We start from the raw sequence: 230,686 nt of genomic DNA, 5'->3' as shown, positions 1-230,686 counted from the left end.
GCGAGATCGGGTAGTGTCATACTGCCTCCGGGTCCCAGAAATCACGGGCGGGATCGACCACCGGCTGCACAATGCCCGCGCGAATCACGAAGTCACCAAACCCTTCATCCGCCGTGCGCTCGCTGGCCCAGCGCGCCACCAGCTCATCGATGCTGGCGAGGATTTCGTTTTCCGTGATGTTTTCGCGGTACATGCGCGGGATGCGCGTGCCGATGCGATTACCACCAATATGCAGGTTGTAACGGCCCGGCGCTTTGCCCACCAGGCCCAGTTCGGCCAGCATGGCACGCCCGCAACCGTTCGGACAACCGGTAACGCGTAACACTATGTGCTCTTCGCCGACGCCGTGGCGGTGCATGATCTCCTCCACTTTGCTGACGAAAGACGGCAGGAAGCGTTCTGCTTCAGCCATCGCCAGCGGACAGGTCGGGAAGGCCACGCAGGCCATTGAGTTTTCACGCTGCGGCGTGACCGCTTCCATCAGGCCGTGCTCACGCGCAATAGCTTCGATCTGCGCTTTCTGCGCCTCCGGTACGCCGGCCACAATCAGGTTCTGATTGGCGGTCAGGCGGAAATCGCCCTGATGCACTTTGGCAATCTCCGCGATACCGCGCTTCAGCGGACGGCCCGGATAATCCAGCAGGCGACCGTTTTCGATAAACAGCGTCAGGTGCCATTTCTTGTCGATGCCCTTCACCCAGCCGATGCGATCGCCACGGGTGGTAAATTCGTATGGGCGAATCGGCTCGAAGGTCAGGCCGGCACGCTTCTCGACTTCGGCTTTAAAGGTCTCGACGCCGACGCGCTCCAGCGTGTATTTGGTTTTGGCATTTTTACGATCGGTACGGTTACCCCAGTCGCGCTGCGTGGTGACTACCGCCGCAGCCACATCAAGGATCTTCTCCACCGGCAGGTAGCCAAACTCGCTGGCGGTGCGCGCATAGGTGGCTTTGTTGCCGTGCTCAATCGACAAGCCGCCGCCGACCAGCAGGTTAAAGCCAATCAGCTTGCCGTTCTCCGCAATGGCGATGAAGTTCAGATCGTTCGCATGCAGATCGACATCGTTATGCGGCGGCACCACCACGGTGGTTTTAAACTTACGTGGCAGATAGGTCTCACCGAGGATCGGCTCCTGATCGGTGGTGGCGACCTTCTCCTGATCCCACCAGATCTCGGCGTAGGCGCGCGTCTGCGGCAGCAGGTGCTCGGAAAGCTTTTTCGCCCACTCGTACGCTTCCTGATGCAGCTCTGACTCCACCGGGTTCGAGGTACACAGCACGTTACGGTTAACGTCGTTAGCGGTGGCCAGCGCGTCCAGTCCGACTTCATGCAGCATCTGGTGAGTCGGCTTGACGTTCTTCTTCAGAATGCCGTGAAACTGGAACGTCTGACGGTTAGTCAGGCGAATGCTGCCATATAGCGTTTTGTCGGTGGCAAATTTATCAATCGCCAGCCACTGCGTTGGCGTGATGATGCCGCCCGGCAGACGGCAGCGCAGCATCATCGCATGACGCGGTTCCAGCTTCTGCGCGGCGCGCTCGGCGCGGATGTCGCGGTCATCCTGCTGGTACATGCCGTGAAAACGGATCAGCAGGAAGTTATCGCCGGTAAAGCCGCCGGTCAGGCCATTGTCGAGATCTTCTAAAATGGTGCCGCGCAGGTAGTTGCTCTGCTTTTTCAGACGCTCGGCGTCGGAAAGTTTGCCTTCAACCACCAGCGGTCCAGGATGTTTTTCGCTCATTAGTAAACGTCTCGCTGATAACGGCGCTCAATGCGCAGCTCACTTAAAAATTCGTCAGCGGTTTCACGATCCATGCCGCCGTGTTCGACCACCACATCCAGTAATGCCTGTTCAACGTCTTTCGCCATGCGATTGGCGTCGCCGCAGACGTACAGGTGCGCGCCCTCTTCAATCCAGCGCCACACTTCCGCCCCTCTGGCGCGGATTTTATCCTGTACGTAAATCTTTTCGGCCTGATCGCGTGACCACGCCAGATCGATATGGGTCAGCAGACCGTCTTTAACGTATTTCTGCCACTCTACCTGATAGAGGAAATCTTCGGTGAAGTGCGGATTACCAAAGAACAGCCAGTTTTTACCACTGGCACCGTCGTTTTCACGCTGCTGCATGAAGGCGCGGAACGGGGCAATGCCGGTGCCCGGGCCGATCATGATCACCGGTGCATCCGGATTGGCCGGCAGGCGGAAATTATCGTTATGCTCGATGAACACGCGGATTTCACCATCTTCTTCCAGCCGATCGGCCAGCCAGGTAGAAGCGCCGCCGCCGCGCTGACGGCCGTCAATTTCATAACGCACCGCGCCGACGGTGATATGCACTTCGGTTTCGCTCTCCGCCTGCGACGAGGCGATGGAGTAAAGCCGCGGCGTCAGCTGACGCAGCAGGCCAGTCAGCTGGCCGGCGTTCAGTTCGGTGGGTGCCTGGCGCACCATGTCGACAATCGGGAAACTCTGCGCGAAGCTTTGCAGCTTCGGCTTGTCGCCCGCCAGCGCCAGCAGCGCCTCGTTGCGCGACAGAGCCGCATACTGCTCGACGATCTGCGGCGTGTTGACCGTCAGCTCAAAATGTTTCTGCAGCGCCTCGGCCAGCGGCAGGGTTTCTCCGCGCACCTCGACCTGCTCATCGCCTTTCAGCCATACCAGCTGCAGCAGCTCCTGCACCAGTTCCGCATCGTTTTCATACCATACGCCGAGCGCATCGCCTGGCTGGTAACGCAGACCGGAACCTCCCAGATCGATTTCAATATGGCGCACGTCTTTATCTGAGTTGCGACCGGTAATTTTCTGGTTCAGAGCAAAGCTGGCGGTGAGCGGCGCTTCTTTGGTGTAAGGACTGCTGTCCACCAGGTTGACGCTGCCAGCCGCGCTGGCTGCCAGCTGCGCTGCCGGTTCCGCCGGCACGCGCGCTTTGAGAATATCGGTGAGCTGCAGACGCCAGGCGCTGGCCAGCTCGCTGTATTCAACATCGGCATCCACGCGATCCAGCAGGCGTTCGCCGCCCAGTTCGGCCAGACGCTGGTCGAAGTCTTTACCGGCCTGACTGAAAAATTCATAGGAGGTATCGCCAAGACCGAACACGGCAAAGGCGGTATCACTCAGCTTCGGTGCTTTCTTCGACAGCAGGAATTTATGCAGCGCCACCGCCTCTTCCGGCGGTTCGCCCTCGCCCTGCGTTGAGGTCACGATGACCAGCAGTTTTTCCTGACCGATCTGTTTGAATTTGTAGTCGCCGGCATTCACCAGGTTGACGCTCAGTTTCGCCGCCAGCAAATCGTCACGCAGCTGCTCGGCCAGCCGGCGCGCATTGCCGGTTTGGGAGGCGGAGATCAGCGTAATGCCCGGCACCTCAGCGGCGACTGGCGCAGGCGCAGCAACGGTGCCCGGTGCCTGATTAACCATGCCCCAGAAGTAGCCAGAGAGCCATGCCAGCTGCGTTGGATTGAAATCGGTGGTCGCGGCCTGTAAGCGCGCAATTTGCTCCGGGGATAGCGGAAGCATCGCTGGGGGTGCCTGAGTCGTCATCGCGTTAAAAATTCCAGTGTCAGAAATCCGTACCGGGAAGCGGCGGAAGAGTGGGTAGGTTACCGGCCTGTATATTAACGATTAAATAAGGCTTCGACATAATAAATAACCAAAATGACTAAGTGGTTTTTTGGGTCAGACTAACCAGTAAAAGTGGTAAATAAAGTTGCCGTAATTCAATCAGTTAATTTATGGCATAAGCGGCAGATCAGCAGAAATGCCCTTTTCAGCGCTGGCGGGTGCGAAAAATCTGCTTTTCAGGTAGACTTCAGCGGTTTTTACGTCTGAGAGCCATTATGTCTACCACGCTGTTTAAAGAGTTCCAGTTTGAAGCGGCCCACCGCTTACCTCACGTGCCGGAAGGGCATAAATGCGGTCGTCTGCACGGCCATTCATTTCTGGTGCGACTGGAAATTACCGGTGAAGTGGATGCGCATACCGGTTGGGTAATGGATTTTGCCGAACTCAAGGCGGCGTTCAGGCCGATCTACGATCGCCTCGATCACCATTATCTCAACGATATTCCCGGTCTGGAGAACCCGACCAGCGAAGTGCTGGCGAAATGGATCTGGGATGAGATGAAGCCGATTCTGCCTGAGCTGAGTGCGGTGATGATCAAAGAGACCTGCACCGCTGGTTGCGTCTATCGCAGCTGACAGCCGCGGTAAAGGTCAGAAGGTCGCCATCAATGGCGACCCTGCGGTGCAGTGCGGTTTTACAGGATGCGCATTGATGCGCATCGGGTACCATTGGCCAGGTCGCCATCAATGGCGACCCTACGGTGTAATGAGTTTTACAGGGTGCGCATTGATGCGCACCAGCCACAATTGCGTTGATTTTGCCGGGTGCGCATCGGGTGAATCAGGCGATGTTTAGGTATTTGTGCGTCTGCATCGAAAGCCGCCAGTTGCGGGCAATGCAGGTTTCGATACACAGTCTGGTCGCCGCCTCGCCACGGCTGATGGGCTGCAGCGCCACAATGCGTTTTTTCTCATCCTGCAGGCCAGCCAGCAGCGCATCCAGCGCTTCCACATCCCGCTCGCGCGCCACCGGATGTTTGATCTCATCGGCACGCTGCAGCGCCTGCGGCAGCACATCGTAGCCACCCCGCATGTTCACCTTCGGCGACACCGTTACCCAGGTGGCAGCGGAACAGTGCACTTCATGCGTGCCGCTGGTTTCAATCTGACACTGAAAACCGGCAGCTTCCAGCGCTTCGGTCAGTGGACGTAAGTCAAAAATTGCCGGCTCACCGCCGGTGATTACCACATGGCGGGCGGTCCAGCCCTGACGCTGAATGCTCTCAATCAGCGTGGCCGCATCGGCGCTGCCCCAGGCATCGCTCTCCACGGTTTTGACCAGAATGTCCCCCAGCGACGTCTCCCGATCCGCCCGCGTTTCCCAGGTATGTTTGGTATCACACCAGCTACAGCCCACCGGACATCCTTGTAAGCGGATAAAGATGGCCGGCACGCCGGTGTAAAAACCTTCGCCCTGCAGCGTCTGGAACATTTCGTTAATCGGGTAGAACATTTTTTACTCACGTCAGAAATTCGAGGCGCAGATTATGGCAGATTTTGTGCGTCGCTTCACAGCTGCTTCGTGCCATAAAAAGCAAAAGCCCCGCACGAGGCGGGGCTTGATGTCAGGCGATGTGGCCGTTTAGCCACATCCGCAGGCGATTACGCCTGGCCTTTAACTTCTTTCAGACCGTTGAACGGCGCTTTGTCACCCAGCGCTTCTTCGATACGAATCAGCTGGTTGTACTTAGCAACGCGGTCAGAACGGCTCATAGAACCGGTTTTGATCTGGCCAGCGGCAGTACCGACCGCCAGGTCAGCGATGGTCGCATCTTCAGTTTCGCCAGAGCGGTGAGAGATGACCGCGGTATAGCCAGCGTCTTTCGCCATCTTGATCGCAGCCAGGGTTTCGGTCAGAGAACCGATCTGGTTGAATTTGATCAGGATAGAGTTAGCGATGCCTTTCTCGATGCCTTCTTTCAGGATTTTGGTGTTGGTCACGAACAGGTCGTCGCCCACCAGCTGAATTTTGTCGCCCAGTACTTTGGTCTGGTAAGCGAAGCCATTCCAGTCAGACTCATCCAGACCGTCTTCGATAGAAACGATTGGGTACTGTTTGGTCAGGTCTTCCAGGAAGTGGGTGAACTCTTCAGAAGTGAAGGCTTTGTTGCCTTCGCCAGCCAGCACATATTTGCCGTCTTTGTAGAATTCAGATGCTGCGCAGTCCATCGCCAGGGTGATGTCTTTGCCCAGCTCGTAGCCTGCTGCTTTAACAGCTTCGGCGATAACGGCCAGCGCTTCGGCGTTTGAACCCAGGTTTGGCGCGTAGCCACCTTCGTCACCCACCGCGGTGTTCATGCCTTTGGCTTTCAGGACTTTAGCCAGGTGATGGAACACTTCAGAACCCATACGGATGGCTTCTTTCACGGTTTTCGCGCCAACCGGCTGAATCATGAACTCCTGGATATCAACGTTGTTATCCGCGTGCTCACCACCGTTGATGATGTTCATCATTGGCAGTGGCATAGAGTATTTGCCCGGGGTGCCGTTCAGTTCTGCAATGTGTGCGTACAGTGGCAGACCTTTAGAGGCTGCTGCTGCTTTCGCTGCTGCCAGAGAAACCGCCAGAATGGCGTTTGCACCGAAGTTGGATTTGTTGTCAGTACCGTCCAGCTCGATCATGATCTTATCGATGTTCGCCTGGTCTTTGGCATCTTTGCCTTTTACCGCGTCAGCGATTGGGCCGTTAACCGCAGCAACCGCTTTGGTTACGCCTTTGCCCAGGAAACGAGACTTATCACCGTCACGCAGCTCCAGTGCTTCGCGTGAACCGGTTGATGCACCTGATGGCGCAGCAGCCAGACCAACGAAACCGCCTTCCAGATGCACTTCTGCTTCTACAGTCGGGTTGCCACGGGAGTCGATGATTTCGCGACCGATGACTTTAACGATTTTGGACATTCGATTTTCCTCAGTACAAGTTAGTCAATCCTAAGACAAACAACGCGCGAAAAGTTCGCGCGCTGTTCGTTAAACTCTTACTTCGCTAAACGCTTCTGGTGCTCCTGCGCGGCTTTCACAAAGCCAGCGAACAGCGGATGACCATCACGCGGGGTCGACGTGAATTCCGGGTGGAACTGGCAGGCTACAAACCATGGATGATTCGGGATCTCGATGATCTCCACCAGTTGATCGTCACCGGAACGGCCTGCAATGTGCAGACCCGCCGCTTCAATCTGCTTCAGCAGCAGATTGTTTACTTCGTAACGGTGGCGATGACGCTCAGTAATGACGTCAGAGCCGTACAGCTGGCGCACTTTGCTTTCCGGCGTCAGCTGGCACTGCTGGCTTCCCAGACGCATGGTGCCGCCCAGATCGCTCTGCTCGGTACGCTGTTCAACGTTACCGTTTTCATCGCGCCATTCGGTGATTAACGCAACCACCGGGTACTTACAGTCTGGCACAAATTCAGTGGAGTTGGCGCCTTCCATCCCGGCCACGTTGCGCGCAAATTCCATCAGCGCAATCTGCATGCCAAGGCAAATGCCGAGGTACGGAATGTTGTTTTCACGCGCGTATTGCGCGGTCAGCAATTTCCCTTCCACACCGCGGTAACCGAAGCCACCAGGAATCAGGATAGCATCAAGATCTTTCAGAATTTCGACGCCGCGCGTTTCCACATCCTGCGAATCGATCAGCTTGATGTTAACGGTGACGCGATTTTTCAGGCCGCCATGCTTCAGCGCTTCAATCACGGATTTGTAGGCATCCGGCAGTTCGACATATTTGCCGACCATACCGATGGTGACTTCGCCGCCCGGATTGGCTTCTTCGTAAATCACCTGCTCCCACTCGGCCAGATTGGCTTCCGGCGCGCTCAGGTTGAAACGCTTGCAGATGTAATCATCCAGACCCTGCGATTTCAGCAGGCCCGGGATCTTGTAGATCGAATCAACGTCTTTCAGCGAGATAACCGCTTTTTCCGGCACGTTACAGAACAGGGCGATCTTCGCACGCTCGTTAGCGGGCACCGCGCGGTCTGAACGGCAAATCAGCACGTCAGGCTGAATACCAATCGACAGCAGCTCTTTAACCGAGTGCTGAGTTGGCTTGGTTTTCACTTCACCCGCCGCCGCCATGTAAGGCACCAGCGTCAGGTGCATATACATGGTGTGTTCACGGCCAACATCGACCGCCATCTGGCGAATCGCTTCCAGGAACGGCAGGGATTCGATATCGCCCACGGTTCCGCCGATTTCCACCAGCACGACGTCATGACCTTCGCCACCTTCAATGATGCGCTCTTTGATGGCGTTGGTGATGTGTGGGATAACCTGAATGGTCGCGCCCAGATAGTCGCCGCGACGCTCTTTGCGCAGCACTTCTGAGTAGATACGGCCGGTAGTAAAGTTGTTGCGGCGCGACATTTTGGTACGGATGAAGCGCTCGTAGTGACCTAAATCCAGATCGGTCTCGGCCCCGTCATCGGTGACGAACACTTCACCATGCTGCGTAGGGCTCATGGTACCCGGATCGACGTTGATATACGGATCGAGTTTCATGATGGTCACATTCAGACCACGTGCTTCAAGGATGGCTGCGAGGGAGGCTGCGGCAATGCCTTTGCCCAGAGAGGAAACGACCCCGCCGGTCACAAAAATATAATTCGTTGTCATGCTGAACCTGAGAGTTTAGGTTTAAAGACGGTGGAATAACCAGGACGGGAAAACAGTATACCCGAAGTCGTCCGCAGCCACAATTGATGAATCACACCATCCTCCTCGCATTACAGCCTGTAACATAGCGGAGAGTGCCGGGTGAAATGTTGACGTACGTCACAAAGTTGCCGACTGGCTGAATCGAGTAAGCTCGGCCGGTGATTTTATGCGCAGCGCTGGAATAATCACCTGCGCTGCGCAGAGATGTTGAATAAGGTTATTCGCCGGCTTTGACCTGCTGCCAGGCGGCTTCCATCTGCGCCAGCGTAGCCTGTTCCATGCTCAGCCCCTGGGCCTGAATAATATTCTCGACCTGACGGAAGCGGCGCTCGAACTTGTCGTTGGCCTTCTGCAGCGCGGTTTCCGCTTTGCTGCCGAGATGGCGTGACAGATTGACGGTAGCGAACAGCAGATCGCCAATCTCCTCTTCCAGCTTGTCGCTGTCCACCACGGCCTGCTGGGCTTCATGCATCACTTCGTCGATCTCTTCATGCACTTTATCCAGCACCGGCCCGAGGCTGTCCCAGTCGAAGCCTACGCTGTGACAGCGCTTCTGGATTTTATAGGCGCGCATCAGCGCCGGCAGCGCTTTAGGGATATCGTCCAGCACCGAGTGCTGCGACTTCTCCGCACGCTCACGCTGCTTGATCGCCTCCCAGTTTTTCAGCACTTCTGCGGTGGAATCGACCTGGACTTCGCCGAAGATGTGCGGATGGCGACGCTCCAGTTTGTCACTGATGGCGTTGCAGATGTCATCGAAGTTGAAACGCTGCTGCTCCTCGGCCATGCGGGCGTAGAACACCACCTGAAACAGCAGATCGCCCAGTTCGCCGCGCAGATCGTCAAAGTCTTCGCGCTGGATGGCGTCGATAACTTCATAGGTCTCTTCCAGCGTATACGGCGCGATAGAGGCAAAGGTCTGCTGGCGATCCCACGAGCAGCCGCGCACCGGATCGCGCAGGGTTTGCATGATGGTGAGCAGGCGGTTTAAAGCAGTCATGAAAGTCCCCGGAACAACAAGATAAAAAGCCGCCATTAATGGCGACCCTGCAGGGTAATTACGCGGTTTTGCCTGGGTGCGCATTGCTGCGCACCGGTCTCAGCAGGGCTTAATGTAAGCGGCGCGCATCGATAATATCCGGCACCTGATTAAGGCGCGCCAGCACGCGACCCAGCACCTGCTGGTTATAAATCTCGATATCCATATCGATGGTGGCGAGCTGCTTTTTGGTGTCGCTGCGGCTGGACACGCCCAGCACGTTGACCTTTTCATTGGCCAGAATGGTGGTGATGTCGCGCAGCAGCCCGCTGCGATCGTTGGCCGTCACGCGTACCACCAGCGAATAACCGCTGGAGTAACTTTCGCCCCACACCGCATCGACAATCCGTTCCGGCGCATGCGAAATCAGTTCGCTGAGCTGATCGCAGTCGGCGCGGTGAATCGAAATGCCGCGCCCCTGGGTAATAAACCCGACAATATCATCGCCCGGAATCGGCTGGCAGCAGCGCGCAATGTGGTGCAGCAGATTGCCGACGCCCTCCACCACCACGCGGCCACTCTCTTTGCGCGCCGACGACGGCTGATGCGATTTTTGCGTCAGCTGACGCAGCGCCTCGCGATCTTCCTCTTCAGCGCTCGGCTTGTTGAGCTTCGCCTGCAGGAAGTTAACCATCTGGTTAAGACGGATATCCCCGCCGCCAATCATCGCCAGCAGCTCATCCTGCGAGCTGACGTTATAACGCGGCAGCAGCAGCTTCTCGGCTTCGCGCATGCTGATATCCAGCTGGCCCAGCTCGCTATCGAGAATCTGCCGGCCGGCCGCGATATTTTTGTCGCGATCCTGTTTACGGAACCAGGCATGAATTTTCGAGCGTCCGCGGCTGGTGGTGATATAGCCGAGGTTGGGGTTCAGCCAGTCGCGGCTCGGGTTCGGCTGCTTCTGGGTGATCACCTCAATCTGATCGCCCATCTGCAGCTGATAGGTAAAGGGCACGATACGGCCGCCGATTTTGGCACCGATGCAGCGATGACCAATATCACTGTGAATGTGGTAGGCAAAGTCGAGCGGCGTGGAACCGGCCGGCAAATCGACCACGTCGCCCTTCGGCGTAAACACGTAAACGCGGTCATCAAATACCTGGCTGCGCACCTCTTCCAGCATCTCGCCGGAATCCGCCATCTCTTCCTGCCAGGTAATCAGTTTACGCAGCCAGGCGATGCGCTCTTCGTGCCCTGCGGCACCGCGCGCGTTGCTGGCCGTCGGTCCTTCTTTGTACTTCCAGTGTGCCGCGACGCCCAGTTCAGCGTCCTCGTGCATCTGGCGGGTACGGATCTGAATCTCGACCGTTTTGCCCTGCGGTCCCAGCACCACGGTATGAATCGACTGATAGCCGTTTGGCTTGGGATTGGCGACGTAATCGTCGAACTCGCTAGGCAGATGACGATACAGCGTGTGGACGGTGCCGAGCGCGCCGTAGCAGTCCTGCAGGCGTTCAGCGACGATGCGCACTGCGCGCACGTCGAACAGCTCATCAAACGCCAGCGACTTCTTCTGCATTTTGCGCCAGATGCTGTAGATATGCTTGGGACGGCCGTAAACTTCTGCGCGCACGCCCTCTTTTTGCATCTCTTTACGCAGGTTATCGACGAAGTTATCAATGTACTGTTCACGATCGATGCGGCGTTCGTGCAGCAGTTTGGCGATGCGTTTGTATTCGTCAGGATGGAGATAGCGGAAGCAATAATCTTCCAGCTCCCATTTGAGCTGGCCGATCCCGAGACGGTTGGCCAGCGGCGCATAAATGTTGGTGCTCTCTTTCGCCGCCAGCACGCGCTCATCTTCCGGCGCATCTTTCATCTCGCGCAGATGGGCGATACGTTCTGCCAGCTTGATGACCACGCAGCGGAAATCTTCCACCATCGCCAGCAGCATGCGGCGCACGTTATCCACCTGCTCTGAGGCCATTGAGTCGTTGTGAATGGCTTTCAGCTGACGGATGGCATCCATATCGCGCACGCCGTGCACCAGCGAGACGATGCTTTTGCCAAAGGCCTTCTCCAGATCCTCTTCGCTCACCACGCCCGCATTGGCCAGCGGGAACAGCAGCGCGGCGCGCAGACTGTCGATGTCCATACTGAGCATGGTGAGAATTTCCACCATTTCAATACCGCGCCACAGCAGCAGAGCCTGATCTGGATGGTCGTGCGTTTCGGCTTCACAGTAGCGCCATGTTTCCGCCAGTCGTTCGCAGGATTGCGGATTACTGATACTCAAGCTGGCGATCCACTGGTCAAGGGCAAATTCCCCGGCCGTATTTAAATGCGCACTTCTAACCGCAACCATATCCTCTCCTGCCACAGCGACTTAAACATCGCTTATGTTTTGCTAAACAGCACCATGGATTCGAGATGGCTGGTATGAGGGAACATATCCAGCATCGCGACCCTTTCCAGATGGTAGCCCGCTGACAGTAATGTCTGACTGTCGCGGGCAAGTGTTGTCGGGTTACAGGAAACATAGACCACGCGTTGCGGCGCAAGTTTAACGATATGCGACATCACGCCCGCGGCCCCGGCACGCGCCGGATCCAGTAACACCTTATTAAATCCCTGCGCCGCCCAGGGCTGGCGCGAGACATCTTCCTCTAAATTGTGCTGGAAGAAGCAGACATTTCTGAGATTGTTAAGCTGAGCATTATACTCTGCCTGGCGCACTAATGCTGCAACGCCCTCCACACCCACCGCATTTTGTACGAACTTTCCTAGCGGCAATGTGAAGTTGCCCATGCCGCAGAACAGATCGAGCACCCGATCGTCCGGCTGCAGATCCAGCCAGGCAATCGCCTGTGCCACCATCTGCTGATTCACGCCATCGTTGACCTGAATGAAATCCTGCGGGCTAAAGGTTAGCTGCAAATCAAACGAGCGGTAGTAAGGCTGCTCCGCGCCGAGCGCCTGCAGCGCGTCACTGCCGTCCGCCAGCCAGATCATCAGCCGGTGCTCATGCGAAAAACGTTCCAGTTTTGTCCGGTCCGCAGCGGAGAGCGCATCAAGATGGCGCAGCACCATTAGCGGACCGTTATCCGCCAGCACCAGTTCCACATGCCCCAGCCGTTTCACTGCGTGCAGGCTGCTGAGACAGTGGTGCAGCGGCTGCAGCAGCGCCTCAAGCTCGGGCACCAAAACGGGGCATTGCGTCACATCAATCAGATCGTTACTGCCCGCCTGACGGAAGCCCATCTGCAGGCGCTGCTGCTTCGGCAGCCACTGCAAACCGAGACGCGCGCGCCGGCGATAGCCCCAGGGCGCAGCGCTGATGATCTCATCCACCTGCACCGGCAGCGCCGCTTCCTGACTCAGCATGCGGCCCAGCGCCCGCGCTTTGCTCTCCTGCTGCAGCGCCACGGACACGTGCTGCTGCTGGCAGCCGCCGCACACGCCGAAATGGATGCAGCGCGGTTGCTGGCGCTGCGGGCTCGGTTGTGTAATCTTTTTGGCTTTGCCGCGCGCAAACTGACGCTTATCTTCGGTCAGGATCACCTCGGCCTGTTCGCCGGGCAGCGCGCCGCTGACAAACAGCGTTTTACCGTTATGGCGCGCCACGCCCTGACCAAAGGGATCAAGCTCGTCAATGGTGACGCTGAGACGTTGCTTCGTCGTCACGCGCTGTTTTGCGGAGTAAAATTGCGCCATAGTATTGTGAATTCTCAGTTTTCATTAGGTGTGCAGCCGTACGCGGTTTTTGCACAGGGATAAAATGCCAGGAGTCGCCAGGCCACAATTATGACCAAATACAGCCTGCGGGCGCGAATGATGATTCTGATACTGGCGCCGACGCTGATGATTGGCCTGCTGCTCAGTACCTTCTTCGTGGTGCACCGCTACAACGAACTGCAGCACCAGGTGCGCGATGCCGGCGCTAACATTATCGAACCGCTGGCGGTGTCGAGCGAGTACGGCATGACGTGGCATAATCGTGATGCGATTCGCGAGCTGGTCAGCCTGCTGCATCGCCGTCATTCCGATATTGTCCGTGCCATTACGGTTTTCGACAACAACAATCACATCTACGTCAGCTCCAATAACAACCAGAACCTCGCGCTGCTGCAAAAAGCCGATATTTCCACGCTGGCGGATGGCGTGTCGGTGGAGCGACACGGCAACCTGATGGTGCTGCGCACGCCAATCATCTCTGAACGCTATTCGGTGGACGAACTGCCGGGTGAAGACGCCAAGCCGGCAGGGAATCCGCTGGGTTATGTGGCGATTGAGCTGGATCTGCAGTCGGTGCGGCTGGAGCAGTACAAAGAGGTGTTTGTCGCCACTCTGCTGCTGCTGTTTTGCCTGTGTATCGCCATGTTGTTTGCCTATCGACTGATGCGCGACGTCACCGGCCCGATTCGCAACATGGTTACCACCGTGGACCGCATCCGGCGCGGCCAGCTCGACAGCCGCGTGGATGGCTATATGCTGGGCGAGCTGAGCATCCTGAAAAACGGCATCAACGCCATGGCGATGTCGCTCACTGCCTACCATGAAGAGATGCAGCAGAACATCGACCAGGCAACCTACGATCTGCGCGAAACGCTGGAGCAGCTGGAGATTCAGAACGTCGAGCTGGACCTGGCGAAAAAGCGCGCCCAGGAAGCGGCACGCATCAAGTCGGAGTTTCTCGCCAATATGTCGCACGAGCTGCGCACGCCGCTCAATGGCGTGATTGGCTTTACCCGCCAGATGCTGAAAACCGGGCTGAGCACCAACCAGCGTGATTACATGAGCACCATTGAGCGCTCGGCCAATAACCTGCTGAGCATCATTAACGACGTGCTCGATTTCTCCAAACTGGAAGCCGGTAAGCTGGTGCTGGAGTCGATCCCGTTCCCGCTGCGCGCCACGCTGGATGAAACGCTGGTGCTGCTGGCACCGTCCGCGCATGAGAAAGGCCTCGAGATCACTGTGTGCCTGGAGAAACAGGTGCCGGATAATGTGATTGGCGATCCGCTGCGTCTGCAGCAAATTCTGATCAACCTGATTGGCAACGCCATCAAATTCACCGAGCGCGGCCACATTGATCTGCGCGTCGAGCTACGTCATCTCAGCATCACACGGGCGGAACTGGAGATTCAGGTGCACGATACCGGCATCGGTATCTCTGAGCAGCAGCAGTCGCAGCTGTTCCAGGCATTTCGTCAGGCGGACGCCAGTATTTCGCGCCGTCACGGCGGTACCGGTCTTGGCCTGGTGATTACGCAGAAACTGGTACACGAAATGGGCGGTGAGATCGCCTTCCACAGCCGGCAGAATCAGGGCTCCACCTTCTGGGTACAGGTACATCTGGATCTCAATCCTAACGCACCGGCGATTCCACGCATGCTGGACGATCTGCACGCCACGCCGCTGGCTTATATCGAACCCCATCCGGCGGTGGCGAAAGCGGTTCAGGAGATGCTGAGCATTACGCCTCTGCAGGTGCAGCACTTTGCCAGCCTTGACGATCTGCCCGACGCCCATTTCCCGCTGCTGCTGATGGGGCTGCCGGTCAGCGATCCGCATCCGGCTACGCTGTCCGATGCGCTGATTGCCCGCCTGCGCGCAAACGCCGACTCCGTGCTGCTGGCGCTGCCAAGTGAAATGATGCTGTTCGCTGACGATTTGCGCGCGCGCGGTATCGCCGGCTGCATTGCCAAACCGGTGTCGCTGACGCGATTGCTGCCGATGCTGCTCGATCTCAACATGCGTCACAGCGACGCCGCCCCGCGCGGCGTAAGACAGCCGCTGACGGTGATGGCGGTGGATGATAATCCAGCCAACCTGAAGCTGATCGGCGCATTGCTGGAGGAGCAGGTCCAGAACATCATTCTGTGCGACAACGCCAGTCAGGCGATTCACCAGGCGCGGCAGCAGCGGCTGGATGTGATTCTGATGGATATTCAGATGCCAGACATCGACGGCATCCGCGCCAGCGAGATCATCCGCAGCCTGCCACAGCACGCCAGCACGCCGATTGTCGCGGTCACGGCGCATGCGCTGGATGGCGAACGCGAGCAGCTGATCGCCGCTGGCATGAATGATTATCTCGCCAAACCGATTGATGAGGACAAGCTGAAGCAGCTGCTGCAGCGCTATGCGCCGGGCAGCGTGGCGAGCGCGGTGCGACAACCGGCGATCGCGCCCTCACTCGACTGGGCGCTGGCACTGCGCCAGGCGGCGAATAAAGCCGAGCTGGCGCGCGATCTACTGCAGATGCTGCTGGATTTTCTGCCGGAAGTGGAGCAGCGCGTGGCGCAGTGTATGGCGCAGAATGACGTCGATGGGCTGCGCGAGATTATTCACAAGCTGCATGGCAGTGCCAGCTATAGCGGCGTGCCGCGGCTGAAACAGCTGTGTCAGCAGCTGGAGAAGAGTCTGCATCAGGAGAGCGATATCGCAGCGCTGGAACCAGAACTGCTGGAGCTGAGCGACGAGATGGCGAATGTGGCGCGCGAAGCGCGTCAGGTGCTGGGCGTGGTGTAGTGAGGGTTGTGCGCTGGGCCCTCACCCTAACCCTCTCCCGGCGGGAGAGGGAACCGTCCGGTGCGATCCAGAGGAACAGCGCGAAATCCAAATCCGTGCACTATCAGCCCCCTCTCCCGCCTGCGGGAGAGGGCTGGGGTGAGGGAAAAACCGCACCGCCTCCCCCTTACAACCCCTGCCCCACCTTAATCGTGGCAGCAACATTCCTTGCCGTCAGGCGGACATTCTGCGCGGCATTGGCCAGCGCCTCTTCCAGCGAACAGATACCCGACAGCACGCTGTACACCGCGTCGATCCCGTGCTGATGCACCACACCGACATCCGCCGTCAGGCTGCCGGCAATACCGATCACCGGCTTATTGAACTGCTTCGCCACCTGCGCCACGCCAACCGGCACTTTGCCGTTAACTGACTGACTGTCGATGCGCCCTTCACCGGTAATCACCAGATCGGCATCCTGCACCTGCTGCGCCAGTCCCAGCGCTTCGGTGACAATCTCAATGCCGCGCCGCAGTTCCGCGTGGCAAAACGCATGCAGCGCTGCGCCCATGCCGCCGGCTGCACCACCGCCGGCGATGTGCAGCACATCAATATCCAGATCGCGCTGAATAATCGCGGCGTAATGGCCGAGCGCGGCATCCAGCTGCTGCACCAGCTGCGGCGTGGCCCCCTTCTGCGGGCCAAAAATCGCCGACGCCCCTTCTTCGCCAATCAGCGGATTGGTCACGTCGCATGCCACTTCAATGCGGCACTGCAGCAGGCGCGGATCCAGATCGGCGATCTCAATCTTCGCCAACTGCGGCAGGGCCCCGCCGCCGTAGCCAATCCCGCTGCCGTCGCTGTCCAGCAGACGGGCACCGAGCGCCTGCACCATGCCGGCACCGCCGTCGTTAGTGGCGCTGCCGCCGATGCCGATGATGATGTGATCGACGCCGCGATCCAGCGCGTTTTTGATCAGTTCACCGGTACCGTAGGAGGTGGTGATCAGCGGATCGCGCTGTGCCGCAGGCACCAGCTCCAGCCCGCTGGCCGCCGCCATCTCAATAAAGGCGGTACGCGCATCACCGGATAATCCGTAAAACGCGTCGACCGGCTCGCCGAGCGGCCCGGTCACCGTCAGTCTGACGATGTTGCCCTGGGTTGCCGCCACCATTGCTTCAACCGTGCCTTCTCCGCCGTCGGCGACCGGTATTTTGACATAGTCAGCGGCGGGGAAAATTTCGCGAAATCCCGCTTCTATCGCGGTAGCCACTTCCAGGGCGGACAAACTCTCTTTGTATGAATCCGGTGCGATGACAATTTTCATAGGCAATCCGAGCGCGGTAGGTGACGGAAATCCGTCTGGCTTAGGCAGTACAGCGTCCGGCATCCGCAGACACCGGACGCGGGCACTACCGGGTGATCTCAACTTTGGCTAATTTTTCATAATAGCAAGCCAGCGCGCTATGATCGGACGTACCCTGCCCGTCGACTTTTAGCGCCTGCATCATCTCCATCACCGCTGCGGTCAGCGGCAGATGTGCGCCAATGCCGTGTGAGGTATCAAGCGCATTGGCTAAGTCCTTGATATGCAAATCGATACGGAAGCCAGGCTTAAAGTTGCGATCCAGCACCATGGGCGCTTTGGCATCCAGCACGGTGCTGCCCGCCAGACCGCCGCGAATCGCCTGGTAAACCAGTTCCGGATTGACGCCGGCTTTGGTGGCCAGCGACAGCGCTTCTGACATCGCGGCAATGTTGAGCGCCACAATCACCTGGTTGGCCAGTTTAGTGACGTTGCCCGCGCCGATATCGCCGGTGTGCACCACCGAACCGGCCATCGCCTTAAGAACATCGTAGCACTGATCAAACAGCGCTTTATCGCCGCCGACCATCACCGACAGCGTGCCTTCAATCGCTTTTGGCTCACCGCCGCTCACCGGCGCATCCAGCATTCTGATGCCTTTTTCTGCCAGCGCATCATGCACTTCGCGGCTGGCCAGCGGCGCGATGGAGCTCATGTCGATCACCACCAGCCCCGGCTTCGCCCCTTCGATGATGCCGTTCTCGCCCAGACACACCTCTTTCACCTGCGGTGAGTTCGGCACCATGGTGATCACCACGTCAACCTGCGCGGCCAGCTCTTTCGGCGTTTTCGCCACGGTGGCACCCAGCTCCACCAGTTCGGCTTCGTTGCTGGCGTTGTGGTCGCGCACCACCAGGGTGTAACCGGCTTTCACCAGGTTTTTACTCATCGGTTTGCCCATGATGCCGAGGCCGATAAATCCAATTTTCATTGCCTTTCCCCTTCGTCAGTTACTGCTTAAATTTGTCGCACAGCGCCTGCGTGGCGTGGCGGAAAACACCGAGATCGCTGCCGACGGCAACAAAGCTGGCGCCCCATTCGAGATAACGGCGTGCGTCAGCCTCCACCGGCGCCAGAATCCCGCTCGGCTTACCGGCAGCTTTGGCGCGCTCAAGGATGTAACGGATCACTTTCAGCACTTCCGGATGCGCCGGCTGGCCGAGATAGCCCAGCGCCGCTGACAGATCGCCCGGGCCGACAAAGATGCCGTCTACGCCGTCCACCGCCGCGATGGCGTCAATGTTGTCCACCGCCTGCTGAGTTTCGATTTGCACCAGCACGGTGATGTTGTCATTGATGGTGGCGTTGTAGTCCGCCAGCGTGCCGTACATGTTGCTGCGATGCGAAACCGACACGCCGCGAATACCGGCTGGCGGATAGCGGGTCGATGCCACCGCGCGCGCCGCCTCTTCTGCGGTTTCCACGAAAGGAATCAGGAAGTTATAGAAGCCAATATCCAGCAGACGCTTGATGATGATCGGCTCATTGCACGGCGGTCGCACCACCGGCGCGCTCGGGCTGCCTTTCAGCGCCATCAGCTGCGGAATAAAGGTGGTGATGTCGTTCGGCGCGTGTTCGCCGTCCAGCACCAGCCAGTCAAAGCCCGCCAGCCCCAGCACTTCCGTGGTGAGAGGATTGGCAAGGGCGCACCAGCTGCCAATCAGGGTTTCCCCTGCCAGCAAACGACGACGAAAAGGGTTGGGCCAGGCATTGCTCATGATCTCTACTCCTGTTATTTAGCACCACCGCCCGCGGGCGCGCGGAATAAAATCAGCGCACCAGGCACGGACGCTTGTTATCAAATGTCCAGTTCGGCACGAGGAACTGCATCGCCTGCGCATCGTCGCGCGCGCCCAGTCCATGCTGCTGATACAGCGCATGGGCCTGCATCACCTGATCCATGTCCAGTTCGACGCCAAGGCCCGGCTTCTGCGGCACCTGCACCATGCCGCCCTTGATCTGCAACGGCTCTTTGGTCAGGCGCTGATTGCCCTCCTGCCAGATCCAGTGGGTGTCGATGGCGGTAATGGCGCCCGGTGCGGCGGCGGCCACATGGGTGAACATCGCCAGCGAAACATCGAAATGGTTGTTGGAGTGCGAACCCCAGGTCAGGCCGAAGTCGTGACACATCTGCGCCACGCGCACCGAGCCCTGCATGGTCCAGAAGTGCGGATCGGCCAGCGGAATATCGACCGACTGTAGCGACAGCGTGTGGCCCATCTGGCGCCAGTCGGTAGCGATCATATTGGTGGCGGTGGGCAGACCGGTGGCGCGCCGGAACTCGGCCATCACTTCACGTCCGGAGTAACCCTGTTCAGCGCCGCATGGATCTTCTGCATAAGCCAGCACGCCTTTCAGCTGTTTACCGAGCAGGATGGCCTCATTCAGCGACCAGGCTCCGTTGGGATCGAGCGTCACGCGCGCCTGCGGGAAACGCTTCGCCAGTGCGGTTACCGCTTCGGCCTCTTCACCGCCGCGCAGTACGCCACCTTTCAGTTTGAAATCGTTAAAGCCATATTTTTCGTAGGCGGCTTCTGCCAGGCGCACCACCGCGTCCGGCGTCAGCGCTTCCTCATGCCGCAGGCGATACCAGTCGCACGGATCATCGGTCTGGCTCTGATACGGCAGTGACGTTTTGCGGCGATCGCCGACGTAAAACAGGTAGCCGAGCATCTCGACGCGGTCACGCTGCTGTCCTTCGCCCAGCAGCGACGCCACGTTGACGCCCAGATGCTGGCCGAGCAGATCCAGCAGCGCCGCTTCGATGCCGGTCACCACGTGAATGGTGGTGCGCAGGTCAAAGGTCTGATTGCCGCGCCCGCTGGCATCGCGATCGGCAAAGGTAGTGCGCACCAGGGTGAGGATATTTTTGTACTCGCCGACGGTTTTTCCGGTTACCAGCGCCGCCGCATCTTCCAGCGTCTGACGAATTTTCTCACCGCCGGGGATCTCGCCCACGCCCGTGTGGCCGGCGTTATCTTTCACAATCACGATATTGCGGGTAAAAAACGGCGCGTGGGCACCGCTCAGATTCAGCAGCATGCTGTCGTAACCGGCCACCGGAATGACCTGCATCGCTGTAATTTTCGGGGTGTGACTCATTTCCTGCTCCTTATGCATGGCGGCGTCCAAAAGCCGGACGCTTGCGGTCGAACGACCATCCGGGAACCAGATATTGCATTGCCGTGGCGTCATTACGTGCGCCTGCCGGCAGCGATTGATACAGGGCGTTAGCCTGGCGCAGGCGATCCCAGTCCAGTTCAACACCGAGGCCGGGTTTGTCCGGCACGGCAATTTTGCCGTTGCGGATCTGCAGCGGCTCTTTGGTCAGGCGCTGGTCGCCCTCCTGCCAAATCCAGTGGGTATCGATGGCGGTCGGTTTACCCGGTGCCGCTGCGCCGACGTGGGTAAACATCGCCAGCGAAATGTCGAAGTGATTATTGGAGTGGCAGCCCCAGGTCAGCCCCCACTCATCACACAGCTGCGCCACGCGTACCGCGCCGCTCAGCGTCCAGAAGTGCGGGTCGGCCAGCGGAATATCGACCGCGTTGAGCATCACCGCGTGGTTCATCTCCCGCCAGTTGGTGGCGATCATATTGGTGGCGACCGGCAGACCGGTGGCGCGGCGAAACTCGGCCATGACTTCGCGCCCGGAATATCCCTGCTCGGCACCGCACGGATCTTCGGCATAGGTCAGCACCTCGTGCAGGCCTTTGCACAGCGCGATGGCTTCATCCAGATGCCAGGCGCCGTTGGGATCGACGGTGATGCGCGCGTCCGGGAAACGCTGCTTCAGTGCCACTGCCGAGGCAATCTCCTGCTCGCCCGGCAGCACGCCGCCTTTGAGTTTGAAATCTTTGAAGCCGTACCTGTCCTGCGCCGCTTCGGCTAAGCGCACCACCGCGTCCGGCGTCAGCGCCTCCTGGTGGCGCAGGTGATACCAGTCGTGACCGGCCGCGTCTCCGCTCTGATACGGCAAATCAGTCTTACGCCGATCGCCAATGTAAAACAGGTAGCCCAGCACCGTGACCTCATCGCGCTGCTGACCTGGCCCCAGCAGCTCGGCTACTGGCACGCCGAGGCACTGGCCGAGCAGATCGAGCAGCGCCGCTTCCAGCGCCGCCACCGCATTGACCCGCAGCTCAAACGTCCAGGCGCCGTTGCCGAAAGTATCGAAATCCGCCGACTGGTTACCTTTGTGCACCTGCTGCACCAGCCGGTTCATGCGCGCCACCTGCTGCCCTTTCACCTGCGGTATTGCCGCGACCAGCGTCTGATAAATGGTTTCACCGCCCGGCGCTTCGCCGACGCCGGTGTGGCCGGCGCTGTCGGTCAGCACCACGATATTGCGGGTGAAGCAGGCGCTGTGCGCACCGCCGATGTTGAGCAGCATGCTGTCGTAACCCGCCACCGGGACCACCTGCATGTCGGTAATCACCGGGGAACTTTGCGTATTCATATTCGGTTCCTTATGACCGGGGTTTGAGTTCGACACGTTTGATATCGCCGGTTATCACCAGGAAGCTGAACGCAGCCACAAACGCATGGATGCCGACATAAATCAGCGCCCCTTCAAACGAACCGCTGGTGGCGATGATGTAACCAATGGCAATCGGCGTGACAATGCCAGAGAAGTTACCGAACATATTGAACAGGCCGCCGCTCAGGCCGCTGATCTCTTTGGGTGCGGTATCGGCCATCACCGCCCAGCCCAGCGCACCAATGCCTTTACCAAAGAATGCCAGCGCCATAAACAGCACCACTACCCATTCGGTTTCGGTGTAGTTACACATCACCATGCTGATGGAGAGCAGCATACCGATGACAATCGGGGTTTTACGCGCGATGTTTAGCGAGCCGGTTTTACGCATCAGATAATCTGAAATCACGCCGCCCAGCACGCCGCCGAGGAAGCCGCAGATGGCGGGAATCGAGGCGATCATGCCGGCTTTAAGAATCGACATGCCGCGCGCCTGCACCAGATACACCGGGAACCAGGTAATAAAGAAGTAGGTCAGGGCGTTAACGCAGTACTGACCGAGATAGATCCCCCACATCATGCGGGTGGAGAGCAGTTGCTTGATTTGAAACCACTTCTCATCCCAGCTCACTTTACGCTCGGCTTTCTTCGCATCCATGTTAATCAGCGCACCGCCCTGCTCCATGTACTCCAGCTCGGCTTTGTTCACGCCAGGGTGATCGTTCGGGTCATGAATTACTTTCAGCCAGATAAAGCTGAGAATGATGCCCAGCCCGCCCATGAACCAGAACACGTGCGCCCAGCCCACCTCGGCCACCAGCCAGCCCATGATCGGTGCGAAAATCACCGTGGCGAAGTACTGGGCGGAGTTAAAGATGGCGACGGCGGTACCGCGCTCCTGCGCCGGGAACCAGGCAGCAACAATACGGCTGTTACCCGGGAAAGACGGCGCTTCCGCCAGCCCCACCATGAAGCGCAGCAGGAACAGTGACACCACAATGCCGAAGCCGCTGAAGATGTCGACGAAGCCCTGCAACAGGGTAAACAGCGACCACAGGAAGATGCTCCAGAAATAGACGCGTTTGGAGCCGAAGCGGTCCAGCAGCCAGCCGCCAGGAATCTGACCGATAACGTACGCCCACGAGAAGGCGGAGAAGATGTAGCCGAGGCCGACGGAATCGAGACCGATCTCCTTCGACATCGCCGAACCGGCAATCGAAATGGTGGCCCGGTCACCGTAGTTGAACGAGGTGACGATAAATAACATCACCACAATCCAGTAACGGGCGTTGGTGCGCTTCTGCACCGCTGCCGCTGTCTGGCTGTAACTATTCATGATGCACTCCTGAAATATAGCGAACGCTACATTCACTCTGACTGCATACACATCGCGTTGGGTATCAGAATGATGTTGGGTTAAACACGGCGATTGTTGTTATGGCAAAACGATGATGCGTCGTGACGAATAACCAAACGTCGAAGAACGGCAATCAGTATAGGAACAGCATCGCCGCGAAACACTGGAGGAACGCCCGAGGATAATCATCAATCCGGCACGATTTTCTGGCATTTGCCCATAACGCTGCGGCGTGGCTCACGGAACCCGCCATCCAGCCGCCAGATTGCTGCAAAAGTGAACAGCAAGCGTACGCTTTGTGAGGCTCTTCACTTGCGTTTGGTAAAACGAACCAAACTGCGCGCCGATCGCGGCACAAAGCCAGTCAGTTGCACAATGCGCGGGTGAATACCCCTGCTTATACTGAGGCTGGCAAATAACGATGATGTGACGGACGTGATTTCAACCGCACCGCTATAACCGGTGCGACGAACCGGAAGGTGAGCAATGAACCGACCTCTGACAGACAAACCGCGCTACATTAAAGTGCACGACGCCGATAACGTGGCGATAGTGGTCAACGATCAGGGATTGCCCGCAGGCAGCCGCTTTGATGACGGTCTGCAGCTGACTGAGCATGTGCCGCAGGGGCACAAAGTGGCGCTGAGCGATATCGCCCTCCACGGTGCCATCGTGCGTTACGGTGAAGTGATTGGCACAGCGCTGCGCCCGATTGCGCGCGGCAGCTGGATTGAGGAGTCGCTGGTGGCGCTGCCCGCCGCCCCACCGCTGGCCAGCCTGCCGCTGGCAACTAACGTGCCGCCGCCCCTGCCACCGCTGGAAGGATACACCTTTGAAGGCTATCGCAATGCCGACGGCAGCGTCGGCACGCGCAATCTGCTCGGCATCACCACCAGCGTGCACTGCGTGGCGGGCGTGGTGGATTACGTGGTGCAGCTGATTGAGCGCGATCTGCTGCCGCGCTACAGCAACGTCGATGGCGTGGTGGCGCTCAACCATTTATATGGCTGCGGCGTGGCGATCAACGCACCGGCGGCGGTGGTGCCCATTCGCACCATTCACAATCTTGCGCTGAATCCTAATTTTGGCGGCGAAGTGATGGTGGTGAGCCTCGGCTGCGAGAAATTACAGCCGGAGCGCCTGCTGACCGGTACACCGGACGTACAGGCCATTTCGCTGGATGAGCGCGACATCGTGCGCCTGCAGGATGAGCGTCACGTGGGCTTTGGCGCGATGGTCGATGAAATTCTGCAGGTGGCCGAGCGCCATCTGAAAAAACTCAACCAGCGTCAGCGCGAAACCTGTCCGGCGTCGGCGCTGGTAGTGGGTACCCAGTGCGGCGGCAGCGACGCGTTTTCCGGCGTGACGGCCAATCCGGCGGTTGGCTTTGCCTCGGATCTGCTGGTGCGTTGTGGTGCGACGGTGATGTTCTCGGAAGTGACCGAGGTGCGCGATGCGATCCATCTGCTGACGCCGCGTGTGGTAAACGAAGCGGTGGGCAAACGGCTGCTGGAGGAGATGGCGTGGTACGACGATTATCTGAGCCAGGGGCAAACCGACCGCAGCGCGAATCCATCGCCGGGCAATAAAAAAGGCGGTCTGGCCAATGTGGTAGAAAAAGCGCTGGGCTCAATTGCCAAATCCGGCCGCAGCCCGATTGTCGAAGTGCTGTCACCCGGACAGCGCCCGACGCAGCGCGGACTGATTTACGCCGCCACGCCGGCCAGCGATTTTGTCTGCGGCACCCAGCAGATGGCCTCCGGCATTACGCTGCAGGTGTTCACCACCGGGCGCGGCACGCCTTACGGCCTGGCGGCGATTCCGGTAATCAAAATGGCGACGCGCAGCGCGCTGGCAAACCGCTGGCACGATTTAATGGATATCAATGCCGGCACCATCGCGACGGGCGAAGAGAGTATTGAACAGGTCGGCTGGCGGCTGTTTGAGCTGATTCTGGATATCGCCAGCGGACGTAAACAGACGTGGTCAGATCGCTGGGGAATCCGTAATCAGCTGGCGGTATTCAATCCGGCACCGGTGACGTGATGTGCACACCTGGCGGAAGAGGAAGCGGTTCGGGTGAACCGTTAAGGTTAATCCCTGCAGCCCCCGCGCGCACAGGCTGTTCCCTCTCCCGCCTGCGGGAGAGGGTTAGGGTGAGGGCCTGATTTACAACAACTTACCCCAGCTCTCCACCCACGGCGTGGTCACTGACTCGGGCTCCGGATTTTCCGTCGCATCCACCAGCAGCACCTCGCCAATACGCTGCGCCTGCTGCTCCTGCAGCGTGGCATCAAAAGTCTTTCCTGCTCCACAGAAATGGTCGTAACTGCTGTCGCCTAAAGCGATCACGCCATAGCGCAGCTCAGGCTGATAGCCCAGTTCATCGCGCACCTGCACATACAGCCGCGCGATATTGTCCGGAAAATCGCCCTGCCCGGTGGTCGAGGTAACAATTAACGCGACCTCTTTGCTGTAAGCCTGCCAGTCGGCCAGTGACGGATCTTCAAACACCTTCACCTCATGCCCCTGCGCTTCCAGCACCGGCTGCGCCTCTTCGGCAACCAGCAGCGCGTTGCCGTACACCGTACCTGTAAAAATGCCAATCTTTGCCATTTTGCCGCTCCTTTATTCTGTCGGCTTATCCTGGACTGCCTCAGCGGCAAACTCAACCCTCGGCACCTCGGGCAGTTGCTGCTGCCAGCCAAACGATTGCAGCATCTGCTGCCAGACGCGATCCAGCCCGGCGCGAATCACCAGCGGTTCGCCAGTCACCGGATGCGTTAGCGTCAGCGCACTGGCGTGCAGCATCAGGCGATCCATGCCAAAGTGGGCTGCGGCACCGCGGTTCTGCCGCAGATCGCCGTGCGAGCTGTCACCAATAATCGGATGACGCAGGTGTGCCATATGGCGCCGCAGCTGATGCTTGCGCCCGGTGTGCGGCGACAGCTCAACCAGCGTATAACGTGCGCTGAGGTACTTGCCGATGGCCACCGGCAGTTCTGCCTGCGCCAGCGCGCGATAATCGGTGACCGCCGGCTGTGGCGCGCGCGGTTCCGTGACAAACTTGTCCGCAATTTTATCCAGCTCTTCTACCAGCGGATAATCCAGCGTTGCGCTACCGTCCAGCCAGCCGCGCACCACTGCGTGATAGGTTTTCTGAATCTGATGCTGCTCAAACTGCTGCGCCAGCAGCCGCCCGATTTCGCTGGAGAGCCCCATTAGCAGCACGCCAGACGTGGGACGATCGAGGCGATGCGCGGTAAATACGTGCTGACCAATCTGATCGCGCACCGTCTGCATCACCACCACTTTCTCTTTGCGATCGAGCCAGCTGCGGTGCACCAGCCAGCCCGCCGGTTTATTTACCGCAACCAGCCATGCATCATGATAAATGATCTCCAGCATCAGACGTCCGGCGGCGCAAACAGCGCATCAAGCTGGCTGAGCGTCAGCAGCAGCGCTGCATGGCCCGGCGTGGTGGGCGGCAGGGCCATCTCATAATAAGGTGTAACGGCGAAGTTTTGCGGCAGCGCGGCGCCGGCGTCAAGCAGCGCCTGCATGCGCGGCAGCAGGACCCACTGCAGCCATTCGAGCGGCTGCAGGGTATCGAGACAGAAAGGTTGCGTGCTATTAAAGGCTTCCGCCGCCGGGGCGTGCGTCTGCCAGTGGCCGTGTTCGCGCATCACCGCTTCGACCTGCTGCAGCCGCTGAATAATCAGGTGCGTCGACATACGCTACCTCCGCGTCAAAAAGGGGCGGCAAGCATATCATTAGTGGGTGCGCGCGCAAAAACGGCATAAAAAAAGGGAGCACTGTGATTACAGTGCTCCCGGTTCGTTTGCAGCATTCCCGCCACCGCTGTGCTCCCTGCTCATCCTTGACAACTGTTCCTGCGCTTTCCGTCGCCTGTCATCGTGACATTGGTCCTTAGCATCCTGGCCCGCCACATCCCGCGTGGCTCTCATTCTCCATCCTGGAGGTGTCCTTTACTCACTCCGGAGTGTCCTGCTTCATCCTGAAGCCTTCCCTGTGACGTAAACTCCGTTACGTTCCTGCCGCCTGGCTGACATTCTCCTGAACGTCTCTCAATCCGTGGCTTCCTGCCAGTGGTGACTATTCTGGCAGAAACCATCGCAATAACAAGTCAGTAAGCGCCGTTAAACGATTAAGCCATGTCTGTATTTTCGGATTGATGCCATAACTGCATGATTCACAATATTTTTACATTGCGGACTTCCGGAAGTCTGCGTAATGTTCTGGCGATCTCGCACAACAGTTGTGAGAGATCTCTTACAAAGGCTGCGAGAAAAGTCTGCAACTCACGAACTAACCGGTTGTAAAGCATTAAGAAATGTCTGAATATCCACCGCCAGTTTCTGCCGTTTTTTCGTTCCCGGCTGCTCCACAATCACCTCACCGGTCAGATTACACACCGCGATAACATCCTGCTCCGAATCTGTCGTGGCGATAAACAACGTCGGGCTCTGTTTCAGACGGCGCTTCATCACCAGATGACCAATCAGGTTCTCCTGCAGGCGGGTAAAATCGTCCTCGCTCCACACCTGCAGCAGCGTCAGCGGCTGCTGTGCAAACTGCGCGTGCATGTCGCCGGCAAATTGCGTGGTATAGAACGTGGTGAGGTCCGGCTGCAGCTGAATATCCAGTGCGCGCTCAACGGCTGCCAGCGAAGCTGGCAGGGTAAAGTCCTGCGGCTGCCACAGGACGCGCTCATCCAGTTCACTGATGATGCAGGGCGACGGCACGCCGTACAGCTCTGCGCTGGCGGGTAAATGGCCGTGCTGCTGCTGCCAGTGCGCTACATAACGGGCGGTAAAATCGCGCAGGGCCTCTGCGGTTTGCTGCATCATTCATCTTCTCGCTGGTGATCGGTTACACTGACTCCCTTTGATGGATTTTAGTGGTAACCGTTATGTCTTCTGAAAACCGGGATACGGCGCTGAACGGCCTGACTTTGGGTAAGCCCACCGCGTATGTTGATCGCTACGATAACACGCTGCTGCAGGCGGTGCCGCGCAGCCTGAATCGCGAGCCGCTCGGGCTTTATCCCGATAACCTGCCGTTCCACGGCGCAGATATCTGGACGCTGTATGAACTCTCCTGGCTAAACAGCAAAGGCGTGCCGCAGGTCGCGGTCGGCGAAGTGGTGCTAAGCGCCGACAGCGTGAATCTGATCGAGTCCAAAAGCTTCAAACTCTATCTTAACAGCTTTAACCAGACGATTTTCGCCGACTGGGGCGCCGTGCGGCAAACGCTGGAGCGCGATCTCAGCGCCTGCGCTAACGGCAAGGTCAGCGTGGCGCTGTTTCGCCTGAGCGAAGTGGAAGGTCAGCCGATCGGGCACTTCGCTGGCGATGTCATCGACGAGCAGGATATCACCATCAGCGATTACGGCTTTAACGCTGATTACCTCGCCAGCGCAACGGGCAGCGAAGTGGTTGAAGAGACGCTGGTCAGCCATCTGCTGAAATCGAACTGTCTGATCACCAATCAGCCGGACTGGGGCTCGGTGATGATTCGCTATCAGGGCCCGCGTATCGATCGCGAAGCGCTGCTGCGCTATCTGATTTCGTTCCGCCAGCACAATGAGTTTCACGAGCAGTGCGTCGAGCGCATTTTTAACGATATACAACGCTTTTGTCAGCCAGCAGCATTAACCGTCTATGCGCGCTACACGCGGCGCGGCGGGCTGGATATCAATCCGTGGCGCAGCAATGTTCCTTTCACGCCGGGCTACTCCCGCCTGGTGCGCCAGTAACAGATTGCGAGATGTCTCGCAGGCCGCCGCACGGATGCGCGGTTCCACTTGAGCATTCGCGGCCGACAACGGTACTCTGGTACAGGCGCGAGGGCGACAGCGTGCTTACCGAAGGATTTTCGTCACTGCGCTCAACGGGTTAAGCGCAGCGTCATCAGTCACGCATTTGCGTGTAAAGGAGTTCTCTTGATTACACATATCAGCCCGCTTGGCTCAATGGATCTGCTCTCCCAGCTGGAAGTCGACATGCTGAAGCGTACTGCCAGCAGCGATCTCTACCAGCTGTTTCGCAACTGTTCGCTGGCGGTACTCAACTCCGGCAGCCAGACCGACAGTAGCCACGAACTGCTTTCCCGCTTCGAAAACTTTGACATCAACGTGCTGCGCCGCGAGCGCGGCGTGAAACTGGAGCTGATCAACCCGCCGGAAGAGGCGTTTGTTGACGGCCGGATTATCCGTTCGCTGCAGGCGAACCTGTTTGCCGTACTGCGCGATATTCTGTTTGTTAACGGTCAGCTCTCGGCAGCGGATCGTCTGCAGAATCAGGATGTCACCGACTCCGCGCACATCACCAATCAGGTGTTCTCCATTCTGCGCAATGCGCGCGCGCTGCACGTGGGCGAATATCCCAACACCGTGGTGTGCTGGGGCGGTCACTCCATCAACGCGGTCGAATATCAATATTGCCGCAATGTCGGAACCCAGATGGGCCTGCGCGAACTGAACATCTGTACCGGCTGTGGTCCGGGCGTGATGGAAGCGCCGATGAAAGGGGCAGCGGTAGGCCATGCGCAGCAGCGCTATCACGACAGCCGGTTTATCGGCCTGACTGAACCGTCGATCATCGCTGCGGAGCCACCTAACCCGCTGGTGAATGAACTGATCATCATGCCGGATATTGAAAAGCGTCTGGAAGCCTTTGTGCGCATCGCGCACGGCATCGTGATCTTCCCGGGCGGCGTGGGTACGGCAGAAGAGCTGTTGTATCTGCTGGGCATTCTGATGAATCCGCAGAACAGCGATCAGGTCCTGCCGCTGATCCTCACCGGGCCAAAAGAGAGCGCCGATTACTTCCGCGTGCTGGATGATTTCATCGTTAATACGCTGGGTGAAGCCGCGCGCCGGCATTACAAAATCATCATTGATGATGCTGCGGAAGTGGCGCGTCTGATGAAGAAAGCCATGCCGCAGGTGAAAGAGTACCGCCGCGAAACCGGCGATGCCTACAGCTTCAACTGGTCGATTCGCATTGCACCGGATCTGCAGGTACCGTTCCTGCCGACCCACGAAAATATGGCCAACCTCAAGCTGTTCCCGAATCAGCCAGCGGAAAAACTGGCGGCGGATCTGCGGCGTGCCTTCTCGGGCATCGTGGCCGGTAACGTCAAAGAGATGGGGATCCGCGAAATCCGGGAAAAAGGTCCGTATCAGCTGCAAGGCGATGCCGATCTGATGCACCGCATGGACGAACTGCTGCAGGGCTTCGTCGCGCAGCAGCGCATGAAGCTGCCCGGCAGCGCTTACATCCCCTGCTACGAAATCATCAAATAACCCATCAGGAAGGCAGCCTGCGGGCTGCCGGTATCACTATGTCGCTTCATCTGCTTATTATCGACGCGCTCAATCTGATCCGCCGCCTGCATGCGGTGCAGGGTTCGCCCTGTCGTGAGGCCTGCGTGGCGGCGCTGCATCAGCTGCTGGGCCACACGCGACCAACGCACGTGGTGGCGGTGTTTGACAGCCATGACCGACAGCCTGGCTGGCGTCATCAGTTATTGCCGGACTACAAAGCGGGTCGCCCGCCGATGCCGGATGATTTACAGCAGGAGATGGCCTCGCTGCAGGCGGCTTTTGAGGCCAGCGGTGTCAGTTGCTGGGTTGCCGAACAGGATGAAGCGGACGATCTGGCCGCGACGCTGGCAGTGAAGATGGCCGACGCCGGTCATCAGGCCACCATCGTTTCCACCGATAAAGGTTACTGCCAGCTGCTGGCGCCGAGCATCCGCATCCGCGATTATTTTCAAAAGCGCTGGCTGGACGTGCCATTTATCGAACAGGAGTTCGGCGTCGCGCCGGCCCAGCTGGCGGATTACTGGGGCTTATGCGGTATCAGCAGCAGCAAAATTCCAGGCGTGCCCGGCATCGGGCCGAAAAGCGCACGGGAACTGCTGCTGCAGTTTGGTTCGCTCGAGGCGCTGTATCAGCAGCTGGATCAGGTACCTGAGAAGTGGCAGAAGAAGTTACGCGATCACCGCGCGATCGCGGAGGTGTGCCGACAGGTGTCAACGCTGAAGCGGGATTTGGTGTTGCAGGGGAATTTAAATACGCTGCGGTATCAGGGTCCGGCGCGTCATTGAGGCCGCCATGAATGGCGCCCCTACAGCAGCACGTCAAGCCTGAGCTGTTCAGGCTGGTTTCAGTCCCATTCCACAACAATCGCGGGTTTAGTTGCGGCGCAATTTATTGCGCGATGAATCGCGCCGCTACAAATGTTATGCGGCCTGCAGTTACCTGCATTAATACGAAGCAGCCAATCTGCGAAATAATTTGTGCTAGCGCAAGGCGGCAAGCCTGGGAGTCCCCGGGAGCATACATCAGTATGTGACCGGGGCGAGCAGGCGCAGCCAACGCCGCGATAGTGCAAAGAATGAAGCAGAAGTTCTGCGAAATAATTTGTGCCACCGCAGGACGACAAGCCCGAGCTGGTCAGGCAGGTTTCAGCCCCATTCCACACCGGTTGCGGTTTTGGTAGCGGCGCAATTTATTGCGCGATGAATCGCGCCGCTACAAATGTTATGCAGCCTGCAGTTACCTGCATTAATACGAAGCAGCCAATCTGCGAAATAATTTGTGCAAGCGCAAGGCGGCAAGCCTGGGAGTCCCGGGAGCATACATTAGTATGTGACCGGGGCGAGCAGGCGCAGCCAACGCCGCGATAGCGCAAAGTATGAAGCAGAACTAGCGTTCGTCGCGCCGTCCGCCGACTGCCGCCCAAATCCGGCGCACATGCACGGTCACTTCTTCGCGGTCGTGATACAGCTGGCGCGCCTGAATCTGCGCGTTTACGCCCTTCTCCTTCAGCGCCGCGTCCATCATTGCCAGGTTCTGCGTGACTTCTTCATAGCGCTTTTTCATTGGCAGCTTGAGGTTGAAGATCGCCTCACGGCACCAGCCGTTGACCAGCCATTCGGTCATCAGGCTGGCGACGCGCACCGGTTTTTCCACCATGTCACACACCAGCCAGCTGATGTTGCTGCGCGGCGGGCGGAATTTGAAACCGTCTTCGCGGCAGTGCGTAACCTGTCCGGTATCCATCAGGCTTGGCGCCATCGGGCCGTTATCCACCGCGTAGACCCACATGCTGCGCTTCACCAGCTGATAGGTCCAGCCGCCGGGGCAGGCACCAAGATCGACCGCATACATGCCGCTGCCCAGCCGTTCATCCCACTCATCGGCCGGCACGAACACATGGAATGCTTCTTCCAGCTTCAGCGTAGAGCGGCTTGGCGCATCGGCCGGGAACTTCAGGCGCGGAATGCCCATGTAAAACGGCGAGTTGTTGTGCGGCAGCGAATAACCAACGTAGCAGGTGCCCGGCGCGATAAAGAACACATGCACCACCGGACGTTTATTGCTCTCATAATTCAGCAGGATTTTGCTGTCGCGCAGGCTGGCGCGCAGCGGTACCGTCAGCTTTCGGCAAAATTTGGTCAGCTCTTTGGCTTCATTGGTGTCGGGCACTTCAACGCGCAGCTCGCCGCCCTTCTCCACTATGCCGCTCAGCATGCCGACGATCGGGGTAATACGATCTTCCGGCGGGAGATCGCGCAGCAGCTCGCCCACTACCAGCATTTGCCGGGCAAAAATCAGCTCCACGAACGGCAGCGTGGCGATCAGTTTTTCCGCCTCTTCCGGCTGATAGCACTCAAACAGCACGTAACCGGCGTCATCTTTAACACGCGGAAAACCGTAGATTTCGCGTTCCGCTGCTTTGGCACTGATTTCTGCCGCACACTCTTTCTCAAATCCCGGACGGCAATAGAGTAAAACTTTATTCATGGCGATCTGCCTTTCGTTTCAGACGCAGCGCGCCAATCAACATCAAAAACCAGCCAATCAGGAAGCACAGGCCTCCAACCGGCGTAACAAACACCCAAAACTTCAGGTGCGACAGCGCCAGACAATACAGGCTACCGCTGAACAGGACGATACCCAGCGCCATCGCGGCGCTACTCCAGTAAAACCAGATATTGGCGCGACGCAGCATCGCTGCGCCAATACCGATAATCGCCAGCGTATGATACGCCTGATATTCAAGGCCGGTATGGATCCACGCCATCTCGGCCGCGCCGAGCGCTTTGCTCAGCACGTGCGCCCCAAAAGCACCAAACGCCACCAGCAGAAAGCCGCTGATGGCGGCAAATATAAACATGGCACGACTGGACATTCATTTATCCTCAAGGTGAAACCGCACATCACTGTGCGGCAGGCAACGCGTTAGTGATCGTAGCGGAAGCGGAATTTTTCTTGTTCAGTTGCGGCTTTTTCCAGAATCCACTGCCGAAAGGCGGCTATTTTACCCAGTTCTGCCTGGCTGTCATGACAAACCAGATAAAAAGCATTTTTACTCACTAAGACATCGTTGAAAGGACAGACCAGACGTCCGGCCTCAATTTCACTCTGCGCCATCACATTATTAGCCAGCGCCACACCCTGGCCGTGGATCGCCGCCTGCAGCACCATGGCGCTGTGGCTGAAGATCGGCCCCTGCTGAACGTTAATGTGCTGCAAGCCCAGCTGACGAATATAGGATTGCCAGTCACGGCGCGAGGCGTCATGCAGCAGCGTGAAATGCGCCAGATCGGCCGGTGATTTGAGCGGGTTGTCGCCGGTCAGCAGCAGCGGCGAGCACACCGGCAGCAGATATTCGGCATACAATTTTTCTACCCGCAAACCGGGCCAGTTGCCGCGGCCGTAAAAAATCGCCACGTCGACATCGTCGGCCAGCTTCTCCTCATCACGGTCTACCGCCTGGATACGCACATCAATGCCCGGATAAGCCAGATTAAAGCTGGAAAGGCGCGGAACCAGCCACTGAATGGCGAAACTCGGCAACAGGCTGACGGTGAGAGCCCCTTTGGCACTGCGCGCCTGCAGTTTGCGCGTGGCATCGTTCAGTGCCGAAAAAATCTCTTTGATATCGAGATAGTAGCTTTGACCCTCTTCGGTCAGTAACAGCGAACGATTGCGCCGGCGAAACAGCTTGAGACCGAGAAAATCTTCCAGCGATTTAATCTGATGGCTGACAGCCGCCTGGGTGACAAACAGCTCCTCAGCGGCTTTGGTGAAGCTCAAATGACGGGCCGCAGCGTCGAAGACGCGAAGAGCATTAAGCGGCGGAAGGCGTTTTGACATGGTTTTCCGTACCCGGATTGACAGCGTAACACTGCAACTTATACAAAGTCGTTACGTATTAGATTTTTTAATCCGAGACATTATAATTTGTCCGTTGAGGAAGCTCCAGCAAATACCTATAGTTGCCGCACTTCCTGAGCCGGAACGAAAAGATTTCTGGAAACGTGCGAGAGATCGCAGACTTTTAGAGAGCTTTTGGCTTGTGGTCGTGATGTTGTGTTTGCATTTTGATCTGACGATTGCAGATCAAACTTTTAATTCCTGTAGATTTACCCTGTCTGTCCATAGTGATTTTAAATAGCACCGCAAATTGCGGTGCTTTTTTTTACCTGCTAACCGGGCTTACTGGCCCATTTCCACCATCTCTTTCACATCTGAGCGGTTAATCTGCTGCTCGTTGCCATTGGCATCTTTATAGCTGATCATACCGGTTTCATCGTCAACTTTTGGTTTGCCATCCGCAACAATGGTGCGACCATCATTGGTATGCATGACGTAGTTGCTGGAACAGGCGGCCAGGGTAAAGGCCATGGTGCACACGGCCAGCACTGCGGCGAGTTTATTCATCTTCTATCTCCTTGCAGATTGATTGCATTAAACCACCCGCGTGCGCTGACCAGTGGCAGCAAACAGAGCGATCGACTGGAACAGACCGATTCGTTATGCGGGTTTCGGTTCAAACCTTGCAATAATTAGCATAACGCGCTTTTCCAGCTTTGCCAGGCCACGGCGTGGCTTTCAGCCTGGTCCTAACATCCAAGTAAGTGAGCTGAGTATGACCCATTTCTCTCCTGGCGAGTTTCGTCAGCAGTTTCCCGCGCTGAGCGATGCGGGTGTCTATCTCGACAGCGCTGCCACCGCGCTGAAGCCGCAGGCGGTGATTGACGCGACCGCGCAGTTTTATTCGCTGAGCGGCGGCACCGTCCACCGCAGCCAGTTCGCCGCTGCCCGCGCGCTGACAGCACAATATGAACAGGCGCGGGCGCGCGTGGCGCACTGGCTGCAGGCGGCGGACGATCGGCAAATCGTCTGGACGCGTGGCACCACGGAGGCCATCAACCTGGTGGCGCACAGCTGGCTGGCACCGCGTCTGCAACCGGGCGACGAGATTGTGGTAAGCGAAGCCGAGCACCACGCCAATCTGGTGCCGTGGCTGATGGTGGCGCAGGCCAGCGGTGCGAAAGTGATAAAGTGGCCGATTGGCGCTGACCGGCGACCGGATATCGCCCTGCTGCCGCAGCTGCTCAACGCGCGCACCCGGCTGCTGGCGATAGGTCAGATGTCTAACGTGACCGGCGGCTGTCCGGATCTGGCGCAGGCGATTACGCTGGCGCACGGCGTCGGGGCGAAAGTGATGGTGGATGGCGCGCAGGGCGTGGTGCACTGCCCGCCGGATGTGCAGGCGCTGGATATCGACTTCTACGCCTTTTCCGCGCACAAGCTGTACGGCCCGATGGGCACTGGCGTGCTGTACGGTAAAGCGGAGCTGCTGGACGCGATGCTGCCGTGGCAGGGCGGCGGCAAGATGCTGACGCAGGTCGATTTCAGCGGCTTCACGCCGCAGCCGGTGCCGTGGCGCTTTGAAGCAGGCACGCCGAACGTGGCGGGCGTGGTCGGGCTGAGTGCGGCGCTGGACTGGCTGGGGCAGTACGATGCGGAAAAAGCCGAACGCTGGAGCCAGCAGCTGGCCAGCCTTGCCGAAGAGCAACTCAGCGCTATTCCCGGCTTCCGCAGTTTCCGCTGCGGCAGCGCCAGCCTGCTGGCGTTTGATATCGCCGGCATTCACCACAGCGATATCGTGACGCTGCTGGCGGAACAGGGCATCGCGCTGCGCGCCGGCCAGCACTGTGCCCAGCCGCTGATGGCGGCGCTTGGCGTCAGCGGCACGCTGCGCGTCTCATTTGCCCCCTATAATAATCTGCAGGACGTGGACGCGCTGGTGCGCGCCATGCACCATGCCGTGGATTTACTGAGTGAGTAACGTAATGACATCAACCCTGCTTGCCCCCCATCCGTTTGGTGACCTGATTACCGAAGCCAGCCTGACGGAGAAGTTTGCCCATTTTCATCAGTGGGAAGATCGCTACCGCCAGCTGATTCAGCTCAGCCGCCAGCTGCCGGCACTGCCGGAAGCGCTGAAAACGGCGGAAATTGAGTTGTCCGGCTGCGAAAACCGCGTCTGGCTCAGCAGCCAGCAGCGGGCCGACGGTACGCTGCATTTTTACGGTGACAGCGAGGGACGCATTGTGCGCGGATTGCTGGCGGTGCTGCTGACAGCGGTGGAAGGAAAAACGCCCGCGGCGCTGTTAGCCACAGACCCGCTGGCGCTGTTTGATACCTTAGGGCTGCGCGCGCAGCTGAGCGCCTCGCGCAGCAGTGGTTTACAGGCGCTGGCTGAGGCGGTACAGCGTGCTGCCCGCGCGCATCAGGCAGACTGACGCGCCGCGCGCGCGAGAAATTTTTTCAGCGCGTGCGACACCGCAACAAAACCAAAGGTGGCGGTCACCATGGTGGCCGCACCAAAGCCGGCGGCACAGTCCATGCGCTTTGGCCCTTCCGCCGTGCTGCGCGAAGCGCATACGCTGCCGTCCGGCTGCGGATACACCAGCGCCTCGGTAGAGAACACGCAGTCGATCCCCAGTTTACCCTTGCTGTTTTTCACTACGCCAAAATCACTTTTCAGCCGCTCGCGCAGTTTGGCAGCCAGCGGATCCTGAATGGTTTTGGCTAAGTCACTGACCTGAATCTGCGTCGGATCGATCTGTCCGCCGGCGCCACCGGTAGTGATCAGCGGGATCTTATTACGCCGGCACCAGGCAATCAGCGCAGCCTTAGGGCGCACGCTATCAATCGCGTCAATCACATAGTCGAACCCCGCCGCCATCAGCTCCGCGGTATTGTCCGGCGTGATAAAGTCATCGATGCAGATCACCTCACACTCCGGATTGATGGCGTGAATACGCTGCGCCATCACCTCAGTTTTCGCCTGACCGACATGCCCCTGCAAGGCATGAATCTGACGGTTGGTATTGGTAATACACACATCGTCCATGTCGATCAGGGTAATTTTACCGATGCCGGTGCGCGCCAGCGCTTCGGCCGCCCAGGAACCGACGCCGCCGATGCCGATGACGCAGAAATGCGCGTCGGCAAAACGCTGCAGTGCTTCCTGCCCGTAGAGACGCGCCGTGCCGCCAAATCGCTGGCGCCAGGCGTCGCTGACAACTTTCATAGCTAACCTTTTAGTACGATGCGCGGACGCGCACCCGACAAACCCAGGGTGCGCAGCCTATCAATTTGCGCCGATAATCAATGAACCATTATTGCCGTTTTGCGGATTGCTGAACAGCGGCTGGCCGGTTCCCGGCGCGGCTTTCAGCACCCAGACGCGGCCATAATGGTTGTAGAAGCCCGCCAGATGCGCCGCATCCGGGCCGACGCCCTGGTAGATATCGAAGTGCTGGCCTTTGATCGCGCCGCCCACGTCCAGCGCGACCATCAGGCGCATCTCATATTTGCCGTTGAATTTGCCCTTCTCATTCAGCTGCGGCACTTCAGCCAGCAGCGCCGTGCCGGCGGGAATCAGCGAACGATCGGACGCCACCGAGGCTTTGGCAATCAGCGGTACCGCGCTGGCGCCGCGCACCGGCACATACTCTTCCGGCTTAAAGAACACGAACGACTGGTTGGTTTCCAGTACGTTGCGCACTTCCTGCGGCGAGTGCTCCTGCGCCCACTGCCGAATCGCCTGCATCGACATGTCTTCGCGCTTCACTTCACCGCGATCGATCAGCTCTTTACCAATACTGTGGTAAGCCCAGCCGTTCTTGCCGCCGTAGCCGAAGAAGCGCAGCGGACGGCCATCGCCGAAATCGACATAGCCGCTGCCCTGCACGTCCATCATAAAGTTGTCGATCAGCGAGTTACTCCAGGCAATCACATAACGCTCATCCAGTGCGCCACTATAGATAGAAGCGCGGCTTGGCAGCTTCTGTCCGCGCGGACGCGGCGGCATGCGATAAATCGGATACTGGAATTCGCCCTGACGGGTATAACGCGCTTCCACCACCGGCGTGTAGTAACCGGTAAACTGTACGTTGCCGTAGCTGTCGGTGCCTTCCATCTGATAGGCGTTCAGGCCGAACTGGCGCAGCTGACGCGTATCAGCGCCGGAGAGCAGCCAGTTCTGAATCGCACTGTAAGTGCCGAGGTTGCGGCCATACAGACCGGACGACGCCGACTGGATCTGCTGCACCTGCAGGCCGAAATCACGGCCATTGACCGGACGCCCTTTGGCGTTCGGCTCATTCACCAGCCCGAGCGGTTGCTCCAGCTTGCCATCAATATATTGCTGACCGCGATCGGTCGGCTTAGAGCTACAACCGGCTAACAGCGCCAGAAATGCGCCAGTAAGTGCATACTTCGCCCAATGTCCTTTCATTACCTTCTCTTTTTAAGCTGGTTGTTTGCACGGCGACGATAGCAAAGGGGCAGACAGAATGAAATCTGCCGCAGGCTAGCGCGCTCACATCTGTATAATAAATCGCCCAATGGCCAAATAATTCAGCAACTGTTTGTCTATTTAGCGCTTTAACGCAAAAAAGGGGTTGCATCATCATACGCCCGGTGTATAGTGCGCATCCACGGACGCGGGGTGGAGCAGCCTGGTAGCTCGTCGGGCTCATAACCCGAAGGTCGTCGGTTCAAATCCGGCCCCCGCAACCAATTCTTCGTGATGAAGAGACAATGTGGCAAGTCGCTTAGCGCGACAGACGGACGCGGGGTGGAGCAGCCTGGTAGCTCGTCGGGCTCATAACCCGAAGGTCGTCGGTTCGAATCCGGCCCCCGCAACCAATTGTCTTAACGAAGAATACAATGTGCAAAGTCGCTCAGTGCGACAGACGGACGCGGGGTGGAGCAGCCTGGTAGCTCGTCGGGCTCATAACCCGAAGGTCGTCGGTTCGAATCCGGCCCCCGCAACCACTTCTTCTGCGGAAGAACATCACAACACCCTGACGGGTGTTTTTTTGTTTCTGCGCCCTGTAAAAAGCGGCATCGCTGCCGCCCTGCCCTAACGTCGTGCCAGCACGCCGCCTTTGTCAAAATACGCCTTAATACCGTGCAGAATGGCTTCCGCCACCTGATGCTGATAGCGCGGGGTACGCAGCTTCCGCTCCTCTTCAACGTTACTGATAAACGCCGTTTCCACCAGAATCGACGGGATATCCGGCGCTTTCAGCACCGCAAAGCCGGCCTGATCCACCGTGCGTTTATGCAGGTGGTTAATGTGGCCCATGCGCGTCAGCACTTCTTTGCCAAACTTCAGGCTGTCGCTGATGGTCTGCCGCTGCACCATATCGAACATGGTGTGGTCGAGATAGCGATCGCCACTCATGCTGACCCCGCCGATCAAATCCGCTTCGTTCTGCGTCTGGGCGAGAAAGCGCGCGGCGGCCGAGGTTGCGCCGCTGGTGGAGAGCGCGAAGACCGAAGAGCCGCGCGCCGCCCGGCTGGTAAAAGCGTCAGCGTGAATCGAGACAAACAGATCGGCGCGCTGCTTACGCGCTTTCGCGACCCGCACGCGCAGCGGTATAAACACATCTTCGTTGCGTGTCATGTAAGCCTTCATATTACGTTCTTTATCGATCAGCGCTTTCAGATAGCGTCCAATCTTCAGCACGATATCTTTCTCGCGCGTTTTGTACTTGCCATGCGCGCCGGGATCTTCCCCGCCGTGACCGGGATCAATCATGATAATAATCGGTCGATCGCGCCCGGCTTTGCCCGGTAGCGGCGCCTGCGCCGGTTGATCGCGCTCCAGTTCGCCCTGGTTGTAATCCTTCAGTAACGCCAGCAGCGGATCCTCTTCCTGTGACGACTGGCTGGGATAGAGATCGACCACCAGCCGGTGGCGAATACCCGCGACCGGATCGAGGGTGAAGGTTTTCGGTGCCACGCTGCGCTTCAGCTCCAGCACCACGCGCACCGTGGTGGGATCAAACTGACCGACGCGCGCGGTTTTAATGTAGGGATCGTCCACCCGCACCAGCTTATCAATGCCTTTCAGCGCACTGTTGATGTGCAGGTTCTGGATATCGATCACCAGCCGTTCGGGATTGCTCAGCGTGAATTGCTTATAGTGCAGCGCGACGTTGGATTCCAGCGTCACGCGCGAGTAAGTCGAGGATGGCCAGATGCGCACGGCCACAATGTGCTGACTGGCCGCAAAACCGCTGCGCGTCACGCTCAGCAACCACAGCGCACCTGCGCCCTGTAAAAGTCGTCTTCGGGTAAAAGCTTCGGACATGCCGCTCCAGCTACTGTGTTATGTCTAAAAAATCGTCAGTTGACGAGCAGAAGGCGAAAACTTTATTCAATGAGGAATGTCTTGTCTTGCCGGAAAAACCAGATAATGCAGTCTGTTAGCGTGGCTTGCATCATGAAAATCGTAAAGTAACGTCAGGTCCGATGCTTGCAAAAAGCGGCGAAAGAGCATAAAAATACATAAATTTCGAATAACCATTCACAGAGGGTTTACCGTGAAGGAACGCAGTACCGAACTGGTTCAGGGTTTTCGCCATACCGTTCCCTATATTAATGCCCACCGTGACAAGACGTTTGTCATCATGCTGGGTGGCGAGGCCATCGAGCATGAGAACTTCTCCAGCATCGTTAACGATATCGGCCTGTTGCATAGTCTCGGCATTCGCCTGGTGGTGGTTTATGGCGCGCGGCCGCAGATCGATGCCAGCCTCGCGCAGCAGCAGCTGGAGCCGATTTATCACAAACACACGCGCGTGACCGATGCCCAATCGCTGGAGCTGGTGAAGCAGGCGGCCGGGCGTTTACAGCTCGATATTACGGCGCGTCTGTCGATGAGCCTGAATAATACGCCGCTGCAGGGCGCGCATATTAATGTGGTGAGCGGTAACTTCATCATCGCTCAGCCGCTGGGCGTGGATGACGGCGTCGATTACTGCCACAGCGGCCGCATCCGCCGGATTGACGAAGAGGCGATCCATCGTCAGCTGGATAACAATGCCATTGTGCTGCTGGGGCCGGTAGCGGTCTCGGTGACCGGCGAGAGCTTTAACCTGACCTCGGAAGAGGTGGCGACGCAGCTGGCGATTAAGCTGAAAGCCGAGAAGATGATCGGTTTCTGCTCCGAACAGGGCGTAACCGATCGCGAAGGCACCATCATTTCCGAGCTGTTCCCGAACGAGGCGCAGACGCGTATTGATGAAATGGAGAGCGACGGTGATTTTCTCTCCGGTACCGTGCGCTTCCTGCGTGGCGCGGTCAAAGCCTGCCGCAGCGGCGTGCGCCGCAGCCATCTGATTAGCTATCAGGAAGATGGCGCACTGCTGCAGGAACTGTTCTCGCGTGACGGTATCGGTACGCAAATTGTCATGGAGTCGGCCGAGCAGATTCGCCGCGCCAACATCAACGACATCGGCGGGATTCTCGAACTGATTCGTCCGCTGGAGCAGCAGGGCATTCTGGTGCGCCGTTCGCGCGAGCAGCTGGAGATGGAGATCGACAAATTCACCATTATTCAGCGCGACAATATGACCATCGCCTGCGCGGCGCTCTATCCGTTCCCGGACGAGCAAATCGGCGAGATGGCCTGCGTGGCGGTGCACCCCGACTATCGCAGCTCTTCGCGCGGCGAGCTGCTGCTGGAGCGCGTGGCGCTGCAGGCGCGGCAGATGGGGCTGAAGAAGCTGTTCGTGCTGACCACGCGCAGTATCCACTGGTTCCAGGAGCGCGGCTTCACGCCGGTGGATATTGAGTCGCTGCCTGAAAGCAAAAAGCAGATGTACAACTATCAGCGTCGTTCCAAAGTGCTGATGGCAGACTTACGCTAAGCGCCACTGCTCATCAAAGCGCCGCTGAGGGCTATTCCCCGCGGCGGCGCAATCATCTGCCCTCTTCTCCCCCTAAGCGATCCAGCAACCCGCTGCGCCGCTGCGTGCGCAACTGCACCGCACGCCGGAACACCGCTTCATCACTGAACAGCGTCAGCTGGCTGCGCGCCCGGGTAATAGCCGTGTATATCAGCTCGCGCGTCAGTACCGGCAGGAACTGAGCCGGCATCACCAGCGCGGTGTGGTCAAACTCTGAACCCTGTGATTTGTGCACCGTCATCGCCCATGCCGTGTCATGGGCCGGCAGGCGACTTGGCTGTACCGCTTTGATGCTGCCATCAGGCAGCGGGAAGAACACCTTGAGCAGCCCTTCCTCATCGAACAGCGTAATGCCGATGTCACCATTGAACAGGCCGAGCGCGCTGTCGTTACGCGTCACCATCACCGGACGCCCCTGATACCAGCGGCTGCCCCCTGCCGGACGACGAATCAGCTGCAGCTGCATCAGCTTATGCTCAATACGCTGATTGAGCCCCTGCACGCCAAATGGCCCTTCGCGCAGCGCGCACAGCAGCTGATAACGGCCAAACGCAGCAATCACCTCGGCCGGTGCGGCACGCTGGTTAATCAGCTGGAGAAATGGCCGATAGCCTTCGGCAATCTGCGTCAGCATCGCCTGATACGCTTCGGCATCGTTGAGCGGCTGGCGCACGATATCGCTAAAGCCCGCCTGAAAGGCCGCCTCGACCGCCTGCGCTTCGCCGGCGTTGACCGCCGCAGCCAGCTGACCGATGCCGGAGTGCGCCGCGAAACGGTAGCTTTTGCGCAGCAGGCAGATGGCATCACGCACCGCCGGGGCCACCGCATCATCGGTGCCGGCAACCTCGCAGCCGGTCAGCGTGGTGAGCTGCAGCGCACGCACCGGACTATAGCCCGCCTCGGCACAGCGGCAGATATCCCCGAGTACCGCACCGGCTTCAACCGAGGCCAGCTGGTCGCGATCGCCGAGAAAAATCACCCGCGCGTGAGCGGGCAGCGCGGCGATCAGGTTTGCCATCATGCCGAGATCGACCATCGAGGCTTCATCGACCACCAGCACGTCGAGATGCAGCGGATTACCGGCGTGGTAGCGCAGGCGCTGCGTCTCCGGCTGGGCACCGAGTAAACGGTGCAGCGTGGTGGCTTCTGCCGGAAAACGCTGGCGCTCCGCATCGCTGACGTCGAGACTGCGCAGCGCCTTACCCAGCGACTCGGTGAGCCGCGCCGCCGCCTTGCCGGTAGGGGCGGCCAGCTGAATGCGCAGGGTTCCCTCACTGAGGCGAATCAGCGCTGCCAGCAGCTTCGCCACCGTGGTGGTTTTGCCGGTGCCGGGCCCGCCGGAGATCACCGCGGTTTTTTGCGTCAGCGCCACCGCCGCCGCAATTTTCTGCCAGTCCTCAGGCTGGCTGCCGAAAAAGGTATCCAGCACGCTGCGCACCTGTTCGGGCGCAAACAGCTGCGGAGCCGCCTGTGGCTGGAAGAAGCGCGCCACTTCCCCTTCGTGATGCCAGAGCCGGTGCAGATAGAGCCGGTTATCACGCAGCACCACCGGTGCCGGGCGATCGCTGGCGCTGAGCGCCTGCCAGTCCGCCAGCAGTGTCGGCCAGTCCTGCGGCTCGCCGGCGGCCTGCCAGATGGCGTGCGCCAGCTCCGGATGACGACCGCTGAACAGCCCTTCGCGGGTAAGCTGCGACAGCGGCAGGCAGACGTGACCGTCACCGGCTTCCGCGCTGAGACAGGCAGCCGCCAGCAGATGTGCGGGCCGATCGTCGTCGGCCAGCAGCCGGGCAAACTGAATATCCAGCGCCCGCAGCAGGCGCAGTTCTGCCGCCTGTGCCAATAGCGTACTCATGCTACTCATGCTGCTGCTCCCGGCCCGCGAAACAGGCTATCCAGTTGTGAAACGAAATCTGACGTCGGTCGGGTATGGAACACCCCGTTATCCGGCGAGCTGCCATCCATGCCGCGTAAAAACAGATAGAATACGCCGCCAAAATGCTGTTCATAATCGTAATCCGTCAGGCGGTGCTGCAAATAGCGATGCAGCGCCAGCGTATACAGCTGATACTGCAAATCGTAACGGTGGTCGATCATCGCCTGCGCCATCGCCTGCGGTGTGTATGCCTGATGGCTCTCGCCCAGCCAGTTAGATTTGTAATCCAGCAGATAGTATTTGCCCTGCCAGCGAAATACCAGGTCGATGAAGCCTTTCAGCATGCCCTGCACCTGACGGAAGTCGAGCGGCGGCGCCTGACGCGACAGCGGATCCTGCCGCATCAACGCGTCCAGCGCCGGTGCCGTCAGCAGTCCATCAATCGGCAGATAGAACTCCATCTCGATCAGGCGATTGCCCGGTGTGATGTCGCTCAGCCGGATCCCTTGAGTGTTGAGCGGCGTGTTCACCACGCGGGTAATCCACTCGCTCAGCATCGGCTGCCAGTGCAGCGGATAGCCGCTCTGCTGCAACTGCTGTTCCAGCTGCGGCGCTGAAGGCGGCTGGGTGAAGTCGAGCGATTCAAACAGCGTATGCAGGAAAGTGCCGGGCGCAGCGCCACGCGGGAAATGGTGCGGCGTCAGCGCGGCTTCCAGCACTTCCGCCTCGCGATCTTCCCCGACCGCTTCCGCATCGAAGCCCGGCATCACATCCAGCAGACGGTGGCTGCCGTGCTGCTGCAGCCCGGAGTAGCTGGTGACACGCCACGGATCGGCCAGCGCGCGCGTGACGCTGCGCGCATCCAGCTCATCGTCAACCTCGTCCAGCGCCTGCCAGCGTTCATGGCCCTGCGGCTGCGCCAGCACCACTTCGGTTCCGGTCACGCTGATGTCGTGCAGTAAACTCGCCAGCTGTTCTGCGGTGGCCGGCTCGCCGCGCTGCAGCAGGAAACCCAGCGCGCTTTTATGTAAATCGCTCTCGCCCTCTTTCTTGCGCGTGCCGCGAAACAGCGGTGCCACGCCGACGCTGCAGTGATACACCGAACGCGTCAGCGCCACGTACAGCAGGCGTAAATCCTCTGCCAGCCGCTCCTGCTCTGCCAGCGCCAGACTTTGCTCATCATTCTGCAAATCCAGCACCGCGTTGTAATGATCGCGGTCGTGATAAAGAGCGATATCCGCCTCGCGGAAACCGGCGGCAAACGGCAGCCACACCAGCGGATACTGTAACCCCTTGGATTTATGGATGGTGACAATCTGCACCAGGTGGCGGTCGCTCTCCAGCCGCAGCTGCTGGCTGGCCGACTGGCTGTCCGGTCGTGCGATCTGCTGCGCCAGATAACGCACCAGCGCGTGCGGACTGTCGAGCTGGGCCGCCGCCTCCTGCAGCAGTTCGCCGAGGTGCAGCAGATCGGTCAGGCGACGCTCGCCATTCTCTGAGGCCAGCAGGTTTTCTGCCAGCTGGCGCTCCAGCATCAGCTGACGCAGCATCGGCAGTACGCCACGCTGGTGCCACAATTGCTGCCAGCGGGCAAAGGTATCCACCAGCGCATCCCAGCCGCGTGCATCCTGATCCAGCGCGTCCAGCTGCGCGGCATCAAAGGCAAACAGCGACGTGGCCAGCGCGGTGCGCAGCATCCGCTCCTGCTCGGGCGCGAGGATCGCCTGCAGCAGCCACAGCAGTTCTCGCGCCTCGGGCGTGGTATACACGCTGTCGCGGTTGGATAGATACACCGAAGGGATGCCGAGCTGATTGAGCGCGGCGCGAATAAGGTTGGCTTCGTTCCGGCTGCGCACCAATACGGTGATGTCCGAGGCCTGCACCGGCCGCTGATCGGGGGTTTTGCCCAGCAGCGCGCACTGTTGCTGACCCGCCTGCAGCCAGCGGCTGATATCGGCGGCGCACTGCTGCGCCATCAGCTGCTGGTATTCGCTGACGCTGCAGCCTGCGCCCGGCTGTAGCCAGAAGCGCAGCGCGGCCTGCTCCTCGCCGTCGATACTCAGCGACAAACGCTGATTGGGCGGCGCGGCATTGACCGGCAGAAACGGGATGTCCGCAAACAGAAACGGTGCGGGCTGGCGCATAAACAGCTGATTGACGCTCTCCACCATCGCCGGTGACGAGCGCCAGTTGGTATCCAGCGTGTAGTGCGCGTGAACTTCACTGCGCGCGCGAATATAGGTAAAGATGTCCGCACCGCGGAAGGCATAGATAGCCTGTTTCGGGTCGCCAATCAGCAGCAGCGCATGCTGCGGCTGCTGTAAATAGAGCGTGCGGAAAATACGGTACTGCAGCGGGTCGGTATCCTGGAATTCGTCAATCAGCGCCACCGGAAAGCGCTGGCGAATCGCCTGCGCCAGCTGCTCGCCGCCGGGCTGTTGCAGCGCCTCGTCCAGCCGGCTCAGCAGATCGTCAAATCCCAGCAGCGCCTGCAGGCGTTTCTCTTTACGCACCGCGTGACGCACCTCCACCAGCGCGCGTGCAATCACCAAATCGCGCAGCGACAGCGGCTGCGCCAGGAACGTATCAATGGCGGCAAACAACGGGTGCTGCGGTGGCGCGCCCTTTTTAGTTTTTTCATTGAGCACCTGCTGACCGAAACGCGCCAGCTCGGCGGGGATCTGGTAATCCGCGGTCTCGCTCTGCGCCCAGGCGCTGACTTTGCTGACCCACAGCGGCAGGTTTTTGCTGCTGTAGCTGCGCTTATCGACATCAGACTGCCCGACCAGCGTCAGCACCTCTTCGCCCAGCGCACGCCACTGCGCTTTCATTTCGGCAATACGCGCCAGGTTGCTGCTGTGGCGCGATGTCAGGGTTTCACTGTCGTGCGGTGCCAGGCGCAGGCTGGGCGACTCGCCCTGCAGCCACGGGCGCAGCGTCGACAATAACTGTTCCGGCCCGCTCCATTCCGCAACGATGACGCGCGCAATATCCAGCGTCAGCGGATAGCAATGGCGCCGCCAGAAATCCGCCGTCGCCTGACGCAACAGCAGCTGTTCATCTTCAATCAGCTGCTGCTCAAACAGCATGCCGGACTCAAACGCATTGAGATTCAGCATGCGCTGGCAGAAGCCGTGAATGGTGAAGATCGCCGCCTCATCCATCTGCCGTTCCGCCGCCAGCAGCAGCGAGGCCGCCTCAGCGGGCTGGGCAATGTCGTCCAGCAGTTGCATCAGCATCGGATTTGCGCTGACGCCGCGCAGACACGCCAGCCGCAGCTCATGAATATTTTCCCGGATACGGCCGCGCAGTTCGGCGGTGGCGGCTTCGGTAAAGGTCACCACCAGAATCTCTTCCACCGACAGCGGGCGCGCATAGGCATTCGGTCCGCCAAGTCCCAGCAGCAAACGCAGGTAGAGCAGACCAATGGTAAAGGTCTTACCGGTGCCGGCGGAGGCCTCAATCAGACGCTCACCCTGCAGCGGCAGCGTCAGGGGATTGAGCGATTCAGGGCGCTGACTCATGGCGCATCACTCTTCACGGAGAGCGACTGCTGCAGCCGGGCGACTTCATCCCAGGTGGTAAAGCCCGGCAGCGGCGCGTAATCCGCATCGTGGGTGCCATCGTGACTGCCGCCAATCTGCGAGATCATCGCCATGCCCTGCTGCGCCAGCACGGCCTGATGGAAAAAGTCAGCCAGGCTGGCCGGTGTCAGCTGCTGAATTTGCGCAATCGCCTTTTCGCGCGTATTAAACGCGAAGTTCTGGCGATTGAAATCACGACTGTAACGGTTGGCCTCTTCATCCAGCGTTTGCGGACGCTGTTTCAGATCGTTGATCAGTGCCTGCTGATACTGGGCGAAATCTTCCGCTTTCATGCTGCGCAGACGCTGTTCCGCCTGCGGATAGAACGCCTGGAAACGCTGCAGCAGATAAGCGGGCGCTTTACTGTTGCTTTGCAGCAGGAAGCCAATGCCCCACTGGCGACCAATCGGCATCTGATAGGCAAACACTGCATAGCCCAGCTGCTCCTCGGTGCGCAGCTGATTGTAGAACCACGGCTGCACAATCTGGCTCAGCATGGTGCTGTTAGCCATACTTTGATACTCGCTGTAGCCGAGCGGCACATACAGCGTCGCCAGCGCCGAGTCGGTGCTGCTGCCGGTTTTCTGCAGATTGGCTTTGATCGGCTTATCCACCACCACATAATCGCTGTGCCAGTAACCATGCCCCGCGCTGTGCAGCTGCTGTTTAAGCTCTTCGCCCAGCTGCCTGACGCGATCGGCCGACAGATTGCCGACCACCATCATTTCCGGCGTGGCGTGCTGGATCAGCGCATCGCGGTAATCCATCACCTCCTGCAGCGTGATCTGTTTCACCAGCTGGCGTCGCGCCTCACGCTGGGTGTAGGGCAGCTGGGACAGCATTTGCATCGGCTGAATCGCCTGTTCAAACGCTTTGCCCTTTTCCGCTGCTTCCAGCCGATCCAGATACCAGGATTTCGCCTGCTCGAGCTGCTGCGCATCCGGCTGGAAGCTGGCGTAGCCTTCAACCAGCTTTTTCAGCAGCTCCGGCAGGCGCTGGGTGAAGCCGCTGGCATTGAACACCAGCCCGTCGTCCTCACCGGTAGAGAAGCTGATGCCGCCCACCGAAGCCTGCGAATTCAGCTCATCCAGCGCCAGGCTGGAGAGGTAGTCGTTGAGTCCAAACAACACCTGCTGGCGCGCATCGCTGATCGCGGATTTGTTTCGCAGTGCGAGCGTAATAGCGGCCTTCGGCTCGCTGGCGTAGAACTGGCTCGGCATCCAGTAGATGCGCATGCTGTCGCCATTGGTCAGCGCCACCGGATGATCGTAATGCTTACCGTCAGAGGGGATGAGGGCGAAATCCGACGGAATGTAGGGATTCAGGGTCGGCAGCGACAGCGGAATCTGCTGCGCCTGCTGCTGCCAGGCGCTAAACTGCGCGGCGCTGATTTTATCCACCTGATAAGGCGCATTCACAAAGTAAGCCTGTTTGTTGTGCGGCTCAGCGGGACTGATGTACCAGATGCGGGCGTTCTGCGGCGTCATCTCAGCCAGACGGGCGTTGATCGCGGCCGCATCATAGCGGTCGGCCAGATAAGGTGCATCCAGCGTGTGCGTCACCGGCACGCGCAGCATGGTATCCACCAGCCACTCAATGTAATCCATATCGCGGGTAATTGATGGATAGCGGAAATCCAGCGCCAGCACGTGCGCAACTTCATCGAAATAGCGCTTGTCGATGCCTTGTTTGCGCAGCATATCAAGGTAGCTGAATACTGCAGCCACCACGCGATCGCGCTGCGCCAGACCTTTGTCGGTCAGCGAAACCGAGATGGCAAACACGCCGCTGTTGCGCTCGGTCATCGGATCCGCGCCGGCATTGACGCCATCCGCCAGTCCCTGCTGCTGCAACCAGTCGTTCAGGGTATTTTTGCTGCGGTTGCCCAGCAGATAGCTGATTAAGGTGTCGGTTTTGCTGCGGAACTGGTCGCTGTCGTTGGCGATGCGAAACTCAATTTTTAGCTGCTTGCGCGGCTGCGCTGGCACGTAATGAATGATGATGCCTTTCTGCGCATCGGTGACCACCGGCACGGTAATGTCCGGCACGCTGGCCTGATGATTGGCCACGCGACCAAAGGTCTCGGCAGCGATCGTCGCCATCTCCGGCAGCGGTTTGTTACTGTAAATCACCGCTTTCATCAGATTCGCCGAGTAGTGGCGGTGATAGAAATCGAGCAGCGCCTGATGCAGGTTGCTGTCGGGTTTGTCACTCAGAGTATCAAGGTTACCGCCCGAATAGCGCGAGCCGGGGTGCGCCGGGTTGAGGGTTTCCGCGCCAACCTGCGCCATACGCAGCCCATCGCGCGAGCGTGCCATCGTCAGCTCAGCGTTAACCGCATGCCGCTCGCGGTCCGCGTTGGTCGGGTCGAGCAGGGGTTGCGCAATCGCATCCGCCAGACGATCCACCGCCGGTTGCAGCGCATCGTTTTCGACTTCCAGGTAAAACGCGGTGCGGTACGAGGCTGTGCTGGCATTGTGGCTACCACCGTGCTTCTTGAGAAACTCCGCCAGATTATCCGGCTGCGGATAATTTTTTGACCCCATCAGCACCATGTGTTCCAGATAGTGTGCCAGGCCCAGCTGACTGTCGGGATCGTCCAGAGAACCGATCGGTAACGTCAGCGCTGCCAGCGATTTCGGCGCGGCAGCATCTGACACCAGCAGCACCGTCATGCCGTTGCTCAGGGTAATGGCCTGATAACTGCGCGGATCGTGATCGCTCTTGCGGATGGTTTCATCAATCGGCTGCCAGCCGCGCCCGTCGTCGGCAAAGGCATTCAGCGCCAGCATGCTCAGCAGCAGCGCTCCTATCCAGCGTGCGTAAATCCGCATTTCAACCCCTTAACGTTACCCTTATCCGCCGGCGTTGCGCCGGTCGGGATACTCAAACACTTTCTTATAAGACGGTGGCTGCCAAGGTACAGGCCGCACTTCCGTTGCTATTCATCATCCTGATGCGCGAGGCGCACCGGCAAATACCACTGACGCGCCGCAGCGATGATCTGCTGCTGCGTCGGCTCGTCCAGCGTGCGGCACAGGCGCTGCAGATAGGGATCGCTGCCCTCGCCTTCAACCTGGTAGCCGCCCTGCCACGCCTGCAACAGCTTGTTGAGCGCCTTTTTCTGCGTGGCGTCATCTTCCTGAAGCTGGCCGGATTTGCTGTCAAAGCTGGCGTCCAGCCAGGCGCCGCCGGATTTATTCAGCAGCAGCAGCGGCTGCGCCAGACCCGCCTCACAGGCGGCCACATATTCAGCCAGCTGCGCCTGCGCCTGGGCAGGTGCCACGGCCGCGAAGCGCCAGCGGCTCTGTTTGCGACCATACATGCGGCTGGTGCCGTTGCCGCCCAGCGCACAATACACCAGATGTTCCAGCCACAGCAGCAGGCCATCGTTGATGTTGAGCACGCCCGGACGCCAGCGTAACAGCCCATCAGCTTGCACCTGAGTCAGCCAGCCGGTCAACTGCGTTGCGCCCAGCGTCAGGTTGACTTCCCAGCTCTCCGCCGGCAGCCGCTGCGCGCTCACTTCCGCCGCCACTTCCTGCATCTCTTCGGTCTGGCTTTGCCAGAAAAGTTCCCCGAAGGCGCCGTAAGGCAGATTACCGGCGGCGCGGTGGTGCGCATACAGCTGGGCCGGATCGTCACCGTTGACCAGCGTATTGAGCAGTTCAGCATTGATCTGATAGCGCTCCAGGCTGTCCGGTGCGAACGGTTCGCTGTCCGGCAGCTCGCTCTCCTCCATCCAGAAAGCCACGCCGAGGCGCTGCTGGAACCACGCCCGCACCGGATGACGCCAGAAGCGCAGCAGCTGCTCCAGCGACAGCGTGGTCAGCGGCTGAACCGGCAGCGGCTGAACAAACCCGGGCTGCGCCACGCCGCTGCCGGTGGCCGCCGGCAACCACTCTGCGGCGAAGCTCTGCACGTGGCTTCCCGGCTGAAAATTTTCCGCTGCAAACGGCATGCGGCTGTGCAGGCGTTGCAAATGTGCCCGCACCCGCTGCTCACTGACGTCCGGCTCACAGGCTTCGTCCCCCGGTAAACAGAAACTCTGCGCCAGATAATCCACCAGTTCAGTCACCAGCACCGAGGGATAGCGATCGGTGTTGTCCTGAATCGCCCGGCCAATGTAGCTGATGTACAGCTGCTGCTGCGCCGAGATCAGCGCTTCAAGGAACAGATAGCGGTCATCATCACGCCGGCTGCGATCGCCTTTCCGCGTCTGCTGCTGCATCAGGTCAAAACCGAGCGGCGCCAGGGTGCGCGGATATACACCGTCGTTCATGCCCAGCAGGCACACCACTTTGAACGGGATGGAGCGCATCGGCATCAGCGTACAGAAGTTGATCGGCCCGGCCAGGAAGCGCTGGCTGATGCGCTGCTGATCGAGGCGCGCACGCAGCTCATCGCGCAGCAGCGTGACCGGAATCGGCTGCTGATAAGCGGCCTGCATCCCCTGCTCAATGATCTCCTGCCACTGCGTTTCGACCAGCAGCAGCGCCGCCTCGCTGTCGGCATCGCCGCTGAAGAAGCTGTCGATCAGCTCACGGCACAGCGGCAGCCACTCGGCCAGGGTGCGCGTCTGCGCAAGGCGCGTGCGCCAGCTGTCGAGCCGCGCCAGCAGCTCGGCCAGATGGCCCGCCAGCTCGGCGATCAGGCCGCTGGATTCGTCATACGGCAGAATGCCCTGCCAGTCGCCGTTGCGGCTTTCCAGCGCGTAGCCCAGCAGCATACGCTGCAAGCCGAAGCGCCAGGTGTGCTGGCCGGTGACCGGCAGCGCCAGCGCTTCCACGCTGGCGTCATCCAGTCCCCAGCGGATGCCGGATTCCATCACCCAGCGGCGCAGCAGGCGCAGGCCGCTCTCCTCTACGGAGAAACGCTGTGCCAGCGCCGGCACCTCGAGCAGCGCCAGCACCTCTTCTGAGGCAAAGCGACTGTCCGGCAGTGCCAGCAGGCTGAGCAGCGCGAGGATGGCCGGATGCGCCTGACTGGCGCGCCGGTCAGAAATGGCGAACGGCAGATAGCGCTCAGGCGGCGCACTGGCAAAAGCCGCCTGAATAAAAGGCGCGTAGCTGTCGATGTCTGCCACCATGACGATAATATCGCGCGGCTTCAGCTCCGGGTCGGCTTCCATCAGAGCCAGCAGGTGATCCTGCAGCACTTCCACTTCACGCTGGGCGCTGTGACACACCTGGAGCGTGATGGAGCGATCGTGCGGATCGAGCCGGCGCTTGTCCATGCTGTCGGCCAGCTCGCCAGCGCTGAGCCCAATCACCGCGCGATCGTCAAGATTGAGCAGATCGGCCTGCAGGCAGTGCAGCAGATTATCCGGTGACATCTCCACAAACGCATCGATGTCGTTGGCGGCTGACTCCATCTGGCTCAGCAGAAACAGGTTGTCACGGCCCAGCTTGCCCCACGAGGCCAGCAGTGGATTGGTCAGCTGCTGCTCGCCCAGTTCGTTAAACAGCGCTGGCGCGGCATCCGGATCGCGGAACAGCGGCTGCGTCTCCTGCGAATGCAGGCGCAGCCGCTGGCGGCTCTGCAGCTTCGCGAGGAAGGCGTAATCCTGAATGTCGCCCCAGTAGTGACGACAGGGATTGGTAAACAGCAGGTGAATATCAATGTGGCGGCCCAGCGCTTCCAGCGCCTGCAGATAAACCGGCGGCAGCGCAGAGATACCGCAGATGAAGACGCGCTGCGGTAGCCCCGGCGGCGGCGTTGACGCCTGCTCCAGCGCCTGGATAAACCGTGCATAGAGGTTGGCACGGTGCCACATCGGCTGACCGAGGCTGCGCGTGAATTCGACCAGATCGCGCCACAGCGCCGCCTGCCACTGCTGAGCATCGCTCAGCCCGTCCACCTGTTCGCCGCGCTCCCAGCGGTTCAGCCAGTCGGAGCGGTAGACCAGATACTGGTCGAACAGATCCGCCACGCGCGCGCTGAGCTGGTAGAGTTTGCGCTGATCGTCGTCGTCATGCAGATAGCTGCGCAGCGGCTGAAACGCCTCCTGCTCCAGCAGCACCGGCAGCCGGTGCATCAGCTTCCAGCTCATGCTGGCTTTGGTGAAAGCACTCTCTTCCGGGATATCCGGCAGCACTTTAACGAACATGCTCCAGATAAAGCTGGCGGGCAGCGGAAAATCAATGTTGGCGGCAATGTTGAAGCGGTTAGCCAGCTCCATCTGCAGCCACTGCGCCATGCCCGGGCTCTGTACCAGCACCTGCTCAGCCGCGAGCGGATCGGCCAGCGGCTGGAGTTTTATCAGCTCTACCGCTAAGTCTTTCAATAAATCTAACCGATTGGAGTGGTAAACCCGGAACATAAAACTCCTTAAAGAAGGGAAAGCGCAGCCCGGTCACTCTACCCTTAATCGCCTGGCCTGCCTACCCGCCGGCATCACCTTCGCGGCAATTGAGCCGCGCCAGTGACGCCGTGCGCTGATGGGGTCCGGTGACGGTAACGCGATCCAGCACGCAGCTGCCAGGTAAACTCTGCGGCTGATGCACAATGTGCCAGCCGGTGGTATCACGCCCGAGCAGCGCCTGCCCGGCTACCTGCCACGCCTGGCGCTGCTGCCACTGCTGGCTAAATCCCAGCGCCAGTGCGCGATGATACTGCAGCAGCGTGCTGATGGTCATCGCCAGCAGCAGCATCGCGACCAGTGTTTCCGCCAGGCTAAAACCCTGCTGTCGCCTCTGGCAGCTGACACTGCTCCGCCTTCGCCAGCGGGCAGTAGTCGATCCAGCCATGCGGCTGTGGCTGCAGCTGGCCGTTGCGCAGCGACACCCACTGATAGAGCACGAGCGCACGTCCGGTGCCGCGCGCCGATAATAAGCCATGATTCTCCTCCTGCCGCAGCAGACAGCTTTGCCACGCGTCGGCCAGAGCGGTCTGACATTGCCAGCCCGCGGCCTGCGGCCAGTTTTGCTGTCGGCCCCACGTTAAAGCGGCCTGCGCCTGCCAGAAATCCTGCTGATGCTGCTGCTCGTCGGCGACCAGCGCCATGCCCTGCGCCAGCTGCGTGCGCGCGGCGTGCAGCGTGAGCCCGCCCATCAGCAGTAACATCACCACCATGCCCAGCGTGCTGTTGCCGCGCTGCTTCACAGATTCAGCCCCTCCGCTATCATCGTCAGCTCTGCCTGCTGGCGGCCCGCCGTGGCGGCCATCTGCAACAGCAGCCGCGTGCCCTGGCGCTCAACCCGGAAGGTGCTGAGGGTGAGGAATGCCGGATCGGTGATGCGCTCCCAGCCGTTGCTGTTGCACTCGTCCACGCCGCGCTGCATCTCCAGCTGTCCGTTGCGCAGACGATAGCCGTAATAATCGCTTTCACTGTGACCGACACCTTCCCAGCGTCCGTTACTGTTTTCGTCCCAGCGCAGCAGTACACAGCTGCCGCTGCTCATCAGCGTGAGCGCCGCACCGGCGCACTGACCGTGACAGTAACCGGCACGGCGCAGCGCTTTGGCCAGCGAGCCGGCAATCTGCTGCAGCTCCTGTTGCAGCTGGACCCGCTGCTGCAGGCGCAGGTTCTGCTCCAGCAGCAGCGGCAGAAAGCGGCCGACGCTGACCATCAGCACTGCGCCAATCGCCATGGCGATCAGCATCTCCAGCAGACTGAAGCCCCCCTGCGCTATTCGCATCCCTTCTCTCCTGGCTGGCAGACCCGGATGCGCGCCCGGGCGGAGAGGATGACGCGCCAGCGGCCAGCTGCGCTCTCCAGTTCGATACTGCCGGGCCGGGCCACATCGCGTCGGCCGTAAAAGCCCGGCTCGCCGACCAGCGCGGTGATGCGCACTTCGCGATAAGGCGGCCGAAACAGCCAGCGCGACGGCAACTGACACCCTTCTGCGGGCTGCGGCCCGGTGCCGAGGCAGCCGTTTTCGCCCGGCTGCAGCCACAGGCTGAGGTCGCGGTTGTGCCAGCTGGCGTGCGCACGCAGCCGCAGCAAAAAGCTCTGCAACTGCAGTACGCTCTCACGCAGTTGCTGATACTGCTGCCAGCGCTGCCAGCCCTGTAAGGCTGCGATGCTGAGGATGCCGGCAATCACCATAACCAGCAGCAGTTCCGGCAGCGTAAAGCCGGCGTTTTGGGTTCTGTTCATAACCGGCACTCTGCGCCTGCCGGATGAAAAGCAACAGCGGCAAACAGAGAAGATGGAAAGCGTGCCGCAGGAAAGTTATGCCCGGTGCAGACAACACCCTTTTTTTGCGCGTCGGATTCAGAAAATCCCCGCAGAAGCGGGCGGAGGTCAGGCAAAAAAAAAGCCCTGCGCGATGGCAGGGCCTGATGCTGAAGAGCGGCAGATTACACGGCGACCGGCGCTTTGATCGCCGGATGCGGATCGTAGCCTTCGATCTCAAAATCATCGAACTGGTAATCAAAAATCGACGCGGGCTTACGCTTAATCACCAGTTTCGGCAGCGGTCGCGGTTCACGCGTCAGCTGCAGTCGCGCCTGTTCGAGATGGTTGCTGTACAGGTGCGTATCGCCGCCGGTCCAGACGAAATCGCCCACCTCAAGATCGCACTGCTGTGCCACCATATGCACCAGCAGCGCATAGCTGGCGATATTGAACGGCAGGCCGAGGAAGATATCGCACGAACGCTGGTACAGCTGGCACGACAGCTTGCCATTCGCCACGTAGAACTGGAAAAACGCGTGGCACGGCGCCAGCGCCATCTGATCCAGCTCACCGACGTTCCATGCCGAAACGATAATGCGGCGCGAATCCGGATCGCGTTTCAGCTGCTCAATCACCTTGCTGATTTGATCGATCTCTTCGCCGGAAGCTTTGCCCCAGCTGCGCCACTGCTTGCCGTAGACCGGTCCCAGATCGCCGTTTTCATCCGCCCATTCGTCCCAGATGGTGACCTTGTTCTCTTTCAGGTAGCCGATGTTGGTGTCGCCTTTGAGGAACCACAGCAGCTCATGAATGATTGAGCGCAGATGCACCTTCTTGGTGGTGACCAGCGGAAAACCGTCCTGCAAATTGAAACGCATCTGGTGGCCAAAGATGGAGAGCGTGCCGGTACCGGTACGGTCGGCCTTTTCTGCGCCTTCATTCAGCACATGTTGCATCAAATCCAGATACTGTTTCATTTTACCTCACGCGTTTGTTGCTGCGGGCGACGACGATACGCCCAGACCATCATAATCACTCCGGCCAGAATCATCGGGATCGACAGAATCTGGCCCATACTGATACCGCCTTCGAACAGGCCAAGCTGGGCATCCGGCTGACGGAAAAACTCCACGATAATGCGGAATGCGCCGTAGCCAATCAGGAACAGGCCGGAGACGCTGCCCATCGGTCGCGGCTTGCGAATAAACAGGTTGAGAATGATAAACAGCACGATGCCTTCCAGGCACAGTTCGTACAGCTGTGACGGATGGCGCGGCAGCACGCCGTACGTGTTCAGCAGTTCCTGATATTGCGGGTTGTTGGCCGCCAGCGCGAGGTCTTCGCTGCGCGAACCCGGGAACAGCATGGCGAATTTGAAGTCAGGCGCCACGCGGCCCCACAGTTCGCCGTTGATGAAGTTGCCGAGACGGCCAGCACCGAGGCCAAACGGGATCAGCGGCGCAATGAAATCAGAGACCTGGAAGAAGGTGCGTTTGGTACGGCGGGCGAAGATCAGCATCACCACGATCACCCCAATCAGACCACCGTGGAATGACATGCCCCCGTCCCACACTTTGAACAGATAGAGAGGGTTGTCGAGGAACAGCGGCAGGTTATAGAACAGCACGTAGCCGATGCGGCCGCCGAGGAACACGCCGAGGAAGCCCGCGTACAGCAGGTTTTCAACTTCTTCTTTCTTCCAGCCGCTGCCGGGTTTGTTGGCGCGGCGCACCGCCAGCCACATAGCAAACACAAAGCCTACCAGATACATCAGGCCGTACCAGTGCAGCGAAACCGGTCCGATGGAGAAGATCACCGGATCGAATTGGGGAAATGAAATGTAGCCGTTAGTCATCTTTCACCATGTTTTTTCTGCCCGCAAAAGGGCGTGGCTAAAGGGCCATACAATAAAAGGCTGCGCATCATAGCACAGCCGCTTTTCACAATTTCCGCAGAAATGTAAACAGTTAACGTCCGCCGCGAATCAGTCCGCCCAGGCCGCGCCGCTCCATGAAGGCCGACACCAGATGGCGCACTTCCGTTGCGGTGTGTGCCATCACGCCCTGCTGGCTCAGTTTCTGCGCCTCTTCATAATCGAGGTGGCGCAGCAGGTATTTGACGCGCGGAATGTTCTTGCCGTTCATGCTGAGATGGTGATAACCCAGACCCACCAGCAGCGCGACGCACATCGGATCGCCCGCCATTTCACCACACAGGCACAGCTCCAGTTTGGCCTGGCGGGCTTCACTGGCGATGGTTTGCAACGCCCGCAGCATCGCCGGATGCAGCGAATCGTAAAGGTTGGCGACGCGGGTATTGTTGCGATCGACCGCCAGCAGATACTGGGTAAGATCGTTGGTGCCGACGGAGATAAAGTCCACGCGTTGCGCCAGATGCGGGATCAGAAACAGCATCGACGGCACTTCAATCATCACACCAATGCGCGGTTTCGGAATGGCATAACCGAGCATCTCTTCCACTTCGCGACCGGCGCGATCGATCAGGCGCCGCGCCTCTTCGATCTCGTCAATATGACTGATCATCGGCAGCAGAATGCTCAGGTTGCCCGAGGCGACGTTGGCGCGCAGCATGGCGCGCACCTGCACCAGGAAGATCTCCGGCTGGTCGAGCGTCAGACGAATGCCACGCCAGCCGAGACAGGGGTTCTCTTCACTGATCGGCATGTAAGGTAGCTGTTTGTCAGCGCCGACATCCAGCGTGCGCAGCGTCACCGGTTTGTCGTAAAACAGTTGCAGCATGCCCTGATATTGCGCCACCTGCTCCTCTTCCGACGGGAAGCCGCTTTGCAGCATGAACGGAATTTCGGTGCGATACAGGCCAATGCCGTCAACCCAGTTGTCGAGCGCCTGTTCGTGTTCCGGGCTGAGACCGGCGTTGAGCATCACCTGCACGCGCTCGCCGCTTTTCAGCTCGCCGGGCTGCTCCACCACATCTTCGGCCATTTTGCTCAGCGCGTTCTCTTCGCTGATCAGCCGCTGATACTCCTGCACCAGCACCGGCTCCGGATCGATCAGCACTTCGCCGCGATAGCCGTCCACGATCAGCAGCCGCTTGTTGAGCTGCGACGGCAGGATATCCGCGCCCATCACGGTCGGTATACCCATGGCGCGCGTGAGGATCGCCGCGTGCGAGTTGGCTGCGCCATCGCGCACCACCACACCCGCCAGCCGCTCCTGCGGCAGCTCCGCCAGCGTGGTGGCGGTGAGTTCATCGGCAACCAGCACAAAGCGTTCCGGCCAGGCGTTGGTGCCCACCAGCGTGTCGTCAAGGTGGAACAGCAGCCGCTGGCCGAGCACGCGCAAATCCCCGGCGCGCTCGCGTAAATAGTGATCCTGCAGGCTGGCAAACTGTGCGGCAAACTTCTCGATCACCGTTTTGACCGCCCACTCGGCTACCGATCCGCGCTCGATCTCGGCAAATAGATCTTTTTTCAGTCGCGCATCGGTGAGCAGGTGCGAGTAAAGATCGAAGATCGCCGCGCTCTCTTTCTGCACGCTGGCCGCGAAACGCTTGCTGAAGCGGCGAAACTCGTTGCCGGCCTCGCCCATGGCGACAATCAGACGCTCGCGTTCACGCTGCGGATCGAGTGTGGAGGCGGCAGACACCTGGTCGAGCAGCGGCTGCGTTTCATCAACCCAGCCAGGTGCAACGGCGACGCCCGGCGCGGCGGCAATCGCTTTGACGCGCGTCTGGCGGAACTGACCGAACAGCTGGCCAAGCTGCGACTGCGACAGCAGCGCGGCCATCTGCGTGGCCAGCGTAACCAGAAATGACTCTTCGCTTTCGTCGAACTGACGATGCTCTCGCTGTTGCACCACCAGCACGCCGAGCAGTTGACGCCGGCTGATGATTGGCACACCCAGAAACGAGCGGTAGCGCTCTTCTTTGACGGAGGGAATGTATTTGAAGCTGGGATGACTTTGCGCATCGGCGAGGTTGATCGGTTCGGCCAGGCGGCCCACCAGCCCGACGATACCTTCGTCAAACGCCAGCGTAACCGTGCGGCCGCGCGGCTTTTTCAGGCCGCGCGTCGCCATCAGGTAGTAGCAACGCCGATCGTGATCGGCGAGGTAAACCGAGCAGACCTCGGTCTCCATCGCCAGGCATATTTCGTTGACCAGAATGTCGAGTGCTTCATTCAGACGCGGTGCACTCGCCACTTTTTCTACAATTTCGCGCAACTGAGTGAGCATAAAGGGCGTGGCCTATCCTCTTTTACGTCGATGGGCGGCGTTGTTATTGCGCTGCCCCGCACTCTCCTGCATAGACATCACCACGCCAGCGAATTCCTTCATGACGCGGCGATACACATCGCGCTTGAAAGAGACAACCTGACGTACCGGATACCAGAAGCTGACCCAGCGCCAGCCATCGAACTCCGGCGTGCTGCTGTGTTGCACATTGATATCCGCGTCACTACACATCAACTGCAGAAGAAACCACTTTTGTTTCTGGCCGATACACACCGGCTTTGTGTCCCAACGCACCAAACGTTTTGGCAACTTGTAACGTAACCAGTTACGGGTTGAAGCAAGTATTCGAACATCTTTGCGGTGTAAACCCACTTCTTCGAACAGTTCGCGATACATCGCCTGTTCAGCGGTTTCACCCGGATTGATGCCTCCCTGAGGAAACTGCCAGGAGTGCTGTCCAAAGCGCCTGGCCCATAACACTTGTCCTTGCCTGTTACAGATTACGATACCAACATTCGGGCGGTAGCCATCATCATCGATCACTGGACTACCTCAAAGCTAAATTTGAATAGCCTGATTGTTTCATACTCCTTACAGGCGGTAAACCACTGGATATCCGCGCCGCTGACCGGATAACAATGGGATAACTCACAGATAATAGCCATGTTATAAACAGACAGGGGTATTTAACGGCGATCTTATTCACCTTTTCTGTGGATAGCTTTGTGCAGAACACGGGAATGAGTTGAATAACCGCTTCGGAAAATTCTCATGCACGCCGGGGAGAATAGCACTAAAACCACCATTTATCATAGGGATAGCCTGTTAACCCGTTCAGATACACAGCGTGAAAGCCGGTTATTCTTCCCCACGCGCTTACCGCTGCTCAAAGATCCATCACCGTTGATTTTATCCACAGAGAATGTCCTAAACCTGGGCAGAGAATGGAAAAAAAGCGCGCAGTTCGGCAAAGTCAAGGCTGTAAATGGAAACAGGGGTGGGCAAAACGTGGGGTTATCCCACTTTTCTGTGGATAACTGGGTTTAAGATCCTGTTCATTGTCGATAACAAACCGGGATAACCGCCTCTTTCCCTGGTGAGCGCCAGGTCAATCGCGCTAAAAAAGCATGCTGAATCATGCTATTATCACGTTTACATTGTCCGCCACGATGTGGACAACACGCGCCGACCTTTACTGACCAAATTTTGACCAATGCGAGTTTTATCATGAATTGCCCTGCCGCCTTGCCTGCTGCGCCCCGTAACGAAGCCGAACTGCTTCAGCGTGCCCAACAGCTGGCTGGTCAGAGCTTTGCCGCGCTGGCCGCGCAGCTTGGCCTGCCGATGCCTGCCGATTTACGCCGTGATAAAGGCTGGGTTGGCATGCTGCTGGAGCTGCTGCTTGGCGCCAGCGCCGGCAGTAAAGCCGAGCAGGATTTTGCGCATCTGGGCATTGAACTCAAAACCATTCCGGTCGACGCGCTGGGTAAGCCGCTGGAAACCACCTTTGTCTGCGTGGCACCGCTCACCGGCAACAGCGGCGTTACCTGGCAAACCAGCCACGTGCGCCACAAGCTGGCGCGGGTGCTGTGGATCCCGGTGGAGGGCGATCGCGCCATTCCGCTGGCCGAGCGCCGCGTGGGTTCGCCGCTGCTGTGGCAGCCGAATGCGCAGGAAGAGCAGCAGTTACGTGAGGACTGGGAAGAGCTGATGGACATGATCGTGCTCGGCCAGGTGGAGCGCATCACCGCCCGCCACGGTGCGTGGCTGCAAATCCGGCCGAAAGCGGCCAACAGCAAAGCGCTGACCGAAGCCATCGGCGAACATGGCGAGCCGATCATGACGCTGCCGCGCGGTTTTTATCTTAAGAAGAGCTTTACCGGACCGCTGCTGGCACGGCATTTTCTGCTGTAATTCCCGGTACAACCTCGCCCTTGCAGGATCGCTTTAGGCAGCGCCGCCTGCGCCGTGTATAATTCCCGTTTACTTTTCGTTTAGGAATGAAGGATTCATGTTTGACTGGATTGCTGATCCCAACGCCTGGCTGGCGCTGGGAACATTAACCATTCTGGAAGTGGTGCTGGGTATCGATAACATTATTTTCCTGTCTCTGGTGGTCGCGAAACTGCCGCAGCACCAGCAAAACCGGGCGCGCCGGCTGGGTCTGATGGGGGCGATGTTGATGCGCCTCGGGCTGCTGGCCTCCATCGCCTGGGTGGTGAGACTGACGCAGCCGTTGTTTTCCATCATGGACCACGCCTTCTCCGCGCGCGATCTGATTCTGCTGTTCGGCGGCCTGTTCCTGCTGTGGAAGTCGAGCATGGAGATCCATGAAACCATCGAAGGCGGCGAAGAGGAGCACAAAACCAATGTGCACTCTTTCTTCGGCGCCATCGTGCAGATCATGCTGCTCGACATCATCTTCAGCCTGGATTCGGTGATCACCGCCGTCGGTCTGTCCGATCACCTGTTCATTATGATGGCGGCGGTGGTCATCGCGGTGCTGATGATGATGGTAGCCGCGCGCGCGATTGGCGAGTTTGTTGAGCGGCATCCGTCGGTCAAAATGCTGGCGCTGGCGTTTCTGATTCTGGTCGGCTTTACCCTGATCCTCGAGAGTTTTGGTATGCATGTACCAAAAGGTTACATTTATTTTGCGATGTTCTTCTCCATGGCGGTAGAGTGTCTGAACCTGATGCGCAGCAGGAAAAACAAAGCGTAACCTGTCAAGGGCGAGCGCATCTCGCCCTGTTATTTTAGGAATGATGCGATTACTCCAGCTGGCAAAAGCATTTATTACTACACTTTTGCTGTTGAAGTGGCTTGAGGGAGCTGAGAATGAAAGGGTTGGTAAGTGCAGTGGGCCTGCTGCTGGCGGCGCTGGCATTAAGCGGTTGCAGCAGTGATTACGTTATGGCCACCAAAGATGGCCGCATGATTATGACCGAAGGTAAGCCGTCGATTGATAAAGAAACCGGTCTGGTGCAGTACACCGACGAACAGGGCCATGTTATGCAAATTAATGGTGACGAGGTTTCCACCATCATTGAGCGTTAAGTGCCAAATTGCCTCGCCTGTACGCGTTTTCCCCCTGTGCAGGCGATTTCCCGAACTTTCCCCCCTTCCTTCTGCGCCACTTCACAGGCTATAGTCCCAGAGAACACAACATTCCGTTTCATAATGAAAAAAGGAAGCCGGCAATGCATTATCACCGTATCCCCCATAGCACGCTGGAAGTCAGTCAGCTGGGGTTAGGCACGATGACGTTTGGTGAGCAGAATAGCGAAGCCGACGCCCACCAGCAGCTTGATTACGCCGTTAGCCAGGGTATTAACCTGATTGATACCGCCGAGATGTATCCGGTGCCACCGCGTCCGGAAACCCAGGGCCTGACCGAAAAATACATTGGCAGCTGGCTGCAAAAGCGCGGCAGCCGCGACAAAATCATTCTGGCGAGTAAAGTCGCCGGCCCGGTGCGCGGCAGCGATGCGCTGATTCGCCCCAACCAGGCGCTGGATCGCAAGAACATCCGCGAAGCGCTGGACGCCAGCCTGAAACGCCTCAATACCGATTACCTCGACCTCTACCAGCTGCACTGGCCGCAGCGCCAGACCAACTACTTTGGCAAGCTCGGTTATCAGTACAGTGATAACACCGCCACCGTTACGCTGCTGGAGACGCTGGAAGCGCTGACCGAACAGGTGCGCGCGGGCAAGATCCGTTACATTGGCGTCTCGAACGAAACGGCCTGGGGCGTAATGCGCTACCTGCAGCTGGCGGAGAAGCACGAGCTGCCGCGTATCGTCACCATTCAGAATCCATACAGCCTGCTGAACCGCAGTTTTGAAGTGGGTCTGGCAGAGATTAGCCAGCATGAGGGCGTGGAACTGCTGGCTTATTCCAGCCTGGCCTTTGGTACGCTGAGCGGTAAATACCTCAACGGGGCGAAACCGGCCGGCGCGCGCAATACGCTGTTCAGCCGCTTTACCCGCTACAGCGGCGAGCAGTCACAGCAGGCGATTGCTGCCTACGTGGCGCTGGCGAAACAGCACAACCTGGATCCGTCACAGATGGCGCTGGCCTATGTGCGGCAGCAGCCGTTTGTGGCCAGCACCCTGCTCGGTGCCACCACCATGGAACAGCTGAAGGTTAACGTGGAGAGTTTCAACCTGACGCTGAGCGGCGAGGTGTTAGAGGCGCTGGAAGCGATTCACCGTCAGTACACGTATCCGGCACCGTAATCTCCCTGGTGCGCGTTAACGCGCACCCTACAGGGTTTGTGTTACCCTCGTGTACCTGCTGTGGTTTTGGCGTACGCGCCGGGCCAGGGTAGGGTCGCCATTCATGGCGACCTGGTCCCTTTCTGCACCGCTCAGCGACGCGTTCTCCACCACAGCACGGCAATCGCCATGGCGAACAGCGCGCCGAAGCCCACGCCCGTCGCGACCGCCGGCGCACCCAGCTTAATCGCCACGGTATACAGCCCCAGCATCAGCAGCATCGCGCTGTTCTCACCCAGGTTTTGCACCGCAATCGCGTTGCCAGAACCCACGGTATCTTTGCCGCGCTCCTGCAACAGCGCGTTGAGCGGCACCACAAAGAAGCCGCCGAGCGCACCAATCAGCATCAGCAGCAGATACGCATTCAGCAGGCTATGCTGCAGCGAGAACAGCACCACCATCACGCCAATCAGCACGCCGGCTGGCATGCAGCGCCGCACCGTTTGCAGCGTGACCAGTTTTGCCGCCGCGGCCGCGCCGATCACGATACCGATCGCCACCATGGCATTCAGCGTGGTCGGCGTCTTGTTGTCCGTGATGCCGAGCGCCACCGGCACCCACAGCACCAGCAGGAAGCGCAGCGTGACGCCGGCACCCCAGAACAGGCTGGTGCCGAGCAGCGAGAAACGCGTTTCACCGTTACGCCACAGCAGCTGTGCCGAGGCGATAAAGCTGCGCAGCATCACGCCAGCGTGCCAGCTCTGGCCGGGGCGCGCTGGCTGCAGACGCGGAATGAACAGGTTCGCCACCACCGCCAGTGCGTAAGTGAGCGCACACACCACCAGCGCCGCCAGCAGATGCCAGTCGGCGAGCACGCCGCCTGCCACCGAGCCGAGCAGAATCGCCGCGATAGTCGACGACTCCATCAGCCCGTTGGCTTTCACCAGCCGCGCGCCGCTGGTGATCTCCGTCAGGATGCCGTATTTCGCCGGCGAATACGCCGCCGCGCCGACCCCTACCAGCGTGTAGCCGAGAAACGGATTAAAGCCGAAGCAGATCACCAGCGCACCGAGCAGCTTAAGGCTGTTGGCAAACATCATCACCCGCCCTTTGGCAAAGCTGTCGGCCATCTGTCCGACAAACGGCGCGAGCAGAATGTAAGTGGCCACAAACAGCATCTGCAGGATCGGCTGGCTCCAGTCCGGATAGAACTGACTTTTCAGCAGCGCCAGCGTGGCGAACAGCAGCGCGTTGTCGCCAAAGGCAGAGAAAAACTGTGCCACGATCACCGCCAGCATACTGCGCGACAGCAACGGGGCGTCCGGATTCACCGACTGACTCATGCCCGCTCCTCTTCTGCCAGCTGTTTCAGGCTGACGTAGTCAGGTTTACCGCTGCCCAGCATCGGCAGCTGTTTCATGTAGCGAATGTCGCGCGGCACGGCCAGCTCTGGCGCCCCCAACTCACGCGCGGCCTGCTGCAGCCGGTCGCGGCTGAGTTCACTGTCGGTGGTAAACAGCACCAGCGCTTCGCCACGCTGGCCATCGGGCCGCAGCGACGCCGCGTGCTGTTTCTCCGCCGAGGCTTTCAGGGCAATCTGCTCCACGCTCTCCAGCGACACCATCTCTCCGGCGATTTTGGCGAAGCGTTTAGCGCGCCCCTGAATCTGACAGAAACCGCCCTCGTCAAAGCTGACAATATCCCCGGTATCGTACCAGCCAGCTTCCTGTTCGCCTTCGCCGTTATCCGCCACCGGTGGCTCCAGCACGCCGGGGTTTTCCACCCGCAGGTAGCCGTTCATCACATTCGGACCGCGCAGCTGCAGCCGTCCGCCCTGCTCAATACCGGGTACCGCAATCAGACGTGAATCCATGCCCGGCAGAATACGGCCTACGGTATGCGATTTGGCGGCCATTGGTACGTTGATTGCCACCACCGGTGCACATTCGGTCACGCCGTAACCTTCGAGGATGCGAATGCCGTACTTCTCCATGTAGATCTGGCGCGTGCCTTCCTGCAGCTTCTCGGCACCGGCGACGACGTAGCGCAGCCGGGCGAAATCGTACGGGCTGGCAAAGCGCGCATAGTTGCCGAGGAAGGTGGAGGTGCCGAACAGCACGGTGCAGTTACGGTCATACACCAGCTCCGGCACGATGCGATAGTGCAGCGGGCTGGGATAGAGGAACACCTGCGCGCCGGTCAGCAGCGGCGTGAACAGCCCGACGGTGAGGCCGAAGGCGTGGAACAGCGGCAGCGCCGACATAAAGCGGTCGCGCGGGGTGAAATCCGCCACGGTGCGAATCTGCTCCACATTCGCCAGCAGGCTTTTATGCGAGTGCACCACACCTTTGGGATTGCCTTCCGAGCCGGAGGTAAACAGCACCATTGCCGCGTCTTCTGGCTGCTGGGCAACCTGTGCCCAGCGTGGCAGCAGCAGGTGCGCGAGGATCCACAGTTTGTCCTGCAGCGTGACGGTATCTTTCAGATCCTCCAGATAGATCCACTGCACCTCCGTCAGCCCCTGCGGCAGGTGCCACAGGTTGCCCTTCTCGAGGAACTGGCGCGAGGTAAACACGGTTTTCACCTGCGAGGCGGTCAGCGCCGCGCGCATGCCGTTGATGCCGGCGGTGTAGTTGAGCATGGCCGGCACGCGCCCGCGCAGTGAAGCCCCCAGAATCGCCGCCGCGGTCACCGTGGCGTTCGGCAGCAGCAGGCCAACGAATTCGCCCTGCTGGCTGTAGCGCTCCAGAATGCGTCCGACGCCGAGCGCTTTTTTCAGCAGTCCGGTGTAGCTGTCCGGCTTAAAGTTGATGTCTTCGATGCAGGGTTTGCTCAGCCCGTAACGGGTGCGCGCATTGAGAAAAGCGTCGAACAGCGTTTCGCGCGGGCGCACCGCCATGCGCGCTTCCATCATCACATGATGTAAATGCTCACCGGCCAGCACGCGGCGGTCGCGCGCGCGTTTCGCTTCCGGCATAGGAATTACCGTGGCCGGCAGCACCGTCAGGGTAATGCGCGGGAACAGGCGACGTTTAAATACCCCGGCCAGGCGGCCAAACGGCGTGTACTCTGCGCCTTCAATACGCATCGGCACCACGGTGGCGGCGGATTTCGCAGCGACGAAGCCAGCGCCGCTGTAGATTTTCATCAATGAGCCGGTGACGGTAATGCGCCCTTCCGGAAAGATCACCACCGGACGCCCTTCGTTGATCATGCGCACCAGATGTTTGATCGACATCGGTTTGGTGGGGTCGAGCGGCACGAAGTCGATGACCGGCCTGAGCAGGCGCATATACCACTGTTCGCTGATCGAAGAATAGACGGCGAACACCGGTTTGATGGGCAGAAACAGCGCCAGCAGCACGCCATCGAGAAACGACATATGGTTTGGCGTGATCAGCACTTTTTCTTTGTGCAGGGCAGTCAGATCGCCACGCAGCTCAACGCGCCATAACAGGCGACAGAGGAAACGCAGAACGGTAAATAGCATGCCAGCTCCTTAGCAGCGGTAAAAAATGGTTCTTACCTTGCAGGATCCGGGGATGTTCGACAAGTAGCGCAGTGATTTATCGTGATGAATTCAGGGTGATTCGCCCTGCCAGCCGCCGCCCAGCGCGGCGATCAGCGCCACGCTGCTCACCCACTGGCTGCTCTGCAGCGACAGCAGGCTCTGCTGCTCGCTCAGGCTGCTGTTTTCCGTGGTAGCGACATCAAGGTAATCAATCATGCCGGCGTCATACTGGTTGCGCGTTACGCGTGCTGACTCCTGTGCCGCCACGGCGGCGCGCTGCTGCGCGGCGATTTCCCCCTGCAAGGTATTCAGTTCCACCAGGTTATCTTCCACTTCTCCCAGCGCGCTCAGCACCGTCTGGCGATAGGTGGCCACGCTGGCATCATAGGCGGCACGCGCCTGCGCCACTTTCGCCGAGGTCGCGCCAAAGTCGAGCAGCGTACCGCTGAGCTCCGGCCCCAGCGACCAGGCGCGATTCGGCAGCGACAATAAGCTGTGGATCGCTGAGGCGGTCACGCCACCGCTGGCGCTGAGCGTCAGGTCGGGATAATAACCGGCAATCGCCACCCCGACCGCCGCGTTGGCGGCCGCCACGTTACGTTCGGCATAGGCGATGTCCGGACGGCGCTGCAGCAACGCCGAAGGCAGGCTCTGCGGAATGGACGGCAGCGTGGCATCCAGCTTCGCCACCGGCAACGTAAAGTCGGCTGGCGCACGCCCCAGCAGCAGCGCCACCGCGTGCTCCAGTTGCGCGCGCTGCCACTGATAATCCTGCGCCGAAGCGCGGGCGCTCTCCAGCTGCATCTGTGCCTGCGCCAGGGTTGCGCGGGATTCGCTACCGGCGCGGTACTTGTTGTTAATCACGCTGAGATAGCGCTGATAAGCTTCAATGCTGCGCTGATAGAGCGCGATCTTTTCGTCGATGATGCGCAGCTGAAAATAGTCCTGCGCCAGTTCTGACTGGGCGCTCAGCGTGACATTGGCCAGTTCAGCCTGGCTGGCCTGCGCGCTGGCCTTATCTTCTTCCTGGGTGCGGCGCAGTTTGCCCCACAGATCCAGCTCCCAGCTGGCATTCAGCGTAGCGCTGTGGCTGTTGCTGACGCTGCGCTGACCGCTGGTGCTGGCACGGCTGCCGCTGCGCGTGCTGCTGACATCGTAGTCGAGTGAGGGAAACAGCGCCGCGCGCGACTGCGCGCTCAGCGCCTGGGCTTCGCGATACTGCGCCGCATAACTGGCGACGTTCTGGTTAGAAATGCTCACCTGGCGCAGCAGGCTGGACAAGGTGGCATCGTGATACACCGTCCACCACTCCCCTTTGCGACTGGCGTCCTGCGGCGTGGCCTGCGTCCAGCCTTTGGCCTCTTTATAGTGCGTCGGCAGCGCCATCGCCGGACGCTGATAATCGGGGCCAACGCTACAGCCAGCAACCAGTAGCGCCGCCGTCAGCGCGCCAATGTTCATCATTTTCATCAATCAGGATTCCACATGACGCACGCGCCGCCACTGACGCTGGGTGGCGCGGCTGAGACGATCCAGCCAGAGATAGACCACTGGCGTGGTAAACAGGGTCAGCAGCTGGCTCAGGGCCAGACCGCCGGCAATCGCAATCCCCAGCGGACTGCGTAAATCAGCGTCGCCACCGCTGCCCAGCGCCAGCGGCAGAGCGCCGAAGAAGGCGGCCAGCGTGGTCATCATGATCGGCCGAAAGCGCATCAGGCACGCCTGCGTAATCGCCTGCTGCGGCGACAGCCCCTGGCTGCGCTCGGCGTGCAGGGCAAAATCGATCATCATGATGGCGTTTTTCTTGACGATACCGATCAGCAAAATGATGCCGATCAGCGCAATCACCGTCAGCTGCGTATTGGTCAGCAGCAACAGCAGCAGCGCCCCGACGCCTGCCGACGGCAGCGTGGAGAGAATGGTCAGCGGGTGAATGTAACTCTCATACAGTACGCCCAGGACGATATACACCGCCGCCAGCGCCGCAATAATCAGCCACGGCATGGTGGCGGTGAGCTGAGAGAACGCTGCGGCGGTGCCGGCAAAGCCCGCCTGAATGCTGGAGGGCAACCCCAGCTGTGCCATCGCTTGCTTAATCAGCGTCTGCGCCTGCTCCAGCGACACGCCGTCGTTGAGGTTGAAGGCGATGGTGCTGGTCGCTGACTGGCCCTGATGCGCAACCGACAGCGGCGCGTTGCCGCCGCTGAAGCGGGCAAAGGCCGCCAGCGGCACGCGATCGCCGCTGTCGTTAATCACATACAGTTGTTGCAGCATGGCCGGATCGCGCGTGTCGCTGTCCTGCAGGGCCATCACCACATGGTACTGATTGAGCGTGTGATAGAGCGTGGCAATCTGTCGCTGGCTAAAGGCATTGTTCAGCAGCGTGTCCAGCATCTGCACGTTAACGCCCAGCCGCGTGGCGCGGTCGCGATCGATGTTGATCACCACCTCCTGTCCGCCGGTTTGCGCATCGGAATCCACGCTGTTGAGTTGCGGTATCGCGGCCAGCGCCGCCTGGACTTTCGGCGTCCAGCGGCGCAGCAGATCGAGATCGTCAGCCTGCAGGCTGTACTGATAAGTGGCGTTGGCGCTGCGCCCGCCGATGTGCAGATCCTGCGCGGCCATCAGGAACAGCTGCGCCCCGGCAATATGGCGGGTTTTCAGGCTCAGCCGGTTAGCCACTTCGGTGGCGCTGGCAGTGCGCTGGTCAAAATCTTTCAGCCGGACAAAAAAGTTGGCGCTATTGCGCGAGCCAAACATGCCGCTGCCCATTGACGACATCACGCTGTCTACCGCCGGATCGGCCTCAATGATTTTGGTGAACGCCAGCATCTTTGGCTTCATCGCCTGGAAGGAGATGTTCTGGTCAGCGCGCAGGGCGCCCATCAGCAGGCCGGTGTCCTGATTGGGGAAAAAGCCCTTTTGCACCACGCTAAACAGAAACAGATTGAGCAGCACGGTGAGCAGCAAACTTAGCAGGGTGATCTTCTGGTGCGCCATCACCCACGCCAGGCCACGCGCGTAGGCGGCCAGCAGCGCGTTGAGCGCATTTTCGATCAGCTGATAGAGCGGATGCGGCCGCCGGGTGAGCTGCGGCTTCGGCCGCAGCAGCCGGGCGCACAGCATCGGGGTCAGGCTGAGCGAGACAAACATGGAGATCAGCAGCGAGACCGTCAGCGTCACCGCAAATTCGCGGAACAGGCGGCCAACAATGCTGCCCATCAGCAGAATCGGGATAAACACCGCCACCAGCGACACCGTCATCGACAGCACCGTAAAGCTCACCTCATGGGCACCGCGCAGGGCAGCACGCAGCGGACTCAGACCGGCTTCGATGTGCCGGGTGATATTTTCCAGCACCACGATGGCGTCATCAACAACAAAGCCCGTGGCGATGATCAGCGCCATCAGCGACAGGTTATCGAGACTGTAACCGAGCAGATACATCACCGCGCAGGTGCCGATTAACGACACCGGCAGCGCCAGCGCCGGAATCACCACCGCCTGCAAATTACGCAGGAAGACAAATACCACGGCAATCACCAGCAGCATCGCCACCAGCAGCGTCTCTTCGGTGTCATACAGGGAGGCGCGCACCGTTGGCGAACGGTCTACCACCACTTTGAGCTGGGTATCGGCAGGCAGATCTTTCTCCAGCTGTGGCAGCTGCGCTTTGATGGCGTCAATGGTGTCGAGCATGTTAGCGCCGGCCTGACGCTTGATGGCGATCATCACCGACGGCTGTGAATTGAGAAAGCCGGCCTGATACTGATCCTCCACCGAGTCATACACCGTGGCGACGTCATGCAGTCGCACCGCCTTACCCGCGTGGTAGCTGACTATCAGGTCGCGGTACTGTGCCGCTTTGTCCAGCTGGCCGTTACCGTCCACCATCCAGGACTGGCTGCTGCCCTGCAGCATGCCTTTCGGCAGATTGGTGGTGCTGCTGGATACGGCGCTGCGCACCGTATCCAGCGCAATGCCATAGTGCGTCAGCTGTTGCGGCTGCAGATCAATGCGGACCGCCGGCAGCGCGCTGCCCATCAGCGACACCTCGCCCACGCCCCTGACCTGCCCCATCGCCTGTTCAATTTTGCTTTCGGCGAGGTCATACAGTTCACCCGGCGTGCGCGTGGCGGAGGTAAGCGCCAGCATCACAATCGGCGCGTCCGAGGGATTCGCTTTACGATAGGTCGGCAGCGACTCCATAGCACTCGGTAACAGGCTGCGCGCCGCGTTTATCGCTGCCTGTACGTCGCGCGCCGCGCCATTGATATCGCGGTCAAGTTCAAACTGCAGTATCACGCTGGTCGAGCCCTGCGAGCTGGTCGACGTCATCTCCGTTACACCGGCAATCTGGCCGAGCGAACGCTCCAGCGGCGTCGCCACCGTGGCCGCCATGGTTTCCGGGCTGGCACCGGCCAGGCTGGCGCTGACCATGATGGTAGGAAAATCCACCTGCGGCAGCGGCGCGACGGGCAGCAGCCGGTAGCCCAGCGCCCCGAGCAGCAGGATCGCCAGCGTCAGCAGCAGCGTGGCAACCGGGCGAAAGATGAACAGCCGGGTGATGTTCATGGCTCGCCCCGCGCCTGCTGCTGCCGGCGCTGCACGTAGCGCTTACCGCGCTGCGCCAGCCCATCAAACCACAGATAGATCACCGGGGTGGAGAACAGCGTCAGCACCTGGCTCACCAGCAGGCCACCAACAATCACCAGCCCGAGCGGCTGACGCAGTTCAGCACCCGAACCGGAGGCCAGCATCAGCGGCAGCGCCCCAAGCAGCGCCGCCATGGTGGTCATCAGAATCGGCCGGAAACGCAGCAGGCAGGCCTGATGGATCGCTTCGCGCGGCGTCATATGCTGCTTATGCTGCGCCTCCAGCGCGAAGTCGATCATCATAATGGCGTTCTTTTTAACGATGCCAATCAGCAGAATGACACCAATTAGCGCGATCAGGCTGAATTCGCTGCCCGCCAGCATCAGCGTCAGCAGCGCCCCGACCGCCGCCGACGGCAGCGTGGAGAGAATGGTCACCGGATGAATAAAGCTTTCATACAGAATGCCCAGCACCACGTACATGGTGATCAGCGCCGCCAGAATCAGCCACAGCGTGTTGCCGGTGGCACTCTGAAACGCCGCGGTTTCACCCTGATAACGCAGCGTTATGCTGGCGGGCAGTTTAAGCTGCTGCGTGACCTGCGCAATCGCCCGCTGCCCCTCCTCCAGCGAATAACCGGGGTTAAGATTGAACGACACCATCACCGCCGGGAACTGATTCAGACGCATGTGCATCAGCGCTCCGGTCCGCGCATGCACGCTGGCGATGGCGGTGAGTTTCACCATGCCGGTGGTGGTGGTCTCACTGTCGCTGTCGCTGCTGGTTGATGCGCTGCTGCTCACCGGCAGATAAACGTCATCAAATGACGCCGGCGACTGCTGATACTGCGGCGCCACTTCCAGCACCACGCGATACTGATTCGCCTGGGTAAAAATGGTGGAAACCAGCCGCTGACCAAAGCTGTTGTACAGTGCGGTATCGACGTCGGCTGCCGTGATGCCGTAGCGCGCCGCTTTATCGCGATTCAGCTCCACATAGGCCACGCGCCCCTGATCCTGCAGGTTGCTGACCACGCCATTAAACTCAGGGCGCTGCTGCAGCGCAGCTATCAGCTGCGGCGTCCAGCGCACCAGGTTTTCGCTGTCGGCATCATCAAGGGTGAACTGGTACTGGCTCGGCGTCACCTGATCGTTGACCGTCAGGTCCTGTGCTGGCTGCAGATAAAGCTGAATGCCGGCGACCTGGCGCGCCGCCTGCTGTAGCTGCGCAATCACCTCATCGGCTTTGACGTCGCGCTGGTCAAACGCTTTCAGGTTGATCTGCAGGCGCCCGCTATTGAGGCTGGTGTTATTGCCGTCGATACCAATGGTTGAGGACACACTCTCGACCGCCGGATTTTGCAGGATCACCGTTGCCAGCGCCTGCTGACGCTGCGCCATCGCCGTGAAGGAGACATCCTGCGACGCCACGGTCACTCCCTGAATCAGCCCGGTATCCTGGGTGGGAAAGAACCCTTTCGGGATGGCCAGATACAGCAGCGCGGTGAGTGCAAAGGTTGCCAGCGCCACCAGCAGCGTCAGCTTCTGGTGGTTGAGCACCACGCTGAGCAGGCGGTCATAGCCGCGTACCAGTTTGTCAAACAGCTCGCCGCCTTTGCGCGCAAAGCGTGACTGCTGCGCCTCAGGAATATGCCTTAACAGCCAGGCACACAGCATCGGCGTCAGCGTCAGCGACACCACCATCGACACCAGAATCGAGACGGCCAGGGTGATGGCGAATTCGCGGAACAGCCGTCCGACCACATCGCCCATAAACAGCAGCGGAATCAGGACCGCAATCAGGGAAAACGTGAGGGAAATAATGGTGAAGCCAATCTGCTGCGAGCCTTTCAGCGCGGCCTGCATTGGCGTTTCGCCCTGCTCCAGCCGGCGCGAAATGTTCTCCACCACCACAATCGCGTCATCAATGACAAACCCGGTGGCGATGGTCAGCGCCATCAGCGACAGGTTGTTGAGGCTGAAATCGGCGAGATACATCACGCCAAAGGTGCCAATCAGCGACAGCGGTACTGCCACGCTGGGAATCAGCGTCGCCGCCACGTTGCGCAGAAACAGGAAGGTCACCATCACCACCAGTGCGATCGACAGCATCAGTTCAAACTGTACGTCGCTGATCGAGGCGCGGATGGTCTGCGTGCGATCGGCGAGCACACGCATTTTCACGCCATCCGGCAGCGCCGCCTGCAGTACGGGCAGCTGCTTTTTAATGCTATCCACCACCTGAATGACGTTGGCGCCGGGCTGGCGCTGCACGCTGATGACAATCGCCGGACGGTTATTGGCCCACGCCGACTGAAAGCGATTCTCCGGCCCCTGCTCGATATGGGCGATATCTTTCAGCCGCAGCGCCGCACCGTTCTGCCAGGTGAGAATCAGATTGCCGTATTCGGCCGCGGTGCGCAGCTGGTCGTTGGCGTCGATGGTCACCGAGTGATATTTGCCGTCGAAACCGCCTTTCGAACCGTTGACGTTGCTGTTGGCGATCAGCGTATTGACGTCTTCCAGCGACAGCTTGTGCGCCGCCAGCGCTTTTGGATCCATCTGCACGCGAATCGCCGGCTGATTGCCGCCCGCCAGGGTCACCATCCCCACACCGTTGATTTGCGACAGCTTCAGCGCCACGCGCGTGTTCACCAAATCCTGCACCTCAGTCAGCGGCAGCGTGTCGGAACTGGCGGCCAGCGTGATCACCGCACTGTCGGCCGGATTGACCTTTTTATACGTCGGCGGATTGGGCAGATCGTCCGGTAGCAGATTGTTCGCCGCGTTGATTGCCGCCTGGACTTCCTGTTCGGCGACGTCGAGCGACAGATCGAGGCTGAACTTCAGGGTGATAATCGATGATCCGCCCGAGCTGGCAGACGTCATCTGGCTAAGACCGGCCATCTGACCGAGCTGACGCTCCAGCGGCGAGGTTACGGATGAGGCCATCACGTCCGGGCTGGCGCCAGGATAAAGGGTGGTAACCTGAATGGTCGGATAATCCACCTGCGGCAGCGCCGAGGTGGAGAGAAAGCGATAAGCGAACAGACCGGCGATCAGCACGCCGATCATCAGCAGAATCGTCGCCACCGGGCGCAGGATAAACAGACGAGACGGATTCATGGCTGGGTACTTTTGCTGTCGTCAGCCAGCTGGACTTTGCTGCCGTTAGTCAGACGATCGATCCCCTCGGTCACCAGACGATCGCCTGGCGCCACGCCCTGCAGGATCGCCTGACGATCTTCCCCCAGTGCCGGTCCGGCGGTGACCGCTTTGCGCGTCACGCTATTGTCTTTGTTGATAATAAACACAAAGCTCCCGTCGCTGCTCAGCTGCAGCGCCTGCGCCGGGATCACCGTCGCGTTTTTCAGCGTGCCGGTTTGCAGACGCAGATTAACGAACTGGTTGGCAAACAGCGCTTCGTCCTCGTTAGGAAAGCTGGCTTTCAGTTCGATGGTGCCGGTGCTGGTATCGATCTGATTGCTGATGTACTTCACCTCACCCTGCGCCAGTATGGTGCTGTTGTCCTGATCGAAGGCCGTCGCGGGCAGGCTCTGGCCGTTGCGCAGTGCGCGCGTCAGCTGCGCGATGTAACTCTGCGGCACGCTGAACGTCACGGCGGCAGGCTGCATTTGCGTCACCACCACAATGCCGGTGGTGTCGCTGGTCTGCACCATATTGCCCGGATCGACCAGCCGCAGACCTACGCGGCCGCTGATCGGCGAGGTGATGCGGGCATACTCAATATCCAGTTTTGCGCTGGCGATTTGCGCCTGATCCGCCGCCACCGCGCCCTGATACTGGCCGACGGTAGCAATCTGGCTATCCAGATCCTGGCGCGACAGCGAGTCCTGCGCTGCCAGCTTTTTGTAGCGTGCCAGCGTCAGTTGCGCACTGTGCAGCAGCGCCTGGTTCTGGCTGAGATCGCCCTGATACTGCGCCAGCGTCGCCTGATAACTGCGCGGATCGATCTGCGCCAGCAGCTGACCGGCGCTGACTTTCTGCCCTTCAGTAAAGAACACCTGCTGCAGCTGCCCGGCCACGCGGCTGGTGACGGTGACGCTGGCGTTGGGGATCACCGTGCCGAGCGCATTCAGGTACACCGGCACGTCGGCCGTCGCGGCAATGCCGCTGTGCACCAGCGTTGCCGGGCCGCTCATCTGCGCCGCGCCGCGATGACCGCCTGGCGGCAGGTCGCCGGGTACTGCGCCCCGCTTGCCGCCTGCCACACGCCAGATCACGCCTGCCGCGATCAGCAGCACCAGCAACACAAGCAGCCATTTCAGCCAGCGGGAGAAACCAGAACGGGGAGCATGGATAGTCATCAGCGTCTTCAGATCAGCAAAAGTGTGGGTAAAAACCCCGGTAAGCAGGGGATTATTTCAGCGAAAATCATCACGACGCGCATTATCGGCGGATCGCCAGAACGTTTTCTATACGCAAACCGTAAGCGTTTCGTTAAGAGATGCAGGATTTAAACCGCGCCCGGCAGCGGCCGGTGATGGCGCGCGCAGGCGCTATAAACGGGAGAGGAGGACAACTTACAGGCAAAAAAAACCCACGCATCCGCGTGGGTCGGTGCAACCGAACAGGGTGAATACCACAAGGGTATCGCTGCCGCAGCAGCCGATCTTCACACCAATCAATACCTCTGGGACCTTTATCGTCGCGCAATGGCGGCACGGATAACAGCCGCAAATCGCAACGGAGTTCGGCGAAATGCAACGAGGTGTGAAAAGCTCGACTGCGTGTTTACATCCTGATTTCGTTAAGATTTATCTGATGCCGGTTTACTGTAAATCGCGTCGGGTGCCACGTTCATGTGTTTCAGCACCGGCCCCATGATGTTGCCAAATACCGGCGCGGCCACCGAGCCGCCAAAGTGATCGCCGGCGGTAGGATGGTTAATCATCACCACCAGCGCCACTTCCGGATGGCTGGCCGGCGCGATGCCGGCGGTGTAGTTGACATAGCCGCCGTCATATTTGCCGCTGCTGCCCATCTTCTCCGCGGTACCGGTTTTGGTCGCCAGCCGGTAGCCCGGAACCGCTGCTTTCACCCCGGTACCGCCCGGCAGCACGTCACTCTCCAGCATGTGCACCACGGTTTGCACGATCTGCGGATCCGCCACCTGCCTGCCCAGTACCGGTGGCGTCACTTTGGTGATCGACAGCGGGCGATAGACGCCATACGAACCGAGCGTGGCGTATTCACGCGCAATCTGCAGCGGCGTTACGCGCAGACCGTAGCCGAACGAGAAGGTGGCGCGCTCGATGTCCGCCCAGCGCTGGCGGTGCAGCGGGAAGTAGCCCACGCTCTCACCGGTCAGTCCCAGCCCGGTCGGCTTGCCAAGACCAAACGCCTGATAGGTGTTCACCAGCGCTTCCGCCGGCATTGCCAGCGCGATGTGCGACACGCCGATGTCGCTGGATTTCTGCAAAATGCCGGTCATGGTCAGGCGCGGCCAGTGGCCGACATCGCGGATTAGGTGGCCGTTGACGCTGTAGGGCGTGGTGTCGATCACCGAATCGGGGCGCACCAGATGGCGCTGCAGCCCCTCCATCACCACCAGCGGCTTCACCGTCGAACCGGGCTCGTAGCTGTCGTTGATGGCGGTATTGCGCATTTGCGCCGGCGTGGCGTTGTCATAATTGTTGGGGTTGAACGACGGATAAGATGCCATAGCGAGGATCTCGCCGGTGTCGATCTTCACCAGCACCGCCGCGCCCGAATCGGCCTTGTTGAGCAGCACGCCGTCGCGCAGCTTGCTGTACAGCGTAAACTGGTCAAACTTATCGATGCTGAGCTGCACCGTCGGCGGCTGCTTCGGCGGCTCGTAATCGATCATCGCAATAATGTTGCCGTCCCCGTCCTGGCGATACACCTCTTTACCCGGCTCGCCCTGCAGTACCCGGTCAAAGCCCTTCTCCAGCCCGTTAAGCCCGTTATTGTCCGCCCCGACGATGCCAATCAGCGGCGCCGCGGCTTCACTCATCGGATAAAAACGGCTGTCGTCATACACCGAACTGATGCCTTTCAGATGCAGCTCAGCAATATCTTTGGCAATGCCCAGCTCGATTTTGCGCCCGAGATAGAGGAAGCGCTTTTTCGGATTGGCGGTGATCTGCGCGCGCAGCTCGTCCGGTCGCAAATTCAGCGCCGCCGCCAGATAGCTCCATTTGGCGCTGGTGAAATCGGGATTGGCCTCGAGCACGCGCAGCGGATCGGCGATGATATCGCGCGATGGCACGCTGAGCGCCAGCGCCTGGCCGTCGCGGTCGAGCAGCGTGCCGCGGTTGGTCGGCAGCGTCACGGTCCGCAGCGAGCGCTGGTCGGCCTCGTGCTCCAGCATCGGATGATTGATCAGCTGCAAATCGCCGACGCGCGCCAGCAGCAGGCCCATGCAGCCTAATACGCCCAGACAAATCAGACGAAAACGAAACGGGTTAAACGGGGCTTTAATCTGGTCTTTTCCCAGAAATTTTTTAATCGGGGGCATGGCGATCCGCTGCGATAAAAGATGAATCCAAAGGGGTTAGCTGCAGTTATAAAGAAAGGTAAAGCGAGTTGACAGGAAAACAATGTATCAGTTCGTTTATGCCCGATTGAGGTCATCGTAACGGGACGCGTCACACCGGCAGATCGCAGGCAAAAAAAACCTGCGCATCTGCGCAGGTCGGTGTAATCAAGAAAACTGTTGATGTTCACCCATCAATACCTCTGGGACCCTGACTGTAGCAAGTTGCTCAGCGCAGAAACTATCACTCAAACGCAACAGTTACCGGCAAAATGTAACCAGCGGTGAGATTGTTAGCCGATTGTGCAACTGGCGTGTTTTTTGATTTCCACCAGGCAGCTCATGGCGTTCGGGCCCTGAGTTAACGACGAGGTCCCGATGTCGAGCGTCAGCACGTTAGGGTTGCCGGCGCGGTCCCACGGCTGCCACGCTTTGCCAAAACCGGGATCGAACCAGGCACCGGTGGCGATGATCACCACGCCGGGCGTCAGGCCGTCCGTCAGGCGAACGCCAGCCAGCATACGGCCACGCGCGTTGCTCACTTCAATCTCATCGCCGTCACTGATACCGCGCGCGGCGGCGTCGTCAACGTGCATATACAGCGTTTCGTGACCGGCAGTTTTGCCGGCCTGCACCGTGGCGGTGGCATCCAGCTGGCTGTGCAGGCGATCCGCAGGCTGCACCGAAATCATGTGCAGCGGGAACTGCGCGCTGAGCGCTGCGCCAAGCCACTCCTGCGGCGCGCGCCACTCCGGATGCCCGGCGAAATCCGCCAGCTGGTAATCGGCGATGGTCTGGCAAAACAGCTCAATTTTGCCGCTGGCGGTGTGAATCGGATGCGCCTGCGGGTCGGCGCGGAAATCATCCATAAACACGTACGGCTTGCCGCCCTGCGGAATCTCAACAAAACCGCGCTGCCAGAATGCCTCAAACTCCGGGAACGCGATGTCCAGCTGCGCATGCGCCTGCGCGCACTGCTGGTAAAGATGCTCAATCCACTGCATCTCGTTGCGTCCTTCGGTAAAGCGCTCGCGGTAGCCAAGGCGATCGGCCAGATCGGCAAAAATATCAAAGTCGTTACGCGCCTGATGCTGCGGTTTAATCGCCTGGTGCATCGCCAGCACGAAGCGGTCACGCGACGAGCCGCCAATGTCGTTGCGCTCCAGCGTGGTGGTGGCCGGCAGCACGATGTCCGCCATCTGCGCCGCGGGCGTCCAGACGATATCCTGCACGATGACCGTATCCGGGCGCTGCCAGCCCTCGACCAGCCGGTTGAGCTGCTGGTGATGGTGGAACGGATTGCCGCCTGCCCAGTGCACCAGGTGAATGTCGGGATAGTGCAGCGTCTCGCCCTGAAACGCATACGGCTGGCCGGGATTGAGCAGCATGTCGCTGATACGCGCCACCGGGATCGACAGGTTCGCCGGATTCGGGCCGGTGCTCATCAGCGGCGCCGGGCCTTCCTGGCGCGGATTGCCGACGCTGTTCATTGAGCCATGACCAAAAGAGAAGCCGCCGCCCGGCAGTCCCGGCTGGCCCAGCATCGACGAGAGCGCAATCATCATCCAGTACGGCTGCTCGCCGCGATGGGCGCGCTGCACCGCATAAGCACAGGTGATGAAGCTGCGTTTGCCCGCCAGCTGCTGCGCCAGCAGCGCGATACGCGCCGCCGGGATGCCGGTTATCGCACTAGCCCACGCGGGCGTTTTTGCCACGCCGTCGCTTTCGCCCAGCAGATAGGCACGCAGCTGCGGCCAGCCGGTGCAGTGGCTGGCGAGGAAAGCATCATCGATAGCGTTCCGGCGGGTAATTTCATAGCCGAGCGCCAGCATCAACGCCACGTCGGTGTTCGGGCGAATCGAAATCCACTCGGCGTTAACGAATGCCGGGCAGTCATCGCGCATCGGGCTGATGTTAATGATCGGCGTGCCTTTGGCGCTCAGCTGCTGCAGCGCCGGTTTCAGGCTGTGCTCGCCGGCGCCGCCGGAGGCCACCTGCGCATTTTTCAGCGCCAGGCCGCCAAAGGCGACGAAAATTTCTGCATGCTCCACCACCTGCGGCCAGTCGGTGACGCGGCCGGTGAGCGGCATATAAGTGCCAATCACGTACGGCAGAAAGAACTGTGCCGCACCCCAGCTGTAGTTACCCTGCTGATCAACGCCACCGCCGCCCTGGAAATAGAAGCGACGAATCAGGGTGCGCGCGTGGTTAACGCGACCGGCTGATGACCAGCCGTACGAACCGTTGAAAATGCCGGAAGCGCCGTAGCGATCGCGCACCCGGCGGTTCTCTTCCGCCACCAGATCGAGCGCGGTGTCCCAGTCCACGGCGACAAAATCCTCCCGGCCGCGCAGCGTGCGATCGCTGTTTTCACGCGACTTCAGCCACGAACGGCGCACCATCGGCTGACGGATGCGTTTATCCGAGTACACCAGTTCAGGGATAGAGTGGATCATCGGGGAAGGATCGGCATCGGCGAAGAAAGGTTCGCAGGCAATCAGGCGCTGATTTTCGGTGACGGCGGTAAACGCGCCCCAGTGCGCAAGGTGCGGCACACGAGTTTTCATGGTTATGGGTCCGGCAGGCAGGTGTGATTCAGGCTGGCAGCATAGCACGGTGCCGTTACCGGGCTAAAGCCTCACCGTGAGCGTCTGATTTTCCGCACTTTTGCGACAGCGCTGACATTCTGGCGGGTTGCGGCTGCCGGGCTTTTCCGTAACACTGAGAGCATGTGTAAACGTTTTCCCGGATGTCGACCATTGCATGGCTACTATTAAGGATGTTGCCCGCATGGCGGGGGTGTCGGTCGCGACCGTGTCCCGCGTCATCAATAATTCGCCCAAAGCCAGCGAGAGTTCGCGCCTCGCCGTTACCCAGGCCATGGAACAGCTGCAGTATCACCCGAACGCCAATGCCCGCGCGCTGGCGCAGCAATCCACCGAAACGCTCGGGCTGGTGGTAGGCGATGTGTCAGACCCGTTTTTTGGCGCGATGGTGAAAGCAGTCGATGAAGTCGCCGGGCAAACCGGCAACTTTCTGCTGATTGGTAACGGTTACCATAACGAGCAAAAAGAGCGTCAGGCGATTGAACAGCTGATGCGCCATCGCTGTGCCGCCCTGGTGGTGCACGCCAAGAAAATTCCCGATGACGATTTAGAGCTGCTGATGAAGCAGGTGCCGGGCATGGTGCTGCTGAACCGGTTGCTGCAGGGGTTTGAGTCACGCTGCATTGCGCTGGATGACCGCTACGGCGCCTGGCTGGCCACGCGCCACCTGATTCAGCAGGGTCATACGCAGATCGCCTTTATCTGCTCGACGCACACCATTTCTGACGCCGAAGATCGGCTGCAGGGCTACTACGATGCGCTGAAGGAGCACGGTCTGCCGTGCAACGACCGGCTGGTGGCGTGGGGAGAACCGGATGAGGTCGGTGGCGAGCAGGCAATGACGGAACTGCTCGGACGCGGCAAGCAGGTGAGCGCGGTGGCGTGCTACAACGATTCGATGGCCGCCGGTGCGCTGGCGGTGCTGAGCGATAACGGCATTCGCGTGCCGGAAGAGATGTCGCTGATTGGCTTTGATGATGTGCTGGTGTCGCGCTACGTGCGTCCGCGCCTGACCACGGTGCGCTATCCGATTGTGACCATGGCGCAGCAGGCCGCGCAGCTGGCGCTGGCGCTGGCCAACGGCACCGCGCTGCCGGAGGTGACCAATATGTTTAGCCCGACGCTGGTCAGGCGGCATTCGGTGGGTGGACCGGGTTAAACGGGGGCGGGCTTTCCCTCACCCTAACCCTCTCCCTGAGGGAGAGGGAACGTTCCAGAGCGCGCGGTCAGCCCTTGCGGCAAGGAGAGCGCGGTCAGCCCCCTCTCCCGCTTGTGTACAGTCCGGGGACATCGTGAACACTTGTTCGGGGACATGGTAGACACTTACAACTAAGGCATAAGAACCCGTTTATGGAGTCGCTTATGCCCTGGGATGCGAGAGATACCATGTCATTACGTACTGAGTTTGTTCTGTTCGCCTCGCAAGACGGGGCGAACATCCGCGAGCTGTGCCGCCGCTACGGCATATCTCCCGCCACCGGCTACAAGTGGCTTCGCCGCTGGGATGAGGAAGGACCGTCCGGCCTTCAGGACCGCTCCCGCGCGCCCCGTCACTCACCCAACCGCTCATCTGACGACATCACTGAGCTGCTGCGTATGGCGCATGAGCTTCATCAGCACTGGGGGGCCCGCAAGATTAAGCGCTGGCTCGAAGACCGCGGGCACGGCATGCCGGCCTTCAGCACCGTCCACAACCTGATGGCCCGCCACGGCCTGCTGCCGGGCGCAGCGCCGGGCGTCCCGGCCACCGGCCGGTTTGAGCACGCGGCCCCGAACCGGCTCTGGCAGATGGATTTTAAGGGCCACTTTCCCTTTGGCGGCGGCCGCTGCCACCCGCTTACCCTGCTGGACGACCACTCCCGGTTCTCGCTGTGCCTGGTGCACTGCGCTGACGAACGGCGTGAGACGGTACAGGAGCAGCTGGTCAGCGTCTTTGAGCGCTACGGCCTGCCGGACCGGATGACGATGGACAACGGCTCGCCGTGGGGCGACACCACCGGCACCTGGACGGCAGTGGAGCTGTGGCTGATGCGCCACGGCATCCGGGTGGGACACTCGCGGCCGTATCATCCGCAGACGCAGGGCAAGCTGGAGCGCTTTCACCGCAGCCTGAAGGCGGAAGTGCTGCAGGGGAAGTGGTTCGCAGACAGCGGTGAGCTGCAGCGCGCCTTCGACCACTGGCGGACGGTCTACAATCTCGAGCGCCCGCATGAGGCGCTGGAGATGGCGGTGCCGGCGTCGCGCTATCAGCCCTCATCGCGGCAGTACAGCGGGCGAGTAGCGCCACCGGAATACGACGAGGGCGTGATGGTCAGGAAGGTGGATATCAGCGGGAAGCTGAGCGTAAAAGGACTCAGCCTGAAGGCGGGCAAGGCGTTCAGGGGAGAGCGTGTGGGGCTGAAGGAGACGGGGGAAGACGGTTATTACGAGGTGTGGTGGTACAGCACAAAAGTGGGGGTGATCGACCTGAAGAAAAAGTCGATCACCATGGGTAAAGGATGTTAAAAAGTGTTCACTATGTCCCCGAACACCTGTCTGCCATGTCCCCGGACTGTACACTTGCGGGAGAGGGTTGGGGTGAGGGCCAGCGCGCACCCAACCCACTATAAATCCTGCGAATACACCTTCACCTGCACCTCAGGAAACTCCAGCGCATCACACTGATACTGCCAGCCGAATCGCTCGTAGTAGCCGCCAAACGTCGACCACAGCCACACCGTTGCATAGCCGCGCTGGCGGGCATAGTCCAGCACGTGCTGCTGCAGGGCGGCGCTCAGCCCCTGCCCGCGCGCCGCTTCATCCACATACAGCGCGGCAACCCACGGATAAAGATCCTGACGGCTAATCAAATCACAGCGCCAGAACCCTACCGTGCCGTGCGGCACGTCATCGTCGTCCAGCGCGACAAAGGTCACCGGAAACGCGGCACCGTTCAGGCTACTGCGAACAATGCTGTCGTAAAACGCGCGCGAGGTGCCATCACCAAACGCCTGCCACAGCCAGTCGGTGATCTGGCTGGCGTGATGCGGCACGCTGCTGAGCGGCACGATGCGCATCAGTTCAGCTCCAGCGCCAGCAGTTCCTGAATGGTCTGCGCACGGCGAATCTCACGCGGCACGCCCTGCTCAAACAGCACTTCCGGGATCAGCGGACGGCTGTTGTAGTTGGAGGACATTGATGCGCCGTAAGCGCCGGTATCATGGAACACCAGATAATCGCCGACCTGTGCCGCTGGCAGCGCGCGGGTTTCCACTTTGCCCCCTTCCAGCTGGGTAAACACATCTCCCGACTCACACAGCGGCCCGGCCACCACGCTCTCCACATGCGCCTCACCCGGCGCGCTGCCATCGGCAGGCAGCAGCGAAATATGGTGATAGCTGCCGTACATCGACGGACGCATCAGATCGCTGAAACCGGCATCCACCAGCACAAAGTGACGGCTGCCCATCTGCTTCACCGCCCGCACCTGCGACACCAGTACGCCCGACTCTGCCACCAGGAAACGGCCCGGCTCGATCTCCAGCTTCACCGCATGGCCGAGGTGCGCCGCGATACGCTCGCGCGCGCCGTTCCACAGGCCGTAATAGTGCTGCGTATCAATCGCCTCCTCACCAAAGCGGTAAGGAATCGACAGCCCGCCGCCCGCCGAAATGGCCTGCAGGTCCTGGCCAAAGGCCACTACCTGGTCGACCATCGCGTCGCACACCTGCTGCAGATGGCCATAATCGACGCCGGAGCCAATGTGCATATGTAAACCTACCAGCTGCAGGCCATGCTGCTGGATCGCCGCCAGCGCCAGCGGCAGATCGCTGTGCCAGATGCCGTGCTTACTGTTTTCGCCGCCGGTATTGGTTTTCTGGCTGTGACCGTGGCCAAAGCCCGGATTAATGCGCAGCCAGACGCTGTGACCCGGCGAAACCGCGCCGAGCTGATGCAGCATATCCACTGAGCCGGCATTCACCGGCACCTTCAGCTCGGCGATGCGCGCCAGCGTCGGTGAGTCCAGCACATCGGCGGTGAACACAATATCCTCGCCGCCCGGCTGAAAACCGGCAGCCAGCGCACGTTCGATCTCGCCGAGCGAGACCGAATCGACCTTGACGCCGGCAGCGCGCATCAGGCGCAGAATATGAATATTTGAGCAGGCCTTTTGCGCAAAGCGCACCACGTCAAACGCGCTGAGCTGCGCAATACGCTGCTGAATGATTTCGGCATCGTAAGCCCAGAACGGGCCGCTGTAGCGCTGCGCCAGCGGCAGCAGATTTGTGGCGTTAAGCGCCGTCTGGGAATCGTTAAGTGGACGTGGCATAAGCATTCTCCTGAGTCGTTGCTGTCATTTAGCCACAGCACAGTAATGCAGAAAAATATCTGTTTAAGCATCAGCTATGCAAATATGATATGGATGACACGGAGGCGACGATGGCAAAAATTAACTGGCGGCATATCGAAATCTTTCACGCGGTGATGACCAGCGGCAATCTGACCCAGGCCGCCACGCTGCTGCACACCTCGCAGCCAACGGTGAGCCGCGAACTGGCGCGGCTGGAGCAGCAGCTGGGCTTACAGCTGTTTGAGCGGGTGCGCGGCCGCCTGCAGCCCACCGTGCAAGGGCTGCGGCTGTACGAAGAGGTGCAGCGCTCGTGGTACGGTCTGGATCGCATCATGGATGCCGCCGAAGGGTTGCGCCAGTTCCGCCAGGGCGAGCTGTCCATCGCCTGCCTGCCGGTTTTTTCCCAGTCGCTGTTACCGCCGCTGCTGCAGCCGTTTTTACAGCGCTATCCGCAGGTGAGCCTGAATATTATTCCGCAGGAGTCGCCGCTGCTGGAGGAGTGGCTGTCGGCGCAGCGCTACGATCTCGGTCTGACCGAAACCCAGCATGCGCCCGCCGGGACTGAACGCCTGGCACTGCTGACCAGCGACGAAGTGTGCGTGCTGCCGCCGCAGCATCCGCTGTGTCAGCGGGCGGTGCTGACGCCGCAGGATTTTCACGGTGAAAACTATGTCAGCCTGTCGCGCAGCGATAGCTATCGTCAGTTGCTGGATGCGCTGTTCCATGAGCAGCAGGTGGAGCGGCGGCTGGTGCTGGAGACGCACAGCGCCGCGTCGGTGTGCGCGATGGTGCGCGCCGGGGTGGGCATTTCGATTGTTAATCCGCTGACGGCGCTGGATTACGCCGACAGCGGTGTGGTGATGCGCCGCTTCAGTATTGCCGTGCCGTTCACGGTGAGCCTGGTGCGGCCACAGCATCGACCGGCATCGGCGCTGGTCGATCACTTTTGCGACCACCTGCAGCAGCAGGTGGCCACCTTTCCGCAGCGCATCGCCCAGCGGCTGGCTTAAGCGCGCACCGTCTCGCGCTGACCGCCCGATTTGCGGAAGGTCAGCAGACAAACCACTAATCCCGCTGCCGCCAGCGCTGCCGCCGCGACCGGCACCGCCGTCAGGCCATAGCCTTTGTCGATCACAGCGCCGCCCACCCACGCACCGAGTGCGTTTCCGACGTTGAAGGCCGAGATATTGAGCGTCGACACCAGGTTCGGCGCGTCTTTACCGTGGCGCACCACGTTGATTTGCAGGCCCGGCACGGTGGCGAAGGTCGCCATCGCCCACAGGAACAGGGTTACCTCTGCCAGCCACAGCGCATGGCTGGTCCAGCTGAACAGCAGCGAGAACACGGCGATCAGCGAGAAGCTGAGGATCAGGCTGAACGACACTTTCCAGTCCGCCAGTTTCCCGCCAACAATGTTACCCACCGTCAGGCCAGCGCCAATCAGGAACAGCGTCCAGCTGACACCGCGATCGCTGATGCCGGTCACCTGCAGCAGCAGCGGCGCAATGTAGCTGAACAGCGCAAACATCGCGGCGGCAAAACACACCGTCATCAGCAGCGACAGCCACAGTTTGCCGTTGGCCAGCGCGCTGATTTCGCTCGCCAGGTGCACCGGTTTTTCATCTTTGTTGGTCGGCAGGCTGACAATCAGCGCGATGAACGCGAGGATGCCGATAATCGCCACGCCCCAGAAGGTGGCGCGCCAGCCAAACAGCTGACCAAACCAGGTGCCGAGCGGCACGCCCAGTACGTTGGCCAGTGTCAGACCGGTAAACATCAGCGCCACCGCCGACGCCTGACGGCTCGGTGCCACCAGGCTGGCCGCGACCACTGAACCGATGCCGAAGAACGCACCGTGACACAACGCGGTAATGACGCGCGCCAGCATCAGCAGGTTATAGGTATAAGCCAGCGCACAGAGTACGTTGCCGATGATGAAGATGATCATCAGCAGAATCAGGGTACGTTTACGCGGCAGTTTCGCGGTCAGCAGCGCCATGATTGGCGCGCCGATAGCCACGCCCAGCGCATAGCCGCTGATCAGCCAGCCCGCAGAAGGAATCGACACCTGCAGGTCACCCGCCACTTCCGGCAGTAACCCCATGATGACGAACTCCGTGGTGCCGATGGCGAACGCACTCAGCGCCAGCGCCAGTAATGCAACAGGCATAACACACTCTCCCAAAATAATTTTGCAGGCGGGCCGCACGACGAACGCCGTACGGTTAAGACAGACGCGTATCCCTCCGACAATGCGGGGATGTTTATTTTTGAACTGCGTCACAGTCTGCTATTAAAGCACAGCCTCCGGCTATCAACCACCCGGGCGGCAGCAAGGCTATTTTGCCTGCGCGGCAATAATGCCGGCGCTAAAAAGTGTCGCTTATGCATCACTGAGACAGGACGGCGATAACAGACTACGCTTGATAACAGGTTGTGATCGCTGTCACAGCGACGGCGCTTTCTGGCGTTAAATCAGGCAGTAAAGGATGGTCGCACATTGCCGATACCCCAATGGATTGCCCGGTAATGCGGCGTCAACACAACAGGGGGACAGAGTTATGCGATGGATCATCGCGCTGGCGATCGGCGGCTTAAGCGGCTGCTCGGTCGGGCACTATGAATACAGCTCAGAAGCGGCCAGGCGCGTCGATATGACCGTCACCGGCATCCCCACCGTGCTCGGCATGGGTGCGCTGGGCACCACTATCCCCCTGACGCGCGAATACAGCCTGACGGCGGCGCACGTGGCCAAATATTCGCTGTATCGGGTGAAGGCCTGGCATCCGGAGTGCGATATCGCCGTGGTTTATCATGCAAATAAAGAAGCCAACCTGCCCCCGCAGTTCCGCAACAGCCATATCGGCGACAACGTAAATCTGTATGGGTATAGCTTTATCTCCGCGCTGCCGGTGGCATCAAGCGGCAAAAACCTGATCAATACGACGCTGAGCAATGACTGGAATAAGGCCAGCTGCGTGGTGGTGGCGGCCAATGCTGGCGTGGTGAAAGGCATGTCCGGCGGCGCGGTGTATAACGCCAGCGACGACACGCTGGCCGGGGTGATTGTCGGTTATAGCAGTCGGATTGATGATAATAAGAGCGGCAAAACGCTGTTTAAAGATGTGGCGCTGTATGTGCCTTATGCGCGGTTCCAGGCGTGGCTGGATGGGGTGGTGAAGTCTTAGGTTGGGTGCGCGCTGATGCCCTCACCCCGGCCCTCTCCCACGGGGAGAGGGAGAAAACCAGAGCTGACCTCTCCCACCGGGGAGAGGGAGAAACCAGAGCGGACCTCTGCCACAGGGAGAGGGAGAAAACCACAGCGGTCCTCTGCCACAGGGAGAGGAAGAAAACCACAGCGGCCCTCTCCCACCGGGGTACAGGCAAGTCCCCTCTCCCCATGGGAGAGGGTTAGGGTGAGGGTGAAGGCAACCTGATTACTTGCCGGTCGGGCGCAGAGCCGGGAACAGGATCACGTCACGAATGGTGTGGCTGTTGGTGAACAGCATGACCAGACGGTCGATACCAATGCCCAGACCTGCAGTCGGTGGCAGACCGTGCTCCAGCGCGGTGACGTAGTCTTCGTCGTAGAACATCGCTTCGTCATCACCGGCGTCCTTCGCGTTAACCTGCTGCAGGAAACGCTCGGCCTGATCTTCCGCATCGTTCAGCTCGGAGAAGCCGTTACCGATTTCACGACCGCCGATGAAGAACTCAAAGCGGTCGGTGATTTCCGGGTTCTCGTCATTACGACGCGCCAGCGGTGACACCTCTGCCGGATACTCGGTGATGAAGGTTGGCTGAATCAGGTGCGCTTCGGCGGTCTCTTCGAAGATCTCGGTCACCACGCGGCCCAGACCCCAGCTCTTCTCCACTTTGATGTGCAGCGTGTTGGCAATCGCCACGGCTTTGTCAAAGTCATCCAGATCGGCGAGGTCCGTTTCCGGACGGTATTTCTTGATCGCTTCACGCATGGTGAGCTTCTCAAATGGCTTGCCGAAATCGAAGGTGTGCTCACCATAAGGCACTTCCGTCGTGCCCAGCACGTCCTGCGCCAGGGTGCGGAACAGACTCTCGGTCAGTTCGATCAGATCTTTGTAATCCGCATACGCCATATAGAGTTCCATCATGGTGAACTCTGGATTGTGGCGCGGCGAAATCCCTTCGTTACGGAAGTTACGGTTGATCTCAAACACGCGATCAAAACCGCCGACCACCAGACGCTTAAGGTACAGCTCCGGCGCGATACGCAGGTACATGTCGATGTCGAGCGCGTTGTGATGGGTGATGAACGGACGTGCGGACGCGCCGCCAGGAATCACCTGCATCATCGGCGTTTCCACTTCCATAAAGTCGCGGTTAACCATGAACTGACGAATGCCGGCCATGATTTGTGAGCGAATTTTGAAGGTCTTACGCGAATCGTCGTTGGAGATCAGGTCAAGGTAACGCTGACGGTAACGGGTTTCCTGATCGGCGAGGCCGTGGAATTTGTCCGGCAGCGGACGCAGCGCTTTGGTCAGCAGGCGCAGCTCAGAGATGTGGATCGACAGCTCGCCGGTTTTGGTTTTGAACAGCTTACCGCGCGCGCCGAGGATATCGCCGAGATCCCATTTTTTGAACTGCTCGTTGTAGACGCCTTCCGGCAGATCGTCACGGGAGACGTAGATCTGGATCTGACCGCCTACATCCTGCAGGGTGGCGAACGACGCTTTACCCATGATGCGGCGGGTCATCATACGACCGGCTACGCTCACCTCAACGCCGAGCGCTTCCAGCTCGTCGTTCTCTTTGCTGTCATAGTCGGCATGCAGACGATCGGAAGTGGTGTCACGGCGGAAATCGTTAGGAAACGCCACGCCCTTTTCACGCAGCGCGCTGAGTTTTTCGCGACGCGCTTTCAGTTCGTTGTTTAACTCAAGGGCGGCATCAGCGCTCTGCGGTTGTTGTTCAGACATGTCGGTTCCTTATAGCCCTGCTTTTAAACTTGCTTCAATAAAACGGTCAAGATCGCCATCCAGTACGGCCTGGGTATTACGCGTTTCTACGCTGGTACGCAGATCCTTGATGCGCGAATCGTCAAGAACGTATGAACGGATCTGGCTGCCCCAGCCGATGTCCGACTTGTTCTCTTCCGCCGCCTGCTTGTCGGCATTCTTCTTCTGCATTTCGTATTCATACAGCTTGGCACGCAGCTGTTTGAAGGCCTGATCTTTGTTCTTATGCTGCGAGCGGTCGTTCTGGCACTGCACCACAATATTGGTCGGCAGGTGGGTAATACGCACCGCTGACTCGGTTTTGTTAACGTGCTGACCACCGGCACCCGAGGCGCGATAGACGTCGATACGCAGGTCGGCCGGGTTGATTTCGATGTCGATGTTGTCATCCACTTCCGGGTAAATAAATACCGAACTGAAGGAGGTGTGACGACGACCGCCGGAGTCGAACGGGCTCTTACGCACCAGACGATGAACGCCGGTTTCGGTACGCAGCCAGCCGTAAGCGTAATCACCGATAATTTTGATGGTGGCTGATTTGGTACCGGCCACTTCGCCTTCGGACTCTTCGATGATCTCGGTTTTGAAGCCTTTGGCTTCCGCCCAGCGCAGATACATGCGCAGCAGCATGCTGGCCCAGTCCTGCGCTTCAGTGCCGCCAGAGCCGGCCTGAATATCCATGTAGCAGTCGGCGCTGTCGTATTCGCCGGAGAACATACGGCGGAACTCCAGTTCACCCAGCTTCACGTCCAGCGCGTCCAGCTCGACAACGGCTTCGTTGAAGGTCTCTTCGTCGTCGGCTTCAACCGCCAGCTCCAGCAGACCCTGCACATCTTCCAGCCCCTGCTGCATCTGGTCGAGCGTTTCAACTACCGCTTCCAGCGAGGCGCGCTCTTTGCCCAGCGCCTGCGCGCGTTCAGGTTCGTTCCAGACGTCCGGCTGTTCCAGCTCGGCGTTTACTTCTTCGAGGCGTTCTTTCTTGGCATCGTAGTCAAAGATACCCCCTAAGAACGCTGCTGCGCTCGCTGAGGTCCTGGATACGATTTTTGACCGGATTAATTTCAAACATGGCTTTTCAGTCTTTTTTGACGATTCGGTGAGAGGAGATAAAAGTAACGCGCTAGTTTACCCGAAAGCGCGCCTGGTTTGTAGCTTTGCACATCAATGGCTATACCGCGTATGAACCGGCAGAAAATAATTGCGTCAGTTCTGGAAACCGGCAGGTAGCGTGGTTGCCAGAAATCCCGCTGTCACTCGCCACCTACGCGGTGCGCCTTCAGAATTTTCCTACATAATCACGGCAATAAACGCCAGCTGGCGTCATTAAACACCATGATTTCTCAAACAAAATCGTTAAAACTCCACCATCAGAAATGTCTGGTTCGAAGCGTGATATAGCGCGATTAGCCTGCGCAATGCTGCGCTGTCCTGGCCATCAACCGGCCAGTGCGCACCTTATCCTTTCTGCACCCTGGCGGAATCCCAGGGGTTCGTGCTTCATCTATTGCGTTCTGTCTGTCAGCCACGTTGCTCAGGAGTATTCGTGACAGGGAAAGACTGCATTCAGGCCCGTTAACGTGAACGGGCGACAACATGCCCTGAGAGGCATGAGGAGTTGCCATGCATTATCCTGTTGTTACTTTTCGACCCTCACCGCGCCTGCTGGCGCTCCTCATCCCGTTTCTGCTCAGCGCCTGTGGTGGCGGTGGTGGCGGCGGCGGTAGTAGCGGCGGCGGCAGCACCCTGACCCCGGTCACGCCGGTCGTTGAACCTGCGGTGCCGGCCACGGCCGCCAGCAATAAAGTAGGCATCATTGACTCTGGTCTGGCCCCGGGCCGCAGCGAAATTAATTACGCCAACGTGAATTTCTCCAGTTATGTCGACAGCAACACCGCGCTGAATGACAACATGGGGATCAACGGGCACGGCACGCTGGTGGCGATGACGCTGCTGGGGCTGTCGCCTGACAGCGCGCTGTATGTGGCGCAGGCGTCACAAAATAATATTTTCAGCTACGACAATACTGCGCGCGCCGTGCAGGGCTTAGTGGCACAGGGCGTACGCATCTTCAATATGTCCTACGGTTCGCAGGAGCGCCTCACCAGCCAGCAGGCGTTAACCGATGCGCGCCAGCGCTATCAGTCACTGTATCAGGGGCTCAACGCGGTGGCTGCGGCAGATGGGCTGGCGGTGATGATCACCGGCAACAACAGCGGCGCCACGCCGGCACCGGACGTGCTGACACCGCTGATGTATAACGACCCGCAGCTGGCACGTAATCTGCTGGCGGTGACCGGTATCCTGAGTCATACCGGTTATGACCTGCCAGGCCGCGCAGCCGGCACCGGACCGTTTGACGCCTGCGGCGCGGCCGCCGCGTGGTGCCTGACCGCGCCGGGCTATACCGATTACCTGTATCAAAACTCCGACGGCAGCTGGGTGCAGGCGCGCAGCTACGGCACCTCGTTTGCCGCACCGCGCGTGACGGCTGCGGCCTCGCAGCTGCTGCAGCGTTTCCCGTGGATGAGCGGCCATAACCTGCAGCAAACCCTGCTGACCACCGCCACCTACCGCAGTGATGCGCACGATAACGTCGCCGACAGCGCCAACGGGCGGCCATACAATGAGACGTTCGGCTGGGGCGATCTTAACGCCGCCAAAGCCTTAAACGGGCCGGGACAATTCTGGGCAGAGGACTTCAGTGCGCGCCTCGACGGCGGCCAGTATGTGTTCAGCAATGACATCAGCGGCGATCGCGGGCTGGTGCTGGACGGCAGCGAACGCGGCGGTACGCTGCAGCTGACCGGCAACAACAGCTATCAGGGCCTGACGCAGGTCTCCGCCAATAGCCTGCTGATTGACGGTACGATTGCCGGCAATGCGCTGGTAAACGGCAGCGGCAAACTGGGTGGCAGCGGACGCATCGGCGGCAATCTGGTCAACCAGGGATCGGTTAACGGCGGCCTGCAGGTAGCGGGCAATTATCAGCAGAGCGCCGACGGTACGCTCAACGTCACGCTGAACAATCCGCTGCGCGTGACCGGCAACGCGGCGCTTGACGGCACGCTAAACCTGGCGCCGCCCTCCGCCAGCTACGTGGTGAAACAGCAGGAAACGCTGCTGACCAGCGGCGGCGGCGTGAGCGGTCAGTTTAGCCAGGTTAATACCGGCGTATTTCTCGACGGTTCCGTCAGCTATGACGCCCACAGCGTTACCGGCCAGCTCACGCGCAAGAACACCGCCGCAGCGGCACAGGCGATGGGAATGGACAGTGCCAGCGCGCAGCAAACCAGCCGCAACCTGGAGCAGGCGTTTGAGCTGGCGGACCGCTGGCAGGGTCAGGCGACGCTGAGCAGTGCGCAGCAGTCAGCGCTGGCGGCCGCAGGCGCCTTCCAGACGCTGGCGGACACCCGCAGCGCACAGGCGGCGATCAACTCCCTGTCCGGCCAGGCGCATGCCTCCGGCAATGCGGTGCTGTTTAACGCACTGGATTATCAGACGCGCCTGCTCAACAACCGCATTGATGATGCCAGCGAACAGGGGCGCTTTGGCTTCTGGCTGGAGAGCGGCCAGCTGCGCGGCTCGCTCGATCAGGACGGCTATCTCGGCAACCGCTATCGCAATACCCTGACCGCGCTGGGTGCCGACAGCGACTTTGGCCTGCCCGGCCTGCGCCTCGGCATCGCCTGGACGCACACTCAGCTTGATGCCACCTATGACAACACCGGCGGCAACAGCCAGAACAGCCTGCAGGGCGTAATGCTGTATGGGCGCTATGCGGTGACGCCAGCCTGGTACTGGCAGGGCAATCTCAGCTATCAGCATGGACGCGATAAGCTGCAGCGCCTGGTGCTGCTGGACGAGGCCGCGCCGGTTTCCTCTTCCGCCCGCACAGACAGCTGGCAGGCGGCGCTGCAGAGCGGCTATCGCTGGACGCTGCAGGAGGATTATCGCATTGAGCCCTATCTCGGCTGGCGTGAAACCGGCCTGCAGACCGGCAGCTTCAGCGACAGCGGCAGCGCGTTTGGCCTGCAGGGCGACGGCGACAGCTATCGCCGCAGCGTCGGTTACGGTGGCCTGAATCTCAGCGCGCGCCAGGACTGGTCGGCGGGCTGGTGGAGCATGCTGAGCCTGTATGGCGAATACCAGTACGCGTTCAGCAATCCGTCGATGGACGTCAGCGCGCGCTGGAGCGGCTTCGGCAGCGGTCAGCAGAGCTTTACCATCCCGGGTATGCAGCTCGATCGCCGCTCGCAGTGGTTTGGTGCGCGGGTTGATCTGGTGCAGTCGGCACGCGCGCGGCTGTTCCTGCGTGCCGACCGCCACGTGGCCGATCGCGGCGATGAGAAGGTGCTGCGCGGCGGTGTCGACGTCACGTTCTAAGCGTTACGACTGCGGCCAGATATGGTCGATGATCAGCTGTACCGAGCGATTGCCGCGGTATTCGTTGATATCCAGCTTGTAAGCCAGCTGCACCTGACGCACGCTGCTGTCTGGCCACAGGCTGGTGTCGACGTTAAAGGCGATACCATCCAGTAACGGGCCGCCGCCCAGCGGCTCGACCATCACCTTAAGGTGACGCTCGCCCACCAGACGCTGCTGCAACAGCTTAAACTGACCGTCGAACACCGGCTCCGGAAACGCCTGGCCCCAGGGGCCGGCTTCCCGCAGCATTTCCGCGGTGTGCAGGGTAAATTCCTGCGCATGCAGTTCGCCATCGGACCACATCACGCCCTGCAGCGCCTCGCCTTCCAGCCATTCGTCGATCAGCGCAGCAAAGCGCTGGCGGAACTCATCGTACTTCGCCTCTTCCAGCGACAGCCCCGCCGCCATGGCGTGCCCGCCAAATTTGATGATCAGGCCGGGATAGAGCGTGTCGATGCGTTCCAGCGCGTCGCGCAGGTGCAGGCCGGCAATCGAACGGCCAGAGCCCTTCAGCGTGCCGTCACCGGCGGGCGCGAAGGCGATGACCGGGCGGTGGAAGCGCTCTTTCAGGCGTGACGCGAGGATGCCAACTACGCCCTGATGCCACTCCGGGTGATAAAACGCCAGCCCGAGCGGCAGATCGCGATGCTGGCGCTCCAGCTCATCGCACAGCGCCAGCGCCTCGCTCTTCATGCCCTGCTCAATCTCTTTGCGCGTTTGATTAAGCGCATCAAGTTCGCTGGCCAGCATGCGCGCCTGGGCAATATCTTCCGTCAGCAGCAGCGCAACGCCAACCGACATATCGTCCAGCCGGCCGGCAGCATTGAGGCGTGGCCCGACGGCAAAACCGAGATCGCTGGCCGCCAGCTGACGCGCATCGCGGTTAGCAATCTCCAGCAGCGCGCGGATGCCGGCACGGCATTTGCCGGCGCGGATGCGGCTCAGCCCCTGCCACACCAGAATGCGGTTGTTGGCATCCAGCGGCACCACGTCGGCCACGGTACCGAGCGCCACCAGATCCAGCAGTTCGGCCAGATTGGGTTCACTGCGCCCGTCGCTGAACCAGCTCTGCTGACGCAGATGGGCACGCAGCGCCAGCATCAGATAAAACGCCACACCCACGCCTGCCAGCGAACGCGACGGGAATGCGCTGTCGCTCAGGTTAGGGTTAACGATGGCTTCTGCCGCCGGCAGCGTTTCGCCCGGCAGGTGATGATCGGTGATCAGTACCGGAATGCCGTGCTGGTGTGCGGTGTCGACGCCCGCGTGCGACGAAATGCCGTTATCCACGGTGAGGATCAGCTCGGCGCCACGCGCGCGCGCCTGCTCCACCACTTCCGGGCTCAGGCCATAGCCGTCTTCAAAGCGGTTCGGCACCAGATAATCAACGTTGCCGCCCATGCTGCGCAGCGCCAGTACGGTGAGCGCGGTGCTGGTGGCACCATCGGCATCGAAATCACCTACCACCACGATGCGGCGTTGCTGCTGCAGCATCTCATGCAGCAGCGTCACGGCGCGCTCAATGCCGCCAAGGCTTTGCCACGGCAGCAGGAATTTCGCGCCGCGTTCCAGTTCGGCGGCGTCTTTGACACCGCGCTGCAGGTAGAGACGACGCAGCAGCGGCGGTAAATCATCGGGTAACTGCGCGTCGGCCTGGGCTTCACGCCGACGTAATTCTACAGAGTGCATCACTGTGTCTTAACCACCACGCTTCTGGCCGTCCAGCACCTGCTTCAGCTCCTGCGGTCCCTGGTAGCCAGGGATCATCATGCCGCTGTCGGTGAGGATGGCGGGCGTGCCCTGAATACCAAACAGAATGCCCAGCTTGTAGTGCTGGTCGAGATTGATTTTGCAGCTCGCCGGCGCATCCATTTGCGGTGCGTCGCCTTTCATTGCGGCATCAAACGCCTTGTTGCGATCGGCGCTGCACCAGATGGCGGTCATGGCTTTCTCCACCTGGCCGTGCAGGCCTTCACGCGGGAACGCCAGATAGCGCACGGTGATGCCCAGCGCGTTGTAGTCAGCCATCTGTTCGTGCAGCTTGCGGCAGTAGCCGCAGGTGATGTCGGTGAACACGGTGATCACGTGCTGCTCTTTCGGCGCTTTGTAGACAATCATTTCCGGTGCCAGCGCGGCGACTTTTTTCTCCAGCAGCTGATTGGTGACATTCACCGGCTGCGCGCCGCTGACATCGTACAGCGGGCCCTGAATCATGTGCTTGCCGTCTTCGGTGACGTACAGCACGCCGCTTTCGGTCATCACCGTTTTGATACCCGGCAGCGGCGACGGCTGAATTTCCGCCTGCTGCATACCCAGTTTTTTCAGTGATTGCTGAATCGCGCTGTCATCGGCATAGGCCAGCGCAGCAAAGGCGCTGACCAGCAGAGCCAGCGTCGTAACGGTTTTTTTCATCTCAAATCCTTGTTGCCGCTGCTCAGGCGCGCGGATGATGCTGTTGATGTAACTGACGCAGGCGCTCGGTCGCCACGTGCGTGTAAATCTGGGTGGTCGACAGGTCGCTGTGCCCCAGCAACATCTGTACGACGCGTAAATCGGCACCATGGTTCAGTAAATGTGTGGCAAATGCGTGGCGCAGCACATGCGGTGACAGCTTTTCGCTGTCGATGCCGGCAAGGGTGGCATAGTGTTTGATGCGATGCCAGAAGGTCTGGCGTGTCATCTGCTGCGCGCGGTTGCTGGGGAACAGCACATCAATGGTCTGCCCGTTCAGCAGCCACGGCCGCCCGTGTTCCATATAGTGCTCCAGCCAGTAAATGGCTTCTTCACCTAATGGCACCAGCCGCTCTTTATTGCCTTTACCGATGACGCGCACCACGCCCTGACGCAGGCTGACATCACTCAACGTCAGACCGACCAGCTCAGAGACGCGCAGCCCGGTAGCGTACAGCAGCTCCAGCATCGCTTTGTCACGCAGTTCAAGCGGTATGTCCGTTGCCGGGGCCTGTAACAGGCGCTCGACCTGATTTTCTGACAGGTCTTTTGGCAGGCGCTGCGGCAATTTCGGCGCTGATAACAGCGCGCTGGGATCGTCACTGCGCAGCTTTTCGCGGTACAGATACTGAAACAGACGGCGCATTGCGCTCAGGGTACGCGCTGAGCTGGTGGCTTTGTAACCGCCCTCAATCCGCTCAGCCAGAAACTGCTGTAAATCAGCGGCTTCCAGCGTCAGCAGCGTGCGCTCATGGTGGTGCAGCCAGGCAGTGAGCGTCTGCAAATCCTGACGATAGGACGCCAGCGTGTTCTGCGCCAGGTTGCGCTCAATCCAGAGCGCGTCGAGAAACTGTTCTATCAGATCGCTGTCCTGCACTGTTGCCCCTCGCCGTGTGAAATCGTGCTCATTATGCCTGAAACTGGCCTGCTTCTGGTACAATTGCGCCAGAGTGAGTTTCAGTCAGAGCATTAATTGCATGAATATCGGTCTGTTTTACGGTTCCAGTACCTGTTACACCGAGATGACGGCGGAGAAAATTCGCGACTTTATCGGTGAAGAATTAGTCACACTGCATAACCTGAAAGATGACGATCCGTCGCTGATGGAGCAGTACGATTTACTGATTCTCGGTATTCCGACCTGGGATTTCGGCGAACTGCAGGAGGACTGGGAAGCGGTGTGGCAACAGCTGCCGGCGCTCAACCTGCAGGGCAAAATTGTGGCGCTGTACGGCATGGGCGACCAGATCGAGTACAGCGAATGGTTCCTTGATGCGCTGGGTATGCTGCACGAACTGCTGCTGCCGATGGGCGTGCAGTTTGTCGGTTACTGGCCGCTCGACGGCTACCAGTTCACCAGTAAAAAACCGCTGACCGCCGATGGTCAGCAGTTTGTCGGTCTGGCGCTCGACGATGTTAATCAGTTTGAGCTGAGCGAAGAGCGCGTCGAGCAGTGGTGTGAACAGATTCTGACCGAAACCGCCGCGCTGCTTTAATGCGGCGTCGCGCCATCCAGCAAAAAACAGCGGGCGCGTAGCGCGCGCCACGCGTCGGGCGGCATGCTGTCGTGCAGCAGCCACAGCCGCCAGCGCTGCCCGCGACGGTTACGCAGCACCAGCAACACGCCCCACGGTAGCCAGTCCGGCTGCCGTTGCGCCTGCCAGCGCTCACCGCGCCAGTACCAGTCACCCTTGTCATCCAGCATGAGCGCTCCGCAGCGCTGCTGCAGGCGACGCGCGTTACGCCAGCACTGCAGGGTCAGCAGAATCACTACCGCGACCTGAACCCAGGCCCAGCCCGCCGGCCAGTGGCAGCTCAGCAACAGCGCGCCACACAGCCCGAACAGCGTCACATTCAGCACCTGCGCGCTGCGTGACGCGCGCAGATTACATTGCCACCGGCCCGCGTTCACGGTTGCGCTGCTGAATCAGTTTCACCATGCGTTTGAACTCGGGATCGGCCGGTTCGCCGTGGTTCATCATCCAGTTAAACAGGTCCGGATCGTCGCTCTTCAGCAGCGCGACAAACACCTGCTTGTCGCTGTCGCTCAGCGAATCATACTCATATTTAAAGAACGGCATGATCGAGACATCCAGCTCCAGCATGCCGCGACGGCATGCCCACTGGACGCGCGCTTTGTCATGAATATCCATGTGTCTTCTTCCACAGCTGATAACAGTGGCGCTCAGTGTACCTGCTTTTTCGCCGCGCTGCAGGCGTGCAACCAGACGCTGCGCGCGGTGACGCACAGCAATGCCACCGGTTACAGGGTTATCACGCGATTTGTGCGCCAGATTCCGCAAACAGGTTGCAATGGCGCACTGCTCTTTTAACATTGGTAAGCATATTACTGGATAAACCTTATTGATCAGGACGGACTCATGCCGATTTTCACCCTTCCGCCTCGCCAGCCCGCTGCGGCGTCGCGCCTGCCTTTAACGCTGATGTCGCTCGACGAGTGGGCGCTGGTGTCGGTGCAGGGCAAAGACAGCACCTCTTATCTGCAGGGTCAGCTGACGCTGGACGTGGCGGCGCTGGACGCAGCGCAGCATCGCCCGGCGGCGCACTGCGATGCCAAAGGCAAAATGTGGAGCAATCTGCGTCTGTTCCATCGTGGAGAAGGTTATGCCTATGTTGTGCGGCGCAATCTGCGCGAGCAGCAGGTGACCGAACTGAAGAAGTATGCGGTGTTCGCCAAAGTGACCATTGCGGCCGATGATGACGCAGTCCTGCTCGGCGTTGCCGGTTTTCAGGCGCGCGCCGCGCTGGCTAACGTTTTCGCCACGCTGCCGGATGCCACAACCCCAGTGGTACAGCAGGATGACACCACCCTGCTGTGGTTCGCCGAGCCAGCCGAGCGTTTTCTGCTGGTCACCACGCCGGCGCAGGCCGAAGCGCTGCAACAGAAGCTGGCCGGGGAAGCGCAGCTGAATGACAGCACGCAGTGGCTGGCGCTGGATATTGCGGCGGGCGTGCCGGTGATCGACAGCGCCACCACGGCGCAGCTGATTCCGCAAGCCACCAACCTGCAGGCGCTGGATGCCATCAGCTTTAAAAAAGGCTGTTATACCGGCCAGGAGATGGTGGCGCGCGCCAAATTCCGCGGCGCCAATAAACGTGCGCTCTACTGGCTGGCAGGCAGCGCCAGCAAAGTACCGGACGCGGCCAGTTCGCTGGAGTTGCAGATGGGCGACAAATGGCGTCGCACCGGCACGGTGCTGAGCGGCGTACAGCTGGATGATGGCAGCGTGTGGGTGCAGGCGGTGCTGAACAACGATCTGGAGCCGGATAGCGTGCTGCGCGTTGAAGGCGATGAAAGCGGTAAGCTGACCATCCAGCCACTGCCCTATTCGCTGGAGGAGTAACGGTTACGGCTGGTACGCCGCAGGGTCGCCATCAGTGGCGACCCTGGCCTTGTTACATCACGTAAAAATAGATGGCGCAAAAGTGCAGCACGCTGCCGCCCAGCACGAAACCGTGCCAGATGGCATGATTGTACGGAATACGGCGCGACACATAGAAAATCACCCCGAGCGAATAGACAATCCCGCCCGCCGCCAGCAGCCAGACGCCGCCGGCCGACAGTTTGGTTGCCAGCTGATAAATCACCACCAGCGACAGCCAGCCCATGCTGAGATAGGTCACCAGCGACAGCACTTTAAAGCGATGCGCAATGGTCAGCTTAAAGATGATGCCCGCCAGCGCCAGACTCCAGATCACCACCATCAATCCCTGCGCCAGCGGTGATTGCAGCCCGACCAGCAGAAACGGCGTGTAAGTCCCGGCGATCAGCAAATAGATGGCGCAGTGGTCAAATTTCTTCAGCCAGTATTTGGCGCGCTGATGCGGAATGGCGTGATACAGCGTCGAGGCGAGGAACAGCAAAATCATGCTGCCGCCGTACAGGCTATAGCTGGTAATGGCGGTGATATTCGCCTGCATTTCAACGGCCTGGGTCAACAGCAACACCAGCCCCACGATGCCAAACACGCAGCCCAGGCCGTGGCTGATGCTGTTGGCGATCTCTTCGGCCAGTGAATAGCCCTGGGCAATAAGTCGGTTCTGTACCATGGCGTCGGATTCCTGAACATCGTAACGAAAGTTGTGCTTTTTCTGTGCACCAGAGTAGCGAAGAACAATTTCAGAGTACACATGTACGCTAAAATTATTCTGTGAAGAGGTGTGACAACCCAGCGGCAAACCAATCTGTTACACTGAGGCTTCTTTTTGCCGTGAGCGCCGCCCGAATGTTTTCACACAGCGACCTGTCCCGTTTGAATGACCTTGAGATGCAGGTTTATCACTTCATCATCAAACACCGGGAAAGTGTCAGTTATATGACCATCCGCGAACTGGCGGCGCAGGCGGGCGTCTCGACCACCACGGTGCTGCGCTTCTGCCGCAAAATGCACTGTGACGGCTGGTCAGAATTTCGCATCCGTTTTCGCCTGGCGCAGGAGCAAAGCGCGCCGGTGCTGCTTCCCTCCGGCGTCGGAGAAATGCTGAGCTTTTTTAAAAGCATCAACAACGCAGAATTTGATCAGCAGATTGCCACCGCAGCGCAAATGATCATTGAGGCTGAGCACATTTTCTTTATTGGTGCCGGTACTTCAGGCAGTCTCGGCAAATATGGTGCACGCTATTTTTCTAATATTGGTAAATTCAGCCATCATATTGACGACCCTTATTACCCGGTGAGTAAGAGCGCCTGGGAAAATGCGCTGGCGATTATTTTATCCGTCTCTGGCGAAACCGAAGAGATCCTGCGCTTTGCCAGTCAGTTCAGTCTGCATCACTGTAAAATCATCTCCATCACCAATCACGACAACTGCTCGCTGGCGAAAATGGCGGATTTCAATCTCTCCTATCATGTGCCGCAGGAGAAACTGCCTGACCGCTACGATATTACCACCCAGGTACCGGTGATTTATATTCTGGAGACGCTGGGCCGTTATATTTCCCGCCTCACGCAGGTATAAAACAGCCTGTTTTTCGGCGGTAACAAGTCACATTTCCGCGCCGGTGTTATAGCGTGACTTTGCTATTTCAGTTGTTACACTGCGGGCAGTATTATTTTCGCCAACAGCGTGACGAGGTATTGAAATGAGTGAAGGATTGCAGTTACCCAGCGGATTTCTCTGGGGCGGCGCGGTGGCAGCCCATCAGGTTGAGGGCGGCTGGGATCAGGGCGGCAAAGGCGTCAGCATCGCCGATGTTCTCACCGGCGGCGCACACGGCGTTGATCGCGTCATCACGCCCGGCGTCCAGCCCGGCCAGCACTATCCCAACCATCAGGCGGTGGAATTCTATTCACACTACAAACAGGACGTGGCGCTGTTTGCTGAGATGGGTTTCAAATGCTTCCGCACCTCAATTGCCTGGACGCGCATTTTCCCCAACGGCGATGAACTGCAGCCCAATGAAGCCGGCCTGCAATTTTACGATGACCTGTTTGATGAACTGCTGAAATATGGCATCGAACCGGTGATTACCCTGTCGCACTTTGAGATGCCATATCATCTGGTTAAAGAGTACGGCGGCTGGGCTAATCGCAAAGTGGTCGATTTCTTTGTGCGCTTCAGTGACGTGGTGATGACGCGCTATCGCCACAAGGTGAAGTACTGGATGACCTTCAATGAAATCAATAACCAGCGCAACTGGCAGTATCCGCTGTTCGGCTACTGCTGCTCCGGCGTCGTGTTCACTGAGCATGAAAAGCCGGAGCAGACAATGTATCAGGTGATGCATCACCAGTTCGTCGCCAGTGCCAAAGTGGTGAAGCGCGGCCACGAAATCAACCCGGATTTCCAGATTGGCTGCATGATCGCCATGGTGCCGGTCTATCCGTTCTCCTGCCATCCGGACGACGTGATGCGCGCGCAGGAGTCGATGCATCAGCGCTACGTGTTCAGCGACGTGCAGATGCGCGGCGCGTACCCGGCTTATACGCTGAAAGAGTGGGCGCGCAAGGGCTATCACATTGAGATGGAAGCCGATGACGCCGAAACGCTGCGTCAGGGCTGCTGCGACTACATCGGTTTTAGCTACTACATGAGCAACGCGGTGGACACCAAAGCCAGCGGCGTCGACGACCCGATCACCGGCTTCGACGGCGTAGTGCCCAACCCGCACGTCAAAGCGTCTGACTGGGGCTGGCAGATTGATCCGGTCGGCCTGCGCTACGTGCTTAACGCGCTGTATGAGCGCTACCAGAAGCCGCTGTTTATTGTTGAGAACGGCTTTGGTGCCATTGATAAAGCCAATGCTGAGGGCGTGATCGAAGATGACTACCGCATTGATTATCTGCGCGCGCACATTGAAGAGATGAAAAAAGCGGTGGCGCTGGATGGCGTTGATCTGCTGGGTTATACGCCGTGGGGCTGCATCGACTGCGTCTCCTTTACCACCGGCCAGTACAGCAAGCGCTACGGCTTTATCCACGTCGATAAAAACGATGACGGCAGCGGCAGCTTTGCCCGTTCGAAGAAGAAGAGTTTCGCCTGGTATCAGCAGGTGATTGCCAGCAATGGTGAAGTGCTGTAACCGCTTATAGCGCGCGACGTAAAAATGTACGCCGCGCGCAGACAGGCTGTGGCGTGCGGCTCAACGGCCGCCTGATGCATCAATAAAGCTGCCGGTGACGTAGGAAGCGGCGTCACTTGCCAGCCAGGCGATGGCGGCTGCGATCTCCTCCGCCTGACCGCCGCGCTGCATCGGCAGCGATGCCGCGAGACGATCAACGCGCCCCGGCTCGCCGCCGTCGGCATGCATATCGGTGTAGATCAGCCCTGGCCGCACGCTATTGACGCGAATCCCCTGCACTGCCACTTCCAGTGACAATCCTCTGGTCAGCGTATCCATCGCGCCTTTCGACGCCGCGTAATCGACATACTCATTGGGCGAGCCGGTACGCGCAGCCGCTGACGAGACGTTAACAATGGCGCCGCCCTGGCCGCCGTGTGCGGTGCTCATCCGTTTTACCGCTTCGCGGCAGCAGATAAACGTGCCGGTGACGTTGGTTGCCAGCACGCGTTGAATGCGCGCGGCATCCAGATCCTCAACCCGGCACTGGGAGAAAAGAATACCGGCGTTATTCACCAGCACGCGCAGCGCGCCCGGCTGCTGATCCAGCTGGCGGAACATGCGCACCACCTGCGCTTCATCGGCAATATCCGCCTGTAAGGCAAACGCGCTGCCGCCCTGCGCTTCGATATCTGCTACCACCTGCAACGCTTCTGCTTCGCGCTGCCGGAAATTGATTGCCACGCGATAACCTGCCTGCGCCAGCAGCAGCGATGTTGCCCGTCCAATTCCGCGGCTACCGCCGGTGACCAGTGCCAGATCCATATGCTTCTCCCATAAAAAAAAGGCCGACAAATCGGCCTTGAGTATTACTGAAGGGTTTGGATTACGCCTGCAGATTATTGGTATTCGCTCATCGGAACGCATGAACAGAACACATTGCGATCGCCAAACACATCGTCCAGACGCTTAACGGTCGGCCAGTATTTGTTGGCGCTGCCGGCCGGGAAGACCGCCAGCTCGCGGCTGTACGGATGAGTCCAGTCGCCGACGATTTCCATCTGGGTATGCGGTGCATTCACCAGCGGGTTGTCGTCAGCCGGCCATTCACCGTCGGCCACGCGATCAATTTCCATGCGGATCGCCAGCATCGCGTCAATAAAGCGGTCCAGCTCGATTTTGCTCTCGGATTCGGTCGGCTCGACCATCAGCGTGCCGGCGACCGGGAACGACATGGTCGGCGCATGGAAGCCATAGTCGATCAGGCGTTTCGCGATATCCAGCTCGCTGATGCCGGTCTGCTCTTTCAGCGGACGAATGTCGAGAATGCACTCATGCGCCACGCGGCCGTCGCGGCCGGCGTACAGAATCGGGTACGCCGACTGCAGCCGGCTGGCGATGTAGTTGGCGTTAAGAATCGCCACCGAGCTGGCCTGCTTCAGCCCTTCGGCACCCATCATGCGAATGTACATCCAGCTGATGGGCAGAATAGATGCGCTGCCGAACGGCGCCGCAGAAACCGCGCCCTGCTGGGTCAGCACGCCGTCAATCTGCACCACGCTATGGCCCGGTACGAATGGCGCCAGATGCGCCTTCACCCCGATGGGCCCCATGCCCGGACCGCCACCGCCGTGCGGAATGCAGAAGGTTTTGTGCAGGTTGAGATGCGACACGTCAGCGCCAATGTAGCCAGGCGTGGTGATCCCAACCTGCGCGTTCATGTTTGCGCCGTCGAGGTACACCTGGCCGCCGTACTGATGCACGATCTGGCACACTTCGCGAATGGTCTCTTCGTAGACGCCGTGCGTCGACGGATAGGTCACCATGATGCACGACAGCGCGTCACCGGCCTGCGCTGCTTTTTCACGCAGATCGCCGAGATCGATGTTGCCCTGCTTATCACAGGCCACCACCACCACCGCCATGCCCGCCATCTGCGCGGACGCCGGGTTGGTGCCATGCGCCGAGCTCGGGATCAGACAGATTGTGCGGCCCGCTTCATTACGGCTCTCATGATAGCGACGGATGGCCAGCAGACCGGCGTATTCGCCCTGCGCACCAGAGTTCGGCTGCATGCACAGCGCATCGTAACCGGTGAGCTGGACCAGCCACTGGGACAGCTGACCGATCATCTGCAGATAACCGCTCGCCTGCTCTGCCGGGCAGAACGGGTGCAGTTCAGCAAATTCCGGCCAGGTGATCGGAATCATTTCGGCGGCGGCATTCAGTTTCATGGTGCATGAGCCGAGCGGGATCATCGCCTGATTCAGCGCCAGATCCTTTTTCTCCAGGCTGTGCATGTAGCGCATCATCTCAGTTTCGCTGTGATGACGGTTGAACACCGGATGGGTAAGGAATTCGCTGGTACGCTGCTGGCCTGCCGGAATAGCGCTGTTTTCCGCCGCCACCGCGGCGTCCAGCGCCTCGATATCCTGACCGTGCGCGTCACCCAGCAGAATGGCAAACAGCGCCAGCACGTCTTCACGCGTGGTGGTTTCATCCAGCGTGATACCAACCGCATTGAGGATATCGCTGCGCAGATTGACGCCGAAGCTCAGCGCACGGTTCAGCACCGCCGCTTTGTCCGCGACTTCAACGGTCAGCGTATCGAACCAGCTGTGATGGCGCAGCTTCAGGCCGCCGTTTTGCAGGCCTGCTGCCAGAATCGAGGTCAGGCGGTGAATGCGCGAGGCGATGCGCTTCAGTCCAGCCGGGCCATGGTAAACCGCGTACAGGCCGGCGATATTCGCCAGCAGCACCTGGGAAGTACAGATGTTGGAGTTGGCTTTCTCACGGCGGATGTGCTGTTCGCGCGTCTGCATCGCCATGCGCAGCGCGGTGTTACCGGCGGCATCGCGTGACACGCCGATGATACGGCCCGGCATGGAGCGCTTGTGCTCATCACGGCTGGCAAAGAAGGCCGCGTGCGGACCGCCGTAGCCCATCGGTACGCCAAAGCGCTGGGCGGAACCGAAGACGATATCAGCACCTTGTTTGCCCGGCGCTTCCAGCTGCACCAGCGCCATGAAATCCGCCGCCACGCTCACCACCACTTTGCGGCTTTTCAGCTCAGCAATCAGTTCACGGTAGTCGTGCACTTCTCCGCTGGTACCGACCTGCTGCAGCAGCACGCCAAACAGATCGTCGTGCTCGCGGGCTTTTTCGGCGCGATCAATAATCAGCTCAAAGCCAAAGGTTTCGGCGCGGGTGCGCACCACATCCAGCGTTTGCGGATGGATGTCATCGGCGATAAAGAATTTGGTCGCGTTTTTCAGCTTGCTGACGCGTTTAGCCATCGCCATCGCTTCGGCGGCCGCGGTGGCTTCATCCAGCAGTGAAGCTGAAGCAATATCCAGCCCGGTGAGATCGAGCGTCAGGGTCTGGAAATTGAGCAGCGCTTCCAGACGGCCCTGCGACACTTCCGGCTGATATGGCGTGTACGCCGTGTACCAGCCCGGGTTTTCCAGCATGTTGCGCAGAATCACCGGCGGGGTGATCACGGCGCTGTAACCCATTCCAATCCAGGATTTGTAACGCTGATTCTGGCTGGCAATGGCTTTCAGCTCTGCCAGCGCCTGCTGTTCAGTCGCGGCATCGCCTACCGCCGGCGGGCCTGGCAGCTGGATATCAGCAGGCACAATTGAAGCGATCAGCGAAGCCAGCGAGCTGGCACCAATCGCTTCCAGCATGGTGGCCTGCTGCGCGGCATCAGGACCGATATGGCGCTCAATAAAAGCACCGTTATGTTCGAGCTGGCTGAGAGTCTGGGTCATTTACAGTACATCCTGAATCGGGCTGGGTGACAAAATGGCATTAAATCAGGCAGATAAAAAAGAAGGCGCCGCAGTGCAGCACCTTCAGAGACTACCGGTTACTCGTCGATGGACTTTTTATAGGCCTCGGCATCGAGCATCGCGTCGAGCTCGGACTCGTCGCTGGCTTTGATGCGGAACAGCCAGCCGGCGGCGTACGGTTCGCTGTTCACCAGCTCCGGGGCATCGCCCAGCTCTTCGTTGACCGCCACGATTTCACCGCTCAGCGGGGCATAGATATCCGATGCCGCTTTCACGGATTCGGCTACCGCACAGTCGTCACCGGCGGCAAAACTGGCGCCCACGTCAGGCAGGTCGACAAACACCATGTCGCCCAGCAGTTCCTGCGCGTGTTCGGTGATGCCCACGGTAAACGTACCGTCAGCTTCTTTCCGCACCCACTCGTGGCTATCACGGTACTTCAATTCATTTGGCACATTGCTCATCGCCATTTCTCCTGAAAAAAAATTACTGAGCGACCGGCTTGCCGGCGCGAACAAAAATAGGTTTAGTCACTTTCACCGGCATTTCACGATTGCGGATTTCAACGATCGCCTGCTCACCGATACTGGCCGGCACGCGCGCCAGCGCAATGCTATAGCCCAGCGTTGGCGAGAAGGAGCCGCTGGTAATGATGCCCTGCTGCGGCTGGCCCTGCGCATCGGTAAAGCGCACCGTCAGACCGTTACGCAGCACGCCTTTTTCGGTCATCACCAGCCCGACCAGTTTTTCCGTGCCGTTCTCGCGCTGCGCTTCCAGCGCTTCACGGCCAATGAAATCACGGTCGCCGGGCTCCCAGCTGATGGTCCAGCCCATGTTGGCGGCCAGCGGCGAAACGCCTTCATCCATCTCCTGACCATACAGATTCATGCCAGCTTCGAGACGCAGCGTATCGCGTGCGCCCAGTCCGGCTGGTTTCACGCCCGCGGCCAGCAGCTGCTGCCAGAAATCTGCGGCCTGAGCGGCAGGCAGGGCGATTTCATAACCGGCTTCACCGGTATAACCGGTCGTGGCGATAAACAGATCGCCGGCCTGTACGCCAAAGAACGGCTTCATGCCTGCAACCGCGTCACGCTGTGCCGCGCTAAACAGGCTCTGTGCTTTTTGCTGCGCGTTCGGTCCCTGTACGGCGATCAGCGCCAGATCGTCACGCTCGGTGAGCGCAACCCCAAACGGCTGCGCATGCTCAGCGATCCACGCCAGATCCTTCTCGCGCGTGGCGGAGTTGACCACCAGGCGGAAGAAATCTTCGCTCATAAAGTAAACAATTAAATCATCAATGACGCCAGCTGAAGCATTCAGCATGCCGGTATAGAGGGCTTTGCCGGGCTGAGTCAGTTTGGCGACGTCGTTGGCCAGCAGGTAACGCAGAAATTCACGGGTGCGCGCGCCGTGCAGATCGACAATGGTCATGTGGGAAACGTCAAACATTCCGGCATCGTTGCGCACCGCATGGTGTTCATCCATTTGCGAGCCGTAGTGCAGCGGCATCATCCAGCCGTGGAAGTCCACCATGCGGGCACCGCAGGTCTGATGCTGTTCGAATAGAGGCGTTTGCTGAGTCATAACCATCCTGTGAAGACAAGTGAGTGTGACGCGCCTGCGCCGTCAGTTTTGAGCGACGCAAACGTTCTCTTTACACTGAAGTTACCACCGAATCCGGCAATTAACCATAAGGAAAACGAGGGTGAAACCTTATCATCCTTTGGGCTGCCCCGGCAGCCACGCCAGCACATCTCACTGCATTTATGTGATTTACCGCGCATATAATTCACCTGTTACGCAGTAATTCAGCCGAATAATGGAAGCTGTACCGCAGACAAGGGAAATGGTTCGGGAGCAAAAAGCATTTTGGATTAGTTAAAGTAATGCGAATTGAGACCTGAAATTAGAATAAATCAAATGAAGGGCAATTTGGGTGCAGCGATGCACAATAATGGTGCCGGGGCGGGTTTTGCAGTGACGTTGCCGGGTGCGCACAGGGTCGCGATGGATGGCGACAACGCTGTGCAGTTCGGTGATTCATGAGCGGCAGCCGACTGCCACACCCACCCTTGAGGGCGATCGCGTAACGTCAGTGCAGGAAAAACGGCACCTGAAACGGTGCCGTAATAAGGAGGGTTAGCGGATCCAGCCGGGCAGGTCGTTGAGGCCCATGGCCTGCTTCAGCAGTAACGGCTTTACGCCAGGCAGCGTGTCGGCCAGCTTCAGCCCGACGTCGCGCAGCAGTTTTTTTGCCGGATGGTGGCCGGCAAACAGCTCACGGAAACCCTGCATGCCGGCCAGCATCAGCGCTGCGCTGTGCTTGCGGCTGCGTTCATAACGACGCAAATAGAGATGCTGGCCGATATCTTTGCCCTGCTGATGCAGACGGCGGATTTCGCCAATCAGCTCGGCGGCATCCATGAAGCCGAGGTTAACCCCCTGCCCGGCCAGCGGATGGATGGTATGCGCCGCATCGCCCACCAGCGCCAGCCGGTGCGCAGCAAAGTTGCGGGCGTAACGCGCCGTCAGCGGGAAGGTTTTACGTTCGCTTTCCACCTGGCACAGACCAAGGCGCATATCGAATGCTACCGACAGCTGCTGGTTAAACAGCGCTTCCGGCATGGATTGCAGTCGCGCCGCTTCCTGCGGTGACAGCGACCAGACGATGGAACACAGGTGCGGATCCTGCATCGGCAGGAAGGCCAGAATGCCGTCGCCGTGGAACACCTGACGCGCAATGGCATCGTGCGGCATATCGGTGCGTACGTTGGCGACCAGCGCGTGATGCTCGTAATCCCAGAAGGTAATCGGGATATCCGCTTTGTCACGCAGCCACGAGTTGGCCCCGTCCGCAGCAATCAGCAGGCGCGCGCTCATCATGCTGCCGTCCTGCAGGGTAATAAAGGCTTCGTTATCGCCAAACGCCACCTGCTGCAGCTGAGCCGGCGCAATCAGCGTCACGTCGCTACACTGGCTGGCGCGCTGCCACAGCGCACTGTGAATCACCTCGTTTTCAATGATATGTCCGAGGTGCGACAGCCCCTGTTGCTCGTCATCAAAGCTGATCGAGCCAAAGCTGTCCTGATCCCACACTTCCATGCCGTGATACGCGCTGGCGCGCAGCGCGAGAATGGTGGACCAGACATCGAGTTTTTGCAGCAGACGCTCGCTGGCGGCGTTGATGGCCGAGACGCGAACCGACGCTGGCGCCGCCGCATCAAATTGTGGCTCAGGCGCTTTTTCCAGCACCGCAACGCGCAGGCCGCTGCCCTGTAAGCCACAGGCCACCGCCAGACCGACCATGCCGCCACCGGCAATCGCCACATCAAATGTTTGCATTGCTGCCCCTTAATTCATGCTTAACGCTTAACCCAGCCGAGCGTGCGCACGGCAAGTGGGTTTCGCAGCCATGGCAGGTGGTCCATTGCCACCAGCCCAAGATTTCGTCCTGCCACCAGCGGGGCATAACGGTTGGCGAACAGCCGCACCAGACCGTCGGTGACGCCAATGGTCGCCGCACGATCCGGCTGGCGGCGCGCAGCAAAATGGTGCAACACCGCGTGGCTGCCCGGATCCTGCTGATGACGATGCGCCGCCGCAAGGGTTTCCGCCAGCGACATCACATCGCGCAGTCCGAGGTTAAAGCCCTGCCCGGCGATCGGATGCAGCGTCTGCGCCGCATTGCCGACCAGCGCCAGCCGGTGCGTCACCTGACGCTCTGCGGTCTGCAGCGCCAGCGGATAGATTTCGCGCTGGCCGGCGTGAGTAAAGCGCCCCAGCCGCCAGCCAAAGGCGCGCTGTAATTCATGCAGGAAGGTGGCATCGTCCCACTGCTTAACCGTGGCTTCGGCGGCCGCCGGATGACACCACACCAGCGACAGACGGTTGCCGGACATTGGCAGCAGCGCCAGCGGGCCATGCTGCGTGAAGCGCTCAAACGCGCGGCCCTGATGCGGCAACTGCGTCGCGACGTTGGCAATCACCGCCAGCTGCTGGTAGTCGTCGCGCTGCCAGCGAATGCCGCAGGATGCCGCCAGCGGCGAGCGTGCGCCGTCAGCGGCCACCAGCAGCGCGCCCTGTAACGTTGCGCCGCTGCTGAGCGTCGCCTGCACGCTATCAGCGCTGCGGGTTACTGAGGTCACGTGATCCGGACAGCACAGCGTCACGCCGGGTGCCTCACGCAGACGTTTAAACAGGCGCTGTCCCACGTCATACAGCTCGACCACGTTGCCCAACGCCGACAGCTGATAATCCTCAGCCTGCAGCTGAACAAACCCGCTGTGCCCGCGATCGGAAACGTGGATGTGGGTAATGGGCGTGGCGCAGTCCGCCAGCGAACGCCACAGGTCAATTTCCGCCAGCTGCTGACAGGTGCCCGCCGCCAGCGCGATGGCGCGCCCGTCAAAGCCCGGGTGCGCGCGGCTGTCCGGCTGATGACGTTCAATCAGCGTCACCGGCAACTGGCCCTGCGTCAGATGCGAAATCGCCAGTGCCAGCGTGGCGCCGGTCATGCCGCCGCCTGCAATCAGGATACTCATACGCCGCGCGCCGCCGCCATCAGTGCTTCGATCGCCTCAGCGTCTTTTACCACGCTGTCGGTCAGGTTTTCATTACCGTCGGCGGTGATGACGATGTCGTCTTCGATACGGATACCGATGCCGCGATACTGCGCCGGCACTTTGGCATCCGGCGCGATATACAGGCCCGGTTCAACGGTGAGCACCATGCCAGGCTCAAGCAGGCGGTCGCGGCTGGGCGTGCCGTAGTGGCCGACGTCATGCACGTCCAGCCCCAGCCAGTGACCAAGGCCGTGCATAAAGAACGGACGGTGCGCCTGCTCTTCAAACAGCGTATCGATATTGCCTTCCAGAATGCCCAGATCGACCAGACCGGTGATCATGATACGCACCACTTCGTCGTTGACTTCATGGATGCTGATGCCCGGGCGGAACATCGACAGCGCCTTATACAGCGAGGCGAGCACGATGTCGTAGATCTCGCGCTGCGGCTGGCTGAATTTACCGTTTACCGGGAAAGTGCGGGTGATATCGCCGGCGTAGCCATGGAATTCGCAACCGGCATCAATCAGCACCAGATCGCCGTCGCGCATTTCGCTTTCGTTTTCGGTGTAGTGCAAAATGCAGCCGTTCTCACCGGAGCCCACGATGGTGTTGTAAGACGGAAAGCGCGCGCCGTGGCGGGTGAATTCGTGATGGATTTCGCCTTCCAGTTGATATTCAAACATGCCGGGACGGCACGCCTGCATCGCACGGGTATGTGCCAGCGCGCTGATTTTTCCTGCGCGGCGCAGAATGGCGATCTCGTCTTCGCTTTTAAACAGGCGCATCTCATGCACCCAGGGACGCCAGTCGGTCAGCGTCGCCGGCGCGCTGAGGTTTTGCCGGAAACCGCGGCGCAGTTTCTCCAGCGCGCTGAACACCAGCGTATCCGCTTCCGCGTATTCACCCTGTGCGTGATAGACCACGTCGAGTCCGTTGAGCAGCTGGTGCAGCTGCTCGTCAATCGCATCCCACGGCAGCGCGCGGTCAACGCCCAGCTTCGCCGGTGCGGCTTCCTGACCAAGCCGACGCCCGAACCAGATCTCGGCCGTCAGGTCGCGTACGCGGTTAAACAGCACGCTGTGGTTATGATTGTCATCGCTCTTGATTAATACCAGCAGCGCCTGCGGCTCGTTGAACCCGGTGAAGTACCAGAAATCGCTGTTCTGGCGAAAGGGATATTCGGTGTCGTTGCTGCGCGTCACTTCAGGTGCAGCAAAAATCAAAGCCGCGCTGCCGGGCGCCATGCGGGCGATCAGCGCCTGACGACGTTGCCGGAAAGTTTCCAGTGTAATCATATTTGCACTCCCTGTAGAAAACGGGCAGCGACCTGCCCACGATGACGCGCTTAGTGTAGCGTAGGTTTTTGCACTTCCGGTGCGGTCGGCGTGCGTGGCCGGGTGAAGGTGTCATGGCACAGCAGCGCGGCAACGCGCACGTACTCAATCACCTCTTCCAGCGACTGTTCGAGCTCTTCCTGATCTTCATCTTCATCGTAGCCAAGTTGCGCAATGGTGCGCAGATCGTCAATCGCTTCGCCGGTCTCACCGGTCACTTTGTCCAGCTTCGGCTGCGTCACGCCCAGGCCCAGCAGGAAGTGATTGACCCAGCCGGCCAACGCGTCAGCACGATCGAACACCGTGATGTCCTCCTCATCCGGCAGCATCAGCTGGAACAGGAAACCCTCTTCATCCAGCGTGTTGGCCAGGTTTTCATGCAGCGCCTGCAGCGGCTGCGACAGGCTTTGCGAGAACGCCATGCCCTCGTTAGTCAGGTCGTGCACCAGGGTTTTCCAGCTGCTGTCCTGATTGCCGCCGCACAGAATGCCACACAGCAGTCCGTGCATCTCGGCGGGCGTCATGCCTACGCCCTGCTGGGAAAGTGCCGCGGCCAGCGCGTTGTAAGTGGGTGTTGCGTTCTGTAAAGACATAAGCTTTGGTCGTCGTTGGCAGAATAAGTTCGTGTTATGCTACCACCAGGTGCCTCAGGGTTTCCAGAAAAGGGGTTGTAACTTATCACGCGGGTCTATATAGTTGCGCACCTCCCAACCCATTGACAGGTAAGGGAGATGCGAACGAAGTAATCAGTCAGGATGGTGGCATGTCTGCACAACCGGTAGATATTCAGATTTTTGGTCGTTCATTGAGAGTGAATTGTCCGCCTGAACAGCAAGATGCGCTGAATCTGGCCGCAGAGGATCTCAATCAACGGTTGCAAGATTTAAAAGTTCGCACTAGAGTCACAAATACAGAGCAGCTGGTGTTCATCGCCGCGTTAAACATTTGCCACGAGCTGGCACAAGAGAAAGGTAAAACGCGCGATTACGCAGCCAATATGGAACAACGCATCCGTATGCTGCAGCAGACCATTGAGCAGGCATTAGTTGAGCAAGGTCGCATAACTGAACGTCAGGGCCCTAAATTCGAATAACACTTCATGGTACTCGTGTTAGAGTAACGGTGAAGTCAATTTTCTCTGAGATGTTTGCAAGCGGGCCAGTCCCCTGAGCCGATATTTCATACCAACAGAGTGTGACGCTCTGTAACCTGTGAGCATGCTCGGTCCGTCCGAGAAGCCTGATGGTTACGACGGCATACTCACCTTGAACCAAGGGTTCAAGGGTTACAGCCTGCGGCGGCATCTCGGAGATCTCCTCTTAGTTCCACCCTGTTATTCCCGGTGTGATAATGTGGCTATCAACAGCCTTATCAGCCGGGGACATCATGCCAGCACCTTCTCTTCTCGACCGTCAGGATATTCGTCAGCATGTGCGCCATCTGCGCCGCAATCTTACGCCTGAGCAACAGGTTGAGGCCGCCGATCTGCTGGCTGAACATGCCATCAATTTTGCCCCGCTGGCCAGCGCACAACGCATCGCGCTGTTTCTCTCCGTCGATGGCGAAATCAATACCCGACCGCTGATTGCCAAACTGTGGCAGCAAAAGAAGCAGGTCTTTCTGCCGGTGCTGCATCCGTTTGCGCCCGGTCACCTGCTTTTTTTGCGCTACACGCCAGAAACCCCGCTGCGACCTAACAAGCTGCGCATCCCTGAGCCGCCGCTGGATATTACGCAGCTGGCCACACTCGATCAGCTGGATGTGATGCTGGTACCGCTGGTGGCGTTTGACGCGCAGGGACAACGCTTAGGCATGGGCGGGGGTTTTTACGATCGCACGCTACAGCACTGGCAGCAGCATGGCTTTTTACCGCTGGGTATTGCGCACGACTGCCAGCGCGTGGATGCGTTGCCGGTGGCGGCCTGGGATGTGCCATTGCCGGCAATTCTGACGCCGTCAAAGCTGTGGCAGTGGGAAACGCTGGCGGGATAAAGACAGGGCGCCCAGCGGCGCCCTGCACTGTCAGTACAGCAGACGGGCGCGCATGGTGCCTGGAATCGCCTTCATCAGCTGCAGCGCTTTCTCCGCCACATCCTCTTCGGCATCAATATCGATAACCACATAGCCCATCACTGGCGAAGTTTGCAGATACTGAGCGGCAATGTTGATGCCCTGCTCGGCAAAGATCTGGTTGATGGCGGTCAGCACGCCCGGGCGGTTTTCATGGATGTGCAGCAGGCGGCTGGCGCTGGCAGCGTGCATCGGCAGCGAGACTTCCGGGAAGTTTACTGCGGAGAGCGTCGAGCCGTTGTCAGAGTACTTGGCCAGCTTGCCAGACACTTCCAGACCAATGTTCTCCTGCGCTTCCTGCGTTGATCCGCCGATGTGCGGCGTCAGGATCACGTTGTCGAATTCGCACAGCGGCGAGTTAAACGGATCGCTATTGGTTGCAGGTTCAACCGGGAAGACGTCGATGGCGGCACCAGCCAGGTGCTTGCTGGCCAGCGCATTACACAGCGCCGGGATGTCGATCACGGTGCCGCGCGCGGCGTTGATCAACAGCGCACCAGGCTTCATCAGCGCCAGCTCTTCGCTGCCAATCATGTTCTGCGTGGACGGCGTTTCCGGCACGTGCAGGCTGACCACATCACTCATGTTCAGCAGGTCAGAGAGATGGCGCACCTGGGTGGCATTGCCCAGCGGCAGCTTGTTTTCGATATCGTAGAAAAATACGTGCATACCGAGGCTTTCCGCCAGCACGCCGAGCTGCATCCCGATATGGCCGTAGCCAATGATCCCCAGCTTCTTACCACGCGCTTCGTACGAACCGGTGGCGATTTTATTCCAGATGCCGCGGTGTGCTTTGGCGTTGGCTTCCGGAATGCCGCGCAGCATCAGCAGCATTTCGCCGATTACCAGTTCCGCGACCGAACGGGTATTGGAGAACGGGGCGTTGAACACCGGCACGCCGCGTTTCGCTGCCGCGCTGAGATCAACCTGGTTAGTACCAATACAGAAGCAGCCCACCGCCACCAGCTTTTCAGCCGCCGCGAAGATCTCTTCAGTCAGTTGGGTACGGGAACGGATACCAATGAAGTGGGCATCGCGGATGGAGGACTTCAGCGTCTCAGCATCCAGTGCGCCTTTGTGAAACTCGATGTTGGTGTAACCTGCGGCGCGCAGATTATCCAGCGCACTCTGGTGAACGCCTTCCACCAGCAGGAACTTAATCTTGTCTTTTTCCAGTGATACCTTTGCCATTTCCCGACCCTATTCAGAATTCAACGAGGACTACCATAAGGTAGCCTTCTGTCAAAATATCAAAATTTTCCGGCGCGGCAATACAAACGATTGCCTGCACGCCAGCACGCGCCCACGTACAGACAACACAAATCCACACAAAATCGTGAGATGACGAGAGCGCAAAGTACGAACCTGCTGTTGATGAGTCATTTGTGACATAAGTCACCAAATTTCACTGCAGCAAGAAAAGATGTTTTGTGGATGGAAATAACCGGCGCTGGCAGCGCGCCGGTGAGATCAATTGGTGATGGTTTTCACGCCGTCCGGCGTACCAATCAGCGCGATATCCGCTCCGCGTGCGGCAAACAGCCCCACGGTGACGACGCCCGGCAGCGCATTGATGGTTTTTTCCAGCGCAATCGGGTCAAGGATGCGCAGATTATGTACGTCGAGAATAATGTTGCCGTTATCCGTAACCACGTGCTGACGATACTCCGGCAGGCCGCCCAGCTTCACCAGCTCCCGCGCCACATAAGCGCGCGCCATCGGAACCACCTCCACCGGAAGCGGGAAGTTGCCCAGCACATCGACCTGTTTGGACGCATCCGCGATGCAGATAAATTTCTGCGCCACCGCCGCGACAATTTTCTCGCGCGTCAGCGCTGCGCCACCGCCCTTGATCATCTGCATCTGTGGATTGATCTCATCAGCCCCGTCGACATACACCGACAGCGCATCCACGTTGTTGAGATCGAACACCGGAATGCCCAGCGATTTGAGCTTTTCGGTGGAGGCTTCCGAACTGGAAACCGCGCCCTCGATCTGATCCCTGATGGTACCAAGCGCGTCAATAAAATGCGCCGCCGTTGAACCGGTGCCTACGCCAACAATGGTGCCTGGCTGCACGTACTGCAGCGCTGCCCAACCTACCGCTTTTTTCAGTTCATCCTGGGTCATGGTATGTTTAAAACCTGTGCGACATCGAAGTGCGCGTAGTATAAAACAAGGCGCTGTCAAAAAGCGCGGCTGACCGACGTTGGATGTAAGCCTTTGGAAGCCAGCCCGCAAAAACGCGTCGGCCGCACAGCTTCGCCGTTTTATGGCATAGTAGTTTCCACCCTGAACGAGAGAGAACAACAATGAAACGCCCGGATTATCGAACGCTTCAGGCGCTGGATGCTGTGATTCGCGAACGCGGCTTTGAGCGTGCCGCCCAGAAGCTGTGCATCACGCAGTCTGCGGTGTCGCAGCGCATTAAACAGCTGGAAAATTTATTTGGTCAGCCGCTGCTGGTGCGAACCGTGCCGCCGCGCCCGACCGAGCAGGGACAAAAATTGCTGGCGCTGCTGCATCAGGTGGAGCTGCTGGAAGAGGAGTGGCTGGGCGATGATAACGGTGGCACCACGCCGCTGCTGCTGTCGCTGGCGGTGAACGCCGACAGTCTTGCTACTTGGCTGCTGCCGGCGCTGAAAGATGTGCTGGCCGACTCGCCGGTGCGCCTGAATCTGCAGGTGGAAGATGAAACCCGCACGCAGGAGCGTTTACGGCGCGGTGAAGTGGTCGGCGCGGTGAGTATCCAGCCGCAGCCGTTGCCAAGTTGCCTGGTGGATCAGCTGGGTGCGCTGGACTATCTGTTCTGCGCCTCGCCGGAGTTTGCCGCGCGCTATTTCCCCAATGGCGTGACACGCTCGGCGCTGCTAAAAGCCCCGGCGGTGGCGTTTGATCACCTCGACGATATGCATCAGGCCTTTTTGCAGCAGAACTTTGATTTATCGCCGGGCAGCGTGCCGTGCCACATCGTGAACTCGTCAGAGGCTTTTGTGCAGCTGGCGCGTCAGGGATCGGTGTGCTGTATGATTCCGCACCTGCAGATTGAGCGCGAGCTGGCGCAGGGAGAGCTGGTTGATTTGACACCGGGTCTGTATCAGCGCCGGATGCTGTACTGGCACCGTTTCGCGCCGGAAAGCCGTCTGATGCGCAGCGTGACCGATGCGCTGATTGCCCATGGCCACCGCGTATTGCGCCAGGATGAAGTTGCGGCCTGATCCACATCTTCAGGCTGTATGTTCATCATTTTTCCTGGTGCGTATAAATACGCACCCTACAGTAAACAATTGTGATTCACGTAGGGTCGCCATTTATGGCGACCAGGAAACGCTAACAGCTTGTGATTACTGCGCCGTATTCGGTTTGATTTCGAAGACCACATCCACCTGATCGTCAAAATGGATGCTCTGCTGCTCGTAGGTCTGCTGCGCGGTGGTGTCCGCTGCGGCACCGGCCGCTTTGTACATGCGCGCCATCGGCATCGGCTGGTAGTTAGCCACGTGATAGCGAATGCTGTACACCGAGCCCAGTTTGGCATTGAAGCCTTCCGCCAGGGCGCTCGCCTGCTGTGTGGCATTGGCAATCGCCGCTTTACGCGCCTGATCTTTATAGCTGTCCGCGTTAGCCACGCCCAGCTCAACAGAACGAATCTCATTCAGGCCTGACTTCAGCGCGCCGTCCAGCAGCTCATTCAGCTTATCCAGCTGGCGCAGCGTGACTTCCACCTGACGCACCGCACGGTAGCCTTTCAGCACCGATTTACCCTCTTTGGTGTAGTCATACTCCGGCTGGGTGCTGAGATTAGCCGCATCAATATCTTTCTTCTCGATGCCGTTCTTTTGCAGGAAATCAAAATATTGCGCCACGCGGTCGTCAGCCTGTTTTTTTGCATCCGCCGCGTCTTTCGACGAAACATTCACCACGATGGAGAGCGTCGCCATATCCGGACGGGCATCCACGCTGGCCTGTCCTGATGTCACCACGTGCGGTCCGTTCGGCACTTCTCCCGCCTGGACCAGACCGGACAGTGCGCCCGTGCTCATTACGGCGGCCAGCGCCAGTGCTTTCAGTTTCACGAAAGTCCTCCTTGAAGGGTTCAATTTGCAGGTCGCCACTATGGCGAAACCCAAAACACATTACTATGCGTGATGGTCTGAGTTTGAAATTAGCAAAAAGTTCGGCTTTGCTCAGGTTTAACGTATCCGCGATCGCAAATTTATCGCTACAGATTCGCTGAAAAGCGCCGCCTTCGTTTCTATTAAAGAAACACTTCTGCCCCTCGGGAGAGTTGTATTATGACAGAACAGCCACTTAGCCAAAGCGCGGTCAGCGTGCGAGCCGGACGCACACGCTTTATGATGCTGGCACTGGTGTTTATCAACATCATCATTAACTACATGGATCGCACCAACCTGTCGGTGGCCGCCACGCAGATGGCCGGTGAACTGCGCTTCACGCCGCTGGAGATGGGGCTGATCTTCTCGGCGTTTGGCTGGATCTATGCGGCGCTGCAAATTCCCGGCGGATTTCTGATCGATCGTCTCGGCGCGCGGCTGGTATACGGCGCGGGGCTGTTTGCCTGGTCGCTGATCACCGCGCTGCACGCTTTTGCCAGCAGCTTCGGCGCGCTGTTCGGTCTGCGCCTCGGCGTGGGTGCTTTCGAAGCGCCGGTGATGCCCGCTAACAATCGGGTGATTTCCAGCTGGTTCCCCGAGCAGGAGCGTGCCAGTGCAATTGGCATCTACTCGTCCGCACAATTTGTTGGCCTCGCCTGCATGACGCCGCTGCTGTTTCATGTGCAGGCTGCGTTTGGCTGGCGCGGGCTGTTTCTGATTACCGGCGTGGCGGGCATGATTTGGGCGCTGGTGTGGTATCTGCTGTATCGCGAGCCGAACCAGCACAAAGGCGTATCAGAGGCTGAACTTAACTATTTGCGTGACAACGGCGCACTGCTGGAAAATCGCCAGGGCAGCCAGCCGCCGCGTGCACGCTGGGCCGATCTGGCGCAGATGTTTCGCAGCCGCAAGCTGGTCGGCATCTATATTGGCCAGTTCACCATCTCTGCCACCTTCTGGTTTTTCCTCACCTGGTTTCCCACCTATCTGGTGGAGTATCGCCACATGGACTTTATCAAGAGCGGCTATGTGGCGTCGCTGCCCTACTTCGCGGCGTTTTGTGGTGTGCTGCTGGCTGGCTTTGCCTCAGACCGCATGATCCGGCGCGGCGTGTCAGCCAGCGTGGCGCGCAAGCTGCCGGTGATCCTAGGCTTGTTCCTGACGCTGTTCATTCTGGGTGCTAACTACACTGAAGATTCGCGGCTGATCATCCTGTTTATGTCGCTGGCGTTTTTTGGTAATGGCCTGGCGACCATCACCTGGGTGTTCGTTACCGCGCTGGCGCCGCGCCATCTGATCGGTCTGGCCGGCGGCGTATTTAACTTTACCGGCGCGCTGTCATCCATCGTGGTGCCGATCGCCATCGGCGCCCTGATTGACGGCAGCAACTTCGCGCCGGCGCTGGCTTTTATCGCCGTGCTGGCCGCTATTGGCATCTGCAGCTATCTGTTTGTAGTAGGAAAAATTGACCATGTCAGCGCGCGCTGATGAGCCGTTTCGCCAGCGCGTGCAGCTGTTGCAGACGCTGCGCCAGCTGGTCCTCATCGGCCTGCCAGATTTTGGCGAAGGCCAGCGCCGCGCGGTTGTTATTGATTGGCTGCGCCATACTGATTTCGCCGTCCTCGCGATGCCACACCAGATAATCCCCGGTGCGTTTGCGCGCCAGCAGCGGCGCAATCTGCGCCCATTGTTCGTCACTGAAGCGTGGCCGCAGCACCTCGTCACTCTCCGCCGCCAGCAGCGCGACGCCAATCACCGACTGCCACGCGGGCAGCATGCGGAATCCGGCCAGCGCCTGGCTGGTACTGGTGCGCTCGCCGGGCTCCGAGTGCCAGATGTAGATGACCTGGTCCTCCCACAGCACGCCAAGCGCCACCACGATATCGCGCGGCGCGTGCGCCTCCAGCTGCGGCAGTGCCGAAGCAAACAGCGACGATCCACGAATAGCCTGCGCCGCCAGCGCATGAATGCCCGGGCCCGGCAGATAGCGCCGGTGTTCATCCTGAATCGTCAGGCCGATGGACGCCATGGTCATCAGCAGACGGTTTACCCGCGTGCTGTTCATCCCCATCTGGCGCGCCAGTTCACGGCCGCCGACCGCTTTGTCACTGGAGACCAGATATTGCAGGCAGCGAATTCCGTCAATCAGGCTCTGGTTGGGTTGCGAAGACATAAATCACCTTGTGACGGTAAAAATTCAATCTTAGCAGCCTTCAGGCGGGAGTAACCTCATGATGCAAACTTTCTCTTCTCAGGCCGCGCGTGCCTTTCCGTTGCAGTCGTTACACGCCGATGTGCTGGTCGCCGGTGGCGGTCTGGCGGGCGTGTGCGCCGCGCTGGCTGCGGCACGCGCGGGCCAGCAGGTAGTGCTGATTCAGGATCGCCCGGTCCCCGGCGGCAACGCCTCCAGCGAAGTGCGGCTGTGGGCCAACGGCGCGACGTCGCATATGGGTAATAACAACCGCTGGGCGCGTGAAGGCGGCATTATGGGCGAGATCATGGAGGAGAACCTGTGGCGCAACAAAGAGGGCAACCCGGTGCTGTTCGACATGGTGCTGCTGGACATCGTGCAGGCGCAGCCGCGCCTGACGCTGCTGCTCAATACCGTGGTCAGCGACATCGAAAAATCCGCGCAGCGCCTGCAGGCGGTACAGGCTTTCAACGCCATCAATCAGACCCGCTATCGTGTGACGGCCGGCCAGTTTATTGATGCCAGCGGCGACGGCGTGCTCGGCTATCTGGCCGGGGCAGCGCACCGTGTCGGCGCAGAATCACCGCAGGAGTTTGGCGAAAAAATGGCGCCGGGCGAGCAGTTTGGCCACAAGCTCGGCCACTCGATTTATTTTTATACCAAACGCAGCGCGCAGCCGGTGCGCTTTGTACCGCCCTCCTTCGCCCTGAAAGAGATCACCGCCATTCCGCGCTATAAACGCCTGAGCTCCGATCTCAACGGCTGCGATCTGTGGTGGCTTGAGTGGGGCGGCCGGCTGGATACCGTGCATGAAAGCGAAACCATCAAGTGGGAGCTGTGGAAAATTGTCTGGGGCGTGTGGGATTACATCAAAAACTCCGGCGAGTTTGCCGATGCCGACACGCTGACCATTGAATGGGTCGGGCTGATTCCCGGCAAGCGCGAGAGCCGACGCTTTCTCGGCGACACCCTGCTGTGTCAGCAGGATATCATCGCACAGCGCGACCACTACGATGCGGTGGCCTACGGCGGCTGGTCGATTGACCTGCATCCGGCCGACGGCGTCTACAGCGCTCACGACGGCTGCCGCCAGTTCCACAGCAAAGGCACTTACACCATTCCGTTTCGGGCGCTGTACAGCCAGTCGCTGGATAATCTGCTGCTGACCGGTCGGCTTATCTCTGCCACGCACGTTGCCTTTGGCAGCGCGCGCGTGATGTGCACCTGTGGCGTGCTGGGCGAAGTGGTGGGCCGCGCGGCGGCGCTGTGTCAGCAGCATAACCAGACACCGCGTCAGCTGGCGCAGCCGGAGCATATTGGTCAGCTGCAGCAACAGCTGCTGCGCCACGGCGCGTTCATTCCGCGTCAGCAGCTGGCGCATCCGGCCGGTGCCGCTCAGGTCAGCGCCAGCAGCACCTTCGCGCTGCACGCCCTGCCGGCGGATGGCGGCTGGCACGCCCTCACCTCACGCTGCGCCCTGCTGCTGCCGCTTAAAGCCGGAGAACGCCTGCCCGAGCTGACGGTGCGGCTGCGGGCGTCCTCCGCGCAGACGCTGCAGGTTTCACTGCTGACCAGCGACAATCCGGCCAATACCTGCGGCGATCGGCTGCTGGCCACACACAGCCTGCAGATTGACGCTGACGAGGCGTATTCGCTGCCGTTTGACTACCGTGCGGAGTGCGATCGCTACCTGTTTATCGCCTTTGAAGAAAATCCGGCGGTTGAAGTGGCGCTCACCCGCCAGCGCCTGCCGGGCATTATGATGGTATTCAACAGCCTCAATCCGCGCGTCGCGAAACGCACCCGGCAGATAAACGACGGCGATTACGGCGTGGATGAGTTTGATTTCTGGCTACCGCGCCGCGCGCCTAATCAGATCCTGATTGCGTTTAGTCTGGCGACGCCGTTGCGGCTGTGGCACTGCGACTATTTGCTCAACGGTAAACTGCGGCCGGAAAGTCACACCAACGGCTGGCTGCCGGCAGCGGACGATCGCCAGCCGTGGGTGTGCTGGCAGTGGCCGGACGCGCAGCGCGCCAGCCAGATTACGTTGCTGTTCGATAACGATTTCGATCATGCGATGGAAACGGTGCAGATGGGCCATGCGCAGGCGGTGACGCCGCACTGTACTACCCACTATCGCCTGTGGCTGGATGACACGCTGCTGGCCGAGGTCAGCGATAATCATCACTCGCTGTGCCATCATGCGCTGCCCCCGGATACCGCGTTCCGCCAGATTCGGCTGGAGCTGCTGGCCAGCGCAGGCGCCCTGCCCGCGCTTTACGGCCTGCATGTGCATCACCAGCCGGCGATGCCCTGACGCGCCAGCTGCAGGGCGATAAACCACATCACGCCGCCCACCAGCAGATTTATGATGCGCTGCGCGCGCACGGTGCGCAGGCGCGGCGACAGCCAGGCGGCCAGCAGCGCCAGACCGAAAAACCACAGCAGCGAGGCGCTGGCGGTGCCGAAAGCGAACCAGCGGCGCGCCTCCGCCGACGGCAGCTGACTGCCGAGGCTGCCGAGCACCACGAAGGTGTCGAGATAGACATGCGGATTGAGCCAGGTCACCGCCAGCATAGTGGCGACAATGCGCCAGCGCCCCTGCTTCAGCGCCGCCTCTGACGCCAGCGTGACATCGCCCTGCCAGGCACTGCGCAGCGCGCCCCAGCCATACCACAGCAGAAACGCCACGCCAGCCCAGGTGATCAGCATCAGCAGAACCGGCGACTGCTGCAACAGCGCGCTGCCGCCAAATATTCCGCCACAGATCAGCGCAATATCGCTCAGTGTGCACAACGATGCGGTCATCAAATGGTAATGGCGCTTAATGCCCTGGTTCAGGACAAAGGCATTTTGCGGGCCCAACGGCAGGATCAGCGCAGCACCAAGGGCAAGCCCTTGTAAGTAAACAGATAACACAGAAGAGTTCCTGAAAAATGGGTGTTGCTGTGCAGTATAGTGAGGCGCGGATATTAGCGGAAATGGAAAGAATTAATCGGTCATTAGCGGAACTGATAAAACAAGGGCACCCGCCGGTGCCCTGATAACTTATTCGCTGCGCGCAGGCTGCTGCGCCTCGCTCTGCACCTGATGCAGGTGCACGTCCATCTGCGGATAAGGAATACCGATACCGTGCGCATCCAGGGTGCGCTTGAAGTTCTTCATCAGATCCCAGTAGACGTTTTGCAGATCACCGCTTTTGCTCCAGCAGCGCACCACAAAGTTCAGCGACGAAGCCGCCAGTTCGTTCAGGCCAATCTGGATACCCAGATCTTTCAGCACGCGCTCGTCCGCTTCCACCACTTCACGCAGCAGATCGATCACCTGATCGACATCCGCATCGTAGGCGACGCCAATAATGAACTCGTTGCGGCGGATAGGTTCGCGCGAAAAGTTGACGATGTTGCCGGCGATGATTTTGCCGTTTGGCACCACCACGATTTTGCCGTCAGCGGTTTTCAGCGTGGTCGAGAAGATCTGTACATTCTGTACTGTCCCCATCACGCCACCGAGATCGACGAACTCACCGGTGCGGAATGGACGGAAGGTCACCAGCAGTACGCCTGCCGCCAGGTTGGAGAGCGACCCCTGCAGTGCCAGACCGACGGCCAGACCGGCAGCACCCAGCACGGCGATCACAGAGGCAGTCTGCACGCCGACACGGCCCAGCGCAGCAATAATCGTGAAGGCAATGATACCGTAGCGCACCAGCGCCGAGAGGAAATCAGCCACGGTGGCATCAATATGACGCGCGACCAGCAGACGATTGACGCCGTTCGATACTACGCGCGCGATAATCATCCCGACAATAATGATGGCGATAGCCGCCACGATGTTCACCGCATAGCTGAGGATCAGCGCCTGGTTGCGCACCAGCCAGCCACCTGCATTGTTAATGCCGTCAACGACGTTAAGATCTTCCATTTGTTAGCCCTGTTGTTGAGTTTCCCGCAGGAAAGTACAAAAACTGCCAGATTCAATCCGACACTCCCGAGTACAAGGGTAAACAATAATGGGGCGAAGCGCCAAAAATGTGCTGTATAAACCGGGATTTCCAGACGGGACGCATAAAAAAAGGCCCTTTCGGGCCTTTTTTGTACGGTAAGCAAAAATTACAGTACGTCGACAGCGTTCAGCTCTTTGAAAGCCTGCTCTAAGCGCACAACCATGGAAGATTGTGCCGCACGCAGCCAGACGCGTGGGTCGTAGTATTTTTTGTTCGGGCTGTCAGCACCGTTCGGGTTACCAAGCTGACCCTGCAGGTACGCTTCGTTGGTTTTGTAGTACTGCAGGATGCCGTCCCAGGTTGCCCACTGGGTATCGGTATCGATGTTCATCTTGATCACGCCGTAGCTGATAGACTCTTCGATTTCTGCAGCAGAAGAACCGGAACCGCCGTGGAACACGAAGTCCAGCGCGTTGTGCGGCAGGCCGTGTTTCTCTGAAACGTATTTCTGCGAATCACGCAGAATGGTTGGAGTCAGTTTCACGTTGCCTGGCTTGTACACGCCGTGCACGTTACCGAAGGACGCAGCGATGGTGAAACGCGGGCTGATTTTGCTCAGCTCGGTGTAAGCGTAATCTACGTCTTCTGGCTGAGTGTACAGTGCAGAAGCGTCCATGTGGCTGTTGTCCACACCATCTTCTTCACCACCGGTGCAGCCCAGTTCGATTTCCAGCGTCATATCCAGTTTCGCCATGCGCGCCAGATATTTAGAGGAAATCTCGATGTTCTCTTCCAGTGACTCTTCAGACAGGTCGATCATGTGTGAAGAGAACAGAGGTTTACCGGTTTTCTTGAAGTGCTCTTCGCCAGCATCCAGCAGGCCGTCGATCCACGGCAGCAGTTTCTTCGCACAGTGGTCGGTGTGCAGGATTACTGGCACGCCGTACTGTTCAGCCATCAGATGCACATGGTGAGCACCAGCGATTGCGCCGAAAATCGCAGCGCCCTGTGGTTTGTCGGTTTTGAAACCTTTACCGGCGATGAAGGCAGCACCACCGTTGGAGAACTGAACGATGACCGGCGCTTTAACTTTAGCCGCAGCTTCCAGTACCGCGTTGATGGAATCCGTGCCGACGCAGTTAACGGCTGGCAGAGCGAATTTGTTTTCTTTCGCTACTTGGAAAATTTTCTGAACGTCATCACCAGTGACAACGCCGGGTTTTACGAAATCAAAAATTTTAGACATGGTTGTGTCCTGTTTCGTTTATCGTCCACTCCCCAATGGGAATGCGATCTGTTCGCCCACAGCGGGCAAGCCTTCAGACAGCGCCGAAGCGCTGCCCCCAAAAATTACTGCTTCGCGCGCTCTTCCAGCATGGCTACTGCCGGCAGTTTTTTGCCTTCCACGAACTCGAGGAACGCACCGCCACCGGTAGAGATGTAGGAGATTTTGTCCTCGATACCGAACAGGTCGATAGCCGCCAGGGTATCACCGCCGCCGGCAACAGAGAACGCGTCGCTGTCTGCGATAGCGTTGGCAACGATTTCGGTGCCCTTACGGAAGTTCGGGAACTCAAACACGCCAACCGGACCGTTCCACAGAATGGTTTTTGCGTCTTTCAGCAGTTTCGCCATGTTTTGTGCGGTTTCGTCACCGAAGTCCATAATTTCTTCGTTATCCGCTACTTCGGAAACCTTTTTCACGGTTGCCGGGGCAGTTTCGGAGAATTCCGTGCCGACGCGTGAATCGGTAGGTACCGGAATGCCGTACTGGTCGCGCAGGCCTTTAGCGGCCTCAACGAAGTCTGGCTCGTACAGCGATTTGCCGACGTTGTTGTCGATCGCCACGAAGGTGTTAGCGATACCGCCACCGACAATCACGGTGTCAGCGATTTTCACCAGCGACTGCAGCACGTCGAATTTGGTCGACACTTTAGAACCACCCACCACGGCGACCAGCGGACGCTGTGGATTGCTCATCACTTTGCCCAGCGCTTCCAGTTCGGCAGACAGCAGCGGACCGGCACAGGCGATAGGAGCGAATTTGCCCACGCCGTGAGTGGACGCCTGCGCGCGGTGCGCGGTGCCGAATGCATCCATGACGAACACGTCACACAGCGCGGCATATTTCTTCGACAGGGTTTCGTCGTCTTTTTTCTCGCCTTTGTTGAAGCGAACGTTTTCCAGCACTACCAGTTCACCCGCGCCCACTTCAACGCCGTCGAGGTAGTCTTTCGCCAGGGTCACGTTAGTGCCGTTCAGTTTTTCTTTCAGGTAGTTAACAACCGGCAGGAGGGAGAACTCTTCGTTGTATTCACCTTCGGTCGGGCGACCCAGGTGAGAGGTAACCATCACTTTCGCGCCCTGTTTCAACGCCGCTTCGATGGTAGGCAGAGAAGCACGAATACGTGCATCTGACGTCACTTTCCCTTCTTTCACTGGTACGTTGAGATCGGCACGGATCAGAACGCGTTTACCAGCAAGATCCAGATCGGTCATCTTAATTACAGACATGGTGAACCCTCTCGTTGATTCTCATAAGTTTTGCCAGACGCAGTCCGCGTCTTACCTGAAACCGCTTGCGGCCATTGCTAACGTGGTGTCGATCATGCGGTTAGCAAAGCCCCATTCGTTGTCACACCAGACCAGGGTTTTGATCAGGTGGTGACCGCTGACCCGCGTTTGCGTGCCGTCCACTATGGCACTGTGCGGATCGTGGTTAAAATCTACTGAGACTAACGGTAATTCCGTATAGTCAACTATACCACGAAATGCCCCCTCTGACGCGTTTTGCAGCAACGCGTTGACCTCACACGCCTTCACCGCCTGGCGCACCGAAACGCTCAGATCAATGGCGGTGACGTTGATCGTTGGCACGCGCACCGCGATAGCCTCGAAGCGATCGTTAAATTTCGGAAAAATACGGGTAATGCCAGCGGCAAGACGCGTATCGACCGGAATGATCGACTGACTGGCGGCACGGGTACGGCGCAGGTCGCTGTGATACGCGTCAATCACTTGCTGATCGTGCATCGCCGAGTGAATGGTGGTCACGGTGCCCGACTCAATGCCAAAGGCGTCATCCAGCAGCTTGATCACCGGAATAATGCAGTTGGTGGTGCAGGATGCGTTGGAGACAATGCGGTCAGTTTGTTTAAGAGCCTGTTCGTTAACGCCGAACACTACGGTGGCATCCAAATCGTTGCCGCCGGGATGCGAGAACAACACTTTCTTCGCGCCAGCCTGCAGATGCGCTTCACCATCGTCGCGGCTGCCGTACACGCCGGTGCAGTCCAGCACGATATCGACATTCAGCTCGCGCCACGGCAACGCGGCAATCTCCGCCTGATGCAGGATACGGATGGTATCTTCGCCAACCCACAGCTGATCGCGCTCCTGGCGGACCTCAAAGGCAAAGCGGCCGTGGCTGGTGTCGTACTTAAGCAGATGCGCCATGCCAGCCGCTTCCGCCAGTTCGTTAATCGCCACTACGGTGATTTCCGCCCGGCGACCGGTTTCATACAGCGCACGCAACACGTTGCGCCCGATACGACCAAAACCATTTATTGCGATACGAATGGTCATCTCACTTCCTGCAGCCACACCTGAAAAAACGTGCCAAATACCTTGAGCGTTTCGCTGCGTTTTGTACAGGGAATTCTTGCCCGGTTACGGTTGCTGACGGAGAGCACACGGCTGCAACTGAAACGGTTCAGCGAGAATAAAGCATGGAAGGAATAACAGGAATGATTGCGATCAACTGTGCTGCTGATTATTGGATCTGCGTCACAAATTCAGGCAATGGCGATTATTACTGCAGGAATAATTGAACCGTTTCAGGTTGAGGTGATAACAGGCCCGCCGATCTGCTCATGGGTGGCGCGGCGCAATTTATTGCGCGTAGTTAAGCCTGAGGATGGCAGCAGAACTGCGCGATGAATCGCGCCGCTACAACACGCAGCGGCGCGATGGGTTACGCGAAATTACAGAATCGATTTCGCGGTTTTCACCACGTTAGCCACGGTGAAGCCGAACTCTTCGAACAGCTTCTCAGCTGGCGCTGACTCACCGAAGGTGGTCATGCCAACGATGGCACCGTGCAGGCCGGTGTATTTGAACCAGTAATCCGCAATACCGGCTTCGATAGCAACGCGTGCGCCAACTGCTTTCGGCAGCACAGACTCACGATAAGCTGCATCCTGCTTATCAAACGCATCGGTAGACGGCATGGACACAACGCGCACCTTACGACCTTCCGCGCTCAGCTGCTCGTAAGCGCCGACTGCCAGCTCAACTTCAGAACCGGTCGCAATCAGAATCAGCTCCGGCGTGCCGTCGCAATCTTTCAGCACGTAACCACCGCGCGCCACGTTAGCCAGCTGCTCAGCGCTACGATCCTGCTGCGCCAGGTTCTGACGCGAGAAGATCAGGGCTGATGGACCGTCAACGCGCTCGATAGCGTATTTCCACGCCACCGCAGATTCCACCTGGTCACATGGACGCCACAGGCTCATGTTCGGGGTGGTGCGCAGGCTGGCCATCTGCTCAACCGGCTGGTGCGTCGGGCCATCTTCACCCAGACCGATAGAGTCGTGGGTATAAACCATCACCTGACGGATTTTCATCAGCGCCGCCATACGTGCCGCGTTACGCGCGTACTCGACGAACATCAGGAAGGTTGCGGTGTACGGCAGGAAGCCACCGTGCAGCGCAATACCGTTGGCGATGGCAGTCATACCAAACTCACGCACGCCGTAATGAATGTAGTTGCCTGCGGCATCTTCATTGATCGGCTTCGAGCCGGACCACATGGTCAGGTTGCTTGGCGCCAGGTCAGCCGAGCCGCCCAGATATTCCGGCAGCAGCTTACCGAAAGCTTCGATGGCATTCTGCGACGCTTTACGGCTGGCGATTTTTGCCGGATTAGCCTGCAGCTGCTCGATGAACTTCTGCGATTCCGCCTGCCAGTTAGCAGGCAGCTCGTTGTTCACGCGGCGTTTGAACTCTGTGGCCAGTTCCGGATGCGCAGCGGCGTAAGCAGCAAACTTCTCGTCCCAGGCTTTCTCTTTCGCCTGGCCGGCTTCTTTGGCATCCCACTGTGCGTAGATATCAGAAGGAATTTCAAATGGGGCGTAGTTCCAGCCCAGCTGTTTACGGGTCAGTGCGATTTCGTCGTCACCCAGCGGGGCACCGTGCGAATCGTGCGTACCGGCTTTGTTCGGGGAACCGAAACCGATGATGGTTTTGCACATCAGCAGCGATGGCTTGTCGGTGACCGCTTTGGCTTCTTCTACCGCTTTTTTGATCGCGTCGGCGTCGTGACCGTCTACGCCACGCACCACGTGCCAGCCGTACGCTTCGAAGCGTTTGGCGGTGTCGTCGGTGAACCAGCCATCCACGTGACCGTCGATAGAGATGCCGTTGTCGTCATAGAACGCCACCAGCTTGCCGAGTTTCAGGGTACCGGCGATGGAGCACACTTCGTGCGAGATGCCTTCCATCATGCAGCCGTCGCCCATGAACACGTAAGTGTGATGGTCTACGATGTCATGGCCCGGACGGTTGAACTGCGCCGCCAGCGTGCGCTCAGCAATGGCGAAGCCCACGGCGTTCGCGATGCCCTGACCCAGTGGGCCGGTAGTGGTTTCCACGCCTGCGGTGTAGCCGTATTCCGGGTGGCCTGGGGTTTTAGAGTGCAGCTGACGGAAGTTCTGCAGCTCGCTCATCGGCAGGTCATAGCCGGTGAGGTGCAGCAGGCTGTAAATCAGCATCGAGCCGTGGCCGTTGGACAGCACGAAACGGTCGCGATCTGCCCACAGCGGGTTAGTTGGATTGTGGTTCAGGAAATCACGCCACAGCACTTCAGCGATATCGGCCATGCCCATTGGGGCACCCGGATGTCCCGATTTCGCTTTCTGTACTGCATCCATACTTAACGCGCGAATGGCGTTGGCAAGCTCTTTACGAGAGGGCATCTTCTACTCCAGGTCGGATTAATGCTCCGCCACGCTTAACTGATTGTAATTAATGAGTTATAAGGCGAAGCGAGAAAAAAGTCGCACATCAATGTACATGAAAATCGGGGCAAAAGTACATGTATCAGGATGCTAAATCTGCGGTTCAGGGTTGCATTTCGGGGCCTGTCTGCTAGCCAATCCGCCCCTGGCACGCTATAACCAATGCATTTAAACACCTGCGTGGTTTTTCAGGTGTTTGTTTTCTCTACTTGTTACTCAAAGGATGCTGATATGAAAATTCGCGCCATGGTTGTCGCGCTGGGAATGGTTTCGCTGCTGAGCGGCTGCGAAGGAATGGATAATAACGCACTGTTGCAGTCTGGCGCGCAGGCGTTTCAGGCTTACTCGCTGAATGATGCCCAGGTTAAAGAGCTGAGCGATCAGTCATGTGCCCAGATGGATAAAGAGAACCAGCTGGCACCGGCCAACAGCAGCTATCAGCAGCGGCTGAACAAAATCGCCGCCGCGCTGGGCGATAACATCAACGGTGTACCGGCCAACTACAAGGTGTATCTGACCAAAGACGTCAACGCCTGGGCGATGGCCAATGGCTGTATCCGCGTTTATAGCGGTCTGATGGATATGATGAGCGACAACGAAGTGGAAGGCGTGCTCGGCCATGAAATGGGCCACGTCGCGCTCGGCCACACGCGCAAAGCAATGCAGGTGGCTTTCGCGACCACGGCGGCACGCAACGCTGCGGCGTCGGTGGGCGGCGTGATTGGTTCGCTATCGCAGTCACAACTGGGCGAGATGGGCGAGAAACTGGTTAACGCGCAGTTCTCACAGACCCAGGAGTCGCAGGCGGATGACTATTCGTACGATCTGCTGAAGAAGCGCGGCATTAATCCGCTTGGTCTGGCGACCAGCTTCGAGAAGCTGGCGAAGCTGGATCAGGGCCGCCAGAGCTCAATGTTTGACTCGCATCCGGATTCTGAGTCGCGCGCGCAGCATATTCGCGACCGCATCGCGGCGGATGGTAAGTAGTTGCCGATCTTCCCCTCACCCCAGCCCTCTCCCGCACGCGGGAGAGGGAGCAGTCCGTGCTGTTCTCACCGCTCGCTCGATCGGTTCCCTCTCCTGGGGGAGAGGGCGCAGTTCGTGCTGTTCTCACCGCCCGCTCGATCGCTTCCCTCTCCCGCATGCGGGAGAGGGCGCAGTCCGTGCTGTTCTCACCGCCCGCTCGATCGGTTCCCTCTCCTGGGGGAGAGGGTCAGGGTGAGGGCAGCCGTCCGCACTGCCGCTTAACCTTTATTCGCCGCCTGCACGTGCAGCATATCCAGCGCCAGCGTCGCAGCGGCCAGTGAGGTCAGGTCGGCGTGATCGTAGCCCGGTGCCACTTCCACCAGATCCATCCCCACAATGTTCATGCCCTGCAGGCCGCGAATCAGCTTGGTGGCTTTATCGCTGGTCAGGCCGCCAATCACTGGCGTACCGGTGCCTGGCGCATGGGCCGGATCGAGGCAGTCGATATCAAACGTCAGGTACACCGGCAAATCGCCCACGGTGCGCTTCACTTCGGCCAGAATATCGTCCACGCTGCGGTCATTAACCTGCGCGGCGTCCAGCACGTTGAAGCCCAGGCTCTTATCGAACTCGGTACGGATACCAATCTGCACCGAATGCTGCGGATCGATCAGCCCTTCCTGCGGCGCAGTGTAGAACATAGTGCCGTGGTCAAAAGTCGGGCCGTTGGAGTAGGTATCGGTATGCGCATCGAAGTGCACCAGCGCCATCTTGCCGAAGTGTTTGGCGTGCGCGCGCAGCAGCGGCAGCGTGACATAGTGATCACCGCCAAAAGTCAGCATGCGCTTGCCGTTCGCCAGCAGCTTTTCCGCGTGCGCCTGCAGCTTGTCGGACAGATCCTGTGAATCACCGAAGGCGTACACCAGATCGCCGCAGTCCACCACGTTGAGGCGCTGACGCAGATCGAAATCCCACGGCCAGCGGCAGCCTTCCCACGCAAGATTAGTGGAGATCTGACGGATCGCCCCCGGCCCTAAACGGCTGCCCGGCCGGCCTGACGTCGCGGCATCAAACGGCACGCCGGTAATCACCCACTCGGCGTCGCTGTCGTAAGGCTGGAAGTTCAGCGGAAAACGCATGAAACCGAAGGCGTTTGAAACCAGGGAGTTGTCGTACTGATTGCCCAGCGTGTTGTACATAACGAGTCCTCTTAAATCCTTAAATCGGTTAGCCAGTTAAGGTATAGATGAAAAAAATCCCCTCCGCGTCGTTAGGCCCGACGAGGAAGGGATTGATGGGCGTGATTATCGCCGAGATTGCCGCGCATCGCAATTAGCGCTCGCGCATCGCCTCTTTGGCCTTGTTAAACGGTTTGACCAGATAATCCATGATGCTCTTCTCGCCGGTTTTGATATCCACGGTAGATACCATGCCCGGGCTGATGGCAAAGCGCCGGCCAGCCTTATTCTGCACATAGTCGTTATCAGTACGAATAAATACGCGGTAGTAGTAAATCTCCGGTTTGACTTCGTCCTGGATGGTATCCGGCGAAATGCTTTCCACCACGCCGTTGAGGCCGCCGTAGATGGCGTAATCGTAAGCGGAGATTTTTACCACCGCGCGCTGGCCCGGATGGATAAAAGCAATATCGCGCGGCGACAGGCGTGCTTCTATCAGCAGCCGATCGTTCATCGGTACGATGTTCATCAGCTCACCGTTGGGCGGAATCACCCCGCCCACCGTCGAGACTTTGATGTTTTTCACGATGCCGCGCATCGGCGCGCGAATGGTCAGACGCGTGACGGTATCTTCGCGTCCTTTAATCACCTGCGCCAGGCTGTCGGCTTCGGCGCTGGCCTTCGCCAGCTCTTCGCGCGCCTGCACATAATACTGCGAGCGCATATCGGTAAGTTTCAGCTCAAGGTCGGACTTATCGCGCTGTAAGCGCAGCACTTCCACGCTGCTGGCGGCACCGGTTTTCGCCAGCCGTTGGGTGATCGCCAGTTCGCGATTAGCCAGCGCCAGCGACTCCTTAAACTGCCGGGTGGCATCATTGAGCTGGGCGCGTTTGGTGTTATACAGCCGGGTTTCCGCCGCGATAAGATCCGGGTAGCCCTTCAGCTCGGCGGGAAACGTGAGCGGATCATCGTTCACTTCCGCACGCAGGCGCGAGGCCGCTGCCAGCGCGGCCCGGTAGCGCGCCGCGCTCTCGCCGACGCTGGACTGCGAGCGCGTGGCATCCAGTTTCGCCACGATCTGCCCGGCCTGCACGCGATCGCCCTCATGCACATACAGTTCCGTGAGAATGCCGCCCTCCAGCGACTGCAGCACCTGCTCGCGCGAACTGGGGATCACCTTCCCGGTGCCGGTTGAGACCTCATCCAGCATGCCAAACCACGCCCACACCAGCGCCACCACGATCAGCGCGGTGCTGATGACGATCAGCCGCACTGCGCCGGTATAGTGGCTTTCCGATTTCAGTTCGCCGAGCAGATCGTCGGACGAATCCACTTCCGCGGCGGTCACCAGCCGCAGTTTTGCCGGCAATTGTTTCATCATGCCTGTCCCTCCCCCGCCGCTCCGCTGGCGCGCGGTGCCGGCAGCGCGTTCTCTTTCGGGCTGTCTATTACCAGCTGCCCCTCTTTCAGCACCAGTATGCGATCCACCAGCGACAGAATTGCCGCGCGGTGCGTCGCCACGATCAGCGTGCGGCCATTCAGCCAGGCACCCAGCCGCTCAATAAAATCCTTCTCGGTATGATCGTCGAGCGAAGCGGTCGGCTCATCCAGCAGCACGATATTAGGATCGCGCAGCAACATGCGCGCCAGCAGCAGCGACTGGCGCTGACCGCCGGACAGCCCGACGCCGCCCTCCATTATCGGATGATCGAGCCCGAGCGGCAGACGGCGAATGAAATCGGCCCCGCCACTGACCGTCAGCGCGGCAAAAATCGCCTCGTCGGTGGCGTGCGCCGCGCCCATGGTGAGGTTTTCCCGCAGCGTACCGTGGAACAGCCGCGCGTTCTGCGTCAGCAGCCCGACGTTGCGCCGCACGTCCGCGACATCAATATGCGGCAGGCTGAGGTTGTCCAGCCGCAGCTCGCCGCCCACCAGATCCATGCCGCCGGCCATCGCCTGCAGCAGCGTGGATTTGCCAGAGCCGTTGCGCCCCAGCACGGCGATACGCTCACCCGGCTTGATGGTCAGCGTCTTGATGCGCAGTGCCACCGTCAGCGAATCGCTGTAGTAGCGGAACATGGCATCGGTGAACTGGTAGTGGCCAAACAGCACTGGACAGTGAATGCGCGTTTCGTCTTTACTGTTCTCCACCGGCAGATTCATCAGCGCATCGAGGCTGCTCTTCGCCGCTTTCACCTGCTGCCAGCGCGCCAGCACGCCACACAGCGTCGCCATTGGCGCAATCATGCGCGAAGACAGCAGCGACGCGGCGACAATCGCCCCGGTGGTGATATCGCCGTTGATCACCATCGGCGCCCCGACCACGATCACGCTGGCGTACACCAGTCCCTGAATGGTGACGCCCCAGCTGATCAGCGCATGCATCACTTTGCGCATCTCGACGCCCGACTGCGCGGTGATGCGGATATAGCTGTTCCACTGCTGCAGAAAGCGATCCTCCGCCTGCATTAGCTTGATATCTTCCAGCCCCTGCACGCTCTCCACCAGCACCGCGTTGCGCAGCGTCGACTCTTTCAGGTTTTGCTGCGCCAGCTTTGCCAGTTTTTTCTGGCTCAGCACGCCGGGCAGGATCATCAGCAGCACCGCCACCGGCGCGATCCACGCCAGCTGCGGCGCGATGATCGCCATCACCAGCATAAACAGCAGGAAGAACGGCATATCGACGATCGCCGTCACCGTGGTCGACGTCACCATTTCGCGCACCGCTTCCAGCTCGCGCAGCTGCGAGATAAAGGTGCCGGTCGATCGCGGTACCGCGCTGTTACGCAGCCGCAGCGCGTGGCCGAACACGCGGTCGGAGACGCGCATATCGGCGCGCTTGCCGAGCAGATCGGTGACGTGATCGCGACCGACGCGCAGAATATAGGTGAACACCACCGAGAGGATCACCCCGATATATAGCACGTACAGCGTGGGGTACGACTGCGCCGGGATCACCCGATCGTACACCTGCATCGAGAAGATGATGCCGACCAGCGCCAGCAGGTTGATCAGGAACGATCCCAGCATCACGTAGCCGTAAGGACGCATGTCGTGCAGCACCAGACGGCGCAGCCAGTCGGGTCTGACCGTGGCGAGATAGCGATCGACACGGCTATCTTTGGCGGCCGTCACCGGGCGCAGCGCCGCGGCGTAGCGGATCTGCGGCAGCAGCGTGTTCAGCGCGATCGGCGCCGGTTGTTCATCGCCGGCCAGGTGCACGCGCACCGTGTCATCGCCATCAAAGCTGGTGATGACGCCAACCTGGCCGTCGCTCAGTTCCACCGCCAGCGGCAAGCGCCAGCTGCTGATCTCCCACTGATGCTCTTCATACAGCTGCAGCGACAGCCCGGCCTGACGCGCCAGATGGCGCAGTGCTTTATCACGTGACTGTTTGCCCTGCCATTCGCTGGCAGCCATGATCATGCCCGGCGAGCACGGCAGGCGATAATGGGTCGCGATGAGAATAATGGCGGTGGCCCAGCCGTGTAGCGGCACCTCGCCACCGGCGGCGCTGGCGGGATTGCCATTGGGGGCGTCCGGAATCTGTAATTGCGTCATGGCTGGATCTCCACGGACTGGATGCGCTGGTTATTCAGCGCAAACGCTGACCGCATCTGCCCGGTGCTGTATAAGCAGTCGAGCTGCAGTGAACGTAACTGACTGATGGTTTGCTGCATGGCGAAGCGCGTCTGAAACACTTCCTGTTCGGCGTTGAGCACGTCCAGCAGCGGACGGGTGCCGAGCTGCAGATACTGATCCTGATACAGCTGCTGCGTCTTCTCGCCCAGCGTCTGCTGACGCGACATGATCGCCAGGCTCTGCGACAGGCTCAGCGCTTCGGTTTGCGATTCGCTGAGCTGCTGCTGCGCTTTGAGGCGCGCCGAGTTCACCGCCGCATTGGCCGCCTGCAGCGCGCTGGCCGCCGCATCGCGCGCCGCGGTAATGCCGCCGCCCTGATACAGCGGCATCTCAACTTTGACGAACGCGGAATACTGGGTGCGGTCGAGCGTTTCGCTGCCGGAGTAGTGATTGTTGAGGTAATGCGTGACCTGCGGTTCCAGCGAAATGGTGGGTAAATTCTGCGCGTTGGCGTTATCTAGTTTAGCCTGCGCCTGCCGCGCCTGCGCCCACGCCGCCAGCACCGCCGGATTGGATTTGTCGTCAGCTTTGCCCACCGCGCAGGCGCGCGTCAGGCTGGGCGGAAACGCATCGCTGACCTTCTTCACCAGTGGCCAGCCGAGATAGCTGGCCAGCGTGGCACGCCAGCGGTTGAGGCTGGCCTGATACTGGGTCAGCGTGGTGCGCGCGCCTTCGATACGCGCGTCGGTCTGCGTGGCGTCCGAGAGCGATGCTGCCCCCTCTTCATTGCGCTGACGCGCCAGATCGCCAATCTTACTCAACGCCGTCAGCTGATCCTGGGCGATCTTCACCAGTTGCTGATAGCCCTGCACCTGCACCAGCGCGGCGGCGGTGTCGTGCGCGACGGTATCAATACTCACCAGCACGCTGGCCTGCTCCTGCGCCACCCCGGCTTCGGCGGAGCGCACCGAACTGCTGACTTTGCCGAAGTCATACAGCATCTGCGATACCGACAGCACAAATGACGGGCTGAAGCCTTTCTCGCTGTAGGCGTTGCTGTAGCCGTTGTTCATGCCGGCGCTGATTTGCGGATAGTATTTGGCCTGCGCCACATCGACCTGGCTGGCCTGCTCCAGCATTTTGCCAATTGCCTGCGCGATGTCCGGATGCCACTGGATGGCACGCTGTACTGCCTGGTTAAGGGTTAAGGTATCCGGCACGTTAGCCAGCGCGGGTTCGGCCACCTGACCGGTTAAGGAGGGAAGATCCTGCTGCTGCGCCAGACCGGCTGAGGTTATGCGCCCCGCCTGCGTCACGGCATCACTGGCAGCCATAAGATGAGAACTGTGAAAAAACACAATGCCAGCACACAGGGCGCTGAGCTTACAGGTACGGCGAGTTGTTGCGCCTGATTGCATCAGATCCATCGATTGTTCACCAGTAAAAGAGAGAAAGGGGCACCTCCCTGTGCCCGTTATGCTTCCCTGCGTTACACCCACTAAGCCGTGTGGTTTTGATGCGGTTGCTGCAGCAACTCCTCCAGTGAGACGTTTACGCCTTCCAGGGTAATCAGCTGCGTACTGCTGTACCCCGTGCCGCTGCCGTCACGGTCAATCGACAACACCGTATTGCCGTCCGCGGTATGATCCACTTTCACAAAGTCATTGATATTACTGGTGGAATCATTCCAGCCGATCAGCAGACTGCTGACGTCGATCTTGTCACCCTGCGCGACGTTAAAGTCGGTCCAGGTGTCGTGACCGTTGCCGCCGGTGGCATCTGCGCTGCTCAGCAGGTGGTAAACCAGCGTATCTGCGCCGGCACCGCTGGTAATGGTGTCGTCGTAGGCGCTGCTGGTGAGGCTGTCAGCCGCGGCGCTGCCCGTGATGGTCGGGTGAAGCTCAATGGTAAAGGTGTTGCTGGTGATGGTGCCGTCGGACGACGCCAGGGTGTAGGTAAACACCTCCTTATGCGTGATGTTCTGGATATTCACATCCGCGTTCAGGGTATAGGTATAGCTACCGTTGGCGGCGATGGTCAGCACACCAAAGTCCCCGGCCACCGCCGTGCTGCCCACGCTGCTCACGGTGGTGAGATCGCCGTGCTCATTGAGGATGCTCAGCGTGCCGCTGTGGCTGACATTGCTGTCTCCCCAGATGCTGCCGCTGGCATCATGCTCGCTGCTGGTGGTGGTTTCCGCCGCCAGACTGGTGGTGGCGAACAGCGCGGTGGCCGCACCGTTATGCAGCGTCACCGTCAGCGTCGCCGAGGTCACTGCACCGCTGGCATCCCGCACCGAGTAGGTGAAGGTGTCTGCGGATGGCAGGGTATCGATATCCAGCCCGGCCTTAAGCGTGTAGGTGTAGTTACCCTTCGCATCAATGGTCAGCGTACCGTAGGTGGTGTTGATCACCGTATTGCCGCTGGACGCCACCGCGCTGCTGCCCACCGACGCCACCGCCGTGCCGGACGGAATCGTCCCGGCGATCGAGCTGGTGTCGTTGGTCAGCAGGTTACCGGTGACCGTCGCGGCGGTGGTGACCGCCAGCGTGGTGAAATCCGACACCGTGCTTACCGTGGTGGTTGGCAACACGCTAATGTTGGTGGTGGCTGCGACCACCACCGCATAGTTGCCGGTCCCCAGTCCGGTGTAGGTGACGTTTGCCCCTTTCAGCGTACCGATCGTCAGCAGCGCGCTGATGTAGTTGGTCTTGATACTGATCAACTGCCACGAGCCGTTCGCCTGCTGTTCGTACAGGTTTAACGAATAGTTGGCGGCCACGCCGAGACTGGTCACCGAACCGTTGAGCGTCACGGTACGGCTGTCATCGTTACCCACGCTGAACAGGTAAGCATTACCGTTGTTCAGTACGCTGGCATTGAGCACCGTACCCAGCCCCACGGTCAGCAGCGCGGTGTGCGACGAGTTGACCGTACCGTTGTTCACCGTTGCCTGCGTGCTGGTGTAATCCACCTCATTGCTGTCGTTGGTCGCCACGATGCGAATCGCACCGGTCAGCGAGGCCCCCGGCGAGACGTTGCCGGCGCGATCCGTCTGGATCACCGAGAGCGGCGCACCGGTGATCTGCGCGGTGGTGAGCGTCACCGACCAGTTGCCGCCGCTGCCGACCGTGGTGGTACCGAGCGCGTTGCCGCTGGCATCGCGCACCGTTACCGTCGCCCCCACTTCACCGCTACCGGTGACAAGGGTACCGGCGCTGTTGATCGCCAGCCCGCTTACCGCCGCCGGAGGCAGGGTATCGACGTTCACCGTCGCCGTGATGTTGCCGGTGCTGACGTTACCCGCCGCATCGGTCACCGTGGTGCTCAGCGTGTGCGCGCCGTTCGCCAGCGTGGCGGTGGTGAAGCTCCAGCTGCCATCACTCCCCGCGGTCACAGAACCAATGGCGCTGGTACCGTCGTAGATGGTGACCACGGCACCCGCTTCCGTGGTGCCGCGCAGCGTTGGCGTGGTATCGCGCGTAAAGGCGCCGTTCGCCAGCGTCACCGGCGTACCGCTGATGTCATCAATGATGGTCAGCGTACTGGCGACCGGCACCACGGTGTCGACGATCAGCGTGGTCGACACCTGCGGGCTGACGTTGCCCGCCGGGTCGGTCTGCGTCACGTTCAGCGTGTGGCTGCCGTTGCTCAGCGCGTTACCTACCACGAAGCTCCAGCTGCCGTTGCTGCCCACCGTGGTGGTGCCCAGAAATGTGGTGCCGTCGTACACCGTGATGCGCGCGCCCGCCTCGCCATTGCCGCTCAGCAGCGGCGTGCTGTCGTTGGTGACGCCATTATTCGGAATGGTCACCGCCGTGCTGCCGTTGTTGTTGAGCGCCAGCAGATTGGTGATGGCCGCCGGTGCCGTGGTATCGATGATCACCGTGGCCGCGGTGGTACCGCTGACGTTACCTGCGGCATCCGTTACCGTCACCGTGATCGGGTGCGGCCCGACGCTCAGCGCTGCCAGTGGCGTGAAGCTCCAGCTGCCGTCCGCCTGCACAATCGCCGTGCCCAGTGCCAGACCGTTGTCCAGAATGGTGACGCGTGCCCCGGCCTCCGCTGCGCTGACGCTGCCGCGCAGCGTTGGCGTGGTGTCGTTGGTCGCACCACCGTTGACGATGGTGGCACCGGTAGCATCATTAATAATGGTGAGACTGGTGTTCGCTGGCGCCACCGTATCCACGGTGAGGTTAATCACCTCAGAACGGGGACTGACGTTGCCCGCGCTGTCGGTCACCGTCACGCTCAGCGCATGGGCGGCATTACTCAGCGTCGGCGAGACGAAGCTCCAGCTGCCGCTGGCGTTAGCCTGCACCGTTCCGAGCAGCGTGTTGCCATCGTAAACCGTGACAATCGCGTTCGCTTCCGCCGTGCCCTGCAGCGTCGGCGTGCTGTCGTTGGTGACTCCGTTATTGACGATAGCCACACCGGTGACGTCGTTGGTCAGCGTCAGCCCGGTTGCCGCCAGCGGCGGCGCGGTGTCGACGGTCAGCGCAAGGGACGCTGCGGGACCGGTATTGCCTGCCGCATCGGTGGCCGTCACGCTGAAGGTGTGTAAACCGTCAGACAGGATGCCAGTGACGAAGCTCCAGCTGCCGTTGCTGGCGGCGGTTACCGAACCCAGCACCGTATCACCATCGCGGATGGTCACAATGCTGTTGGCTTCCGCCGTGCCGCTCAGGCGTGGCGTGCTGTCATTAGTGACGCCACCCGCCGCAATCGCCACCGGCGTGCTGCCGTTGTTGTTTACCGCTGCCAGCCCGGTGATAGCCACCGGCGGCGTGGTGTCGATCACCAGCGTGGCGCTGGTGGTGGCACTGACGTTACCGGCCGCATCGGTGACCGTGACGTTGAGCGTATGGAGCGTTTCGCTCAGCGCCGTGGCTGGCGTCAGCGTCCAGTTACCGTCACTGCCCACCAGCGCGGAACCGACCAGCGTGGTGCCATCCAGCACGGTGACGATGCTGCCCGCCTCCGCCCGGCCGCTCAGCACCGGCGTGGTATCGCTGGTGACGCCGCCATTCGGGATGACGCTGCCGCTGACGTCGTTGGTGACCACCAGCGTGGCCGCGCCCGGCGCAACGGTATCGACGGTGATAGTTACCGGCGTGGTGCGCGGGCCGGTATTGCCCGCCGCATCGGTGACCGCCACGCTCAGCGCATGCGCGCCGTTACCCAGCGTCGGTGAGACAAGGCTCCATGCGCCGCTGCCGTTCACGAGCGCTGTGCCGAGCAGCGTGTTGCCGTCATAAACGCTAACCGTGGTGTTGGCCTCGGCGCTGCCGCTCAGCGTTGGCGTAGTGTCGTTAGTCGCGCCGCCAGCCGGTATGCTGACGCCGGTAACATCGTTAGTGATGGTCAGGTTGGTAGCCACCAGCGGTGGCGTCGCATCAACGATCAGCGTCACGCTGAGCGCCTCGCCGGTGTTACCCGCCGCGTCCGTTTCCGTGACGCTGAAGGTATGGCTGCCGTCGCTCAGTGCCGCAGAGGTGTAACTCCAGTTACCGCTGCTGCCGACCGTCAGCGAGGCCACCACATCGCCATCGAGGCGAATGGTCACCACGCTGCCCGCTTCTGCCACACCGCGTAACAGCGGCGTGTTGTCATTAGTGGTACCGCCGTCAGCAATCGTCACCGGCGTGCTGCCGTTGTTGTTGCTGGCCGTCAGCGTCAGATCGTCCGGCGCCAGGGTATCAACGATCACCGTCGCGCTGGTGCTGGTGCTGACGTTGCCCGCCGCATCGGTCACCGAAACGCTCAGGGTGTGCGATCCTTCACTCAGCGCTGTCGCTGGCGTGTAGCTCCAGTTGCCGCCGGACGGCACGGTCAGCGTGGTCAGCACATCACCATTGTTGAGGATGGTGACCGTGCTGCCCGCTTCCGCTACGCCGCTCAGGGTTGGCGTGGCATCGCTGCTGTAGCCGCCGTTGAGCACCGGCTGCGCGGTATCATCGTTGGTGATGACCAGCGTCGAAGCGTTCGGTGCGATGCTGTCCACAGTGAAGTTAAGCGCCGCGGTGAGAGCACTGCTGTTCCCCGCCGCATCGCTGACGCCCACGCTCAGCGCGTGCGTCCCTTCGCTCAATGCAGGCGTGGTCAGCGTCCAGCTTCCCCCTGCGCCCACCACCACCGACGCGATAGCGGTGTTGCCATCGTACACCGTGACCAGGCTGCCCGCATCGGCGCTGCCGCTGAGTACCGGCGTGTTGTCATTGATGACGCTGCCGTCGCTAATCGGCACCGCCGTGCCGCTGCGATCGTTGCTGATCACCACATCAGCGGCCACCGCCGGCGCGGTGGTATCCACGGTGAAGCCGAGGGTAGCCGATCGCGTCCCCTCATCACCGCCAGGGTTTTGCGCGGTGATGTAGTAGGCGTAGCTGCCTTCAGCCAGCGTCGGCGTATAGCTCCACTGGCCGTTAGCATCCGCCGTAACGCTGGTGATTACCACATCCGTATTAGCGTCATAAATACGAATCAGCTGACCGGCTTCGGCAGAGCCGCTGAGCGTTGGCGTGGTGTCGCGGGTTACCGCGCCGTCTGCCAGCGTCACCAGCGTCGTGCCCGTGTCGTCAGTGATTTGCAGCGTCGAGGTGGCTGGCGGCAGATCGGCCTGCACGTCAAGGCTGAACGCAGGCGTTGCCGTACTGACGTTGCCCGCCGCATCGGTGACGGTCACGGTGAAGCTGTGAGGTCCGTTGTTGAGCGCCGCGGTCGTAAAGCTCCAGGCACCGCCAGAGCCGGCCAGCGCAGTGCCCAGCAGCGTGGTGCCATCGTAGATGTTCACCGTGCTGCCGGCTTCTGCCGTGCCGCTCAGGGTTGGCGTGTTGTCATCGGTTGACGCGCCGTTGTCCAGCGGGCCCGTCGTGCCGCCCACGTTATCGGCAACCACCAGGTCTGGAACCGCGTCTGGCACCAGCGTATCGACGGTGATATTCACCGGCCCAACCGGCTCGCTGACGTTGCCAGCGGCATCCACCACCTGCACCGAGAAAGCGTAGCTGCCATCCTGCAGCGCGCTGGTTTCAAAGCGCCATGCGCCATTGGCATCGGCGACCACCGAGCCAATCACCGTATCATCCTGCAGCAGATTGATGATGGCACCGGCCTGCGCCGTTCCGCTCAGTACCGGCGTGGTGTCGTTGGTAAAGCTGCCATCCACCAGCGGCAGAGCGGTCGGACCGTTATTGGCGTTGACCTCAAACGACAGCACCGGATCTGGCCCGACGGTATTAACCGTCACGCCAATGCTCACCGGGTCGCTGACGTTACCCGCGTTGTCACTGACGACGACCGTCAGCGTGTAGCTGCCGTTATCCAGCGGCAAGGTGTTCAGGCTCCAGTTGCCTTCGCTGTCCACCGTCGCCGACCCCACCAGCACGTTGCCGTTGTACACGTTGACGAGGCCACCCGCCTCACCGCTGCCGCTCAGCAGCGGCGTGTTGTCGTTGGTGGCGCCACCGTTGGCGATGGTGACTGGATTATCCGGATCGTTGTCATTCTGCAGCAGCACGGCGCTGACCGGCTGCGGCGGCGTAGCATCAACCTGAACGGTGAAGCTGGAAGACGGCGCACTGACGTTGCCGAGGCTGTCCGTCACCGTGGCCGTCAGGGTGTGCTGACCATCGGTGAGCACGGGCGACAGGAACACCCATTCGCCGTCCGCATTGGCGGTGGTCGAACCCAGCACCACATTACCATCGTAAATGGTCACCAGGCTGTCAGCCTCCGCCGTACCGCTCAGGCGTGGCGTGTTGTCATTGGTAAAGGTGCCATCGGGTACCAGTACCAGATCGGTACCGTTGTCGTTATTCACTTCCAGCGTGGCCTGGGCCGGAGCCTGGTTATCCACGGTAAAGGTAATCGGTGCCGACGCCGGCCCGGTGTTACCGGCCGCATCGGTGACCGTCACCGTCAGGCTGTGCGCCGCGTTGGTGAGGGTTGGCACGTTGAAACTCCACGCGCCGTCACTGCCCGCAATCGCCGTACCAATCGGCGCGCCATTATCCAGAATGTTCACCGTGCTGCCCGGCTCAGCAACGCCCGCCAGCAACGGCGTGGTATCGCTGGTGGTCGATCCCGACGGAATATCTACCAGCGCACTGCCGTTGTCATTGGAGAGACTGATTTCCGTCACCTGATCCGGGGCGGTGGCATCAATCACCAGCTGTGCCGTGACCGGCGCGCTGACGTTGCCCGCCGCGTCGCGCGCCACAACGGTTAAGGTGTAGCTGCCGTCACTCAGCGCACTGGCCGGCGTGAAGCTCCAGCTGCCGCTGCTGCCGACAGTGACGCTGCCCACCGGACCGTTCTGCGAGGTAATCACAATCAGGCTGCCCGGATCGCCGCTGCCGCTCAGCACCGGCGTGTTGTCACTGGTTAAGCCGCCGTTCGGGATGGTGACCGGATCGCCGTTGCCATTGTCGCTGGCGACGCTCAACTGGGTGACCGCCGATGGTGCTACGGTATCGACGGTGATCGCCACGCTGGCGCTCGGTGCACTGACATTGCCGGCGACGTCGGTAACCGTCACGCTGAGGCTGTGCGAGCCATCGGTCAGTTCAGGTGAGAAGCTCCATGCGCCATCGTTATCTGCCGTCGCCGTGCCAATCGGCGTCTGCCCGTCATAGACGATGATGGTGCTGTTCGGCTCCGCCGTTCCGCTGAGCAGCGGCGTGCTGTCATTGGTGTTGCTGCCTGAAGTGATTGGCGTGGCCGGATCGACATTGTTGTTCACCAGCAGCAGATCGACGACCGCGTCCGGCGCCGTGGTATCCACGGTAAAGCTAATTGGCGCGGAAGGATCGCTGACGTTACCCGCCGCATCAGTCACCGTTACCGTCAGGCTGTGATCGCCCTCGTCCAGCGTACCGGTAACAAACTGCCAGCTGCCATCGGCGCCCACGGTCACAGAACCGATCGGCGTTGTGCTGTCGCCATCGTAGACAGTGATGATACTGCCGGCCGTGGCGCTGCCGGAGAGCTGCGGCGTGGTGTCGTTGGTCGCGCCATTGGCGGCAATCGCCACCAGCGTGCTGCCATCGTTATTGCTCAGCACCACGTCCACTGGCGCTGCCGGTGGCGTAAGATCAACGGTGAAGGTGTACGGCGCGGACTCCGGCCCGACGTTGCCTGCCGGATCGGTGACGCTGGCCGTCAGGCTGTGACTGCCCGCTTCCAGGGCGGTATCTGGCGTGAAGCGCCAGCTGCCGTCATTGCCGGCGGTAGCCGAGCCGATGATCACGCCGTTGTCGCGCACGATCACCACGCTGTCAGGCTCGGCGCTACCGCTCAACACTGGTGTGGTGTCGTTGGTCGCCCCGCCAGAGGCCACCGGTACGGCCGGATCAACCTCATCGTTCACCAGCAGCAGGCCGGTCGGCTCGGCCGGTGCCGTGGTATCCACGGTAAAATCAATCGCCGCGGACGGTGCGCTAACGTTGCCCGCCGCGCTGGTTACCGTGGTGGTCAGGCTATGTTCGCCCTGGCTCAGCGTCGGTACCGCATAGGTCCATGTGCCACCGGCACCCACCAGCACGCTGCCCAGTACCGTGTTGCCATCGAGGATGGTGACGGTACTGCCGGCATCGGCGGTGCCGCTCAGCTGCGGCGTGGTGTCGTTGGTCGCGGTGCCGCTGTTAATCGGCTGCAGCGTCTCGCCGTTATCGTTGTTCAGCACGACATCAACGGCGGCAGACGGCGTGGTGAGATCGATTGTGAAATCAAACGCATCAGACACCGGCCCGCTGTTGCCCGCCGTGTCGGTGACAACGGTGGTCAGGCTATGCGTGCCCGCCTCCAGTGCCGGATCCGGCGTGAAGCTCCAGTTGCCGTTTGCATCGGCCTGCGCCGAGCCAATCACGCTGCCATTGTCGTAAATCGCGACGAGGCTGCCCGGCTCCGCGCTACCGCTGAACAGCGGCGTGGTGTCATTAGTGACGCCATCCGCAGCGATCGGCAGCGGCGTTGCGCCCTGATCGTTAACCAGCAGCAAGTCTGCGGCGGGCGCCGGATCGGTGAGATCGATGTTCACCTCCAGCGGAGCAGAAGGTGCGCTGGTATTGCCAGCCGGACTGGTTTCGGTCGCCGTCAGGCTGTGCGGCCCTTCGCCCAGCGCGGTGGCTGGCGTGAAGCTCCAGCTGCCGTCGTCGTTGACCGTGGTGGTGCCCAGCACGGTATTGCCATCCGAGACGGTGATGGTGCTGCCGGCGGTGCCGCTGCCGCTCAGGACCGGCGTGGTGTCGTTAGTGGCACCGCTGGTGATCAGCACCGGCGTGCCGCTCTGATCATCACTGAGCTGCACATTGCCCGGCGCGGCTGGCGTGGTGGTATCAATGGTAAAGCTGAGGGCGGCCGAGGGTTCGCTGGTATTGCCAGCGGTATCGGTCACCGTCGCCGTCAGGCTATGGTCGCCCGCTGCCAGCACCGGTGCGGTGAAGCTCCAGCTGCCGTCGTTGCCGACGGTGGCGGTGCCCAGTACCGTATCGCCATCGGAAATGGTCACGGTGCTGCCCGGTTCCGCGCGGCCACTGAGCACCGGCGTGGTGTCATTGGTGAGGCCATTGCTGACCGGCACCGGTGTACCGCTCTGGTCGTTGCTGAGCAGCAGCTCGCTGGCCACAGCAGGGGCGCTGGTATCGACGATGACAATCACCGCCGTACTGCCCGGCCCGGTATTGCCCGCCGTGTCGGTAACGGTGGACGTCAGGTTATGCTGCCCTTCGCTCAGCGGATCGGTCGGGGTGAAGCTCCAACTGCCGTCGCTGCCTGCCGTCGCTGTGCCCAGCACCGTATCGCCGTCGCTGACGGTCACCGTGCTACCGGGTTCAGCGGTACCGCTCAGGGTTGGCGTGGTGTCATTGGTGCTGCCGCCCGCGGCAACCGGTGTGCCGTCGCCATTGCTAAGCTGCAGATTGCCTGCCGCCGCCGGTGCCTGCGTATCGACGGTGACGGTTACCGGTGTTGACGCCGGTCCGGTGTTGCCAGCCGCATCGGTCACGGTGCTGGTCAGGCTGTGGCTGCCATCGCTGAGGGGCGGCGTGGTGAAGCTCCAGTTGCCATCGTTGCCCACCGTGGTGCTGCCAATCACCGTATCGCCATCAGAGATAATGACCACACCGCCGGCTTCACCGCTGCCGCTCAGGGTTGGCGCAGAGACGTTAGTGCTGCCTGTGCCCAGCGGATCGCCGTCATCGTTGGTCAGCTGGATGCCTGTCGGTGCCGCGGGCGCGACGGTGTCGATGGTGATGGTGATCACCGGCGAATCCGTCACCGTGCCGCTGCCGTTATCGGCGCTGGCGCGGAATGCGTAGGTGCCGTCGGCCAGCGCTGCTGGCGTGAAGCTCCACTGTCCGTTGCTGCCCGCGACCACGCTGCCCAAAACCGTGCTGCCGTTGTACAGGGTGACGAGATCGCCCGCCCCGGCCTGGCCGCTGAGAATCGGCGTGCTGTCGGTGGTGCTGTCGTTATTGGCCAGTTCGACCAGCGTGCTGCCGTTATCATCGGTGACAATCAGCAGGCTGCTGGTGGCCGGCACGCCCGCCTCAATGTTGACCGTGAACACCGGCGATGCCGGACTGACGTTGCCGGCCGCGTCAGTCACCGTGGTGGTCAGGCTGTGCTGCCCGTTGGTGAGCGCATCTGGCGTAAAGCTCCAGCTGCCGTTGCTGGCGGCGGTCACGCTACCGAGCAGCGTGGTGCCGTCATAGATACGCACCACCGCGCCCGCTTCTGCCGAACCGCTCAGGGTTGGTGTGCGATCGTCGGTGGTCTGGCCGGAAGCCAGCGCGCCGGTGGCGCTGCCCGCGTTATCCGTCACCTGCAGGCCGCTGACGGCGGCAGGCGCGGTGGTGTCAACGCTAAAGGCGATCGGCGTTGATGCCGGGCTGACGTTGCCGGCGGCATCGGTCACCGTGGTGCTCAGGCTGTGATTGCCCTCGCCCAGCGCTGGCGTGGTGAAGCTCCAGCTACCGTTACTGCCCACGCTGACGCTACCGAGAACGGTGTTGCCATCGCGAATCGTGACAATACTGCCGGCTTCCGCCGTGCCGCTCAGCAGCGGTGTCGCATCGTTGATCGCGCTGCCGCCTGTCACCGGCTGTGCGGTACTGCCGGCATCGTTCAGCAGTGCCAGATCGCTGGCTGCCGCCGGTGGCGTGGTATCAACCGTAATGTTCAGGGTGACGGTGTCAATCACATTGCCGTCAACGTCGGTAATGGTGGCGCTGAACGCGTGGCCGCCCTCACTCAGGTTGCTCAGGGCAAAGCTCCACTGCCCATTGCCGTCGGCGGTGGTGCTGCCGAGCAGATCGCCGCCGTCAAAGATGCGGACGAGGCTGCCCGCACGGGTCAGGCCGGCGAGGGTCGGGCTGTCGTCATTGGTGACGGCGCCGTTTTGCAGTGAGACGAGGGTATTGCCGCTGTCGCCCACCAGCTCAATGCTGGCGCTGGCGGGCGGCAGCGCAGCGTCCACATTGACCACAAATTCCGCGGTCGCGCTGCTGACGTTGCCCGCCGCATCAGTTTGCGTAACGGTCAGGCTGTGGCTGCCGTTGCTGAGCGCTGGCGTGGTAAAGCTCCAGCTGCCGTTGGCCCCGACAAGGGTATTGCCCAGGAGCGTGCTGCCGTCGTAAATGCTGATCAGCGCACCGGCTTCGCCGCTGCCGCTCAGGGTAGGTGTGTTGTCATCGGTGGTAGCGCCCGACGTCAGCGGGCCCTGGCTGGCACCCACGTTGTCGCTCACCTGCAGATCGCCGATCGCCGCCGGTGCGGTGGTATCGACGGTGACCACGATAGCCGCTGACGCCGGACCGGTATTGCCGGCGCTGTCGGTTACCGTGGTAGTCAGGCTGTGATTGCCGTCGCTGAGCGCTGGCGTGGTGAAGCTCCAGCTGCCGTTACTGCCGACGATAGCCGTGCCGAGCACGACGTTGCCATCGCGTACCGTAACGGTGCTGCCGGCCTCTGCCGTGCCGCTCAGCACCAGCGTGTTGTCATTGCTGCTGCCGCCGGCGGCAATCGGCGTCACGGTGCCATTGCTGTCGCCGGTCAGCAGCAGATCGCCTGCCGCGCCGGGCGCCACGGTATCAATGGTGACCGTCAGGGTGACGGAGGTGGTGACGTTACCGGCGGCGTCGGTGGCAACCGCGCGGAACGCGTAAGTACCATCTGCCAGCGTGGCGGGAGTGAAGCGCCACTGACCACTGCCGTCGGCAATGGTACTGCCCAGCAGCGTGGTGCCGTTGTACAGCGTGATGACGGCGTTAGCGCTCGCCAGGCCGCTCAGCACCGGCGTGCTGTCTTTGGTACTGGCGCCATCGCTCAGCGTGCGCAGCGTGGCATCGCTATCGTCGGTAATTTGCAGCGAACTGCTGGTTGAGGGCAGGCCCGCCTGAATCGTCACCACAAACGGCGAGGACGCAGCGCTGACGTTGCCGGCAGCGTCCGTCAGCGTCACGGTCAGGCTGTGGCTGCCATTGCTCAGCGCTGGCGTGGTAAAACTCCAGTTGCCGTTCGCGCCCACCAGCGCCGTGCCGAGCAGCGTCTGACCATCGTAAACGCTGACGACAGCGCCCGCTTCACCGCGGCCGCTCAGGGTCGGCGTGTTGTCATCGCTGCTCGATCCGTTTGGTACCGGCGTGGTGCTGCCGCCGCTGTTGTTGGTCAGGGACACGTCCGTGGCAACTGCCGGTGGCTGCGTATCGACAGTGAAATCAACCGGGCTGGTGGCAGGACTGGTGTTGCCGGCAGCATCGGTGACGGTAACCGTCAGGCTGTGCTGCCCTTCACCCAGAGCGGGTGTCGTGAAACTCCAGCGGCCATCGGCACCGACGGTGACCGTACCCAGCAGCGTGGTGCCGTCGTAAATACTGACAATGGTCCCCGCTTCGGCCGTGCCGCTCAGCGTAGGCGTGTTGTCATCGGTGCTGGTGCCGCCCGTGATAGCGCCCTGCACGCTGCCCGCGTTATCCGTGATCAGCAGATCGCTGACCGCCGCTGGTGCCGTGGTATCACCGCCGCCGCCATTGTCGCCGCCGCCATTATCCCCACCACCGCCGCCGCCACCGCCGTTGTTACCGGCGATCAGCGCACCGATACCGGCCAGTGCGGCGCCGGCGATACCAAAGGCGGTCAGTGTGCCGTCACCCGTGACGTTTTCCGCTAACAGCCCTTCCGTGCTGTCGATAGAGACAAACTGGAAGCCTTCTGTGCCGGGATCCTCCACCCACCACAGCGCGCCTTTGTCGTCCTGCAGCACCAGATCGCTGTCGCCGTTAGCATCGTAGAATTTATGAATAACAACGACTTCACCGGATTTAGTGGTGACCACTAAATCACTACCATTGCGTGTGAAAGACTTAATATCAGCCTGATTAAGGTTGAGCTTAACCACACTGGGAGCAGTCAAATTAACCTGATTACCGCTCACTTCAGTAGCAATCGTTCCGCCTTTAGGCGTTACAGAGATATTGTTCATTTTATCGATATCCCGCGCAGTTATAAGCTTAATGGCATCCATAAAAACGCCCGGTATCGCCAGACACCGGTATTCTTCGCGAATAATTCAATGAATTACTCACATCCTCTCCAGGCCGGTTTCATCTGCCAGAGGCACAGTGAAAACGCGCTGAGTCGTTATTTGCCGCCCGTCCGAAAAAACAGCTCTGCCGAACTCTTTTCAGACTTGCGCCAACAAATCAGTGAGATAGACGCTCTTCCAGTGGTAGCCTTGCATGCCGTAAATTGATTTTTGCGACAGCAAATCAACCTGACGTTGATGTTCAACGCCCTCAATAATCACGCCGCGACATAATTGATTGAGGTGGTCGAGCAGAATGTCGAAAGTGCGATCTTCGCCAAATTGCCAAAAAAAATTTTTATCAATCTTGACGATGTCGAATATTCCGCTATCGAGCATGGTCAGGTTGGAAAAACCCGGACCAAAGTCATCGAGCCATAACGGGGCCGGCGTGATTTTGGCTACGCCTTTCAGGATCAGCAGGTCGGCACTATTAAAACGTGCGGTGAAGAAGGCAGAGATTTCCAGCCGTAATCGCGTCAGCGCGGCCAGTTTTCTCTGTATTTCAGCATCTTTAAAAATGCCTGAAACAATATCTCTGTCTACATTAACGCTGATGACCTGCTCAAACCCCGCATGGTAAAGCTGAATAAGTTTTTCGACCTGGTGGAGGAATAACTGCCATTTTTCGTCAGCAGAAAGCCGACTGAAGAACCCTGCATCCCTGTCAGGGTTACGCTTATTATTGGTATCTGCATCATCTGCGAAACGCGTCAACAATTCCCATGCCACCACTTCACCGGAAATAGCGTGAACCGGCTCCAGCATCAGAATGTAGTCGGATTTGCAGCGCATTTTACGATCCTTACACTGGCTGATAGCGCGTTAAACCGTCAGCTTTTCTCATGTGATTCGTAAGGGAAACATCGATAAAACTTAACACCTTAACTGAAGGTTAACTTACAACTTACATTTTGAAAAATAGATTTCAGTGAACAACAGCGTGAACTTTAATCGTTTAAACCAATCAATAAATCTTCATTTTCACTGCATGTTTCATATAAAGATCAGATAATTCTTAGATTTCAGATTTTACTTATCGGCCCTGACAAAAAAATAAAACCAATAATCAATTGATTAATAAGCAATTAATTATAAAGCATTGGTATAAATTCTGGCTTTGTGCTTAAGATGGGATATTGCACTGCTTAAAGCGGGATTCCAGAAAGCGTCAAAAAACCGACAGTCTGCACATCGCTCACCCACCGCCTTATGCTTAAATTTTTATTATAGATAGCCAGGAACTCATAAAAGAAAGATTGGTCATTTGCGGGCTGGTACAACACTAAGCCACAGATTTAAAAAACGTTTTTTTCGCTGCCGATGCGCTTTCGCTGCTGAATTAAGCAGATAGCTTTTGTTAATAAACGGTTTGAATTTGCTGTTTCGGCCGGGATAATTTCAGAGTGATAGCGATCACGAATTGAATAAATGGCAGGAAGGATTGTCAGGGAAGGTGATAATAACGGGCTCCAGCCGGAGCCCGTTGCGGGAAATACACTTACTCGTCTTCGAGATAGGTATAGCCGTAAAGCCCACTCTCAAACTCTTCAAGGAACTGCGCCCGCAGCTCTTCGTCAATATCCTGCTGCTGTTTTACCTGATCGCGGAATAACGTCATCAGATCGTTAGGATTGAGCTGCACGTATTGCAGCATATCCGCCACGGTATCACCTTCATCAGACAGCTGCACTTCTACACTGCCATCCGGGAAGGCGAAGACGTCAACCGCTTCGGTATCGCCAAACAGGTTGTGCATATTGCCGAGGATTTCCTGATACGCCCCGACCATGAAGAAGCCCAGCATCGGTGGATTATCCACATCGTACTCCGGCATTGGCATGGTGGTGGCAATACCGTCGCCGTCAACGTAGTGATCAATAGTGCCATCGGAATCACAGGTGATATCCAGCAGTACCGCACGCCGCTGCGGAGTTTTGTTCAGCCCTTCCAGCGGCAGCACCGGGAACAGCTGATCGATGCCCCACGCATCCGGCATCGACTGGAACAGCGAGAAGTTGACGTAAATCTTGTCCGCCATGCGCTCCTGCAGCTCATCAATGATGGGCCGATGGGCGCGGTTGCTCGGGTCAAGGTGCTGCTGAATATAGTGGCAGATGCTGAGATACAGCTGCTCTGCCCAGGCGCGCTGACCGAGATCGTAGGTGCCTGACGAATAGCCGGTATGAATGTCGAACAGGTCCATCTGGCTGTCATGCAGCCATTCGCGCAGCGAACGGCGTACGCTCGGCTCGTGCATCTCCTGCCAGGTATCCCACAGGCTCTGAATCGGGCGCGGTGAGTCGGCATCCGGTGCGACCGGCGTACTGAATTCATTGCGCTCAACGCCGATGATGTTGGAGACCAGCACGGTATGATGCGCGGTCACCGCACGCCCCGATTCCGTAATCACGGTCGGATGCTCCAGACCGTGCTCTTCACAGGCGTCACCGATGGCCCAGATCACGTTATTGGCGTATTCGTTCAGGCCGTAGTTGACTGAGCAGTCTGACTGCGAACGTGTGCCTTCGTAGTCAACCCCAAGCCCGCCGCCGACGTCAAAGCACTTGATGTTGACGCCCAGCTTCGCCAGCTCAACATAGAAGCGCGCCGATTCACGCACGCCGGTGGCGATATCGCGAATATTGGACATCTGCGAGCCGAGGTGGAAATGCAGCAGCTGCAGGCTGTCGAGACGACCCGCTTTGCGCATGATATCGACCAGCTGCAGCACCTGCGATGCCGCCAGACCAAATTTGGATTTCTCGCCGCCGCTCGACTGCCACTTACCGGAGCCCTGCGATGCCAGACGGGCGCGGATGCCGAGGCGCGGCACCACGTTAAGCCGCTCGGCTTCTTCCAGCACCAGGCGCACTTCGGTCATCTTCTCAATCACCAGATAGACTTTATGGCCGAGCTTTTCACCAATCAGCGCCAGACGGATATATTCGCGGTCTTTGTAGCCGTTACACACAATCACCGAGCGGGTTTTCCCGGCGTGTGCCAGCACCGCCATCAGCTCAGCTTTGGAACCCGCCTCCAGCCCCAGCGGCTCGCCGGAGTTGACCAGCGATTCAATCACGCGCTTATGCTGGTTAACTTTGATCGGGTAAACCAGGAAGTAGTCGCCCTTATAGCCGTAGGATTCACGCGCGCGTTTAAAGGCGGCATTAATCGAACGCAGACGGTGCTGCAGAATTTGCGGGAAGCAGAACAGCGCAGGCAGGCGCTGGCCGTCGGCCTCGCGCTCTTTAACCAGCTTCGCCAGGTCAACGCGCACCTCCGGCTGATCCGGATCCGGGCAGACGCTGATGTGGCCGAGTTCGTTGACGTCGTAATAGTTGTTTCCCCACCAGGCAATGTTGTAGGTGCGCAGCATTCTGCTTGCGTCCTGATCGTTCATCGCCACCTCCTGCATTGAGCGGAGTACACCCTGTTCGCCAGCTGACGAACCCTTGATATTCTTCATGTCGTCAGACATCACGAACCTCAATTTTCCGTTGAAATATGAAAAAGTTGCCGGATTTTGCTGCTACTGCGCCGGATGGAAATTTCCTCATTCTGCTTATCTTGCCTCAGCAGGTTACCGTGCGCCTTACTGAGGTTAAGTGTAAAACACCGTGCCGGAAGCGGTGAACAACGGGGCAAAATCGTCCCGCATCACCTCACCACAGGCGAGTGAAACACAGCAGAGATACTGGGGGAATAGCTTAGCCGGCGCTCGTGTCGGGATAATTACCGCAGCGCAGAAAACTTCGACGAGAGAAAAGAGCAGAACTGGAAATGGAAAGGCGTGCCAGCGCGCCAGAACGGCGCCGTGAACCGAAGAGAGCGAAAATGTGGTTCATTGTTTTTATCACCTCCAGCGCCTGCTAACAGCATGCGGAAACGGAGTGGATGAAAATCAGATCAACAGCCTCTGACAGCGCGACGCACGGGGGCGTCATCCATGGGACAACTGCGGCGTTTTATACAGTCTGACGCGGCAAAATGCAAAATCTTTGTCGGCGCGCTGCGGCGGGTGTCAGGAAAATATTCCAGTTGATCTGTAGCGATAAATGCGGATGGCGAAAAAGCACTGGAAAAACGCGCACTGAGTGACCTAAAATAGCCGTCCAGATGGTTTTCCATCTAAACTGATTAACATCCAGGCGGTGTGAGCCTGGTACGCTGACACTTCCTACTGCTTGCGGCTTTGCCTGAAGGGGCGTCGAGCTGGCATCATCCCGCTTACGCTATGCAGTCGAATTCAAACCATTTGCAAGGTAAAGAACAGAATGGCTAAACACCTTTTTACATCCGAGTCCGTATCAGAAGGACATCCTGATAAAATCGCCGATCAGATTTCCGATGCCGTGCTGGACGCCATCCTTGAACAGGATCCCAAAGCACGCGTCGCCTGCGAAACCTACGTAAAAACCGGTATGGTGCTGGTTGGCGGTGAGATCACCACCAGCGCCTGGGTCGATATCGAAGAGATCACCCGTAATACCGTACGTGAAATCGGCTATGTTCATTCCGATATGGGCTTTGATGCTAACTCCTGTGCGGTGCTGAGCGCGATTGGTAAACAGTCGCCGGACATCAACCAGGGCGTAGACCGTACCGATCCGCTGGAACAGGGCGCGGGCGACCAGGGCCTGATGTTTGGTTACGCCACCAATGAAACCGACGTGCTGATGCCGGCACCGGTGACCTACGCGCACCGTCTGGTGCAGCGTCAGGCTGAAGTGCGTAAAAACGGTACGCTGCCATGGCTGCGCCCGGATGCCAAAAGCCAGATTACCTTCCAGTACGACGGCGGCAAGATTGTCGGTATCGATGCGGTAGTGCTGTCAACTCAGCATTCAGAAGAGATTTCACAGGCCGATCTGCGTGAAGCGGTGATGGAAGAGATCATCAAGCCGGTACTGCCGACCGAGTGGATTAACGCCAGCACCAAATACCACATCAACCCAACCGGTCGTTTCGTGATCGGCGGCCCGATGGGCGACTGCGGCCTGACCGGTCGTAAAATCATCGTCGATACTTACGGCGGCATGGCTCGTCACGGCGGCGGCGCGTTCTCCGGTAAAGATCCGTCGAAAGTTGACCGCTCAGCGGCTTACGCTGCGCGCTACGTGGCGAAAAATATCGTTGCCGCTGGCCTGGCCGATCGCTGTGAAATCCAGGTTTCTTACGCGATTGGCGTGGCAGAACCGACCTCTATCATGGTGGAAACCTTCGGTACCGAGAAAATTTCAACCGAACAGCTGACGCTGCTGGTGCGTGAGTTCTTCGACCTGCGTCCATACGGTCTGATTCAGATGATGGATCTGCTGAAGCCAATCTACAAAGAAACCGCTGCCTACGGTCACTTTGGTCGTGAACACTTCCCGTGGGAACAGACCGATAAAGCCGCCCAGCTGCGCGAGGCCGCAGGCCTGTAATCTACGCGGGTGCGGGCAACGGCTCTCACCCCGCTCTTCTCTTAGCGGAGAAGGTAAATCGAGCCCGCGCAAGCGGGCTTTTTTACCGGCGAAATTTCCACTCTTTCGTCCCTGACCGCTTCCCCTATCCCGCCTTTGCACCATCACACTTTTTGTCTATACCACCGCAGGCGCATTTTTCAGCGCTGTCTACACTGTTAGCACTGCGCTTACAACAAAGTGTTAACGATTACATTTTGAAATCCTTTTAATATCTTCAATTTAGAGATTTTTCAGCGTAGTAACGGTGATGAAAATGCGTTATTTTCAGCGTCGTCTGATAGCCGATATTTATAGTGATGTCAGAAACTTAAAGGGTGCTATACCTTACTGGTTATGTGACTGATTCGGGCAAAAAATGCTGGATTACAGGGTTTCAGCGTGTGTAACCGATTACATCGATGTGATCGCACTCACTTTTTCCCGCAGGCAGCTTACTTAACATTGATAAAAACAAAGATGGATAAACTTCGGAGGCAATATGCCTGGTAATACTCACAAAAGCAGAACCTCAAACAAGGCGATGACCCTGTTTGTCTGCTTTCTGGCCGCTCTGGCGGGCCTGCTGTTCGGTCTGGATATCGGCGTTATCGCCGGTGCCCTGCCCTTCATCGCGAAAGATTTCAACGTTACCGCACATCAGCAGGAGTGGATCGTCAGCTCAATGATGTTCGGTGCTGCGGTCGGTGCTGTGGGCAGCGGCTGGATGTCTTCGCGTCTCGGCCGTAAAAAGAGCCTGATGGCCGGTGCCATCCTGTTCGTTATCGGTTCACTGTGGTCGGCGATGGCGCCAAACCCGGAAATGCTGATTGCCGCACGCGTGGTGCTCGGCCTTGCCGTCGGCGTTGCCTCTTATACCGCCCCGCTGTATCTCTCGGAAATCGCACCGGAGAAGATCCGCGGCAGTATGATTTCCCTGTATCAGCTGATGATCACCATCGGTATTCTCGGCGCTTACCTGTCTGACACCGCGTTCAGTGCCTCGGGCGACTGGCGCTGGATGCTGGGCATCATCACTATTCCGGCGGTGCTGCTGCTGGTTGGCGTGGTGTTCCTGCCAAACAGCCCGCGCTGGCTGGCGGCGAAAGGTGACTTCCGCGATGCACAGCGCGTGCTGGATCGCCTGCGTGACACCAGCGAGCAGGCGAAACGCGAGCTGGATGAGATCCGCGAAAGCCTGAAGATCAAACAGTCCGGCTGGCAGCTGTTCCAGAGCAATAGCAACTTCCGCCGCGCGGTGTTCCTCGGCGTGCTGTTGCAGGTGATGCAGCAGTTCACCGGCATGAACGTCATCATGTACTACGCACCGAAAATCTTCGAAATCGCCGGCTTCGCCAATACCACGCAGCAAATGTGGGGCACCGTGATCGTAGGTCTGGTGAACGTGCTGGCCACCTTTATTGCTATCGGTCTGGTGGATCGCTGGGGCCGTAAACCCACGTTGGTGCTGGGCTTCCTGGTGATGGCAGCCGGCATGGGTATCCTCGGTACCATGCTGCACATTGGCATTAACTCTGCCGGTGAGCAGTACTTTGCTATCGCCATGCTGCTGATGTTCATTGTTGGCTTCGCGATGTCAGCCGGTCCGCTGATTTGGGTACTGTGTTCTGAAATTCAGCCGCTGAAAGGGCGTGATTTTGGTATCACCGTCTCTACCGCGACCAACTGGATTGCCAACATGATCGTTGGTGCCACCTTCCTGACCATGCTGAACTCGCTGGGCAACGCGCCGACTTTCTGGGTCTACGCCGCGCTGAACGTGTTCTTTATTCTGCTGACGGTCGCGCTGATTCCGGAGACCAAAAACGTCTCGCTGGAGCACATCGAGCGCAACCTGATGTCGGGCAAAAAACTGCGCGATATCGGCCAGCAGTAAGGCCAGATGCGTTAACCGGGGCTGCCGCAGGGCGGCCCTTTTTTTTATCTGCCGCCTGTGCGCATGCAGTTGCGTACCCCGCGGCAACGCCTTATGCTGCCGCACATGAAAACGCCACGTCTGCCCATCGCCCTGCAACAAGCCGTCATGCGCTCGCTGCGCCATTTTTTGCAGCTGGCTCAGCAAAAACTCGAACGTCATTTCGAAGAGCCGACGCTGGTTTATCAGCAGCGCGGCACGGCCGCAGGCACCGCGTGGCTGGAGCAGTGGCAAATTCGCCTCAACCCGGTGCTGTTGCTGGAAAACCAGCAGGCTTTTATTGATGAAGTGGTGCCGCATGAGCTGGCGCATCTGCTGGTGTGGAAAACCTTCGGCCGCGTGCCGCCGCACGGCAAAGAGTGGAAGTGGATGATGGAGGACGTGCTGGGCGTGCCCGCCCGCCGCACCCATCAGTTCGCAATCACTTCGGTGCGCAGCAATACCTTCCCCTATCGCTGTCGCTGCCAGCAACATCAGCTGACGGTACGCCGCCATAACCGCGTGGTGCGTGGTGAGAGCGAATATCGCTGTGTGCATTGCGGTACGCTGCTGCAACCCGGTGAATACGCAGCGGATTAGTCCGCGATTCTCATTCCCCGCGCCCGGCCATTCTGTTACGCTGCCGCCCTTTTCGGTACCAGGTTATTTTTTGGAATATGTCTCGCAAAACGCTGTTATTACTCTCTCTGCTGGTCGCGCCGCTCAGCGCGTACAGCCTCAGTCTCACCCATTACAACCAGAACAATTTTCAGCAGGCGAAAGTGGTCGCGGCAAAGATCAACGCGGATGCGCCGGCGGATTTTTATTGCGGCTGCAAAATCAGCTGGCACGGTAAAAAAGGCGTGCCGGATCTGAGCAGCTGCGGCTATAGCGTGCGCAAGAACGCCAACCGCGCGGAACGCATCGAGTGGGAACACGTCATGCCGGCATGGGAGTTTGGTCATCAGCGTCAGTGCTGGCAAAATGGCGGACGCAAAAACTGCAGCAAAGACGCAGATTACCGCCGCATCGAAAGCGATCTGCACAACCTGCAGCCAGCCATCGGCGAAGTGAACGGCGACCGCAACAACTTCCAGTACAGCCAGTGGAACGGTGGCGAGCAGCCGTACGGTCAGTGCAGCATGAAGATCGATTTTAAGCAGAAGCGCGCCGAGCCTCCCGAGCGCGCGCGCGGCGCCATCGCCCGCACCTACTTCTATATGCGCGACCAGTATCATCTGCGCCTGTCACGCCAGCAAACCCAGCTGTTCACCGCGTGGAACAAGCAGTATCCGGTCACACCGTGGGAGTGCGAACGTGACCAGCGCATCGCCGCGGTGCAGGGAAATCACAATTCCTGGGTACAGCAGGCTTGCCAGCGCTGAAAGCGCTACCCTACACTAGCTTTTTTCGATTGGGCCGCATCGCGCGATGCGGCATAACGCCGGCAGGAACCGCATGCGCATACCCCGCATTTATCACCCCGAAGCTCTAACCGTTAACAGTGAAGTTCTGCTTGATGAGGATGCCGCCAACCACGTCGGCCGCGTGCTGCGCATGAGCGCCGGACAGCAGATCGAGCTGTTTGATGGCAGTAATCTGACTTTTAGCGCCGAAATCACCCAGGCCGACAAAAAGCGTGTAAAAGTAAAGGTCCTTGCCAGCCAGCCTGACGATCGCGAATCCCCGCTGCACTTACACCTCGGTCAGGTGATGTCGCGCGGTGAAAAAATGGAATTCACTATCCAGAAATCGATCGAACTGGGCGTGAATGTGATTACGCCCTTGTTTTCTGAACGCTGTGGCGTAAAGCTGGATGCCGAACGCCTGGCGAAAAAGATTCAGCAGTGGCAGAAAATTGCCATCGCCGCCTGCGAGCAGTGCGGTCGTAATCGCGTGCCGGAAATCCGCGCCGCGATGACGCTCGAAGCCTGGTGCGCCGAAGCGGATGACGGCCTGAAGCTCAACCTGCATCCGCGCGCCAGCCACAGCATCAATACGCTGCCGCAGCCGGTTGAACGCGTACGGCTGCTGATTGGCCCGGAAGGCGGCCTGTCGGCAGAGGAAATTGCCATGACGGCGCAGCACGGCTTTACCGATATCCTGCTCGGTCCGCGCGTTTTGCGCACCGAAACCACGGCGCTCACCGCCATCACGGCACTTCAGGTGAGGTTTGGTGACCTCGGTTAAGGGATACTTTCAGCCCGAAGACACACGCAGATAACTGACCAGCACAACGCTTTCGCACGGAACGGGGTGGCTGAATTCCCCTTTGAGGAGAGAATAATGATTAAGCTTGGCATCGTTATGGACCCGATTTCGTCCATCAACATTAAAAAAGACTCCAGCTTCGCCATGTTGCTGGAAGCACAGCGCCGCGGTTATGAAATTCACTACATGGAGATGGGCGATCTGTCGCTGCGCGGTGGCGTGACTTACGCGCGCACCCGGCTGCTGAGCGTCGAGCAGAACTACGATCAGTGGTACACGTTTGGCAGCGAGCAGACTATCCCGCTGGCCGATCTTAACGTGGTGCTGATGCGTAAAGACCCGCCGTTTGATACCGAGTTTATCTACGCAACCTATCTGCTGGAGCGCGCGGAAGAGCAAGGCACGCTGATCGTTAACAAACCGCAGAGCCTGCGTGACTGCAACGAAAAACTCTACACCGCCTGGTTTGCCGACCTGACGCCAGACACGCTGGTGACGCGCAACAAAGAGCAGCTGCGCGCGTTCTGGCAGGAGCATGGCGATGTGATCTTCAAGCCGCTCGACGGCATGGGCGGCGCGTCGATTTTCCGCATCAAAAAAGATGACGCCAACTTCGGCGTGATCACCGAAACGCTGACCAACCACGGTCAGTTCTTCTGCATGGCGCAAAATTATCTGCCGGCGATCAAAGACGGTGATAAACGCGTGCTGGTGGTCGATGGTGAACCGGTGCCATACTGCCTGGCACGCATTCCGCAGGGCGGCGAAACCCGTGGCAACCTCGCCGCCGGTGGCCGCGGCGAAGCCCGTCCGCTGAGCGACAGCGACTGGGAAATTGCCCGCCGCGTAGGTCCGACATTGAAAGCCAAAGGGCTGATTTTTGTCGGCCTCGATATTATCGGTGATAAACTGACAGAAGTTAACGTCACCAGCCCAACCTGCATCCGCGAAATCGAGGCGGCGTTCCCGGTCTCCATCACCGGCATGCTGATGGACGCGATTGAAAAACGTTTGGGCTGAGGATGCCGCAGGAGTGAGAGCTCCGTGAACCACCCAAAGCCGGTGCAGCCGTTCAGCACCGGCTATTTTTGGTAAACGAGTGAGAATGAATTTACAGCACCATTTCTTGATTGCGATGCCGTCGCTGCAGGACCCTTTCTTCAAACGCTCGGTGGTGTATATCTGCGAGCATAACGAAGAGGGTGCCATGGGTTTGATCGTTAACAAGCCGATGGACAACCTGACGGTCGAAGGCATCCTGAAAAAACTTAAGATCAGCCCATCAGAACGCGATCCTGCCATCAAACTGGACAAACCGGTGTTTGCCGGTGGTCCGCTGGCGGAAGATCGTGGCTTTATTCTGCACTCGGCCCAGCGCGTGTTCTCCTCCAGTATTCGCATTTCTGACAATACGGTGATCACCACTTCACGCGATGTGCTGGAAGCGATCGGCACGCGTGAACAGCCAGAGAACGTGCTGGTAGCGCTGGGTTATTGCGCATGGGAGAAGGATCAGCTGGAAAATGAGCTGCTGGAGAATGCCTGGCTGACCACGCCGGCCAATACGCAGATCCTGTTCCAGACGCCGATTGCCGAACGCTGGCGTGAAGCCGCGCGCAGCATGGGTGTGGACATCCACAACATGACCAGCGATGCAGGGCACGCCTGATGGCCAGTGAAACGCTGCTCGGCTTTGACTTCGGTACCAAAAGCATCGGCGTTGCCATCGGGCAACAGCTGACCGGCACTGCGCGCCCGCTCACCGCGCTGAAAGCGCAGGACGGCACGCCGGACTGGGAGCTCATTGGTAAGCTGCTGAAAGAGTGGCAGCCGGATTACGTGGTGGTTGGCCTGCCACTCAACATGGACGGCAGCGAACAGCCGCTGACGGCGCGCGCACGCAAGTTTGCTAACCGGCTGCACGGCCGCTTCGGCGTGCGTGTGGAGCTGCAGGATGAGCGCCTGAGCACCGTTGAAGCGCGTGCCGATCTGTTCGAACGCGGCGGCTATCGCGCGCTGCAGAAAGGCCATATCGATTCGCAGTCCGCGGTGATTATCCTGCAGGACTGGTTCGAGACGCATTAAATCAGCCCGGACACGGCCGCGCGGTTTCGCGCCGCCGTGTCGACGGTTCTCAGGGCACGTCGCCGCTCAAATTAATCCCGCCTCACGCCGGGCCTGCTCGCTCTGAGCGAAAGTCTGCATCCCTGCCTGCGCGCCGGTCTGCAACACACCGGGCAGCTGATGCATTTTGCCTTCGCGGATCAGGTTAGCGACCGCCGGCGTCGCCACCAGCACTTCAAACAGGCCAATGCGGCCACCGGCTTTGGCGGCGACTAAACGCTGCGCCAGCACCGCTTTCAGGCTGCCGGCCAGCTGCGTGCGTACGAGGTTTTTCTCCTCGGACGGAAACACATCCACCAGCCGGTCCACCGCCTGCGTCGCGCCGCGCGTATGCAGCGTGGCCAGCACCAGATGGCCGGTCTCAGCAGCGGTCAGCGCCAGGCGGATGGTTTCGCTGTCGCGCAGCTCACCCAGCAGGATCACATCCGGGTCTTCACGCAGCGCCGCTTTTAATCCGAGCTGAAACGAAGCGCAGTGCGCGCCGATTTCGCGCTGCTGAATCAGCGAACGCTGGCTGTGATGGACGAACTCGATCGGATCTTCCAGCGTGATAATGTGGCGCGCCTGCTGACGATTAAGGCTATCCACCAGCGCCGCCAGCGTGGTGGATTTGCCGCTGCCGGTCGCGCCGGTGATGAGGATAAGCCCTTCCTCCAGCTGCAGCAGCGAGCGCACCACGTCCGGCAGCTGCAGGCGCGCTATATCCGGTGGCTGACTGGCAATCAGCCGCAGCGCCAGCGCCAGTCCGTGACGCTGGCGGAACAGATTGGCGCGCAGCCGGCTGCCGTTGCCGAGCATGATGGCGAAATCGACGTGACCGCTGCCAGCTAACTCGCTGCGCTGCGCGGCGCTAAGCCACTGCTCGCTAAAGGCCTGCAGCCAGCGCTCAGGCAAGCTGTGCTGTTGCGGTATTGGCTCCAGTACGCCCTGCCGGCGCCAGTGCGGTAAATGTCCGCTGCAAAGGTGCAGATCGGCCGCATTATGCTTTACACTAAGCGCCACAACGTCATCCAAATCCATTTAACTTCTCCTGACTATGACTTCCATTGAGCACAACTTACAGCAAGTGCGCGAGCGGATCGCTGCTGCCGCCGCGCGTTGCGGCCGCGCGCCAGAAGAAATTACGCTGCTTGCAGTGAGCAAAACCAAACCTGCGAGCGCTATCGCAGAAGCCATTGCCGCCGGACAGCGCGCCTTCGGTGAAAATTACGTGCAGGAAGGGGTTGAAAAAGTTGCCGAACTGGCCGCACATCCTGATCTGCAATGGCACTTTATCGGGCCGTTACAATCCAATAAAAGCCGTCTGGTGGCGGAAAACTTTGCCTGGTGCCATACCGTTGACCGTCTGCGTATCGCGCAGCGGCTGAACGATCAGCGTCCGGCCGCGCTGCCGCCGCTCAACGTGTTAATTCAGGTAAATATCAGTGACGAGCACAGCAAATCTGGCATCATGCTGGAGGCCGTCGCCGGGCTGGCACAACAGATTGCCGCCCTGCCGCGTTTGCGCCTGCGTGGGCTGATGGCGATTCCGGCGCCCGAGCAGGATTACGCGCGCCAGCTGGCGGTGTGCCAGCAGATGGCCAGCGCGTTTCGCGCCTTGCAACAGGACTATCCAGGCGTCGATACGCTTTCTCTGGGAATGAGCGACGATATGGATGCGGCGATTGCCGCAGGCAGTACGATGGTGCGCATCGGCACCGCGGTATTTGGCGCGCGGGATTATGCACGCCCTTCACAACAATAATTGAGGAACCTCATGTTAACACTGACGTTTTTAGTCAAAACGCTGATTGATCTGTACGTGATGGTGCTGCTGCTGCGCATCTGGATGCAGTGGTCACGCTGTGACTTTTACAATCCGCTGGCGCAGTTTGTCGTGAAGATCACCCAGCCGATTGTTAAACCGCTGCGCCGCATTTTGCCGGCGCTGGGACCGATTGACACCGCGTCACTGCTGCTGGCATTCGTGCTGACCACGCTGAAATATCCGATTCTGCTGCTGATTCAGGTCGGGGTGTTCTCCGTCGATCCGACCAACCTGCTGGTGGGCCTGCTGTCACTGGTCAAATCCGCCGGCTATCTGGTGTTCTGGGTGATCATCATTCGCTCGCTGATGAGTTGGATCAGCCAGGGACGCGGTGCGATGGACTATGTGCTGATCCAGCTGACCGAACCGCTGATGGCACCGATTCGCCGTATCCTGCCGGCGATGGGCGGCATTGATTTCTCGGCGATGATCGTAATTCTGGTGCTGTATGCGCTGAACTTCCTCGGTATGGATCTGTTCCCGGGTCTCTGGTACCTGCTGTAATTCGTTAATCTGGAACTGTTATGCAAAAAGTTGTGCTCGCCACCGGTAATCCGGGCAAAGTACGTGAACTGGCCGATCTGTTAGCGGCCTTCGGCCTGGATATCGTGGCGCAAACCGAGCTGGGCGTAGAGTCTGCCGAAGAGACCGGGCTGACCTTTATCGAAAACGCCATCCTGAAAGCGCGTCACGCTGCGCAGATCACCGGCCTGCCGGCGATTGCCGATGACTCCGGGCTGGCGGTCGATGCGCTGGGCGGCGCACCGGGCATTTACTCGGCACGCTATGCCGGCGTTGATGCCAGCGACCAGCAGAATCTCGACAAACTGCTGCAGGCACTGGAGCTGGTGCCGGACGGCGAGCGCCAGGCACAGTTCCACTGCGTGCTGGTGTACGTGCGTCACGCCTCCGACCCGACGCCGCTGGTGTTCCACGGCAGCTGGGCCGGGGAGATTACCCGCGCAGCTGCCGGTGAAGGCGGTTTCGGTTATGATCCGATCTTCTACGTGCCGGCGCTGGGTAAAACCGCCGCCGAGCTAAGCAAGGATGAAAAGCGTGCCGTGTCGCACCGGGGTAAAGCATTGACGCTGCTGCTGGAAGCGATGCGCAATGCCTGAGTTACCACCGTTAAGCCTTTATATCCACATCCCGTGGTGCGTGCAGAAGTGTCCGTACTGCGACTTCAACTCGCACGCGCTTAAAGGCGAAGTGCCGCACAGTGAGTATGTGCAGCATCTGCTCAACGATCTTGACCAGGATCTGCCGCTGACCGCCGGGCGCGAAGTGCGCACCATTTTCATCGGCGGCGGCACGCCCAGCCTGCTGAGCAGCGAAGCGATGCAGCAGCTAATGGATGGCGTGCGTGCGCGCCTGCCGCTGGCGGCGGACGCCGAAATCACCATGGAAGCCAATCCGGGCACGGTGGAAGCCGATCGCTTCAGCGGCTATCAGCGGGCGGGCATTAATCGGATTTCGATTGGCGTGCAGAGTTTCAGTCCGCAAAAGCTGACGCGCCTGGGGCGCATTCACGGTCCGGACGAGGCGGTCCGCGCGGCACAGCTGGCGGCCGGTCTCGGCCTGCGCAGCTTTAACCTCGACCTGATGCACGGCCTGCCGGATCAGTCGCTGGAAGAGGCGCTGGACGATTTGCGCCAGGCGATTGCCCTCAATCCGCCGCATCTGTCGTGGTATCAGCTGACCATTGAGCCCAACACGCTGTTTGGTTCACGCCCGCCGGTATTGCCGGATGACGATGCGCTGTGGGATATCTTTGAGCAGGGTCATCAGCTGCTGAGCGCCGCAGGCTATCAGCAGTATGAAACCTCGGCCTACGCCAAACCGGGCTATCGCTGCGAGCATAACCTGAACTACTGGCGCTTCGGTGATTACCTCGGCATCGGCTGTGGCGCGCACGGCAAGCTGACGCAGCCGGACGGGCGCATTGTGCGCACGGTGAAAACCCGTCATCCGCGCGGTTTTATGAAGGGCAACTATCTGGATAAGCAGCATGACGTGCCGGACGAGGACAAGCCGTTCGAGTTCTTTATGAACCGGTTCCGCCTGCTGGAAGCCGCGCCGCGCGCCGACTTTCAGCGCTACACCGGGCTGGACGAGGCAGTGATTCGCCCGCAGATCGACGCAGCCATCGCCGCCGGTTATGTGCAGGAGCAGCCAGAGCACTGGCAGATTACCGAAAAAGGCAAACTGTTCCTGAATTCGCTGCTGGAGCTGTTCATGTAAATTCAGCGGAGAAGGCGCGCGCCTTTTCCGCTGGCAGCCGTGCTGTGCGGCACGGCTGCATCTGTTACGCTCAGGCGACCATCACCTCATTATTGATTAACAGCGTCGCGCTGTGGTCGAGACTCTCAAACACCTGCCACACTTTGCCACCGCTCTGCTGCGTCCCCTGCTGCTGCCACTGCTGATAAAATTGCGTGCTATCGCTGAGCTGTACCACGTCGCCGGCATCACCATCAATCAGCCAGCTGCGCGTGCGCTCTGGCAGCAACACATCCTGATGCGCCTGCTGCAACAGCTGCTGCGCATCCAGCTGCAGCAGATTGTCTCCTGAGCCAGTGAGATCGATATGCTGCAGGCCGCTGATATGCTGCGTCAGCTGCTGATAATCAAGCTGCTGATGTTCTCCTTCCAGCACCAGCGCAGAGAAGCCCTGCAGCGGTTGTCCGCTGTGCGCCGCCAGCCACTGCTGCACATCATTCAGATGCAGCTGCGCGCCCTCCTGTTCCTGCGTTTCCGGCAGCGTATGGTGCTGTACCAGGCTCTCGTCTTTGCCCCAGCGCACAGTATCAATAATCCAGCCGACATCGCGCTTCACCAGCACGTTCCAGCACAGCACTTTTTTATAGGTATCCGGATCTTCGCCCGAATGGACGTCAATATAGCCAATCTGCTGGCCCGCCGGAGCCTGCCAGCTAAAGGTGTTCAGGCCCTGCTCAGACCGGCTGGCGCCACCGGGCTGCAGGTATTCGCGCCCCAGCAGCTCGCCGCTGGGGGAGAAGATATCCACGTAGGTATCGCAATTGTGGAGATAGCCATAATTGAACTCCACGTAATTGGTGGCGCCAAAATCAAACTGCACGACCGAATGATCCAGCATCTCAATCGCTTTGCTTTCATAGCCATCTGGCCGGTTCATGATGCCGGTATAGAAACAGTTGTTGGTGGTGCCATGTTTCAGTTCGGTGACTTTCAACCCGCCGTACTGATACACACGGCCGGTTTGCCAGCTGGTATTGGCGCGACAGTTCCAGTTCTCTTCGCCAGAACTGTGCTTTACGCCAGAGTCATAGTTAATCGCCCAGTTGGGCGCATAGTCACTGACGTTACCCGCCACATCGACCGCTTTTACCGTAAAGTTGTTGCTGCCCGGCTGCATGTCGCGGTCCGGGGTAATCTGCCAGCGCCCATCGGCCCCCACCGTCGCGCTGCCGGCTGCCACGCCGTTCTGGTACAGCGTCACCTGACTGTAAGGCTCAGCCTGTCCGGAAAAATCGAGCCGCTTATCGTCGGTGGTCTGGCCCGGCAGCACCGGCTGGATGGTGCCGACGTCATCGATAGCCTGCAGGATGGTGGGCGTGTTGATACGGGTGTCGATGGTCAGCGTCCAGCTGTCGCTCCATTGACTGACGTTGCCGGCTTTATCGCTGCTGCGGCTGCGAAAACGCCAGTCGCCGTCCGGCAGCAGATCCTGCGGCGGCGTCCAGTGCCAGTGGCCGCTGCTGTCGACGGGGGCCGTACCGCCGACAATCCACTTTCCGCCCGGTGCGGCATACTGAATGCGCACCACGCTGCCGGGCTCGGCTTCGCCGTGCAGTTCCGGCCGGACATCATCGGTGGGTTTGCCGCGGCCAAACTGGCCCTGATACAGCCCGCGATTGTCGTCGTAATAGCTGAACGTCGGCGTTTCCGGGGTAAGCGTATCGAGATGAAAGGTCCACTTCGGCGACGGCTGACTGCGGTTGTCGGCGCGGTCCTCGGCCTGCGCCGTCAGGTTATAGGTTCCGTCCTGCGGCAGATCGAGTTGTGCCTGCCAATTGCCCTGCGCATCGGCACGGACAGAGGCGAGAAGTTGGTTGCCATTATAGAGATAAACCAACGCGTTGCCTTCGGCCTGCCCGCGTACCACCGGCTGATCATCGTTGGTATAGCCGTTACGGCGGATGCTGTTACCGTCCTCCACGCCGCCGGCAACGTGGTCTTCAATCGCTTCGATGATCGGTCTGGCGGGCGGATGGGTATCGATATTGTAATCCACGCGCGTGGGTGCGCTGTGATTGCCGGCGGCATCCACGGCGGTAAAGGTGAGCTGGTATTCACCATCGGCCATCGGCTGCGGCGGCATCCACTCGAAGTGGCCATTGATCACCGGCACGTGTAGCGGATTGCCACCGTTAACCGTCACGATGACTTCAACGGCGTCCGGCGTTTGTACCGTTCCCTGCCAGCGTTTTTGCGGATCGTTGTACCAGCCGCGTTCGGCAACGATAACCACAGGGGGGGATAAAACCGGGTGTGAACTGGAAGCAGAGGTGTCAGAAAATAACATAAAATTTCCTTAAAAATTAATAAGTTCAATAGGCTGAATGCCCGTTGATATAGTTATTAATGCGGAAATTTTGTCGTTATCAGATTCGTCCCGAATCTAAGACAACCCGTTAAATCTTGGCTTAAAAGTTGCGGGGATAAAAAAGGCGCCACTGTTCAGAAGAACAATGACGCCGTGATGTTCCGTGCATTCAGCGGCAACGCGGCTGGCTTAGCCCTTTACGTTCTGCATCAGCGTCTTGCGCTGGCTCTCCAGTGCGGTCACCCGGTTACACACTTCATGACCGAAGTTCTGGAAATCCTGCTCCTGATTGTTCCATTCAGTCTGAATCGACTGCTGTAGCCCGCCGAGGTTGCCCATCAGCGCCTGTAGCGGATTGCTGCCGCTGGCGGCCTGTTTGGTACCCATCTCGTTCAGGCTATCCTGCAACACCCCGCCCAGCGTGCTCTGCACCAGCTTCTCGCCGTCGGCGCGCACCTGCTCAATGGCCTGATGGTGGAAAGTCAGGCCATCCGGGCGATGCTCGATGATGCGGTTCATCTGCTGCTTCAGCTGACCGTTCAGCGTGGTCAGGCGATTGCGCACATTGCTGTCCGAGCCGAGTTTTTCGACAATCACTTTATCCAGCGCCACGCGGCCCCGCTCCAGACGGGTGGTTGCGCCGCTGTCGACCCACGGCAGATCGCGACGCAGCGCGTTCTGGTAGTCAATCGCCTGCTGGCGCGTGGCGTTATCGACGCTCACCGACTTGCCGTTGAACTGCACATCGCCCTGCGGCGTGATTTCAAGGTTGCCGTTGCTGCCCACCACCTGCACGCTCTGGGGTTTGATGATCACATCATCCTTTGGATTGACGCTGCACTGATAGTCAGCATGCGCCTGAGCCGCCGCCAGCAGCAGCGCGGCGAGAAGAGCCTTACGAACCATGAAATCTCCTGAGTATTATGTGCGGGAAAGAGCAAGACAGTTTGCGGTTGTTACCAGGTCGCCATAAATGGCGACCCTACAAAGGACCATCCCCCGCAGGGTGCGCATTTATACGCTTCAGCATGCGGTCCAGGTCGCCATAAATGGCGACCCTACAAAGGACCATCCCCCGCAGGGTACGCATTTATACGCATCAGCATGCGGTCCAGGTCGCCATAAATGGCGCCCCCGTAAGGGCAATCCCCTGTAGGGTGCGCATTTATGCGCACCAGCATACTGTAATAAAACTTAGTCCCACCAAACGTCGAAGAGTTCAGTGACCTGAATATCGGCGAGATTTTTCTTTTCCAGCCAGTTACGCACCAGCTCGCGGTGCGCGTCGGTGCATTTGCCGGTCTGCTGCAGACACACCAGCCCTTCCCACACCAGATAGCCGCTGCCGTCATAGGCCAGACCATTCGGATCGATCACCTCATTGATGAACTGATCGAGCGTGGCATCCACCTCTTCCTCGCTGGTGCCTTCGGCAAAACGCCAGGCAACAGAGAAGCCCAGCTCCTGAAACTCATCAACATGCAACTTTTTACGTAAACGGCGGCTACGTTTTACAGCCATTATTTCACCCTCTCAAACATCAGATCCCATACGCCATGGCCCAGTCGCTGCCCGCGCTGCTCAAATTTGGTTAACGGACGCGTTTCCGGACGCGGCACGTAATTCTGGCTCTCCGACTGATTGCTATAGCCATCGATGCTGCTCATCACTTCCAGCATGTGCGTGGCGTACTCTTCCCAGTCGGTCGCCATGTGGAACACGCCGCCCAGCTTCAGCTTGCGCAGCACCAGCTCGGCAAACGGTACCTGGACGATGCGGCGCTTGTTGTGGCGCGCCTTATGCCATGGATCCGGGAAAAACAGCTGCACCATGCGCAGCGAATTGTCCGGCACCATGTTTTCCAGCACTTCCACCGCGTCGTGACACATCACGCGCAGATTCTGCACGCCAGCCTCTTTGGCCGATGCCAGACAGGCACCGACGCCCGGCGCATGCACTTCAATGCCGAGGAAGTTCTGATGCGGATTGTTCTGCGCCATGGTCACCAGCGAGGCGCCCATGCCAAAACCAATCTCCAGCACCAGCGGCGCTTCGCGGCCAAACAGCGCAACCATGTCCAGCGGCTGCGGCTGATACTCGACGCCCATCTCCGGCCAGTAATTGTCGAGCGCGAGCTGCTGTCCTTTCGTTAAGCGCCCCTGGCGGCGCACAAAACTGCGGATACGGCGCAAAGGCCGCCCGTTCTCATCAAATTCCGGGGTGATGACGTCATTAATCATGTTGAAACCTGCTGGTTAGCCTGTTCAGGGAAACGGGCATTATGCAAAGTTAAGTAACAGAAGCAAGCCTTTGCAATCTTCCGGTTTACACCCTGATGTCTCTGTGCTGGAATTCCTGCCTGATTGTAGAGTAAACACGGAAAATTTCCTTCTTATGATGCAGGCGCCGCAGTTCGCGCAACAGGTGCTGGAGTGGTACCAACGCTTTGGCCGTAAAACTCTGCCGTGGCAGCTGGAGAAAACGCCCTATAAGGTGTGGCTCTCCGAAGTGATGCTGCAGCAGACGCAGGTTGCCACCGTTATTCCCTATTTCGAACGCTTTATGGCGCGCTTCCCCACGGTTGCCGACCTGGCCGCCGCGCCGCTTGATGAAGTGCTGCATCTGTGGACCGGCCTCGGCTATTACGCACGGGCGCGTAACCTGCACAAGGCGGCTAAACAGGTGGTTGAGCTGCACGGCGGCGTATTCCCGCCTCATTTCGATGACGTCGCGGCGCTGCCGGGCGTCGGCCGCTCCACGGCGGGCGCGATCCTGTCGCTGTCGCTTGGCCTGCATTTCCCGATCCTCGACGGCAACGTAAAACGCGTGCTGGCGCGCTGCTATGCAGTGAGCGGCTGGCCGGGCAAAAAAGAGGTGGAGAAGCGCCTGTGGCAGATCAGTGAAGACGTCACGCCAGCGGAAGGCGTCAGCCAGTTCAATCAGGCGATGATGGATCTCGGCGCGTTAGTGTGTACTCGCTCCCGCCCGAAATGCGAAATCTGCCCGCTGAATAGCGGCTGCGCGGCTTATGCACAAGGCAACTGGGCTGATTATCCCGGTAAGAAACCGAAAGTCACGCTACCAGAGCGCAGCGGCTGGTTCCTGATGCTGCAGCACGGCGACGAGGTGTTTCTGGAACAGCGTCCGCCGGTGGGTTTGTGGGGCGGCCTGTTCTGCTTCCCGCAGTTCACCAGTGAGCAAGCGCTGACTGACTGGCTGGCGGCGCGCGGCATCCACGCGAAGCCGCAGCAGCTTACCGCGTTTCGCCACACCTTCAGCCATTTCCACTTAGATATTGTGCCTATGTGGCTGGCGTGGCCTTCCTCCGGGTCGCTGATGGATGAAGCCGGCGGTCTCTGGTATAACTTAGCGCAACCACCGTCAGTGGGGCTGGCCGCGCCGGTAGAGCGCCTGCTGCATGAGCTGCGCCATCCCCGGCAGCTTCAACTGCGAACCAGTTTGACCGAAGAGGAAGAGTAATGAGCCGCACTATTTTTTGTACTTATCTGCAACGCGACGCTGAAGGCCAGGACTTTCAGCTCTATCCTGGCGAACTGGGTAAGCGCATCTACAATGAGATTTCCAAAGAAGCCTGGCAGCAGTGGATGTCCAAGCAGACCATGTTGATCAACGAGAAGAAGCTCAACATGATGAACCCGGAAGATCGCAAAGTGCTGGAGAAGGAGATGGTGAATTTCCTGTTCGAAGGCAAAGATGTGCACATTGAAGGTTACACCCCGCCAGAAAAATAAACGTTCAGGGCCTCCCTTTGAGGCCCTCTTTTTCGAGTCAGGCACGCATTCACAATGAATAAAAAACTGATAGCACTGCTGGTCATCGCACCCCTGTTAGTCTCCTGCTCCGGACAAAAAAAATCGCAGTACCATGAAGAGTGGGTTAAGGACACCAACGGTTTTGACATTCTGATGGGGCAATTTGCCGCCAACATCGAGAATATCTGGGGAATCAATGAGGTTCTGATCGCCGGACCCAAGGACTACGTCAAATACAGCGATAACTATTACACCCGCAGTCACATCAACTTCGACAGCGGTAGCATCACCATTGAGACCATTTCCGGCACCGATCCGATGGCCAGCCTGCGTCAGGCCATCATCACCACGCTGTTGATTGGTGACGATCCAGGCAACGTCGATCTCTACTCCGACGCCAACGATATTCAGATCAGTAAAGAGCCGCTGCTGTACGGCCAGGTGCTGGATAATACCGGTCAGCCGATCCGCTGGCAGGGACGCGCCGGTAACTTTGCTGATTACCTGATTCAGAACAAACTGCAGAAACGCACCTCCGGGCTGCACGTTATCTGGTCGGTGACCATTCCGATGGTGCCTAACCACCTCGACAAACGTGCGCACAAATATCTGCCGCTGGTGCGCAAAGCGGCCGAACAGTATGGCGTTGATGCCTCGCTGATTCTGGCCATCATGCAGACCGAATCGAGCTTCAACCCTTATGCGGTAAGCAACGCCGATGCGCTGGGTCTGATGCAGGTGGTGCAGCATACTGCCGGGGTCGATGTGTTCCGCATGAAGGGCAAATGGGGTAAACCGAGCCGCAGCTATCTGCTCGATCCGGCCAATAATATTGATGCCGGTACCGCTTATCTGTCGCTGCTGCAGAAGAGCTATCTCGGCGGGATTCAGGATCCGCTATCACGCCGTTACGCAGTGATCACCGCTTATAACGGCGGGGCGGGCAGCGTGCTGCGCGTGTTCTCCAGCGATAAAGACCGCGCCTTCGCCACCATCAACGGCATGTCACCGAGCCAGGTGTATCAGACGCTGACCACCAACCATCCGTCGGCCGAGTCGCGCCGCTATCTGTACAAAGTGAGCCAGGCACAGCGCAGCTACCACCGTTATTGATTAGCGCTCATCGCCACCTTCTCCCGCCCGCGGGAGAAGGTGGCGTGCGGTGGGGGAACAGCCCCTCTTATAACATCATATTCGCCACTAACCGCTTGTGCCCGCTGTCATCTTCCTCGGTGTAAACCCCCTGCAACTCCGGTGAAAAGCCCGGCAGCAGATTGATACCCGCTTCCAGCGCGAGGAAATAGCGCTGCACTGCCCCGCCCCAGGTTTCGCCTGGCACCACACACAGCACACCCGGCGGATACGGCAGCGCCCCCTCGGCGGCAATGCGCCCTTCGGCGCTGGCGATCGGCACCAGCTCAACGTCACCGCGAATATACGCCTGATGCGCATCCTGCGGATTGACCTCGACTTTCGGGAAACACGCCTGACGGAACATGTCGCGCTGCAGATCCTTGACGTCGTAGCTGACGTACAAATCGTGCATCTCCTGGCACAGGCGACGCAGCGTGTAGCCCTGATAGCGCTCGACGTGCCTGCGATACACGCTCGGCAGCACTTCGGCCAGCAGCGCATCCTCACGCACGTGCTGTTCAAATTGCTCCAGCATCGCCACCAGATGCGCCATTTTTTCCGGCGTTTCCGCTGGGGTCAGCAGGAACAGGATTGAGTTGAGATCGCACTTCTCCGGTACGATACCGTTCTCGCGCAGATAGTTGGCGAGAATGGTGGCCGGAATGCCAAAGCGGGTGTATTCGCCGCTGGTGGCATCGATGCCTGGCGTGGTGAGCAGCAGCTTGCACGGGTCCACCAGATACTGTCCGGCATCGTAACCGGCAAAACCGTGCCACTTCGCGCCCGGTTCGAAGCTGAAATACGCCGGATCGGCGGCGATGGTGGCGGTTTCTGCCGCCTGCCATGGCTTGCCGTGCACCTGCTCCGGCAGGAAGGGCTGAATCAGGCTGCAGCGCTCGAGGATCGCTTTGCGTGCCTCAATGCCCAGCGTGACGCAGTCGTGCCACATGCTGCGCCCCGCTTCGCCCTGATGCATTCTGGCGTTGATATCCAGCGCAGCGAACAGCGGATAGAACGGGCTGGTTGAGGCGTGCAGCATAAACGCGTTGTTCAGGCGCTTGTGTGGGCAGAAGCGTTTCTGGCCGCGAATATGGTTATCTTTCTTGTGAATCTGCGAAGTCTGCGAGAAGCCCGCCAGCTGCTTATGCACCGACTGGGTGACAAAGATCCCCGGGTCGTTCTCGTTAAGCTCCAGCGTCAGCGGCGAGCAGCCGGCCATCAGTGGAATAAACTGCTCATAACCCAGCCATGCCGAATCAAACAGAATGTAGTCACACAGATGCCCGATGCGATCCACTACCTGGCGCGCGTTGTATACCGTGCCATCGTAGGTGCCAAGCTGGATAATCGCCAGCCGGAACGGACGCGGCTGATCCGCGCGCTGTGGCGCGACCTGGCGCACCTGCTCGCGCAGATACGTCTCGTCGAAACAGTGCGCATCGATGCCGCCAATAAAACCAAACGGATTACGCGCCGCTTCCAGATAAACCGGCGTGGCGCCTGCCTGGATCAGCGCACCGTGGTGGTTAGATTTATGGTTATTGCGGTCAAACAGCACCAGATCGCCGCGCGTCAGCAGCGCATTGGTCACCACTTTGTTGGCGCTGGAGGTGCCGTTCAGCACGAAGTAGGTTTTATCGGCGTTGAACACGCGCGCGGCATATTTCTGCGCATCCTTGGCCGAGCCTTCGTGGATCAGTAAATCGCCCAGCTTGACGTCCGCGTTACACATATCGGAGCGAAAGACGTTCTCGCCGTAGAACTCATAAAACTGACGTCCGGCCGGATGGCGGCGGAAAAACGCCCCGCCCTGATGGCCCGGACAGGCAAAGGTGCTGTTCTGCATATCGACATAGCGCGTCAGGGTGTCGAAAAACGGCGGCAGCAGTTCCGCCTCGTACGCCTGCGCCGCCTGCTCCAGCGCCTGCCACTCTTCCGCTGCGCCGTTGATCTCTCCGGTCACGCCCGGCAGCGTCAGCACCGCGTCATCAAAGGCGTTCGCGACAAACACCGGCAGATTGAAGCCAGTCTGGCGCAGCAGCGTCAGCACGCCGCTGCGTGTATCGGCCAGCGAGACCACTACCGCGGCCACGTCGGTGAAATCGGTATTATCCAGCGTCACCACGTCGCGCGCGGTGTTGAGACTCAGGCTTGGCGCTACCGCTACGCTGGCAGCAATTTTCAATGGGTTCATAACACAAATCCCCGTAATGAAGGATGAGTGGGTGCCAGTGGCACAGCAATGAGGAAATTTCCCCGGCGAATAACGTCCGGCGGCCGCAACCGATAGACATCAGTAAAGCCAGATCGCGTCTGTCTTTACTCATATCCAACAGCGAACGGGGCGTAGCCTCACCGCATGGTGAGCGGGAAATGCGAACAACAGATGACAGAGGCGCGCTTGTCATGAAGCGCACGGCGACAAGTGCAGATGTGCATTGTACCGGACATGGCGGCGTCCTCAGCGATGAAGATGGGGAAGAAATTCGGGCGACATGATGGCATCTTTTTTTACCGGGAACAACCAATCAGGGCGGAATTTTGATGCAGAACGTCAATGTGCTACTTCATTGATTTACATGAATAATAGTTAAGGCGCCTATTTTTAACTGCCTGAATAGTCGAAGATTACGCAAAGTTATGCAGAATGTAACGCCGGTGCGATAGCGACCGCCTGCCGCGCCCATCCGCCTGGCACTCCCTGCAGCAGAAGCGTACTATGGAGCGCACTTCTCCCAACCAGCCGGAGGCTGCATGTTCAAGGCACTGGTCATTGAAAATGATGAACAGGGATACCGCACATCCCTGCAGGATCTGTCAGAGCAACAATTGCCCGATCAGGATGTTACCCTCGAAGTAAGCTACTCCACCCTCAACTACAAAGACGCGCTGGCCATCTGCAATAAAGGGCCGATTGTGCGCCAGTTTCCCATGGTGCCGGGCATCGATTTTGTTGGCCGGGTGATCCACAGCCGTCATCCGGAGTGGCAGCAGGACGATGTTGCGCTGCTCACCGGCTGGGGCGTGGGTGAAAAACACTGGGGTGGGCTGGCGCAGAAAGCCAGCGTCTCCGGCGACTGGCTGGTTAGCGTCCCGGCGGCGCTCAGCCCGCTGCAAACCATGGCGATTGGCACCGCCGGCTTTACCGCGATGTTGTGCGTGCTGGCGCTGGAAAAACAGGGCATCACACCGCAGCACGGTCCGGTACTGGTTACCGGTGCCAGCGGCGGCGTGGGCAGCTTCAGCGTGAGCCTGCTGGCGCGTCTCGGCTATGAGGTCGTGGCATCCAGCGGCCGCGCCAGCGACAGCGCCTACCTGCTCGATACGCTCGGCGCCTCCGCGATTATCGACCGTAACGAACTGAGCGCGCCCGGCAAACCGCTGGCGAAAGAGCGCTGGGCCGCCGCGATCGATAGCGTCGGCAGCCACACGCTGGCCAATGTGTTAGCCGGGATCCAGCGCAACGGCGTGGTCGCCGCCTGCGGCATGGCGCAGGGCCTCGATCTGCCCACCAGCGTCGCGCCGTTTATTCTGCGTGGCGTTACGCTTGCCGGCGTGGACAGCGTGATGTGCGCCAAACCGCTGCGTCAGCAGGCGTGGCAGCGTCTGGCGGAACTGGTTGACGGCGCGCTGCTGGAGCAAATGACCAAAGTGATTCCACTGAGTGAGGCGCGCGCAGGCGCAGAACAGCTGCTGGCGGGCCAGGTGCGTGGGCGGCTGATTGTCGATTGCCGCCAGGCGCCCTGACCCGGTGCAGGTGCAGTTATGGCCGCAGCTGTATCTGCGGCCGATCCTGCGCTGGCGGCGTAACCACCTGCAGGTCGGCCTGATACCAGCGTGTCAGGATCGGTTCGGTCATCACCGCGTGCGGCGCGCCCTGCGCCACCAGCTGGCCGTGGTGTAATAACAACACCCGATCCGACCACAGTGAGGCCAGATTCAAATCGTGCAGCACCGCGCAGACGCTAAAATGGCCATTGCGCGTCAGCCGGTGCAGCAGGCGCAGAGTAGACTGCTGCCAGTAGAGATCGAGCGCGGAGGTGGGTTCATCCAGCAACAGCCAGCCGCGCGGGCCGTCGTCATGCCACAGCTGCGCCAGCACCCGGGCCAGCTGCACGCGCTGCTGTTCCCCGCCCGACAGCGACCGATAGTCGCGCTGCGCCAGTGGCGCGCTGCCGGTTAACTGCATCACCTCCTGCACCACCGCCTGGCAGTTACCGGTCGGCCAGGGTGCGCGCCCCATCGCCACCACGTCGGCAGCCGGCAGCGGAAAGGTGACGCTGTTTTGCTGGCGCATCACCGCGCGGCGCTGCGCCAGCGGTTCGCGCGGCCAGGCCGCCAGTGGACGATCGCCCAGCCAGCATTCACCGGCGTCCGCGTGCAGAAAGCCGGTCAGCAGCCGCAGCAGCGTCGACTTACCGGCACCGTTAGGACCGATCAGGGCAACCATTTCGCCCGGCGGCAGCGTCAGGGAGACATCATCGATTAAGGTACGCGTTCCCCGGCAAAACCGCAGTCCGCGCGCCTGCAACTGCTCACTCATTCAGCCCCCTTTGCTGGCGCAGAATCTGCCACAGGAACCACGGCCCGCCCAGCAGACTGGTTAGCAGCCCGACCGGCATTTCGGCCGGAATCACCACGGTGCGCGCCAGCGTATCCGCCAGCAACAGCAGAATCGCTCCCGCCAGCGCCGCGCCCGGCAGCAGCCAGCGGTGGTCACTGCCGAGACAAAAACGCATCACGTGCGGCACCACCAGCCCGACAAAACCGATAATGCCGCTGACCGCCACCGCCGTGCCCACCAGCAGCGCACTCAGCACCAGCAGCTGGCGCTGCGTGCGTTTAACATCGACGCCCATATAGTGCGCGTCCTCTTCGCCCAGCTGCAGCAGATTGAGGCGACGCGCGCGCGTCTGTACCAGCAGCAACGCCGGAACGATCAGCAGCGCACACACCAGCAGGCTCGGCCACTGGGCACCCGTCAGGCTGCCCATGCCCCACAGCGACAGCTGACGCAGCTGCTGGTCGTTGCTCAGCCACGACAGCACGCCAACCGCCGCGCCGCATAGCGCATTAATCGCAATGCCCAGCAGCAGCAGGCGCGCCAGCTGGCTCTGCGCCAGCCGGCTAAAGCTGAAGATCAGCAGCGTCACTACCAGGCTGCCGGCAAACGCTGCCAGCGAAGGCAGCCACAGCGCCAGCAGCGGCGGCAGGCTGACCGGCAACACCACTGAGAGCGCCACCGCCAGCCCGGCACCGCTGCTGATACCCAGCAGTCCGGGATCGGCCAGCGGATTACGAAACAGCCCCTGCATCACCGCACCGGACACCGCCAGCGCCATGCCAGTCAGCACCGCCAGCAATACGCGCGGCAGGCGAATTGTAAGCCAGATTTGCCAGGCCAGATCGCTGAGCGGCGCCTGCCACAGCGTGCGCAGCGACAGCGGCATCGCGCCGAGGTTGGCCGCCAGCAGCATGCACACCAGCATGCTGATACTCATTAACATCAGCCAGCGCATCATCAGGCGGTTAATCATGCTGCGCGGCTTCCGCCGCATGGCGCAGGCGCAAAATCGCGCCCGGCGTATCAAGGCCGAAACTCAGCAGCGCCATCTCATCAATCACCAGCAGCGCGTGATGCTGGCCGGCCGGCGTCAGCTGCAGGCCCGGCAGCGCCCACACCGCCTGTTCGCCTCCCAGCGTGCGCAGCCCCTCTTCGCCGACCACCACCAAATCCGGTGCTGCCGCCACGACGCCCTCCTGTGACAGCTGCTGATAGTGCGGCACCGCGCCCATGGCATTGACCAGGCCGGCAGCGCGAATTGCGCCGTCAGCGCCGGTCTGCGCACCAGCCGCCTGGGTGCGTAAGCCATCGTGCGCCATGATAAACAGTACTTTCACCGGCAGCGGCTGCTGCGGTAGCTGCGCACGCTGTTTGTTGACCTTGTCGATCAACGCGCGGGCCGCCTGTTCACGCTGCAGCGCGTTGCCAATGGTGGCGATTTTGTCCGTGATGGCATCGAGGCGGTTATCCCCACTGACCTCCACCACTGTTACCCCGGCGTCCGCCACCTGCTGCAACACCAGCGACGGTTTAGCCAGCGCGCTGGCCAGTACCAGCGTCGGTTTCAGTGCCAGAATGCCTTCCGCGTTGAGCTGGCGCATATAGCCGATATCCGGCAGCCTGGTGGCCGCCGCCGGATGCTGGCTGGTGCTGTCGCGCGCCACCAGCTGCGCCTGCGCATCCAGAGCGTAGACGATCTGCGTTACATCGCCCCCGATAGTAATGATGCGCTGCGCCGCCCACGCCGGCAGCGTCAGCAGAGCAAGCAGTGTCAGGATCAGCGCTTTCATGCGGCGGCTCCTGTCGGCGTCAGCGCCGTCACCTGCTCGCGCCAGCGTGCCTGTTCCGGCGTGCCCTCGCTGCGCTGGCCGTACAACTGGGCAATCTGCGTGCCATCGGCAGCGAACAGCTCCAGACTGGTGACGAAGCCATCGCCGCCCGGCTTGCGCGTCACCCAGCTCTCGTGAATGCGATCCGCCATCAGATGCAGCGTGAACGTGGGGTTAAAAACGTTAATCCAGTTATCCAGCGGCACCACTTTCCCGATAGTGCCGGTAAAGATCTGGGTACAGCCGCGATTGCCGACGAAAATCATGATTTCATTGCCATCCTGCTGTACCTGGGCCAGCAACGTTGCCAGCGCGGTGTTGCTCACCTGACGCGCTAAATCATCCGGCACCGCGCGAAACGCCTGCGGCCGCGAGAGATGGTGACGCTTCAGCAGGCCAAAGAACTGATGCACATCGGTCATGGCACGCCACTCCGCTTCGACAGTGCCGGCATCCACCCTGTCGCTGAACGGCGTGGCACTGACCGGCTGCGGCTGCAGCTGAGGCGCGTGCGCCAGCCGGAAGCGCTCAATCAACGCTTGCCACGCCGGCATCTCCGTGTGCGCGGTGGTGTAGATTTTCAGCACCGCATCAGCGTGACGATCGAAAATCTGTATGCTCTGCCGTTCGCCGTGCGCGGTCTGCTCGTGCAGGAAGAAAGCACTGTGCCACTGCGCGGGAAACAGACGCTGGTCGAGCGCACGCGGATTAAGCACCATCCCGCCATGTTCGCCGAGATGCAGATTGCTGTAGGTTCCCACCTGTTCGTGCACCGCCCAGGCATTGCGCGTAATACTTTTGGTCTCACCCACTGCCGCCAGCGCCGTCAGCAGCGCCGGAAAATCGGCGCGCAGCGGCTGCGCGTCGTGGCCCACGCGCGCTTCGCACAGCTGTGCTTCCCCTATGCCCATCAGCGCAGCTAAATCACGCGCGTACATTTTTGGCTGCTGGCCTTTCAGCGCCAGATAGTGTTGATAGCGTTGATGCATTGCGCTTGCTCCCGTGAAAATGCCCTGCGCCACCGCAGGGCGAAAAGTGATTAGAAGTCGACGTTCACGCCCAGTTGCCAGGTGCGTCCCGGCATCACGGCCAGATTGATGTCGTTGCGCTCCTGCGCGCTGGCGCTGGTCAGCGTGCGGCTGCTGAGGTAATCCCAGTATTTACGATCGGTAATGTTGTAGACACCGCCGCTCAGCCTGACATTTTTCGTCAGCTGCCAGTACGCGGTGGCATCGATCAGGCCGTAGCCCGGCACGCGCATGTATTCGCTGCTGGCGTCGCTGATGGCCGCCCCGCTGTTGCTGTAGCTCTCACGGTTGGTGGCGCTGGCCTGTTTGCCTTTGACGAAGGTGGCGGTGAGCGCCGCGCCGTAACCGCGCGCTTTGTCGTCCCACGCGACGCCGACAATCGCTTTTAGCGGCGCGACACTGTCGAGATCGATGTATTTGTCGCCCAGATAGCGGGATTTCGCTTTCCCCTCGCTGTAGCCGAGCGCGAACGTGCTGCTCAGGCCATCCACGGTCGGGAACCAGCTGCCGTAGTTGACGCGGGTGCTGATCTCCGCCCCATAAATGTAGGCTTTGTCGCGGTTCTCAGCCTGATAACTGGTGTAGATGTTGGCCGGAACATTGACGAACATCGCCGGATTGGTGGCGCGGCGATAGCGGGTGTAGGCAATAAAGTTTTTGTAGGTGTTGTAGAACACCGAGGTATTGAGGGTGATGCCGTCGGTCGGCTGTCCTTTCAGACCCCACTCAAAATTGTTGCTGGTCTCGGTTTTCAGATCGGCATTACCAATCAGCGCATACTGCGCGCTGCCGGCGTAGCTTGAACCAAGGTTCCACGAACCGTACAGCTGGCTGGTGGTCGGGAACTCCACGCCGCGCTTATATTGCAGCCAGGTGGTGAGCGCCGGATTGATATCGTACTGGAAGGTCAGTGACGGCAGTACTTCGGTGTCTGAATTGGTCTTGCCGTACAGTTTTTCCACCTGCTCTGCGGTCAGCACCGTGCTGCCGTTGGTCAGATCGCCGAGGTTCTTCGGTTTGGTGCTTTGATGAATAACGCGCACGCCGGGAATCACCGCGAAATTGTGGCTATCGAGATCGAAATTGATTTTATCCTGCAGATAACCGGCCACGGTCCAGGAACGGCTGTCCGACTGCGGCTGGGTGATGGTGCCGAAGGTGCCCGGGTTCGGCTCCTGGCGGAACGGACGCTCGCTGTTCTCCACGCGCGCGTTGATGCCGCCGCTCAGCTCGTGGCGGCCGAGGATTTTGCTGGCGCGCGTGTCAAACCCTAAGGTATCGACGTTGTAGTCAGAGTAGACGAAGCCGTACTGACTGGCGCTGGTCGGTAACCAGGTGGTGTCGTGCGCCTCGGTTTGCTGCCAGTAAATTCGCGTGGTCAGCGTATCGATCATCTCGTTGTACGGCGTCCACTCGTCGGCAAGGTTAATGCCCCAGCGGCGCGAATCGCTCTGCTGTTGCGCAGTGCCCCAAATAGTGTTGCCGCTGCTGCTGTCCCAGGTATCGTAGTGGGTGTGATTGGTTTTGTGGTAGTAGTCGAAGGTGGCGCTCAGCTTGTGCTGATCGTTTGGCTGCCAGATGCCCGACGTCATAAAGGCATCCGAGTGCCAGTTGGCCGGGTAGGCGTCTTTTACGCCACTGTTGTTGCGCGTCTGCTGGCCGTCGCGGCGGCTGTAGACAAACAGGCCGCGCAGTTCATCATCCCCTGCCGCCGCAGTGATGCCGTTGTGCCAGCTGCGATCTGCCGAACTGTAGTCGCTCTGATAACCGAAATAGTGGGTTTTATCGCTGCTGAGGTAGTCGTCCGGCGACTTGTTATGAAACGATACGTTACCGCCGATTGCGGTGTTAGGTTGTTCCACCGATGTAGCGCCCTTCTCAATTTCGACGCTGCCAAACATATACGGGTCGATGTAGTCGCGACCAATACCGAAGGTATTGTTACCGGCGCGACTGACGTACGGACGACCGGTGGCATCCGGTACCGGAATGCCATCAATATCCAGACCGACACGGTTACTTTCCAGCCCGCGAATGTTGTAGCCGGTATAGCCTGCACGGTCAAAGCCGCTTTTACCGGCTGACGAACCGCCCGCCGCGCCAGTGGCGCTGACCAGCGGCTCATAACGCATGATCGAACCGAAGTCATTGGCGCCGCGTTTTTGCAGATCGCTGGCGGTGAGCGTGGTTTTGCTGCCAGCCTGCTGCTTAGGTGCGGTAACGGTCATTACCGGTTCATTGCTGCTGTTGTTCTCTGCGGAACGCGCCAGCGTACTGCTGTCGCTGGCGGCATAGCTGCAGGCTGCGTGAATGGCTGAAGCAAGAACAGCGACTTTACACAGACGCTGCTGAACAGTTCCCTGAAGGTTGAAAGACATGCGCGAAATACCTGGTTAATTGTTAGTATTCGCTCACTTATTTGCTGCCAGAAAACCACGGCTCTATGCTAAAAACCGTGAAACAGCGCGTCACGCTGGCCAGATAATGTTATCGATCCCGGCACCTGTGGCACAGTGTCATGCGCGCTTCAGTGCACAGCTGCCGTATATAACTGGCCGCGGTGCCGCAGGGATGCCTGTGGTATTTATAGAGAGTAAAATGATGGCGAAAACAATTTAATGCAATTGGTAATCATTATCAATATCATTTGCATCAAGATGTATCTTTGTGCGCACAATTTGTTAACCCATGATTAATCAAGCACTAACAGGAGGGATAGGATGGCAGATAAACCGGCAGTAACCATTCACTACTGTACTCAATGTAACTGGCTGCTGCGTTCGGCGTGGATGGCGCAGGAGCTGCTGCATACCTTTGCCGGCGATCTCAGCGCGGTCACGCTCCAGCCCGGCAGCGGCGGCGTGTTCGAGATCAGCATTGATGGTCAGGTAATTTGGGAACGCAAACAGGAAGGCGGCTTTCCCGATGCGGCAGCACTGAAGCAGCGGGTGCGCGATGTCTGCTGGCCGGATCGCGAACTGGGGCACGTGGACAAGAAGAAACCGTAACGCGCTTAGCTGTTGGCGATCTTCTCTGCCGCGTCCTGCAGCGCCGCCACGACAATTTCCACCGTGGCCGGTGAAATCTGCTCCTGCGACAGCCGGTGATTGAGCGTATAGCGAAGCGTATGGATTGCCTGCTCTACCTGCGGAATGCTGCGGTTGTTGACCAGGATCGCCAGCGAAGTGAGCCGCCCGATAATCACCGCCACGTTTTCGCCATTTTCCGCCAGCAGCGCGCGGCCCGCATCGTTGAGCGCGTAGGCTTTGCGCGTGGCCTGGGCATCCACCACGCGAATGGCGTCCATCTCTTCCAGCAGCGTCAGGTTGGGATAAATAATGCCGGGGCTGGGGGAATATTCGCCTTTCGACAACTCTTCCACCGATTTGATCAGCTCATAACCGTGCGCCGCGCCGCTGGCCAGAAAGTGCAGCATCAGCAGGCGAATATCACTGGCATCCAGCATCCTTTCGCGCCGCTTTCTGCGTGCGCCGGCACAGCTGGCACGCTGTGCCGCATCGGCGTGCTCTGGAACATCCCGCTGCTGTTTCATCGCCTTCCCGGGGTCAGTTGAGGGAGGTTGATAGTAGTCTGGTGCCTGGTAAAATTCAACACAGGCGGCAGCGGGCGGGCGCCGGTTATTTCTGATGCCAGTAAGCGACGGCGCGCACCAGGTCGCTGTGCGCCGCACGTTGCTGAGTAAAGTAATCGCTCAGCTGTTTCACCGCCGCGCCTTCGCCGGTCAGCCAGATGAAGTAGTCATCAGCAGGCAGCACAATCGGGTCCAGCAGCGGCGTCAGCGCCTCAGCCTGCATGTTGCCGCTGCCGAGCCAGCTCACCGTGACATCCGGCAGGTCACCAAGATACGCGCGGCCGACTGGCTCATCAACACAGGCCAGCAGATGAATCTGTTGTGCATGCATTTCCTGATAGCGGCGCTTAAATGCCGGCAGACCGGTCTCATCGCACACATAAATCTGACAGGCATAATCCACCGGCACGACGCATGAGCCGCGCGGGCCGCCCATCGCAATGCGATCGCCCGGCTGAGCGGCACTCGCCCAGCTGCTGGCGACGCCGCCGTCGTGGATGTAAAAATCCAGCGTCAGCGAATCGCTGCCGTTAAAGGCCAGCGGCGTATAGTCGCGCGCCGCCGGACGTACGCCGTCAGGCCAGACGATGCCTTCGTCGGTCATGTGTGGCAGCGCCAGCGCACCGCCCGGCGTATCCGGGAAAAACACTTTGATGTGGTCGTCAAAAGAGGGCGAGTGAAACCCCGCCAGATCGCTGCCGCTAAAGACGATGCGCCAGAAGGCATCGGCCACCCGCGTTTTGCTGGCGACGGTGATGTGACGGAAGCGTAATTCATTGCGCACGCGTTGTGGAGCGCGATAGTGAGTCGGGTTTGGCAACGTTTCTCTCCCTGCAGCGACGGTCCCGCGCTACTGCGCTGCCGCACACCGCTGATGGTGCATGTTATCGAAAATCATTCTCATTAAACGCCTTGCAAGATACCTATGATATATTTTCGACGCAATGCCGAAAAATGCTATTGGCGAAAACGGAGCCGGTTTTTGCAAGGTGAGGAAGCGTTTTTTAGTGGAGATTTTCACGGCTTGAGGTAGTCGCAAGCCGCACGATATTTGTAGCGGCGCGATTTATCGCGCAATAAATTGCGTCACTAGCGAAAATGCTGCCGTTTTGACAGGAGGTGAGCTGTTAAAGCGTTGAATGACTAAAAACAATGCCGTTGAATATTTGCACGGCAGAACTGCGCATAAAAAAAGCGGAGAGTTGCCTCTCCGCTTGTTACTGTCTGCGCACCCGATTAGCGGGTCAGATCGTCAAAGAACTTCTTTACGCCGTCGAAGAAGCTTTTCGAACGCGGGCTGTTTTTCTCGCCGGTAGGTCCGCCGAAGCTCTCTTCCAGCTCGCGCAGCAGCGCTTTTTGCTTGTCGTTGAGGCTGACCGGGGTTTCCACCACCACGCGACACAGCAAATCGCCGACCGCACCGCCACGCACCGACTTCACGCCTTTGCCGCGCATGCGGAACAGCTTGCCGGTCTGGGTTTCTGCCGGCACTTTCAGCTTCACGCGACCGTCGAGCGTCGGCACTTCAATCTCGCCGCCCAGCGCTGCCATGGCAAAGTTGATCGGCACTTCGCAGTACAGGTTGTTATCTTCACGCTCAAAGATCGGGTGTTTCTTCACCGAAACCTGCACGTACAGATCGCCAGCCGGTGCGCCGTGTTCGCCCGCTTCACCCTCTCCGCTGAGGCGGATACGGTCGCCGGTATCGACGCCTGCCGGGATTTTCACCGACAGCGTTTTCTGGCGCTCAACGCGGCCATGGCCGTGACAGGCGTTGCACGGATCTTTAATCACCGAGCCGCGACCGTGACAGGTCGGACAGGCTTGCTGCACGGTAAAGAAGCCCTGACGCATCTGTACCTGGCCCGCACCGTGACAGGTCGGACAGGTCTGCGGCTGGGTGCCCGCTTTGGCGCCGCTGCCGTGGCAGACATCACACTCTTCCAGCGTTGGAATGCGGATCTCTTTGGTCACGCCGCGTACCGCTTCTTCCAGCGTCAGTTCCATGTTGTAGCGTAAATCGGCGCCACGTGAGGCGCGCTGACGGCGACCACCACCAAAGATATCGCCGAACACGTCGCCAAAGATATCGCTGAAGTCGGCACCGCCGCCACCAAAGCCGCCGCCGAAGCCGCCACCACCGCCCTGCTCAAACGCCGCATGACCGTACTGATCGTAAGCTGCACGCTTCTGCGCATCGGTGAGGATCTCGTAGGCTTCCTTGACCTCTTTGAATTTCGTCTCGGCCTCTTTATCGCCCGGATTACGGTCCGGGTGATACTTCATCGCCAGGCGCTTATAGGCCTTTTTGATTTCGCGCTCATCGGCGGATTTTGAGACGCCTAAGATCTCGTAAAAATCACTCTTAGCCATTTTTCTCTGCCCTTAACATGATCGCACGGGCGTGGAGAGATCTCCGACGCCCGTGCTGGTTTCAACGGCTGTCAGGCCAGCCGTCGCGCCCGGTCAGGGGCAATTATTTTTTATCTTTCACTTCTTCGAATTCAGCGTCGACAACGTCGTCATCTTTCTTCGCCGAAGCGTCGCCGGCATCCGCTGCGCCGGCCTGAGCCTGTTGCTGCGCCAGTTCCATCAGCTTGCTGGACACTTCCATCAACGCCTGCATTTTGGCTTCGATTTCTGCTTTATCTTCGCCTTTCAGCGCGGTGTTCAGCTCGTTCAGGGCAGACTCGATCGGTGCTTTGTCTTCCGCTGACAGTTTGTCACCGGCTTCGTCCAGCTGCTTACGCGTGCTGTGCGCAATCTGGTCACCCTGGTTACGCGTCTGCACCAGCTCTTCGAATTTACGGTCTGACTCGGCGTTAGCTTCCGCGTCACGAACCATTTTTTCGATCTCTTCCTCGTTCAGGCCAGAAGACGCTTTGATGGTGATCTTCTGCTCTTTACCGCTGTTTTTGTCCTTCGCAGACACGTGCAGAATACCGTCAGCATCGATGTCGAAGGTCACTTCGATCTGTGGCATACCGCGCGGCGCAGGCTGAATACCGTCGAGGTTGAACTGGCCCAGCGATTTGTTATCCGCCGAACGCTTACGCTCACCCTGCAGCACGTGAATGGTCACGGCAGACTGGTTGTCTTCAGCAGTCGAGAACACCTGGCTGTGCTTGGTTGGGATCGTGGTGTTCTTGCTGATCAGCGACGTCATCACGCCACCCATGGTTTCGATACCCAGCGACAGCGGGGTCACGTCCAGCAGCAGAACGTCTTTTACTTCACCAGCCAGCACGCCGCCCTGTACCGCAGCACCCACAGCGACCGCTTCGTCCGGGTTCACGTCTTTACGTGGCTCTTTACCGAAGAACTCCGCCACTTTCGCCTGCACCATTGGCATACGCGTCTGACCACCGACCAGGATCACGTCGTTGATGTCAGAAACCGACAGGCCAGCGTCGTTCAGCGCCACTTTCAGCGGCTCAATCGAACGGGTAACCAGATCTTCCACCAGTGATTCCAGCTTCGCGCGGGTCACTTTAATGTTCAGGTGCTTAGGACCAGTCGCATCCGCCGTGATGTACGGCAGGTTAACGTCGGTCTGCTGCGCAGAAGAGAGCTCAATTTTCGCTTTCTCTGCCGCTTCTTTCAGGCGCTGCATCGCCAGCGGATCGTTGTGCAGATCGATGCCCTGATCTTTCTTGAATTCGGCAACCAGGTAGTTGATCAGACGGCTGTCGAAGTCTTCACCACCCAGGTGGGTATCACCGTTGGTCGCCAGTACTTCAAAGGTTTTCTCGCCGTCGACTTCGTCGATCTCAATGATAGAGATGTCGAAGGTACCGCCACCCAGGTCATATACCGCGATGGTGCGGTTGCCCTGACCTTTATCCAGGCCATACGCCAGTGCCGCTGCGGTCGGTTCGTTGATGATACGTTTTACGTCCAGACCCGCGATACGGCCGGCGTCTTTAGTTGCCTGACGCTGCGCATCGTTGAAGTAAGCTGGAACGGTAATAACCGCTTCAGTTACCGGCTCACCGAGGAAATCTTCCGCGGTTTTCTTCATTTTTTTCAGCACTTCTGCAGAGATCTGCGGCGGTGCCATTTTCTGGCCTTTCACATCCAGCCATGCGTCACCGTTGTCAGAACCGATGATTTTGTACGGCATGATTTTAATATCACGCTGCACTTCTTCGTCCTGGAAACGACGGCCGATCAGGCGCTTGATTGCAAACAGGGTGTTCTGCGGGTTGGTCACCGCCTGACGTTTAGCCGGTTGACCGACCAGAGTTTCGCCATCCCCGGTATATGCAATGATTGACGGTGTGGTGCGATCGCCTTCGGCGTTTTCAAGCACGCGTGCTTTGCCACCGTCCATAATCGCCACACATGAGTTGGTTGTACCCAGGTCAATACCAATAATCTTACCCATCTAAACGTCTCCCACTTAAATTCTTTGCCAAATTGGGTTGTGAAGCAGAGATGCGGTCACGCTGACCACTTTCAACTGCTGCGGCAGATTTTTTTGCTGCCTCACAATGCTTGATGACAACTAAATGGGGCCGCTTCGAAGCGCATCAAGGGTTAAAACTAAAAAAAATTTAGATTCTCTTACCGCGTGAGATCAAAGTGCGGCAAAAGCCACCTGATTATGATGCAGCGCCCCGCGCCCCACCGCTGTTGGCGCGGGCGTTAAACCTATAAACAACAACGCTGCTGCTGAGGAATTATGGGCAACACCACGCTGGCGAATCCCGCCCCACTGGGCCTGATGGGTTTTGGTATGACTACCATCCTGCTCAACTTGCACAACACCGGTCTGTTTGAAATGGATGTGATTATCCTGGCGATGGGCCTCTTTTATGGCGGCATCGCGCAAATCCTTGCCGGGCTGCTGGAGTATAAAAAAGGCAATACCTTCGGCCTGACCGCCTTTACCTCGTACGGCAGCTTCTGGCTGACGCTGGTGGCGATTCTGCTGCTGCCGAAAATGGGACTGGCTGCGGCCGCCGATGGCCATTTCCTCGGCGCTTACCTGGCGCTGTGGGGTATCTTCACGCTGTTTCTGTTCTTTGGCACGCTGCAGGCCGCGAAGATGCTGCAGTTTGTGTTTGCCAGCCTGACGCTGCTGTTTGCGCTGCTGGCTATCGGCCATCTGCTGGATCACGCGGAGCTGCTGCGCATCGCCGGCTGGGTGGGCATCGTCTGTGGTGCCAGCGCCTTTTATCTGGCAATGGGCGAAGTGCTGAACGAGAAGTTTGAGCGCAGCGTGTTGCCGATTGGCGAGTAATCAACTGCGCGCGGAGCCGTGCCGCTCCGCGCGCTGCCATTACGATGAATGCAGCGAGACATCCAGCTGCGCATTAGCCTGGCGGCTGTCATGCCATAACCACAGCGCCACCAGCATGCCGATCAGCGCCAGCGCCAGCACATACCAGGCCGGCGCCATCGGCGTCAGCGACATCATTAGCGTCACGCTGATCGGCGTCAGGCCGCCAAAGATGGCGTAAGACACGTTGTAAGAGAAGGAAATGCCGGTGAAGCGCACCGCCGCCGGAAACGCCCGCACCATAACAAACGGCACCACGCCGACCACGCCCACGCTCAGTCCCGCCAGACCGTACCAGATGAACAGCATCTGCGGCGTGCCGCCAAGCTGCTGGAAAAAGCTCCAGCTGCACAGCGCCAGCAGCAGCGACCCGATCAGCAAGGTACGCGCCGCACCGTAGCGATCGACAATCCAGCCCGCCAGCACGCAGCCGATCAGCAGCATCACGGTCGCGAAACTGTTAGCCTGCAGACTGAGCGCCGCCGGCACGCCATGCTGCTTCTGCATCAGCGTCGGCGCCATCAGAATCACCACCACAATACAGGCTGATAATAGCCAGGTAAGCAGCATCGACACCGCAATGCCGCGCTTATGGCTGGCGAGAATGGTCTGTAGCGGCAGCTTTTCCGCCAGCGCCTTGCGCTGCTGCATCTGACGAAATACCGGGGTTTCATGCAGCCAGCGACGCAGATACATCGCCAGCAGGCCAAACAGGCCGCCGAGGAAGAAGGGAATGCGCCAGCCGTGATCGCGTATCGCCGCCGGCGAGAGCGAAGTATTCAGCACCGTCGCCACCAGCGAACCGAGCAGAATGCCGGCGGTTAAGCCTGCAGTCAGCGTGCCGCAGGCAAAACCGATGCGTTTCTCCGGCACATGCTCAGCAACAAACACCCACGCGCCCGGCACCTCGCCGCCAATGGCCGCGCCCTGCAGCACGCGCATCAGCAGCATCAGTAACGGTGCGGCAATGCCAATGCTGGCGTAGGTGGGCAGCGCGCCCATCGCCAGCGTCGGCAGCGCCATCAGCAGAATACTCAGGCTGAACATCTTCTTACGCCCGACTTTGTCGCCAAAGTGCGCCATGATGATGCCGCCCAGCGGGCGCGCCAGATAACCGGCGGCGAAGATGGCAAACGTCTGCACCTGACGCAGCCATTCCGGGATGTCTGGCGGAAAGAACAGCTCGCCAATCACCGCAGCGAAGAAGACGAAGATGATAAAATCGTAGAATTCCAGCGCCCCGCCCAGGGCAGCCAGCGCCAGGGTTTTGTAGTCCTGGCGGTTGAGTTGACGCGTTGTCAGCGAATCCATAAGAGTGCGGTATCCAGAGGCCATGTCAGTATAGTTGTAAAGCTTCGGTTACTATACCGTCAATATTTTGCCACACCAGTCACTCTGCATTTTATGCCTGAAAACGGCAATTTTCAGACGTTTGTCTCACGCCGTGCGCTTTTCGGGCGAAAAGCTGCTACCACCTCCGGGTGGGTTTCGACGTAAGGCCCTTCCAGCAGCTGTAAACAATAGGGTACAGCCGCGAAAATCCCTGGCACTTTCACCGTACCGTCATCCGCTTTCAACCCTTCCAGCGTCTCATTAATCGATTTCGGCTGTCCTGGCAGATTGAGGATCAGCGACTGCTTGCGGATCACGCCCACCTGGCGTGACAGAATCGCGGTCGGCACAAACTGCAGGCTGATCTGCCGCATCTGCTCGCCAAAGCCGGGCATCTCGCGGTCGGCTACCGCCAGAGTCGCATCCGGCGTGACGTCGCGCCGGGCCGGACCGGTACCGCCGGTGGTCAGCACCAGGTGGCAAAAACGTTCGTCGACCAGCTCGCAAATCGCCTGCTCAATCATCGGCTGTTCATCCGGAACCAGGCGGGTTTCAATCTCAAACGGTGTCGCCAGCGCAGCGCTAAGCCAGCTTTCCAGCGCCGGAATGCCCTGATCCTGATAGATGCCGTTAGCGGCCCGATCGGACACGGAAATTAAGCCAATACGTAAAGTATCCATAGAGTTATCGCTGTGTTGACCGCGGGGCGGTGAGAAAAAGGGGAATGGCAGAAAGGATAATACAAAGCATCAGCGAGGGAAACGCGAAAACCGTGGCGACCGGCAGCCGCCACGGCACATCACCTTACAGCAGTTCGGCGATCATCTTCTCAAGTTTGCCCTGGTCGATGGCAAAGTTGCGGATACCTTCGGCCAGTTTGGTCACCGCCATTGGATCCTGGTTGTGCTGCCACAGGAATTCCGCTTCGGTCATTTTAGCCGGACGCGCTTTCACTTCGCCGCTGTAGCTCAGTTTACGCTCTACGCTGCCTTCGCTCTCGGCCAGCTCTTTCAGCAGGCCCGGAGAGATAGTCAGGCGGTCGCAACCGGCCAATTCAATGATTTCGCCGACGTTACGGAAGCTGGCGCCCATCACCACGGTTTCATAGCCGTGCTGCTTGTAGTAGTTGTAGATTTCAGACACTGATACCACGCCTGGATCTTCATGCGCTGCGTACTCTTTCTTGTCGGTGTTCTGCTTGTACCAGTCGAGGATACGGCCAACAAATGGCGAAATCAGGAACACGCCCGCTTCGGCACAGGCACGCGCCTGGGCGAAGGAGAACAGCAGCGTCAGGTTACAGTTGATGCCTTCTTTCTCCAGCTGCTCCGCCGCGCGGATGCCCTGCCAGGTTGAGGCCAGTTTGATCAGGATACGATCGTTGCTGATGCCGGCATCGTTGTACAGTTTGATCAGGCTGCGTGCTTTCGCGATGCTCGCTTCGGTGTCGTAAGAGAGACGCGCGTCAACTTCAGTAGAGATACGTCCCGGGATCAGTTTGAGAATTTCCAGACCAATGTTGACGGCCAGCTTGTCAGAAACCAGCGCCAGCTGCTCTTCTTTGTTGCTGCTCTGCTGACGTGCCCAGCTAATGGCTTCGTCAATCAGTTTGCGGTATTCAGGGATTTGCGCAGCGTTGAGGATCAAAGAAGGGTTAGTAGTGGCATCCTGCGGTTGGTAGAGTTTCATTGCCGCGATATCACCGGTGTCGGCGACCACAGTAGTCAGCTGACGCAAGGAAGTAAGTTTGTCCGTCATGGTTCTCTTTTCTCTTAAGTTGACTGTCAGGGTGTAAAAGGCTGTTGCGATAATATCACGCAGGCTAAGCGGCGCAACATCGCCGCGTGCCCTTTACGATAGCGCTAACAAATGGGAGCAATTTGCCGATCCGTGCAGCTTTTTTGCTACACTCGTCGCGACATTTTTCCCATCCATCCCCTGAAAACAGCGGGTCAACGAGGACAGACACAATGCTGATGGTTATCTCGCCAGCCAAGACACTGGATTATGAAAGCCCGCTGGCAACGTCACGGTTTACTCAACCGGCGCTGTTAGAAAAATCACAGCAGCTGATTGACGTGGCGCGCGATCTTTCCCCGGCGCAAATCGCTTCGCTGATGGGCATCAGCGACAAACTGGCGCACCTCAACGCCGACCGTTTCAGCCAGTGGCAGCCGCCCTTCTCACCCGATAACGCGCGGCAGGCGATTCTGGCCTTCAAAGGTGATGTTTATACCGGTTTGCAGGCTGAGAGCTTCAGCGAGGCCGACTTTGATTTTGCCCAAAAACACCTGCGCATGCTTTCGGGGCTGTACGGCCTGCTGCGCCCGCTGGATTTGATGCAGCCGTACCGTTTAGAGATGGGCATCAAACTGGCGAATCCGGCCGGCAAAGATCTCTACAGCTTCTGGGGCGACCTGCTGACGCAAAAGCTCAACGACGCGCTGGCGGAACAGGGCGATGACGTGCTGATCAACCTCGCCTCCGATGAGTATTTCAAAGCCATCAAGCCGAAGCAGCTGAATGCCGAGCTGGTTAAGCCGGTGTTCCTCGATGAGAAAAACGGTAAGTTCAAGGTGATCAGTTTCTACGCCAAAAAGGCGCGCGGGCTGATGAGCCGTTACGTGATTGAGAAGCGCCTGACGAAACCAACGCAGCTGAAGAAGTTTGATGTTGACGGTTATTTCTTTGATGCGGCGGAGAGTAAGGGTAACGAGCTGGTATTTAAGCGCCGCGAGCAATAACGCCAGCTTCACCTGAATCGTAGCGGCGCAAATCATTGCGCGTCTGTTAAAAACCCGCGCGTTAAATCGCGCCGCCAGAAAAATGCATAACGGGCCGATGTGACCGGCCCGTTGGGTATTTACTTCAGCAAAAACGCCCGCAGCGCGGCGAAATCCGCCTTCATGGCATGCGACAGCAGCGGCAAATCGGCGCGCGCGGCCAGCGCTTCCGGCAGCGGCAGCGGCTGGCCGAGAATCTCTTCCACGCTCTCCTTAAACTTCGCCGGATGCGCGGTGCCGAGGAACAGGCCAAACTCCCCTTCCTGCAGCTGATCGCGCAGCAGACGATAGGCAATCGCCGCGTGCGGTTCTGACAGGTAACCCAGCTCTGCCAGCTCGCGCATGGTGGCTTTGGTGGTCTCATCCGACACCGCGCCGTAGGCCAGATCGGTCAGGCGCCAGGTTTTGCGGCGGAACAACTCTTCCACGCGCGGCCAGTTGTTAGGCTGGCTGACATCCATCGCGTTCGACAGCGTTGCCACGGTCGCGTTCGGCTGCCACTGACCGTCGGCAAGGAAGCGCGGCACGGTATCGTTGGCGTTGGTCGCGGCGATAAAACGCTTGATCGGCAGACCGAGCGATTTCGCCAGCAGGCCGGCCGTGAGATCGCCAAAGTTACCGCTTGGCACCGACACCACCAGCTGATTACGTTTCTCCTGCGGCAGCTGCGCTACCGCCTCGAAGTAATAGCAAATCTGTGCCAGCAGACGGCTGATATTGATGGAGTTAGCCGAGTTCAGGCCGATGGCTTTCTTCAGCTCTTCATCATCAAACGCCTGCTTAACCAGCGCCTGGCAGGCATCGAAGTCGCCATCGATCGCGATAGTTTCAATGTTGCCGCCCAGCGTACAGAACAGCTTCTCCTGCAGCGGACTGATTTTGCCCTGCGGATACAGGATGACCACGCGCACGTTTTCCATGCCGTAGAACGCGTGCGCTACCGCTGCGCCGGTATCGCCGGAGGTCGCGGTCAGAATGGTGATCTGCTCATCCGCGCCAGACACGTACGACAGCATCTGCGCCATAAAGCGCCCGCCGAAATCTTTAAACGCCAGCGTCGGACCGTGGAACAGTTCGAGGCAGGCCACATCGTCGCTCACCTGGCTCACCGGTGCCGGGAAAGCAAAGGCGTTCTTCACGCGCTCGGCCAACTGGTGCGCGGCAATTTCATCGCCGATGTAAGCAGAGAGAATCTTGCTGCTGCGGCTGACGAAATCCATCTCCAGCATCGCATCAATGTCGGTCAGCTCGAATTCCGGCAGTTCCAGCGGGAAAAACAGCCCCTGCTGCGAGCCGAGGCCCTGTTTCACGGCCTGCGCGAAGCTAACCTGCTCGTTGTGATCCTTAAGGTTGTAGAGTTTCATGCGTTATCCCAGTTTACGTGCGCCAGCCGTATCAAGACGGCAGATATGGACGAAGCCTTCCTCGTTCTGCAGATAGTGCTGGCTCAGCCAGTCCGCCATCCGCTGTGCCGTTGCCATCTCGTTGCAAACGGCGAAAAGTGTCGGGCCAGAGCCCGAAATACCGCAGGCCAGCGCGCCAATGTCGCTGGCCGCCTGCCGCGCCTCCGCAAAGCCCGGCAGCAGTTTGGTGCGATACGGCTCGGCGATCACATCCTGCATCAGTTTAGCCGCCAGCAGCGGCTGACGGGTGTGGCAGGCGTGAATAAAGCCAGCCAGCAGACGACCATGTTTGATGGCATCCTGCTTGCGATACTGCGCCGGCAGGATGGCGCGTGCTTCCGCCGTAGAGACTTTGATGCCTGGATAAGCCATTACCCACAGCCAGTCATCAAAGCACGGCACCTCCTGGCTGATGATCCCGTTCTCTTCAATCATCAGCTGTACGCCGCCGAGGAAGCACGGCGCGACGTTGTCATAGTGCACGCTGCCGGAGATGCGCCCTTCCAGCTCGCCCATCAGCGCCAGCAGCTCGGTGTCGTTAAGCGGCTGGCCGCAGAACTCATTCATCGCCATCAGGCCGGCCACCACCGAGCAGGCGCTGGAACCGAGGCCTGAACCAATCGGCATGTTTTTCTCCAGCGTCATCGCCACCGGGACTTCTTTACCAATCGCCTGGCAGAAACGCTGCCAGCATTGATAAACAATGTTGTCCTGCGGATCGGCGGGCAGTTTACTGACAAAGCGCCCTTTATTCTGCAGGCTAAACTGGTCTGCCGCTTCGACCGACACGCAGTCGCCCAGCAGCGAGCCATCCACCGGCGAAACCGCCGCGCCCAGCACATCAAAGCCAACGCTGACGTTACCTATCGAGGCCGGTGCATAAATTTTTACCATCATTAAACTCCCAACTTCCACGTCAGCGTGCGCAGCAAATCGGCAAACACACCCGCCGCGGTGACATCATTCCCCGCGCCATATCCGCGCAGAACCAGCGGGATCGGCTGATAATAGCGGCTGTAAAACGCCAGGGCGTTTTCGCCGTTCTTCACTTTGTACAGCGGATCGTTGCCGTCCACCGCATCGATTTTAACTTTGCAGGCGCCGCCCTCTTCAATCGCGCCGACGAAGCGTAACACTTTACCCTCATCACGCGCTTTGGCAACGCGCGCGGCAAAGGCGTTGTCCAGCTCCGGCAGCCGCGCCATAAACTGATCGACATCGGCGATCTCCGTCAGGCTGGCGGGCAGCAGCGGTTCGATGTCGATGTCGCTCAGTTCCAGCTGATGACCCGCCTCACGCGCCAGAATCAGCAGCTTACGCGCCACGTCAGTACCGGACAGATCGTCGCGCGGATCCGGCTCGGTAAAGCCCAGCTCGCGCGCCATGCGGGTAGCTTCGGACAGCGTCACGCCCTCATCCAGCTTGCCAAAGATAAACGACAGCGAGCCCGACAGGATGCCGGAGAATTTGATCAGCTCATCGCCGGCGTTCAGCAGGTTCTGCAGGTTTTCAATCACCGGCAGACCGGCACCGACGTTGGTGTCGTAAAGGAACTTACGGCGCGATTTCGCCGCCGCCGCACGCATCTGCTGGTAGTAATTCCACGACGAGGTATTGGCCTTTTTATTCGGCGTGACCACGTGGAAACCTTCGGCGAGGAAGTCTGCGTACTGATCGGCCACCGCCTGGCTGGAGGTACAGTCGACGATCACCGGGTTGAGCAGATGGTACTCTTTCACCAGACGAATCAGCCGGCCGAGGTTAAACGGCTCTTTGGCTTCCGCCAGCGCCGCCTTCCAGTTGCTGAGGTCGATGCCGTGCACGTTGGTCAGCAGCGCATGCGAATTGGCGATGCCGCACACGCGCAGATCGATATGCTTGCCCTTCAGCCACGCCTGCTGACGGTGCAGCTGCTCAAGCAGCGCGCCGCCGACGCCGCCGACGCCCACCACAAACACTTCGATCACCTGATCGGTGGCGAACAGCATCTGATGCACCACGCGCACGCCGGTGGTGACGTCATCATTGCTGACCACGACCGAAATGGAGCGCTCAGAGGAGCCCTGAGCAATCGCCACGATATTAATGTTGGCGCGTGCCAGCGCCGAGAAGAATTTAGCGGAGATGCCGCGCAGCGTGCGCATGCCGTCGCCCACTACCGAAATCACCGCCAGCTGCTCCAGCACGTCGAGCGGATCGAGCAGGCCATCTTTCAGTTCGAGGTAGAATTCCTCTTCCAGTACGCGACGCGCGCGCGCCTGCTCGCTCTGCGGCACGCAGAAGCTGATGCTGTATTCGGAGGAGGATTGGGTAATCAGCACCACGGAAATGCCGGTGCGCGACATCGCGGCAAACACGCGCGCCGCCATGCCCACCATCCCTTTCATGCCCGGACCGGAGACGTTAAACATCGCCATGTTATTCAGATTAGTGATGCCTTTTACCGGGTTCTCATCCACTTCGCCTTCGCCGCCAATCAGGGTACCTGGCGCCTGAGGATTGGCGGTATTTTTGATTAAGCACGGAATCTGGAACTGAGCAATCGGCGCGATGGTGCGCGGGTGCAGCACTTTGGCGCCAAAGTAGGAAAGCTCCATCGCCTCCTGATAGGACATCGACTTCAGCAGACGCGCATCCGGTACCTGACGCGGATCGCAGGTGTAAACGCCATCGACATCGGTCCAGATTTCACAGCAGTCCGCGCGCAGACACGCCGCCAGCACGGCCGCCGAGTAGTCGGAGCCATTACGCCCCAGCACCACCAGCTCGCCCTTCTCATTGCCGGCGGTGAAGCCCGCCATCAGGATCATGTGGTCGGTCGGGATCTGGCTGGCCGCGATACGCCGGGTGGATTCGGCGATATCCACGGTCGATTCAAGATAGTGGCCCACCGCCAGCAGTTTCTCGACCGGGTCGATCACCGTCACTTTGTGGCCGCGCGCCTGCAGCAGCGCTTCCATGATGGCAATAGACAGCTTTTCACCGCGACAGATAATGGCGGCGTTCACGGCATCCGGGCACTGACCCAGCAGGCTGATGCCGTGCAGCACCTGTTTCAGCTGGGCAAACTCCAGCTCAACGCGGGTTTTCAGGCCATCGTAATCGAAACCAGGCTGAGCGTCGGCCAGCCCCTGCAGCAGTTCGGCAAAAATGCGTTCGGCATCGCTGATATTCGGCAGCGCATCCTGGCCGCTGATGGTTTTCTCAATCATCGCTACCAGATGATTGGTGATTTTCGCTGGCGCAGAGAGCACGGTGGCAACCTGTCCCTGTTGCGCATTGCTTTCCAGAATATCTGCCACGCGGAGAAAACGTTCCGCATTGGCTACCGAGGTTCCGCCGAATTTCAGCACTCGCATGATTGAAGCTCTCCTGAATTTTTGCCGAAAAAAAAGCCCGCACTGTTGAGGTGCGGGCTTCTTTCTTTTGTTTTTCCTGTATGCGTCAGCCCGCACCGTTACCTGTGGTAATGGTGGTGGTAATAATAATGGTGGTGTTCAGGCTGTGGTTACGCATTGAGATTTTTTCTGTCTGTCTTTGTCTTGTCCGTCTGCCTTCCAGAAGTAAAGCAAAGCGCACGTTAAGTCAACGAATTTGTCTTTGCACCCGAATGGTGCTGCTGCGCAGTGCTGCGCCGCAGACGCCGAAACGGATTGCGATCGTTCAGGCAGCGTCACAGACGCCCGATCACTCACTGTCCGGAGCCGGTTTTCCCGAGCAATTATCTATAAGTTTTTTTTCTACGTCGTGCAGCAAACGGTGCAGCATGGCGCTGTCGCGCTGCTCCAGCAGACCGATGCGCTGATCGATCCAGTCCGCCAGCTTGGCATCATTGCTGACTTCCAGCGTCACCAGCAGCTGATGAAAACGCTGACGCAGCGCCTGCAGCTGCTGCGCGTTAGCCGCCTCAACCGGCGCGGCCGCTACCTGGTGCAGCGCCGACAGCTGATAGCAGTACACCATCACCGCCTGGCCGAGATTCAGCGAAGGATAGTCCTGCGCCATCGGAATGCCGGTCAGCAGATCGACCTGTTCCAGCTCCTCATTAGTCAGCCCACTGTCTTCACGGCCAAACACCAGCGCGATGCGATTCAGCCACTGACGCTTCTCCTGCAGGATGGTTTCGACCTGCGCCGGCGTGGCGTAATAGCGAAACTTCGCCCGGCTGCGGGCGGTCGTGGCCACGGAAAAATCGACATCCGCCAGCGCAGCGCTCAGCGTGTCATAGGTTTTCACGTGGTCAAGAATCTCACCGGCGCCGTGGGCCACACGCCGCGCGGCCGGATCCTGCCAGGCGTCACTGGCGACAATACGCAACTCGCTAAACCCCATGGTTTTCATGGCGCGGGCGGCCGCGCCGATATTCTCCGGGCGAGCGGGTGAGACAAGGATCAGGGGGAAATGCATGATTTTTCCATCGAACGGTTAATAACCCGACCTATGTTGGCATGCAGGCGACAAAATACCAACCGCACGGGCCTGAGAAAATAAGATGTTAAGGATGTTAAAACAGGGCAAAAATGCCGGGCAGGCGTAATTATGCGTAATAAGCAAAATTTATGCGCTAAACCCATATTAAAACATTATTTTTCATGCAATTGAAAAGTTATTACCTGCAGGTTTTACTTTTGCGCTGATGCAGCTGAAATGTAGCGAAAATGCTGCTTTTTGTGAGCTAAGCTGGCATTCCAGTAGAAGTTTTTCATAAAAGTGTTAACGTGCTACACTTGCATTTGATATAAGTCAACGAAGCGTTGTTTTTATGCTTATCGGTTGTTGTTGGTGCTGTTAGGTTGCTGTTAATACGGTTAGGATAAGCGCCAGTCCGATACCCACGGGGCACGCAAATATTCATCCTGACTGGCTGAGCTAACACTGAAGTTGACGTAGATGGATGGTGTATTCCGAAGATCATTTCGTACACCGGTTGCGAACGGCCCACTGTTCAGTGGAACAGTTATGGCAACCGCCGTACGCCCTGTTTTCGATTTGTTGGCAAATTTTAGGTAGCGAAACATGCAGACCCCGCACATTCTTATCGTTGAAGACGAACTGGTCACGCGTAACACCCTCAAAAGTATTTTTGAGGCAGAAGGTTACGTGGTCTATGAAGCCACCGACGGCGCCGAGATGCATCAGGTTTTGACCGATAACGACGTCAATCTGGTGATTATGGATATCAACCTGCCGGGCAAAAACGGTCTACTGCTGGCGCGTGAACTGCGCGAACAGGCTAACGTCGCCCTGATGTTCCTCACTGGCCGTGATAACGAAGTGGATAAAATCCTCGGTCTGGAGATCGGTGCCGACGACTACATCACCAAGCCATTTAATCCACGTGAGCTGACGATTCGTGCGCGCAACCTGCTGTCGCGTACCATGAATCTGGCGATGCCGAGCGAAGAGCGCCGTCAGGTCGAGAGCTATCGCTTCAACGGCTGGGAACTGGATATTAACAGCCGCTCGCTGATCAGCCCGAACGGCGATCAGTACAAGCTGCCGCGCAGCGAGTTCCGCGCCATGCTGCACTTCTGCGAAAACCCAGGTAAAATCCAGACGCGTGCTGACCTGCTGAAGAAGATGACCGGTCGCGAGCTGAAGCCGCATGACCGCACGGTGGATGTCACTATTCGCCGCATCCGCAAACACTTTGAGTCGACGCCGGATACGCCGGAAATCATCGCCACTATCCACGGCGAAGGCTACCGCTTCTGCGGCGAGCTGCAGGATTAAGCGTCCGTCGCGAAACAAAAAAAACGCCCGTCAGGGCGTTTTTTTATCGGCTCAGTGCCACGGCATAATCGGCACCGCGCTCAGCGCATTTTTCGGTGAGCCATCGACCACTTTATCCGAATAGCTCAGGTACACCAGCGCATGACGTTTCTGATCAAAGAAGCGCACCACCTGCAGCTTTTTAAATACCAGCGAAGTGCGTTTGCGGAACACCACTTCACCCTGCGCCTTGCCCTGCGCGATTTTATCGCTAAGCTCTATCGGTCCCACCTGCTGACAGGAGATGGCCGCGTCGGAAGTATCTTCCGCCAGACCCAGTCCGCCCTTAATACCGCCGGTTTTTGCCCGGCTGATATAACAGGTTACATTTTTAACGTCGGGGTCGTCGAAGGCTTCCACCACGATCTTATGATCGGGGCCAAACATCTTGAATACGGTGTCAACGGAGCCGATCTCCTCGGCCAGCACGCTCTGACTCAACATAAATGTTGCCAGCGTGACTATAAGATTGCGAGCTATTGTCATTGAGTTACCATTGCAAACGGAATAGATGTGAATGTAATGTACTGTTAATCGAACCGAGAACCAAACCTAACGGGTTTCAACCCGCATTGATGTAGCACAGTTAACTGGCAAACCACCCCCGCGCCGTTGTGCAATTCGTGCTACTATTCGGTGACTTCATCGTTGCGCCACCAGAGAGTTATGAGGATGTTTTATGGACCAAGCCGGTATCATTCGCGATTTGCTTGTCTGGCTGGAAAGCCATCTGGATCAACCCCTTTCGCTCGATAACGTTGCGCTAAAAGCGGGCTATTCCAAGTGGCACCTGCAGCGAATGTTCAAGGAAGTTACTGGCCACGCCATCGGCGCGTATATCCGCGCCCGCCGGCTGTCCAAGGCCGCCGTCGCGCTGCGTCTCACCAGCCGGCCGATCCTCGACATTGCGCTGCAGTATCGCTTCGATTCGCAGCAAACCTTTACCCGCGCGTTTAAAAAGCAGTTCAATCAGACACCTGCGTGGTATCGCCGCTCGTCGGAGTGGAATTCGTACGGCATTCGCCCGCCGATTCGCCTCGATGATTACCCGATGCCGCAAGCGCAGTTCGTCACGCTGCCGGAAACGGTGCTGGTGGGGCAAACGCAAAGCTATACCTGTACGCTGGAGCAGATCTCCAGCTACCGCGACGAGATGCGCATCCACTTCTGGAAGCAGTTCCTGCTGGAGACCGATACCGTGCCGCCGGTGCTGTACGGCCTGCATCAGGTACGCGCCAGCCATGAGAAGGATGATGAGCAGGAGATTCTGTACACCACGGCGGTGCCGGCCGACCAGCAGGCGCTGAGCATGCAGTCAAACCAGAGCGTGATTCTGGAAGCCGGGGAGTATGTGCAGTTCAGCTATCAGGGACCGCGCACTGCGCTGCAGGAGTTTATTCTGCTGCTGTACGGCACCTGTATGCCGACCCTCGGCCTGGTGCGCCGTCAGGGCCAGGATATTGAGCGTTTCTATACGCACGGTGGCAAGAAGCGCAGCGAGCCGCCAATGGAGATTCGCTGCGAATATCTGATTCCGATTCGTCCGCAGCAGTAACGGGCGGTGCGGATGGTCGCCATGAATGGCGACCCTACAGAAAATTAACCGTTTGTCGCCGATGCGGATTGCCTATGCCCTCGTAGGGTGCGCATTCATGCGCACCAATATGCGATCATTTATACGCACCGATTCAACCGCAGCAACAACCCCCACCGTTTGTCGCCGATGCGCATTGCCCGTGCACCCCGTAGGGTGCGCATTCATGCGCACCGATTCAACCGCAGCAATAACCCCCACCGTTTGTCGCCGATGCGCATTGCCCATGCCCTCGTAGGGTGCGCATTCATGCGCACCGATACGCGATCATTGATACGCACCGATACGCAGTCATTCTGCGCCTTGCGCTACCGCGCTTAACGCTGCAGCTCATCCAGCGCCGGGGCATCCAGATGCGACACATCGCCGGCCGTCTCCACCACCCAGCCGGCGGCGAGCCAGGCGCTTTGCTGATGATCGACGCGCGAAATCGAGCAGTTACGCAGACGCAAACGGCGCTCCGCATGGGCCGGCAGCCCGAGAATGGTACTCACCAGCACGCCCAGCGCCATGCCGTGGCTCACCAGCAGCGGACGGCTACCCGCCGGCAGATCGAGACAGGCGTTGAGCGCGGCATGCATGCGCGTCGCCATCTCCTCCATCGACTCGCCGCCCGGAATCCGGCCGCCTTCGGTGCCATCCACCAGCGCTTTACGCCAGCTCTCCTCTTCCGCCGTCAGGCCGTCGAGCGGGCGCTGCTCCAGACAGCCCATATTGAGCTCGCGCAGGCGGGCATCGAGCGTCACCGTACAACCGCAGGCATCAGCGATAATCTCCGCGGTGCGCCGGGTACGTCCTAAATCGCTGGCAATCACGTGAGTAATGCCCAGCGATTTCACGCGCTCGCCCACCTGATGCGCCTGCTGCTCACCTTTATCCGTCAGCGGACTGTCGGACTGCCCCTGAATGCGTCGGGCCGCATTCCAAACCGTTTCACCGTGACGAACAAGATAGACCTGTAACATGCTTAATTTCCGTTATACTGCGACAAATTTGTCTTGAGGGTTCAGGTAATTATGTACCATGTTGTCGCAGCCACCATCAATCCGGCAAAAATCCGCGCAATTGCTCAGGCGTTCAACGACGTTTTCAGCGAAGGATCCTGCCATATTGAAGGGGTCGAGGTCGAGAGCGGCGTCGCCGCGCAGCCCTTAAGCGATGCCGAAACGCGAACTGGCGCACGCCAGCGCGTGGCGAACGCGCGGCATGTGCGGCCACAGGCGGATTACTGGGTGGCGATTGAAGCCGGCATCGAAGGTGACTGCGCCTTTGCCTGGATGGTGGTGGAGAATGCGCAGCAGCGCGGCGAATCCCGCTCTGCCAGCTTTACGCTGCCACCGGTGGTGATGGCCGGTCTGGCTGCCGGGCATGAGCTCGGTGACGAAATGGCGCGCTTAACCGGCGTGGAGAATATCAAACACAAGGGCGGTGCGATTGGCGCCTTCACCCACGGCCTGCTGAGCCGCTCCAGCGTCTATCATCAGGCCCTGATTCTGGCGCTCTGTCCGTTTACTCACCCGCTGTATCAGCAGTGATCAGCTGCGCCCGAGGCGCGCTTCCAGCCAGCGTTTCAGCTCGGGCGGCGCCTCTTTCAGGCTATTGGATCCACGGGTGATGGTGGCAATCCCGACGCCCAATTCGTTTTTCAGCTCGCGCTGACTGATATCACCGTTGATCAACGCTTCGATAATGCGCAGGCGCGTGCCTAAGGCTTCGCGCTCATCCGGCGTCATCATCAGCTGCAGGAGTGGCAGCGCTACGTCATCGGAAAACGCGTTGTGCATCAGGTCGATGAAACGCAGCCAGTTGTCTTCAACCGGCTGCGGGGAAAGGGGTTGGCTCATGAAGGCTTCCGTACTCATTAACGAGTACGGAAGCATAACACAGTCAGTAACGGCGATTCCACTCGCCGTCGGCCAGAATCTTATCCGGCTTACCCATGAAGTAGCGGTAATAGGCATCGTAGGCCAGCACGTTTTTTACGTAGCCGCGGGTTTCCGAGAAGGGAATGGTTTCGATAAACGCCACCGCATCCAGTTTGCCGCCGCTGGTATTCAGCCAGCTGCGCACCCGCCCCGGGCCGGCATTATAGGCGGCAGAAGAGAAGATGCGGTTCTGACCAAACTGCTGATAGACATACTCCAGATACTGCGTACCAATCTGAATATTGGTCTGCGGATCGAGCAGCTGGCTGCTGTTAACGTAACCCGGAATGTTATACATCTTCACGGTATGGCTGGCGGTGCCCGGCATCACCTGCATCAGGCCACTGGCGCCAACTGGTGAGCGCGCTTTCGGGTTCCACGCGCTCTCCTGGCGGGAAATCGCCATGGCGTAGCTTGGCGTGATGCCTTTATCACTGGTGTATTGCTGATACAGATTGCGCCACGCCAGCGGGAAACGCTCTTTCAGGCTATCCCACATTTTCGCGGTGATGGTGGCCTGCACGCTGAGATCCCACCAGTCCTGTTCATTGGCGTAGCGCGCCAGCATCTGCTGCTGGGTACGGGTTTTACTGCTGATCAGGTTGGCCCACTCGCTGCGCGCCAGGTTATCCAGCCCCCAGTACATCAGCTCGCGCACGCGCGCCATCTCCGGCCCCTGCACCACGCTATTGTCCGCCGCCGGGGCCTGATCCACCTGCAGCGGATACTCTACGCCCAGCCGCTGTGCCGCCACCATCGGATAGAAGCCGCGCTGCTGCATCAGCTTACGCAGAATCTCTTCCGCTTCCTCTTTGCGCCCCTGCGCCATCAGTAAATCGGCCTGCCAGTACTGCCACTCATCTTTCTCTTTGGCTTCCACCGGCAGACGGGCAATCCAGGTGTTCAGGCCGCGACGGTCGTTTTCACTCAGCGCCAGCCGCACGCGCCGCTCAATCAGCGCGGTGGATTCGCTGTTCATCACCACCGCATCGCGCCAGCGCGCCTGCTCCGAGGTGAGATCGGCACCCATCATGCGCCACACCACCGTCTCTTTCAGATCCTGCTCTTCCGCCGGGCTCATCTTCTGCGCCTGAACCAGCTGCGGGATCATCATGCGCGCATTGTCCATATCCTGACGCGCCACGCGGGCAAAGGCGTAGCTGGTGGCCATGCGGGTAAAATCGGTCGGGCCGAGGGTGCTGGCAAAGGTGGTGACGGTCTGGGGATTTTGCTGCAGCGCAATCAGCGCGCTGGCGGTGGTTTGATAATCCGCCGGCAGCATTTTCGCCAGGTAATTGACCAGGCTGTCGTTGCCGGCTTTCATCGCCAGGCGGATGCGTTCGAGGATGGTGATCGGCGACAGCTGCCCTGAGGCCTGCCACACCGAGAACAGCTTGTCGCAGTCGTTCGGTAACGCGGTGCCGCGCAGCCAGATGGCTTTGGCCCCGTCAAACGCCGCCTGTTGCTGACCGGTCGCCCATTTGGCGTAGTACCAGTTACAGCGCGCCTGCACCGGCTTTGGCTCATCCGGGCTGAAGCTGAGCACGCCCGGCCAGTCCTGGCGGTGCGCCAGCACGTTAACAAAGCGCGTCTGCAGCGAACGCGCCGGCGGCAGCGTCGGATACTGCTGAATAAAGTTTTTCACCGCCAGCCCGGTCTCCTGATCGAGATCCTGCGCCAGCAGGCGGTACTGCAGGTACGGATAGAGCGGATAATCCTGCAGCGTTGGCATCAGCTGCTCAACCTGGTCCATCTGTTTGTTGTCCCAGGCCTGTTTGATTTGCGCATAGCGCTGTCGTTGCTGATCCAGCGAATCGGCCCACACGCTGCCGGCCGTGCTGACCAGACAGATCCCTATCATCCAGTTACGCCACTTCTCCACTCCGCTCTCCTCATTGCTGCGCTCCAGCTTATGCCGGACTCCCTTCATGCTAACCAGGCCAACCGGCTCTTGCCACGTTCTTCACAAAATTTACCCAGGCGCACCGTGATTGTTCAGCGCCTGCGCCGCAATTGTGCAAATAATCATCAGAAAAACTTATTACCCAGCAAATAGCTATGCGTTTTCATTCAGTTACAACTCTGGCACGTGCTTTGCTCTGTTGAATGCCATCTTGTATACCAGCTGGAATTCACTCATGGCATCGACCTTCGGTTTTACGCTTCAGGATTGGCAACGTTGCGCACAGCAGGATGCACAGCAGATCCCTGCACTGCTGGCCGCACATCTCGACGCATTCGATAACCAGGATAATGCCTGGCTGTACCTCGCTTCGCCGGCCCAGTTGCTGGCGCAGGTTGAACCGCTGCTGGCGGCGTATCAGCGCAATCCGGCTGCGCTGCCGCTGTTTGGCGTGCCGTTTGCCGTTAAAGACAACATTGACGTGGCAGGCTGGCCGACCACCGCCGCCTGCCCGGCGCTGACGTATCAGGCCGCGGCCGATGCCTTCGTGGTGGCCAGGCTGAAAGCGGCAGGCGCTATCGTCATCGGTAAAACCAACCTCGACCAGTACGCGACCGGTCTGGTTGGCACCCGCTCGCCGTATGGCGCGGTGAGCAACACCTTTAATCCAGCCTACGTCAGCGGCGGCTCCAGCTCCGGCTCCGCGTCTGTGCTGGCGCGCGGCCTGGTCGGCTTCTCGCTCGGCACCGATACCGCCGGCTCCGGCCGCGTGCCGGCAGGTTTTAACAATATCGTCGGGCTGAAGCCGACCAAAGGCTGGTTCTCGGCCAGCGGTGTGGTACCGGCCTGCCGCCTCAATGACACCATCTCGGTGTTTGCCCTGACGGTTGCCGATGCCTTTAGCGTCGCCAGCATCGCGGGCGGCTACGACGCCGGTGACGCCTACGCGCGCCAGTCGCTACGCAGCGCACCGGCCAGTTTCCAGCCGCAACCCTCGCTGGCGATCCCTGCCGCGCCGCAGTTTTACGGTGACCAGCAGGCGGAAGCGGCGTGGCTCAGCGCGCTGGAGCAGCTTACGGCGAGCGGTGCGACGCTGCACCCTATCGACTTCGCCCCTTTCCATCAGCTGGCAGAGCAGCTCTATTACGGCCCGTGGGTGGCCGAGCGCACCGTGGCGGTCGGCGAGATGCTCGACCGCCCGGAAGAGATGGATCCGGTGGTGTACGGCATCGTCAGCAGCGGCCGCCAGTACAGCGCCGTCGAGGCGTATCAGGCCGAATATCTGCGTGCCGAACTGACGCGCCAGATCCAGCAGACGCTGGCCCGGTTCGATGCGCTGGTGGTGCCGACCTCGCCCACCATCCATACGCTGGAAGAGATGCAGCAGGAGCCGGTGCACTACAACTCGCAGTTCGGCACCTATACCAACTTCACGAACCTGGCCGATCTCAGCGCGCTGGCGCTGCCTGGCCCGTTCCGCGCCGATGGGCTGCCTGCGGGCATCACGCTGATCGCCCCGGCGTGGCACGACCGCGCGCTGGCGACGTTTGGCCTGCGCTGGCAGCAGCAGCTGGCGCTGCCGCTCGGGGCCACCGGCAAAGCACTGCCGCCGCAGCCCGCCGCGCTGCCACCGTCGCCTGACCACGTGCGCGTGGCGGTGGTCGGCGCTCATCTCACCGGCATGCCGCTGAATTTCCAGCTCACCACGCGTCAGGCGGTGTGGGTCGAAGAGACGCAAACCGCCAGCCACTATCGCCTGTTCGCCCTGCTCGATGGCCCGATCAAAAAGCCCGGCCTGCTGCGCGGCGACAGCGGCGCCGCCATCACCGTTGAACTGTGGGACATCCCGCTGGCGCGCTTTGGCGAATTCGTCGCGGAAATCCCGGCACCGCTCGGCATCGGCTCGCTGACGCTGGCGGATGGACGCATCGTGAAAGGCTTTATCTGCGAACCGGCAGCGCTGACCCAGGCGCTGGAAATCACTGAATTCGGCGGCTGGCGCAACTGGCTGACGTCACAGGGGAATCACTAATCATGTTCAGCACCGTTCTGATTGCTAACCGTGGCGAAATCGCCTGTCGTGCCATCCGCACCCTGAAGCGCCTCGGCGTAACCAGCGTGGCGGTCTATTCGGATGCCGACCGCAATGCGCGTCACGTTACCGAAGCCGATGTGGCCATCGCCCTTGGCGGTGACAAAGCCAGCGACAGCTATCTGCGCATCGACAAAATTCTGGCCGCTGCGCAGCAAAGCGGCGCGCAGGCCATCTGGCCCGGCTACGGTTTTCTGTCGGAGAGCCTGCCGTTCGCCGCCGCCTGCGAAGAGGCCGGCATCGCGTTTGTCGGCCCGACCGCACAGCAGATCGGCGAATTTGGTCTCAAGCATCGCGCCCGTGAGCTGGCGGCCAGCGCTGGCGTGCCGATGACGCCGGGCACGCCGCTGCTCAGTTCGCTGCAGGACGCACTCAGCGCGGCGGAAGACATTGGCTATCCGGTGATGCTGAAAAGCACCGCCGGTGGCGGCGGCATCGGTCTGACCCGCTGCGCCGACGCCACGGCCCTGGAGAACGCGTGGGAGAGCGTGCGTCGCCTGGGGGAACAGTTTTTCAGCGATGCCGGCGTGTTTCTTGAACGCTGCATTGATCGTGCGCGCCACGTGGAAGTGCAGATTTTTGGCGACGGCAAGGGCAAGGTGATTGCGCTGGGCGAACGCGACTGTTCGCTGCAGCGCCGCAATCAGAAGGTGGTGGAAGAGACGCCGGCTCCTAATCTGCCGCAGGCCACGCGTGAAGCGCTGCTGGCTTCAGCGGTGCGGCTGGGCGAGCTGGTTAATTACCGCAGCGCCGGCACCGTGGAGTACATCTATGACGCCGCGCAGGACGCGTTTTATTTCCTCGAAGTGAACACCCGCCTGCAGGTGGAGCATCCGGTGACCGAGTGCGTCACCGGCCTTGACCTGGTGGAGTGCATGCTGCAGGTGGCGGCGGCCGATGCCATCGACTGGGATCGTCTGCAGCAGGCACCGCACGGCGCATCAATTGAGGTGCGGCTGTACGCCGAAGATCCGCTGAAAAACTTCCAGCCGAGCCCGGGCGTGTTAACCCACGTCAGCTTCCCGCCGGGGGTGCGCGTCGACGGCTGGATCGAGACCGGCAGCGAAGTGACGGCGTTTTACGATCCGATGGTAGCCAAACTGATCGTGCATGGCGAAACGCGCGACGCCGCGCTGGCGAAGCTGCAGCAGGCGCTTGACGCTACCCAACTGCACGGCATCGCCACCAATCTCGATTATCTGCGTCAGATCGTGGCGACCGACGCCTTCCGCAGCGGTAACGTCTGGACGCGCTTCCTTGACGGCTTTACGCCGGCGGCCAGCGTCATCGAAGTGCTGCAGCCGGGCACGTTCAGCAGCATTCAGGACTTTCCCGGCCGCCTGGGCTACTGGGACATCGGCGTGCCGCCGTCCGGCCCGATGGATGACTTCGCCTTCCGCCTGGCCAACCGTATCGTTGGCAACCACGCCAGCGCCGCCGGGCTGGAGTTCACCCTGCAGGGCCCGACGCTGCGTTTCCACAGCGATGCGCTGATCGCGCTGACCGGTGCCGACTGTCCGGCCGATCTCGACGGCAGCGCGGTCGACTACTGGCAGCCGGTGGCGGTGAAAGCGGGACAAACCCTGACGCTGGGCCGCGCGCAGAGCGGCTGCCGCACCTATTTAGCGGTGCGTAATGGTTTCGATGTGCCGGAGTATCTTGGCAGCCGCGCCACCTTCTCGCTGGGTCAGTTTGGCGGCCACGCCGGACGCACGCTGCGCGTCGCCGACATGCTGCCGATCTCTCAGCCGACGCTCGCCGCCTGCACCACGCCAGCCCCGGTCAGCGAACCTGAAGCGCTGGATCGCGCGCTGGTGCCGCACTACGGCAGCGAATGGCGCATTGGCGTGCTGTACGGCCCGCACGGCGCACCGGATTTCTTCACCCAGGCCGCCATCGATGAGTTCTTTGCCAGCGACTGGCAGGTGCATTACAACTCCAACCGGCTGGGCGTCCGTCTGGTCGGGCCTAAACCCAGCTGGACGCGCGCCAATGGCGGTGAAGCCGGGCTGCATCCGTCTAACGTACACGACTGCGAATACGCCATCGGCGCGGTGAACTTTACCGGTGACTTCCCGGTGATCCTGACGCACGACGGTCCGAGCCTTGGTGGCTTCGTCTGCCCGGTCACCATCGCCAAAGCCGAGCTGTGGAAAGTCGGCCAGGTCAAACCGGGCGATCGCATCCGCTTCCACCCGATCAGCGCCGACGAAGCGGTCGCGCTGGAGAAAGCCCAGGCGCACAGCGTAACCACGCTGCGCAGCCAGCACGCACCGGCCTTCGCGGTGCCTTCGCTGGCGGCGAGCGACATCGGTTCTGCCACCCTGTTAGCGGCGCTGCCGGCGACCGCCACCACGCCTGCGGCGGTCTACCGCCAGGCGGGCGACAAATATGTGCTGATTGAGTACGGCGATAACGTGCTGGATCTGGCGCTGCGCCTGCGCGTACACCTGCTGATGCAGGCGCTGCGCCAGCGCGCAGAGCCCGGTATCGAAGAGCTGTCGCCCGGCGTGCGCTCGCTGCAGGTGCGCTATGACAGCCTGGTGATCGGTCAGCAGCAGCTGATGACGCTGCTGCTGGAGCTGGAAGCCGGGCTGGGCGACGTCAGCGCGCTGAAAGTGCCGTCGCGCATCGTCTGGCTGCCGATGGCGTTTGAAGACAGCGCCACGCTCGGCGCGGTGGAGCGTTACAAAGAGACGGTTCGCGCCAGCGCGCCGTGGCTGCCGAATAACGTTGACTTCATTCAGCGCATCAATGGACTGCCGAGCCGCGAAGCGGTACGCGACACCCTGTTTGCCGCCAGCTATCTGATTCTCGGTCTCGGCGATGTCTATCTCGGCGCGCCGTGCGCGGTGCCGATCGATCCGCGCCATCGCCTGCTGAGTTCCAAATACAGCCCGGCGCGCACCTTTACTGCCGAAGGCACGGTGGGCATTGGCGGCATGTACATGTGCATCTACGGCATGGATTCACCGGGCGGCTATCAGCTGGTGGGGCGCACGCTGCCCATCTGGAATAAGTTCCTGCAAAACGATCAGTTTGCCGCCGGCGAACCCTGGCTGCTGCGCTTCTTTGACCAGGTGCGTTTCTATCCGGTGAGCGAAGCGGAACTGACGCAGCTGCGCGACGATTTCCGCGCCGGCCGCGCCCGCATTCGCATCGAGCAGAGCGAGTTTGATTTCGCGGCGCATCAGCAGTTCCTCGCCGACAACGCGCCGGAAATCAGTGCCTTCCGCAAACGTCAGGCCGCAGCGTTTGAGCAGGAAGTCACGCTGTGGGCGCAGGAAGAGCAGGAAGCGCCGCTCACCCGTGAAGAGACGCTGATGGTCGCCGACGCAGAGGACGATGCGCTGGCGGTGTGCGCTGACATGAACGGCAACATCTGGAAAGTGCTGGTTGCGCCGGGCGATACGGTGCAGGCCGGCCAGACGCTGATCATCGTGGAAGCGATGAAGATGGAGCTGGCGATTGTCGCGCCGCAGGCCGGCACGGTGAAACGCATTGCCTGCCAGGCGGGCCGTCCGGTGAGTCCGGGCGACACCCTGCTGTGGCTGGCTTAAGGAGCAGGTATGAACAGTAGCGCGCCCCGCAGCAAAGGCCGTCCCGAAGCGCTGGCCGAAAAGGTTTATCAGGCGCTGAAGCAGGACATCTTTGAATTCCGTCTGATGCCGGGTGACCGCTTCAGCGAAAACGAAATCGCCGAGCGGCTGGCGGTGAGCCGCACGCCGGTGCGTCAGGCACTGTTCTGGCTGGAGCGCGAAGGCTACGTCGAGGTGTGGTTTCGCAGCGGCTGGCAGGTGCGGCCGTTCGATTTCGCCTACTTCGAGGAGCTGTACGACTTCCGCACCGTGCTGGAACGCGAAGCGGTGCGCCGCCTGTGCGCGCTGCCGCCGCTGGCCTGCGCGGAAACCCTGACCGCGCTGAAAACCTTCTGGATCGACGATGCCCGGCTGGAAGATGGCAAAGCGGTATCAGCGCACGACGAAGCGTTTCACATGGCGCTGGTGGCCGCGGCGGGCAATCAGGAGATGGCGCGCATCCACGCCGAGCTGACAGAAAAAATCCGCATCATTCGCCGTCTCGACTTCACGCGGGATGACCGGGTCGATGCCACGTACCGCGAGCACGCTCAGATCTTACGGGCGATTTTTCAGCAACACACCGAGGAGGCACAGCGCATTTTAACCGACCACATTGCCGTCAGTAAGGCCGAGGTCAGGAAGATTACGTTGCATATGTTACAGCAGGCTCGGCTTCAACCCATTGAATAACAATAGATAACACAGTTAGGGGTTTAAATGATGAAACGACGTTCGTTGCTTAAAGCGTTCGCGCTCTCCGCTACCGTTGCCAGCATGGGCTTCGCCTTTACCGCACAGGCGGCAGACACCATCAAAGTCGGCATTATGCATTCGCTGTCCGGCACCATGGCGATTTCCGAAACGCCGCTGAAAGATGTGGCGCTGATGACCATCGATGAGATTAACGCCAAAGGCGGCGTGCTGGGCAAGAAGCTGGAACCGGTGGTGGTCGATCCGGCCTCTAACTGGCCGCTGTTCGCCGAAAAAGCGCGCCAGCTGCTGACTCAGGACAAAGTGGCGGTGGTGTTTGGCTGCTGGACGTCGGTCTCGCGCAAATCGGTGCTGCCGGTGTTTGAAGAGCTGAACGGCCTGCTGTTCTATCCGGTGCAGTACGAAGGCGAAGAGATGTCGCCGAACGTGTTCTACACCGGCGCCGCGCCGAACCAGCAGGCGATCCCGGCGGTGCAATATCTGATGAGCGAAGATGGCGGCAGCGCCAAACGCTTCTTCCTGCTCGGCACCGACTATGTCTATCCGCGCACCACCAACAAGATTCTGCGCGCCTTCCTGCATAGCAAAGGCGTGCAGGATAAGGATATCGAAGAGGTGTACACGCCGTTTGGTTACAGCGATTACCAGACCATCGTGTCCAATATCAAGAAATTCTCCGCCGGTGGCAAAACCGCGGTGATCTCCACCATCAACGGTGATTCCAACGTACCGTTCTACAAAGAGCTGGCGAACCAGGGCATTAAAGCAACCGACATTCCGGTGATCGCCTTCTCGGTGGGGGAAGAAGAGCTGCGCGGCATCGACACCAAACCGCTGGTCGGTCAGTTGGCGGCGTGGAACTACTTTGAGTCGGTGGATAACCCGACTAACGCGAAGTTCGTGGCCGACTACCGTGCTTACGCCAAAGCGCACAACCTGCCGAACGCCAGCACCGTAGTGACCAACGATCCGATGGAAGCCACCTACGTTGGCCTGCACATGTGGGCACAGGCGGTAGAGAAAGCCGGCACCACCGATGTGGACAAAGTGCGCGCCGCGATGGCCGGACAGACGTTCAAAGCACCGGACGGATTTACGCTGACCATGGACAAAACCAACCACCATCTGCACAAGCCGGTGATGATTGGTGAAGTGGAGGAGAACGGCCAGTTCAACGTGGTGTGGCAGACCGAACAGCCGGTGCGCGCCCAGCCGTGGAGCCCGTACATCGCCGGGAATGATACGAAGCCGGACTACCCGGTGAAGTCGGCGCAGTAAGGGGAGGCTGATGGTCCTCGCCCTCTGGCCCGCTGGCCCTCACCCTAACCCTCTCCCGCTGGCGGGAGAGGGAACCGATCGAGCCAGCACGCCGCTACCGAACTCACCTGTAGCAGCGTCTCCCTCTCCCTGTGGGAGAGGGCCGGGGTGAGGGCCATGCACCGCACTCATCCGTTTTTCTCCCTCTCCCTCCGGGAGAGGGCCGGGGTGAGGGCCAGACAACGCCTTAACCCCGGTGAGGGCCATACCGCACCCAACGTAACCATAACAGGATGATCACCATGACACTCCGCCGTATTCTCAGCTGCCTGCTGTTACTGCTGCCGTGGCTGGCGCAGGCCGGTGATGGCGCTGACTTCGCCGCTGCCAGCCGCACGCAGCAGGCGACATTGCTGCAGCAGTGGGCTGCGGCACCGCAGGCCAGCCGCTTGCCGCTGCTGCAGGCGCTGCGCAATGAAAGCGTGGTTATCGACCAGAACAAGCAGCCGTTCAGCAAACAGGCTGACCAGCTTCTGCCGCTCGACAGCGCCCGGCAGCCGGACGGCGAAACCAAAAAACTCTTCATGAACAACCGGCTGCGCGTGCTGATTGCCAGCGCCCTCGCCGCCCACCAGTTGGTGAGTGACGATGCGGCGACTCGCCTGCGCGCAGCGCAGCAGTTACAAAACGATGCCGCGCCTGACCAGCTGCCGCTGATTGAACAGCGCCTCGCCGCCGAACAGGACAGCAAAGTACGCACGGTGCTGGCGATGGCCGCCGCGAATCTGCAGCTCGCCAGCCCGGACGCCGCGCTGCGCCTGAAAGCGGTCACGCTGCTGGGTGAATCGGGCGATCCGGCGATGCAGGCCAGCCTGACGCGCTTAACCCAGGCCAGCAACGAACCCGATGCGCAGGTGCGCGCCGCTGCGGCCGCCAGCCTGCAGCACATCAGGCAGCGCCTGATGTGGGGCGATTGGCTCGGCCAGGCGTTTACCGGTCTGTCGCTCGGATCCATTCTGCTGCTGGCCGCGCTCGGCCTGGCAATCACCTACGGCCTGCTGGGGGTGATCAACATGGCGCACGGCGAGATGCTGATGCTCGGCGCCTACGCCACCTGGCTGGTGCAGAATCTGTTCCAGCAGTTTGCGCCGCAGTGGCTGGCGTGGTACCCGCTGCTGGCGTTGCCGGTGGCCTTCGCCGTTACCGCCGTAATGGGCATGCTGCTGGAACGCACCATCATCCGCCACTTATACGGTCGTCCGCTGGAGACGCTGCTCGCCACCTGGGGCATCAGCCTGATGCTGATTCAGCTGGTGCGCATGCTGTTTGGCGCGCAGAACCTCGAAGTGGCCAACCCGGGCTGGCTGTCCGGCGGCTGGCAGCTGCTGCCGAATCTGGTGCTGCCGTATAACCGTATCGCGGTAATCCTGTTTGTCGTCGCGGTGCTGGCGCTCACCTGGCTGCTGCTGAATAAAACCCGGCTGGGGCTGAATGTGCGGGCGGTCACGCAGAACCGCGCCATGGCCGACTGCTGCGGCGTGCCGACCGGGCGCATCGATATGCTGGCGTTTGGCCTCGGTTCCGGCATTGCCGGACTCGGCGGCGTCGCGCTGTCGCAGCTGGGCAACGTCGGGCCGGAACTGGGTCAGGGTTACATCATCGACTCGTTCCTCGTGGTGGTGCTCGGCGGCGTCGGTCAGCTGGCCGGCACCGTAGTGGCGGCTTTTGGTCTCGGCATCCTCAACAAAGTGCTGGAGCCGCAGATTGGCGCGGTGCTCGGCAAAATCCTGATCCTCGTGCTGATTGTGCTGTTCATCCAGAAACGTCCACAAGGTCTGTTTGCCGTTAAAGGGAGGGTGATTGACTGATGAGCCAGCCACTGACCTTACGCGCGGTGCGCAAAGCGCCGCGCCTCAGCCTGATTCTCGGCGTCATCGTGACCGCGCTGCTGCTGGTGCTGCCGTTCTGCGCCCTGCTGCCCGCCAGCCATCCGCTGGCGATCTCCACCTATACGCTGACGCTGGTGGGCAAAATCCTCTGCTATGCGATTGTCGCGGTGGCGCTGGATCTGGTGTGGGGCTACGCCGGGCTGCTGTCGCTCGGCCACGGACTGTTTTTTGCCCTCGGCGGCTATGCTATGGGCATGTACCTGATGCGCCAGGCTGCAGGCAGCGGTTTGCCGGCGTTTATGTCGTTTCTGTCGTGGAATGAGCTGCCGTGGTTCTGGGCCGGTAGCCAGCACTTTCTCTGGGCGCTGTGCCTGATTGTACTGGTGCCGGGCCTGCTGGCGCTGCTGTTTGGCTTCTTCGCCTTTCGCTCCAGAATCAAAGGCGTCTACTTTTCCATCATGACGCAGGCGCTGACTTACGCCGGCATGCTGCTGTTTTTCCGCAACGAAACCGGCTTTGGTGGCAACAACGGCTTTACCGGTTTTACTACCCTGCTTGGTTTCAGCGTCACCGCTACCGGCACGCGTATCGCACTGTTTATCGCGACCGTGCTATTGCTGCTGTTCAGCCTGGCGCTGGGCTTTGCCCTGGCGCGCAGTAAGTTTGGTCGCGTGCTGACGGCGGTGCGCGATGCGGAAAACCGCCTTATGTTCGTCGGTTACGATCCGAAGGGCTTCAAGCTATTCGTCTGGACGCTCTCCGCCGTGCTGTGCGGGCTGGCCGGTGCGCTGTACGTGCCGCAGGTCGGCATCATCAACCCGAGTGAAATGTCGCCGACCAACTCGATCGAAGCGGCGATTTGGGTGGCGCTCGGCGGACGCGGCACGCTGATTGGCCCGCTGCTGGGTGCGGCCATCGTCAACGGTGCCAAAAGCTGGTTCACCGTCGCTTTCCCGGAATACTGGCTGTTTTTCCTGGGCCTGATGTTCATCCTGGTCACGCTGTTCCTGCCGCGTGGCGTAATTGGCCTGCTGCGCCGGAGGCGTCATGACTGAGCAACTGTTTACCCAACCGCACCCGGCGGATCGCCATCGTCAGCAAACCGATCCGGTGCTGCTGCTGGAGAACATCAACGTCTCGTTTGACGGCTTCCGCGCGCTGACCGATCTGTCATTGCAGATCGGCGTCGGCGAACTGCGCTGCGTGATCGGCCCGAACGGCGCGGGAAAAACCACGCTGATGGACGTGATCACCGGCAAAACCCGGCCGGACAGCGGCCAGGTGATCTACGACCAGGATACCGATCTGCGCCAGCTGTCGCCGGTCGAAATCGCCCGCGCCGGCATTGGCCGCAAGTTTCAGAAACCCACGGTGTTTGAAGCGCTGACGGTGTTTGAAAACCTCGAAATCGCGCTAAAAAACGATAAATCGGTGTGGGCCAGCCTGCGCGCCCGGCTTAGCGGCGAGCAGCGCGATCGCATCGACGAGGTGCTGAAACTGCTGCGGCTCGGCGGCGAACGCCAGCGGCAGGCGGGTCTGCTGTCGCACGGGCAGAAGCAGTTTCTCGAAATCGGCATGCTGCTGGTGCAGGAGCCGCACCTGCTGCTGCTGGACGAACCGGCAGCCGGCATGACCGATGCCGAAACCGACTACACCGCCGAACTGTTCCGCAGCCTGGCGGGCAAGCACTCACTGATGGTGGTGGAACATGACATGGGCTTTGTGGAAACCATTGCCGACCACGTGACGGTACTGCATCAGGGCCAGGTACTGGCTGAGGGATCGCTGCGCGAGGTACAGGCGGACGATCGGGTTATCGACGTATATCTGGGGCGCTGAGATGTTACAGGTAGCAGAACTGCATCAATATTACGGCGGCAGCCATATCCTGCGCGGTCTGTCGTTTGAGGCTCGCCCGGGCGAGATCACCTGCCTGCTGGGGCGCAACGGCGTGGGCAAAACCACGCTGCTGAAGTGTCTGATGGGGCTGATTCCGGTCAAATCCGGCGAGGTTCGCTGGCAGAACCAGCTGATTAACACGCGCAAGCCCCACCAGCGCGTGCAGGCCGGTATTGCTTATGTGCCGCAGGGGCGCGAAATTTTTCCGCGTCTGACGGTGGAAGAGAACCTGCTGATGGGGCTGGCGCGCTTCTCCGGCGCCCAGGCCAGCCGGGTACCGGAGGAGATCTACCAGCTGTTTCCGGTGCTGCGCGAGATGAAAACGCGGCGCGGCGGCGATCTGTCAGGCGGCCAGCAGCAGCAGCTGGCGATCGGCCGGGCGCTGGCCTGCCAGCCGCAGCTGTTGATCCTCGATGAGCCGACCGAAGGGATCCAGCCGTCGGTGATCAAAGAGATCGGTGCGGTGATCCGCCAGCTGGCACAGCGCGGTGACATGGCGATCCTGCTGGTCGAGCAGTTTTACGATTTCGCCGCCGAACTGGCCGACAGCTATCTGGTGATGTCGCGCGGCGAAATTGTGCAGCGTGGCGCAGGGGCGAATATGGAGAGCGAGGGCGTGCGCGGGCTGGTGGCAATTTAGCCGTGCGGCGGGCGGGCAGGCAGAAGACAGGTTGTTAATCTGCAAGAAAAAACTTATGTTTACCCTCCACCCGGCCATTCCGGCCGCAGCGAAGGTTGAGCGAACTGTTACTGATGGAAACCCGCCGCGACGAACGAATCAATAAGCTGGCGCAGGCGCTGAAACACAGCGACACCCTGCACTTAAAACAGGCTGCGCAACTGCTGGGCGTGTCAGAAATGACCATCCGCCGCGATTTAACCGGCGCGACGCAGGGCGTGGTGCTGCTGGGTGGCTATGTGATGCGCGACCCGCGGCAGAACGTGGCGCACTATTTTGTCAGCGACCAGCAAAACCTCAACGTCAGCAAGAAACGTCTGCTGGCACAGCGGGCTGCCGCGCTGGTACAGGCCAACGACACGGTGTTTTTCGACTGCGGCACCACATTGCCGCTGGTGATCGAAGCGATTGATAACGATCTGCCCTTCACCGCCATCTGCAGCGCGATCAACACCTTTCTGGCATTAAAAGAGAAGCCGCGCTGTCGGGTGATTCTGTGCGGTGGCGAATTCCACGCCGATAACGCCGTGTTTACCCCGCTCGAGCAGGTCACAGTGCTGGATGCGCTCTGCCCCAATAAAGCCTTTATTTCTGCCGCCGGCATGGACGCCGCGCAGGGTGCCACCTGTTATAACCTTAACGAACTGCCCATCAAGCATCTGGCGCTGCAGCGGGCGCAGACCAAAATCGTGGTCGGCGACAGCAGCAAGTACGGCAAGGTACTGCCGGCGCGCATTGGCGACTTCTCGCTGTTTGATATGCTGGTCAGCGACAGCCCGCCTCCGCCCGCGCTGCTCGCCGTGCTGCAGGCGGCCAGGCTCACCCTGCACTGCGGCTAGCATTATTCCGCCGCTGCGGAAGATTGCGCGCAATGCGGCTGTGATTGCCGGGTGAAAACGGCTAAACTTCAGCATCTGACGTTCCACCCATTACAGACCAAGAGGCTCATCACAACGTGGCTCAATTCGTCTATAGCATGCATCGCGTCGGCAAAGTGGTTCCGCCGAAGCGTCACATTCTGAAGAATATCTCCCTTAGCTTTTTCCCTGGCGCCAAAATTGGCGTACTCGGCCTGAACGGCGCGGGTAAATCGACCCTGCTGCGCATCATGGCCGGCATTGATAAAGATATCGAAGGGGAAGCTCGCCCGCAGCCGGGCATCAAAGTCGGCTATCTGCCGCAGGAACCTCAGCTGAACCCGGAACACACCGTGCGTGAGTCGGTGGAAGAAGCCGTCGCGGAAGTGGTTGGCGCGCTGAAGCGTCTCGACGAAGTGTACGCGCTGTACGCCGATCCGGATGCCGACTTCGACAAGCTGGCCGCTGAGCAGGGTCGTCTGGAAGAAGTGATCCAGGCACACGACGGGCACAACCTGGAAACCCAGCTGAACCGCGCCGCCGATGCCATGCGTCTGCCGGAGTGGGATGCCAAAATCGCGAACCTGTCCGGTGGTGAACGCCGCCGCGTCGCGCTGTGCCGTCTGCTGCTGGAAAAGCCAGACATGCTGCTGCTCGACGAACCGACCAACCACCTGGATGCCGAATCCGTCGCATGGCTGGAGCGCTTCCTGCACGACTTCGAAGGCACCGTGGTGGCCATCACCCACGACCGTTACTTCCTCGATAACGTTGCCGGCTGGATTCTGGAGCTGGACCGTGGCGAAGGCATTCCATGGGAAGGCAACTACTCCTCATGGCTGGAGCAGAAAGATCAGCGTCTGGCGCAGGAGGCTTCTCAGGAAGCGGCACGTCGCAAATCGATCGAGAAAGAGCTGGAGTGGGTGCGCCAGGGCGCGAAAGGCCGTCAGTCTAAGGGCAAAGCCCGTCTGGCGCGCTTTGAAGAGCTCAACAACACCGATTATCAGAAACGTAACGAGACCAACGAACTGTTCATTCCACCTGGCGCGCGCCTCGGCGACAAAGTGCTGGAAGTGAAGAATCTGAGCAAAGCGTATGGCGATCGCGTGCTGATTGACGATCTGTCGTTCTCGCTGCCGAAAGGCGCCATCGTCGGCATCATCGGTCCTAACGGCGCCGGTAAATCGACGCTGTTCCGCATGATGTCAGGTCAGGAGCAGCCGGATTCCGGCAGCATCGAGCTGGGCGAAACCGTGAAGCTGGCGTCGGTCGATCAGTTCCGCGATGCGATGGATAATTCAAAAACCGTGTGGGAAGAAGTTTCTGGCGGTCAGGACATTATGCGCATCGGCAACACCGAAATGCCAAGCCGCGCTTATGTCGGTCGCTTTAACTTTAAGGGTACCGATCAGGGCAAACGCGTCGGCGAACTGTCCGGCGGTGAGCGTGGTCGTCTGCACCTGGCGAAACTGCTGCAGGTGGGCGGCAACCTGCTGCTGCTCGACGAACCAACCAACGACCTGGACATCGAAACCCTGCGCGCACTGGAAAACGCCCTGCTGGAGTTCCCGGGCTGCGCGATGGTGATCTCGCACGACCGCTGGTTCCTCGACCGCATCGCCACCCACATCATCGACTATCAGGATGAAGGTAAGGTGGAGTTCTTCGAAGGTAACTTTACCGAGTACGAAGAGTACAAGAAACGCACCCTCGGCGCCGAAGCGCTGGAGCCGAAGCGTATCAAGTACAAGCGCATGGCGAAGTAATCGCTGTGATAACAGAAAGGCGCCGCGGCGCCTTTTTTGTTGTGCTGCGCTAGCTGCCCAGCATCTGCTTCACCAGCTCGACGCAGCGCAGGAAGCGTGTGTCGTAGTCATCCTCTTTGACGTGCACATATTCAATGTGATTTTCACGCAGCATGGTGACCAGCATCGACTGGAACTCGCGGCGATCCATTGAACTGCCGAGACTGCGCAGGCCGTCGGCCACCCACGGCACATTATTTTCCAGCAGAATCACCAGGTCAAAGCGGTACTCATCGATCAGCGCCTGCACGAACGGGTGCTCGCGCCCTTCATACTTAAGGCAGAACGCCTGGGTAGTGATGAAGTCGGTATCGATAAACGCCACCTTGTTGGCGTATTTGACGGCGAAATCGATGTATTGCGCCTGGCCGAGCGCGATTTTGTCGTAGTCGGAGTATTGCAGCGCCATCTCGTCGCCGCCGAGGTGCGAGAAGACATAATCGCGGCCATACTCCCACGCGCTGGTGGTGTTGAAGATGTTGGCCAGCTTGTTGACCAGCGTCGATTTGCCGCTCGATTCACCGCCGAGCACCGCCACGGTGCGCACGAAGAACGGCTTCACTTCAGTCGGGATGTACTCCCAGTAGCGGAACGGATCCTGACGAATCTGGCTGCCGCTGATGTTCATAAACGATCGATGCGGATCGATCACCACCGCCGGAATACCCAGATGCTGCTGATACATCGGCGCATCCGGTTCTTCGCTGGTATACACGCAGTCGGGCTCAATGCCCTGCTCCGCGAGGAAGGTTTTCACACCGGCGCTCCACACATCCCAGCCGTGCGGATAGGGCTCGATGCCCTCTTCGTTGAACGAATGGATGCGGATATTTTTCTGGTACTTGAAGGTCTGCAGCAGCCAGCGCAGACGATCGCTGATGGTGGGCTGCTGCGACATGGCGCTGTTCTCAAACAGCTGGCGATCGCGCGGATCGTCATGGCCCATGATGATGTGCAGCTCATCGACCTGGCTACAGGCGCGCTGGATCAGGTAGATGTGGCCGGTGTGCAGCGGATAGAACTTCCCGAACACCACGCCCACGGTTTTGTCGCGACGCGGGAATTCCAGCCCGAGAAAACGGTGCAGCGCTTCCAGCTTCTGCGCGCTCGGGCTTTTGATTTTGGCATTCAGCAACTGGCTCAGATAGCCTTTGGTCATCCCGCTGGCATCAGCCACCTGCTGTAATGTATGTCCCTGCTGGCGAATCGCGGTTTTCAGATAGTCAAACGATGACATGTGGTGCCTCCTGCATGGAATTAGAGGGATGGTGCGCGCGGGCCCTCACCCCGGCCCTCTCCCGCCAGCGGGAGAGGGGGAAAATCCTGAACAGAGCGATAAATGGCAGATCAACGCCGTACTTCCCGCCTCTCCGATCGGTTCCCTCTCCCGCAAGCGGGAGAGGGTTAGGGTGAGGGAAAAGGTGGAGCCACAAGCCAAACCTCCCCCAACAACCCGCCTTACAGCTCGTCCAGAATCGCCAGCGCATCCGCCAGCTTCTTCGCGCTATACACCTTCATACCGTCAATGGCCTTCTTCGGCGCATTCCCTGCCGGCACAATGGCGCGCTTAAAGCCGTGCTTGGCCGCCTCGGAAATGCGCTCCTGGCCGCTCGGTACCGGACGAATCTCCCCGGCCAGCCCGACTTCGCCAAAAATCACCAGATCCTGCGGCAGCGGGCGATCGCGCAGGCTCGACACCATCGCCAGCAGCAGCGCCAGGTCTGCACTGGTCTCGGTGACTTTGACGCCGCCGACCACGTTCACAAATACATCCTGATCGGCCATCTGCAGACCGCCGTGACGGTGCAGCACCGCCAGCAGAATCGCCAGACGGTTCTGCTCCAGTCCAACCGCCACGCGGCGCGGGTTGCCCATCATCGAATGGTCCACCAGCGCCTGAATCTCAACCAGCAGCGGGCGCGTGCCCTCCCAGACCACCATCACCGAACTGCCGGAGGTGATCTCATCGCCGCGTGACAAAAAGATAGCAGACGGGTTACTGACTTCGCGCATGCCCTGCTCGGTCATGGCAAAGACGCCCAGCTCATTCACCGCACCAAAGCGGTTTTTGTGGCTGCGCAGCGTGCGGAAGCGCGAATCGGCATCGCCGTCCAGCAGCACCGAACAGTCGATACAGTGCTCCAGCACCTTCGGACCAGCCAGCGAGCCATCTTTGGTGACGTGACCGACCATGATGATCGCCACGCCGCGCGTCTTGGCGAAGCGCGTCAGGTAAGCGGCGGTTTCCCGCACCTGCGCCACGCTGCCCGGCGATGACTGAATCTCCGCCATGTGCATCACCTGGATCGAGTCGATCACCATCAGCTTCGGCTGCTCCTGCTCGGCGATCAGGCAGATCTGCTCAATGCTGGTTTCCGACAGCATATTAAGGTTTTCCGTCGGCAATCCCAGACGATGGGCGCGCATCGCTACCTGTTGCAGCGACTCTTCGCCGGTGACGTACAGGGTTTTCATACCTTCCGCCAGCTTACACATCACCTGCAACAGCAGCGTTGATTTACCGGCGCCAGGGTTACCGCCAATCAGTATCGCGCTGCCCGGCACCACGCCGCCGCCCAGCACGCGGTCAAACTCTTTAAAACTGGTCGAGAAACGCGGCAGCGCTTCCAGACTGATTTCCGACAGCTTCTGCACCCGGCTGGTGCCGGCGCTACCGGCATAGCCGCTCAGGCGCTCATTGCGCGCGGCCGCAGGCGAGGCGGCAATGCGCACCTCGGTAATGGTATTCCAGGCGTGACAGGCGCTGCATTGCCCCTGCCAGCGCGGATAGTCAGCGCCGCATTCGTTACAGACGAAGGCGCGTTTTGCCGCTTTGGCCAAATCAAATCCTCAGTTAACGCTCTTCGTGAATCAGGCTGCCGGTGAGAATGCAGAACACTCCCATCAGGTCAGCATGGCGGATAATCACTTCCGTCTGCTCATTCACTTTGGGTTTAGCATGATAGGCGATACCCAGCGCCGCGGTTTTAATCATTGGCAGATCGTTAGCACCATCGCCTATCGCCACGGTTTGTTCCGGTGCGATGTCAAAGCGCTGGGCCAGACTGTTCAGGGTATCGGCTTTAAATTGCGCGTCGACGATTTGCCCCAGCACTTCGCCGGTCAGCTTACCGTCACGCATTTCCAGTTCGTTGGCCACCGCAGCGGCCAGATGCAGCGTCTGCCGCAGGTGATCGGCGTAGAAGGTGAACCCGCCCGAGGCAATCGCCACCTGCCAGCCCAGCGCCTGCAACTTGTGCACCAGCGTGGTCAGGCCCGGCATCAGCGGCAGCGTGTCGCGCACCTGCTTTAGGATGTTGGCGTCAGCGCCGGCCAGCTTCGCCACGCGCTCACGCAGGCTGGCTTTAAAATCCAGCTCGCCGCGCATCGCGCGTTCCGTCACTTCCGCCACCTGCTCGCCACAGCCCGCCAGTTTGGCGATCTCATCGATGCACTCGATCTGGATGGCGGTGGAATCCATGTCCATTACCAGCAGCCCTGGCGTTTTCAGATGGGGAATTTTGCCAAGCGGCGCCACATCAAAGCCAGCCTCATGCGCCAGCTTGCTGGCACGCGGTGTCAGCGAGCCCGCCAGCCGGATTACCTGATACTCATCGACATTCCACGCGCTGACGATCACCATCGCCGCGCCCAGCTGATGCTGATAATCGGTCAGTTTTTGTTTATCGAGCCCGCGCCCATACAGTAACCAGCCAGTCCGACCGGCACGGTAATCCAGCGGCATCACTTCATCACCGCTCAGGGAAAGGGGTAAACCCGGCCAAAGAGAGACATCGGCGGGCAGATCGCACCAGGTAAGACGATTTGGCATTACAGCTCCTGTAGGGACAACAAAACCACGCAAGAGGCTACCTTGTCTGCGCGGGTTCTGGCAACATAATTGCCAGCCTTTCTGCTGTTACGTCACACGGGTTTCTGATGGTCAAAACCGCACTGAAATTTCGCCTGCATCGCACGGTGATCGTTCTTATCTCGCTGGCGCTGTTAGTGGTGCTGATGCAGGGCGCGTCATGGTTTAGTCTTGGCCATCAGATGGCCCGTTCCGAACAGGTCGAGGAGCTGGCGCACACGCTGACGCGCCAGGTGGCGTTCAGCCTGAAACCGCTGATGGATAACAGCGACGATAACCGCACGCAGATTGAAGCCATCCTGAATCAGATGACGGATAGCAGCCGTGTGCTGGACGCTTCGGTCTATGCCGACGACGGCAGCCTGGTGGCCCACAGTGGCGAGAGTATTAATGTGCGCGACCGCCTGGCGCTCGACGGTAAACGTGCCGGTAGCTATTTCAATCATCAGATTGTCCAGCCGCTGGAAGGGAAAGAGGGTCCGCAGGGTTTTCTGCGTATCACGCTGGATACGCATGTGCTGGTGACGGAATCGCGTCAGGTGGATAACACCACCAATATTCTGCGCCTGATGATGCTGCTGGCGCTGGCGATCGGCATTATCCTGACCCGTACCCTACTGCGCGACCGCCGCACCCGCTGGCAGCAATCACCGTTCCTGCTGACGGCCAGCAGAACGGTGAAAGAGGATAAAGAGGAAGAGACGGCGGCGGAGAGTGTGGAGACGGAGAGGAAAGAGGGTTGAGTTCATTGGGGCAGTGCGGTCTGATCGCTTGCTGCAACGAGTTTTAACACCGGTCGGGCGATGACAGTCAGGATAGAGGCGGCTGCATGATCCTGACGGCGGGCGGCTAAAGAGAAAAGCCGGGAGGATCACGGGGATCGCTTCCGGCTTCTTTAACTATATTTCTTTTTCTAAATAGCTATCGACTGCTTTTTCCATTCTATCCAAAACATCTGTAATTGGATTAAGGTAGTCGTTATACATTTCTGCATAACGACGGACAAAGCCTCTTAAGACATTGCTCTTTATTTCATTATTAATAACTTCCACTTTTAAATGTTCAAGATCATTAATAAAAGCCCGCAAATCTTCTTTGCGCTCATTTTTTATAACAGATTCAATATTATCAATTGCTTTATCTATTTCAGATAAAAGTGATTTTTTATACAAGCGTAATGTTTCTTATGTGGAAAGATAACTTTTCACTACTTCTTCAGCATCAGACATTTGATAAAGAAGAGGATTATCATAATTATTATATATTTCTAAATATTCTTTTACTGAGTTGTGAATTTCATTGCAAGTCAAAATATCCATTTCAACATCTTGGATAGTTTTCTTATATTTATCAACGATATTATTGAGATCAGCTTTATGAAAAGCCACTTTTTCTTTTTCCAGATTCGAAAGAGTTCCACTTAATATATTTAACTTTTCGGTTTTTGTTTTCATGAAATTAGCCTAAATTGATTTAATCTCCCTAATATTCAATATCCAACTCTGATGCCATCCTCGGGGAAGAATGATTTAGTCTGCTCCGTCAGAGATTATTGAACCAGACTTGATTTCGCGGTGCAACCTCCCCTAACTGTAGAACGGTGCTTTTTTTAGCGGAGTTAATCTTCTGATGTGTCTCATTTTTTGCGGACAGTTTTTCCTGCGTTCTGCCGCCCGATTACACGATGAGCTCGACGCGCACCTCTTCCTTGATAACTAGTTTAAAATCAGCAACATAGAAAATCATGGGCCATAAAAATGCATTAAAGTATCAAGATCGTCCTGATCTTTTTTAGTTAATGTATTTTTATCCATGCTGTCATATTTATGTCTAATTCCTTTCATTGGAATAGAGCTATTGTTGGTTTTTACTAAATCCATTAATTCATCAATATCAGACTGATTTTTTAAAGTCCTTTTCAGCAGTTCCAACAGCATTAATTCTGCATCTTTTTTATCTAGTGTATACATTCTATTAATCCGGTAGCATTGTAATTGAGTCAAAATGGATAACTTGTCCATCTGCATGTGACTGTAAAGCAACACCTTTATCATATTCGGGGTATGCAGAGGCAAAGGGTTCTAATCTGGTTGGATGAATATTACCATCCCATTTTGGACAAAAGATGCAGGCTTACCATTTTTGATATAACTGTAAAGTATCGAAAGTATCACGCATGCGGGCATCACTCCATGCCGGGGCAATCTGGAAACCATCTCTGGCAACACTATCGGGTAATAGGGGAAATTCCGGCGCCGTCATACTTTTTAGCGAGGGTAATCTGCTGATGCTAATGCATTTTACGGACAGTTTTTCCCGCATTCAGCCGCCCGTTAACACGCTGCCCCCGACGCGTACTTTAGCCCCGCTTACGCTGCCTCCCCCGCTTTAACCGCTAACCACAGTCACCACGGAGGAGTTGATTATGGCTGAGTACGTTCTAAGTCAGTACGGGGAATATTCAAAATGCAGTGGCGTATTATCGTTGACTGGCACCCCATGGTGATATGCCGCAGATGAAAATTGCGGGTAAATGGTTGGCTGAAGAGGGATTTGAGATGGGCACCAGCGTCAGTTTTAAGTTGCTGGACGGCTGTCTGCTGTCGATCCCCGACAGTTGCGAAGAGAGCCGGCTGCGCCAGGAGCAGGTGCGGCTTTAGCAGCAGCGGCGGAAGATTGAGCTGGCCCGGCAGCAGGCGTTGGCGTTGCTGGCTCAGGCTGGCAGCTAAAATAAAAACCGGAAGGATCTTCTTGATCACTTCCGGCTATATATAGATATATTAACTTGTTACTTGATAAAGTTCTTTTCGCAACTGATCTAACCGTGCATTTTCCTTTTTTAAAGGATTTCCGTTACTGTGCAAAACCAAATCATTAAAAGAGCCCATGCCACCATAGGCCGTTCTTAAATTATAAATACCCTCATGATAATCATCATCCAGTTGCCTTAGACACTTATCAAAATATCTAGCCCAAGATACTTCACCATTATCCAGTAGTATTTTTATTATTTCTTTTGTTACTCTTTTAATTTCATTTTTCATAGCATCGGCCATTTTCCTATCACTGTTCCCACGTTCCAGGGTTCTAATATCACTATTTGCTCTGTCCCACCAAGATAGAAGCCATTCTGATAGCCAACCTCGCCCACATCAACTTTAGTTCCAGCGGGTATTTTTATTTCATATACGCTATCAAGTGGGGAAGCAGAGCCATTAGGCCATTTTGGCAATACTGCTTTATCCACTCGAGTCTGAATAATACTTTGTGGTATATCTAAACTAAAGAAGCGACCAAATGCATTTGTTGACACACCCGACCGATAAAAATATTCATCCTCAGAAAGGATTATTTCTCTATATTTTCCACCGGAAAAAGTTTCAGCCAACTCTTTATCTAAAGGTCCGGGTTTTATTGCTGAGTACCTGCCTGTCTCTTTTCCAAGAGAGTATTTACTCAACCCCCACGGATCCATCCACCCCAGCGCATTCGGCGCATACTGGTACAGGTTCAGCCCACCCGCCAGTCCTATCTGGTCATAGGGAGGACTCTAACATCGTCATACCTTTTAGTGGGATTAACATGCTGCTTTTATTATCTTTTCATGGGGGCCTTTCCCACTTTCAGCAGGCTGTCAACACGATG

178 protein-coding genes, 3 tRNA genes, 1 other RNA gene, 1 pseudogene and 1 other annotated feature (1 of these 184 running past the window's edge) are annotated in these 230,686 nt (G+C 59.4%); of the genes and pseudogenes, 66 read left to right on the top strand and 117 right to left on the bottom strand.

Annotation, left to right across the window (positions count from 1 at the left end; translation table 11 throughout):
• The 3 genes in view from E7738_RS18415 to cysJ are tightly spaced (each overlapping or abutting the next) and all read right to left on the bottom strand, a layout consistent with a single transcriptional unit that may run on beyond the window.
• On the bottom strand, window positions 1-20 hold the 5' end (the start) of the coding sequence (locus E7738_RS18415) for a phosphoadenylyl-sulfate reductase (protein WP_058759741.1). The gene continues 715 nt to the left of window position 1, outside the view; only the first 20 of its 735 coding nucleotides appear in the window; its start codon is at window positions 18-20; its stop codon lies beyond the left edge, outside the window.
• Window positions 17-1,741: an assimilatory sulfite reductase (NADPH) hemoprotein subunit gene (gene cysI, locus E7738_RS18410; protein ID WP_021507358.1), complete on the bottom strand. Its 1,725-nt coding sequence runs from the start codon at window positions 1,739-1,741 to the stop codon at window positions 17-19. Before cysI ends, E7738_RS18415 begins: the two co-directional genes overlap by 4 nt.
• On the bottom strand, window positions 1,741-3,543 hold the full coding sequence (gene cysJ / locus E7738_RS18405; RefSeq protein WP_394515924.1) for an NADPH-dependent assimilatory sulfite reductase flavoprotein subunit: 1,803 nt from the start codon (window positions 3,541-3,543) through the stop codon (window positions 1,741-1,743). Before cysJ ends, cysI begins: the two co-directional genes overlap by 1 nt.
• A 293-nt stretch (window positions 3,544-3,836) precedes the next feature.
• Between cysJ and queD the strand changes: the two genes are divergently transcribed.
• Entirely contained in the window at window positions 3,837-4,199 is a 363-nt protein-coding gene (queD, locus tag E7738_RS18400; protein WP_394516353.1) for a 6-carboxytetrahydropterin synthase QueD, read from the top strand.
• A 205-nt stretch (window positions 4,200-4,404) separates the two neighbouring features.
• Here queD and queE read toward each other — a convergent pair whose 3' ends face one another.
• The 6 genes from queE to rlmD form a co-directional block, all read right to left on the bottom strand.
• Window positions 4,405-5,076, bottom strand: coding sequence for a 7-carboxy-7-deazaguanine synthase QueE (gene queE, locus E7738_RS18395; protein WP_021507361.1), 672 nt, complete (start codon window positions 5,074-5,076; stop codon window positions 4,405-4,407).
• Between the two features lie 149 nt (window positions 5,077-5,225).
• Window positions 5,226-6,524 carry a phosphopyruvate hydratase gene (gene eno / locus E7738_RS18390; protein ID WP_021507362.1) on the bottom strand — a complete coding sequence of 433 codons (1,299 nt, stop codon included), beginning with the start codon at window positions 6,522-6,524 and terminating at the stop codon, window positions 5,226-5,228.
• Between the two features lie 77 nt (window positions 6,525-6,601).
• The gene (gene pyrG, locus E7738_RS18385) at window positions 6,602-8,239 is read right to left on the bottom strand and encodes a glutamine hydrolyzing CTP synthase (protein WP_021507363.1); all 1,638 of its coding nucleotides are present in this window, start codon (window positions 8,237-8,239) and stop codon (window positions 6,602-6,604) included.
• 259 nt (window positions 8,240-8,498) lie between these two features.
• Window positions 8,499-9,281, bottom strand: coding sequence for a nucleoside triphosphate pyrophosphohydrolase (gene mazG, locus E7738_RS18380; protein WP_394515923.1), 783 nt, complete (start codon window positions 9,279-9,281; stop codon window positions 8,499-8,501).
• A 109-nt stretch (window positions 9,282-9,390) separates the two neighbouring features.
• Window positions 9,391-11,625 (bottom strand): GTP diphosphokinase, encoded by a 2,235-nt coding sequence (relA, locus tag E7738_RS18375; protein WP_021507365.1) that lies wholly within the window; start codon window positions 11,623-11,625, stop codon window positions 9,391-9,393.
• Window positions 11,626-11,657: 32 nt separating this feature from the next.
• Window positions 11,658-12,974 (bottom strand): 23S rRNA (uracil(1939)-C(5))-methyltransferase RlmD, encoded by a 1,317-nt coding sequence (rlmD, locus tag E7738_RS18370; protein WP_021507366.1) that lies wholly within the window; start codon window positions 12,972-12,974, stop codon window positions 11,658-11,660.
• Window positions 12,975-13,064: 90 nt separating this feature from the next.
• Here rlmD and barA point away from each other — a divergent pair, with 90 nt between their 5' ends.
• Window positions 13,065-15,794 carry a two-component sensor histidine kinase BarA gene (barA, locus tag E7738_RS18365; RefSeq protein WP_394515922.1) on the top strand — a complete coding sequence of 910 codons (2,730 nt, stop codon included), beginning with the start codon at window positions 13,065-13,067 and terminating at the stop codon, window positions 15,792-15,794.
• Between the two features lie 166 nt (window positions 15,795-15,960).
• Here the strand turns inward: barA and E7738_RS18360 are convergent, their stop codons facing one another.
• The 6 genes from E7738_RS18360 to E7738_RS18335 form a co-directional block, all read right to left on the bottom strand.
• A complete protein-coding gene (locus E7738_RS18360; protein ID WP_058757043.1) occupies window positions 15,961-17,100 on the bottom strand; it encodes a glycerate kinase in 1,140 nt (379 codons plus the stop codon).
• An 85-nt stretch (window positions 17,101-17,185) separates the two neighbouring features.
• Entirely contained in the window at window positions 17,186-18,070 is an 885-nt protein-coding gene (gene garR, locus E7738_RS18355) for a 2-hydroxy-3-oxopropionate reductase (protein WP_058771604.1), read from the bottom strand.
• Window positions 18,071-18,089: 19 nt separating this feature from the next.
• Window positions 18,090-18,857, bottom strand: coding sequence for a 2-dehydro-3-deoxyglucarate aldolase (garL, locus tag E7738_RS18350; protein ID WP_021507370.1), 768 nt, complete (start codon window positions 18,855-18,857; stop codon window positions 18,090-18,092).
• Between the two features lie 52 nt (window positions 18,858-18,909).
• Entirely contained in the window at window positions 18,910-20,241 is a 1,332-nt protein-coding gene (gene gudD / locus E7738_RS18345) for a glucarate dehydratase (protein WP_040679678.1), read from the bottom strand.
• A 10-nt stretch (window positions 20,242-20,251) separates the two neighbouring features.
• Window positions 20,252-21,598, bottom strand: coding sequence for an enolase C-terminal domain-like protein (locus E7738_RS18340; RefSeq protein ID WP_215800713.1), 1,347 nt, complete (start codon window positions 21,596-21,598; stop codon window positions 20,252-20,254).
• A 10-nt stretch (window positions 21,599-21,608) separates the two neighbouring features.
• Window positions 21,609-22,955 carry an MFS transporter gene (locus tag E7738_RS18335; RefSeq protein ID WP_058771607.1) on the bottom strand — a complete coding sequence of 449 codons (1,347 nt, stop codon included), beginning with the start codon at window positions 22,953-22,955 and terminating at the stop codon, window positions 21,609-21,611.
• A 507-nt stretch (window positions 22,956-23,462) separates the two neighbouring features.
• On the opposite strand from E7738_RS18335, the gene garD reads away from it, so the two are divergent.
• On the top strand, window positions 23,463-25,022 hold the full coding sequence (gene garD, locus E7738_RS18330) for a galactarate dehydratase (RefSeq protein ID WP_132467002.1): 1,560 nt from the start codon (window positions 23,463-23,465) through the stop codon (window positions 25,020-25,022).
• Between the two features lie 123 nt (window positions 25,023-25,145).
• Here the strand turns inward: garD and E7738_RS18325 are convergent, their stop codons facing one another.
• The 4 genes from E7738_RS18325 to syd form a co-directional block, all read right to left on the bottom strand.
• Complete coding sequence (locus E7738_RS18325; RefSeq protein ID WP_021507375.1) at window positions 25,146-25,592, bottom strand: flavodoxin; 447 nt, start codon at window positions 25,590-25,592, stop codon at window positions 25,146-25,148.
• 12 nt (window positions 25,593-25,604) lie between these two features.
• Entirely contained in the window at window positions 25,605-26,384 is a 780-nt protein-coding gene (truC, locus tag E7738_RS18320; RefSeq protein WP_021507376.1) for a tRNA pseudouridine(65) synthase TruC, read from the bottom strand.
• Window positions 26,384-26,710, bottom strand: a complete 327-nt coding sequence (locus E7738_RS18315; RefSeq protein ID WP_021507377.1) for a YqcC family protein — start codon at window positions 26,708-26,710, stop codon at window positions 26,384-26,386. Before E7738_RS18315 ends, truC begins: the two co-directional genes overlap by 1 nt.
• A 588-nt stretch (window positions 26,711-27,298) precedes the next feature.
• Window positions 27,299-27,847, bottom strand: a complete 549-nt coding sequence (gene syd / locus E7738_RS18310) for a SecY-interacting protein (protein WP_021507379.1) — start codon at window positions 27,845-27,847, stop codon at window positions 27,299-27,301.
• A gap of 62 nt (window positions 27,848-27,909) precedes the next feature.
• Between syd and queF the strand changes: the two genes are divergently transcribed.
• The 3 genes from queF to xni all read left to right on the top strand — a co-directional run bounded on the left by queF (window position 27,910) and on the right by xni (window position 31,112).
• Complete coding sequence (gene queF, locus E7738_RS18305; protein WP_394515921.1) at window positions 27,910-28,755, top strand: NADPH-dependent 7-cyano-7-deazaguanine reductase QueF; 846 nt, start codon at window positions 27,910-27,912, stop codon at window positions 28,753-28,755.
• Between the two features lie 186 nt (window positions 28,756-28,941).
• Entirely contained in the window at window positions 28,942-30,306 is a 1,365-nt protein-coding gene (gene ppnN / locus E7738_RS18300; protein WP_021507381.1) for a nucleotide 5'-monophosphate nucleosidase PpnN, read from the top strand.
• Between the two features lie 38 nt (window positions 30,307-30,344).
• Window positions 30,345-31,112, top strand: coding sequence for a flap endonuclease Xni (gene xni / locus E7738_RS18295; RefSeq protein ID WP_021507382.1), 768 nt, complete (start codon window positions 30,345-30,347; stop codon window positions 31,110-31,112).
• A 601-nt stretch (window positions 31,113-31,713) separates the two neighbouring features.
• Here the strand turns inward: xni and rlmM are convergent.
• From rlmM to E7738_RS18275, 4 genes are all read right to left on the bottom strand, one after another.
• Window positions 31,714-32,814: a 23S rRNA (cytidine(2498)-2'-O)-methyltransferase RlmM gene (rlmM, locus tag E7738_RS18290; protein WP_241798517.1), complete on the bottom strand. Its 1,101-nt coding sequence runs from the start codon at window positions 32,812-32,814 to the stop codon at window positions 31,714-31,716.
• Window positions 32,807-33,202 (bottom strand): DUF423 domain-containing protein, encoded by a 396-nt coding sequence (locus tag E7738_RS18285; RefSeq protein ID WP_021507384.1) that lies wholly within the window; start codon window positions 33,200-33,202, stop codon window positions 32,807-32,809. The genes rlmM and E7738_RS18285 overlap by 8 nt, the downstream gene beginning before the upstream one ends.
• Before the next feature lie 50 nt (window positions 33,203-33,252).
• Entirely contained in the window at window positions 33,253-34,170 is a 918-nt protein-coding gene (locus E7738_RS18280; RefSeq protein ID WP_010616414.1) for a transcriptional regulator GcvA, read from the bottom strand.
• A gap of 342 nt (window positions 34,171-34,512) precedes the next feature.
• Window positions 34,513-34,737: a YgdI/YgdR family lipoprotein gene (locus E7738_RS18275; RefSeq protein WP_010616412.1), complete on the bottom strand. Its 225-nt coding sequence runs from the start codon at window positions 34,735-34,737 to the stop codon at window positions 34,513-34,515.
• Between the two features lie 208 nt (window positions 34,738-34,945).
• On the opposite strand from E7738_RS18275, the gene csdA reads away from it, so the two are divergent.
• Both csdA and csdE read left to right on the top strand, forming a co-directional pair.
• Window positions 34,946-36,151 (top strand): cysteine desulfurase CsdA, encoded by a 1,206-nt coding sequence (gene csdA, locus E7738_RS18270; protein ID WP_152390513.1) that lies wholly within the window; start codon window positions 34,946-34,948, stop codon window positions 36,149-36,151.
• Window positions 36,152-36,155: 4 nt separating this feature from the next.
• Entirely contained in the window at window positions 36,156-36,608 is a 453-nt protein-coding gene (gene csdE, locus E7738_RS18265) for a cysteine desulfurase sulfur acceptor subunit CsdE (RefSeq protein ID WP_241798518.1), read from the top strand.
• On the opposite strand, the gene tcdA is transcribed toward csdE, so the two are convergent.
• Window positions 36,596-37,402, bottom strand: coding sequence for a tRNA cyclic N6-threonylcarbamoyladenosine(37) synthase TcdA (gene tcdA, locus E7738_RS18260; RefSeq protein ID WP_021507387.1), 807 nt, complete (start codon window positions 37,400-37,402; stop codon window positions 36,596-36,598). The genes csdE and tcdA overlap by 13 nt on opposite strands.
• Window positions 37,403-37,462: 60 nt before the next feature.
• Window positions 37,463-38,611 (bottom strand): murein transglycosylase A, encoded by a 1,149-nt coding sequence (gene mltA, locus E7738_RS18255; protein ID WP_021507388.1) that lies wholly within the window; start codon window positions 38,609-38,611, stop codon window positions 37,463-37,465.
• A gap of 207 nt (window positions 38,612-38,818) precedes the next feature.
• Here mltA and E7738_RS18250 point away from each other — a divergent pair.
• The 3 genes from E7738_RS18250 (at window position 38,819) to E7738_RS18240 (ending at window position 39,153) form a co-directional block, all read left to right on the top strand.
• Window positions 38,819-38,895: transfer RNA gene (locus tag E7738_RS18250), tRNA-Met, on the top strand.
• A gap of 52 nt (window positions 38,896-38,947) precedes the next feature.
• A tRNA-Met gene (locus E7738_RS18245) sits at window positions 38,948-39,024 on the top strand.
• A 52-nt stretch (window positions 39,025-39,076) separates the two neighbouring features.
• Window positions 39,077-39,153: transfer RNA gene (locus E7738_RS18240), tRNA-Met, on the top strand.
• 88 nt (window positions 39,154-39,241) lie between these two features.
• On the opposite strand, the gene amiC is transcribed toward E7738_RS18240, so the two are convergent.
• Window positions 39,242-40,477 carry an N-acetylmuramoyl-L-alanine amidase AmiC gene (amiC, locus tag E7738_RS18235; protein ID WP_031279511.1) on the bottom strand — a complete coding sequence of 412 codons (1,236 nt, stop codon included), beginning with the start codon at window positions 40,475-40,477 and terminating at the stop codon, window positions 39,242-39,244.
• A 232-nt stretch (window positions 40,478-40,709) separates the two neighbouring features.
• On the opposite strand from amiC, the gene argA reads away from it, so the two are divergent.
• Complete coding sequence (argA, locus tag E7738_RS18230; RefSeq protein WP_021506712.1) at window positions 40,710-42,038, top strand: amino-acid N-acetyltransferase; 1,329 nt, start codon at window positions 40,710-40,712, stop codon at window positions 42,036-42,038.
• Between the two features lie 52 nt (window positions 42,039-42,090).
• Here the strand turns inward: argA and recD are convergent, their stop codons facing one another.
• The 12 genes from recD to rppH all read right to left on the bottom strand — a co-directional run bounded on the left by recD (window position 42,091) and on the right by rppH (window position 60,413).
• A complete protein-coding gene (recD, locus tag E7738_RS18225) occupies window positions 42,091-43,938 on the bottom strand; it encodes an exodeoxyribonuclease V subunit alpha (RefSeq protein WP_058757057.1) in 1,848 nt (615 codons plus the stop codon).
• Window positions 43,935-47,474 (bottom strand): exodeoxyribonuclease V subunit beta, encoded by a 3,540-nt coding sequence (recB, locus tag E7738_RS18220; RefSeq protein WP_394515920.1) that lies wholly within the window; start codon window positions 47,472-47,474, stop codon window positions 43,935-43,937. The genes recD and recB overlap by 4 nt, the downstream gene beginning before the upstream one ends.
• Complete coding sequence (ptrA, locus tag E7738_RS18215; RefSeq protein WP_394515919.1) at window positions 47,471-50,368, bottom strand: pitrilysin; 2,898 nt, start codon at window positions 50,366-50,368, stop codon at window positions 47,471-47,473. Before ptrA ends, recB begins: the two co-directional genes overlap by 4 nt.
• Before the next feature lie 107 nt (window positions 50,369-50,475).
• The gene (gene recC, locus E7738_RS18210; protein ID WP_394515918.1) at window positions 50,476-53,856 is read right to left on the bottom strand and encodes an exodeoxyribonuclease V subunit gamma; all 3,381 of its coding nucleotides are present in this window, start codon (window positions 53,854-53,856) and stop codon (window positions 50,476-50,478) included.
• Window positions 53,857-53,917: 61 nt separating this feature from the next.
• Window positions 53,918-54,208 carry a prepilin-type N-terminal cleavage/methylation domain-containing protein gene (locus E7738_RS18205; RefSeq protein WP_238561997.1) on the bottom strand — a complete coding sequence of 97 codons (291 nt, stop codon included), beginning with the start codon at window positions 54,206-54,208 and terminating at the stop codon, window positions 53,918-53,920.
• A gap of 1 nt (window position 54,209) precedes the next feature.
• The gene (locus tag E7738_RS18200) at window positions 54,210-54,638 is read right to left on the bottom strand and encodes a DUF2509 family protein (protein WP_125309778.1); all 429 of its coding nucleotides are present in this window, start codon (window positions 54,636-54,638) and stop codon (window positions 54,210-54,212) included.
• Window positions 54,635-55,174: a prepilin peptidase-dependent protein gene (locus E7738_RS18195; protein ID WP_104188428.1), complete on the bottom strand. Its 540-nt coding sequence runs from the start codon at window positions 55,172-55,174 to the stop codon at window positions 54,635-54,637. The genes E7738_RS18200 and E7738_RS18195 overlap by 4 nt, the downstream gene beginning before the upstream one ends.
• Window positions 55,165-55,635 (bottom strand): prepilin-type N-terminal cleavage/methylation domain-containing protein, encoded by a 471-nt coding sequence (locus E7738_RS18190; protein WP_150361107.1) that lies wholly within the window; start codon window positions 55,633-55,635, stop codon window positions 55,165-55,167. The genes E7738_RS18195 and E7738_RS18190 overlap by 10 nt, the downstream gene beginning before the upstream one ends.
• Before the next feature lie 203 nt (window positions 55,636-55,838).
• On the bottom strand, window positions 55,839-56,633 hold the full coding sequence (thyA, locus tag E7738_RS18185) for a thymidylate synthase (protein WP_021506704.1): 795 nt from the start codon (window positions 56,631-56,633) through the stop codon (window positions 55,839-55,841).
• The gene (gene lgt / locus E7738_RS18180; protein ID WP_021506703.1) at window positions 56,630-57,511 is read right to left on the bottom strand and encodes a prolipoprotein diacylglyceryl transferase; all 882 of its coding nucleotides are present in this window, start codon (window positions 57,509-57,511) and stop codon (window positions 56,630-56,632) included. Before lgt ends, thyA begins: the two co-directional genes overlap by 4 nt.
• A gap of 112 nt (window positions 57,512-57,623) precedes the next feature.
• Window positions 57,624-59,870: a phosphoenolpyruvate--protein phosphotransferase gene (gene ptsP, locus E7738_RS18175; protein WP_058757064.1), complete on the bottom strand. Its 2,247-nt coding sequence runs from the start codon at window positions 59,868-59,870 to the stop codon at window positions 57,624-57,626.
• Between the two features lie 12 nt (window positions 59,871-59,882).
• The gene (rppH, locus tag E7738_RS18170) at window positions 59,883-60,413 is read right to left on the bottom strand and encodes an RNA pyrophosphohydrolase (protein ID WP_031279497.1); all 531 of its coding nucleotides are present in this window, start codon (window positions 60,411-60,413) and stop codon (window positions 59,883-59,885) included.
• A 684-nt stretch (window positions 60,414-61,097) separates the two neighbouring features.
• On the opposite strand from rppH, the gene mutH reads away from it, so the two are divergent.
• The 4 genes from mutH to E7738_RS18150 all read left to right on the top strand — a co-directional run bounded on the left by mutH (window position 61,098) and on the right by E7738_RS18150 (window position 64,111).
• Window positions 61,098-61,784: a DNA mismatch repair endonuclease MutH gene (gene mutH, locus E7738_RS18165; protein WP_058757065.1), complete on the top strand. Its 687-nt coding sequence runs from the start codon at window positions 61,098-61,100 to the stop codon at window positions 61,782-61,784.
• 97 nt (window positions 61,785-61,881) lie between these two features.
• Complete coding sequence (locus E7738_RS18160) at window positions 61,882-62,592, top strand: TerC family protein (protein ID WP_021506699.1); 711 nt, start codon at window positions 61,882-61,884, stop codon at window positions 62,590-62,592.
• 116 nt (window positions 62,593-62,708) lie between these two features.
• Window positions 62,709-62,927, top strand: a complete 219-nt coding sequence (locus E7738_RS18155) for a YgdI/YgdR family lipoprotein (RefSeq protein WP_021506698.1) — start codon at window positions 62,709-62,711, stop codon at window positions 62,925-62,927.
• A 143-nt stretch (window positions 62,928-63,070) separates the two neighbouring features.
• On the top strand, window positions 63,071-64,111 hold the full coding sequence (locus E7738_RS18150) for an NADP(H)-dependent aldo-keto reductase (RefSeq protein WP_021506697.1): 1,041 nt from the start codon (window positions 63,071-63,073) through the stop codon (window positions 64,109-64,111).
• A 131-nt stretch (window positions 64,112-64,242) separates the two neighbouring features.
• Here E7738_RS18150 and lplT read toward each other — a convergent pair whose 3' ends face one another.
• From lplT to E7738_RS18110, 8 genes are all read right to left on the bottom strand, one after another.
• A complete protein-coding gene (gene lplT, locus E7738_RS18145) occupies window positions 64,243-65,433 on the bottom strand; it encodes a lysophospholipid transporter LplT (RefSeq protein WP_394515917.1) in 1,191 nt (396 codons plus the stop codon).
• A complete protein-coding gene (gene aas, locus E7738_RS18140) occupies window positions 65,430-67,580 on the bottom strand; it encodes a bifunctional acyl-ACP--phospholipid O-acyltransferase/long-chain-fatty-acid--ACP ligase (RefSeq protein WP_278707331.1) in 2,151 nt (716 codons plus the stop codon). The genes lplT and aas overlap by 4 nt, the downstream gene beginning before the upstream one ends.
• Window positions 67,581-67,670: 90 nt before the next feature.
• Window positions 67,671-69,062, bottom strand: a complete 1,392-nt coding sequence (locus tag E7738_RS18135) for an efflux transporter outer membrane subunit (protein ID WP_372773972.1) — start codon at window positions 69,060-69,062, stop codon at window positions 67,671-67,673.
• A 12-nt stretch (window positions 69,063-69,074) separates the two neighbouring features.
• Complete coding sequence (locus E7738_RS18130) at window positions 69,075-72,176, bottom strand: efflux RND transporter permease subunit (RefSeq protein WP_394515916.1); 3,102 nt, start codon at window positions 72,174-72,176, stop codon at window positions 69,075-69,077.
• Window positions 72,173-75,322 carry a multidrug efflux RND transporter permease subunit gene (locus E7738_RS18125; RefSeq protein WP_394515915.1) on the bottom strand — a complete coding sequence of 1,050 codons (3,150 nt, stop codon included), beginning with the start codon at window positions 75,320-75,322 and terminating at the stop codon, window positions 72,173-72,175. The genes E7738_RS18130 and E7738_RS18125 overlap by 4 nt, the downstream gene beginning before the upstream one ends.
• On the bottom strand, window positions 75,319-76,524 hold the full coding sequence (locus E7738_RS18120) for an MdtA/MuxA family multidrug efflux RND transporter periplasmic adaptor subunit (protein WP_288444562.1): 1,206 nt from the start codon (window positions 76,522-76,524) through the stop codon (window positions 75,319-75,321). The genes E7738_RS18125 and E7738_RS18120 overlap by 4 nt, the downstream gene beginning before the upstream one ends.
• 443 nt (window positions 76,525-76,967) lie before the next feature.
• The gene (locus E7738_RS18115) at window positions 76,968-78,698 is read right to left on the bottom strand and encodes a penicillin-binding transpeptidase domain-containing protein (RefSeq protein ID WP_021506690.1); all 1,731 of its coding nucleotides are present in this window, start codon (window positions 78,696-78,698) and stop codon (window positions 76,968-76,970) included.
• 311 nt (window positions 78,699-79,009) lie between these two features.
• Entirely contained in the window at window positions 79,010-81,283 is a 2,274-nt protein-coding gene (locus tag E7738_RS18110) for a molybdopterin-dependent oxidoreductase (RefSeq protein WP_288444566.1), read from the bottom strand.
• A gap of 196 nt (window positions 81,284-81,479) precedes the next feature.
• Between E7738_RS18110 and galR the strand changes: the two genes are divergently transcribed.
• Both galR and E7738_RS18100 read left to right on the top strand, forming a co-directional pair.
• On the top strand, window positions 81,480-82,481 hold the full coding sequence (gene galR / locus E7738_RS18105) for an HTH-type transcriptional regulator GalR (protein ID WP_031279486.1): 1,002 nt from the start codon (window positions 81,480-81,482) through the stop codon (window positions 82,479-82,481).
• A gap of 191 nt (window positions 82,482-82,672) precedes the next feature.
• Window positions 82,673-83,827, top strand: a complete 1,155-nt coding sequence (locus tag E7738_RS18100; RefSeq protein WP_394515624.1) for an IS481 family transposase — start codon at window positions 82,673-82,675, stop codon at window positions 83,825-83,827.
• 98 nt (window positions 83,828-83,925) lie between these two features.
• On the opposite strand, the gene E7738_RS18095 is transcribed toward E7738_RS18100, so the two are convergent.
• Both E7738_RS18095 and lysA read right to left on the bottom strand, forming a co-directional pair.
• Complete coding sequence (locus E7738_RS18095) at window positions 83,926-84,378, bottom strand: GNAT family N-acetyltransferase (protein WP_058757074.1); 453 nt, start codon at window positions 84,376-84,378, stop codon at window positions 83,926-83,928.
• On the bottom strand, window positions 84,378-85,631 hold the full coding sequence (lysA, locus tag E7738_RS18090) for a diaminopimelate decarboxylase (protein ID WP_021506686.1): 1,254 nt from the start codon (window positions 85,629-85,631) through the stop codon (window positions 84,378-84,380). The genes E7738_RS18095 and lysA overlap by 1 nt, the downstream gene beginning before the upstream one ends.
• A 110-nt stretch (window positions 85,632-85,741) precedes the next feature.
• Here lysA and E7738_RS18085 point away from each other — a divergent pair, with 110 nt between their 5' ends.
• Window positions 85,742-86,662, top strand: a complete 921-nt coding sequence (locus tag E7738_RS18085; protein ID WP_288444569.1) for a LysR family transcriptional regulator — start codon at window positions 85,742-85,744, stop codon at window positions 86,660-86,662.
• On the opposite strand, the gene E7738_RS18080 is transcribed toward E7738_RS18085, so the two are convergent.
• The gene (locus E7738_RS18080) at window positions 86,659-87,822 is read right to left on the bottom strand and encodes an MFS transporter (RefSeq protein WP_058775879.1); all 1,164 of its coding nucleotides are present in this window, start codon (window positions 87,820-87,822) and stop codon (window positions 86,659-86,661) included. The two genes, E7738_RS18085 and E7738_RS18080, sit on opposite strands and share 4 nt — an antisense overlap.
• A 391-nt stretch (window positions 87,823-88,213) precedes the next feature.
• Here E7738_RS18080 and E7738_RS18075 point away from each other — a divergent pair, with 391 nt between their 5' ends.
• Window positions 88,214-88,840 (top strand): hypothetical protein, encoded by a 627-nt coding sequence (locus tag E7738_RS18075; RefSeq protein WP_021506683.1) that lies wholly within the window; start codon window positions 88,214-88,216, stop codon window positions 88,838-88,840.
• 249 nt (window positions 88,841-89,089) lie between these two features.
• On the opposite strand, the gene lysS is transcribed toward E7738_RS18075, so the two are convergent.
• Window positions 89,090-90,610 (bottom strand): lysine--tRNA ligase, encoded by a 1,521-nt coding sequence (lysS, locus tag E7738_RS18070; RefSeq protein ID WP_211726624.1) that lies wholly within the window; start codon window positions 90,608-90,610, stop codon window positions 89,090-89,092.
• Window positions 90,611-90,619: 9 nt separating this feature from the next.
• A protein-coding gene (gene prfB, locus E7738_RS18065) for a peptide chain release factor 2 (RefSeq protein ID WP_104093670.1) occupies window positions 90,620-91,718 on the bottom strand; the annotation gives its coding sequence in 2 pieces (ribosomal slippage) (window positions 90,620-91,642 and window positions 91,644-91,718; 1,098 coding nt in all).
• 551 nt (window positions 91,719-92,269) lie between these two features.
• Here prfB and E7738_RS18060 point away from each other — a divergent pair.
• A complete protein-coding gene (locus tag E7738_RS18060) occupies window positions 92,270-95,032 on the top strand; it encodes an autotransporter domain-containing protein (RefSeq protein ID WP_394515914.1) in 2,763 nt (920 codons plus the stop codon).
• A 3-nt stretch (window positions 95,033-95,035) separates the two neighbouring features.
• Here E7738_RS18060 and recJ read toward each other — a convergent pair whose 3' ends face one another.
• The 3 genes from recJ to xerD are packed head-to-tail and all read right to left on the bottom strand — an operon-like array spanning window position 95,036 to window position 98,402.
• Window positions 95,036-96,763 (bottom strand): single-stranded-DNA-specific exonuclease RecJ, encoded by a 1,728-nt coding sequence (gene recJ / locus E7738_RS18055; RefSeq protein WP_211725015.1) that lies wholly within the window; start codon window positions 96,761-96,763, stop codon window positions 95,036-95,038.
• Window positions 96,764-96,772: 9 nt separating this feature from the next.
• Window positions 96,773-97,486 carry a bifunctional protein-disulfide isomerase/oxidoreductase DsbC gene (dsbC, locus tag E7738_RS18050; RefSeq protein WP_394515913.1) on the bottom strand — a complete coding sequence of 238 codons (714 nt, stop codon included), beginning with the start codon at window positions 97,484-97,486 and terminating at the stop codon, window positions 96,773-96,775.
• A 22-nt stretch (window positions 97,487-97,508) separates the two neighbouring features.
• Entirely contained in the window at window positions 97,509-98,402 is an 894-nt protein-coding gene (gene xerD, locus E7738_RS18045) for a site-specific tyrosine recombinase XerD (protein WP_058757089.1), read from the bottom strand.
• 100 nt (window positions 98,403-98,502) lie between these two features.
• On the opposite strand from xerD, the gene fldB reads away from it, so the two are divergent.
• On the top strand, window positions 98,503-99,021 hold the full coding sequence (gene fldB / locus E7738_RS18040; RefSeq protein ID WP_127834516.1) for a flavodoxin FldB: 519 nt from the start codon (window positions 98,503-98,505) through the stop codon (window positions 99,019-99,021).
• Here fldB and E7738_RS18035 read toward each other — a convergent pair.
• Together E7738_RS18035 and sdhE are read right to left on the bottom strand one after the other, a co-directional pair.
• Window positions 99,018-99,437, bottom strand: coding sequence for a protein YgfX (locus E7738_RS18035; RefSeq protein ID WP_127834517.1), 420 nt, complete (start codon window positions 99,435-99,437; stop codon window positions 99,018-99,020). The two genes, fldB and E7738_RS18035, sit on opposite strands and share 4 nt — an antisense overlap.
• Complete coding sequence (sdhE, locus tag E7738_RS18030; RefSeq protein WP_010616925.1) at window positions 99,412-99,678, bottom strand: FAD assembly factor SdhE; 267 nt, start codon at window positions 99,676-99,678, stop codon at window positions 99,412-99,414. Before sdhE ends, E7738_RS18035 begins: the two co-directional genes overlap by 26 nt.
• Window positions 99,679-99,906: 228 nt before the next feature.
• Between sdhE and ygfZ the strand changes: the two genes are divergently transcribed.
• Complete coding sequence (ygfZ, locus tag E7738_RS18025) at window positions 99,907-100,890, top strand: tRNA-modifying protein YgfZ (RefSeq protein ID WP_132464570.1); 984 nt, start codon at window positions 99,907-99,909, stop codon at window positions 100,888-100,890.
• 52 nt (window positions 100,891-100,942) lie between these two features.
• Here ygfZ and E7738_RS18020 read toward each other — a convergent pair whose 3' ends face one another.
• A complete protein-coding gene (locus tag E7738_RS18020) occupies window positions 100,943-101,596 on the bottom strand; it encodes a PAQR family membrane homeostasis protein TrhA (protein WP_021506671.1) in 654 nt (217 codons plus the stop codon).
• Between the two features lie 176 nt (window positions 101,597-101,772).
• Between E7738_RS18020 and E7738_RS18015 the strand changes: the two genes are divergently transcribed.
• Both E7738_RS18015 and E7738_RS18010 read left to right on the top strand, forming a co-directional pair.
• Window positions 101,773-102,504, top strand: coding sequence for a MurR/RpiR family transcriptional regulator (locus tag E7738_RS18015; RefSeq protein ID WP_104188400.1), 732 nt, complete (start codon window positions 101,773-101,775; stop codon window positions 102,502-102,504).
• 124 nt (window positions 102,505-102,628) lie between these two features.
• Window positions 102,629-104,068 (top strand): 6-phospho-beta-glucosidase, encoded by a 1,440-nt coding sequence (locus tag E7738_RS18010; RefSeq protein ID WP_031279480.1) that lies wholly within the window; start codon window positions 102,629-102,631, stop codon window positions 104,066-104,068.
• A 60-nt stretch (window positions 104,069-104,128) separates the two neighbouring features.
• Here the strand turns inward: E7738_RS18010 and E7738_RS18005 are convergent, their stop codons facing one another.
• From E7738_RS18005 to E7738_RS17970, 8 genes are all read right to left on the bottom strand, one after another.
• The gene (locus E7738_RS18005) at window positions 104,129-104,872 is read right to left on the bottom strand and encodes an SDR family oxidoreductase (RefSeq protein WP_394515910.1); all 744 of its coding nucleotides are present in this window, start codon (window positions 104,870-104,872) and stop codon (window positions 104,129-104,131) included.
• 74 nt (window positions 104,873-104,946) lie between these two features.
• Window positions 104,947-107,820, bottom strand: coding sequence for an aminomethyl-transferring glycine dehydrogenase (gene gcvP / locus E7738_RS18000; RefSeq protein WP_021506667.1), 2,874 nt, complete (start codon window positions 107,818-107,820; stop codon window positions 104,947-104,949).
• Window positions 107,821-107,918: 98 nt separating this feature from the next.
• Entirely contained in the window at window positions 107,919-108,305 is a 387-nt protein-coding gene (gcvH, locus tag E7738_RS17995) for a glycine cleavage system protein GcvH (RefSeq protein ID WP_021506666.1), read from the bottom strand.
• 22 nt (window positions 108,306-108,327) lie between these two features.
• Window positions 108,328-109,425, bottom strand: coding sequence for a glycine cleavage system aminomethyltransferase GcvT (gene gcvT / locus E7738_RS17990; protein ID WP_278427893.1), 1,098 nt, complete (start codon window positions 109,423-109,425; stop codon window positions 108,328-108,330).
• A 555-nt stretch (window positions 109,426-109,980) separates the two neighbouring features.
• The gene (gene ubiI, locus E7738_RS17985; RefSeq protein WP_166720507.1) at window positions 109,981-111,183 is read right to left on the bottom strand and encodes an FAD-dependent 2-octaprenylphenol hydroxylase; all 1,203 of its coding nucleotides are present in this window, start codon (window positions 111,181-111,183) and stop codon (window positions 109,981-109,983) included.
• A 20-nt stretch (window positions 111,184-111,203) separates the two neighbouring features.
• Entirely contained in the window at window positions 111,204-112,382 is a 1,179-nt protein-coding gene (ubiH, locus tag E7738_RS17980) for a 2-octaprenyl-6-methoxyphenyl hydroxylase (protein WP_372771863.1), read from the bottom strand.
• Complete coding sequence (gene pepP / locus E7738_RS17975) at window positions 112,379-113,701, bottom strand: Xaa-Pro aminopeptidase (protein ID WP_104188393.1); 1,323 nt, start codon at window positions 113,699-113,701, stop codon at window positions 112,379-112,381. Before pepP ends, ubiH begins: the two co-directional genes overlap by 4 nt.
• A gap of 50 nt (window positions 113,702-113,751) precedes the next feature.
• Window positions 113,752-114,333, bottom strand: coding sequence for a YecA/YgfB family protein (locus E7738_RS17970; protein ID WP_058757098.1), 582 nt, complete (start codon window positions 114,331-114,333; stop codon window positions 113,752-113,754).
• 170 nt (window positions 114,334-114,503) lie between these two features.
• Between E7738_RS17970 and zapA the strand changes: the two genes are divergently transcribed.
• From zapA to E7738_RS17955, 3 genes are all read left to right on the top strand, one after another.
• The gene (zapA, locus tag E7738_RS17965; protein WP_021506660.1) at window positions 114,504-114,833 is read left to right on the top strand and encodes a cell division protein ZapA; all 330 of its coding nucleotides are present in this window, start codon (window positions 114,504-114,506) and stop codon (window positions 114,831-114,833) included.
• A 39-nt stretch (window positions 114,834-114,872) separates the two neighbouring features.
• Window positions 114,873-115,056, top strand: a non-coding RNA gene (gene ssrS, locus E7738_RS17960) — 6S RNA.
• A gap of 70 nt (window positions 115,057-115,126) precedes the next feature.
• On the top strand, window positions 115,127-115,732 hold the full coding sequence (locus E7738_RS17955) for a 5-formyltetrahydrofolate cyclo-ligase (protein WP_058771549.1): 606 nt from the start codon (window positions 115,127-115,129) through the stop codon (window positions 115,730-115,732).
• A gap of 30 nt (window positions 115,733-115,762) precedes the next feature.
• On the opposite strand, the gene serA is transcribed toward E7738_RS17955, so the two are convergent.
• Both serA and rpiA read right to left on the bottom strand, forming a co-directional pair.
• Window positions 115,763-117,001, bottom strand: a complete 1,239-nt coding sequence (gene serA, locus E7738_RS17950) for a phosphoglycerate dehydrogenase (protein WP_021506658.1) — start codon at window positions 116,999-117,001, stop codon at window positions 115,763-115,765.
• 279 nt (window positions 117,002-117,280) lie between these two features.
• Window positions 117,281-117,940: a ribose-5-phosphate isomerase RpiA gene (gene rpiA / locus E7738_RS17945; RefSeq protein ID WP_394515906.1), complete on the bottom strand. Its 660-nt coding sequence runs from the start codon at window positions 117,938-117,940 to the stop codon at window positions 117,281-117,283.
• 182 nt (window positions 117,941-118,122) lie between these two features.
• On the opposite strand from rpiA, the gene E7738_RS17940 reads away from it, so the two are divergent.
• Complete coding sequence (locus tag E7738_RS17940; RefSeq protein ID WP_021506656.1) at window positions 118,123-119,028, top strand: LysR family transcriptional regulator ArgP; 906 nt, start codon at window positions 118,123-118,125, stop codon at window positions 119,026-119,028.
• A 126-nt stretch (window positions 119,029-119,154) separates the two neighbouring features.
• On the opposite strand, the gene E7738_RS17935 is transcribed toward E7738_RS17940, so the two are convergent.
• Window positions 119,155-119,886: an oxidative stress defense protein gene (locus E7738_RS17935; protein WP_021506655.1), complete on the bottom strand. Its 732-nt coding sequence runs from the start codon at window positions 119,884-119,886 to the stop codon at window positions 119,155-119,157.
• 219 nt (window positions 119,887-120,105) lie between these two features.
• On the opposite strand from E7738_RS17935, the gene E7738_RS17930 reads away from it, so the two are divergent.
• Window positions 120,106-121,413: an MFS transporter gene (locus tag E7738_RS17930; RefSeq protein WP_059011508.1), complete on the top strand. Its 1,308-nt coding sequence runs from the start codon at window positions 120,106-120,108 to the stop codon at window positions 121,411-121,413.
• On the opposite strand, the gene E7738_RS17925 is transcribed toward E7738_RS17930, so the two are convergent.
• Window positions 121,400-122,098, bottom strand: coding sequence for an IclR family transcriptional regulator domain-containing protein (locus E7738_RS17925; protein ID WP_058781302.1), 699 nt, complete (start codon window positions 122,096-122,098; stop codon window positions 121,400-121,402). The two genes, E7738_RS17930 and E7738_RS17925, sit on opposite strands and share 14 nt — an antisense overlap.
• Before the next feature lie 61 nt (window positions 122,099-122,159).
• Here E7738_RS17925 and E7738_RS17920 point away from each other — a divergent pair, with 61 nt between their 5' ends.
• Entirely contained in the window at window positions 122,160-124,436 is a 2,277-nt protein-coding gene (locus tag E7738_RS17920; RefSeq protein WP_394516352.1) for an FAD-dependent oxidoreductase, read from the top strand.
• On the opposite strand, the gene argO is transcribed toward E7738_RS17920, so the two are convergent.
• The 6 genes from argO to tkt all read right to left on the bottom strand — a co-directional run bounded on the left by argO (window position 124,415) and on the right by tkt (window position 132,040).
• On the bottom strand, window positions 124,415-125,038 hold the full coding sequence (gene argO / locus E7738_RS17915; RefSeq protein ID WP_021506651.1) for an arginine exporter ArgO: 624 nt from the start codon (window positions 125,036-125,038) through the stop codon (window positions 124,415-124,417). The genes E7738_RS17920 and argO overlap by 22 nt on opposite strands.
• 129 nt (window positions 125,039-125,167) lie before the next feature.
• Window positions 125,168-126,043: a small-conductance mechanosensitive channel MscS gene (mscS, locus tag E7738_RS17910; RefSeq protein WP_021506650.1), complete on the bottom strand. Its 876-nt coding sequence runs from the start codon at window positions 126,041-126,043 to the stop codon at window positions 125,168-125,170.
• Window positions 126,044-126,231: 188 nt separating this feature from the next.
• Complete coding sequence (fbaA, locus tag E7738_RS17905) at window positions 126,232-127,311, bottom strand: class II fructose-bisphosphate aldolase (RefSeq protein ID WP_021506649.1); 1,080 nt, start codon at window positions 127,309-127,311, stop codon at window positions 126,232-126,234.
• Between the two features lie 104 nt (window positions 127,312-127,415).
• On the bottom strand, window positions 127,416-128,579 hold the full coding sequence (gene pgk, locus E7738_RS17900; protein WP_021506648.1) for a phosphoglycerate kinase: 1,164 nt from the start codon (window positions 128,577-128,579) through the stop codon (window positions 127,416-127,418).
• 51 nt (window positions 128,580-128,630) lie between these two features.
• Window positions 128,631-129,650: an erythrose-4-phosphate dehydrogenase gene (gene epd, locus E7738_RS17895; RefSeq protein WP_104093684.1), complete on the bottom strand. Its 1,020-nt coding sequence runs from the start codon at window positions 129,648-129,650 to the stop codon at window positions 128,631-128,633.
• Between the two features lie 398 nt (window positions 129,651-130,048).
• Window positions 130,049-132,040 (bottom strand): transketolase, encoded by a 1,992-nt coding sequence (gene tkt, locus E7738_RS17890; RefSeq protein ID WP_058771542.1) that lies wholly within the window; start codon window positions 132,038-132,040, stop codon window positions 130,049-130,051.
• Between the two features lie 273 nt (window positions 132,041-132,313).
• Between tkt and E7738_RS17885 the strand changes: the two genes are divergently transcribed.
• Window positions 132,314-133,069 carry a metalloprotease LoiP gene (locus tag E7738_RS17885; protein WP_021506645.1) on the top strand — a complete coding sequence of 252 codons (756 nt, stop codon included), beginning with the start codon at window positions 132,314-132,316 and terminating at the stop codon, window positions 133,067-133,069.
• Between the two features lie 257 nt (window positions 133,070-133,326).
• Here the strand turns inward: E7738_RS17885 and speB are convergent, their stop codons facing one another.
• From speB to speA, 7 genes are all read right to left on the bottom strand, one after another.
• On the bottom strand, window positions 133,327-134,247 hold the full coding sequence (speB, locus tag E7738_RS17880) for an agmatinase (RefSeq protein WP_021506644.1): 921 nt from the start codon (window positions 134,245-134,247) through the stop codon (window positions 133,327-133,329).
• Between the two features lie 133 nt (window positions 134,248-134,380).
• Window positions 134,381-135,604, bottom strand: a complete 1,224-nt coding sequence (locus tag E7738_RS17875) for an HlyD family type I secretion periplasmic adaptor subunit (protein WP_369974314.1) — start codon at window positions 135,602-135,604, stop codon at window positions 134,381-134,383.
• The gene (locus tag E7738_RS17870; protein WP_394515902.1) at window positions 135,604-137,787 is read right to left on the bottom strand and encodes a type I secretion system permease/ATPase; all 2,184 of its coding nucleotides are present in this window, start codon (window positions 137,785-137,787) and stop codon (window positions 135,604-135,606) included. The genes E7738_RS17875 and E7738_RS17870 overlap by 1 nt, the downstream gene beginning before the upstream one ends.
• Entirely contained in the window at window positions 137,784-139,235 is a 1,452-nt protein-coding gene (locus E7738_RS17865; RefSeq protein WP_031279469.1) for a TolC family outer membrane protein, read from the bottom strand. The genes E7738_RS17870 and E7738_RS17865 overlap by 4 nt, the downstream gene beginning before the upstream one ends.
• 71 nt (window positions 139,236-139,306) lie before the next feature.
• Window positions 139,307-152,290, bottom strand: coding sequence for an Ig-like domain-containing protein (locus tag E7738_RS17860; RefSeq protein WP_394515901.1), 12,984 nt, complete (start codon window positions 152,288-152,290; stop codon window positions 139,307-139,309).
• Between the two features lie 201 nt (window positions 152,291-152,491).
• Window positions 152,492-153,187, bottom strand: a complete 696-nt coding sequence (locus tag E7738_RS17855; protein ID WP_136548065.1) for an EAL domain-containing protein — start codon at window positions 153,185-153,187, stop codon at window positions 152,492-152,494.
• Window positions 153,188-153,893: 706 nt separating this feature from the next.
• On the bottom strand, window positions 153,894-155,873 hold the full coding sequence (gene speA / locus E7738_RS17850) for a biosynthetic arginine decarboxylase (RefSeq protein WP_071813582.1): 1,980 nt from the start codon (window positions 155,871-155,873) through the stop codon (window positions 153,894-153,896).
• Window positions 155,874-156,669: 796 nt separating this feature from the next.
• Here speA and metK point away from each other — a divergent pair.
• The 8 genes from metK to ruvX all read left to right on the top strand — a co-directional run bounded on the left by metK (window position 156,670) and on the right by ruvX (window position 164,050).
• On the top strand, window positions 156,670-157,821 hold the full coding sequence (gene metK, locus E7738_RS17845; RefSeq protein WP_215481497.1) for a methionine adenosyltransferase: 1,152 nt from the start codon (window positions 156,670-156,672) through the stop codon (window positions 157,819-157,821).
• Between the two features lie 520 nt (window positions 157,822-158,341).
• Window positions 158,342-159,736 carry a sugar porter family MFS transporter gene (locus E7738_RS17840; RefSeq protein ID WP_031279461.1) on the top strand — a complete coding sequence of 465 codons (1,395 nt, stop codon included), beginning with the start codon at window positions 158,342-158,344 and terminating at the stop codon, window positions 159,734-159,736.
• A 105-nt stretch (window positions 159,737-159,841) separates the two neighbouring features.
• Window positions 159,842-160,354, top strand: coding sequence for a SprT family zinc-dependent metalloprotease (locus E7738_RS17835; RefSeq protein WP_088517903.1), 513 nt, complete (start codon window positions 159,842-159,844; stop codon window positions 160,352-160,354).
• A gap of 77 nt (window positions 160,355-160,431) precedes the next feature.
• Complete coding sequence (endA, locus tag E7738_RS17830) at window positions 160,432-161,139, top strand: deoxyribonuclease I (RefSeq protein WP_127834530.1); 708 nt, start codon at window positions 160,432-160,434, stop codon at window positions 161,137-161,139.
• A gap of 73 nt (window positions 161,140-161,212) precedes the next feature.
• On the top strand, window positions 161,213-161,944 hold the full coding sequence (rsmE, locus tag E7738_RS17825; RefSeq protein WP_021506632.1) for a 16S rRNA (uracil(1498)-N(3))-methyltransferase: 732 nt from the start codon (window positions 161,213-161,215) through the stop codon (window positions 161,942-161,944).
• 96 nt (window positions 161,945-162,040) lie between these two features.
• A complete protein-coding gene (gshB, locus tag E7738_RS17820; protein WP_021506631.1) occupies window positions 162,041-162,985 on the top strand; it encodes a glutathione synthase in 945 nt (314 codons plus the stop codon).
• Window positions 162,986-163,070: 85 nt separating this feature from the next.
• Window positions 163,071-163,634, top strand: coding sequence for a YqgE/AlgH family protein (locus E7738_RS17815; RefSeq protein ID WP_021506630.1), 564 nt, complete (start codon window positions 163,071-163,073; stop codon window positions 163,632-163,634).
• The gene (gene ruvX, locus E7738_RS17810; protein ID WP_058757113.1) at window positions 163,634-164,050 is read left to right on the top strand and encodes a Holliday junction resolvase RuvX; all 417 of its coding nucleotides are present in this window, start codon (window positions 163,634-163,636) and stop codon (window positions 164,048-164,050) included. The genes E7738_RS17815 and ruvX overlap by 1 nt, the downstream gene beginning before the upstream one ends.
• A gap of 66 nt (window positions 164,051-164,116) precedes the next feature.
• On the opposite strand, the gene E7738_RS17805 is transcribed toward ruvX, so the two are convergent.
• The gene (locus E7738_RS17805) at window positions 164,117-165,109 is read right to left on the bottom strand and encodes a type IV pilus twitching motility protein PilT (RefSeq protein ID WP_215481498.1); all 993 of its coding nucleotides are present in this window, start codon (window positions 165,107-165,109) and stop codon (window positions 164,117-164,119) included.
• Between the two features lie 16 nt (window positions 165,110-165,125).
• Between E7738_RS17805 and E7738_RS17800 the strand changes: the two genes are divergently transcribed.
• Genes E7738_RS17800 through hemW form a run of 4 tightly spaced genes read left to right on the top strand, consistent with a single transcriptional unit; the run spans window position 165,126 to window position 168,137 of the window.
• Window positions 165,126-165,833: a YggS family pyridoxal phosphate-dependent enzyme gene (locus E7738_RS17800; protein WP_021506627.1), complete on the top strand. Its 708-nt coding sequence runs from the start codon at window positions 165,126-165,128 to the stop codon at window positions 165,831-165,833.
• A 12-nt stretch (window positions 165,834-165,845) separates the two neighbouring features.
• Entirely contained in the window at window positions 165,846-166,400 is a 555-nt protein-coding gene (locus E7738_RS17795; RefSeq protein ID WP_021506626.1) for a YggT family protein, read from the top strand.
• Window positions 166,401-166,420: 20 nt separating this feature from the next.
• On the top strand, window positions 166,421-167,014 hold the full coding sequence (locus E7738_RS17790) for an XTP/dITP diphosphatase (RefSeq protein WP_215481499.1): 594 nt from the start codon (window positions 166,421-166,423) through the stop codon (window positions 167,012-167,014).
• Complete coding sequence (gene hemW / locus E7738_RS17785) at window positions 167,007-168,137, top strand: radical SAM family heme chaperone HemW (RefSeq protein WP_058757116.1); 1,131 nt, start codon at window positions 167,007-167,009, stop codon at window positions 168,135-168,137. The genes E7738_RS17790 and hemW overlap by 8 nt, the downstream gene beginning before the upstream one ends.
• A 70-nt stretch (window positions 168,138-168,207) precedes the next feature.
• On the opposite strand, the gene E7738_RS17780 is transcribed toward hemW, so the two are convergent.
• From E7738_RS17780 to trmB, 4 genes are all read right to left on the bottom strand, one after another.
• Window positions 168,208-170,463 (bottom strand): Ig-like domain-containing protein, encoded by a 2,256-nt coding sequence (locus E7738_RS17780; protein ID WP_394515897.1) that lies wholly within the window; start codon window positions 170,461-170,463, stop codon window positions 168,208-168,210.
• Between the two features lie 210 nt (window positions 170,464-170,673).
• Window positions 170,674-171,390, bottom strand: coding sequence for a YggN family protein (locus E7738_RS17775; RefSeq protein WP_058757118.1), 717 nt, complete (start codon window positions 171,388-171,390; stop codon window positions 170,674-170,676).
• Window positions 171,391-171,678: 288 nt separating this feature from the next.
• Window positions 171,679-172,005, bottom strand: a complete 327-nt coding sequence (locus E7738_RS17770) for a YggL family protein (protein WP_021313105.1) — start codon at window positions 172,003-172,005, stop codon at window positions 171,679-171,681.
• Window positions 172,005-172,724, bottom strand: a complete 720-nt coding sequence (gene trmB / locus E7738_RS17765) for a tRNA (guanosine(46)-N7)-methyltransferase TrmB (protein WP_021506621.1) — start codon at window positions 172,722-172,724, stop codon at window positions 172,005-172,007. The genes E7738_RS17770 and trmB overlap by 1 nt, the downstream gene beginning before the upstream one ends.
• A gap of 154 nt (window positions 172,725-172,878) precedes the next feature.
• Between trmB and mutY the strand changes: the two genes are divergently transcribed.
• From mutY to mltC, 3 genes are read left to right on the top strand one after another with little or no spacing between them, the layout of a single operon-like run.
• On the top strand, window positions 172,879-173,964 hold the full coding sequence (gene mutY, locus E7738_RS17760) for an A/G-specific adenine glycosylase (RefSeq protein WP_058757119.1): 1,086 nt from the start codon (window positions 172,879-172,881) through the stop codon (window positions 173,962-173,964).
• Window positions 173,964-174,236, top strand: a complete 273-nt coding sequence (locus tag E7738_RS17755) for an oxidative damage protection protein (protein ID WP_010617014.1) — start codon at window positions 173,964-173,966, stop codon at window positions 174,234-174,236. The genes mutY and E7738_RS17755 overlap by 1 nt, the downstream gene beginning before the upstream one ends.
• 54 nt (window positions 174,237-174,290) lie before the next feature.
• Window positions 174,291-175,370: a membrane-bound lytic murein transglycosylase MltC gene (gene mltC / locus E7738_RS17750; RefSeq protein WP_021506619.1), complete on the top strand. Its 1,080-nt coding sequence runs from the start codon at window positions 174,291-174,293 to the stop codon at window positions 175,368-175,370.
• A 67-nt stretch (window positions 175,371-175,437) separates the two neighbouring features.
• Here mltC and E7738_RS17745 read toward each other — a convergent pair whose 3' ends face one another.
• A complete protein-coding gene (locus tag E7738_RS17745; RefSeq protein ID WP_058757120.1) occupies window positions 175,438-177,585 on the bottom strand; it encodes an ornithine decarboxylase in 2,148 nt (715 codons plus the stop codon).
• Window positions 177,586-178,145: 560 nt separating this feature from the next.
• Between E7738_RS17745 and E7738_RS17740 the strand changes: the two genes are divergently transcribed.
• Window positions 178,146-179,138: an acrylyl-CoA reductase (NADPH) gene (locus tag E7738_RS17740; protein ID WP_260641579.1), complete on the top strand. Its 993-nt coding sequence runs from the start codon at window positions 178,146-178,148 to the stop codon at window positions 179,136-179,138.
• Window positions 179,139-179,154: 16 nt separating this feature from the next.
• Here the strand turns inward: E7738_RS17740 and E7738_RS17735 are convergent, their stop codons facing one another.
• The 5 genes from E7738_RS17735 to E7738_RS17715 are packed head-to-tail and all read right to left on the bottom strand — an operon-like array spanning window position 179,155 to window position 185,190.
• Complete coding sequence (locus E7738_RS17735) at window positions 179,155-179,934, bottom strand: heme ABC transporter ATP-binding protein (protein ID WP_150059347.1); 780 nt, start codon at window positions 179,932-179,934, stop codon at window positions 179,155-179,157.
• Window positions 179,927-180,928 (bottom strand): FecCD family ABC transporter permease, encoded by a 1,002-nt coding sequence (locus tag E7738_RS17730; protein ID WP_394515896.1) that lies wholly within the window; start codon window positions 180,926-180,928, stop codon window positions 179,927-179,929. Before E7738_RS17730 ends, E7738_RS17735 begins: the two co-directional genes overlap by 8 nt.
• Window positions 180,921-181,745, bottom strand: a complete 825-nt coding sequence (locus tag E7738_RS17725; protein WP_394515895.1) for a heme/hemin ABC transporter substrate-binding protein — start codon at window positions 181,743-181,745, stop codon at window positions 180,921-180,923. The genes E7738_RS17730 and E7738_RS17725 overlap by 8 nt, the downstream gene beginning before the upstream one ends.
• Entirely contained in the window at window positions 181,742-182,773 is a 1,032-nt protein-coding gene (locus E7738_RS17720; RefSeq protein ID WP_394515894.1) for a hemin-degrading factor, read from the bottom strand. The genes E7738_RS17725 and E7738_RS17720 overlap by 4 nt, the downstream gene beginning before the upstream one ends.
• A 50-nt stretch (window positions 182,774-182,823) precedes the next feature.
• Window positions 182,824-185,190, bottom strand: coding sequence for a TonB-dependent receptor domain-containing protein (locus tag E7738_RS17715; protein ID WP_394515893.1), 2,367 nt, complete (start codon window positions 185,188-185,190; stop codon window positions 182,824-182,826).
• Between the two features lie 342 nt (window positions 185,191-185,532).
• On the opposite strand from E7738_RS17715, the gene E7738_RS17710 reads away from it, so the two are divergent.
• The gene (locus E7738_RS17710; RefSeq protein ID WP_021506610.1) at window positions 185,533-185,820 is read left to right on the top strand and encodes a SelT/SelW/SelH family protein; all 288 of its coding nucleotides are present in this window, start codon (window positions 185,533-185,535) and stop codon (window positions 185,818-185,820) included.
• Between the two features lie 5 nt (window positions 185,821-185,825).
• Here E7738_RS17710 and E7738_RS17705 read toward each other — a convergent pair whose 3' ends face one another.
• The 4 genes from E7738_RS17705 to dnaK all read right to left on the bottom strand — a co-directional run bounded on the left by E7738_RS17705 (window position 185,826) and on the right by dnaK (window position 190,791).
• On the bottom strand, window positions 185,826-186,365 hold the full coding sequence (locus tag E7738_RS17705; RefSeq protein ID WP_021314062.1) for a PadR family transcriptional regulator: 540 nt from the start codon (window positions 186,363-186,365) through the stop codon (window positions 185,826-185,828).
• Between the two features lie 85 nt (window positions 186,366-186,450).
• On the bottom strand, window positions 186,451-187,224 hold the full coding sequence (locus E7738_RS17700; RefSeq protein WP_215481507.1) for a siderophore-interacting protein: 774 nt from the start codon (window positions 187,222-187,224) through the stop codon (window positions 186,451-186,453).
• Between the two features lie 416 nt (window positions 187,225-187,640).
• On the bottom strand, window positions 187,641-188,777 hold the full coding sequence (gene dnaJ, locus E7738_RS17695) for a molecular chaperone DnaJ (protein ID WP_021508663.1): 1,137 nt from the start codon (window positions 188,775-188,777) through the stop codon (window positions 187,641-187,643).
• Window positions 188,778-188,880: 103 nt separating this feature from the next.
• Window positions 188,881-190,791: a molecular chaperone DnaK gene (dnaK, locus tag E7738_RS17690; RefSeq protein WP_021508662.1), complete on the bottom strand. Its 1,911-nt coding sequence runs from the start codon at window positions 190,789-190,791 to the stop codon at window positions 188,881-188,883.
• Window positions 190,792-191,088: 297 nt separating this feature from the next.
• Between dnaK and satP the strand changes: the two genes are divergently transcribed.
• The gene (satP, locus tag E7738_RS17685; RefSeq protein WP_394515892.1) at window positions 191,089-191,649 is read left to right on the top strand and encodes an acetate uptake transporter; all 561 of its coding nucleotides are present in this window, start codon (window positions 191,089-191,091) and stop codon (window positions 191,647-191,649) included.
• A gap of 39 nt (window positions 191,650-191,688) precedes the next feature.
• Here satP and E7738_RS17680 read toward each other — a convergent pair whose 3' ends face one another.
• From E7738_RS17680 to tal, 3 genes are all read right to left on the bottom strand, one after another.
• A complete protein-coding gene (locus E7738_RS17680) occupies window positions 191,689-192,999 on the bottom strand; it encodes an MFS transporter (RefSeq protein ID WP_127834543.1) in 1,311 nt (436 codons plus the stop codon).
• Window positions 193,000-193,112: 113 nt separating this feature from the next.
• Window positions 193,113-193,700, bottom strand: coding sequence for a molybdopterin adenylyltransferase (mog, locus tag E7738_RS17675; RefSeq protein ID WP_394515891.1), 588 nt, complete (start codon window positions 193,698-193,700; stop codon window positions 193,113-193,115).
• 124 nt (window positions 193,701-193,824) lie between these two features.
• Entirely contained in the window at window positions 193,825-194,778 is a 954-nt protein-coding gene (gene tal / locus E7738_RS17670; RefSeq protein WP_058757131.1) for a transaldolase, read from the bottom strand.
• A gap of 212 nt (window positions 194,779-194,990) precedes the next feature.
• Here tal and yaaA point away from each other — a divergent pair, with 212 nt between their 5' ends.
• Entirely contained in the window at window positions 194,991-195,764 is a 774-nt protein-coding gene (gene yaaA, locus E7738_RS17665) for a peroxide stress protein YaaA (protein ID WP_058776217.1), read from the top strand.
• A gap of 119 nt (window positions 195,765-195,883) precedes the next feature.
• Here the strand turns inward: yaaA and thrC are convergent, their stop codons facing one another.
• The 5 genes from thrC to E7738_RS17640 form a co-directional block, all read right to left on the bottom strand.
• Window positions 195,884-197,167, bottom strand: a complete 1,284-nt coding sequence (gene thrC, locus E7738_RS17660) for a threonine synthase (protein WP_021508656.1) — start codon at window positions 197,165-197,167, stop codon at window positions 195,884-195,886.
• A 3-nt stretch (window positions 197,168-197,170) separates the two neighbouring features.
• A complete protein-coding gene (gene thrB, locus E7738_RS17655) occupies window positions 197,171-198,100 on the bottom strand; it encodes a homoserine kinase (RefSeq protein WP_211725047.1) in 930 nt (309 codons plus the stop codon).
• Between the two features lie 2 nt (window positions 198,101-198,102).
• Entirely contained in the window at window positions 198,103-200,565 is a 2,463-nt protein-coding gene (gene thrA, locus E7738_RS17650) for a bifunctional aspartate kinase/homoserine dehydrogenase I (protein WP_058781607.1), read from the bottom strand.
• A 26-nt stretch (window positions 200,566-200,591) separates the two neighbouring features.
• Window positions 200,592-200,715: a sequence feature (Thr leader region), on the bottom strand.
• Entirely contained in the window at window positions 200,651-200,722 is a 72-nt protein-coding gene (gene thrL / locus E7738_RS17645; RefSeq protein WP_128601299.1) for a thr operon leader peptide, read from the bottom strand. It overlaps the preceding feature by 65 nt.
• Before the next feature lie 171 nt (window positions 200,723-200,893).
• Complete coding sequence (locus tag E7738_RS17640; RefSeq protein ID WP_031279901.1) at window positions 200,894-201,613, bottom strand: tRNA/rRNA methyltransferase; 720 nt, start codon at window positions 201,611-201,613, stop codon at window positions 200,894-200,896.
• A 609-nt stretch (window positions 201,614-202,222) separates the two neighbouring features.
• Between E7738_RS17640 and arcA the strand changes: the two genes are divergently transcribed.
• Window positions 202,223-202,939, top strand: a complete 717-nt coding sequence (gene arcA / locus E7738_RS17635) for a two-component system response regulator ArcA (RefSeq protein ID WP_021508652.1) — start codon at window positions 202,223-202,225, stop codon at window positions 202,937-202,939.
• Between the two features lie 51 nt (window positions 202,940-202,990).
• Here the strand turns inward: arcA and creA are convergent, their stop codons facing one another.
• Window positions 202,991-203,464, bottom strand: a complete 474-nt coding sequence (gene creA / locus E7738_RS17630; protein ID WP_022548913.1) for a protein CreA — start codon at window positions 203,462-203,464, stop codon at window positions 202,991-202,993.
• Window positions 203,465-203,657: 193 nt separating this feature from the next.
• On the opposite strand from creA, the gene robA reads away from it, so the two are divergent.
• Window positions 203,658-204,533 (top strand): MDR efflux pump AcrAB transcriptional activator RobA, encoded by an 876-nt coding sequence (robA, locus tag E7738_RS17625; protein ID WP_394515890.1) that lies wholly within the window; start codon window positions 203,658-203,660, stop codon window positions 204,531-204,533.
• Between the two features lie 356 nt (window positions 204,534-204,889).
• Here robA and gpmB read toward each other — a convergent pair whose 3' ends face one another.
• Window positions 204,890-205,537, bottom strand: coding sequence for a 2,3-diphosphoglycerate-dependent phosphoglycerate mutase GpmB (gene gpmB / locus E7738_RS17620; protein WP_021508687.1), 648 nt, complete (start codon window positions 205,535-205,537; stop codon window positions 204,890-204,892).
• A 51-nt stretch (window positions 205,538-205,588) separates the two neighbouring features.
• Between gpmB and yjjX the strand changes: the two genes are divergently transcribed.
• Window positions 205,589-206,107 carry an inosine/xanthosine triphosphatase gene (gene yjjX / locus E7738_RS17615; RefSeq protein WP_394515889.1) on the top strand — a complete coding sequence of 173 codons (519 nt, stop codon included), beginning with the start codon at window positions 205,589-205,591 and terminating at the stop codon, window positions 206,105-206,107.
• Here the strand turns inward: yjjX and trpR are convergent, their stop codons facing one another.
• Window positions 206,108-206,416, bottom strand: coding sequence for a trp operon repressor (gene trpR / locus E7738_RS17610; protein ID WP_021508685.1), 309 nt, complete (start codon window positions 206,414-206,416; stop codon window positions 206,108-206,110).
• A 43-nt stretch (window positions 206,417-206,459) separates the two neighbouring features.
• On the bottom strand, window positions 206,460-208,379 hold the full coding sequence (gene sltY / locus E7738_RS17605; protein WP_058757134.1) for a murein transglycosylase: 1,920 nt from the start codon (window positions 208,377-208,379) through the stop codon (window positions 206,460-206,462).
• A gap of 256 nt (window positions 208,380-208,635) precedes the next feature.
• Between sltY and atzF the strand changes: the two genes are divergently transcribed.
• From atzF to ettA, 10 genes are all read left to right on the top strand, one after another.
• Window positions 208,636-210,432, top strand: a complete 1,797-nt coding sequence (atzF, locus tag E7738_RS17600; RefSeq protein WP_394515888.1) for an allophanate hydrolase — start codon at window positions 208,636-208,638, stop codon at window positions 210,430-210,432.
• Between the two features lie 2 nt (window positions 210,433-210,434).
• A complete protein-coding gene (uca, locus tag E7738_RS17595) occupies window positions 210,435-214,052 on the top strand; it encodes an urea carboxylase (protein WP_262257180.1) in 3,618 nt (1,205 codons plus the stop codon).
• A 9-nt stretch (window positions 214,053-214,061) separates the two neighbouring features.
• Window positions 214,062-214,763, top strand: a complete 702-nt coding sequence (locus E7738_RS17590) for a GntR family transcriptional regulator (RefSeq protein ID WP_021506818.1) — start codon at window positions 214,062-214,064, stop codon at window positions 214,761-214,763.
• Between the two features lie 30 nt (window positions 214,764-214,793).
• Window positions 214,794-216,062: an urea ABC transporter substrate-binding protein gene (gene urtA / locus E7738_RS17585; RefSeq protein WP_262257971.1), complete on the top strand. Its 1,269-nt coding sequence runs from the start codon at window positions 214,794-214,796 to the stop codon at window positions 216,060-216,062.
• A 281-nt stretch (window positions 216,063-216,343) separates the two neighbouring features.
• Window positions 216,344-217,909, top strand: a complete 1,566-nt coding sequence (gene urtB / locus E7738_RS17580; protein WP_262257179.1) for an urea ABC transporter permease subunit UrtB — start codon at window positions 216,344-216,346, stop codon at window positions 217,907-217,909.
• Window positions 217,909-218,985, top strand: coding sequence for an urea ABC transporter permease subunit UrtC (gene urtC, locus E7738_RS17575; protein WP_058781599.1), 1,077 nt, complete (start codon window positions 217,909-217,911; stop codon window positions 218,983-218,985). The genes urtB and urtC overlap by 1 nt, the downstream gene beginning before the upstream one ends.
• On the top strand, window positions 218,978-219,769 hold the full coding sequence (gene urtD, locus E7738_RS17570; RefSeq protein ID WP_058771510.1) for an urea ABC transporter ATP-binding protein UrtD: 792 nt from the start codon (window positions 218,978-218,980) through the stop codon (window positions 219,767-219,769). The genes urtC and urtD overlap by 8 nt, the downstream gene beginning before the upstream one ends.
• 1 nt (window position 219,770) lies before the next feature.
• Entirely contained in the window at window positions 219,771-220,469 is a 699-nt protein-coding gene (gene urtE / locus E7738_RS17565; protein WP_058776207.1) for an urea ABC transporter ATP-binding subunit UrtE, read from the top strand.
• Between the two features lie 113 nt (window positions 220,470-220,582).
• Window positions 220,583-221,347 (top strand): DNA-binding transcriptional repressor DeoR, encoded by a 765-nt coding sequence (gene deoR / locus E7738_RS17560; protein WP_040679620.1) that lies wholly within the window; start codon window positions 220,583-220,585, stop codon window positions 221,345-221,347.
• Window positions 221,348-221,463: 116 nt separating this feature from the next.
• Window positions 221,464-223,131, top strand: coding sequence for an energy-dependent translational throttle protein EttA (gene ettA, locus E7738_RS17555; RefSeq protein WP_071813584.1), 1,668 nt, complete (start codon window positions 221,464-221,466; stop codon window positions 223,129-223,131).
• A 49-nt stretch (window positions 223,132-223,180) separates the two neighbouring features.
• Here the strand turns inward: ettA and nadR are convergent, their stop codons facing one another.
• The 3 genes from nadR to serB all read right to left on the bottom strand — a co-directional run bounded on the left by nadR (window position 223,181) and on the right by serB (window position 227,002).
• The gene (gene nadR, locus E7738_RS17550; protein ID WP_010618490.1) at window positions 223,181-224,407 is read right to left on the bottom strand and encodes a multifunctional transcriptional regulator/nicotinamide-nucleotide adenylyltransferase/ribosylnicotinamide kinase NadR; all 1,227 of its coding nucleotides are present in this window, start codon (window positions 224,405-224,407) and stop codon (window positions 223,181-223,183) included.
• A gap of 221 nt (window positions 224,408-224,628) precedes the next feature.
• A complete protein-coding gene (gene radA / locus E7738_RS17545; RefSeq protein ID WP_021506810.1) occupies window positions 224,629-226,011 on the bottom strand; it encodes a DNA repair protein RadA in 1,383 nt (460 codons plus the stop codon).
• A gap of 13 nt (window positions 226,012-226,024) precedes the next feature.
• Window positions 226,025-227,002 carry a phosphoserine phosphatase gene (gene serB / locus E7738_RS17540; RefSeq protein ID WP_021506809.1) on the bottom strand — a complete coding sequence of 326 codons (978 nt, stop codon included), beginning with the start codon at window positions 227,000-227,002 and terminating at the stop codon, window positions 226,025-226,027.
• Between the two features lie 107 nt (window positions 227,003-227,109).
• On the opposite strand from serB, the gene E7738_RS17535 reads away from it, so the two are divergent.
• The gene (locus E7738_RS17535; RefSeq protein ID WP_215481513.1) at window positions 227,110-227,784 is read left to right on the top strand and encodes a YtjB family periplasmic protein; all 675 of its coding nucleotides are present in this window, start codon (window positions 227,110-227,112) and stop codon (window positions 227,782-227,784) included.
• Window positions 227,785-227,940: 156 nt separating this feature from the next.
• Here E7738_RS17535 and E7738_RS17530 read toward each other — a convergent pair whose 3' ends face one another.
• The 3 genes from E7738_RS17530 to E7738_RS17520 all read right to left on the bottom strand — a co-directional run bounded on the left by E7738_RS17530 (window position 227,941) and on the right by E7738_RS17520 (window position 229,011).
• Window positions 227,941-228,213, bottom strand: coding sequence for a hypothetical protein (locus tag E7738_RS17530; RefSeq protein ID WP_394515886.1), 273 nt, complete (start codon window positions 228,211-228,213; stop codon window positions 227,941-227,943).
• Between the two features lie 12 nt (window positions 228,214-228,225).
• Window positions 228,226-228,495 (bottom strand): hypothetical protein, encoded by a 270-nt coding sequence (locus E7738_RS17525; RefSeq protein WP_394515885.1) that lies wholly within the window; start codon window positions 228,493-228,495, stop codon window positions 228,226-228,228.
• Window positions 228,496-228,783: 288 nt separating this feature from the next.
• The gene (locus tag E7738_RS17520) at window positions 228,784-229,011 is read right to left on the bottom strand and encodes a hypothetical protein (RefSeq protein WP_394515884.1); all 228 of its coding nucleotides are present in this window, start codon (window positions 229,009-229,011) and stop codon (window positions 228,784-228,786) included.
• Between the two features lie 496 nt (window positions 229,012-229,507).
• Here E7738_RS17520 and E7738_RS17515 point away from each other — a divergent pair.
• Window positions 229,508-229,701 (top strand): annotated as a pseudogene (locus tag E7738_RS17515) (growth inhibitor PemK).
• 120 nt (window positions 229,702-229,821) lie between these two features.
• Here the strand turns inward: E7738_RS17515 and E7738_RS17510 are convergent.
• Both E7738_RS17510 and E7738_RS17505 read right to left on the bottom strand, forming a co-directional pair.
• Window positions 229,822-230,097, bottom strand: coding sequence for a DUF6966 domain-containing protein (locus E7738_RS17510; protein ID WP_394515883.1), 276 nt, complete (start codon window positions 230,095-230,097; stop codon window positions 229,822-229,824).
• Entirely contained in the window at window positions 230,082-230,501 is a 420-nt protein-coding gene (locus E7738_RS17505; RefSeq protein WP_394515882.1) for a hypothetical protein, read from the bottom strand. The genes E7738_RS17510 and E7738_RS17505 overlap by 16 nt, the downstream gene beginning before the upstream one ends.
• Between the last annotated feature and the right edge of the window lie 185 nt (window positions 230,502-230,686).

The sequence above is a fragment of the Pantoea sp. SGAir0430 genome, assembly GCF_043549295.1.
Note: the sequence above shows the minus strand (reverse complement) of the source record. Positions and strands in the feature narration are given on the sequence as shown.

Bases quoted from the DNA above. Each gene is read 5' to 3' on its own strand.
- thrB (WP_211725047.1), bottom strand. From the start codon at position 198,100: ATGGTAAAAATTTATGCACCGGCCTCGATAGGTAACGTCAGCGTTGGC.
- E7738_RS17790 (WP_215481499.1), top strand. From the start codon at position 166,421: ATGCAAAAAGTTGTGCTCGCCACCGGTAATCCGGGCAAAGTACGTGAA.
- gshB (WP_021506631.1), top strand. From the start codon at position 162,041: ATGATTAAGCTTGGCATCGTTATGGACCCGATTTCGTCCATCAACATT.
- E7738_RS18285 (WP_021507384.1), bottom strand. From the start codon at position 33,202: ATGTCCAGTCGTGCCATGTTTATATTTGCCGCCATCAGCGGCTTTCTG.
- truC (WP_021507376.1), bottom strand. From the start codon at position 26,384: ATGCTGGAGATCATTTATCATGATGCATGGCTGGTTGCGGTAAATAAA.
- mutH (WP_058757065.1), top strand. From the start codon at position 61,098: ATGAATTGCCCTGCCGCCTTGCCTGCTGCGCCCCGTAACGAAGCCGAA.
- garL (WP_021507370.1), bottom strand. From the start codon at position 18,857: ATGAGCAATGCCTGGCCCAACCCTTTTCGTCGTCGTTTGCTGGCAGGG.
- mltA (WP_021507388.1), bottom strand. From the start codon at position 38,611: ATGAAAGGACATTGGGCGAAGTATGCACTTACTGGCGCATTTCTGGCG.
- trpR (WP_021508685.1), bottom strand. From the start codon at position 206,416: ATGAGCCAACCCCTTTCCCCGCAGCCGGTTGAAGACAACTGGCTGCGT.
- E7738_RS18060 (WP_394515914.1), top strand. From the start codon at position 92,270: ATGCATTATCCTGTTGTTACTTTTCGACCCTCACCGCGCCTGCTGGCG.
- E7738_RS18135 (WP_372773972.1), bottom strand. From the start codon at position 69,062: ATGAACATTGGCGCGCTGACGGCGGCGCTACTGGTTGCTGGCTGTAGC.
- mog (WP_394515891.1), bottom strand. From the start codon at position 193,700: ATGGATACTTTACGTATTGGCTTAATTTCCGTGTCCGATCGGGCCGCT.
- garD (WP_132467002.1), top strand. From the start codon at position 23,463: ATGAACCGACCTCTGACAGACAAACCGCGCTACATTAAAGTGCACGAC.
- E7738_RS18150 (WP_021506697.1), top strand. From the start codon at position 63,071: ATGCATTATCACCGTATCCCCCATAGCACGCTGGAAGTCAGTCAGCTG.
- E7738_RS18080 (WP_058775879.1), bottom strand. From the start codon at position 87,822: ATGCCTGTTGCATTACTGGCGCTGGCGCTGAGTGCGTTCGCCATCGGC.
- thyA (WP_021506704.1), bottom strand. From the start codon at position 56,633: ATGAAACAGTATCTGGATTTGATGCAACATGTGCTGAATGAAGGCGCA.
- recD (WP_058757057.1), bottom strand. From the start codon at position 43,938: ATGAGTAGCATGAGTACGCTATTGGCACAGGCGGCAGAACTGCGCCTG.
- mltC (WP_021506619.1), top strand. From the start codon at position 174,291: ATGAATAAAAAACTGATAGCACTGCTGGTCATCGCACCCCTGTTAGTC.
- E7738_RS18005 (WP_394515910.1), bottom strand. From the start codon at position 104,872: ATGGATCTGGCACTGGTCACCGGCGGTAGCCGCGGAATTGGACGGGCA.
- tal (WP_058757131.1), bottom strand. From the start codon at position 194,778: ATGACGGACAAACTTACTTCCTTGCGTCAGCTGACTACTGTGGTCGCC.
- E7738_RS17885 (WP_021506645.1), top strand. From the start codon at position 132,314: ATGAAAATTCGCGCCATGGTTGTCGCGCTGGGAATGGTTTCGCTGCTG.
- recB (WP_394515920.1), bottom strand. From the start codon at position 47,474: ATGAGTCAGCGCCCTGAATCGCTCAATCCCCTGACGCTGCCGCTGCAG.
- zapA (WP_021506660.1), top strand. From the start codon at position 114,504: ATGTCTGCACAACCGGTAGATATTCAGATTTTTGGTCGTTCATTGAGA.
- rpiA (WP_394515906.1), bottom strand. From the start codon at position 117,940: ATGACCCAGGATGAACTGAAAAAAGCGGTAGGTTGGGCAGCGCTGCAG.
- deoR (WP_040679620.1), top strand. From the start codon at position 220,583: ATGGAAACCCGCCGCGACGAACGAATCAATAAGCTGGCGCAGGCGCTG.
- gcvT (WP_278427893.1), bottom strand. From the start codon at position 109,425: ATGACTCAGCAAACGCCTCTATTCGAACAGCATCAGACCTGCGGTGCC.
- E7738_RS18120 (WP_288444562.1), bottom strand. From the start codon at position 76,524: ATGACTATCCATGCTCCCCGTTCTGGTTTCTCCCGCTGGCTGAAATGG.
- dsbC (WP_394515913.1), bottom strand. From the start codon at position 97,486: ATGAAAAAAACCGTTACGACGCTGGCTCTGCTGGTCAGCGCCTTTGCT.
- E7738_RS18195 (WP_104188428.1), bottom strand. From the start codon at position 55,174: ATGCGAATAGCGCAGGGGGGCTTCAGTCTGCTGGAGATGCTGATCGCC.
- E7738_RS18155 (WP_021506698.1), top strand. From the start codon at position 62,709: ATGAAAGGGTTGGTAAGTGCAGTGGGCCTGCTGCTGGCGGCGCTGGCA.
- metK (WP_215481497.1), top strand. From the start codon at position 156,670: ATGGCTAAACACCTTTTTACATCCGAGTCCGTATCAGAAGGACATCCT.
- E7738_RS17795 (WP_021506626.1), top strand. From the start codon at position 165,846: ATGTTAACACTGACGTTTTTAGTCAAAACGCTGATTGATCTGTACGTG.
- urtE (WP_058776207.1), top strand. From the start codon at position 219,771: ATGTTACAGGTAGCAGAACTGCATCAATATTACGGCGGCAGCCATATC.
- rsmE (WP_021506632.1), top strand. From the start codon at position 161,213: ATGCGCATACCCCGCATTTATCACCCCGAAGCTCTAACCGTTAACAGT.
- E7738_RS18130 (WP_394515916.1), bottom strand. From the start codon at position 72,176: ATGAACATCACCCGGCTGTTCATCTTTCGCCCGGTTGCCACGCTGCTG.
- yjjX (WP_394515889.1), top strand. From the start codon at position 205,589: ATGTACCATGTTGTCGCAGCCACCATCAATCCGGCAAAAATCCGCGCA.
- thrA (WP_058781607.1), bottom strand. From the start codon at position 200,565: ATGCGAGTGCTGAAATTCGGCGGAACCTCGGTAGCCAATGCGGAACGT.
- E7738_RS18125 (WP_394515915.1), bottom strand. From the start codon at position 75,322: ATGAATCCGTCTCGTCTGTTTATCCTGCGCCCGGTGGCGACGATTCTG.
- fbaA (WP_021506649.1), bottom strand. From the start codon at position 127,311: ATGTCTAAAATTTTTGATTTCGTAAAACCCGGCGTTGTCACTGGTGAT.
- garR (WP_058771604.1), bottom strand. From the start codon at position 18,070: ATGAAAATTGGATTTATCGGCCTCGGCATCATGGGCAAACCGATGAGT.
- E7738_RS18315 (WP_021507377.1), bottom strand. From the start codon at position 26,710: ATGTCGACGCACCTGATTATTCAGCGGCTGCAGCAGGTCGAAGCGGTG.
- E7738_RS18075 (WP_021506683.1), top strand. From the start codon at position 88,214: ATGCGATGGATCATCGCGCTGGCGATCGGCGGCTTAAGCGGCTGCTCG.
- E7738_RS17920 (WP_394516352.1), top strand. From the start codon at position 122,160: ATGCAAACTTTCTCTTCTCAGGCCGCGCGTGCCTTTCCGTTGCAGTCG.
- yaaA (WP_058776217.1), top strand. From the start codon at position 194,991: ATGCTGATGGTTATCTCGCCAGCCAAGACACTGGATTATGAAAGCCCG.
- urtD (WP_058771510.1), top strand. From the start codon at position 218,978: ATGACTGAGCAACTGTTTACCCAACCGCACCCGGCGGATCGCCATCGT.
- galR (WP_031279486.1), top strand. From the start codon at position 81,480: ATGGCTACTATTAAGGATGTTGCCCGCATGGCGGGGGTGTCGGTCGCG.
- E7738_RS17525 (WP_394515885.1), bottom strand. From the start codon at position 228,495: ATGAAAACAAAAACCGAAAAGTTAAATATATTAAGTGGAACTCTTTCG.
- speB (WP_021506644.1), bottom strand. From the start codon at position 134,247: ATGTACAACACGCTGGGCAATCAGTACGACAACTCCCTGGTTTCAAAC.
- robA (WP_394515890.1), top strand. From the start codon at position 203,658: ATGGACCAAGCCGGTATCATTCGCGATTTGCTTGTCTGGCTGGAAAGC.
- E7738_RS17805 (WP_215481498.1), bottom strand. From the start codon at position 165,109: ATGGATTTGGATGACGTTGTGGCGCTTAGTGTAAAGCATAATGCGGCC.
- E7738_RS17705 (WP_021314062.1), bottom strand. From the start codon at position 186,365: ATGAAACAGCAGCGGGATGTTCCAGAGCACGCCGATGCGGCACAGCGT.
- E7738_RS17680 (WP_127834543.1), bottom strand. From the start codon at position 192,999: ATGGATTCGCTGACAACGCGTCAACTCAACCGCCAGGACTACAAAACC.
- pepP (WP_104188393.1), bottom strand. From the start codon at position 113,701: ATGATTACACTGGAAACTTTCCGGCAACGTCGTCAGGCGCTGATCGCC.
- E7738_RS17720 (WP_394515894.1), bottom strand. From the start codon at position 182,773: ATGCATCAACGCTATCAACACTATCTGGCGCTGAAAGGCCAGCAGCCA.
- hemW (WP_058757116.1), top strand. From the start codon at position 167,007: ATGCCTGAGTTACCACCGTTAAGCCTTTATATCCACATCCCGTGGTGC.
- dnaK (WP_021508662.1), bottom strand. From the start codon at position 190,791: ATGGGTAAGATTATTGGTATTGACCTGGGTACAACCAACTCATGTGTG.
- E7738_RS18015 (WP_104188400.1), top strand. From the start codon at position 101,773: ATGTTTTCACACAGCGACCTGTCCCGTTTGAATGACCTTGAGATGCAG.
- csdE (WP_241798518.1), top strand. From the start codon at position 36,156: ATGACATCAACCCTGCTTGCCCCCCATCCGTTTGGTGACCTGATTACC.
- E7738_RS17715 (WP_394515893.1), bottom strand. From the start codon at position 185,190: ATGTCTTTCAACCTTCAGGGAACTGTTCAGCAGCGTCTGTGTAAAGTC.
- cysI (WP_021507358.1), bottom strand. From the start codon at position 1,741: ATGAGCGAAAAACATCCTGGACCGCTGGTGGTTGAAGGCAAACTTTCC.
- E7738_RS17940 (WP_021506656.1), top strand. From the start codon at position 118,123: ATGAAACGCCCGGATTATCGAACGCTTCAGGCGCTGGATGCTGTGATT.
- lysA (WP_021506686.1), bottom strand. From the start codon at position 85,631: ATGCCACGTCCACTTAACGATTCCCAGACGGCGCTTAACGCCACAAAT.
- recC (WP_394515918.1), bottom strand. From the start codon at position 53,856: ATGTTCCGGGTTTACCACTCCAATCGGTTAGATTTATTGAAAGACTTA.
- ubiI (WP_166720507.1), bottom strand. From the start codon at position 111,183: ATGCAAACATTTGATGTGGCGATTGCCGGTGGCGGCATGGTCGGTCTG.
- cysJ (WP_394515924.1), bottom strand. From the start codon at position 3,543: ATGACGACTCAGGCACCCCCAGCGATGCTTCCGCTATCCCCGGAGCAA.
- E7738_RS17930 (WP_059011508.1), top strand. From the start codon at position 120,106: ATGACAGAACAGCCACTTAGCCAAAGCGCGGTCAGCGTGCGAGCCGGA.
- E7738_RS17840 (WP_031279461.1), top strand. From the start codon at position 158,342: ATGCCTGGTAATACTCACAAAAGCAGAACCTCAAACAAGGCGATGACC.
- serA (WP_021506658.1), bottom strand. From the start codon at position 117,001: ATGGCAAAGGTATCACTGGAAAAAGACAAGATTAAGTTCCTGCTGGTG.
- queE (WP_021507361.1), bottom strand. From the start codon at position 5,076: ATGTTCTACCCGATTAACGAAATGTTCCAGACGCTGCAGGGCGAAGGT.
- dnaJ (WP_021508663.1), bottom strand. From the start codon at position 188,777: ATGGCTAAGAGTGATTTTTACGAGATCTTAGGCGTCTCAAAATCCGCC.
- tkt (WP_058771542.1), bottom strand. From the start codon at position 132,040: ATGCCCTCTCGTAAAGAGCTTGCCAACGCCATTCGCGCGTTAAGTATG.
- rlmM (WP_241798517.1), bottom strand. From the start codon at position 32,814: ATGAATAAAGTTTTACTCTATTGCCGTCCGGGATTTGAGAAAGAGTGT.
- E7738_RS17590 (WP_021506818.1), top strand. From the start codon at position 214,062: ATGAACAGTAGCGCGCCCCGCAGCAAAGGCCGTCCCGAAGCGCTGGCC.
- aas (WP_278707331.1), bottom strand. From the start codon at position 67,580: ATGCTATTTACCGTTCTGCGTTTCCTCTGTCGCCTGTTATGGCGCGTT.
- creA (WP_022548913.1), bottom strand. From the start codon at position 203,464: ATGACAATAGCTCGCAATCTTATAGTCACGCTGGCAACATTTATGTTG.
- E7738_RS18010 (WP_031279480.1), top strand. From the start codon at position 102,629: ATGAGTGAAGGATTGCAGTTACCCAGCGGATTTCTCTGGGGCGGCGCG.
- uca (WP_262257180.1), top strand. From the start codon at position 210,435: ATGTTCAGCACCGTTCTGATTGCTAACCGTGGCGAAATCGCCTGTCGT.
- gudD (WP_040679678.1), bottom strand. From the start codon at position 20,241: ATGAGTCACACCCCGAAAATTACAGCGATGCAGGTCATTCCGGTGGCC.
- queF (WP_394515921.1), top strand. From the start codon at position 27,910: ATGTCTTCTGAAAACCGGGATACGGCGCTGAACGGCCTGACTTTGGGT.
- E7738_RS17730 (WP_394515896.1), bottom strand. From the start codon at position 180,928: ATGATTAACCGCCTGATGATGCGCTGGCTGATGTTAATGAGTATCAGC.
- lplT (WP_394515917.1), bottom strand. From the start codon at position 65,433: ATGAGTCAGTCGGTGAATCCGGACGCCCCGTTGCTGTCGCGCAGTATG.
- E7738_RS17865 (WP_031279469.1), bottom strand. From the start codon at position 139,235: ATGGATCTGATGCAATCAGGCGCAACAACTCGCCGTACCTGTAAGCTC.
- E7738_RS18280 (WP_010616414.1), bottom strand. From the start codon at position 34,170: ATGTCAAAACGCCTTCCGCCGCTTAATGCTCTTCGCGTCTTCGACGCT.
- speA (WP_071813582.1), bottom strand. From the start codon at position 155,873: ATGTCTGACGACATGAAGAATATCAAGGGTTCGTCAGCTGGCGAACAG.
- relA (WP_021507365.1), bottom strand. From the start codon at position 11,625: ATGGTTGCGGTTAGAAGTGCGCATTTAAATACGGCCGGGGAATTTGCC.
- atzF (WP_394515888.1), top strand. From the start codon at position 208,636: ATGGCATCGACCTTCGGTTTTACGCTTCAGGATTGGCAACGTTGCGCA.
- E7738_RS18340 (WP_215800713.1), bottom strand. From the start codon at position 21,598: ATGAATACGCAAAGTTCCCCGGTGATTACCGACATGCAGGTGGTCCCG.
- fldB (WP_127834516.1), top strand. From the start codon at position 98,503: ATGAATATCGGTCTGTTTTACGGTTCCAGTACCTGTTACACCGAGATG.
- mscS (WP_021506650.1), bottom strand. From the start codon at position 126,043: ATGGAAGATCTTAACGTCGTTGACGGCATTAACAATGCAGGTGGCTGG.
- E7738_RS18160 (WP_021506699.1), top strand. From the start codon at position 61,882: ATGTTTGACTGGATTGCTGATCCCAACGCCTGGCTGGCGCTGGGAACA.
- E7738_RS17725 (WP_394515895.1), bottom strand. From the start codon at position 181,745: ATGAAAGCGCTGATCCTGACACTGCTTGCTCTGCTGACGCTGCCGGCG.
- E7738_RS17735 (WP_150059347.1), bottom strand. From the start codon at position 179,934: ATGAGTGAGCAGTTGCAGGCGCGCGGACTGCGGTTTTGCCGGGGAACG.
- ruvX (WP_058757113.1), top strand. From the start codon at position 163,634: ATGGCCAGTGAAACGCTGCTCGGCTTTGACTTCGGTACCAAAAGCATC.
- sdhE (WP_010616925.1), bottom strand. From the start codon at position 99,678: ATGGATATTCATGACAAAGCGCGCGTCCAGTGGGCATGCCGTCGCGGC.
- E7738_RS17870 (WP_394515902.1), bottom strand. From the start codon at position 137,787: ATGACGCAATTACAGATTCCGGACGCCCCCAATGGCAATCCCGCCAGC.
- gpmB (WP_021508687.1), bottom strand. From the start codon at position 205,537: ATGTTACAGGTCTATCTTGTTCGTCACGGTGAAACGGTTTGGAATGCG.
- ptrA (WP_394515919.1), bottom strand. From the start codon at position 50,368: ATGCGGATTTACGCACGCTGGATAGGAGCGCTGCTGCTGAGCATGCTG.
- epd (WP_104093684.1), bottom strand. From the start codon at position 129,650: ATGACCATTCGTATCGCAATAAATGGTTTTGGTCGTATCGGGCGCAAC.
- E7738_RS18020 (WP_021506671.1), bottom strand. From the start codon at position 101,596: ATGGTACAGAACCGACTTATTGCCCAGGGCTATTCACTGGCCGAAGAG.
- E7738_RS17780 (WP_394515897.1), bottom strand. From the start codon at position 170,463: ATGTTATTTTCTGACACCTCTGCTTCCAGTTCACACCCGGTTTTATCC.
- syd (WP_021507379.1), bottom strand. From the start codon at position 27,847: ATGATGCAGCAAACCGCAGAGGCCCTGCGCGATTTTACCGCCCGTTAT.
- ubiH (WP_372771863.1), bottom strand. From the start codon at position 112,382: ATGAGTATCCTGATTGCAGGCGGCGGCATGACCGGCGCCACGCTGGCA.
- E7738_RS17970 (WP_058757098.1), bottom strand. From the start codon at position 114,333: ATGTCTTTACAGAACGCAACACCCACTTACAACGCGCTGGCCGCGGCA.
- rlmD (WP_021507366.1), bottom strand. From the start codon at position 12,974: ATGGCGCAATTTTACTCCGCAAAACAGCGCGTGACGACGAAGCAACGT.
- serB (WP_021506809.1), bottom strand. From the start codon at position 227,002: ATGCCAAATCGTCTTACCTGGTGCGATCTGCCCGCCGATGTCTCTCTT.
- urtB (WP_262257179.1), top strand. From the start codon at position 216,344: ATGACACTCCGCCGTATTCTCAGCTGCCTGCTGTTACTGCTGCCGTGG.
- urtA (WP_262257971.1), top strand. From the start codon at position 214,794: ATGAAACGACGTTCGTTGCTTAAAGCGTTCGCGCTCTCCGCTACCGTT.
- urtC (WP_058781599.1), top strand. From the start codon at position 217,909: ATGAGCCAGCCACTGACCTTACGCGCGGTGCGCAAAGCGCCGCGCCTC.
- E7738_RS18335 (WP_058771607.1), bottom strand. From the start codon at position 22,955: ATGAATAGTTACAGCCAGACAGCGGCAGCGGTGCAGAAGCGCACCAAC.
- lgt (WP_021506703.1), bottom strand. From the start codon at position 57,511: ATGACTAACGGCTACATTTCATTTCCCCAATTCGATCCGGTGATCTTC.
- arcA (WP_021508652.1), top strand. From the start codon at position 202,223: ATGCAGACCCCGCACATTCTTATCGTTGAAGACGAACTGGTCACGCGT.
- E7738_RS18190 (WP_150361107.1), bottom strand. From the start codon at position 55,635: ATGAACAGAACCCAAAACGCCGGCTTTACGCTGCCGGAACTGCTGCTG.
- E7738_RS17860 (WP_394515901.1), bottom strand. From the start codon at position 152,290: ATGAACAATATCTCTGTAACGCCTAAAGGCGGAACGATTGCTACTGAA.
- E7738_RS17875 (WP_369974314.1), bottom strand. From the start codon at position 135,604: ATGAAACAATTGCCGGCAAAACTGCGGCTGGTGACCGCCGCGGAAGTG.
- amiC (WP_031279511.1), bottom strand. From the start codon at position 40,477: ATGTCCGAAGCTTTTACCCGAAGACGACTTTTACAGGGCGCAGGTGCG.
- E7738_RS17535 (WP_215481513.1), top strand. From the start codon at position 227,110: ATGGTCAAAACCGCACTGAAATTTCGCCTGCATCGCACGGTGATCGTT.
- E7738_RS18085 (WP_288444569.1), top strand. From the start codon at position 85,742: ATGGCAAAAATTAACTGGCGGCATATCGAAATCTTTCACGCGGTGATG.
- xni (WP_021507382.1), top strand. From the start codon at position 30,345: ATGTCGCTTCATCTGCTTATTATCGACGCGCTCAATCTGATCCGCCGC.
- E7738_RS18100 (WP_394515624.1), top strand. From the start codon at position 82,673: ATGGAGTCGCTTATGCCCTGGGATGCGAGAGATACCATGTCATTACGT.
- ygfZ (WP_132464570.1), top strand. From the start codon at position 99,907: ATGCCGATTTTCACCCTTCCGCCTCGCCAGCCCGCTGCGGCGTCGCGC.
- thrC (WP_021508656.1), bottom strand. From the start codon at position 197,167: ATGAAACTCTACAACCTTAAGGATCACAACGAGCAGGTTAGCTTCGCG.
- trmB (WP_021506621.1), bottom strand. From the start codon at position 172,724: ATGATTAATGACGTCATCACCCCGGAATTTGATGAGAACGGGCGGCCT.
- E7738_RS17855 (WP_136548065.1), bottom strand. From the start codon at position 153,187: ATGCGCTGCAAATCCGACTACATTCTGATGCTGGAGCCGGTTCACGCT.
- E7738_RS18115 (WP_021506690.1), bottom strand. From the start codon at position 78,698: ATGCCCCCGATTAAAAAATTTCTGGGAAAAGACCAGATTAAAGCCCCG.
- E7738_RS17745 (WP_058757120.1), bottom strand. From the start codon at position 177,585: ATGAACCCATTGAAAATTGCTGCCAGCGTAGCGGTAGCGCCAAGCCTG.
- E7738_RS17800 (WP_021506627.1), top strand. From the start codon at position 165,126: ATGACTTCCATTGAGCACAACTTACAGCAAGTGCGCGAGCGGATCGCT.
- recJ (WP_211725015.1), bottom strand. From the start codon at position 96,763: ATGCACTCTGTAGAATTACGTCGGCGTGAAGCCCAGGCCGACGCGCAG.
- E7738_RS17740 (WP_260641579.1), top strand. From the start codon at position 178,146: ATGTTCAAGGCACTGGTCATTGAAAATGATGAACAGGGATACCGCACA.
- eno (WP_021507362.1), bottom strand. From the start codon at position 6,524: ATGTCCAAAATCGTTAAAGTCATCGGTCGCGAAATCATCGACTCCCGT.
- mazG (WP_394515923.1), bottom strand. From the start codon at position 9,281: ATGACTGCTTTAAACCGCCTGCTCACCATCATGCAAACCCTGCGCGAT.
- E7738_RS17755 (WP_010617014.1), top strand. From the start codon at position 173,964: ATGAGCCGCACTATTTTTTGTACTTATCTGCAACGCGACGCTGAAGGC.
- E7738_RS17510 (WP_394515883.1), bottom strand. From the start codon at position 230,097: ATGGCCGATGCTATGAAAAATGAAATTAAAAGAGTAACAAAAGAAATA.
- E7738_RS17520 (WP_394515884.1), bottom strand. From the start codon at position 229,011: ATGTATACACTAGATAAAAAAGATGCAGAATTAATGCTGTTGGAACTG.
- E7738_RS17815 (WP_021506630.1), top strand. From the start codon at position 163,071: ATGAATTTACAGCACCATTTCTTGATTGCGATGCCGTCGCTGCAGGAC.
- E7738_RS17775 (WP_058757118.1), bottom strand. From the start codon at position 171,390: ATGGTTCGTAAGGCTCTTCTCGCCGCGCTGCTGCTGGCGGCGGCTCAG.
- E7738_RS18275 (WP_010616412.1), bottom strand. From the start codon at position 34,737: ATGAATAAACTCGCCGCAGTGCTGGCCGTGTGCACCATGGCCTTTACC.
- gcvH (WP_021506666.1), bottom strand. From the start codon at position 108,305: ATGAGCAATGTGCCAAATGAATTGAAGTACCGTGATAGCCACGAGTGG.
- E7738_RS17925 (WP_058781302.1), bottom strand. From the start codon at position 122,098: ATGTCTTCGCAACCCAACCAGAGCCTGATTGACGGAATTCGCTGCCTG.
- endA (WP_127834530.1), top strand. From the start codon at position 160,432: ATGTCTCGCAAAACGCTGTTATTACTCTCTCTGCTGGTCGCGCCGCTC.
- csdA (WP_152390513.1), top strand. From the start codon at position 34,946: ATGACCCATTTCTCTCCTGGCGAGTTTCGTCAGCAGTTTCCCGCGCTG.
- E7738_RS17710 (WP_021506610.1), top strand. From the start codon at position 185,533: ATGGCAGATAAACCGGCAGTAACCATTCACTACTGTACTCAATGTAAC.
- E7738_RS17955 (WP_058771549.1), top strand. From the start codon at position 115,127: ATGCCAGCACCTTCTCTTCTCGACCGTCAGGATATTCGTCAGCATGTG.
- E7738_RS17640 (WP_031279901.1), bottom strand. From the start codon at position 201,613: ATGCATTTCCCCCTGATCCTTGTCTCACCCGCTCGCCCGGAGAATATC.
- barA (WP_394515922.1), top strand. From the start codon at position 13,065: ATGACCAAATACAGCCTGCGGGCGCGAATGATGATTCTGATACTGGCG.
- E7738_RS17835 (WP_088517903.1), top strand. From the start codon at position 159,842: ATGAAAACGCCACGTCTGCCCATCGCCCTGCAACAAGCCGTCATGCGC.
- satP (WP_394515892.1), top strand. From the start codon at position 191,089: ATGGGCAACACCACGCTGGCGAATCCCGCCCCACTGGGCCTGATGGGT.
- E7738_RS17770 (WP_021313105.1), bottom strand. From the start codon at position 172,005: ATGGCTGTAAAACGTAGCCGCCGTTTACGTAAAAAGTTGCATGTTGAT.
- E7738_RS18095 (WP_058757074.1), bottom strand. From the start codon at position 84,378: ATGCGCATCGTGCCGCTCAGCAGCGTGCCGCATCACGCCAGCCAGATC.
- ptsP (WP_058757064.1), bottom strand. From the start codon at position 59,870: ATGCTCACTCAGTTGCGCGAAATTGTAGAAAAAGTGGCGAGTGCACCG.
- tcdA (WP_021507387.1), bottom strand. From the start codon at position 37,402: ATGAAAGTTGTCAGCGACGCCTGGCGCCAGCGATTTGGCGGCACGGCG.
- E7738_RS18325 (WP_021507375.1), bottom strand. From the start codon at position 25,592: ATGGCAAAGATTGGCATTTTTACAGGTACGGTGTACGGCAACGCGCTG.
- gcvP (WP_021506667.1), bottom strand. From the start codon at position 107,820: ATGACCCAGACTCTCAGCCAGCTCGAACATAACGGTGCTTTTATTGAG.
- pgk (WP_021506648.1), bottom strand. From the start codon at position 128,579: ATGTCTGTAATTAAGATGACCGATCTGGATCTTGCTGGTAAACGCGTT.
- E7738_RS18360 (WP_058757043.1), bottom strand. From the start codon at position 17,100: ATGAAAATTGTCATCGCACCGGATTCATACAAAGAGAGTTTGTCCGCC.
- pyrG (WP_021507363.1), bottom strand. From the start codon at position 8,239: ATGACAACGAATTATATTTTTGTGACCGGCGGGGTCGTTTCCTCTCTG.
- lysS (WP_211726624.1), bottom strand. From the start codon at position 90,610: ATGTCTGAACAACAACCGCAGAGCGCTGATGCCGCCCTTGAGTTAAAC.
- E7738_RS18110 (WP_288444566.1), bottom strand. From the start codon at position 81,283: ATGAAAACTCGTGTGCCGCACCTTGCGCACTGGGGCGCGTTTACCGCC.
- mutY (WP_058757119.1), top strand. From the start codon at position 172,879: ATGATGCAGGCGCCGCAGTTCGCGCAACAGGTGCTGGAGTGGTACCAA.
- nadR (WP_010618490.1), bottom strand. From the start codon at position 224,407: ATGTCATCGTTTGACTATCTGAAAACCGCGATTCGCCAGCAGGGACAT.